The following is a 193,000-nucleotide window of genomic DNA, read 5'->3' on the forward strand; positions in this document are numbered from 1 at the left end:
CCGTGCCCGACGCGCCGGTTGACGGGTGGAACGGCCCCTTCCCCAGCTTCCTGAATGCCGTGATTGGCGGATACGAGTGATGCCGAGAGCTTAGCTTCAGGCTTGCCCACTATAGGAGCGATAGCGACACAAGCGCGCTTGCCGTTTTGATCGTTGATCCACGGAGCGATCGCCTTGGGAGTGCGGAGGTACGTGGCCGAGTCGACGAATGCCCGCGCTATGGGGTCACAGGCGCTGCCGGGGGTTGCGTCTGGGCCACCTGATCGGGCATTCGACCTCATAGCGCAACCTCATGACGCCATCTTGGCCATAGCGTCATCATCCAGCGCTGCTGCCCGCCGATAGGCCGCGCGTCCGGTCAGGCGGGCGGCATAGGCCTCGAATGCTGCAAGCTTCGGCATCGTGCCGAACTGTAATCCCCATATGACCTGGGCACCCACATAGACATCGGCTGCCGTGAAGCGTTCGCCCGCGATACAGGGATGCGCCGCAACGGCATGCTCAAGTCCCGCGATCGCGGCCTCGAAACTTCCATAACCGACCATCCGCTGCTGCGTCTCGGTCGGGACCACGCCGAGCGATCGGTTGGTAATCGCGGCCTCCAGAGGCCCGGCCGCGTAAAATAGCCATCGATAATAGTCGGCCCGCTCGTCGGCCGTCGGCGCCAATTGCGCCTCGGGCACGGCGTCGGCCAGATAGGCGCAGATCGCGCCGCATTCGGTAACGACGTGGCCGTCATGGACGATAGCCGGCACCTTGCCCATCGGATTGACCGAAAGATACGGCGCCGCCTTCATCGTCGTCGCATAATCGAGCATTACCGTATCGTAAGCGACCCCGGTCTCCTCGAGCATCCAGCGAGCAATACGCCCCCGCGACATCGGATTCGAATACAGCGTCAACGTCATGGCCCGCCCCTCAAGAACATAGAGTGAACGATGGTCTCATGGCGATGCCGTCCCGTCAAGATGCGATCGCGGATCGCACCCAGCGGGTTGTGCCGTCGAACGAAGCGGCGATGTGTCCTACGCCAGCGCCGTGGCGAACAGCGCGAGCATACGGCCCCACGCACGGTCCGCCTGCACCGGATTATAGACCTTGCTGTCGGGCGGGCACCATCCGTGCATCGTTTCCGGATAGACCTCGATTTCCGCCGGACGCATTGCTGCCGCGAAGGCTGCCCGCAGCACATCCTTCTCGGTCGGCGCGCGCGCATCGTCGTTCGCCGCTATTGCGATCAGATAGCCGCCTTTTAATGCGGGGATCAGGCGGTGCGGGCTATCGGGTGTGTCGGTCACGAACCCACCGCCGTGAAACGTCGCCCCCGCACGAATGCGCCCCGAGACCGCAGCCGCAGTGCGGATCACCATCGGCCCACCCATGCAATAGCCGGTGGTCGCCAGACCACGCTTGTGATCCACCTGCGGTTGCGCATCCAGGAAGGCGGTGAAGGACTTGGCGTCACGGACCGTAGCCTCGGGCGTAAGCGCGTCACGAAAGGGTGCAATTCGCGCGCGGACGGCCGGCTGGTCGTAGGATTCACCGGGGCTAAGGAACGGTGCCTTGGTCGACCGATAGAATTGATTGACGACCAGGACGGCATAACCCGACTGCGCGAGCCGATCGGCCATCTGACGGAACGCCGGACGCAGGCCCATGATGTCTGGCCAGACAAGCACGCCCGGATAAGCCCCGGTGGCCGGCGCGACGAAATAGGCGTCAGCCTGACCATCGGGCGTCTTGATCGACACGTCGCGTCCGCTGATCGGCTTCGCATCGGCCGGCACGGGCAACAGCATCGCAAGACCTGCGGCCCCGGTCATCACGCCGAACTGGCGCCGCGACATGGCGGCGAGATAGTGTTCGTTATCGTCTGCGGTATGCTCGTCGCACATGGGGCCTCTCCTGCCGGCTTTGATCCGATGCTAGCTCACGTTGCGCGCCACCACCACACGCCATCGACACTGTCCCGAACGGCGCGACCCTCGACCTCGAGCCGACGCAGATGCGCGAGCGCTTCACCCGTCGCCATGCCGAGCAGATCGGGGCCGATTGCGCGCCGGAACAGCCGTCCGAAACACTCAACCGCACGACGCGGCTCGGCGAGAAAGGCAGCGAGTTCGTCGAGCCGTTCGCGGTGCTCACGATCCATCGCGCCAAGCCTGGTATGAAGACCAGTAAACGGATCGCCATGCCCCGGCAGGACCAGCAAATCTGCGGGCAATGTCTTGAGCCGGGCGATCGCGGCAAACCATTCGCCCAGCGGATCCGCATGCGGCTCGGTGATGCCCAAAGAGATATTCGGGCTGATACGGGGCAGAACCTGATCCCCGGCAATCAGGATGCCCGATGCTTCGTTGAGAAGGCATGCATGCTCTGGGCTGTGGCCCGACCCGATCACGACCTGCCAGTCATCGCGGCCTACCGTCAACACGTCACCGTCGGTGATCCGCGTGTAACCCAAGGGAAGCGGCGTGATGATCTTGCGGAATCCCGCCCACCCCTTCGCACTGGCATGCGCGATCTGCGTATTGTCCCAGCCCGCACCGCGCCAGAATGCCAGCATTTCGGCAGGAACGGCATCCCGGGCATCAGCGGACAGCATTCGTGCGGTCAACCATTCGCCCCGGGTCATGACGAGGGCCGCGTCGTGCGCCTCGCACAGCCAACCAGCAAGGCCGATATGATCAGGATGAAAATGCGTGCCGATCACGCGGGTGATGCGGACGCCCGACTTCGGCCCTGCCAGGATTGCGGTCCACGCGTCGCGAGCTTCCGGCGTATTCATGCCCGTATCAACGAGCGCGTCGCCGTCGCCGTCGGCGAGCATCCAGCAGTTCACGTGGCGCAGCGGACCGGGAATTTTGAGGCGTACCCAGTCAACGCCGGGAGCGATGCGAAATACGTTACCGGGTTCGGGCTCGCGGTGGCCTAAGGGGTAGACCAGCCCCTTGTGTGTTAGCGGTTCATCCTGTGGAGCCGGCGGCGACGTCATGTGCCGCAGGTAGCAACCACCAGGCGCCAGAGATAGTCCCCGGGCCGACACGCGCATCAGCCATGCCGCATGCCCTCAACGCCCTGTGCCGCCGGCCATCCCCGCGCCGTCAGGACCGCAAACCTATCCGATAGCCCGTACCGCCCCCGCACCGCGCCACGCGGGGACCGGGAACGTTCAGCGCTTGAAGGGGTCGTCGAACAGCGGCTTGACCGGCAGGACACCGCCCTCTGCGACGAACTGCGCGTCCGCCGCTGCCTGCGTACGCTCGTTACGAAGCTGCTCGAGCAGCGCCTCACGATCACCTTCGAGACGCGTGTCGGTCGGTGCTTCCATACCTGCCGCCTTGGCGGCCTTGGCAACCGCGGCGTCGAGTTCGCGCTGCGACGTCAGGCCGAGCGTGACCGGATCCTTTGGCGTGATGTTGGCGATGTTCCAGTGGCTACGGTCACGGATCGCAGCGATCGTCGTGCGCGTCGTGCCGATCAGCAGCGAGATCGCGCCATCGGTGATCTCGGGATGATTACGGATAATCCAGGCAATGCCATCGGGCTTGTCCTGGCGCTTGGACACCGGCGTGTAACGCGGGCCCTTGGTCCGGCGGACCTGCTCGGGACCCTTGATCATCTTGAGCTGATAATCGGGATCGGCCGCGCCCTTGTCGATCTCGTCCTGCGTGACCTCATGCGCGCGGACGGGATCGCGCCCCGTCAGCTTGGTCGACGTGGTGTCGTCGGCGATCGCCTGGATCTCGAGAATGTGCAGACCGCAAAAGTCTGCGATCTGTTCGAAACTGAGCGCAGTATTGTCGACCATCCAGGCGGCGGTCGCATGGGGCATGAGCGGCTGGGCCACGGCGGAAACTCCGTAAAAATAGAAAGGGCCGCCCCTTTCGGAGCGGCCTGACATGACACACGACTTAGTGCGCCCATGACTAACAGGCAAGCGCGCGATCGTCGCGTCGCATCATGCCGCCATGCGCGGTCGATCGAGTGGACGGGCAAGCGGAACAAGGGCACGCAGAAACTGGCGCGCACTTGCGGGCCAGCTGTACCGGGCAGCATAGGCGGCGCAGGCGACAGGATCGCGGGTCAGTGCCGCCGCGATCGCTTCGTCGAGATCCTCATGCATCACGCCAACGCGCGGGTCGAGTACGTCGATCGGGCCTGCGACGGGATAGGCTGCAACGGGAGTCCCGCACGCGAGCGCCTCGATCATGACCAGCCCGAAGGTGTCGGTCCGGCTGGGAAAGACGAGGACGTCCGCGGTACGATAGGCCGCCGCCAGCCCTTGTCCGTCACGCTGGCCAAGAAACACGGCATCGGGGAAGCGACGTGCAAGCGTGGCGCGCCCGGGTCCGTCGCCGACGACGACCTTCGTTCCCCGATGCGCGGACGACAGGAAGGCCTCGACATTCTTCTCGACGGCGACGCGCCCGACATAGAGCAGGATCGGGCCGGGCAGCGCCGCCATCTCCGGATCGCGGGCGCCGTCCAGCCCGAATTGTGCAAAATCGACGCCTCGCCCCCATTCGCGAACCTGATGCAGCCCCTGTGCGGTAAGTGTTGCCGCGACGGACGGCGTGGAGACCAGGATCGACTCGGCGGGACGATGGAACCAGCGAATATAGCGCCATATCCAGGCGGGGTTCGCGCCCGTCCGTGCCGCGATGTAATCGGGAAACTGGGTATGATAGGCGGTCGTGAACGGCAGATCTCGGGCCAGGCACCAGGCTCGTGCAGCGAGGCAGACCGGACCTTCCGTCGCGAGGTGTATCGCATCGGCGCCAAAGCTTTCGAGCAATCGTCCGACCGCGCCCGACCGTGCAAAGGCCAGCCGAATCTCGGGATAGGTCGGACACGGCATCGAGGCGAACTGCGCGGGGGATATGATCAGCACTTGATGACCCACCGCTTCGAGTTCCCGTCGGACGGACTGCAGGGTGCGAACCACGCCGTTGACTTGCGGGCTCCAGGCATCGGTGACGATCGCGATACGCATCGGGGTCTCCTTGGGTAATCGCGGCATGAGCCGAATTGACGTGGGTCAGGCGGCCAGCGTGACGACGTTGTCGATTTCGCGTGCGGCGATCTCGTCTGCCCAGTGAAGCAGTTCCATTCGCCCGTCGAAATGCTCGACAAGTGCCGTGCAGCCTTCGACCCAGTCGCCGTCGTTATAATAGGCAACGCCGGCAATATCGCGCATTTCCGCGGTATGGATGTGTCCACACACGACGCCGTCGACCCCCCGCACGCCGGCCGCGTGCGCGACGACTTCTTCGAAATGCGATATGAAGGCGACCGCGTTCTTGACCTTGGCCTTGGCGTGTTTCGAGAGCGACCAATAGGGCATGCCGAGGCGTCGGCGCGCGCCATTCACCCACCGGTTGAGCCCCATGAGCAATGTGTACGCCGCATCCCCAATATGCGCGACCCAGCGATGCGCCAGCGTGATAGCGTCGAACTCGTCACCGTGCAGAACCAGCAGGCGGCGGCCGTCGGCGGTCTCGTGGATCGCCTTGCGCCGGATCGAGATCCCACCGAAGTCGAGCCCCGAATATTGCCGGAACACCTCGTCATGGTTGCCCGGAATATAGACGACCCGCGTACCGCGCTTCGCGCGCTTGAGCAGCCGCCACAGCACGTCGTTATGCGCCGCCGGCCAGTAGAATTTCTTCTTCAATCGCCAGCCATCGATCATGTCGCCGACCAGGAACATCGTCTCGCTGTCGACATGGTCGAGAAAGTCGTTGAGCATCGCCGCGTTGCAGCCACGCGTGCCGAGATGGACGTCGGAAATCCAGATCGTGCGATATTGCCGCCGGTCGACCACGCGTTCGGGCACAACGGGTCGCGAATGGATGAAGTCCGCGATGTCCGCCACATCGGCTATCGGCAACGCGTCGGTTGGAAACGTGACGATGTCCATCGGCCTGCCCCGCAAATCTGTTCGTTGCGGTCCTGTCTAGCGGCGCAATATGACATGGCAGTCGCAGTCCGGTGACTATTCTAAGTCATCGGACGACGCACAGCCTCCGTCACGAATACAGAGGCGGCTCGGGGACAGCCTGGTCAGGCATGTCCGCGTCACGTCATGGACAGCACGATCTTCCCGACGTGATCGCCCGCCTCCATCCGCGCATGCGCCGCCGGGGCGTCGGCAAAGGCAAAGACGCGATCGATCACTGGCTTGAGCTTGCCGGCCTCGACATGCGGCCAGACCGTCCGTGCCAGTTCATCGGCCACGAGCGACTTGAACGCGGTATCACGCGGGCGCAGCGTCGATCCCGTCAAGGTCAGACGACGGCGCATGATCTCGAACAGCGGCACTGTCGCATTCGCCCCACCCTGAACCGCGATCGATACGTGCCGCCCGTCTTCGGCCAGACATTGCAGATTACGCGCGACATAGTCGCCACCCACCATATCGAGTACGGCCGCAACACCCTTGCCGCCGGTGATCTGCTTGACCCGTTCGACGAAGTCCTCGGTCTTGTAGTCGATCGCGTGCGTCGCGCCGAGGCTGAGCGCGGCTTGGCATTTCGCCTTCGAGCCCGCGGTGACGATGATGTCGATCCCGAAGATGGCACACAAGCCGATCGCCATCGTGCCGATCCCGCTCGTGCCGCCATGGACGAGTACCGTATCGCCTTCGGTCGCATAGGCACGCTCGAACAGGTTGGTCCACACCGTGAACAACGTCTCGGGCATCGCCGCGGCTTCGACCATCGTCAGCGCTTCGGGCACGGAGAGGCACTGGCCGAACGGCGCAACCGCATATTCGGCATAGGCACCGCCCGTGATCAACGCACAGACCCGCTGCCCGATCTGTTCCTCGCCGACCCCGTCGCCGACCGCGACGATCGTCCCGGCAATCTCCATGCCCAAGATCGACGGGGCACCGGGCGGCGGCGGATATTTACCCTGCCGTTGCATCACCTCGGGACGATTGACGCCCGCCGCCGCAACCTTGACGAGGACCTCGCCGGCTCCGGGATGCGGCACGGCGCGCTCCACAAGGACGAGCACTTCAGGGCCTCCCGGGGCTTCGGGATCGATTGCCTTCATGACGTCAGGGACGATGTAACGCGGAGTCACGGTTTTTGCAGTCATGTGATCGAGACGCCCCATTGGATTCCCGTGCCTTATTGACATCACTCCGGTGCGGGTCAACGTTACAGGCGCAATGGATCCGGATGACGCCCCCTCTCGTCCCGACGATTTCCTCGATGCGCTCGTGCGTCAGGACATCGACTCGCTCTCGGTCGCCGAGCTCGATGCGCGGATCACCGTGCTGCAAGGCGAGATTGCGCGCTGCCAGTTGAAAAAAGATCGAGCGATCAGCCACCGCGCCAGCGCCGACGACCTATTTAGACGGTGATGTCCTCGACCTCGTCTCGGCGGTCCGCATTTGGACGGTGCAGGAACGCAGGCCGGCGGGGTCAAGTGCTTGATGCGATCGATTACCGTTCCGACATAGTGCCAAAGGGCCTGCGTCTGCGTGGCCCGACAGGAGTAATGTAAATGCCGTCATTTGCACCCGCCCTCGAGACCACCCTGCACAAGGCACTCGAGGCTGCATCGTCCCGACGCCACGAATATGCGACGCTCGAGCATCTCTTGCTGGCGTTGATCGACGACGAGCACGGATCGAAGGTCATGGGCGCCTGCAACGTCGATCTGGGCGAACTGAAAACCACGGTCGCGCATTATCTCGACACCGAGCTCGATGCGCTCAAGGTCGATGCCGCGACCGATCCTTCGCCGACGAGCGGCTTCCAGCGCGTCGTCCAGCGCGCCATCCTTCATGTCCAGTCTTCGGGCCGCGACGAAGTGACGGGTGCCAATGTGCTCGTTGCCTTGTTTAGCGAGCGGGAAAGCTATGCCGTCTATTTCCTGCAACAGCAGGACATGAGCCGCCTCGATGCGGTCAGCTTCATCAGCCACGGCGTCGGCAAGGGCGGACAGCAGCCGACCGAAGCTTCGACGCCCAAGGGTGCCGACGACGAGAAGCCGACCAAGGGACAGGAGAAGGGCAAGACGGAAAGCGCGCTCAAACAATTCACGGTCGACCTGAATGAGAAAGCCAAGAACGGGAAGGTCGATCCCCTGATTGGGCGCGGGCCGGAGGTGGATCGCACGATCCAGATCCTGTGCCGCCGGTCGAAGAACAACCCGCTTTATGTCGGCGATCCCGGCGTCGGAAAAACCGCGATTGCGGAAGGCCTCGCGCGCAAGATCGTCGAGGGCGAGGTCCCCGACGTGCTCAAGCCGGCGGTAATCTATTCGCTCGACATGGGCGCATTGCTGGCAGGCACCCGGTATCGTGGTGATTTCGAGGAACGCCTGAAGGCAGTCGTCAACGAGTTGGAGAAGATGCCGGACGCGGTGTTGTTCATCGACGAGATCCACACAGTCATCGGTGCAGGCGCGACGAGCGGCGGTGCGATGGATGCGTCAAATCTGCTCAAGCCGGCGCTCTCGGGCGGCACGATCCGCTGCATCGGCTCAACGACGTACAAGGAATTCCGCAATCATTTCGAGAAGGATCGCGCCCTACTGCGGCGCTTCCAGAAGATTGATGTGAACGAGCCGACGATCGAGGACACGATCAAGATTCTGGCGGGCCTGCGCTCGGCGTTCGAGGATCACCACAACGTCAAATACACCCCCGACGCGATCAAGTCGGCGGTGGAGCTCAGCGCGCGCTACATCAACGACCGCAAACTGCCCGACAAGGCGATCGACGTGATCGACGAGGTGGGTGCGATGCAGATGCTGGTGCCGCCGAACAAGCGCAAGAAGACGATCACCCCCAAGGAGATCGAACAGGTCATCGCGACCATGGCGCGCATCCCGCCGAAATCGGTTTCGACCGACGACAAGCTCGCGCTCGCCACGCTCGAAACAGATCTAAAGCGCGTGGTGTTCGGGCAGAATGCGGCGATCGAGAAGCTCAGTTCGGCGATCAAGCTGGCGCGAGCGGGTCTACGCGAGCCAGAGAAGCCGATCGGCAACTATCTGTTCACCGGCCCCACCGGCGTCGGCAAGACGGAGGTGGCCAAGCAGCTGTCTTCGATCCTGGGCATCCCGCTCCAGCGGTTCGACATGTCCGAATATATGGAGCGGCACTCGGTCAGCCGTCTGATCGGTGCGCCCCCGGGCTATGTCGGGTTCGATCAGGGTGGTCTGCTGACCGATGCGGTCGACCAAAATCCGCATTGCGTGCTGCTGCTCGACGAGATCGAGAAGGCGCATCCAGACCTGTTCAACATCCTGTTGCAGGTAATGGACAACGGGCGCCTTACCGACCAGCACGGCAAGTCGGTCGATTTCCGCAACGTCATCCTGATCATGACGACCAATGCGGGGGCCAGCGACATGGCGCGCGAGACGGTGGGCTTCGGTAACCTTACGCGTGAAGGCGAGGACGAACAGGCGGTGCAGAAGATGTTCACGCCGGAGTTCCGCAATCGCCTCGATGCGATCGTGCCGTTCGGCTATCTGCCGACGACTGTGGTCGCCCGGGTCGTGGACAAGTTCATTCTTCAGCTCGAGCTTCAGCTGGCGGACCGCGGCGTCCATATCCAGCTCGATGACGAGTCGAAGGCGTGGCTCACCGAGAAGGGCTATGACAAGCTCTACGGAGCGCGTCCGATGGGCCGTTTGATCCAGGAAAAGATCAAGCAGCCACTTGCCGAGGAGCTGCTGTTCGGGAAACTGGTCCATGGCGGCGAGGTGACGGTGAAGATGAAGGATGGTGCGCTATCGTTCGCGATTGAAAGTGCAGCGCCGAAAAAGCCCAAGAAGAAGGGGAAGGCTGAACCCGTCTCTGCGAAGTAGCAGCGAGACGGCGTCAAGCCGTGTTTATAAGACCCGGCGGCAGCGCTTGCCGCCGGGTTTTTTTGTGCCATAGCCAGCCACGTTTACCGTTCTTTGCCGAACGCGCTTTACGAGGCATGTCATGGGGATACGGGCATATATGCGGTGGGTCATGGTCTTGCTGCTGTGGACGCTCAGCCTGGTGACTGCACCGCCCGCCGCCGCGACCGCCTTCCCTCTGGCGACCTGTCTCGTCCGCGCAGCACCCGGCATGACGGCGCCGTCCCTGTTCAAGACGCCGGAACGATTCGACTGCACCACCCCACAGCGCCGATTCGGCCCGGGTGATTTCTGGGTCCTGTCACAGCCGCTTCCCGCCGCTCAGCTACGCGGCACCAGCGTGCGTATCGGCAGTATCTGGATGACGCGCATCACGCTCTATGTCCGCTATGCCGATGGTGCGATTCGCCATGTCGGCGTCACGCCAAAAACCGCCCATGAGATCCTGAACCTCGGCGCCGTCCTCTCGCAACCGCTGCCGCGCCATGACGCGCCACCGGTACGTCTCCTGTGGCATGTCGAAGGCGCCACGAACCTTCGCGGCGTCATCCTGCAGCCGGCACTGGCGGATCATGGCGAGGCGGCGACGACCGAGATCGTGCGCGGCGCACTTTACGGCGCGTTTGCCGGCATGGCGATCGCGCTGATCGTCTACAATCTGGCGCTCTGGGGAGCGCTTCGCCAGTCCTTCCAGCCAATTTACTGCCTGCTCGTCCTGTGCCTTCTGGCCTATGTATCGACGTCATCAGGTGCTGCGGGCCAAGTCTTTACGGGCCTCGACAATAACGACCGCCAGCGGCTCAACATACTGTTCCTGGCCGCATCCGCCAGCACAGCACTCCTTTTCGCCCGCAGCTTTTTCGAACGCGCCGTGTTTTCGGGTTGGGTACGGCCGCTCAGCAGTGCGGTGATGGTCGGGCTGGTCGGCATGGCGGGGCTCTGGGTTATGCTCGCCCCCCGCGCGATCCATGTCCTCGATACCGGCATGTCGATCGCATATCTGGGGTTCATCGGGGTTGTGGCGATCATCCTGTGGCGCGCGTGGCGCGTCCGCAGCAATTATCTGTGGTTGTTTGCGCTTGCGTGGGGTGCACCGATCGTCATGTCCGGGCTTCGCATCGCCAGCAGCTTCGGGATGGTCGAGCCGAGCCTGCTGGTCGACAATTCGACGGTCATCGCGATGGCGATCGAGGCGCTTCTGTCGAGCACGGCGATTGCCTATCGCATCCTGTTGCTGAGCCGCGAACGCGACGCTGCGCGGGAACAGGAGATCGCGGCGCGCCTGCTCGCCGATACTGACCCGCTGACCGGCCTGCTTAATCGTCGCGCCTTCCTGGCACGCGCGATTGGCCGCCCCGGCGAGCAGACGCTGCTGATCGCCGACATCGACCATTTCAAGCGGGTCAACGAGACGATCGGTCATGATGGCGGCGACGAGGTGTTGCGGGCCTTCGCCCGTGCGCTCCGCAGCGCACTGCCAACCGATACGCTCATCGCGCGAATTGGTGGCGAGGAGTTTGCTATCCTCGTCGATGCCTCGACATCGGTTTCGCCCTGCGCAATCCGCGACCGTGTCCGCGGCCAGTCGATGCCGTACGATATCACCGTCACCGCCAGCATCGGTACATGCACCGGCCCCCTGTTGCACGACGCCGACTGGAAGACGCTCTACCGCGACGCCGACCGCGCCTTGTTCGAGGCCAAAGCGGCGGGGCGCGATCGATCGCGAAGCGCGGTCAGCCTCGTCTCGGCCGCCTGAATGCGGTGCCTGGTGCCGCGGCTTGTCAAAGCGGATTGACGACGTCAGGATGCAGCTTCCGCCGGGGGAATGACGATGCGTAATCGTAAGGCTGGCCTCGCTGTCGCAGCGCTGGTGCTGACGCTCGCAGTAATGCCGCGACCGACGGCGGATATCCGCCTCATCACGCATGACCCGTCCGACCCCGCGCCGCACAGGATGCAGGCTGCCGTCGACCTGGGGCTGATCGGCATATCGGTGCTTTACACCTGGACCGTCGACCGGTTGCGCTAGAATTCGCGGCAAACTCGGCGCGTGCCGGTCACGGCATAGCCTCCGCCGTCGACGCGTCCTTGACCCCCGTCGCGCGCCTGCTCCATAGCAGCACGCATGGAAACGCCGACCGAAGACCTCTCATTCGAAGAGGCATTGAAAGAGCTGGAGACGATCGTGGGGCAGCTCGAGCGTGGCGATACGCCGCTGCAGCAGGCGATCGAGCTTTACGAACGCGGCAACAAGCTGCGCCAGCGTTGTGCCGATCGGCTCGACGCTGCGCAGGCGCGGATCGAAGCGATCCGGCTCGATGCCGAGGGTAAGCCGGCTGGGGTTCGCCCCTTTGCGGCAGGTTGAGCCGCGCATGACGACCTTGCCGCAATCGCTGGCAGAAGCGCTCGCGGAGGTTTCCGCAGAGATCGACGCGCAGTTCGACGTCCTTCTGGCGATCCCCAAAGATCCGCGTGCGGACCTGTATCGCGCGATGCGTCATGCCGCGATCGGCGGCGGCAAGCGGCTACGCCCGTTGCTCGTTTTCGCGACCGCCAGTCTGTTTGGGGTCGACCGTGCTTGTGCGGCGCGGGTGGCCACGGCCATCGAGGCGATCCATGTCTATTCGCTGATCCATGACGATCTCCCGGCCATGGACGACGACGACATGCGTCGTGGCAAGCCGACCGTCCACAAGATGTTCAGCGAAGCATGCGCGATCCTCGCAGGTGACTGCCTTCACGCGCTGGCGTTCGAGATCCTCGCCGACCCGTCAACGCACCCCGATCCGTTCGTGCGCGCCGATCTGGTGCTCGACCTTGCCAAGGCGTCCGGCCCGACTGGCATGGCCGGCGGCCAGATGATGGATCTCGAGGCGGAGAATGCCCGGTTTGATCTCAACACTGTCACCCGGCTTCAGCAGATGAAGACCGGTGCGCTGATTTTGGCGTCCGTCGAAGCAGGCGCCATTCTTGGCAGGATTGCGCCCGAGGGCCGGGTTGGCCTGCGCGGCTATGCGCACGACCTGGGACTTGCCTTTCAAATTGCTGACGATCTGCTCGATGCCGAAGGCGATGAGACGGCGGCGGGCAAACGTCTCCGCAAGGATGCCGGTGCGGGCAAGGAGACATTCCTGTCGCTGCTCGGCGCGGAGCGCGCGCGTGAACAGGCCCGCATGCTTGTCGAGCAGGCGATCGCGCATCTGCACAGCTATGGCCGCGAGGCCGATCTGCTCCGCGAGATCGCACGCTTCGTGCTTGATCGCGACCGCTGACCTCTTCCGGAGACACCGACCATGACGGCAAGCCAAGAGACCGTAAGGGTCGGTGTTTACCCGGGTACGTTCGACCCGATCACGCTAGGCCATATGGACATCATCCGGCGTGGCGCGAAGCTCGTCGACCGGCTGGTCGTCGGCGTCACGACGAACGCCTCCAAATCGCCGATGTTCACGATCGAGGAACGCATGGCGATGGTGAGGCGTGAGGTAGACGGCGTGGCCGGCGAGATCCACGTGGTCGCGTTCGACTCATTGTTGATGGATTTTGCCGAGCGCGAAGGGGCAAAGGTCATCGTCCGCGGTCTGCGTGCCGTCGCCGACTTCGAATATGAATATCAGATGGCGGGGATGAACCAGCAGATCAATCCGCGGGTCGAGACGGTGTTCCTGATGGCGGATGTCGCGCTGCAGCCGATTGCGAGCAAGCTGGTCAAGGAAATCGCGCTCTTCGGCGGGGACATAGCCAAATTCGTGCCGCCTGCCGTCAGTGAAGAGGTCATTGCCCGCGTCAATCAGATCGGCCGCAAGGGAAGTTGACGCGCGCGGGACGCCAGTCGGCAGACGATGTTCAGTTTGGCGCAAGCACGGATTTGTTCTAAGCGGCGGGCTTCAAGGTCGGCCCCGGCCTCATGGCCAATGCGAGTAGGGATTTGATGCGCTTTTTCGCCGGTATGTTTGCGATCCTCGGGTGCCTCGTCGCGGCGCCTGCGTCCGCCCAGATCATCGATCCCGCCGTTGCCGGACGCGCTACCCCGCCGTTGACGACGGACACGCAGAACCTGCTGCTGCTTGACCTGTCGACGGGGGGCCGGGTCACGATCTGGCTTCGTCCCGACGTCGCCCCTTTGATGGTCGAGCGCATCAAAACCCTGACCCGGCAGCATTTCTACGACGGCCTGGCGTTTCACCGGGTGATCGACGGGTTCATGGCACAGGGCGGCGATCCAAAGGGTGACGGTACCGGTGGCTCACCCCTGCCCGACGTGAAGGCCGAGTTCAATTATCTGCCGCACGTTCGCGGCGCGGTGTCCGCGGCGCGTTCGGAAAAGGAAGACAGCGCGAACAGCCAGTTCTTCATCGTCTTTCAGCCGCGCCTCAGCCTCGACAAGAAATATACCGTGTTCGGCCGGGTGATCGACGGCATGCAATATGTCGACGCCATTGAGCGCGGCGAGCCGCCGGCAAACCCCTCGCGTATCCTGCACGCCTATATCGCTGCGGACAGCCCACCGGCCTATGTCGCCGCGCCCGTTACCCCGCCACCGGCACTGGGCGTGCCTGTAACCCTGCCGGGGACCGGCAGCAGCAAGTCGAGGCCAGCACCGGCGGTCGTTGCAAAGCCCAAGCTTGCCAAGAAGGCCCCCGCGAAGAAGTGAGAATCCGTTGAACGTCGACCTTTTCGACTTCGACCTGCCGACCGACCGTATCGCACTCCGGCCCGAAACGCCGCGCGATGCCGCACGGCTGTTGGTCTTAGACGGGGATGCAACACGCGACCTGCGCGTCACGGATCTGGCTGGACAGCTGCGTCGCGGCGACCTGCTGGTGTTCAACGACACGCGGGTCATTCCGGCGCAGCTCGAAGGGCGTCGTGCTGGGATCGAGCAGGACGGGCAGCTCTCGTCCGGGGCGAAGATCGGGGCGACGCTGCACAAGCGCGAGGGGCCGCGGCGCTGGCGCGCCTTCATTCGAAATGCGCGCCGTCTGCGCGATGGGGATCCGATCGATTTTGGCAACGGCGTCGTCGCCCGGGCGGTCGACCGGGCAGAAGACGGCAGCTACGCGCTCGAATTCGCAGGCGACGAACCGATCGAACTGCTGCTCGATCGCGCGGGGCGAATGCCCTTGCCTCCCTATATCGCGGCGAAGCGCCCGACGGACGCGCGCGACGCCGAGGATTACCAGACAATGTTCGCCGCCGAGCCCGGCGCGGTCGCGGCGCCGACCGCGGCGCTGCACTTCACCCCATCGGTGATGGCGGCGCTCGAGGCTGCGGGCATCGGGAAGGCAACGCTGACGCTGCACGTCGGTGCGGGCACGTTCCTGCCGATGAAGGTGGACGATACCGACGATCACCAGATGCATGCCGAATGGGGCCGGATCGATGCCACCACGGCGGACCAGCTGAATGCGGTGCGCGCCGCCGGCGGCCGGGTGATCGCGGTCGGCACGACATCGCTGCGACTGATCGAGAGCGCGACCGGTGACGACGGCATCATCCGCCCGTTTGAGGGCGACACGGCGATCTTCATCACGCCGGGCTACCGCTTCAAGGGGATCGATGGCCTGATGACCAATTTCCACCTTCCGCGATCGACGTTGTTCATGCTGGTATCGGCGCTGATGGGACGCGAGCGGATGCAGGCCGGCTATGCGCATGCAATTGCGGCCAAGTATCGCTTCTACAGCTATGGCGATGCCAGCCTGCTGCTGCCATGACCGGCCCATGTTGATCCCGTTGATCCTGGCTTTGCAGGTCGTGCCTTCCGCTGGGGTCGCGCAACCGCCCGCAACGATCTTTGCCGAACCGGCCGCAATGCTGGTCGCCGCCTGCGATGGGGATCGCGACGCGCGCGTGACCAGGCCCGAACTCGACACTTGCCTCGCGCGGAGCTTTGCGGGCGCCGAGGGCAGCACGACGGGCAAGATCGGCTATATCGCCTATGCCGACTGGTCGCTGAAATGGCTTGGCGATCGCAACGCCCTGCCCAGTCCCTTCGAAGTCGATCGCGACGGCGATAACGCGATCACCCTTGCCGAGCTTCAGGCCCGATTTGCGCAGTTCTTTCTCCGCTTCGACCGCAACCGGGACGGTGTGCTCGTGCGCGAGGAGCTGCTCACGATCAGAAGCTTCGCCCCCAACGCCCCACCGCGCGGCAAGCGCCGTTAATGGATCATCCCGTGTCCCTTCGTTTCGACTTCACCATTTCTGCCACCGATGGCGCAGCACGCACGGGCCAGATCGCGATGCAGCGCGGCGTGATCCGTACCCCCGCCTTCATGCCGGTCGGCACCGCCGCGACGGTCAAGGCGATGAAGCCCGACGACGTGGCGGCCGCGGGGGCCGACATCATCCTCGGCAACACCTATCATCTCATGCTGCGTCCCGGAGCGGAACGTGTCGCGCGACTGGGCGGGCTTCACGGCTTCATGGGCTGGTCGAAGCCGATCCTGACCGACTCGGGTGGGTATCAGGTGATGAGCCTCGCGGATCTTACCAAGCGGTCCGAGGAAGGGGTGTCGTTCAAATCGCATCTCGATGGCACCCGCCACCTGCTCAGCCCCGAACGGTCGATCGAGATCCAACGATTATTGGGGTCGAACATCGTCATGGCGTTCGACGAGCTTGTCCCGACGACCTCGACGCGTGAAGTTCAGGCCGCGGCCATGGAACGATCGATGCGCTGGGCGAAGCGATCGCGCGACGCCTTCGATGCAGGCGGTGCCCATGCGGAGAACAACGCGATCTTCGGAATCCAGCAAGGCGCGCTGAATGAGTCGTTCCGCAAATCGTCGGCGGACGCGCTGATCGATATCGGCTTCGATGGCTATGCGGTCGGCGGATTGGCGGTCGGCGAAGGACAGGAGGCGATGTTCGGATGCCTGGATTTCGCCCCCGGACAATTGCCCGCCGACAAACCCCGCTATCTGATGGGCGTCGGCAAGCCTGACGATATCGTGGGCGCTGTCGAGCGCGGAATCGACATGTTCGATTGCGTCATGCCGACCCGGTCAGGGCGAACCGGCCAGGCGTTCACGCGCAAGGGGCCGATCAACATCCGCAACGCCCGGTTTGCCGAGGACCAGTCGCCGCTGGCGGCCGACTGTGCCTGCCCGGTCTGCGCCACCTGGAGCCGGGCCTATCTGCATCATCTCGTCCGCGCGGGCGAGATGCTGGGCGCGATGTTGATGACCGAACACAATATCTGGTTCTACGAAACGCTGATGGCAGATCTGCGCGCTGCGATCGCCGCCGGTACATTGACGAAGTTCGCAAATGATTTCCGAGCGGAGTATGGTCGGAAATCGAGTTAGGAGAGTGACGTGACCGACCCCATCACAACGGCTGCCGACGACGATACCCCCAACGAAATCCTCGCCGCAGCCAAGGAAGCAAAGCTTCACGCCGAAGCCGCAGCAAAGGCGACCGTCGAGAAGGCGAAGACCTGGCCGCTTGCAAAGATCGGGCTTGGCGTCGGCATAGGATCTGCCGCCATCGCCGGCGCGGTGCTTTTTAACCGCTCGCGTACCCAGAAGTAAGGACACAGATGCGCCTCCTCCGCTACGCCTTGCTGCTTGGTGCAGCCTGTTGTCCTGCAGCGGTGGTGGCGCAGTCCGCCCCCCCCAAATCTACATCGAACGTGTCGGTAAAACCGCTCGCCTTCACCGAACGCGTGCTGGCCAACGGTTTGCGTGTCTACGCCATCCGGGACACGGCGACACCCAACGTTTCGGTCCAGGTCTGGTATGACGTCGGGTCCAAGGACGATCCCAAGGGCCGGTCCGGCTTTGCCCATATGTTTGAACATCTGATGTTCAAATCGACCCGCAATCTGGTGTCTGAACAGATGGACCGGCTGACCGAAGATGTTGGCGGGTATAACAATGCCTCGACCAACGACGACTATACGAATTATTACGAGGTGGTTCCGGCCAATCACCTGCAGCGTCTGCTGTTTGCAGAGGCCGACCGGATGGCGAGCCTTGTGGTCGAACCTAAAAGCTTCGCGTCTGAACGCGACGTCGTGAAGGAGGAGCTTCGCCAGAGCACCCTTGCCCGGCCCTATGGCAAGCTGTTCTCGCTCTATTATCCCGCGCTTGCCTATGCACGACATCCCTATGCACGTGGTACGATCGGCAGCCTGGAAAATCTCGAAGCCGCCGGCATCGACGACGTCCGCGCCTTTCATGCAACCTATTACCGACCCGACAATGCGGTTCTGGTCGTCTCGGGCAACTTCGAGCCGGCACAGCTCGATCGCTGGATCGACACCTACTTCGCCCCCATCAAGAAGCCGAGCGGGGAAATTCCTCGGGTAACGGTCGCCGAGCCGGCCCGTACCCAAGCCGTGACGCGTACCGTCTACGAGCCCAACACGCCGCTCCCCGCGGTGCTGATCAGCTATCATATCCCGGCGGACCGCGCTGCCGACATCCCTGCGCTCAGTCTCCTGAAAGCGATATTGTCGGAGGGCGAAAGCTCGCGGCTCTACGAAAGCGTCGTCTACCGCGACCAACTTGCGCAGTCCGCCGACGCCATGATCGACAGCAAGCAGTCGACCGGCAATCTGGTCGTCTACGCCATCATGGCCGGGGGCAAGAGCGTCGACGCGGGTGAAGCCGCGCTCAAGCGAGAAATCGCACGGCTGCGCGATGCCCCCGTCACGCCTGCCGAACTGGCCGAGGCGAAGAACGAAATTCTGACAGCGTCGATCATCGCCCGGGAAACCGCCGAAGGAAAGGCGAGCACCCTTGCGTCATCGGTGATCGTGGATGGTGATCCGCGCGCCGCAGACCGCCAGCTCGCGGCCATTGCGCAGGTCACGGCCGCAGATATCCAGCGCGTCGCACGGACCTATCTGGCTGACGCGCAATCCGCGACGATCCGGTATCTTCCGCTCGATGCCAAGCCGGCCGCGACGCGGGTCGCGACGATCGATGTGGCTCCCAGCGTCCACGTCGCCGATCTTAAGGCGCCCGCCAACGTCGAGATCGTTACCCCCGCCGCCGAAGGACAGCGCGTCCTTGCCCCCGCCCCCGGTACACCGATTTCGCCGACCCTGCCCCAGCCGATCTCGACGCAGCTCGCCAATGGCATGCGGCTTATCACCGTAGAGCGGCACGATCTGCCGATCGTCACCGCCTATCTCGTTACCGGTGGCGGCGCGGCAACCGATCCTGCCAATCAAGCAGGCGTCAGCAGCTTGGCGGCCGAGTTGCTGACCAAAGGCACGCGCACGCGAACGGCCACGCAGATAGCACGGGAGATCGAAGGCCTTGGCGGATCGATCGGCAGCGATGCAGGCAGCGACGGTGCCTCCGTCGACGTCACGGTGAAGGCTGATCAGCTTGCCCCCGCGCTGTCGATCCTCGCCGACGTGGCGATGCACCCTGCATTCGCGCCCGACGAAATCGAACGGGCACGGACGCAGCAGGTCGACGCAGTATCACTCGCGCTCAAGAATCCGGCGCAGCTGGCCGCACTGGTCGCCGATCGGGCGGTTCTAGGCACGTCTGCCTATGGCGCGCCGGTCGGCGGAACGCCGATCTCGTTGAAGGCGATCACCCGGGCCGACATCACCGCGGCCTATGCGCGCAGCTTCAGCCCCGATCAGGCTACGCTCATCATGGTCGGCGACGTCACCGCGGCGCAGGCGAAGACGCTGGCCGACGCCCAATTCGGCCCTTGGAAGAAGACCGGCGCGGCGACGACACCCGGCATGCCGATCGATTACCCGGCGCCTCGCGTGATCGTCGTCGACATGCCCGATGCGGGCCAGGCTGGCGTCGTCGTCGCCCGGCCGGCGATCGCGCGCACCGACCCCCGCTATTATTCGCTGGCGGTAGCGAACACCGTACTTGGCGGAGGCTTTTCTTCACGGCTGAACCAGGAAATCCGGATCAAGCGCGGTCTGGCCTATGGCGCCGGCAGCACGCTGGACGCGGGGAAGACACAGGGAACGATTGCCGCGCGGACACAGACCAAGAACCCTACCGCAACGGAAGTGGTCTCGCTGATCGCAACTGAACTGGCGGGCATGGGCAAGGCGCCCGTATCCCCGGGTGAACTGGAAACGCGCAAGGCGGTACTTGTTGGGAATTTCGGGCGCGGGATCGAGACGACGTCCGGCGTTGCGGGAATTTTGGGATCTTATGTCCAGAACGGCGTCAGCGTCGATGAACTGCAGCAGTTTACGGCAAAGGTTGGCGCAGTTGATTCCGCGTCGGTCCAAACCGCAGCCGCGGCGCTGCTCGATCCCAAAAAGGCCAGTATTGTGGTTGTCGGCGATGCCAGGCAGTTCGCCCCCTCGCTCCGTCAAGCCTACCCGCAGACCGAGCTGATCCCCGAGGCTGCGTTAAAGCTCGATACCGCCGCACTTAAATGACTCTCGTCGGGACACACGCGGGCATTCGGTAGCGGAACGATAGGGTTTCCTGCAATATGGCTGGCCGTCTTTGATGACGGTGGCGCAAGGATAGCGGGATTTTGAACACGACGCGCTGGGCCTCCCGGTCATCGAGACGGCGATGGTTGCCGGTGGCCATATCCGGCGTGATCGCGTCGACCGCGCTGTTTGCGCACGCAGCGTTCCGTGACGCGCCAAGGGATGCCGGGACACCTTTGCGTGGCGGCAATGGCGAGGGGCGCCATAGCAATGCTCTTGAGAGCATTCCCAGGGACTTTGGGGCTCCCGTCCCCGGAGTGACGGGAACGACCGCCCTCCCCAAGGTGCCCAGATCCGTTAATGTTCCTACGAGGGATACCGGCGTCATGTCAGGACGTCCCTTTTCGATGACGGGGACGAGTGCCGCGGACAGGGCGCGGGCGTTGTTCTGCCTGACGATGGCAATCTATTACGAGGCCGCGTCCGAGCCTGATGCCGGGCAACGCGCGGTCGCGCAGGTCATTCTCAATCGTGTCCGCCATCCCGCCTTCCCGGCAAGCGTCTGCGGCGTGGTCTATCAGGGGCCGCATTCGGGCGGGGCACCGACTGCATGTCAGTTTAGCTTTGCCTGTGACGGTGCCACCGCGCACGCGCCGGCCAGGTTTGCCTGGGTCCGGGCTGAGCGGAATGCGGCGATGGCTTTGGCGGGCTATGTCTACACTCCGGTCGGACTGGCAACGCATTATCATACCTATGCCGTCACGCCGCCCTGGAGCCGTAGTCTGGTGATGACGGCGGTCGTCGGTGCACATTTCTTCCACCGGTGGCGAGACTATTGGGGCACCGTTGCTGCCTTTAACCAGCACTATCTCGGTCACGAGCCCGTGCCAGGCGGGGCCACCGGGGCGGCATTTGCAGTACTCTCGACCACAGCGCTGCCTGATAGCGCGGGTGGCACCAGAGGCGATTCAGGTCCGGCTGACACCATGTCGGCGACGGTTCCAACAAGTGCGGTCGCTCGTGCGTCGACGCCAATCGAAGCGGATCGATTACCGCCCGCGCCGGAAATCCTCGACAAATGGAAGGATACAGGTGGAGTGCGCTGACGGTGCGGCGTGTAGCCACGCTCAAACGCTAAATATGGAAACGGCCGCCGATGGCGGCGGCCGTTCTAAGCCGATCTTATTCGGCGGGGATCATCGGGGTATTTGCCATGCGCTCGCCACCGGGAGGGGCAGCTTCGCGGGCGGCGCGCAACGTCTGCGTGCGCTCGGCACGGTTGGCCATGTCATCCCAGGCCTTTTCGGCACGGCGGCAGCGGTCGCGGACATTGTCGAGCGAGGCGGCATCGCCGTTGCGACGCTCTTCTTCAGCGCGGGCCCGGTAGAATTCTGGATTATCGGCCATGCTGCTGCGCTCCTGAGGAACTAGAGGAAGTAGGCGCGGCGGCCATAAGAGCCGCCGCGCCGCGACCGAAATCAGTCATCGGCGGACAAGTCCGCCGACAGCCTCAGTCGGCCGGCTGGAGGTTCACAGCCGACTGCTTGCCGCGCTTGTCGGGCTCGAGCTCGTAGGTGACGCGCTGGTTCTGGTTCAGCGTCGGCATGCCGGCGCGCTCAACCGCGGTGATGTGCACAAATGCGTCGTTGCCACCGCCATCGGGAGCGATGAAGCCATAGCCCTTGTCGGCGTTGAAGAACTTTACGGTGCCAGTGATAGCCATGCGATGGCTCCTTCTTTGTTATGGGGCAATCCGAGGTTCGGACCGCCCGATGCCGCGGAGCAGGGAAAGAAGGAGAAAGGTGCCGCAAAGCGCCAAGAACCGTCGATATGCGACTGTAGCAAATCTCCATATGGGCCAGACGACCCGAAATTGCAAATCTGGCGGTGTTTTTAGACGACCATTACCATCAGAAAGTCCTCCCGCAGCACCAAGACCGGCGGCGTAACATATCGCCGCCGGCCCCGGTCATTAGCGGCAGCGTGCCGGGGTGTTGCCGCGATCGACCGCGCGTCCGGCGAGCGCGCCGCCGGCGGCGCCGAGCACGGTGCCGAGAAGTCCCGAACCGCCGGGCGCGATCACGTTGCCGAGCACGCCGCCGGCCACGCCGCCGACGATCAGACCGGTCGTCCCGTCGTTGCGGCGGCAATAATAGCGGCCGTCATTGCCGCGATAGATGCGGTCGTTGTTCGACAGGCGGCGTTCGCGGTAGCGGCGGTCGTCGCGGTAGTAGCGGCCGGCGTCGTAGCTGCCATAGGCGGGGTCGGGCCGGTTATAGTCATAGGACCGATAGCGCGGGTCGACGCCGTAGCGGTCGCCGCCACCGCCGACGCAGCCGGCGATCAGGGTGGAGGCGGCCATAAGGCCCAGCGTCATAGCGCGCATTTCGTGTCCTTTCAGGGGTTTGTCGGTATCACCTCAATGCTCGGCGCCGGCCTTGGTTGCCGGCGCCGGCGCACTCAGTCCTGCAGACCCGCGGGAACGGTGCCGCCATTCTTGGCCAGTTCGCGCATCACGGCCTTGTGCAGCCAGATGTTCATTTCCGCGCTGCCGTCCTTGGCACCGGTATAGCCGAGCTCGGTGGCCAGTTCCTTGCGGTTGTCGAGGCTGGAGTCGAGGTCGAGCAGCTTCATCAGGTCGACGATCGAGCTGCGCCAGTTGAGGTCCGAATTCTTGCGCGACGCCATGCCCGAGAGCACCGCCTCGACATCGACCGGCTGGGTGGCGGCGGGGGCGGTCTGCGGAGTGGGCGCTGCCGGCGCCGCGGGGGCGGGCTTCGGGGCGATGGCGGCGGGGGCCGGCGCGGGTGCCGGGGCGGCGGGCTTGGGGGTGCCGAAATGGCCGCTGCCGAGCGGGCCCTTTTCGCCGAAGATGGCGGATTTGATCTTGCTGAAAATGCTCATGAAACTCTCCGTGGAAAAACTGAAATCAGGTGACCGGCAGCGTCGCGGGACGCAGCGAGTCATATTCCGCCTTGGTCGGGACCGCGGTGGGATCGGGGCGGAAGGCCTCCGGCGCGCGGTCGGCGGGGCCGGGATGCGGGCGGGCGGGGGCGAGATCGGGGGCGGCATGCTCGGCCGGATTGGCGGGCGCGCGGCGTAGCCAGGCCGCGAGCAGCGCGCCGCCCAGGCCGAGCGCGGCGACCCCCGCGGCGATCGCAGTGCGACCGAAGGTCTTGGGCTTGCGGTGCGGGTGACGCACGGGGGTTGGCATGACGAATGTCCTGGTTGTTGCGCAGCCTCAACGGCTTGCGTGCAACCCTGTTCCCGGATCGAGGCCGGGTTCGGCACCGGAACCGTCGCCGGGATCCGCCGACGCGGCGAGCTGAACCGTCAGGGCGGCGATCCGCGTCGTGACGCGCGCGAACCAGCGGTCGCGATCCTGCCGCTCCGACGCCGCGAGCGACGCGCGCGACAGATCCTGCGCCGCGTCCATCAGTTCCGCCTCGGCGGGCGTGAGCGCACGGGCATAGTCGTCGTCGCCATAGTCGCCGACCACCGCACCCGCGAACCCCGCAGGCGGCGGGAAGCGGGTGCGCCATGCGCCGGTCGCCGCGCAGCGCCAGACGGGCGGGTCGAAACCGGGCAGCGCGCCCCCGACGTCCCCCGCCTCCGCATAGTCATCGTCCTCGTCATAATCGTCGTCGTCCTCTTCCTCCGCGGCCGAATGTTGCGAATGTTGAGACGATGAAGCGGTTTCGTCGTCCCCGGCGGGAGGGGGCGCGGGGGGCGGCGGGGCGAGCGCGACCATCCCGGCGGCCTCGGCGCGCGCCCATTGCTCGCCGCTCCAGCCGGCGCGCGCGGCGGGATCGAGATCGGCGATATCGACCTCGGCCGCGGTCGCGACGCCGGTGCGGACGAGCCGGTCGGCGGCGGCGAGCGCGTAGATCGGCCCGAGATCATGCGCATCGCCGCCCGCGGCATCATCGGCGCCCCCTGCCCCGGCCCATGCCCCGGCCCCGGCCCCGCCCGTCCGCCGCGCGAGGAACAGCCCCGCGCGCGCCGCGCCCTGATCGCGCCCGACGAGATCGAGATAGGCGTCGAATTCCTGCGCGACGAGCCGCGCGGCCTTGGCATCGGCATCGGGCGCGCTCTCCGCCTGGCGATCGAGCCGGGCGAGCAGCGCGAGGCCGAGCCGGTTGTCATATTTGTGCCGGGTGATGACCGTCTCGCCGCGGACGATCGTGTCGACCGTTCCCTCGAGCGCGCGGACGAGCAGCGTCTCGGCGATCGAATCGCGCGCGACGAGCGCGGCGGCGCGCCAGCCGAGCGCGAACACCGCGCCCTTGGCGGTGCGGCGGAACGCATAGGCCGAGGTGGCGGACAGGCCGACGCGGCGCGCGGCGACATCGACCCCGTGCCCCTCGGCGAGCGCCTCGAGAAAGCGGCGCTGATTGGCGGCGGACCAGCCGTCCTGGCGGCGCGAGCCGCAGGCGGCGCCCGGTGGCATGAGGTCGAGAGCGTCGCGCGCGGGCTGGTGCGGGTCGGGGGCGTCGCCGGGCGTGTCCGGGTCGCCGGGTGCGCGGAGCGGCGCCGCGGCGGCGGGCGTGTCGAGGGGGGCGTCGTCGTCGTCCTCCGCGCCGCCGGTGACGAAGGTGGTGGGCGGCGAGGCCGTCACGGCCGTGTAGCGATCGTCCGTGCGGGGATAGCTCGCGGGGGCGCCGTCTCCGGACACGATCGCGCGGGGGACCGCCAGACCGGCGCCCGGGACGGCGGGGCCGGGCTGCACGCGCAGCCGCGCAGGCGTGCCGCCCCATCTGGGGGTGTCGGCGGTCGAGGTGATCCGCGGCTTTATGGGCTCGGGCGCGTAGAGCGCGGCATAGTCGGTGCCGGGGACCGTCGCGAAGACCGGTGCGCGGGGCGGCGTGTCGGAACGTTTGTTCACGTTTTGATCCTATCCCGAGGGGAGAGGACCGATCAGATATGCTGAAACGGGGGTAGTAGGACAGCCCCCCGGGGCGGTCATTCCGTACCTTTAGGAAGGAGTTTCGTGCAATTCGGCGGTCGGGCGGCGGTGACCACGCTGCTGATATGAGAATGCTACGCGGTTGATCCCGTGCGCTGGTCTGCTAGCATCTTTACATGACACTCAGGACGCTAATTGAACTTTCCCCGGCAGAGTTTGAGAACTTAGCCTATGACCTAATGCAGGTATCTGGATTTTCGTCGATGGTGTGGCGAACTCCTGGTGCAGATGGAGGTCGAGATATAGAGGCTTCCTACACACTCACAGATGCCAGTGGTGCCGAGACTAATCAACGGTGGTACGCTGAGTGCAAGCGCTACTCGTCGTCGATTGACTGGCCAACCGTCTTTCAAAAGCTTGCTTATGCAAACAACCATAAAGCTGATTATCTTCTGATGATCAGCACATCTAACCCATCCCCCGTGTGTGAGACAGAAATTTCTAGATGGAATTCTGATAATCACTTGCAGATCCGATTTTGGAGAGGATACCAGCTAGCATCGCGTTTGAGAACTCACGTCAACGTGGCTACACGATATGGACTTAGCGAGTCCCCCAGTGCGGCAGTTAGTCTTCAGTCGATAAGTCTTCATGGGTTAAAGTTTTCACAAGCAGCGGAGGCGAGTTATATAGCGCAACATCCAGCGGAAACTGCGCTTCATGCCGCATCGGCGATCGCCAATCTAGTCTTCCAACGAACGCAAGATATTGAACGCTATCAGAGGGCGGCATTCATTTTAACTCCCTGGCATTCAATACCGGATTGGGTAGTTCCTCGAAGCAAGATACTGATGCCGTTTGATGCAGCAGGCATTGAGGCATACATAGGAACTTTGCGACATGTAACTGCCGCCGCCGCGCTTTCGCTATCGGAATATGATGGTTGGGTACATGTAGACGCTCAGAACTCCAGATTACCAATTTCTGGTAGCGCTGCTTCGACCTTGACCGAAATTGCCCTTTGGTCGGAAATCGAACAGGTTATAACGTCTCCATCATCAGTGATGATTAGGTCAAGGGATCCACAATGAGTAGAGAAACCTCACAAGATCTCGAAGAGTCATCGTTGGATCTTGTTCTTCTTTCAAACTTTGTTCATCAGATTGTTAACCCGCTTAATGGCGTAGCAGGAACATTAGACAACATTGTTGAGAACAAGATTAAAGACGAAAAAAGAAAGGATCAGCGCCTACGGGCAGCTCGAGCACAGCTTGAACAATGCATTTCCCTAATCAGAAATTTGGCATATTTTGCTCAAGGTTTTCAAAGACTAACATCCTATGAACAAAGAGATATTCTTGTTCCTGAACAGATAATCCGATCTGCTATGTTTTTTCAAGAAGATGCCGAGCTAAAGGGTATAAGAATATCCTTGGAAGAGAGATTTATTGCAAACAGGGTTCGAGGCCATCTTGAGCTATTAAATCAGGTTTATATCAACATATTTGATAATTGCGTAAAGTATAGTCAAGTTAATACCACTGTAAACGTTAATCAATGGATACAAAGAGATTCGGGAAATCTACTTGTATCCATTAAAAGTACTATGAAAAGGCCCTTAAATCGAGCCGAACTACCAAGAATATTTGAGTTGGGATACAGGGGTATCAATGCGCGACAAGTGGTTGCCTCGGGCACGGGCATTGGGATGTACATTTGCAAAAAGATTGTTGAAGAGGTCCACGGCGGAAAGCTGGAGGTTCAACTCATAGGTGACGAACGTATTGAGTTCCTTATTAGACTTCCAAACGCATTTCCTGAATCACAAAGGATGAGGCCATGACCGACGAAGATACAAGTCTGACGGCACTTATTATCGACGACGAGCCACACAACATTCTTTGGCTTTCCGACTACCTTGAAGATGGTGGATTTACCGTCACGATGAAGACAGACGTAAATCAAGGTGTAGATGAGCTACAAAATAACTCTCATCGGATAAGCATTATCGATCTAAATATACCCGTTTTTCCACCGCTGTCAGCAGACGTCGCATCAAAGGGGGATTTATACAGTAAGTATCCGGGGCTCTACGCTGCCTGGAGGGCTCGTAATTCGGGATATAGAAATAGACAAGTCGTTGTCTATACAGTTCATCGGGACCCAGAAATTGCTGCCGAGGCCGAAAGGCTGCGGTGCACATATATTATGAAAGGTCGCCCGAAAATGCTTAAAGAGGAAATAGAGTCAATTTTATCTTATGATCCAACAAAGAAGTCCTAAACGGCAAAGCGAACGAAGAAGTACCTGCTGCCGGCCTAGTCATGACGCTGAATAGCCCCCGCCTCCACGTGGCGGTACTCTTCGCACTCGTGCGGTCTGCCACACTCTGGCTGTATTAGAAGCTTCGCTTTACCTAGCGGGTTCGATCACCTTCTTCTCCAGCAACGGCGCCAGATACTTGCCCGTGAAGCTGCCCTTGGCCTTGGCAACCTTTTCCGGCGTGCCTTCGGCGACGATCTCGCCGCCCTTGACGCCTCCCTCCGGCCCCAGGTCGAGGACCCAGTCGGCGGTCTTGATGACGTCGAGATTATGCTCGATCACGACGACGGTGTTGCCCTGCTCGACGAGCGCGTGGAGGACTTCGAGGAGTTTGCGGACGTCCTCGAAATGCAGGCCGGTGGTGGGCTCGTCGAGGATGTAGAGCGTGTTGCCGGTCGCGCGGCGCGAGAGTTCCTTGGCGAGCTTGACGCGCTGCGCCTCGCCGCCCGAGAGCGTCGTCGCCTGCTGGCCGACCTTGACGTAGCCGAGACCGACCTCGACCAGCATCGCCATCTTGTCGCGGATCGGGGGGACCGCCTTGAAGAACTCGGCGGCGTCCTCGACGGTCATGTCGAGCACGTCGGCGATGCTGTGGCCCTTGAACTTCACCTCGAGCGTCTCGCGATTGTAGCGCGCGCCGTGGCAGACATCGCACTGCACATAGACGTCGGGGAGGAAGTGCATCTCGATCTTGAGCACGCCGTCGCCCTGGCACGCCTCGCAGCGGCCGCCCTTGACGTTGAAGCTGAACCGGCCGGGCTTGTAGCCGCGCGCCTGGGCTTCGGGGAGGCCCGCGAACCAGTCGCGGATCTGCGTGAAGCTGCCGGTATAGGTGGCGGGGTTGCTGCGCGGGGTGCGGCCGATCGGCGACTGATCGATGTCGATGACCTTGTCGAGATATTGCAGGCCGGTGATCTTGTCGTGCTTGCCCTGGACGATGCGCGCGCCGTTGAGCTCGCGCGCGGCGGCGGCGTAGAGCGTGTCGATCGTGAAGCTCGACTTGCCCGACCCCGAGACGCCGGTGACGCAGGTGAAGGTGCCGAGCGGGATGCTCGCGGTGACGCCCGTCAGGTTGTTCGCGGTGGCGTTGTGGACGGTGAGCTTCTTGCCGTTGCCCTTGCGCCGCGTGGCGGGCACCGGCACTTCGCGTGTGCCGTTGAGATAGTCGGCGGTGATGCTGCCCTTCGACTTCAGGATCTGTTTCAGCGTGCCCTGCGCGACGACCTGGCCGCCGCGGACGCCCGCGCCGGGGCCCATGTCGATGATGTAATCGGCGGTGCGGATCGCGTCCTCGTCATGCTCGACGACGAGCACGGTGTTGCCGAGATCGCGCAGACGGCGCAGCGTCTTGAGGAGCATGTCGTTGTCGCGCTGGTGCAGGCCGATGCTGGGCTCGTCGAGGACGTAGAGCACGCCCGACAGCCCGCTGCCGATCTGCGACGCGAGGCGGATGCGCTGGCTCTCGCCGCCGCTCAGGGTTCCCGAGGTGCGGTCGAGGTTGAGATAGTCGAGGCCGACATTGTTGAGGAAGCCGAGGCGCTCGACGATTTCTTTCAGGATGCGCTCGGCGATCGCGTTCTGCTGGTCGCCCAAGTGCTGCGGCATGTCGGTGAAGAACTGGAGCGCATCGACGACCGAGAGGTGCGTCGCGTAGCTGATGTCCTCCATCGCGATCTTGACCGCGAGCGCCTCGGGTTTCAGGCGCGCGCCGGCGCAGACCTCGCACGGGGCGGCAGACTGGTATTTGTTCAGCTCCTCGCGCATCCACGCGCTCTCGGTCTGGAGCAGGCGGCGGTTGAGGTTGCCGATGACACCCTCGAACGGCTTGGAGACGTCGTATTTCTTCTTGCCGTCGATGAAGGTGAGCGTGACGGGCTTGCCCTTCGAGCCGTGCAGGATGACGCGCTGGACCTCCTCGGGGAGCTCGCCCCAGGGGGTCTCGATGTCGAACTTGTATTCGCGCGCGAGGCTGCCGAGGACCTGCATGTAATAGGGCGAGGGCGGGTTGGATTTCGCCCAGGGGACGACCGCGCCCTTCTTGATGCTGAGCATGTGGTTGGGGACGACGAGGTCCTCGTCGAACAGCAGCTTCTCGCCGAGGCCGTCACAGGCCGGGCACGCGCCTTGCGGGGCATTGAACGAGAAGAGGCGCGGCTCGATCTCGGAGATGGTGAAGCCGCTGACCGGGCAGGCGAACTTCTCGCTGAAGACGATGCGGCCGTCGGGGGCGTTGCTGCCGAGGATTTCGGACTTGGGCGTGTGCGGCTCGACCGGGTCGGCGGGGTCGACATAGGCGAGGCCCTCGGCGAGCTTCAGCGCGGTTTCGAACGATTCCGCGAGGCGCGTGGCGATCTCGCCGCCGACGACGAGGCGGTCGACGACGACCTCGATGTCGTGCTTGTACTTCTTGTCGAGCGCGGGCGCCTCGTCGATGTCGTGGATCGTGCCGTCGATGCGGACGCGGGTGAAGCCCGCCTTCTGCCACTCGGCGAGTTCCTTGCGATACTCGCCCTTGCGGCCGCGGACGACGGGGGCGAGCAGGTACAGCCGCGTGCCCTCGGGGAGCGCCATGACGCGGTCGACCATCTGGCTGACGGTCTGCGCGGCGATCGGCTCACCGGTCGCGGGCGAGTACGGGATGCCGACGCGCGCCCAGAGGAGGCGCATATAGTCGTAGATCTCGGTGACGGTCGCGACGGTCGAGCGCGGGTTGCGGCTCGTCGTCTTCTGCTCGATCGAGATCGCGGGGCTGAGCCCTTCAATATGGTCGACATCGGGCTTCTGCATCAGTTCGAGGAACTGGCGGGCATAGGCGGACAGGCTCTCGACGTAGCGGCGCTGACCCTCGGCATAGATGGTGTCGAACGCGAGGCTCGACTTGCCCGAGCCGGACAGCCCGGTGATCACCGTCAGCGTGTCGCGGGGGATGTCGATGTCGACGTCCTTGAGATTGTGTTCACGCGCGCCGCGTACGGAAATCTTGGTCAGCATAGGAAAGTCTGTTCCACATTTGTTCGGACGCGACAAGCCCGGGAGGGCGCCGGGCGGGTGCTCGCAAAGATGGGTAACGCCGAACCATTGTCCAAGGTGCCGACGATAGTTACATAGTGTATTGTTAGTACAATACAGTGCTGGAGACCGAGATGGGCAAGAAGAAGGAGCGTCGCGAACGCGAGGCGCGCGAGCGCGAGGCCGAGACGGGCGCGACGAAAGGCGAGGGTTTCGAGGCGCGCTGTTCCGCCAAGGCGGGCAAGCATGGCGGCGCGGCACCGTTCGCGGGGATCGCGGCGGCGCTGACGCGGCAGATGGGCACGCCCGCGGGACGCCAGGTGATCGCGGCCGGGCTGATGATGGCGGCGATCGCGATCACGGCGAAGGATATGCGCGGTGCGACGCCGCCACCTGCATCGCCCGAGCCGCCTAAGCCGCCCAAGCCGCCCGAATCCTCGGCCGAGGCTTCGCCGGAGGCTCCGGGCGCGTCGACGGCGGGCAGCGGGCCGTTCGCGGGCGAGACGCCGGAACCGCCCAAGAGCGACGCTGCTGCGCTGCCGCCCGAATTCGCGAAGGTGATCGACTCGTTCGCATCAGGCCTGGAACGCTTCGCGGCGAACTTCGCCAAGCCGCCAAAGGGCTGACTTCCCACGATCCTCCCCCGCAAGGGGGAGGATTCTGTGCTCAGCGCGGCGTCGCGGGCGTCGCAGGCGGCACCGGGACCAGTTCGTAGAGATCGAGGATCGCGCCCTGCCCCGCGCGCGTCATCACGAGGCGCCAGCGCAGCGGGCCGACGCGTTCGACGACGCCCGCGACGTCGCGTGCCGGGTTGGTGCCATAGGGCGGCGCGACCTGCGCGGGCGTGGTGCGGACGGTGCCGAGGAACACCTGCCGCCGGTCGGTGTCGGGGTGCAGCCAGCCACCGGGCAGCGTCGTGCCGGTCTGCTTGGTGAAGGAGAGCCCCGCGCCGTCGCCGTCGACATAGCAGAAATCGGGCGCGAAGCTCGCATAGCCCGCCCGCCCGCCGAGCCGGACCAGCCGGCAGCGATAGGAGCCGGGCGACAGCGCGGGAAGGTCGAGTGCGCCTGCGGGATCGAGCAGCGCACCCTCGGCCGCGATCCGCCCCGCCAGCCGTCTGGGCACCGCGGCGCGCGCGCGCGTCCAGTTGTCGCCGAGCGCCGCGAGCCGGGCGCGGTCGTCGGGCGTCGCGATCGTCGTCCAGTTTGGGGCGGCCGGTGCGGGGTCCGCCGCAACGGCCGGGGCCTTGCCCGCGCTACCGCCCCGGGGCTGCGTCGCGCAGCCGGCGAGACAGGCCGTTCCTACCGCCAGGATCATCAACGCACGCACGGGCAGGCTCCTTGCACGGCCGGTCGCGACGATGGCGTCGCCGCGGCGTGGAGACGAGTGGCTATGCCGGGCTGGTAAACGGATTGCTAACAACTGCACTAATCTGGCTCAGTTTCGACCCGAGGTGAGGGCTGGATGCGGTGAGGTGCGGGTGAGCGGTTGGTGGAGGTTGGCAGGGTACGAGGCAACCCCCTGCCTGTCGTCATTTCGGCCCGAACCGGGACTCAGCGCCGCGGGTGCCTGCGCTTGGGGCTCTGGGTCCCGGCTTTCGCCGGGATGACGGGAGGGGTGTGGGTCGTCGCGGGGGCGGGAGCGATTTTGTGGCGCCTCCCCTTCCCGTCATCCCGGCGGACGCCGGGACCCATGGCCGCGGACAGGGTTATGGCAGCACGGGATCGCCGGGTCCGCCGTAACCATGGGTCCCGGCGTTCGCCGGGATGACGGATGGGGTGCGGGTCGTTGCGGGTTTGCCTGCCGCTACGGCCCGGCGATCGATGGCGAGAGACATGTTGCGCCCACCCGGTGCCGTCATCCCGGGCTCGACCCAGGATCCAGAGCCGCAGGGGGTTACGCTTGCAGCTCTGGATCCTGGCTTTCGCCAGGATGACGGGGGGGGGCGGGTTGTGGCGGGTGCGGGAGCGATTTTGTGGCGCCTCCCCTTCCCGTCATCCCGGCGGACGCCGGGACCCATGGTCGCGGGCCGGGTTATGACGACGCCGTATCGCCGGGTTCGCCGTGACCGTGGGTGCCGGCTTTCGCCGGGATGACGGAGGGGGGTGCGGTCGCTCATGGGGTTTGGGCTTGAGAGCGGGTATGTTTCGCGCGCGATCGGGAGACGTGGAGAGGGCGCCGGTGGGGTTTCCACCGACGCCCTTCCGAAACGCAGCTTGGAGCGGGCTTGGCCGGACAGGGGCTAAGCCCCTGTCGTCGGACGGCGCTGGAGCGCCGCCGGCCGGTCCGACCGCCGGGTGCTCGGCCGTAGCTTGCGCTACGGCCCTCGCGCGGTCGGACTCAGATGTGGATCGGCTTGCCCTGTACGGCCATCGCCGCTTCCTTCAGCGCCTCGGCATGCGTCGGATGCGCGTGGCAGGTGTAGGCGATGTCTTCGCTGGTCGCGCCGAATTCCATCGCGATGGCGGCTTCGGCGATCAGCGTGCCGGCGAGGCTCGAGACGATCCAGACGCCCAGCACGCGGTCGGTCTTCGCGTCGGCGATGACCTTGACGAAGCCGTCGGTGTCGCGGTTGGTCTTGGCGCGGCTGTTGGCGGCGAAGGGGAACTTGCCGACCTTGATGCCACCCGATTCGGCGGTCATGTCCTTCGCGGCTTCCTCGGTGAGGCCGACGCCGGCGATTTCGGGCATCGTGTAGACGACGGACGGGATGACGTCCTCGTTGACGATGCCGGTCTGGCCGGCGATGTTCTCGGCCACCGCGACGCCCTCGTCCTCGGCCTTGTGCGCGAGCATCAGGCCGGGGACGCAGTCGCCGATCGCCCACACGCCGTCGACCTTGGTCTTGAAGCTGTGGTCGGTCTCGATCTGACCGCGCTTGTTGAGCTCGAGGCCGATGGCTTCGAGATTGAGGCCGTCGACGTTCGCCTTGCGGCCGATCGAGACGAGCACTGCGTCGGCGGTCATCGTCTCGGACGCGCCGCCGGCAGCGGGCTCGACGGTGACGGTCGCGACACCGTTGTCGACGGTCACACCGGTGACCTTGGTCGAGAGCTTCAGCTCCATGCCCTGCTTCTTGAAGAGCTTGGCGCTCTCGCGGCGGACTTCGCCGTCGAAGCCGGGGAGGATCTGGTCGACGAATTCGACGACCGTGACCTTCGCGCCGAGGCGACGCCAGACGCTGCCCAGTTCGAGACCGATCACGCCGCCGCCGATGACGACCATGTGCTCGGGCACCTTGGGGAGCGCGAGCGCGCCGGTCGAGTCGACGACCGTGGTCTGGTCGACCTCGACGCCGGGGAGCGGCATCACGCTCGAGCCGGTGGCGATGACGATGTTCTTGGCGGTGACCGTCTGGCCCGCGACGTCGACGGTGTGCGCGTCCTGGAACGCGGCCTTGCCCTTCAGCCAGGTCACCTTGTTCTTCTTGAACAGGAATTCGACGCCGCCGGTCAGTTCCTTGACGGCCTTGGCCTTTTCGGCGTGCATCTGGTCGAGGTTGAGCGTGACGCCGGTGAACTCGACGCCGAACTTGGTCATGTGACCGGCCTTGGCCTCCTCGTACAGCTCGGAGGCATGCAGCAGCGCCTTGGACGGGATGCAGCCGACGTTGAGGCAGGTGCCGCCGAGCGTATCGCGGCTCTCGGCGCAGGCGGTGCGCAGCCCGAGCTGTGCGGCGCGGATCGCGGCGACGTAGCCGCCGGGGCCTGCGCCGATTACGAGGACGTCATAGTCATAGTCAGCCATTGTCGCTTCTCTCTTACTTCCCCGGCGCAGGCCGGGGCCCAGTTGGGAGATATATGGGGAGGGCGAGGCGCTTCGTCACCGCGGCCTTCCCCACTGGGCCCCGGCCTGCGCCGGGGTGGTTAGATATTTACAGGTCGATCAGGATGCGCGTCGGGTCTTCGATCGCGTTCTTGAGCGCGACGAGGAACGTCACGGCTTCGCGGCCGTCGATCAGGCGGTGATCGTAGCTGAGCGCGAGATACATCATCGGGCGGATGACGATCTGGCCGTTCACGACGACCGGGCGCTCCTCGATGCGGTGGAGGCCGAGGACCGCGGACTGGGGCGGGTTGATGATCGGGGTCGACATCAGCGAACCGAACACGCCGCCGTTCGAGATGGTGAAGGTGCCGCCCTTCATCTCGTCCATCTTGAGCGCGCCGTCCTTGGCGCGCTTGCCGAAGTCGCCGATCGTCTTCTCGATCGTCGCGACCGACATCTGGTCGGCATCGCGGATCACGGGGACGACGAGGCCGCCCGGCGACGAGACCGCGACCGAGATGTCGGCGTAATCGTGATAGACGATGTCGTCGCCGTCGATCGATGCGTTGACCGACGGGATGTCGCGCAGCGCCATGGTCGCGGCCTTCACGAAGAAGCCCATGAAGCCGAGGCGGACGCCGTGCTTCTTCTCGAACAGATCCTTGTACTTGGCGCGCGCCTCGATCACCGCGGTCATGTCGACGTCGTTGAACGTCGTCAGCATCGCGGCGGTGTTCTGCGCTTCCTTGAGGCGCTTGGCGATCGTCTGGCGCAGGCGCGTCATGCGGACGCGCTCTTCACCGCGGCCCGAGGCTGCGGGCGCTGCGGCCGGTGCGGGCGCAGGTGCTGCGGCCGGAGCGGGCTTGCTCGAGGCGGCGGCGGTCACGTCTTCCTTGGTGATGCGACCGTCACGGCCGGTGCCCTTGACGGTGCCGGGGTCGACGCCGTGCTCGAGCACCGCGCGGCGGACCGACGGCGAGAGGGCTGCGGGCGAGTCGCTGGTGCCGGCGCCGGGCTGGTCGCCATAGCCTGCGCCGGACTCGTCCTTGGCGGGTGCCGCGGGCGTTGCGGTCGCGGCGGGCTCGGGGGCCTTGGCAGGCGCAGCGGCGGCGCCGTCGCCCGAGTCGATCGTGGCGAGCATCGCGCCGACCTGGACCGTGTCGCCGACTGCGACCGCGTGCTGGCCCATGACGCCGGCGACCGGCGAGGGCACCTCGACCGAGACCTTGTCGGTCTCGAGGCTGGCGATGGGCTCGTCGACGGCGACGGGATCGCCGGGCTGCTTCAGCCACTCGCCGAGGGTGGCTTCGGTGATCGATTCACCCAGGACGGGGACGGTGACTTCGGTTGCCATTTTCTCGGTTCCTCCACCCCGGCGTAGGCCGGGGTCCAGTTACGAAACGCTGATTGGCCGGCGTTTCGCTCAATTATATCTACCATCCCAACTGGGCCCCGGCCTTCGCCGGGGTGGTAGAAGACAGTTTAGTTCGCGCGGGTGCGGCGGATTTCGTCGCGGACGCTGTGGCCGAGCGCGTCGGCGACGAGCGCGCCCTGCTCGGCCTGGTGACGCTTCATCAGGCCGGTCGCGGGCGAGGCCGAGGCGCTGCGCCCGGCGTAGCGCGCACGCTTGACCGGCGAATTCACGCTGGCCAGCGCCTCCTCGATCAGCGGCTCGACAAAGAACCAATAGCCGTTGTTCTTCGGCTCTTCCTGCGCCCAGACGATCTCTTCCAGGTTCGGCATCTTCGCGACGCGCTCGGCGATCGGGTTGCCGGGGAAGGGATAGAGCTGTTCGACGCGGACGATCTGCGTGTCGGTGTCGCCCGCCGCATCGCGCGCCTCGATCAGGTCATAGGCGACCTTGCCGGTGCACAGGACGAGACGCTTGGTATCGACGTCGGCCGCACCGTTGGTGTCGGACAGGAGGCGACGGAAGTGGCTGTCACCCTGGAAGTCCTCGGCGTTCGACACCGCGAGCTTGTGACGGAGCAACGACTTGGGGGTCATCACGATCAGCGGCTTGCGGAAGTTGCGGTGCATCTGCCGGCGGAGCAGGTGGAAATAATTCGCCGGGCTGGTGCAGTTCGCGACCTGGATATTGTCGTCCGCGCAGGACTGGAGGAAGCGTTCGGGACGGGCCGAGCTGTGTTCTGGCCCCTGCCCTTCATAGCCGTGCGGGAGCAGCATCACGAGGCCGTTGGCGCGAAGCCACTTCGACTCGCCGGACGTGATGAACTGATCGATCATGATCTGCGCGCCGTTGACGAAATCGCCGAACTGCGCTTCCCAGAGGACGAGTGTCTTCGGGTCGGCGAGCGCATAGCCATATTCGAAGCCGAGCACGCCGTACTCGGACAGCGGGCTGTCGAGCACCTCGAAATTGCCGTGCTCGATCTCCTGCAGCGGCACGTACTTGTGCTCGTCGGTCTGGTCGACCCACACCGCGTGACGCTGCGAGAAGGTGCCGCGGCCCGAATCCTGGCCGGACAGACGGACGCCGTATCCTTCGGAGAGCAGGCCGCCGAACGCGAGCGCCTCGCCGGTCGCCCAGTCAAAGCCCTTGCCCGACTTGAACATCTCGCGCTTGGCGTCGAGCACGCGCGCGAGCGTCTTGTGGATCTTCACGCTCTCGGGAACGGTCGTCAGCGTGCGGCCGAGCGAGTCGAACAGCTTCTGGCTGAGGCCGGTCTCGACGTTGCGGCGCGCGGACGCACCGTCGGTCGGCGCGCTGAGGCCGGTCCAGCGACCGCCGAACCAGTCGGCCTTGTTCGGCTTGTACGACGCACCCGCCTCGAACTCGCCCTCGAGCCGCAATGTGAGCTGCTTCACATTCTCGTCGATCCAGGGCTGGTCGATCACGCCTTCCTTGATCAGGCGGTTGCCATAGACCGAGCTGACGCCGGGATGCTTGCGGATGATGTCGTACATCAGCGGCTGGGTGAAGGAGGGCTCGTCGCCCTCGTTATGACCGAAGCGGCGATAGCACCACATGTCGATGACGATGTCGCGGTGGAACTTCTGACGGAATTCCATCGCCATCTTGGTGGCGAAGGTCACCGCTTCGGGATCGTCGCCATTGACGTGGAAGACCGGCGCCTGGACGCCCTTGGCGACGTCCGACGGGTAGGGCGACGAGCGCGCGAACTGCGGGCTGGTCGTGAAGCCAACCTGATTGTTGATGATGAAGTGGACGCAGCCGCCGGTGTTGTAGCCGCGGATCCCTGAGAAGCCGAGGCACTCCCAGACGATCCCCTGCCCCGCGAACGCCGCGTCGCCGTGGATCAGCACGGGGAGCGAGGCGACATGGTCCTTCAGATCGTTGTTGAGCGTCTGGATCGCGCGCGTCTTGCCGAGCACGACCGGATCGGCAGCCTCGAGATGCGACGGGTTGGCGACGAGGCTCATATGAACCTTGTGGCCGTCGAACTCGCGGTCGGTGCTGGTGCCGAGGTGATACTTCACGTCGCCCGAGCCGCCGATGTCATCGGGGTTGGCCGATCCGCCGGCGAATTCGTGGAAGATGACGCGGAGCGGCTTTGCCATCACGTTGGCGAGCACGTTCAGACGACCGCGATGCGCCATGCCGATGACGATCTCGCGCACGCCCATCTGGCCGCCATACTTGATGACCGATTCGAGCGCGGGGATCATCGATTCGCCGCCGTCGAGCCCGAAGCGCTTCGTGCCGACATACTTCTTGCCGAGGAACTTCTCCCACTGCTCGGCTTCGATGACCTTGTTGAGGATCGCCTTCTTGCCGTCGACGGAGAACTCGATCGCCTTATCCTGGCCTTCCATGCGCTCCTGGAGGAAGCGACGCTCCTCGACATCGGCGATGTGCATGTATTCGAGGCCGACATTGCCGCAATAATTCTTGCGCAGCGTGTCGACGAGCTCGCGGATGGTCGCCCATTCGAAGCCCATCGTGCCGCCGAGATAGACCTTGCGGTCGATGTCGGCGTCGGAGAAGCCGTGATATTCGGTCTTCAGATCCTCGGGCATCTCGCGCTTCGACAGGCCGAGCGGATCGAGATTGGCGGCGAGGTGACCGCGGACGCGGTAGGTGCGGATCAGCAGCTGCGCGCGGATCGCGTCGGCCGCGGCCTTGGCGATCTCGTCCTTCGAGACGGGCGCGGGCGCGGCGGCGGCGGGAGCAGGCTTGCCGCCACCCTTTGCGGGCTTGGGCGCGGGCTCCATCTGGGTCGGGTCGAGCGCCGCGGTCAGATCGTCCGTGGTGGTCAGCGGCCAGCGCGCGCTTTCCCAGCTCGGGCCCTGCGCGGAGCCTTCGAGCCCCTCGAAGAACGTCCGCCAGCCGGATTCGACCGAGGCCGGATCGGCGGTGAACTTGGCGTAGAGCGTCTCTACGAACGCCGGGCTGACGCCGGCTGCGATATCGCTGAAATCCTGGCCTTCGTAGCCCATGTCACTCGCCTTCCGTGTTCTCCCGCGAAGGCGGGAGCCCAGACTGGGCCCCCGCCTTCGCGGGGGAACAGCCTTCTTTGACTTAACCCTTCAGCACGCTCAGCAGCGTCTCGCCGAGCAGGCTGGGGCTTTCCGAGACCTTGATCCCGGCAGCTTCCATCGCCGCGATCTTGCTCTCGGCATCGCCCTTGCCGCCCGAGACGATCGCACCGGCATGGCCCATGCGACGACCCGGAGGTGCGGTGCGGCCCGCAATGAAGCCGGCCATCGGCTTCTTGCGGCCACGCTTGGCCTCGTCGATCAGGAACTGTGCGGCCTGCTCCTCGGCGTCGCCGCCGATTTCGCCGATCATGATGATCGACTTGGTCTCGTCGTCCGCGAGGAACAGCTCGAGCACGTCGATGAAGTTCGTGCCGTTGACCGGATCGCCACCGATGCCGACCGCGGTCGTCTGACCAAGGCCTGCGTTCGAGGTCTGGAAGACCGCCTCATAGGTGAGCGTGCCTGAACGGCTGACAACGCCGACCGAGCCCTTCTTGAAGATCGAACCGGGCATGATGCCGATCTTGCACTCGCCGGGGGTCAGCACGCCGGGGCAGTTCGGGCCGATGAGGCGCGACTTGGAGCCCGCGAGCGCGCGCTTGACCTTGACCATGTCGAGCACGGGAATGCCCTCGGTGATCGCGACGATCAGCTCGATCTGTGCGTCGATCGCCTCGAGGATCGAGTCGGCGGCGAAGGGAGGCGGCACGTAGATGACCGACGCGGTCGCGCCGGTGACCGACTTCGCCTCGGCGACGGTGTTGTAGACGGGGAGGTCGAGGTGAGTCGTACCGCCCTTGCCGGGGGTGACGCCACCGACCATCTGCGTGCCGTATTCCAGCGCCATCTTGGTGTGGAAGCTGCCGGTTTCGCCGGTCATGCCCTGCGTGATGACCTTGGTGTTCTTGTCGACGAGGATGCTCATCTAGTTTTCTCTCTCTCGTTCCCCGGCGGAGGCCGGGGCCCAGTTGGGAAGGCAGGTCAGTCTGGCGTCAGCGTATCAAACAGATCATCCCAGTTCGGGTTCATCCCTTCGATCGCTTTCACCTTCCAGGCCCGTTTCCATTCCTTCATCTGCAGCTCACGCTGCCGGGCGGCGTCCAGATCATCATAGACTTCGTACCAGACGAGTAGATGACAACCGTATTTCTTCGTAAATCCTGCGACGACCCCGTTGCGATGCTCCCAAGCACGCTTGGGAAGATTGCTGGTGACGCCGAGATAGATCGTGCCGTTACGCCTGCTGGCCATGATGTAGACGCAGAAGGCGGTATCCATCACGGGACTTCTCCCAACTGGACCCCGGCCTTCGCCGGGGAACAGCAGATCGGCTCATGTCCTCAAATCAGTTCAGGCTACCGTCGATACCCTTGCACGCCACGATCAGTTCCTTGACCGCGTCGACCGAGACCTGGAGGTTGCCCTTGGCTTCGTCGTCGAGCTTGATCTCGACGATCTTTTCGACGCCGCCGGCGCCGATCACCACGGGCACGCCGACATACAGGTCGTCGAGGCCGTATTCACCCGAGACGTAGGCCGCAGCCGGCAGGACGCGCTTCTGGTCGTAGAGATAGGCCTCCGCCATCGCGATGCCGCTGGTGGCGGGCGCGTAATAGGCCGAGCCGGTCTTGAGCAGCGCGACGATCTCGCCGCCGCCGCCGCGCGTGCGCTTGACGATCGCGTCGATCTTTTCCTGGCTCGACATGCCCATCGCGATGAGATCGGGGACGGGGATGCCCGAGACGGTCGAGTAGCTGATGACCGGGACCATCGTGTCGCCGTGGCCGCCGAGCACGAAGCTGGTGACGTCCTTGACCGAGACCTTGAACTCGTCGGCGAGGAAGTGGCTGAAGCGCGACGAGTCGAGCACGCCGGCCATGCCGACGACCATGTGGTGCGGCAGACCCGAGAATTCGCGCAGCGCCCAGACCATCGCGTCGAGCGGGTTGGTGATGCAGATGACGAACGCGTTCGGTGCGTTGGCCTTGATGCCCTCGCCCACGGCCTTCATGACCTTCAGGTTGATGCCGAGCAGGTCGTCGCGGCTCATGCCGGGCTTGCGTGCGACACCGGCGGTGACGATGATGACGTCCGCACCGGCGATGTCGGCATAGTCGTTCGAGCCGGTGATCGTCGAGTCGAAGCCTTCGACCGGGCCGCACTGCGACAGGTCGAGCGCCTTGCCCTGGGGGATGCCCTCGGCCACGTCGAACAGGACGATGTCGCCCAGACCCTTGAGTGCTGCGAGGTGCGCGAGCGTGCCGCCGATGTTACCGGCGCCGATCAGCGCGATCTTCTTGCGAGCCATTCCAATCCGTCTCCGTCTGATGTGCGGGGTGATTGGTGACGCCGGTTACGCGCATTATGGCGCTACGGCAACCGTTAAAGCGGAAAAGTGGTCGCGTTATTGCAAGTCGTTCGCAGGAGCAATAAGCTTGCCGACGTGCGCTGAACCACCCCGGCGAAGGCCGGGGCCCAGTTGGGGGACGGTGCAAACTATGCGCAGGTCTTCGTTACGACGGCCTTTCCAACTGGGCCCCGGCCTTCGCCGGGGTGATGTTTGGGGTGCGTCAGATATGCCCTTCCGCCAGATACTCCTCGGAGCGCATCTCTTCCAGACGGCTGATCGTGCGGTCGAATTCGAACCGGCCGTCGCCGCTCGTGTAGAGATCGCCCGGCTGCGCGTCGGCGGCGGCGAGCAGCTTGACCTTGTGCTCGTAGAGCGCGTCGATCAGCCCGACGAAGCGCGCGGCCTCGTTGCGGTTTTCGGGCCCGAGCTTGGGGATGCCGACGAGGATGATCGCGTGAAATTTGCGGGCGATGGCGAGATAGTCGGCCACCCCCCGCGCCTCGCCGCACAGCTTCCTGAAGCTGAACACCGCGACGCCTTTCAGCGACTTGGGCACGCGCAGGGCCCGGCCCTGGACGATCAGCTCCTCGGACGGGACATGCTCGCTGTCGTCGGGCGAGAAGTCGGTGAGGCGAAAGAACGCGGCGGAGAGCTGCGCGGTGGCCTCGGGGCCGTTGGGGACGAGCCAGGTGTCCTGGCTGCCGAGCCGGTCGCGGCGGTAATCGACGGGGCCGTTGAGCGGGAGGACGTCGAGCCGCTGTTCGATCGTCGCGATGAAGGGGAGGAAATGCTCGCGGTTGAGGCCGTTCTTGTAGAGATCGGCGGGCGGGCGGTTCGAGGTGGTGACGATCGTCACGCCGGAATCAAGCAGCGAGGTGACGAGCCGCGACAGGATCATCGCGTCGGGGCTGTTGGTGACCATCATCTCGTCGAACGCGAGCAGCCGGGTCTCCTCGGCGATCGCGGTGGCGACGGGGACGATCGGGTCGCCGACCTCCTTGCGACGCTCGGCGGCGATGCGCGCATGGACCTCGAGCATGAACTCGCCGAAATGGACGCGCCGCTTCTTCTCGACCGCGACCTCGGCGAAGAACAGGTCCATCAGCATCGACTTGCCGCGGCCGACCCCGCCCCAGAGATAGACGCCGCGCGGCGCCGGTTTTTTCGCAAAGCGCGCGAAGAAGCCGGTCGCGACGGGTGCGGCGAGTTCGGTGGCGAGCGTGTTCAGGCGCGCGGCGGCGGCGGCCTGTTCGGGGTCGGGGCGGAGTTCACCCGAGGCGACAAGCGCTTCGTAGGCGGCGAGGACGGTCATTGGTCTTTACCACCCCGGCGGAGGCCGGGGCCCAGGGGGAAAGGTTGCCGTGATGGATCGCTACGCTTGAACAATGATCGTGTCCCAACTGGGCCCCGGCCTTCGCCGGGGTGGTGATAGCGGTCGGGGTCAGCCCTTCGGCGGCTTAGGCGACGGCTTGCGGATCGTCGCGGAGAAGGCCGCGATCTTTGCCTCGTCGTCGCCTTGCACCACGAGGCCCCGCAGGAACAAGAGGCGGCCGGTTTCCTTGAGCACCTCGACCTGCGCCTCGATCGGGGCGCCGATCCGGCCGCCACCGATGAACTGGGTGTTGAGGTCGAGCGTCACGGCCGTGCCGGCGGTGATCAGCCCGAAGCCACGCGCGGCGGCGAACAGCGCGACGTCGATGAAGCCAAGCAGCGCGCCGCCGTGCACATTATCCTGCAGGTTCGAATGGCGACGCTCGGGCGTGATGCGGACGCGGACGCGGTGGCCGTCGACGCGGTAGAGCATGGGGCCGAGCAGCGTGTTGAACCGGGTCGGGTCGGACAGGGTCCAGCTGCGCCAGCCGGGGTTTGCGGGGTCTTCGGCGTCGAGGAAATGGGGGGTATCGGTCATGAGTTCCGTTCGTCCTGAGCGAAGTCGAAGGACTTTGGGAGCGCCACCCCCTGCCCCGGGGCCTGTGCTTCGACTTCGCTCAGCACGAACGGGGTTGGGGGAGCGCCACCACCTGCCCCGGGCTTGTGCTTCGACTTCGCTCAGCACGAACGGGGGTGGGGGAGCGCCGCGCCCTGCCCCGGGCCTGTGCTTCGACTTCGCTCAGCACGAACGGAGGGTGGAGCGAGGCGGGGCGAGAGCGAGGGGACCGCCCTCCACCCCCTCAGATCAGACGATCCGTTCGGCTTCCATCTTCTTGATCTCGGCGATCGCCTTGGCGGGGTTGAGGCCCTTGGGGCAGGCGTTGGCGCAGTTCATGATCGTGTGGCAGCGATAGAGGCGGAACGGATCCTCGAGCTCGTCGAGCCGCTCACCGGTCATCTCGTCGCGGCTGTCGGCGAGCCAGCGATAGGCCTGGAGCAGGATCGCCGGGCCGAGGAACTTGTCGGCGTTCCACCAATAGCTCGGGCACGAGGTCGAGCAGCAGGCGCACAGGATGCACTCGTACAGGCCGTCGAGCTTCGAGCGATCCTCGGGCGACTGGAGACGCTCCTTGCCCGAGGGCGGCGGGGTGACGGTCTGGAGCCAGGGCTTGATCGACGAATATTGCGCGTAGAAATGCGTGAAGTCGGGGACGAGATCCTTGATCACGTCCATGTGCGGCAGCGGGGTAATCTGGACCTCGCCCTTGCAATCCTCGATCGCGGTGGTGCAGGCGAGACCGTTCTTGCCGTCGATGTTCATCGAGCAGGAACCGCAGATCCCCTCGCGGCACGAACGGCGGAAGGTCAGCGAGCTGTCCTGCTCGCCCTTCATCTTGATCAGCGCGTCGAGCACCATCGGGCCGGTCTCGTCGAGGTCGAGCTCGAACGTATCGTAACGGGGATTTTCGCCGCTATCGGGATCGTAGCGATACACCTTGAACGATTTCAGCCGCTTGCCCCCGCTGGTCGAGGCGTGCTTGACGCCCTTCTTAACGACGCTGTTTTTCGGGAGCGAGAATTCGGCCATTGCGAGCGGTCCGTCCGTGGTGTGATGACAAGGTTGTCAGAGCCGATACATGACAGGGGCCCTGCCCGCAAATCCTTAGCTTCGCGGGTGCAACATGAGTCATATGTGGGGCGGGGCACGGACCGCCGCAACCGTCAGATGATGTCGAGGATCAGCCCGAGATCGCGCGCTTCCTCCGCCTCGATATACCAGTTGGACGGCGCCTTGGCCTTCAGCTCCTCGATATCGACCTTGGTACCGCGGACGAGATCCCGAAAGCCCTCTTCCTGGATGTTGATCGAATCCTCGATCTCGTGGAGCTTGGCCTTCAGCGTATAGGACAGCGCGTTGAGCGGGCCGTTGAGCTGGATCGTGCTCGTCATCTGGCGCTCATGGATCATCAGGCGGCTGTTGCGCGTGAGGAAGCGGCTGTCGGCGGGAAAGGCCGACATGAAGGTGGCGCCCGCCGAATAGACCGCGACCTTGCCGAGGAACAGCGTCTCGCGATCGGTATATTCGCGCAGCAGGCGGATATGGTCGCCCATCGCGCGCGCCATTTCGGGGTCGCCGCCGAGCGTGGTGATCGAGACGACGAGCGGCCCCTCGGTCGGCGCGGCCGCGACCTGCGCCTTGAAGCTGTCGTACATCGCGTCGTCGACGGGGCCGTGCAGCTGGACATGGGGGACGGCGAGCAACGGATAGTTGCGCGCGTTCGAAGCGGGGGAGGTGTCGGTCATGCGCGGGCAAACTTACCGCGGTATCGCGCGGTTCCGATGTCGTCCGCAAAAGACCGGGAGTATAGATTCTATACCGAAATTGCGGTAGAGTTGGCCATGTTCGAATTCGACCCGGACAAGAGCGCGGCCAACGCGGTCAAGCACGGGATTGATTTCGTCGAAGCTCAGGCGCTGTGGGGCGATGACGAGCGGATCGTCGTCGGATCGGCCCAGCGCCATGTGGGCGAAGACCGGCAACTGGTGATCGGCCGGATCGGCGATCGCCTGTGGACGGCGATCGTCACCGATCGCGGTACGGCGACCCGGATCATCTCGGTTCGCCGCGCGAGAGATTATGAGGAACTGGCTTATGAACGCGCCCGCACCGGCTAAATCCGTGCTGCACAAGGCTATCTCAGCCGACGAACTCGACCGGCGGTTTGACGAGGGCGAGGATGTCAGCGCGTATTTCGACTGGTCCAGCCCACGCAAGCCTGCGCTGGAGGCCAAGCGCGTGAACGTCGATTTCCCCACGTGGATGGTAGAGAGTCTCGACGTGCAAGCCCGCAAGCGTGGCGTCACGCGTCAGGCGCTCATCAAGATGTGGCTGGCAGATCGTCTGGAAGCGGCAGCGAATGCGCCCGCCGCCCCCTGAGGTCAGACGTCCCGGTCGAGTGCCGGATCGGCCTGTCGCTTGTGCTGGAGGATCCAGCCGACCAGGCCGCCGGGGACGCCGCCGGCGAGCGAGAAGAGCGCGAAGAAGGTGATGGCGATCTTCTGCGGGTCTTCGCCGGGGGCGCGCGTTTCGATGCCGTAGATATAGATCGCGGTGCCGATCGCGACGATCGCCGGCCAGAGAAAGCCGGCGATCATCGGCGGGAACCGCGTCAGCAGCCCCACCGCGACGGGCACAAGGAACCCGATCGCGATGATGGCCCAGATCATCAATAGACCCGCTTCTTGGGCTTGATGTAGTCGACGTCGTCGGTGAGCGTGTAGTCGTGCACCGGGCGGAAATCGATCTTGGTCTGACCGCCCTTGCCGCCCCAGCCGTCGAAGGTGGTGATGGTGTGCTTCATCCAGTTGGCATCGTCACGCTCGGGGAAATCCTCGTGCATGTGCGCGCCGCGCGACTCGGTGCGGTTGGCGGCCGAGTTCATCGTGACGACGGCCTGGCCGATCAGATTGTCGAGCTCCATCGTCTCGACCAGATCGGTGTTCCAGATCATGCTGCGATCCTTCACGGCGACGTCGGTCATCCGGTTGTAGATGCCCGCCATCTTCTCGACGCCCTGGTTGAGCAGTTCGGTGTCGCGGAACACGGCGCAATGCTTCTGCATCGTCTGCTGCATGTCGAGACGGATCTGCGCGGTCGGCGACCCGCCGCTCGCGTTGCGGAACGTGTCGAGACGCGTGAGCGCGAGATCTTCCGACTCCTTGGGCAGCGGCGCGTGCGCGGTGCCGGGCTTGAGCGTGTCGCGGATCCGCAGGCCGGTCGCACGGCCGAACACCACGAGATCGATCAGGCTGTTCGAGCCGAGACGGTTGGCGCCGTGAACCGAGACGCAGGCGGCCTCACCGACCGCGAACAGGCCGGGGACGACCGCGTCGGGGTTGCCGCCGACGAGGTTGACGACCTCGCCGTGGAAGTTGGTCGGGATGCCGCCCATGTTGTAATGCACGGTTGGCGTGACGGGCAAAGGCTGGCGCGTGAGATCGACGCCCGCGAAGACCTTGCCGGTCTCGGTGATGCCGGGCAGGCGCTCTGCCAGAACCTTCGGATCGATGTGATCGAGGTGCAGGAAGATGTGGTCGCCGTTCTTGCCGACGCCGCGGCCTTCGCGCATTTCGAGCGCCATCGAGCGGCTGACGACGTCGCGCGAGGCGAGGTCCTTCGCCGACGGGGCATAGCGCTCCATGAAGCGCTCGCCCTCGGAGTTGGTCAGGTAGCCGCCCTCACCGCGCGCGCCCTCGGTGATGAGAACGCCCGCGCCGTAGATGCCGGTCGGGTGGAACTGGACGAACTCCATGTCCTGGAGCGGCAGCCCGGCGCGGAGCACCATCGCATTGCCGTCACCGGTGCAGGTGTGCGCCGAGGTCGCCGAGAAATAGACGCGGCCGTAACCGCCGGTGGCGAGCACGGTCTGGTGGCTCCGGAAGCGGTGGATCGAACCGTCTTCCATGCACAAAGCGATCACGCCGCGGCAGACGCCGTTCTCCATGATCAGGTCGAGCGCGAAATACTCGACGAAGAAGTCCGTATTGTACTTCAGGCTCTGCTGGTAGAGCGCATGGAGCATCGCGTGGCCGGTGCGATCGGCGGCAGCGGCGGTGCGCTGGACCGGGGGGCCCTCGCCCATGTTCTGCATGTGGCCGCCGAACGGACGCTGATAGATCGTCCCGTTCTCGTTACGGCTGAACGGCATGCCGGCATGTTCGAGCTCGTACACCGCCTGCGGCGCCTCGCGGCACAGATATTCGATCGCGTCCTGGTCGCCGAGCCAGTCGGAACCCTTGACGGTATCGAACATGTGCCAGGTCCAGTGATCCGGCGAGTTGTTGCCGAGCGACGCGGCGATGCCGCCCTGGGCGGCGACGGTGTGCGACCGGGTCGGGAAGACCTTGGTGATGCACGCGGTCTTCAGCCCGCTCTCGGCGATGCCCATCGTGGCGCGCAGGCCCGAGCCGCCGGCCCCGACGACGACCGCATCATAGGTATGATCGATGATCTTGTAGGCAGCTGACATTACGCAGGAGCTCCGGAGAAGGCGACCTTCAGGATCGCGAACAGGGCGATGCCGCCCAGCGTGAAGGTGAACAGGTTGAGCAGGATCATCGTCACGACGCGGCTTTCGCCGTGCATGTAATCCTCGATCACGACCTGAAGACCGAGACGGAAGTGGTAGAAGACCGACAGGATCAGCAACGCCATCGGGATCGCCGCCCAGGACGACTGGAGCCACAGATGCACCGAGGCATAGTCATAGGCGGGCATCCGCGCGACCGCGACCATCAGCCAGGCCATCAGGAAGATGTTGGCGCCGGCGGTCAGCCGCTGCTGCCACCAATGCTGCGTGCCGTGCTTGGCGCTGCCCAGACCGCGGACGCGGCCGACTGGCGTACCCGAACCCATTACTTCATCCCCATGTAGAGCCAGAAGGCGACCGTCAGCAGCGTGCTGGCCAGGATCGTCGCGCGCGCACCCATACGGTTGCGCTTGAGTTCGAAACCGGCGCCGGTGTCCATCACCAGATGGCGGATGCCCGTCATCATGTGCTGGAGCAGCGACCAGGTCAGGCCGATGCCGATGACATAGCCCAGAATGTTGAGCCCGCCCGTATCGGTCGTGAACACGTCGACAAAGGTCGCATAGGCCTGATCCCCCGACGCGATCGCGGCGAGCCACCAGACGAGCAGCAGGCTGCCGACGGTCGCCATGCCGCTGCCGGTCGCGCGGTGCAGGATCGAGACCAGCATGTGCGGGCCCCATTTATAGACCTGCAGATGGGGAGAAAGCGGGCGTGCCGGGTTGCGCGATGCCAAGGGCTGTGTCCTCGAGTACGAAGGGCGAGTAACGAACGGTTTGCCGGTCTATTAGACGCCATGTGCTGCGATGCAACCCATCGCCGCCCGGCTTGATAACCCAGGGCAATGCACAGGGGCCGCCGGACGGTTGGTCGGGCGGGGCGGCGGGCGCCCCCTGCCCCGCGGCATCGATCCCTAACCTGGCCTTAAGGAATCACCGTTAGCGCTTGCCGGGCAACGCGATCCGGAGTTTACCCTTTGACCTCACTCGACATGCCGGCCCCCGGGTCGATCGCCATCCAGATCGACCTGGCCGCACGGCTGCGCGCGTTCGACTTTGACGGCTCGCTCGCGGCGGCCAGCCGCGAGCTCTGGGCGCTGATCGAACCGCATGTCGTCACGATCTCCCAGGCCTATTGGGAACAGTGGCAGCGCTGTTTCAGCAACGAGCGGATCTGGTCGCCGCACGAGGCCGACGCGATGATCGAGGTCGGCTGCAATTTCCTGCGCGACCGCTTCCTCAACACCAATGCGCGCGGCTGGGTCGAATCGGTCGAGCGGTCGGTCGCCGCGGCCTATGCCGCCGACGTGTCGCCGATGGCGCTGCTGTCGATGATCAGCGCGAGCGACCGTGCCGCGCTCGGCGTGCTGATGCAGAGCGTGGCGCGCGACAATGACCGACTTTCCTTGTATATCGACACGCTGATGAGGCTGTCGGCGCTGGAAGGTGAGATCACCGTGGCGATCTATACCAAATATCGCAACTTCTCGGCGCAGGGCGCGCGCGACACGCTGGCGGTCGAATTCCGCGACGGAATCGCGACGATGGTCGAGACCGCGACCGACGAGGGGCATGTCCTGCGCGAACAGGCGGTGCGCAGCTCGGCCTCGACCCGCGCGGTGCTGGGCAAGGCGAGCGAGGTGGCCGCCGCCGCCGAACAGTCCGCGGTGGCGATGCGCGAGGCCGCGCAGACCGCCGCAGGGCTGATCCGCGCGATCGAGGATGCACGCAGCGAGGTCGAGGCCGCGGCCGAGATCGCCAATCGCGCATCCGCACAGGCGACCGACGCGGTCGGCATGTCCGAGGCGCTGAGCGATCACGCCAAGTCGATCGAGTCGATCCTGGGGCTGATCCGAGACATTGCCGGCCAGACCAACCTGCTCGCGCTCAACGCGACGATCGAGGCGGCGCGCGCGGGCGATGCCGGGCGCGGCTTCGCGGTGGTGGCGCAGGAGGTGAAGAGCCTCGCCAGCCAGACCGCGCGCGCGACCGACGACATCGCCGCCAAGATCGCCGCGATCCAGTCGGCGACGCGCGGCACGGTCGCGACCAATGCGAGCATCAAGGCGACCGTCGCGGAGGTGCAGGACAGCGCCGACCGGATCCGTCACGCGATGGAGGCGCAGGCGCAGACCGTCACCGCGATCACCGCCGCGGTCGACGAGACCGCGCTCGCCGCCGATTCGATGTCGACGACGATCGCGGCGATCAGGGCGGATACCGAAATGGTGGCGACCGAGATCGACGGCGTCGGCCGGGGCTTCGACATGCTCGACAGCCGGCTGAGCAATCTGAAGACCAGCGCGGGCGTATTCATCGCGAAGGTGGCTGCATAACGGAGGGCACAAGGGGGGAGCATGACCGCGCCGATCGACCGCATGAGCAATGGCGTGCCACACGGCACGCTGGACTGGGGCAATGATGGCCGGCCGCTGTACGAACGCGTGCGCGACTATGACTGGGACGGCGCGATCGGGCCGAGCTGCGCGACGCTGACTGCGATGCTGGATGCCGCCGACCACCGGCTGATCGCGGAGACGTTCTGGCGGCATTACCTCTCGCTCGAGAGCGCGCTTCATGTCCGGCCTGCCTTCACCCCCGAGCGACTCGAGCGCAGCATCGTCGCGAGCGCGGACTATGTCCGGCTGAAATATCTCTCCCCCTATGACCTGGCGTGGCGGGACATCGCGATCGACCATGCGGTCCAGTCGCGCAAGGCGAACATCCCGCTGCCCGCCTTGCTCGCCGCGCTGGCGTTCGCGCACAGCGTCACGCTCGGGCTGATCGCCGAGCGGGTCGGGACCGACACCGCGTCGATGCGGATGCTGGGCGACGTGATCCAGCGGCTCGCGCTGATCGAGGCGGACATCATGGCGTCGCATCTGAGCGCGTCCGATGCCGAGGCGGCGCGGATCGCCCGCAGCGCGCGGGCGGCGGCGTTCCGTGAGAGCATCGCGACGTCGATCGAGGACACCGCCGAGCTGGGCGCGCGGATCCGCGTCCAGGCGATGGGCGCGTCGACCTCGACCCGCAGCGTGCTGGGCAAGACGAGCGAGGTCGCCGCCGCCGCCGAACAGTCCGCGCTGGCGATGCGTGAGGCCGCGCACACCGCCTCGGGACTGATCTGTGCGATCGAGGGCGCGCGGATCGAGGTCGAGGCGGCCGCCGAGATCGCCAACCGCGCGTCGGCACAGGCGACCGACGCGGTCGGGATGTCCGAGACGTTGAGCGCGCATGCCCAGTCGATCGAATCGATCCTGGGTCTGATCCGCACGATCGCGGGGCAGACCAACCTGCTCGCGCTCAACGCGACGATCGAGGCGGCGCGCGCGGGCGATGCCGGGCGCGGCTTTGCGGTGGTGGCGCAGGAGGTGAAGAGCCTCGCCAGCCAGACCGCACGCGCGACCGACGACATCGCGACCAAGATCGCCGCGATCCAGGCCGCGACGCACAGTTCGGTGACGACCAGCGTCGGCATCCGCACGACCGTCGGCGAGGTCCAGGACAGCGCGCTGCGGATCCGCCAGGCGATGGACGCGCAGGCGCGGACCGTCGCGTCGATCACCGCCGCGGTCGACGAGACCGCGCTGGCCGCCGACACGATGTCCGCGACGATCGACATGATCCGCGGCGATGCGGAGGCGGTCGCCAACGAGATCACGCTGCTCGGCCAGGATTTCGGGCTGATCGACGACAAGCTGAGCGTGCTGCGCGGTGCCGCCGACGGGTTTTCGTCCAGCGTCGCGTGAGCGACCTCACCGCTGTGCAATCGGGCAGGTGACGGACCCTTACCGGGCGCGCTAAGGCCCCGGGCATGACCATCCTACTCACAGGGTCGAGCCGGGGCATCGGCGCGGCCATTCACCAGGCGCTGACCGACGCAGGCGCCACCGTCATCGGGCACAAGAGCAGCAACGGGGGCAGCGCGAGCGGGCTCCCCGCCGACTTTGCCGATCCCGCCGGGCCGACCGCGCTGTGGACCGCCGCGCTGGAACAGGCGGGCGGCACGATCGACGTGCTGATCAACAATGCCGGGGTGTTCGAGGCGAGCCCGCTTGAGGATGCGGACTGGACCGCTCAGTGGGAGCGGACGATGCGGATCAACCTGACCGCGTCCGCCGAACTGTGCCGGCTCGCGGCGCTGCACTGGCAGGCGCGCGGGTTTGCGGGCCGGATCGTCAACATCGCCAGCCGCGCCGCCTATCGCGGCGATTCGCCCGCGCACTGGCATTATGCCGCGTCGAAGGCGGGAATGGTGGCGATGACCAAGACGATCGCGCGCGGCTATGCCCGCGAGGGGATCCTCGCCTTTGCGATCTGCCCCGGCTTCACGATGACCGGGATGGCGGAGGAGTATCTGTCGAGCCGCGGCGGTGATGCGCTGCTCGCCGACATTCCGCTCGGCAAGGTGGCGGACCCCGCCGAAGTCGCCTCGGTCGCACGCTATTGCGCGCTCGAGGCGCCGGCCTCGATGACCGGCGCGGTGATCGACGTGAACGGCGCCAGCCATGTCCGCTGAGAGCTGGAAACTCACCCTCCCCTGCACGCGCGCAGAGGCGGAGGCGATCGATGCGAGCGGCGATCTGGGCGACGCGATCCCGGGCGACGCGGTGCTGATGACCACCGAGGAGATCGAGGACGACGTCGAGTCCTGGCGGCTCGATGCGTATTTCGAGCATGAGCCGGGCGCCGACACGGTCGCGGCGGTGCGCGCGCTGGTGCCGAGCGCGACGGGGGCCAGAATCGCGGTCGAGCGGCTGGCCGCGGCGGACTGGGTGACGATGAGCCAGGCGGGGCTCGAGCCGCTGTCGGTCGGGCGGTTCTTCGTCCACACCCGCGCGCATGCCGACGCGGTGCCCGCGGGCAAGCGCGCCTTCCTGATCGAGGCGAGCCGCGCGTTCGGGACGGGGCATCACGAGACGACCAGCGGGTGCCTGGCGATGCTCGACGGGCTGACGGATGCGGCTTTCGCCAACGTCATCGATATCGGCACGGGGACCGGGCTGCTCGCCTTTGCCGCGGCGCATCTGTGGCCCGAGGCGGCGGTGATGGGGACGGATATCGATCCGGTCTCGATCGAGGTGACGCAGGAGAATGCGGACCTGAACGGCGTCGCGGGGATCGACCTGGTGGTGGCCGACGGGACGCTCGACGACGCGATCGTCGCGCGCGCACCCTATGACCTGGTGATCGCGAACATCCTGGCGGGGCCGCTCGTGTCGATGGCGCCCGAGATCGCGTCGATCGCCGATGCGGGGGCGACGATCGTGCTGGCGGGGCTGCTCGAGACGCAGCGCGCGGGCGTGGTTGCGGCGTATGAAGCGTGCGGGTGCTCGCTGGAGGCGGTCGACCGGCGCGGGGACTGGAGCGTGCTGCGGCTGCGCGCGGGGGCGACGCGGTTCGTGGCGGACGGGCCGTTCGATCCCAAGGGGCGCGACGGGTGGGCGCTGGATATCTGATCCTGCGGTCGCCCTGTTCCCCCGCGCGCCACCCCGGCGGAGGCCGGGGCCCAATAGGGTGAACCTTCGCGCACGAATCGCACCGCTATCCCGATTGGGCCCCGGCCTTCGCCGGGGTGGTTTGTGGGTGAGGCTGCGTTCGGTTCGACGAGGTGATACGGCCGGGCGTTGGATATCTTGGAGCGCCTCCCCAGGACGCCTGTTCCCCCGCGAAGGCGGGGGTCCAGACTGGGCCCCCGCCTTCGCGGGGGAACATCGGGGCGTGGCCTGCGCCTCGCCTCACACCCGGCACCACCCCGGCGGAGGCCGGGACCCAGTTGGGTGAACCTTCGCGCATGAATCGCACAGCCTTCCCAACTGGGCCCCGGCCTTCGCCGGGGTGGTGGCTTTATGCGGCGCGTGTGGATTTGGCGTTCGCATAGTCCTGCGTGCCTTGGGTCAGTACGGCGTCGCCGGGTTCGATCCGGGCGACGGGGATGTCGGGCTGGGCCTTCAGCTCCTCGTACAGCGGTGCGAAATCGGTCTCCACCGTCAGGCGGAGCAGTTCGTCGAAGCTCGGGATGACGAAATAGTTCTGCTGGAAATCGTCGATCCGGTATTCCGTCCGCATCACGCGCGCGAGGTCGAGCGCGATGCGGTTGGGGCTGGGGTCGTCGAGTGCGAAGCGGGTTTCGGCGAAGCTCGAGACGATGCCCGAGCCGTAGATGCGAAGCCCCTCGGGCTCGGCGATCAGGCCGAATTCGACCGTGTACCAGTAGAGCCGGCCGAGATATTTGAGCGCGTCGAGCCCGAGCGCGCGCTGGCCGCCGCGGCCATAAGCCGCCAGATAATCCGCGAAGACCGGGTCGGCGAGCATCGGCACGTGGCCGAACACGTCGTGGAAGACGTCGGGCTCCTGGAGATAATCGAGCTGGTCGGGACGGCGGATGAAGTTGCCCGCGACGAAGCGGCGATTGGCCATGTGATCGAAGAACACGTCGTCGGGGACGAGGCCGGGCACCGCGACGACCGACCAGCCGGTGAGCTTCATCAGCCGTTCGGACAGTTCCTCGAAATCGGGAATGCCGGGCTTCGAGAGTTTGAGCACATCGAGCCCGCGCAACCACGCGTTCGAGGCGCGGCCGGGGAGCAGTTTCGACTGGCGCGCGAACAGCGTGTCCCAGGTCGCGTGATCCTCGGCGGTATAGCTCGACCAGTTCTGCGGGATCGTCCAGTCGGGTGCCCCTTCGGGCGGCGTGCTGAGCACGTGCGTTTCTTCTAGCATGGCCATCGTCTAGCATGACCGAATGACAACGGAAACGCGCTGGATTCATTGGTCGTTAAGGATCCTTGCGGTCGTCCTCGCACTGGCTGCGAGCTATGCGGTGGCGGGACTGGTCGGCGGGGCGATCCCGACCAACCGCGACTGGCGCCCTCCCCCGCGCGGCATACGCATCTTCGTCGAGAGCAACGGGGTGCATAGCGGGATCATCGTGCCGAAGGTCGCGGCCGGGGTGGACTGGCGCGGGTTTGCCCGGCCCGGCGACCTGCGCGACCCGCGTTATGCCGCGTCCGATCACCTGGCGATCGGCTGGGGGGAGAAGGCGTTCTTCCTCGAGACGCCGACCTGGGCGGACGTGAAGCTGCGGACCGTGCTGGCGTCGGCGACCGGCAGCGACGCGGTGCTGCTGCATGTCGAGCATCTCGCCGCGCCGGTGCCGGGTGGCGATGTGCGCGCGGTGATGCTGAGCGAGCGCGAGTATCGGCGGCTGGCGGGGTATATCGCGGCGACGATCCGGCCGGGGGGGCGGTCCTATCCGGGCTATGCCGGTTATGACGCGTTCTACGACGCGCGGGGGCATTATAGCGGGGTGGCGACGTGCAACGCGTGGACGGGGGATGCGCTGCGGTTTGCAGGCGTGCGGGTCGGGTGGTGGACGCCGTTTCCGGCTACGGTGATGTGGTGGTTTTGAGCTGAGATTCCAGCGATTTCCTGCCTACCCACCCCGGCGGAGGCCGGGGCCCAGTTGGGGGACGTTGCTGACTGAGGGCAGCGCTAGGTTACCTCCGTTTCCCAACTGGGCCCCGGCCTTCGCCGGGGTGGTGTTTTTTTTGGGGCTATCACTCCCCCGCGCGATACCCCTGATATTGCCCGCATTCGCCGCGCCGGGGGTCCTTCCTGCAGCGTTTGGCGAGTTCCTTGCGCTGCTTGCCCTCCTCGGCCTCCTGCTTGCGCATCTTGCGGCCGTAGTTGCGGTCCGATTCCTCCTGGCTGGTGGTGGTCCAGTCGACCGCCTTGCCCGCGACCTGGAACGGCGCCTTCACGATCGACGTCGCGGTGCTGATGCAGCCTGCGGTCATCAGGGGCAGGATCGCCAGAACGGGAAGAACCTTACGCATCTACTTCACTCCCGCGCGCAGCCGATCGCGCGCCTGCGCCCCGTATAGCGGAAAATCGGTGAAGAATCCGTCGATACCTTGCGCGAGCCCGGCGTCGATCTCCGCGTCGATGTCGGCGTGCGCGGCGGGGTCGGTGCCGCGACGGAAGCGGTCGGGGACGAACATGTTCTCCGCGCGGTAGGTCCAGGGATGGACGCGCAGCCCCGCCGCATGCGCGTCGGCGACGAGCGGCGACGGCGTCGTGCCCGCCCACAGCATGCCCTTGTTCGGGCCGATGCCGTACGCATAGCCCGCCACCGCCTTCAGGCCCGCGGGCGTGATCATCGCGGCATAGCTAGGCTGCGCACCGTCCGCGGGACCGCCCTCACCGTCGATCAGCTGGATCAGGCGCACCCGCGTCACCGCGTGGAGGCGCTGGAGGTTCTTCACCTCGAACGACTGGATGAACACCGGTGCCGTCGCCGAATCCCACCCTGCCGCCTTGAGCTGCGCGACCAGCAGCAGGTCGGTCGGATGGCCGATGCCGGCGAAATAGGTCGGATGCTTGGTCTCGGGATAGATGCCGATCGTGCGGCCCGTCTCGGCGGAGCGCCGCTTGGCGAGCGCGATGATCTCGGCGAGCGTCGGGATCTCGAACCGGCCGTCATAGGCGGTGTTGGCGGGGCGGAGTTTCGGCAGCCGCTCCTTCGCGCGCAGCGTCTTCAGTTCGGCGAGCGTGAAATCCTCGACGAACCAGCCGGTGAGACTCTGCCCGTCGATCGTCTTGGTCGTGCGGCGGCTGGCGAATTCGGGATGGTCGGCGACGTCGGTCGTGTCGGCGATCGCGTTTTCGTGCCGCGCGACGAGCACGTCGTCCTTCGTCGGTACCAGATCGGGCTCGATGAAGTCCGCGCCCTGGTCGATCGCGAGGTCGTAGGCGGCGAGCGTATGTTCGGGCCGGAGCCCGCTCGCACCGCGGTGCGCGATCACGATCGGGGGTGTCGAGGGAGGATTTTTCGGTGTCATCGCAACAGATTGCCCGCCGGCGACGCCAAGTACCAGCGCGGCGATTCGTGAGAGCCAATCGCAATAGGAAACCATTCGACGCATCGGCGTTCAGTCCTCATATTTCCCGGATCCAGAAGGGGCGACCCCATGCATTTCACGATCAATGGTCAATCATATGACGCCGAGCCCGATATCCGCACCTCGGTGCTCGACCTGTGCCGCGAGCATCTCGGCCTCACCGGCTCGAAAAAGGGCTGCGACCACGGTCAGTGCGGGGCGTGCACCGTCCTGATCAACGGCCGCCGGGTCAATTCCTGCCTGACGCTCGCGGTCATGCACCAGGATGACGAGATCACGACGATCGAGGGTCTCGGCCAGCCGGGCAACCTTCACGCGCTGCAGGATGCGTTCGTGCGGCATGACGGTTACCAGTGCGGCTATTGCACGCCGGGGCAGATCTGCTCGGCGGTCGGCATGCTCGACGAGGTCAAGAAGGGCTGGGCCAGCCACGCATCGGGCGACCTGACCGATCCCAAGTTCGACGATGCCGAGATTTCGGAGCGGATGAGCGGCAATCTGTGCCGTTGCGCCGCCTATCCGAACATCGTCGATGCGATCCGCGAAGTCGGCGACACCGCGCCCAAGGGCCGGTCCGCGGACGAAAAGGACGCGGCGATGGACGCCGATGCGCGCGGGGAGATGGTGGCATGAAGACCTTCACTTACGAAAAACCCGCGACCCCCGAGGCCGCGGTCAGGGATGCCGGGACGACCGGCGCGCGGTTCATCGCGGGCGGGACCAACCTGCTCGACCTGATGAAGCTGCAGGTCGAGACGCCCGACACGCTCGTCGACATCAGCCGCCTCGATCTCGCGAAGATCGAGGAGCGCGAGGATGGCGGGCTGACGATCGGTGCGCTGGTGCCGAACAGCGACCTCGCCGCCGACCGCCGCGTCGTCGCCAAGTACGAGGTGCTGAGCCGCGCCCTGCTCGCGGGCGCATCGGGCCAGCTGCGCAACAAGGCGTCGACCGGGGGCAACATGCTCCAGCGGACGCGCTGCTATTATTTCTACGACACGGCGGCGGCGTGCAACAAGCGCGAACCCGGCAGCGGCTGTTCGGCGATCGGCGGCTTCAACCGCATCCTCGCGGTGCTCGGCACGAGCGAGCAGTGCATCGCGACGCATCCGAGCGACATGGCGGTGGCGATGCGCGCGCTCGACGCGACGATCGTGACGCTGAAGGCGGACGGCGATCGCCGGCGCATCTCGGTGCACGAGTTCTACCGCCTGCCGGGCGCCACGCCCGAGATCGAGACCGTGCTCGAGACGGGTGAGCTGATCACGCATATCGAACTGCCCGCACCCCCCAAGGGCAAGCAGGCCTATCGCAAGGTCCGTGATCGTGCGTCCTACGCCTTCGCGCTCGTCTCGGTCGCGGCCGTGGTCGACGTGCAGGACGGCGTGATCGCGTCCGCCTCGCTCGCGTTCGGCGGGCTCGGGCCGATGCCGTGGCGCAATCCGGCGGTCGAGGCCGCGCTGGTCGGCAAGGCGCCGTCGGACGAGGCCTTCGAGGCCGCGGCGACCGCGCTGCTCGCCGATGCCAAGGGCTATGGCTCGAACGACTTCAAGATCCCCCTCGCGCGTCGCACGCTTATCGCGACGCTGCGCACCGTAACGGGAGCATAATCATGTTCGGATTTGGAACCACCAACAGCCTGACGATGGACAAGCCGCATCCGGACAGTCTTCTGGACAGCGGCGTTCAGGGCGTCATCGGCAAGCCGCTCGACCGGATCGACGGTCCGCTGAAGGTCAGCGGCACCGCGACCTATGCGGCGGAATATCAGTTCGACGACATGGCGTACGGCGTGCTCGTCGGCACCAAGATCTCCGCGGGCAAGGTCGTGTCGATCGACGTCGACGCAGTGAAGAGCATCCCGGGCGTGCTCGACGTCGTCACCGATTTCGACCAGTTCATCCGCGTGTCCGCACAGGGCGGCGCCACCGATGCACCGACGCAGGGCGTCAAGGACATCGCGTTCTTCGGCCAGATCGTCGCGATCGTGCTCGCCGAGAGCTTCGAGGTCGCGCGCGACGCCGCGGCCCGCCTGCCGATCGTCTATGACGAGGCGGACGGCCAGTATGACTTCGCCGCGCACCGCGACGAGACGCGGACGCCCCCCGACGATGCCGCGCCGGCGCATTTCAAGCAGGGCGATGTCGACACGGCGATGGCCGATGCGGCGGTGACGGTCGATTCGACCTATGTCACGCCGAGCCAGAATTCGGCGGCGATGGAGCCGCACGCCTCGACCGCGGTGTGGGAAGAGGACGGCTCGCTGACGCTGTACGGCGCCTATCAGATGCCGACGTCGGACGCGCAGCAGCTCGCCAAGTCGCTCGGCCTGTCCGAGAAGAAGGTCCGGATCGTCGCGCGCTATATCGGCGGCGGGTTCGGGTCGAAGCTCGGCATCGCACCCGAGAGCGTCGCGGCGGCGATCGCCGCCAAGCAGCTCGGTCGTCCGGTCAAGGCGGTCATGTCGCGCCCGCAGGTCTTCGAGGCGACCGTGCGTCGCTCGAACACCGAGCAGCGCGTCCGGCTCGCGGCCAACGCCGAGGGCAAGCTGACCGCGATCGGGCACGAGACGCTGGCGTCGAACCAGTCGACCGAGGATTATTTCGAGCCCGCGGGCATCGGCACGCACCTGCTCTACGGCGGCGAGAACCGGCTGATCACGCATGAGCTGGTCGACGTGAACCTCGTCCTGTCGGGATCGATGCGCGCGCCGGGCGAAGCGGTCGGGATGCTCGCGCTCGAGGGTGCGATGGACGAGCTCGCCGAAAAGCTCGACATGGATCCGATCGAGCTGCGCAAGCGCAACGATCCGCGGATCGATCCGGAGAAGGACGTCCCCTATTCGTCGCGCAACCTGACGCGCGCGCTCGACGAGGGTGCGGTTCGCTTCGGTTGGGACAAGCGCCAGAAGGCCGGCACGCGCCGCGAGGGCGAGTGGCTGATCGGCATGGGCGTTGCCTCGGCGGTGCGCGGCAACATGATGATGGAATCGTCCGCCAAGGTCGAGATCCATCCCGACGGCACCGCGACCGTATCGTCGGCGATGACCGATATCGGCACGGGCAGCTACACGATCCTCGCGCAGATCGCGTCGGAGATCCTGGGCATCCCGGTCGAGAACATCACCATGTCGCTGGGCGACACCAATGATCCCCCCGCGGCGGGTTCGGGCGGGTCCTGGGGCGCGGCCTCGTCGGGGACTGCGGTCTATCTCGCCTGCGAGATGCTGCGCGGCAAGATCGCCAAGGCGATGGGCGTCGACGAGGACGGCCTGACGCTGAAGGACGGCAAGGCGATCGGCGACAACCGCTCGACCCCGATCGGCGAGCTGGTCGGCAAGGGCCTCGAGGCGACCGGGCATATCAAGCCGGGCAAGCAGGAGAAGGAGACGTCGCAGGCAGGCTTCGGTGCGCATTTCGCCGAGGTCGCGGTCAACGTCATCACCGGCGAGACGCGTGTGCGGCGGATGCTCGGGTCGTTCGCGGCAGGGCGCGTGCTCAACGCGAAGACCGCGCGGTCGCAGTGCCTGGGTGGCATGACCTTCGGCATCGGCACCGCGCTGACCGAGGACCTGATCCACGACACGCGCACCGGCAAGCTGGTGAACCACGATCTCGGCGAATATCACGTGCCGGCCAATGCGGACGTGCCGCAGATGGACGTCCACTTCGTCGACGAGCGCGACATCCATGCGAACCCGATCCACGCCAAGGGGATCGGCGAGCTGGGGATTTCGGGCGCGGGCGCGGCGGTTGCGAACGCTGTGTATAATGCGACGGGGATCCGGGTGCGGGAGTTCCCGATTACGTTGGACAAGCTGCTGGATCAGTTGCCGGCGGTCTGATCTTCTGTGCCCCCGCGGAGGCGGGGGTCAAGGAGCCACAACGCGCACCCTTAGTAAAGCTGGATCCCCGCCTTCGCGGGGAAACAGGTGGGGGTGGGCGCCACCCTCCTTACTACAACCCCGGCGAAGGCCGGGGCCCAGTTGGGGGACTTTCCTGACAGGGGATCGTCCTTCGTCACGACGGCCTTCCCAACTGGGCCCCGGCCTTCGCCGGGGTGGTGGTTGAGGGGGCGGCACCAGCCCTCGCTTGGGTCGCGGGCTGGCGCTGCGCCATCCTGCGTCGGGGTGGCGTTGAGGCCACGCCGCCACCCTCGTCAAACATCCCCGCCCCTCCTATCTCAGACCCTCCACACCCGAGGACGAGCCTATGACCGACCATGTAATGGACGCCGCGTTTCGACCGGCCGGGCTCGACCGGGCGACGCAGGGGGTTCTCGGGCGCGGGATCGATCGGGTCGAGGGGCCGGCGAAGGTCACCGGCGTCGCCGATTATGCCTATGAGGGCACGCCCGAGCGGGTCGCCTATGCCGCGATCGTCGGTACGCCGGTCGGCAGCGGCCGCATCCTGCGCATCGACGCGCGTGCGGCCGAGGCGATGCCCGGCGTGATCGCGGTGCTCCACGGCGATCCGCGCATGCCCGCGGGCGAATCCAATTCGAGCGCGCTGCCGCTGTTCGATACCGACACCATCCTCCATCTCGGCCAGCCCGTCGCGGTGGTCGTCGCCGAGGACCAGGCGATCGCGCGCGACGCCGCAGCCCTGGTCCGCGTCGAGACCGCAGCGGGCGAGAACCGGTTCGACGTCGAGGCACAGCCGGTCGATACCGATCCCGCGATCGGCTTCGTGCCGCCGGTCGACATGGGCGACCTCGACGCGGCGATGCGCGACGCACCCGTGACGCTCGATGCGACCTATACGACGCCGGTGCATTTCCCCGCCGCGCTCGAACCACACGCGACCACCGCCTGGTGGGACGGCGACCGGCTGACGGTGCGATCGAGCAACCAGGTGATCGGCGCCGCGCGCAAGACGATCGCCAAGGTGCTCAAGATCGACGGCGACAAGGTCCGCGTGCTCGCGCCCTATGTCGGTGGCGGCTTTGGCGGCAAGACCGGGGTCGGCCCCGAGGCGATCCTCGCCGCGATCGCCGCGGAGGCGGTCGGACGCCCGGTCAAGATCGCGCTGCCGCGGCGCCAGACCGCCTATGTCGTCCACCACCGCTCGCATACGACGCAGCGCATCCGCATCGCCGCGGACGAACGCGGCGTGATCCAGGGCATGGGGCATGAGAGCGTCGCCGCGCAGAATGACGACGCGCCGTTCCTCGAACCCGTGCCGTTCGGGACGATCCCGCTCTATCGCGGGGAGTCGCGGCGGTTCAGGACCGACCTCGTCCGCGTCGACCTGCCCGCGAGCGGCGCGGTCCGCGCGCCGGGCGAGGCGGTCGGCACGTTCGGCGTCGAATGCGCGATGGACGAGCTCGCGGTCCAGCTCGGAATCGACCCGATCGAGCTGCGCCGCCGCAACGAGCCCGACTGCGATCCGGGCAGCGGCAAGCCCTTCTCCACGCGGCGCATGCTCGACTGCTACACGCAAGGGGCCGAGCGGTTCGGCTGGCCCGCCGCCGTCCCCGCGCCCGCATCGGTGCGCGAGGGCGAATGGCTGATCGGGATCGGCATGGCGGCCAGCCTGCGCGGCAATTTCACCGTCCAGGCGCAGGCGCGCGTGCGGCTCGAGGCGGACGGCCGTGCGGCGGTCGAATGCGACATGACCGATATCGGCACCGGCACCTACACGATCCTGGCACAGGCCGCGGGCGAGATGCTCGGGCTGCCGGTCGCCGACTTCGATGTCCGGCTGGGCGACACCGACTTCCCGCCGACCGCGGGGTCGGGCGGGTCGTTCGGTGCAGGGAGCGCGGTGTCCGCGGTGGTGCTGGCGTGCGAGGACATCCTCGCCGAGCTCGCGCTGCGGATGAACGCGGCGCCGGAGGAGCTGAGCCTCAAGGACGGATGCGTCAGCGCGGGCGGGCGGCAGGTGAAGCTCGCCGACCTGCTGCGCGGTGCGCCGATCGTCGCGATGGGCAAGACCGGCCCCGGCAAGGAGAGCAAGCGCACCAGCCAGGCGAGCCACGGCGCGCATTTCGTCGAGGTCGCGGTCAACGCGGTCAGCGGCGAGGTGCGGGTGCGGCGGATGCTCGGCGTGTTCGACGTCGGCCGCGTGCTCAACCGCAAGACCGCGACCAGCCAGATCATCGGCGGCATGGCCTGGGGCATCGCCTATGCGCTGACCGAGGAGGGCGTCGTCGACACGCGCACCGGCGCGTTCGTGAACCCCGATTTCGGCGAATATCACGTCGCGGTGAACGCCGACATTCCGCAGCTCGAGGCCTATTTCATCGAGGAGATCGACGATTCGGCGAACCCTGCGGGCGCCAAGGGGGTCGGCGAGCTCGGCATTTCGGGTGCGGGCGCGGCGGTCGCCAACGCGATCTACAATGCGACGGGTGTGCGGGTGCGCGATTTCCCGGTGACGCTCGACAAGCTGCTCGAGGGCTTGCCCGCGCTGTAACGTCTGTTCCCACGCCGATGCGGAGGAACGAGAAGAGAGAGAAGACATGGCCGAAAACGATAGCGTGATTGCCGCGGCGAAGACCTGGAAGGGCCAGAGGATGGCGATCGCCACCGTCGTCTCGACCTGGGGCTCCGCGCCGCGCCCCAAGGGGAGCCACATGCTCGTCCATGAGGACGGCCGGTTCGAAGGCTCCGTGTCGGGCGGCTGCGTCGAGAGCGACATCCTCGCGACCGCCGCCGACGTGATCGCGGGCGCGCCGTTCCAGCTGCGGAACTACGGTGTCGCGGATGCCGCGGCGTGGGAAGTCGGCCTGCCCTGCGGCGGCGAGATCGCGGTGATGGTCCAGCCGGTCTCGGCCGAGGGGTTCGACCCCGAATTGTTCGACCGGATCGCCGAGGCGCGCGATCAGGGCGATGCGCTGACCGTCACCACCGACCTCGCCACCGGGCACAGCGACGCGCGGCCGGCGGAGACGGGCGAGGTGTTCGTCAACCGCTATGATCCGCCGCGCCGCCTGCTGATCGTCGGCGCGGTGCAGATCGCGCAGGCGCTGGCGGGCCTCGCGCGTGAGCTGGGGATCGCGACGGTCGTGATCGACCCGCGCGCACGCTTCCTGACCGACGAGCGCTTTCCCGGCGTCACGCTCGACGATCGCTGGCCCGACGAGGCGATCGCCGCGCTGCGCCCCGGTCCGTCGACCGCGGTCGTGACGCTGAGCCACGACATCAAGATCGACGACCCCGCGCTGATCGCCGCGCTGGCGAGCGACGCCGCCTATGTCGGGGCGCTCGGCAGCCGCAAGAGCCATGCGGCGCGGCGCGAACGGCTCGCCGCGGCGGGGGTGACCCCTGAGAATATCGACCGGATCGACGCGCCCGTCGGGATCGACATCGGCGCGATCGGGCCGTCGGAGATTGCGCTGTCGGTTGCCGCCGCGATGATCGGAGCCTTCCATGATCGCCGCTGAAGACGTCGTCCTCATCCTGCTCGCCGCGGGCCGCTCGCAGCGGTTCGGCATCCCGAACAAGCTCGAGGTGCCGTTCCTCAACAAGCCGGTCGGGCTCCACGTCGTCACCGCGTTCGAGGCGATCCCGTTCCGCGACCGGCTGGTCGTCACCGATGGCTGCACGCTCGATTTCGCGAGCCACGGCTATGCGGTGGTGCATAACGACGATCCCGCGGCGGGGATGGCGCAGTCGGTCAAGCTGGGCGTGCAGCGCGCCAAGGACGACGGCGCGCAGGCGGTGCTGATCGCGCTCGCCGACATGCCGCGCGTGACCGCGGCGCATGTCTACCGGATGCTCGATGCCGCCGACAGCGCGGATGCGGTGGTCGCGTCGAGCGACGGGGTGAAGCCGTCGCCCCCTGCCCTGTTCGGGCGCGACCGGTTCGACTTCCTGCTGTCGCTCGACGGCGATGCGGGCGCGCGCGACCTGGTGCGCGCGGGGCGGCACGTGGTGACCGCGCCGGCCGAGCTGATCGACATCGACACGCCCGAGGATCTGGAGCGACTGCAGGCGCTGGTCCACGACCCGCGCGCGGCGATCACTCGTGCCTTAACGCGTCGATAGGGTTCATCGCGGCGGCGCGGCGCGCGGGGAAATAGCCGAAGACGACGCCGATCACCGCGGAGATGCCGAACGCGAAAAGATTGATCTCGGGCACGAACAGCCACTGGACCTTGATCAGCGGCGCGATAATCGCGATCGCCAGTTGTGCGATCACCAGCCCGATCAGCCCGCCCAGGCACGACAGCACGATCGCCTCGACGAGGAACTGCAACAGCACCTCGCGCGCGACCGCGCCGATCGCGAGCCGGATGCCGATCTCGCGCGTGCGTTCGGTCACCGACACCAGCATGATGTTCATGATGCCGATCCCGCCGACGACCAGGCTGATCCCCGCGACCGCCGCGACGATGCCGGTCAGCAACGTCGTCGTGCCGGTCAGCGTGTCGGAAATCTGCTTGGTGTCGAAGATGTTGAAGTCATCCTCCTTGCCCGCGGTGATCGTCCGGCGTTCGCGCAGCAGATCGGTGATCGACGCCTGCACGGTCGCGGTCGAGAATTTCTGGTCGACGCCCACCAGCATCAGCCGGATGTCGCGATTGCCCGTGAAGCGACGCTGCACCGCCTTGATCGGCATGATGACCACGTCGTCCTGATCGCCGCCGAACCCCGCCTGCCCGCGCGTCGACAGCACGCCGATCACGTCGCAGCTGATCGCGCCGATCCGCATCCGGAGGCCCACCGCGTCGCCGCCGCGGAACAGGTTGGTGCGAACGGTATTGCCGATGATGCACACCGCCTTGCCCGACGCCTCCTCGACCGGCGTGAAGATCCGCCCGGTCGCCAGCGGCCAGGGCTGGACCTGAAAATAGGCGCTGGTGGTGCCGTTGATCGTCGTCGACCAGTTCGCGCCTTCATAGATCGCGGTGGCGGTCGCCTGCGCCTGGGGGGCGACCGCGGTGACGCCGGCGATCTGGTTGGCGACCGCGGTGACGTCCTCGGGCTTGAAATCGGGCGGCCGCGGTCCGCCGCCGCCACGACCGAAGCCCTGACCCGGCCGGATCTGGAGGATGTTGGTGCCGAGCGCGGAGATCGACTGCTGCACCGCCGCGGTCGTCGCCTTGCCGAGCGTGACCATCGTCACGACCGCCCCGACGCCGATGACGATGCCGAGAATGGTCAGGAACGACCGCAGGATATGGCGGCGGATCGAGCGCAGCGCGAGCGAGAGGGTGGTGCCGAACATTACCGGGTCATCCCGCCAGCGTGGTCCCGTCGAACCTGGCTCAAAGACTGACAGAAGAGACCCGTCATCCCCGCGCAGGCGGGGATCCAGATGCTCGAAGGCTGGCGGGCTTGTCGCGACGGTTGCCAGTCTGGATTCCCGCCTGCGCGGGAATGACGGTGTCGGGTGGGGGCGTGAGTGTATGGTGTCCGGGCCATCACGACTCGACCCTTTCGCCTTGCTCGTGGCGGCTTTCGATGCGTTCGACGAGGCCGTCCTTGAAGTGGACGACGGTGCGCGCGAAGGCGGCCATGTCGGGTTCGTGGGTGACCATCAGCACGGTGATGTTCTGTTCCGCGTTGAGCCGGGTCAGCAGCTGCATGATCTCGACCGAGCGTTCGCTGTCGAGGTTGCCGGTCGGTTCGTCCGCGAGCAGCACGTCGGGGTTCGTCACCAGCGCGCGCGCGATCGCGACGCGCTGTTGCTGGCCGCCGGACAGCTCGGCGGGGGTGTGGTCCCACCAGTCCGCCAGTCCGACCGTGTCGAGGCTCGCCATCGCCGCCGCACGCCGCGCACGCTTCTCGTCGCCGCGGTACAGGAGCGGCAGCTCGACATTCTCGAGCGCGGAGGTGCGCGAGAGGAGGTTGAACCCCTGGAACACGAAGCCGAGATATTTGCGGCGGAGCAGCGCGCGCTGGTCGCGGTCGAGCGTCTCGACATGATGGCCGCGGAACAGGAACGTCCCCGCGCTCGGCACGTCGAGACAGCCGAGGATGTTCATCGTCGTCGACTTGCCCGACCCCGACGGCCCCATCACCGCGACGAAATCGCCGCCGGCAATGTCGAGGTCGACACCTTTCAGCGCCTGGAACATCGTCGCGCCCGCGCCGTACGTCTTGGTGACGCCGCGCAGCGAGATCAGGGGCGGATTACTGGCCACCGCCCCCGCCCTTGCTCGCGCCACCGCCGCGCCGACCACCGCCGCCGCGCTTGGTCTCGTCCGAGCCGCTGGCGAGCTGGCCGGTAATGACCTGCGCGCCGGGCTGGAGATTGCCCGACAGAACCTCGGTCATCGTCCCGTTGGTGTCGCCGGTGGTGATCTGCACCGGCTGCGGCGTGCCGTCGGCGCCCTTCACATAGATGGTCTGCTGCGCGCCGCGGCCGAGCGTCGCGGTCCGTTCCGCCCCGCCGCCGCGCCGCGGCCGGAAGGTCAGCGAGCCGGCAATGCCGCCGCCCGCATCGCCCGACGCGGCGGTCGGCTTGAACCGCAATGCGGCGTTGGGGACGAGCAGCACGCGCTGCTTGTCCGACGTCACGATGTCCGCGGTCGCGGTCATCCCCGGGCGCAGCGTCAGCGACGGATTGGCCACGGTCAGGTCGGCGGCATAGGACACGACCTGGCCGGTGGTGGTCGTCGTGCTGGTGCTCGAACTCGACGAGGTCGCCGAGCTGACCGTCAGGTTCGAGCCGAGATCGACACGCGTGATCGTCGCGGGGAAGGTCTTGCCGGGAAAGGCGTCGACGGTGAAGTTGGCGCGCTGGCCGATCTTGACCTCGCCGACGTCCGCTTCGTCGATCGCGACCTCGAGCTTCATCTTGGTCAGGTCCTCGGCGATCACGAACAGCGTCGGCGTGTTGAACGACGACGCGACGGTCTGGCCGGGATCGATCTGGCGCGCGAGCACGACGCCGGTTACCGGCGAGCGAATGATCGCGCGCGCGCGCTGCGTCTGGCTCTGCGCGAGCGCGGCGCGGCTGGCGACGACATTGGCCTCGGCGACCTTCTGCGCGGCGAGCGCGCGCTGATAGTCGGCGCGGCCGGCCTGAAGCTCGGTCTTGGACGGCACGCGCCCGCCCGACAGCCGCGCGACTTCCTCGAGCCGGTTGAGCTGTGCGCGCGATTCGGCGACGGTCGCCTGCGCCTGGTTCACCTGCGCCTGGTTGGCGGCGAGCTGTGCATTGCCCTGGCGGATCTGGTCGTCGAGCTGTTCGGGATCGATCAGCGCGAGCGGCTGGCCCGCGACGACGCGGTCGTTGACGTCGGCGACCACCTTGGTGACCAGCCCCGACAGCTGCGACCCGACCGTCACCTGGTTGGTCGGCGCGAGCTTGCCCGTCGCGGACACCGTCACGGTCAGGTTGCCGCGCTCAGCCGCCTGGGTCGAATATTGCGTCTGCTCCTTCGCGCCGAAGCATTTGGCGAGCAGCAGGCAGAGCAGCACGACGCCGACCGCGATCGCGACCCATTTGATGTAGCGTTTCCAGGGGGCCTGCGGCCTCACGCCCAGAAAGTCGTCGATCGATGCGTCGGCCATCAGCGTGCCTCTGGATTGGAGATGGGCGCTTGCGGGATCACGGTCGCGTCCCAGCCGCCGCCAAGCGCGGCATAGAGCGCGACCAGCGCGGTCGCGGCGTCGGCGCGCGCCTGGGTCGCGCCGTTGCGCGCGGACAGCAGCGCGACCTCCTGCTGGTTGAGCGTGGTGAAGTCGGTCAGCCCGGTGCGATACTGGCTGCGGCTGAGGATCGCCGAATTGTTCGCGGCATCGAGCGCGATGGCGAACTGGCGCTCGCGTTCCTGCGCGGTCTGGAGCGCGACGACCGCATTCTCGACATCCTCGAGCGCGGTCAGCACGGTCGACTTGTAGAAGGCGAGCGCGCCGTCGGCGGCGGCCTCGCTGGTCCGCACCTGGCTGCGCAGCCGGCCGCCGTTGAAGATCGCCTGGGTCAGCCCCGCGAACAACCCGCCGGTGATCGCATCGCCGATATTGCCGATCGAGGTCGCGTTGGTGTTGATGTTGCCGGTGATCGCGAGCGCGGGATAGAGCTGGGCCTTGGCCACGCCGATCCGCGCGGTGGCGGCGGCCAGCGCGCGCTCCGCCGAGCGGATGTCGGGACGCTGGCGCAGTGTGTCGCCGGGAATGCCGACGCCGACCGCCTTCGGCCCGACCGGGATAGGCTTGACCGGCGCGAGCAGCGGCCGGAGCGCGCCCGGCGCCTGTCCGGTCAGCACGCCGATCCGCGCGACCGCTGCGGCATATTGCTGGTCGAGGCTCGGGATCGTCGCGGCGGTCTGGGCCCGCTGCGCGCGCGCCTGTTCCTGGTCGAGGCTGGAGACGAGCCCCGCCTGGACGCGGAACCCGGCGATCTCGAGATTGTCGTCCTGGATCGTCAGCGAGGCGCGCGCATTGGCGAGTTGCTGCTGATACAGCCGGGCGAGCACATAGTTGCGCGCGACCTCGCTCTCGATCGAGATGAGGACGGTCGCATAGTCGTAGCCCGACGCTGCGTACTCCGCGCGGCTCGCCTCGATCGTGCGGCGGATCTCGCCGAACACGCCGACCTGGTAGCTGGCGCTGGCCCCCAGCGTGAAGCTGTTGGTGCCGCCGCCGCCGGTGTCGACGACGGTGCCGTCGGGCAGCGTGAACGACCGCCCGCCGCCGCGCAGATTCTCGTTGCGCTGATAGCCGCCCGAGCCGCTGAGCGTGGGGAGCAGCGAGGCGCGGTTCTGGACCAGGCTCTCGCGCGCCTGGCGGAGGCGGGCGACGCTCTGCGCGATGTCGAGATTGGTCGCCGCCGCCTGCTCGACGAGTTGGCCGAGCACGGGGTCGTCGAACCGCTGCCACCAGCGCGTCAGATCCTCGGGACTGGTCGCGGGGGTGACGGAATAGGCGTCGGGCACCCCCAGCTCGGCCGCCGCCTTCGGACGATAATCCGGCCCGACCGAGCAGCCGGCGAGCAGGACGGGCATGAGGAGGAAAGCTCGGACGCGGGACATGGGCGGCAGGCATGACGCAATGCCCCTTCCCTCGTCCAGTGGTTTCGTGTCGCAACCTGTCGCAACCGGGGCGAGCTGTGGGTGGGTGCGTGCGGCCGTGCGGCCATCCCTCTCCGCCGTCATCCTGACGAAAGTCAGGATCCAGGGTAACACAGGGTGACGCTCGGGGCTCTGGATCCTGACTTTCGTCAGGATGACGGTGGGGGTTGGGGTTGGTGACGGCCCCGAAGCATCGCCCCGAACCCCAAGCCCTGCTATGACGGCAATCGAACCGCACCCGTTCCAATTTTGCACTGCAGCGGAACGGAGCGTCACAGCCGGGGGTTAGACGACCATGCTTGCCGAACGCCAGCCTGCTACTGAAGTCCTCGCACCCCCGCCGCACGTCCGCGACGACGCCAGCCTGTTCTTCGATTTCGACGGCACCCTGGTCGATCTGGCCCCGACCCCCGATGCGGTGGTCGTCGATGCCGGCCTGCTCGACCAGCTCGACCGGCTTGCCCTGCGCTTTCCGGCGCGCGTCGCGATCATCAGCGGGCGGTCGATCGCGCAGCTCGACGCCATGCTCGGCCAGCATGCGCGGCGGTTCGCGGTCGCGGGCAGCCATGGCGCCGAACGCCGCACGCCCGAGGACGGCCATGTCGCCGCCGAACGCCCCGCCTCGCTCGAAACCGCCGCGGAGGCGCTGCGCGCCTATGCCGAGGCGAACGCGCTGGTCTATGAGGCCAAGTCGCTCGGCGCCGGGCTGCATTACCGGATGGCGCCGGCGTTTGAGGCGGATGCGGTAAGCCTCGCCGAGGATCTCGCGCGCACGCACGGCCTGACGCTTCAGCGCGGCAAGATGATGGTCGAGCTGCGCACCCCCGGCGACAAGGGCGCGGCGCTGCGCGACCTGATCGCCGCGCCGGCGCTGGTCGGCAGCCGCCCGTTCTTCTTCGGCGACGACGTCACCGACGAGGATGGTTTCGCCGCCGCGCATGCGCTGGGCGGTGCGGGCATCCTGATCGGCCCCGAACGCCCTACCGCCGCCACCTACCGCCTCGACGATGTCGCGGCCCTTCGCGGCTGGATTGCCGCCATATTGGAATCATGATGACCGCTACCCAGTCCGCCAGCAGCCTGACCCCGTCCGGCCCGACCCCCGACATGAACCTGTGGCCGATCGGCAATTGCCAGGTGTCCGCGCTGATCGACCGCACCGGCACGTTCGTTTGGGGCTGCGTGCCCCGCGTCGACGGCGACCCTGCCTTCTGCGCGCTGCTCGGTGGTGACGCCCCCGAGACGGGCCTGTGGGCGATCGAGCTCGAGGGCAGCGCGAAGACCACGCAGGCCTATATCCGCAACACCCCGATCCTGGTCACCCGGCACGAGGACGAGGCGGGCAACGCGGTCGAGGTCACCGATTTCTGCCCGCGCTTCGTGCGCGAGGGGCGGACCTATCGCCCGACCAGCTTCGTGCGGATCGTCAAGCCGGTCGCGGGCAGCCCGCGGATCCGGATCCGCCTGCGCGTCGCGACCAACTGGGGCCAGCCGACCACGCATACGCAGGGGTCGAACCATATCCGGTTCCTGATGGACGACCAGACGCTGCGGCTCACCACCGATGCGCCGGTCGGGCATATCGTCGGCGAGCGCTGGTTCCGGCTCGAACGGCCGATGCACCTGTTCCTGGGGCCCGACGAGAGTTTTGCCGGCGTGCTGCACGAGGCGGCCGAGGCGATGCTGACGCGGACCAAGGACGAATGGCGCCACTGGGTGCGCGGGCTGGCGACCCCGGTCGAATGGCAGGACGTCGTCATCCGCGCGGCGATCACGCTGAAATTGTGCCAGCACGAGGAGACCGGCGCGATCGTCGCCGCGCTCACCACCTCGATCCCCGAACATGCGGGGTCCGAGCGCAACTGGGATTACCGCTATTGCTGGATCCGCGACGCCTATTACACGGTGCAGGCGCTCAACCGGCTCGGCGCGCTCGACGTGCTCGAGGGGTATCTCGAATATCTGCGCAACATCGTCGACGCGTCGAAGGGCGGGCATGTCCAGCCGCTCTACGGCGTCGGCGGCGAGGCGACCCTGGTCGAGCGCGTCGCGCCCGCGCTGCCGGGCTATCGCGGCATGGGTCCGGTCCGCGTCGGCAACCAGGCATACGAGCAGATCCAGCACGACGCGTACGGCCAGATCATCCTGTCCGACGTCCAGGCGTTCTTCGACCAGCGGCTGTTCCGCATGTCGAGCCATGAGGATTTCAAGAGCCTCGAACTCGTCGGCGACCGCGCCTGGGAGACCTATGACAAGCCCGATGCGGGGCTGTGGGAGCTGCGCACCAAGGCGCATGTCCACACCTATTCCGCGGCGATGTGCTGGGCGGCGTGCGACCGGCTCGCCAATGCGGCGGGCGTGCTCGAGCTCGAGGATCGCCGGACGTTCTGGAACGCGCGCGCGGACACGATCCGCAAGACGATCGAGACCTCGGCGTGGCGCGAGGAGACTCAGCGCATCTCCGCGACGTTCGGCGGCGACGATCTCGACGCGAGCCTGATCCAGCTGCTCGACCTGCGTTTCTTCGCGCCCGACGATCCGCGTTTCCAGTCGACGCTGAAGGCGGTCGAAGAGGGTCTCCGCCGCGGCAGCCACATGCTGCGCTATGCGACCGAGGATGATTTCGGCCTGCCGCATACCGCGTTCAACGTCTGCACCTTCTGGCTGATCGAGGCGCTGCACGCGACCGGCCGCGCCGCCGATGCGTGCGCGCTGTTCGCCGAAATGGTCGCGCGGCGCACGCCCGCGGGGCTGCTGTCCGAGGATATCGACCCCAATACCGGCGAGCTGTGGGGCAATTATCCGCAAACCTATTCGCTGGTGGGGCTGATCAACTGCGCCGTCCTCCTCAGCAAACCCTGGAGCGCCGTACGATGAGTCGCCTGGTCGTCATTTCGAATCGCGTGCAATCGGTCGACGCGCCGTCGGGCAACCAGGGCGGCCTCGCGGTCGCGCTGCTCGCGGCGTTGCGCGAAAAGGGCGGGGTCTGGTTCGGCTGGTCGGGCGCGACCACCGAGACCTTTACCGGCCATATCAATTTCCAGCAGGGCAAGGGCGTCACCACCGCGACGATCGACCTGGAGGAACAGGATTTCGACGAATATTATAACGGCTATGCGAACCGCACGCTGTGGCCGCTGTTCCATTACCGGATCGACCTGACCGAGTTCGAACGCGATTTCAGCAGCGGCTATGCGCGGGTGAACAAGCGCTTTGCCGAGACGGTGCTGCCGCTGATCGAGCCCGACGATCTCGTCTGGGTGCATGATTATCATCACGTCCCGCTGGGCCGCGAGCTGCGCAAGCTGGGGGTCGAGAACAAGATCGGCTTCTTCCTCCATATCCCCTGGCCGCCGATGGCCATGCTGCTGTCGCTGCCGAGCCACCGCGCGCTGGTCGAATCGATGTTCGCGTACGACGTGGTCGGGTTCCAGACGCAGGACTGGCTCGACAGCTTCCTGCATTACGTCACCAGCCAGCTCGACGGCGTGGTCGGCGAGGATGGCTGGGTGACGGTCGGCGATCGCACGATCAAGGCGATCACCACGCCGATCGGGATCGAGACCGCGGATTTCGAGAGGTCCGCGAGCAGCGACACCGCGCGCCATGCCAAGGAACGGATGTACATGTCGGCGACCGGGCGCAGCCTGATCGTCGGGGTCGACCGGCTCGATTATTCGAAGGGCCTGGCCGAGCGCTTCTCGGGCTATGAGCGGTTCCTGGCGTCGCACCCCGATCACCGCGGGCTGGTCTACATGCTCCAGATCGCGCCGCCTTCCCGCGAGAAGGTCGACACCTATCAGGAGATCCGCGCGAACCTCGATTCGATGTCGGGGCGGATCAACGGCGAATTCTCGGACATCGACTGGACGCCGATCCGCTACGTCAACCAGGGCTTCCCGCGCGACGTGCTCGCGGGGATCTATCGCGCGGCGCGGGTCGGGCTGGTGACGCCGCTTCGCGACGGGATGAACCTGGTCGCGAAGGAATATGTCGCGGCGCAGGATCCCGAGGATCCGGGCGTGCTGATCCTGTCGCAGTTCGCGGGCGCGGCAGCGCAGCTGTCGGATGCGGTGCTGGTCAACCCGTACAGCCCGGAGGAAATGTCCGACGCGATCGCCCGCGCGCTCAAGATGCCGCTGGCGGAGCGCAAGGCGCGCTGGGAGAAGCTGATCGACAACGTCCGCAAGGAGGACGTGATGTGGTGGTGCGAACTGTTCATCACCGCGCTTGAAGATGCGCCGGAGCATGTCGAGGCGTAACCAACGTCGTCATCCCCGCGCAGGCGGGGATCCAGACTGGCTACCCCTGCGAGTCTCCTCCACGGCCAGCCAATATGGATCCCCGCCTACGCGGGGATGACGGCTTGAGCGGGGATGACGGCTTGAGCTGGGATGATGCCGAGCGGTGACGGGTTCTTCTCAAAACCCGTCATCCTGACGAAACGGGTGTCCGCGCCGCGCCAGCGTTACGACGCGACACCCCGCACCGGGTCCGGCGCCATCAGCAGGCGGCCGCGGGGCATCGCCTCGGGCATTTCCGCCGTGATATACGCCAGCATCGCCTCGCGGACGTCGCAGCGCAGGTCGAACGCGACCGAGGCGTTCTTGGCGGTCATCAGCGCGCGGAGTTCGACCGCGTCCGCCTTCATGTCGGTGACCTGGAGGTTGAAGAACCGGCCGTCCCAGCGCGGATTGGCCTTCACGACCTCGCCCAGCTTCTCGCGCAGTCGGGGCACGTCGGTCGACGGATCGACATACCAGAAGACCGAGCCCATCAGCTGGCTGGTCTCGCGCGTCCAGTTCTGGAAGCTCTGTTCGAGGAACTTCGACACCGGCACCACGAGGCGGCGTTCGTCCCAGATCTTGATGACGACGAAGGTCAGGTTGATCTGCTCGACCCGTCCCCATTCGCCGTCGACGATCAGCACGTCGTCGAGCCGGATCGGTTCGGTGAACGCCATCTGCACGCCGGCGATCAGGTTCTTGAGCGCAGGCTGGGCGGCCGCACCGACGACGAGGCCGGCGATGCCCGCCGACGCCATCAGCGTGACGCCGATCGAGCGGATGCCGGGGACGCTGAGCAGCATCAGGCAGACGCTGATGAAGATGATGAAGAAGGTGCCGATCCGGCCGAGGATCGCCGCACGGGTGCGCTTGCGCCGCGCGCGCAGATTGTCCTCGACGGTGATGTCCGAGCGGATCTCGATCACGTCCTGGAACGCGCGCAGGGCGGCGACTGCGAGCCAGCCGAGCAAGGCGGGGACGAGGAAGCCGAGCAGCTGCTTCCACAATTCCTCGATATCGTCGTCCATCGGCAGGATCCGCGCGACAAACGCGACGCTGACCGCGACGAACACTGCGCGCAGCGGCCGGCGGACGCGCGCGAGGACAAGCCCGTCGGTCTTGGCGGTCGAGCGCCGCTGCGCATGGCCGGCGATCCGCATCGTCAGCCAGTGCGCGACCAGCGCGAAGAGCACCGCCGCCGAGACCACGGCGACGCTTTCCAGCCAGACCCATTCGGGTGGTATGTGGAGCGATCTGAATATGCGCATGACAGCGCAACGGTGCGGGTGCGGGGATGTTCCGCTGCGGTGCAGCATGGGGGCGCGCGCGTTGGATATGCGCACCTCCCCGGCGGAGGCCGGGGCCCAGTTGGAAAGGTCGCAGTAATGGAGGGCGGCCCGCAGTTGCCGCCGTCCCCCAACTGGGCCCCGGCCTTCGCCGGGGTGGTGTGCTTTTCTGACGCGGGTCGCTCGCAAACACCTGCGTTCCCGGATGACGCGCCTCCATGATCATGCCACAAGACAGCGACCATGATCGCCCGGAGAATCAGACGCTTCCTGAGCGAGGAAGACTGGACGTTCGCGCCGCACGAACTGCCCGTCCTCCCCGGCTCGCCGGGCTCGCCCGCGCATCCGCGGCACCGCCAGATCGCCTATGCGCTGATCGGCATCCTGCTCGGACTGACGGTCGGCTTTGGCAATGCGCTTATCAGTGCGAACACCTACACGTTGCAGGGTGCGCTCGGGCTCGATCCGGCAGAGATCGCGTGGCTGCCGACGGTCTATGTGATGACCAACGTCAGCATCAACCTGCTGATGATCAAGTTTCGCGCGCAGTTCGGGCTCAGGCCGTTCGCGCTGATCTTCCTCACGCTCTACGTGCTGGTGACGCTCGCGCATCTGTTCGTGCACGGGTTCGCCACCGCGATCGCGGTGCGGGCGATCAGCGGGATGGCGGGCGCCGCGCTGAGCAGCCTGTGCCTCTATTACGTGATGCAGTCGCTGCCCGCGAAATGGCGGCTGAAGGCGGTGGTGCTCGGCATCGGCATCCCGCAATGCGCGACGCCGCTCGCACGGCTGTTCTCGCCCGACCTGCTCGCCATGTCGCAGTGGCGCACGCTGTATTTGTTCGAGCTCGGCCTCGCTTTGCTGTCGCTCGCCGCGGTCGCGGCGCTGCGGCTGCCGCCGACGACGCGGAGCAAGGCGTTCGAGCCGCTCGACTTCCTCACCTTCGTGCTGTTCGCGGGGTCGACCGCGCTGTTCGCCGCGGTGCTCGGGCTCGGGCGGATCCTGTGGTGGACCAATGCGCCGTGGATCGGCTGGGCGCTGATCGTCGCGATCCCGATGTTCGCCGCCGCGATCGTCGTCGAGCATCACCGCGTCAACCCGCTGCTCAACACCCGCTGGCTCGGCAGCGCGGACATATTGCGCTTCACGGTCGTCATCGTGATGGCGCGGATCGTGCTGTCCGAACAGACCTATGCCGCGGTCGGCCTGCTGACCGTGCTGGGGCAGAACAACGACCAGCTCATCCCGTTCTTCCTGATCATCTTCGTCGCCTCGGTCGCGGGCGTGATCGCGAGCGCGATGACCCTCGACGTCGAGCGGCTCGGCCACCCGATCATGCTTGCGATCGGGCTGGTCGCGGTGGCGGCGTGGTTCGACTCCTATGCGACCAGCCTGACGCGCGCGCCGCAGATGTACGTGACCCAGGCGATCATCGGTTTCTCCGCGACCTTCTTCCTGGGCCCGGCGCTGCTGTTCGGGATGACGCGCGCGCTGAAGGAGGGTGCGGGGCACATCATCAGCTTCATCGCGCTGTTCGGGATCATCAACTCACTCGGCGGGCTCGGCGGCACCGCGCTGCTCGGCAGCTATCAGGTGGTCCGCGAGAAGGCGAACAGCGCCGCGCTGGTCCAGCAGATCTCGCCGACCGACCCGATCGTCGCGCAGCGCATCGCCGCGGGCGGCGCCGCGGTCGGCCGGGTGATCGTCGACCCGACGCTGCGCAGCGCGGAAGGTGCGGCGATTTTGTCGCAGACCACGACGCGCGAAGCAAACGTGCTTGCCTATGCCGACGTCTTCCGCTTGGTCGCGATTCTCGCCGGAGGGACGTTCGGGTATCTCGTCTTCCTGATGGTGCGACGCCAACGACGCGAACGCCGTGCGCGACTTGAGAGGACGACATGACCGACGCCCGCAGCCCGGTGGCAGAAGGCCCCGCGACGGAGGAGAAACAGGCGGAGACGGCCGCCGCGCCGACCGCCGCGCCTGCGCCCGCCGCGACGCCCGCCACCCCGGTCGGCTCGGGCTGGCGACCGCAGCCGCCGAGCCCGCGGGTCATCGGCGTCATCGTCCTGCTCGTGATCGCGGGCGTCTGCGCGGTGCTCGCGGCGTGGCGGCTGCCGCCGTTCGCGACCAGCTACCAGTCGACCGACAATGCCTATGTCCGCGGCCGCACCACGGTGATCAGCCCGCAGGTCAGCGGCTATGTGACGCAGGTGCTCGTGCGCGACTTCGCGGATGTGAAGGCGGGCGATCCGCTGGTGAAGATCGACGACCGCATCTATCGCCAGCGGATCGACCAGGCGCAGGCGCAGGTCGACGCGCAGGCGGCGACGCTGTCGAACAGCCTCCAGACCGCGCGCAGCCGCCAGGCGAGCCTCGCCGCGCAGGACGCCGCGGTCGCCAATGCCGCCGCGCAGCTGATGCGCGCGCAGGCGGACATGGCGCGCGTCAACGACCTCGTCACCGACGGCTCGGTCAGTCTGCGCGAACGCGACCAGACGCTCGCCGCGCTCCGCCAGGCGGAAGCACAGGTCCAGCAGGCCAAGGCCGCGCGCGAGATCGCCCGCCAGGATATCCGCACCGTCGAGGTCGGACGCGGCGGCCAGGAGGCGGGCGTCTCGGGCGCGGAGGCCGCGCGCCAGCTCGCGCGGATCGACCTTGCCAACACGGTGATCCGCGCACCCGAGACGGGGCGGCTGAGCGAGGTCGGTGTCCGGCTCGGCCAATATGTGACCGCGGGGTCGCAGCTGATGTTCCTGGTGCCGCCCGAAACCTGGGTGATCGCGAACTTCAAGGAAGCGCAGACCGCGCGGATGGCGGTCGGCCAGCCCGCGTCGTTCACCGTCGACGGGCTCGCGAACGAGCGGCTGACCGGGCGCGTCGAACGAATCTCGCCCGCGGCGGGGTCCGAATTCGCGGTGCTGAAGGCGGACAATGCGACCGGCAACTTCACCAAGGTGCCGCAGCGGATCGCGGTCCGCATCCGCGTCGATCCGGGCCAGCCGCTGAGCGCGCGGTTGCGGCCGGGGATGTCGGTGCAGGCGCGGGTCGATACCGCCGGCGGGCCGGGGCCGCGGTGATGTCGCGAACCCCCCTCGGTCCCTGTTCTCCAGCCCAGCCTGGATCGCCGCCTTCGCGGGGAGACATTTTGAGGGAGGTGGCTGAGCCGACCCACGCCGCCGCCGCAATCAAAACCGCTACCCCGGCGAGAATCCCCTCCCCGGCGGAGGCCGGGGCCCAGTTGGGGGACGGCGATGACGAAGCGCTGTCCGCCGTTACTGTGGCCTTCCCAACTGGGCCCCGGCCTTCGCCGGGGTGGTTGCAGGGGATGCGGGCGATACCCGACGTTTCGTGCGCGGCCTGTTCTCCCGCGGAGGCGGGAGCCCAGCCTGGGTCCCCGCCTTCGCGGGGAGACATTTTGGGGGAGGGCGCTGCGTCGACCCACGCCGCCGCCGCAATCAAAACCGCTACCCTGGCGAGAACGTCCACCCCGGCGAAGGCCGGGGCCCAGTTGGGGGACGGCGATGACGGAGCGCTGTCCGCCGTTACTGCGACCTTCCCAACTGGGCCCCGGCCTTCGCCGGGGTGGTGGCAGGGGGTGCGAGCGTGGGGCGGCGTGCGGACGTGGCGGCGCAAACACGCATGGCGGACCGCCGCCGCCCTCCCCCTCGCGCTGCTCGCCACCGCGTGTATCGGCCCCCGCCCCGAGGCGCCCGCTGCGACCGCGGTCGCGCCGCCGCCGGCGTGGCGGACCGCGCTGGGGCCGGGTACGCCGATCCGGGCGGACTGGTGGAGTGCGTTTGGTGATCCCGCGCTGACGAGCCTCGTCGCGCAGGCGCTTGCCAACAGCCCCGATCTGGGGGCGGCGGCGGCGCGGATCGACGAGGCGCGGGCCGCCGCGCGGCTCGCGCGCGCGCAACAGACGCCGCTCGTCAACGGGTCGGCGCCCGGCACCACCGGCCAGACCGTCAGCGCGCTCGGCACGCCGATCGATGCGATCGGCGCGCAGCCTGCGGTCAGCATCAGCTATGATCTCGACCTGTTCGGCCGCCTGCGCCAGGCGAGCCGCGCGGCGCAGGCGCAACTGCTCGCGAGCGAAGCGTCGCGCGACACCGTCCGCCTCGCGATCGCGAGCAGCGTCGCGACCGGCTACATCACGCTGCGCGCGCTCGACCAGCGGCTCGCGGTCGCGCGCCAGACGCTCGACGCGCGCGCCGAGGGGCTGCGCATCGCCCGCCGCCGTGCCGAGACCGGCTACACCTCGAACCTCGAACTGCGTCAGGCCGAGGCGGAATATCACGCGACCGAACAGCTCGTCCCCGCCGCCGAACTGTCGATCAGCCGCCAGGAAAACGCGCTCAGCCTGTTGCTCGGCGATGTCCCCGGGCCGATCCCGCGGGGGCTGCCGCTCGACCGGCTCGCCGCGCCCGCGATCCCCGACGGGCTGCCCGCCGACCTGCTCCGCCGCCGGCCCGACCTGTATCAGGCGGAGCAGACGCTGGTCGCGACCGACCGCTCGCTCGACAGCGCGCGTGCGGCGATGCTGCCCAATCTCGCGCTCACCGGCTCGGCGGGTGTCGTGCTGTCCAGCGCGCTTGCTGACCCGATCGCGGTGTTCTCGATCGGCGCGAGCGTGCTCAGCCCGATCTTCGACGGCGGGCGGCTGGGCGCGCAGGCCGATGCCGCGACCGCACGCCGCGACCAGGCGGCGTTCGCCTATCGCCGCACCGCGCTCCAGGCGTTCCGCGAGGTCGACGACAGCCTTGCGGGCGTCCGCCGCTCGGGCGAACAGGCCAATGCGTTCGCCGCACAGCGCGATGCGCTCGCGGGCGCGCTGCGCAACGCGTCGAACCGCTACCGCGCGGGCTATTCGGCCTATATCGACCAGCTCGATGCGCAGCGCGGGCTGCTGACCGCGGAGCTGTCGCTGGTCCAGGCACGCGCGGACCGGCTGACGGCCTATGTGACGCTCTATCAGGCGATGGGCGGCGGCTGGTCGCGCGACGATGCGGCGATCGTGCGGCGCTGAGGGGCGTGCCCCCAGGGTTACGCAGGACATCGCCCGTAACCCTGGGCTCCCGCCTTCGCGGGAGAACAGTTTTTGCCACACCGGATCCGCCACCGTTCCCCCGCGCAGGCGGGGGTCCAGAATCAAAGCAGGACGGCAGGCGCGACTTTGCCCCCCGCATCCACGGACGAAGCGCTGCATTTTCCTGCCACAGTTGATGCATAAGCGGGTGCCATGAAGGCCATCATCCTTGCCGCGGGCCACGGATCGCGGCTCCTGCCGCTGACGCTCAGCACGCCGAAATGCCTCGTGCAGGTCGGCGGGCGGGCAATCCTCGATTCGCAGCTCGACGCGGTCGCCGCGGCGGGGTTCGATGGTGCGGTGATCGTCGGCGGGTATCGCATCGACCAGATCGCCGCGCATCTGGCCGGGCGGCGCGGCGATCCGCCGACGACGCTGCTCTTCAACCCCTTCTGGTCGGTCGCCAACAGCATCGGCAGCGTCTGGGCGGCGCGCGCGCATCTGGGCGCCGCGTTCGCGCTGATGAACGGCGACACGCTGTTCGACGCCGCGATCCTGCAGGCGGCGCGTGCCGAGCCCGCGCCCGGCGTGACCCTGGTGGTCGAGCCGCTCCACGAACCCGGCCTCGACGACATGCTGGTCGAGGCGGAGGGCGAGCGGGTGATCGCGGTCGGCAAGCATCTGGTCGGGCATCAGGCGACCGACCGCTCGCTCGGGCTGATCCTGTCGGGCGGCGGCACCGCCTATGCCGACGCGCTGCGCGCGGTGATAGGCGAGGACGAGGGGATCCACGCCTATCACCACGCGGTCGTGCGCCGCGTCGCCGAGGGCGCCGGCGTCCGCGCGCTGCGGATCCCCGCCGGTGCGCGCTGGCAGGAGATCGACCGGCCCGAGGACATTGCGCATTGGCAGGCGTCATGACCCGCAAGGTCGCGTTCCTGTTCCTCGGCGAGACGTTGCTGATCCCGCATCTCTATCCGATCGTCGAGGCGCTCGCCGCTGCCGAGCCGACGCTGCCGATCGAATTGTGGGTCAGCACCTCGGTCCACGAGACGCTGCTTGCACGCTGGAGCACGGGGCTTGGGCAGGTCACTATCCGGCGCGCGCCGGGGTTTCGCGCGCTGCCCGGCCATGTCGAGGGCGACAATCCGCCGCTGCCGCCCAAGCTGCCGACGCTGTTCCGCCTCCTGCCGCATCTGCGGGGCACGCCGGTGGTGGTGTGCGCCGAACAGACCAGCCTGTGGCTGCCCGCGACGCTGCCGCTGCGGACGCGGTTCATCGATACGTTCCACGGTGCGGGGTCGATGATGGCGCGCGGCCACTGGCGGCGGCGCGCGGGCTGGCGCACCTTGGTCGCGGCCGAGCGCGACCGGCAGGCGCTGATCGACGGCGGCGACGCGCCCGAGCGGATCGTCACCACCGGCTATGTGAAGGCCGCGTTCCGCCAGCGCACCCCCGCCGCGCGGCTGTTTGCCGATCCGCGGCCGGTGATCCTCTACACCCCGCACTGGCAGGCGCACCGCTCGTCCTGGTGGCGCTGGGGGCCCGAGGTGGTCGAACGGATCCTCGCCGACGGCCGCTACAATCTGATCTTCGCGCCGCACCAGCGGCTGGTCGAGCGCGCGCCCGAGCTGCGCGGCTTCGTCGCCGGGCTCGCCGGCCGCGCGGGCGTGCATGCCGATCTCGACAGCTTCGCGATGGTCGATGGCAGCTACACCGCCGCCGCCGACCTGTATCTCGGCGATACGTCGAGCCAGGTGGTCGAATATATGATGCGCCCGCGGCCCTGCGTGTTCCTGAACGCGCTGGGCGCCGACTGGGTGGACGATCCCTCTTATGCGATGTGGGGCGCAGGCGCGGTGGTCGACGGCCTCGACGCACTCATGCCCGCGATCGACGCCGCACCGACGCTGCATTCCGGATATCGGGATTTCCAGACGCGGTTCGTCGAGACCGCGCTCGGCGACGTGTCGGGCGGCGCACCCGCGCGCGCGGCGCAGGCGGTGCTCGCCGCGCTGCGCTGATCCAGCCCGGGCTCGCAATCCGCGCGCAATCGGCTATCGGGCAGCGGATGCAAGACATGCCAGCACTCGTGCCCCTGGGCGACAATCCGACCCCGCTCTGGGGGATGCGCAATGACGAGCGGCTGCGTCGGATCGGCGTGGCGCAGGGCTTTGCCGGAAGCGACGCGGCGGACGGCCCCGCGATCCTCGCCAACATGGCGTTCGCGTTCGACCCGGTCTGGACCGCGCATCTGAAAACGCGCCCCGGCACCGTGATGACGCGCGCGGGCGTTCCCGTGCTGGCGCATGTCCGGACCGCGGAGGAGCGCGCGCGGGTCGCCGCGGCGATGCAGGCGGACGCAACCCTCGACGCCGCCAGCGGGCTGACGCTCATCGCCGCCGAATCGGACGAGGGGATCCTCAACGAGGCGCTGCGCAAACGCGAGAAGCCGTTTGCCGAGCGGCTCGTCCCCGCCGCGGTCCCCGCGATCGAGCGGGCGAGCTATGTCGGCGCGTACAAGGGCGTCACCGACCTGCTGACCAAATATCTCTGGCCCGAATGGGCGCTGGCGGTCACCCGGGTCTGCGCGCGCGCGGGGATCACGCCGAACCAGGTCACCGCGATGGGATCGGTGCTGTGCATCGTCGCGACGATCGCCTTCTGGTATGGCTGGTTCTGGACGGGGCTTGCCACCGGCCTCGTCTTCATGGTGCTCGACACCGTCGACGGAAAGCTCGCGCGCTGCACGATCACCGCGTCGAAGCTCGGCAATGCGTGGGATCACGGCGTCGACTTGGTCCATCCGCCCTTCTGGTGGTGGGCCTGGGCGGCGGGCTGCGCGCCCTATGGCCGGCCGCTCGACGATGCGACCTTCTGGGCGGTGATCGGCACGATGCTGTTCGGCTATGTCGCGCAGCGGCTGATCGAGGGCGCGTTCATCGTCCGGTTCGGGATGCACATCCATGTCTGGGAACGCTTCGACAGCTGGTTCCGGCTGATCACCGCGCGGCGCAACCCGAACATGGTGATCCTGTTCGCGGGGCTGGTCGTGACGCGGCCCGACTGGGGGATCATCGGCGTAGCGGCGTGGACCGCGATCTCGCTGGTCGTCCATCTCGTCCGACTGTTCCAGGCGATGGCACGGCGCGCGAAGGGCGGCGCGATCACGAGCTGGCTCGCCTGATCGCGTCGGATCGGGCGGTTCGGCGGGCGGTCTTGCGGCCGCGACTTGCCGCACCGCACCGCGCGCTTTAGGGGCCGCAGGGCGCATGACCCAGGCCCCCGCCCCTTCCCCCACGACCAAGGATTTCGGTGGCGTGCTGCGTTCGGCGGCGCGCAACCTGGGCTGGCTGCTCGCGAGCCGCAGCGTGCTGGCGATCCTGTCGCTCTTCTATCTCGGCTTTGCGACGCGCACATTGGGGGTCGTCGATTTCGGCCGGTTCGCGCTGATCACCGGCGCGGTCCAGGCGCTGACGACGTTCGTCGGCTTCCAGACGTGGCAGATCATCGTCCAGTACGGCGTCCAGCCGCTCCACGACGGTGACAGCCCGCGGCTCGCGCGGCTCTTCCGGCTGGCGGCGCGGCTCGACCTGTCGAGCGCGATCCTTGGCGCGCTGCTGACGATCGGCATCCTCCAGATCTGGGCGAACGCGTTCGGCATTCCGCGCGACCTGATGCACTACACGCTGGTCTTCGCGGTGATCCAGCTGCTGACGATCCGATCGACCCCGCTCGGCATCCTGCGGCTGCGCGACAAATTCTCGCTCTCCGCACTCGCCGACAGCATGACGCCGGTGATCCGCTTCGTCGGCGCGGGCGCGGCGATGCTGTTCGACCCGACGATCCGCGGCTTCATGATCGCCTGGGCCGCGGCCGAGCTGGTCACCGCGGCGACCTACTGGATCATGGTGTGGCGCAGCGGCGACTTCGCGCTGCTGCTGGGCGGGCGCAGCGGCTGGCGCGCGCTGGTCGCGGAAAATCCGGGCGTGGTGAAGTTCGCGCTGAGCACCAATGCCAGCGCGACGCTCGGCCTGTCGAGCAAGCAGATCCCGCTGCTGCTCGTCGGCGCGTCGATCGGCCCGGCCGCGGCGGGTGCGTTCCGGCTCGCGGCACAGGTCGCGCAGGCGCTCGCCAAATTGTCGCAGCTCCTCTCGCGCGCCGCCTTCCCCGAAATCGTCCGCGCGGTGCGGACCGCGGCGCCCGAGCGGCTCCGCTACATCCTGGTGCGGACGATGCTGGCGAGCAGCGCAGCGGCGCTCGCGATCCTCGCGGTCGTTGCGCTGATCGGCGAACCGATGCTCAAACTGGTCGGCGGCAAGTCGTTCGGCAGCGCCTATCCGGTGCTTTTGTGGCTCGCGGCGGCGGGGTGCTTCGACCTGGCGACGGTCAGCCTCGACACCGTGCTGACCGCGGTCAACCGCGCGGGCACGGTGTTCGCGATCCGCGTCGTCGGCGTCATCCTGCTGTTCATCGGCGCGTTCGCCTTGATGCCGCTCTATGGTTCGTCCGGGGTGGCGATGGGCGTCGCGATCGGCTCGGTCGCGGTCGCGATCCTGCTCGGCTTTGCTGCGGCGAATCTGACGCGCAGCCGTCCCTGAGAGCGGCACGCCCCGCCGCGGTCGATAAAGCGCGGGTTCACAGAGCCGACGTCATTGGCCTCCAAATTGCCGTTATGCGATTGCAAGGGTCCCCCATGACGAATCTGCCTCTCCTGCTCGCGCTCGCCGCGGGTGCAACGCTCGCCTCGACGTCCGCGGCTGCCGCGGAGACGTGCGTCGGCACGCCGGGGAACGGCGCGGCCAAGCTCGTGCTCGAGGCGACCACGCTGCACAATGCGGTCGGCGAGGTCGCGTTCACCGTCTATCCCGACGACAAGGGCCGGTTCCTGTCCAAGGGCGGCAAGCTGGCGCGCGCGCGCGTGCCCGCCGCGCAGCCGCACGCCTGTTTCTGGCTGAAGCCCGGTTATTACGCGATCGCGCAATATCATGACGAGAACAGCGACCATGATTTCAACCGCACGCTGTTCCTGCCCAAGGAGGGGTTTGGATTTTCGAACGACGCCCCCACATCGGTCGGCCTGCCATCCTTCGCGTCGGCGCGGGTGGCGCTGCCGGCCGGGGGGACGGTCGTGCGGATGAAGATGCGGTATCGGCGCTAGCGTCGATCAAGGGCAGACGTGCCATAAAAATGTAGCGATACTAGCCTGCGACAGGTAGCCAAGAGTGTGAGCGACGCCGTTTCCAATTTCCAGGCCTTTGATGGCGTGCCGTTTCCAGCGGCCAGACGCGGCGCGGCACCGGACGTGACCGCGCGCAGTGCTGCGTCGCAGATCCGCACCGGGATCATCTGCAACCCCAAGAGCCACCGTAACCGCAGCAGCGTCGAGGCGACGCGGCCGTTCGTGTCGGGCACGGTGCTCGCGGTCACGCCGCGGACCCAGGCCGAACTGGCCGAGGTGCTGACCGATTTCGCGCAGCACGGGATCGAGCTGCTGGTGATCGACGGCGGCGACGGCACGATCCGCGACGTGCTGACCGCGGCGGCGACGGTGTGGACGGGCGCGATGCCGCGGGTCGCGATCGTGCCGTCGGGCAAGACCAACGCGCTCGCGCTCGATCTCGGCATCCCCGATCACTGGACGCTCGACCAGGCGCTCGCCGCGGCGCGCGACGGCGCGAGCATCGTCCGTCGCCCGGTCGAGGTCGAACGCGCCGGCACCGGCCAGAAACTCCGCGGATTCCTGTTCGGCGCGGGCGCGTTCGTCGAGGCGACCGGGCTGGCGCAGCGCGCGCACCGCGCGGGCGCGTTCAAGGGCTTCGCGGTCGGCGTCGCGCTGAGCTGGGCGATCGTCCAGACGCTGTTCGGGCGCGCATCGGGGATGTGGCGCGCGGGCAACCGGATGCACGTCCGCTACGATGCCGCCGCCGATGCCGGCCGGGTCGCGGACACCGACACGCATCGCTACATCCTGCTCGCCTCGACGCTGACGCGGATGCCGCTGGGCGTCCAGCCGTTCGGCGCCGCGCGCGACGGGCTGAAGACGCTGCTGGTCGATGCGCCGCCGCGCTGGCTCGCCGCCGCCGCACCGCTGATCGTCGCGGGCTCGCCGGCCAAATGGCTCGACCGGGCGGGCTATCACCGGATCGACACGCCCGCGCTCGACGTGACGATGGAGGCGGGCTTCATCCTCGACGGCGAAGTCTATCCGGGCGGCGCGCTGACGATCCGCCAAGCGGCGCCGATCAGCTTCGTCGTCCCGTGAGCGCGACGCTCGGCGCGCTCGTCCGCGACCAGCTCGCCGCCCCGGTGATCCCTGCGGTGCGGCGTGTCGCCGAGGCGCTCGCGGCGACGCCCGGCGCGATCGGCATCCTGTTCTACGGCTCGAACCTGCGGACCGGGGCGACCGAGGGCGTGCTCGACTTCTACGTGCTCACTGCGGGTCCGCCCGAACGCGGCATCTGGCCGACCGTCAGCTACCGCGAGTTCGACGAGGCGGGCGAGACGCTGCGCGCGAAGATCGCGACGATGCGGCTGTCGACCTTCGCCAAGGCGGCGGACGCGGGGACGCTCGACACCACGATCTGGACGCGGTTCGTGCAGCCCTGTGCGCTGGTGTGGTCGCGCGACGAGGCGACGACCGCGCGGATCGCTGAGGCGATCGCCGCCGCCGCACGTTCCGCCGCCCGGTTCGCCGCCGCGCTCGGCCCCGAGACGGGCACCCCGCGCGACTATTGGCGGGCGCTGTTCCGCCAGACCTATGCCGCCGAATTCCGCGTCGAAAAGGGCGGGCGCGAGGATCAGATCATCGGCTTCGACCCCGACCGCTATGACCGGCTGCTCCCGCTCGCCTGGGCGGCGGACGGGATCGCCGTGACGGCCGAGGGCGAGGCGCTGCGCCCTGCCCTGCCGCCCGCACGCCGCGCCGCGGTGCTGCGCGCGTGGCGGCTGCGACGGCGCGCGGGCAAGCCGATCAACATCGCCCGGCTGATGCGCGCCGCCTTCACCTTCGACGGCGCCGCCCGTTACGGCGCGTGGAAGATCGAGCGGCATACCGGGATCGCCGTGCCGCTGTCGCCCTGGGCCGAGCGGCATCCGATCCTTGCCGCGCCCGGCGTGCTGTGGCGCGTCTGGCGCGCGCGGCAGGCGGCATGACGGACGCCGTGCCTACCCCGTTCAACGCGCTGATCCTCGCCGGGTCGCGCGGTGGCGTCGATCCGCTCGCGGCCTATGCGGGCGTCGCGCACAAGGCGCTGATCCTGCTCGAGGGACGGACCTTGCTCGCGCGGGTCGCGGACGCACTGCGACAGGCGGGCGCGGGCGTGATCGCGGTATCGGTATCGGACGCCGCGGTGCGCGATCATGCGGTCGCGCTGGGGCTGCGGGTGCTCGACGCCGCGAGCGGCCCGAGTCTGAGCGTCGGCGACGGGATCGCCGCGCTTGGCACCCCGCTGCTCGTGACCACCGCGGATCATGCGCTGCTCCGGCCCGAATGGATCACGCGGTTCCAGTCCGACATCCCCGCCGACGCCGATGTCGCGGTGCTGCTCGCGCGACGCGATGTGGTCGAGGCGGCGGCGCCGGGGACGCGACGCACCTATCTCCGCTTCGCCGATGGCGGCTGGTCGGGGTGCAACCTGTTCCGCTTCGCTACCCCCAGGTCGATCGCCGCGATCGATCTGTGGCGGCAGGTCGAGGCGGATCGCAAGCGGCCGTGGCGGATCGTCCGCCGGCTCGGCCCGGGGCTGTTGCTGCGCTATGCGCTGGGCCGGCTGACGCTCGGCGATGCGATCGCGCATCTCGGGCGCAAGGCGGGGCTGGTCGCGGCAGCGGTCGCGACGCCGTACGGGCTGGCCGCGGTCGATGTCGACAAGCCCGCCGATCTCGACCTCGTCCGGTCGCTCCCGCCCGTCCCGCCCGTCCCGCGATAACGCTATCGCGCGGATTTGGGGTCTATTCGCGACCCCCCGCTTCGTGCGAAAGCGCGCGCATGATTGCACCGACCTCGCCTCCGTCCGCCCCCCGGGCCCGCATGACCGCGATCGGCATTTATGGCAGCGCCGGCCGGATGGGCCGCGCGATCACCGACGCGATCGAGACCGCGGGCGCGACGCTCGCGGGCGGCGTCGATGCGGGCGACGACCCCAGCCCGCTCGCGGCCGCCGCCGACGTGCTGGTCGACTTCTCGACCCCCTCGGCGATCGAGGCGCATCTCGCCGCCGCGCGCGCGGCGGGCACCGCGCTCGTCATCGGCACGACCGGCCTGACCCCGCAGCACCAGTCGCTGATCGACGCGGCGGCTGCCGACATCGCGATCCTCCAGACCGGCAACACCTCGCTCGGCGTCACGCTGCTCGGCATCCTGGTACGCGAGGCCGCGGCGCGGCTCGGCCCCGACTGGGACGTCGAGATCGTCGAGATGCATCACCGGCACAAGGTCGACGCGCCGTCGGGCACCGCGCTGCTGCTCGGCGAGGCCGCCGCGCGCGGGCGCGATTCGACGCTTGCAGAACTGCGCGTCGACAGCCGCGCCGGGCTGGTCGGCGCACGCAGCGAGGGGACGATCGGTTTCGCGTCGCTGCGCGGCGGGTCGGTGATCGGCGACCACAGCGTGATCTTCGCGGGCGAAGGCGAGCGGATCGAGCTCAACCACCGCGGCGACGATCGCAGCATCTTCGCACGCGGTGCGGTGCGCGCGGCGCTCTGGCTCGCCGACCAGCCCGCCGGCCGCTACCGGATGGGCGACGTGCTGGGGCTGTGAGCCAGTGAAGAAGGCCGACGTCGTCGACTTCTATGCGCGGCTCGCCGAGGCCGATCCGCATCCCGAGACCGAGCTCGAATTCGTCAATCCCTACACGCTCGTCGTCGCGGTCGCCTTGTCCGCACAGGCGACCGACATCGGCGTCAACAAGGCGACGCGCGCGCTGTTCCGCATCGCCGACACGCCGCAGGCGATGCTCGCGCTCGGGCTCGACGCGCTGAAGGAGCACATCAAGACGATCGGCCTGTACAACACCAAGGCCAAGAACGTCATCGCGCTGTCGCAGATGCTCGTCGACGAGCATGACGGCGTCGTCCCGAACGACCGCGCCGCGCTCGAACGCCTGCCCGGCGTCGGCCGCAAGACCGCCAATGTCGTGCTCAACGTCGCGTTCGGCGCGGAGACCTTCGCGGTCGACACGCACATCTTCCGCGTCGGCAACCGCACCGGCCTCGCGCGCGGCAAGACCCCGCTCGCGGTCGAGCTGAAGCTCGACGCGGCCACCCCCCAGCCCTTCCGCCTCCACGCGCATCACTGGCTGATCCTGCACGGCCGCTATGTCTGCAAAGCGCGCACCCCCGAATGCTGGCGCTGCCTCGTCGCGGACCTGTGCGCGTTCAAGCCCAAGACCCCGCCGCCCAAGGTCGCCGCCAAGATCGGCGCGGCCAAGAAAATGGCTGGCGCACCCGACTAGGCTTTGCTACGCGCACGCCTCAGGCACCCGTAGCTCAGCTGGATAGAGCGCTGCCCTCCGAAGGCAGAGGCCACTGGTTCGAATCCAGTCGGGTGCACCAAACTTCATTTATTTTCCCCTGATTTCAATGCCTTAGCGGCATCTTTGGCTAACCTTTCCGCAAGGTTAGCCAAAAGCTTGTCCGCGGCGGTGTCTGAAAGCGTGCGCTGATCGGCCGCGGCGGTGTACCGCGCGACCTCGCTGTCGGTCGTGTGACCGGTCCACGCCTTGATCTCCTGATTCGAACATCCGGCCTCGGCGAAGCGCCGCGCGGCGGCCTTGCGCAGCCCGTGTGCCGAGCAATTCGGCAGGCCAGCCTCGTCGCACCATTGGCGGAACTTGTTGCCGAAGCCCTTCACCGAGAACTGCTTGCCGAACTCGGTAACGACGAAGAAAGCACCGACCGTCGGCGTCGCGAGGATCGATTCCGCCAGGCCGGGCATGATCGGCAGCGACACGAAGACCTTCGTCTTTTCCTGCGTCAGTTCAAGCCGGGTGTCGCGAACGCTAGCGGGGCCCATCTTACGGGCATCACCGCCGCGCTGGCCTGTCCAGATCATCAGATCGAACGCCAGCCGGGCGACCGTGCCGATCGCGTGGCGCCGTTCGTACGCGGCGATCTCTTCCTCGCTCCAGCTGTGGAACCCGCCCCCGCTGACCTTGAAGGGCCGCGTGACGATGACCGGGTTCGAGCCGGCCATGCCGATACGCATGGCGAACTTGATCAGGGCAGAGAGCCGCTTGCGGAGCATGTTCGCCGACGTCCGGTGCGGCAGCAGCTCGGCGAGCATTGCTTCGACGTGCCGCGGCTGCAGCTCGCGCACCATGATCTCGCCATACCGCCGCCCCTTGCGGGTCCGCGAGCGCCAGCGCTCGAGCGTTCCACGGTAGACGACGCGCGTTCGCTCGCCCGGATCAAGAAAGTCAGGCGAGCGGTAGTAGCGGGACAGCAGATCGTCGAACGTACCGACCGCGGCGCGATTGGCGCCGGCTTCGATCGCTGGCGCGCTGACGCCTTCGTTGCACGCGCGCAGCTCGGCCAGAAACGCGTCGGTCCCCGGCTCGTTCTTAAAATAATAGGTGACGAAGCCCGTCCGGCGATACCGGTAATGGGCCTTGCCATGCCGGTCGCGGAACGTGCTGACGTGCTTCGGAAGCCAGCGCCGCTTCACGCGAACATCTCGTCCAAGCTGTTCGCGCCGGCGGGTACGACCCCTGCCCCGGTCGTGACGATGATCCGGCCGGGTTCGATCTCGACGCGCACGGGGATGCCGACTTTCGCGGCCGCACGGAATACACGCGCGAGGTCAGCTTGGCGAACAAGGGCACGCGCACTCATGACTGGATCAATTCGCGTTGGGTATCGGCGAGGACCGCGCGCAGCTTTGCAGCATGCTGCATCATCTTCGCAGCGCGCGTCTCAAGCGTCCTGGCGGTGACGAACAGGTCGAGGTTCGACACACCGCGATCGGCGTTGAGTTTGTGGTTCAGGCTTCGGACGCCGACCCCGAGCGCATCAGCCAGCGCCTTTTTGCCGCCGAGGATCTCGTATGCGGTTTGGAGCCCCATCATCCGCGATATCTCGATCGGGAGGCCGCGCTGTTCCCGCTTTGGGGAACGCCTCTCAAGGGCTGCGGACGTTTCGATTTCGCGTGCTTCGGGGGGAGCGGTGCTGATCACCATGGAATTCCTGCAGATGCTTGGGAGGCCAGAGGACGCGCCAGTGGGCGTTCTTGTAGAAAGCGTTTCGCCAAGACCGGCGAACGGGTCCGAGCAGAAGCGATGGGCCGAGCCAGCAGGGACGCCGCGTGGCATGTCGGCCGTGGCAGGCGGCGACTGCTGCTTCGTCACAAAGCCCACCATGCGGCGATCGGCATCCAGCAGAGCAGCGACGCCGTGCCGACCGCGAGGACCCGATAGCCTATGGGCAAGCGCTGCTGTTCGACGCCGTTCATTGGATGGCCTCCTCTACAGCCGGGTTGATGGTCGGCTCGACGTTACCGAGAGCGAGGCGGCAGATGCGCTGCCATTGCGGTGCGATCGACCCGACGATGACGCCGAGCGCCGCAGCGCCACCGCCCATAAGCAAGCCGATGCCGAAGCCGTGGAGGATGTGCTGGGCCATCAACCGCGCCGATCCGCCATACCGGCGGCAAGCATGATGATCGCGACCGGCACCCAGATCACTGCGAGCACGATCGCGACGACGACCTTCGCCACGCGGCGGTGACGCATGCGGCGCTCGATGCGCGAGCGGCTGGTTGCAGCGGCAGCGATCACTGGAGCACCGGGGCGGCAGGAGCGGTAACGCAACGCGAGCACGTCGCCGGCCCGCGCCAGCCGCACGTGTGCGAGCCGTCGCCCGCGACGCACGGATCGCTCTCGCTGCACCCGCAGCCGCGGCAGATCCGGGGATGATCTTCGGCCGGCGTGTCGCGCAGCTGAAAGTACACGTCGATATCGATCGGGAAGGCATCCGCAAACGCCTCGACGGTCTCGCGATAGCGCGCCGTCGATCCCTCGGTTTCGAGCAGCATGACGAGCGCCCGCGCTTCGGCCTGGTTGTTCGCGCTGATGCTGCGTGCGACCGCGTCGACCGACAGGCCAGCGGCAATACGGCGCAGACGCAGATAGTGCGCAGGCGTCAGCGGCAGGAGAACCGAGGGCGCCGGGCGGCGTCGTTCGGTGGGCATCGCGACATGGATCATGGGGCAATCCTTCCAGACAAAGGGGTGACGGCGCCGGAAGTGGGATCTTCCGGAGTGACGGGGGGATGGTTCAGGAGCCTGGCGGCGGATCGGCCGCGGAGGTCAGATCAGGGGATCAGCCAGGGGCTGGCGAAACCTCCGCCGCGTCGGGCTGGTCGTCGTCATTGGCGGGCACGCGGTTGTCGTCGTTCGCGGGCTTCGAGCGCCACTGGCCGTGCGGCAGGCGGATCGCCGGGTTCGGTATCATGCTCGGCCGTACCGTGCGGAAAATGCCGAGCTGCGCCACGAACGTGTGGCCGCAATCAGGATTCTGGCAGACATAGCGGATCTCGCGCGTCAGCCGGTCGATCTCGACCGAGTCATAGGCGATCGAGCGCGTCAGGCAGTGCGGGCACACCGTCGCGGGAACGCGGGGCGTGTAGTTTCTCTTCTTCGTCACTGATGGGTCCCCCCGGCATTCCCCGGCCCCGTCGACATGGCGGGACGAAGGAAATTTGGCAGGCGCCGACGAATGCGACGCAGAACGCCGTCAACCTGCTGTGCCTCGACCAGCGCGCGATGATGATCGAGCGGGGAGGCGCCGGGTTGGGAGACGCTGAAAAGGGCGGAGGTCAGTTCACCTGCCTCGCGGACGAAGTCGATCGAGTCCGAGACCAGCTGGCGGCGGCACGCATCCTCCTGCTCGACCTTGATTCCAAGTTGGTGGCTAAACGCGTCGCGGAACGGCGCACCCTCGCCGCCGGCAAGCCGGTGCGCGGTGTCGAGCGCAAGGGCTTCGAGAAGCGAAGGCAGCGTGTCGCTGTTCGGGTTGGACCACGCGTAAACGGTGCTTACTGCTTTGCCGACTGCGGCAGCGGCGCCTTCCCCTTTGATCTGCGCGAGAACCTTGATCATCGCGTCGGGAAAGGTGTCGGGGATGCGGGGCTTGGTCACAGCGAAGCCCTCCGCTGGAATACTGCGGATTGATTACAATCGACGGCGGCTGCCTCCGCGATTACTTCGTCAGTCTCAGGGTAGATGTCGGGACGAAGAAGATGCTTGGAAACGCCGGTCGCCCGCTCAACCTTGAGCACATGCTCAGCGGGCAGCCGCTTCGCGGATTGCAGCCATTTCCAGACGGCGGTCTGCGAAACGCCACACAGCCGTGCGAATGCAGATTGCGAACCTGATTTGAGAACCGCGGTTTTCAGCGATGCAGAAGGGGATGCGATATCCATACCCTTTGACTACACATATGGTTGTAGTCTAGTCAACACATATTCGTCCATATGCAACTACACCATTGATTGTAGCGTGCTGATATGATTGACGGTGAACGATTAGCTGAGCGGCTAAAAGCCAATGGACTGTCGCAGTCCGAATTGGCGCGACGCGTGGGCATCAGCCAGCAGACCATCCATAAGCTGGTCGTCGGGCAGTCTCGTGGCTCGACGCATATTGCGGCTATCGCGCGAGAACTGGCGACGTCGCCCGCCTATCTCACAGGTGACGTCGATGATCCCCTTAAAGGCGCCGCTCCCCCGCGCCCTAGGCCGACCGTGCAGGTCGCCACCATGCAGGTATTGCTGCCTGATCAGCGGGCCTTGGCCCGAATGTTTCTTGGCATCTTGAAGGCGTCTGAGGGGATGTCTCAGGTTGCTCTTTCTGATGAGCTTGCACGGATGCTGCCCAAAGGGCTCGGGCTTCTGCAAGGGCCGTTAGTGTTCGAAGACTCGGACGATGGCGGTGCTCCGCCAGGCGAAACTCAAGGTGGTCATGACGATCGTCCCGCACGACGGCGAGCATAGCGCAGGTGGTTTCGCACCGAGCGCATCCGCGCTCACATCGAGGCTGAGACTGGAACACTGACACCATATCGCCGACTCATATCGTTCTCATTATGTTCCAGCCCGTACGGCACGAAATCCAACAAAAATAGGGGGGCCTGCTAAAACTGCCATTTACTCAACATTGAACTACTTAAGGCGGCGGGTGTCGATTGCCGCAAGGACCGGCCTGACCGATCTGAGCCGCGGCCGGCGCTCAAATAGGCGGTCATCAGGCAGCTCGGAATTAGTCGCGCCATCGCGGCCGGCTAAAGTCAGTTCAGTCCGACAGTCATAATGGCAGCAGTGACAGTAAGGCAAAACTCCATTTTGGCACGTTTTTGTTTCGACGTCTGGACGTTTAGCTGAGGAGCACGTACGTTTTTTCGCATCGCTTTCATGCTACTGATTTGGGGTCTAACCAATATCTATGACTGACAGTAGCAAACGGGGTGGCCCCGAACCGATTGTGCCTCTTAAGGACAGCGATGCCTTCTGGCTCACTGATTTGTATCCCGACGCAAAAGCCTTGTTCGAGCACGATCAAGTCAGCTTAGAGGCTGCGAGTAACGATTCCGTTGTCGTCCTTGACGCTAACGTTTTGCTACTTCCCTTCGAGTTTACATCGGCCTCCGTTGGTGAGGTAGAACGAGTATATACGGAGCTTTGTGCCGCTGGACGAATGGTTGTTCCAGGTCAGGCTGCGCGCGAATTTTATAAGAATCGAAGTAACAAGATCACGGCGATAGCCGATGCTATCGATGCAGCTATCACAAAAGCTAAGAAGCAAATATTTGATAAAAGTATTCCTCTTTTGGAAGATGACGCCGATTATCTTGCTGCTCGCGAACTTGGAAAGGATATGATTAATAAGGGAAAAGAAGTCGCTGAAAAACTGGAGAAGGTAAACGAGCGTTTAAAAGACGAGATTGGGGCCGATCGCGTCTCCTTACTCTACCGCAACATACTTGGAGGATGCGTCTCTGACTTCGTAGTTAAACCTGCGGATCGTGAGGCTGTGAGCAAAGAGGTTGCGCGTCGAGCCCGTCTTAAGATCGCGCCCGGTTACAAGGATCAGCAGAAGGAGGATGGCGGGATCGGTGACTATCTCGTCTGGCAGACGATCTTGCAGGAAGGTGAGAGGCGCAAGGTTCATTGCATCTTTGTCACAGAGGAGGAGAAACCCGACTGGTGGGTGAAGCGACATGGCACTTTCCAGCCCCGCCCCGAGTTGATCGAGGAGTACCGCCGCGCTTCAGATGGTAAATCCCTTCACTTGCTGCCATTGTCGGGAATGCTCAGCGTGTTTAAGGCCAATGAGGATGTCGTTCATCAGGTTCAAAAATTAGAAGAGCAAAAACGCATGGCGTTCGAAGTCGTGCGCACACGAGTCTTATCCGAGCCAAACGAAATGTCCGTCAAGGAACGGAAAGAGTTTCAGTATTTACAGCGCCATGCGAAAGATTACATAGATAAACTTAAATCTATTCGTTCGGATATAAGAGAAGCAAAGAGTTTGCTAAGAGATAACGAATTTGGCGAGTATGATTTGGACGCCAAGCTAATGAGTTTGGAAATGTCAGAGCGAATGGCAATGAAGGCATTGCAAAATGTCGAAAATGAGATTCGCCAATTTGCCGGACGCTCACCAGTCAGTAATGAAGTCAAACAATTCCTTATCGAAAATTACTTAATAGATGGATCTCCATCACATTTGCATAATGGTAGTATTTAACAAGTATTAAAAATACTGTTATAATAACAGTTTCATGTTTTGTACCAAATATAGTTTATATCTCCTGTTTACACTGTAGTTTTTTATTAACTACCAGACCTGCGCTGTGCTCAGCGAGAGCTACACCGCACGAATTATTAAATTACTCGTTTGAAGATGACCGCAGTCATATGGCTCGCTATTATTGAACGAGCGCACGCGACGCTTCAATAGTATTAGTTAGTCGTCAGATCATTGGCTGCTAAGCGAAAGCGTTCCTAGTAGTTCGCGCGATCATCGGCATCATATGGCTTCAAGATTTAGCCCGGTCGAATAACCCCGATCGCTGAATGTGTGCGTCACTTCGATAACCAGCCAAGCGACACCGTCTATAGGTAGCTTGTATCCGCTAACGCTCGACTTCATTCCAACGTGGACTTCCGGTCGACCAAGCGACAGCGTAAGGCTAAGCGAAGCCGGCTCCCGCCCCGCGCGACCATTCGCCGAATTGGCAGCGACCTGTGCGTCCGCCTCGTTGGCGTAGACGCGGGACAGCGTCTTTGCCCCCTCCACCTTCCCGGCCACGCACTGCTCGCGTTTGCCGGACCTTCGGTCGTGCCACGTCGCCTTCACCCCCGGCACGTCGTCGCGCTTTTGGCGGCTGAACTGGTGGGCGTCGCCGTCGCGTCGCGCGATGGTGACGGTCGCGATGGGTCTGCCGGACGGTGTCGTGCCGGCGGCGAGCGGCGAGAAGATCAGCACGCCGCGTGCGATCTTTGCCACCGCGCCGCGCTCCCGGCCGAGGCGGCGGAGGAAGGCGAGGTCGCTTTCGCGGTTCTGTGCCTTTGCCGTAACCGCGATGTCGGCGAGGCTGGCCGCGCAGCGCGGCGTCAGCTGGTGCCACTCGGCGATCTCGGTCACGATCGCGCCGAGCGTCGTGCCGTGCCAGCTCCTCTCCCGCCTGGTCTTCAGGTCGCTGGTGAAGTCGGCCGAGCGCGCGCGGATCGTGATCAGGTCGGGCGGGCCGCCATGCGCGACCTCGTCGACGATGAACCATCCCTTGTCGACCAGGCCGGGCGTGACGTCGCTGCCCTGCTTCCAGCCGAGCCAGACGTGGATCTTTGCGCCCGTCGGCGGAAGCGCGACGGCGCCATCGGTGTCGTCGATGACGAGATCGAGCTGATCGGCCTCCTCGCCGCGTTTTTCGGTGATGCCGAGCGAGACGAGGCGGCGGCGCGGCGGGCGACCATCGGCTTGCGCGACGCGGCCTTCGAGCAGCGGCGTGATATCGGTGCCGTCGACGACGACGCGGACGGCGGCGATGTTGGCGATCATGCGACGTCGCTGTCGACGCGAAGGAGATCGATCGCGAAGTCGATCTGGCGCGGCGTACCGTCAGGGAAGAACGCCTTTGCGCGATCGTCGATGCCGGTGATGACGAACGCGCCATAGACATAGCCGAGCCCGTCGACGAGCGACCAGGCATCGCCGCTGTCCGCCATGCGGCGCAGCTCGTCGATCGACACGCGGCCGTCGGCAATCTCGGCATAGACGGTGCCGGGCAGCGTGATCGTCTCTTCGCCGGGGCCGGTATATTGGGTCGCGTCGCGCGCACCGATCCGCGCCGCGGTGGCGTGGCGCCAGCTCGCACGGCGCGCCAGCTCGTCAAAGGCGAGCGTCTGGATCGAGAAGGGAAACAGGCCAAGCGCGAGCAGCATCAGACGGTCTCGTAATCGGGGGTGTCGGCGAAGGACGACCGGCGCCGCGCAGCCGTCTCGCGGTCGCGGCGGTCCAGCTCGTCGGCGACGGCGCGAGCGAGGGCTTGCGCGTCCTGACCCGGCTGCTGGTTGATGTAGATGGTGTAGCTGCGGGGTGCGGTGCTCGCCGCGCCAGCCGGTGCGGAGGCGGCGCCGGCGGCACCGCCCTTTGCCAGCGCCGGGATCGCGCTGCCGGTGACGATCGCGGACGTCAGGCGGCTGGAGAGGCGATCCATGCGCTCGACCGGCTCGCCCTCCTGTGCGGCGATGCCGTTGGTCAGCCCGTCGACGATATTGCCACCGAAGCCGGCAAAGACGCGGCTGGGCGAATGGATGCCGAGCTTTGCCTTGAACCAGCCCGCCGCGGACGAGGCGACGCCGACGATCGTGTTTTTCAGCGAACCGAACATGCCAACGATGCCGCGGATCAGGCCGGAGATCATGTCGCGACCGATCTGTACGAAACGGGTCGGCAGCGACGCGAACCAGTCGACCGCGCCCGCGAACGTCCCCTTGATCCCCTGCCATAGCCAGGCAAACCATCCGCCGATCGCGCCCCAATTGGCATAGATGAGATAGGCCGCGGCGCCGATCGCGACGATCCCGGCGACGACCGCGAGCGCGATGCCGATTACCGGCAGCATACCGATCCCAAGCGCGCCGGCCGCGAACGCCAGCGCCGAGAAAGGCGCGACCAGGCCGGCGATGACGATCGCGCCGCCCCCCAGCACGAAGAACAGCCCAGCGAACGCCGCGGCACCGATCGCGACGGCCTTGGTCGCATTGGGATAGCGGTTGGCGACGTCGCCGATCCACGTCGCGAACGCGTTGGCGCGCGTGACGATCGCATTGATGGTCGGCAGCAGCTGCGAGCCGAGCGTGATGGCCAGCGTCGTCGCGTTGACTTTCAGCTGTTTCGACTGCTCGGCCGAGTCCTTCATGCGGTCGGCGAAGTCGCTGTCCGTCGTGCCCCCGGCCTTGCCCGCCTCGGCGCGGATCTTGCGGAATTCCTCCATGTTCTGAATCAGCGGGCGCAGTCCCTGCTGCACCTGGGCATCCTCGAACAGATAGCCGAGCTTCGACAGGTCGCCCTTCAGCGTCTTGTTGGTCAGCTCGGCAATGGCTTCGAGCGGCGTTTTTCCTTCCGCATAGGCCTTCTTCAGCGCGGCGGGCAGATCGACGCCCATCTTCTCGAACGCCTTGTTGGTAGCAGGCGATGTGATCTTCTGGAGGATGTTGGCGAGGTTGCTGCCGGCGCTGGCGGCATCCCCTGCCCCCTTGCGCGCGATCTGCAAACCGGCGGCGAGATCCGCGACGGCGCCGACGCCCGTTTGGCCAAGCCCTTGATACGCGGCGGTGAGCGCCGGGAAATACTGCGCCATGTCCTTGATCTCGAACGCGCCCGCTTTGCCGGCACTGGCCATGACGTCGATGATCTTGCCGGTCTGCGCGACCGGCACCTTGAGATTGTCGGTGGCGGCGAACGCGGCAGCGGACAGGTCCGCGATCTCGGCCTTGTATGCTGTCGCGGCGCGGCCGATCGGCTTCATCATCGCGACTGCGTCGGGCACCTTCGCGCCGAGCCCGGCTAGCGCATCGACACCGGCTTGCAGATCGGCCGGCATCTGGTTGGCAGCGCGCGCGGACGCGAGCAGGTTGCGGCCGAGCTGGTCCGACGCCGCGCGCGACAGGTCGGCCTTTTGCCCGATGTCGGTCATCACCGACTGAAAGTCCTGCGCGGCCTTGATGCTGCCGATCAGCGGGGCGGCCATGGCCACGCCGGTGCCGATCGCCGCGGCACCGCCGGCCGCCAGCCCGGTGGCCATGCCCTGCGTCCGCGCGAAGCGCGCGCGGCCGGCCGCCATACGGCGCTCGCGGTCCGCGAGCCGCCCGACCTCGGCCGTCTGCTCGACGATCGTGCGGTTGGTCTGGACTGCCTCGGTGCGTAGCCGGCGCTGGTGACGCGCCAGGTCGTTCGTATCGATGCCGGCGGTGTGGAGGCGCAGCGACATTTCCTGCAGCGACTGCGACTGCTTGCGCTCGGTCGCCCCGAGCGTCGTCACTTCGCGTTCCGCCTTGGCGAGCGCGCGCGTCAGTGCCGCGGTCGGCTTGTCGGTCGCGGCGATCTCCTGTCGCAAACCGGCCATGCGCGTGCGCGCCGTCCCGAGCGCTGTGCCGGTATCGAAAAGGCCGGTCTTCAGTTTGCGGAAGCCCGCGATATCGCCCTGCGCGCGCTCGATCGCGCGCAAGCCGTCGCGCGTCAGCTTGAGCGCCTGCGCGGCCTTGGTCGATCCGCCGGCGATGGCGCGCAGCGGACCGGTGACGCGGTCGCCGGCTTCCAGCAGCATGCGGATGCGCAGGTTACGATCCACGGGTCTGTCCTTCGGGATTGTGGCGGCGCGCGGCGCGCCCGCGCCACTGCATCAGGTCGTGGATCGAGAGTGCGTCCAGGGCATCGGGCGACCAGTGGAAGACGAAGGCGATGTCCGCCATCGGATCTTCTACATGCTCTGGGAGAGTGCCGCCTTCGTCGCAGTCGGCAGCAAAAAATCGACGAGCACCCCTGCGATCTGCGTCACGTCCGCAGGATCCATCGCGTCGATGAGGTGCGGATGGAGGACGGGCTGCGTCACGCGGGGCGCGACGAGCGCGACCTGATTGTAATCCATCCGCACCAGCCCGCCGAGATTCGCACCGCGCAGCGCGCCGCCCATCGGCTTTCGGACATGAATCAGCGTACCCGCCGGCATCACGACCTTGTCGGCGACGACGATGTCGTATTCGAGCGTGACGTCGCCTTGTGCGGTGGGTGCGGAGTTTTGCGTGACGTTCTGGTCGTTCATCTTATCGATCCTCGGATTTGTTTCTCGGCGGGGCGGAGGAGGTGGCGCGGGGGCTAAAGCCCCAGCGCCCCGCGGTGCGCGGCCATCTGGTCGACGCCGCCAACGACCTCGATCATGCCGAGCACATCGATCTCGACCTCGACGACGTCGTTCCACGTCAGCTTGAAATAGCTGAGCTGGCTTTTGACCTTGAACTCGGTGTCTTCGCCGGGCTTCCATTCGCCCATGTCGATCTCTTCGTGCCGGCCGCGCGTGACGATCTCGACGGCGTCGACGGCGCCGGTGTCATCGTTCTGGAACGAGCCGACGAAGCGCTGCTGCACGCCCGAGATATTGAGCATGCCGTGCTGGCGCAGGATCTGGCGCATGGGGCCGCCATAGGTCGCCTCCATCTCCAGCGCCTCGCCGCCCATGTCGACCTTGACCGCGCGGCTCATGCCGCCCGCGCGATAATCCTCGAACTTGCGGACGAGTTTGGGCGGCGTGATCGAGACGGTTTCGCCGATAAAGGCCTCGCCATCGTTAAACATCATCGTCTGTTTGAGCTTGCTGGGGAACGCCATCGCGTCGGCCTTTCGTGCGGGAGGTGGGGTTAGTTGCCGGCGACCAAGCTGGTGAAGTCGGCGAAGAACTCGTCCGAGATCTCCTGCTCGAGTCCGAGCGCTTCCAGCGGGGGCACGAAGGTGTAGCGGTAGCCGATCAGCAGCTTGCCGGCCTTCAGCTGCTCGACCGGGTTTCTCGCCCCGTCGAAAACGGCCACGGCGCCGAGGATGCGGCCGGCGCGCGTCTCGGTCCGGAATTTCTCGTTGATCTGCTCGACGATGTCTTTGGCGAGGCTGGGCAGCAGCGGCTTGTCCATCGCCCAGACGAGGCCGAGCGCGACGGTGTCGGCGAGGATTTGCGCGGTGCGGCAGGCGCTTTCGAACACGAAGTCGCTGTCGGGCGCGGCGCAGGTGCGGTTGCCCCAGAAGCGCAGTTCGCCCGCGATGCGGACCACCGTCACCAGCTGCGACGCGTTGAGCACGTTGGCGTCGCAGTCCGCGTCCTGAATGTCGAAGGTGACATCTGCCGCCAGGCCATCGATCTCGGGCAGTGCGACGTTGGACAGCGTCTTGTGCCAGCCCTGTTCCTGGTCGATCGCGGCGCGCGCGCCCATTGCGACGGCCGCGACCGGCACGCCGATGCTGGCACCGCCGACGCCATATGGCGCGGTCACGCTGGGCCAGAGCAACGTCAGCTCGCGCGCATCAGGGAACAGCGCGCGGTGGGCGATGACCTCGCCGCGGTCGTTGCCGATCGCGTACGCATAGACACGGGCGCGCAGGCGCTTGGCGACGGCGACCATCGCCTTCGTCACCAGCTCGCCCTCGAGGCCGGGCGCGCCGATGATCCGAGGATGGAGGTTCAACTGGGCCGAGGCGGTCAGCAGTGCCTGCATGCCGGTCTTCACGCCGGCCACATCGGTGCCGATGACCGCGGTCGCGGTGTCAGCCGGCGTAGCACCAGGCGCGACGCGTACAACAACGACGGGCGCGGCGACCTGTCCTGCGATGGCGACCAGCGCGGCGCGCAGCGTGCCGCCCGCGCCGGCCTTCTTGATCGCGTCGTCGAGGTTCGTCACCTTGACCGCGGTGTCGAGCGGGAACGCGCCGGCAACCGCATCGGGTGCGGTCGCGACCAGCCCAATGACGGCGGTGGCGACGGTTGCGATGCCGCGGGTCGATGTCTTGACCTCGGTGACGTTGATCCCGTGGAGGAAACTCATGGGCGGACCTTTCAGGCGAGCGCCGACATGGCGCGGATGGTGGACGAGATGGAAAAGGCGGGGGCGGCCGTCGTGTCGGTGCGCCGGCCGGTGACCGTGATGACGGCCTCATGCGGGAGTTGTCCGGGCGAAAGCACGACGCGCGAGATCCGCGCGCGGCCTTCTTGTCGAAGAAGGGCGAGCGCTGCGGCGGCGAATATCCGCATGCGGCCGAGTTCGTTGTTCGGCTGATCGAGCAACTGAGGAACGAGCGAGCCATATTCACGCCGCCCAATCCGGGTGCCGAGTGGCGTGCCGAGGATGTCGCCGATCGACTGCGCGAGGTGATCTGCACCAGCTAGGGGCGCACCGGTGTTGCGATCCATGCCGATCATTGCGGCGGCCCCGAGATCGCGGCCCCCGCCTGCACCTTCGTGTGGACGTGGCCCTTGAGGCTCTTGCCACCACCGACGACATTCGCGTCGCCGGTCACGGTGCCGGTCGCGTGAATGTCGCCATCGACCGCGAGGTCGCCCTTGAACGACAGGCCACCGTCCGCATCGATCCGAACGGTCGCGCCGGCCGGCAGGATGGCCGTCAGGGTGTGGGTCATGGGATCGTAACCGATCCGCGCACGGTCCTGATATTCGGTCAGGGAGGAGTCGTCGTTCGCGGGGTGCGGATGCGCGTCGCTCGACAGGCTGCCGATGATGATGCCGCGTGCAGTGTCCGCCTCGGGTGCCAGGACAACGACCTGTTCACCGATCGCGGGCGGCGACCAGGTGCGCGTGGATCCGGCGCGGCTCGCAAGCCACGGAATATCGCCCGTCGTCAGATCGTCGGCGAACTGGACGCGGGCAGTGCCGGCGGCGAGATCTACCGACGCAACGGTGCCTTCGCGCGCGAGATCGCCAATGAGGCGCTGAATGTCGGCGGGATCGGCCATAACGGCGACCATGCGCGGCGCGTGCGCGGAGGCGAGGCCGCGCTCTTGTAGAAACGCATTCTACAAGAGCGCCGCCCGCGACTACATGGCGACGATGGCTGTCGAGATCCGCGTTTCGTGACCAACCGGTATCGTGACGGACGCCTCGCTCGGATTATGGAGGCTTGGCTGGATCGTTACCCACCGATCCTCAATGGTCGAATTTTCCGCCAGTACCTTGTCGTCGATCGCCAGACTGCCGCCACCCGGTTCGGTGGCATAGTTCGTCCAGAAGGCGGTCCCCAGGCGCAGGATAACGGTGCCGGACGTCATCTCGACGGAGCGCGTGACCAATCGCTTGCCCGCCGGCAGCAATACCCTGATCGGATCGATCGCGACGCCCCCACCCTTGCCGAGTTCCTTGGCAGCGCTGAGCCGGATAATGTGGCCACCATAGCCTTGGAGGCCGAGAGCGCGGGTGAACCCCATGTGAGGATCGGCAGCCACATTGCCGGTGAGTGTCCGCGCGCTTTTCGCGTCGGCCCATACCGCGATCCAGCACGCCGTGTTGCCGGTGATCGTGCCGTTGATCCGAACGGCGACGCTGTTCCACACGTTGATCGCACCGCTGGCATTGGTCGCATTGCCCGTCGTCCAGAACGGCGTATCGATCGTGGCGTCGATCCGGATACCGACGCAGTCTTCGATGAGGATCGGTGCGCCGGTCGTCTTTTCGAGCAGCCCCTCGAATGACACGCCGTTGCAGCGTGTGAGACGCAGGCCAATCCGCTGTGCCCACGGCATCGTCGCGGCATAGGAACCGCTGCGCGCTATGGTCATGCCGCTCATGACGACCATCTCGCAATCCTCGAGCACGACGCCGTCGAGCGTGGATTCGAAGACGGTGACGCCGATGATCGAGACGAGATTGCACTTTCGTATATAGATCGAGTTGGACTTGGCCTGGTACAGGCGGTTCATCTCGTAGCGCAGGCCATCGCACCAGTGCGCGTCGAGGATGTATTTGCAGTGGAGCGCGATGACGATGCCGTCGATCCGCGCGTCGCGGACAGTATAGCTGGACGACGCTGCGGTGCCGAACGCCAGGACGCGCTCACAGTCCGACGCCATGATGCGCGACAAATGCGGCATCTGAGCAACGGCCTGCCCCGGCGCCGGATTTGCCGAAATCCCCTTGGCAAGTCCGAGTAGACCGATGTCGATCAGTTCGATCTGCGACGAGGCGGTGATGTCGAACCCGATCGTATCGTCGACGGAGCCCTGGTCCATGCCATAGCCCGATTGCTTGCCGAGCTTTGCCCTGACGGTGACGCCGACGATCGTGACGGAATTGAGTCCGCTCAGATCCCAGGCTGTCGTTCCCTTGTCGATGACGATGACCGTCCGCTCGATCGTCGGGAAAGGCGACCCGACACCTCCAGGTGCGCCGAGATACGGCTCCCACGCCGATTTGCCGCTGCCGAGGATCGTCTGACCACTGCGAGGACGAAGCCGACCACTGCCGATATAAAATCGGCCTGTCGGGAGATTCCCGCCGGCGTCGATGCACGCCTGAAGCGCCGCGAGGTCGTTTGACAGGCCATCGCCCACCGCGCCCTTATCGTAGGGGCTGATATTCTCGTTAAGCTTGTCCTCGATCGAGCGACGGCCGAACGAGATCGAGCGCGAGGTCTGGCGGACCAGCGCACCGGATGCCAACGGCACGGTATCGAGCGCGACGACCCGATCGTCATCCGCCTGACCGGTGAAATCGTCCTCGACGAAGCCATAGGTGACGGGCGGCGCGCTGCCGTTGATCAGGATCGTCGACGGGAACAGCGCCGGGTCGATCGCCTTCAACGCCGCCAGCGACGTGAACGTGTTCGCGGCCTCGCCTGTGGCGCCACGGTCCCCCTTGTACCAGTATTGCAGGTAGGGCGTGATGAGATTGCGGAACGAGGCCATCGCTACGCGCTTCGTTCGGGCGCCCTGGACGACGGTGAGGAGTTCCTCGCCGTCGAGTTCATCGGCGATCGGGAGTGCGGTGATCTTTGCCATTATCGTCCTCGCGCAAACCAGCGGAAGCCGCCTGCGGCATCGACGGTCGGCGTTTTGTGGTTCTGAGCGTAAAGCGTGGCGTGGTCGATCGAGAGCGCGACCTCCTGCACCGTTGACTGACCATCATTGGTCTGCGCGGTGTTGATGACGGTTGCCCAGAGGCCTTCGCACTCGTTGAGGAACGGCCACGGAAAGTTCAGCGTGAAGGTGGACTCGGTTCCCGGTAGTCCGGAAACGCCGCTCATCTCGATCAGGCCATCCGAATAGCGGCGGTAGCGGTTCACGCCATCCGTCTGCTGCTCGACCAGGAAGATGAAACCGGCCTGTTTCAAGCCGGCCGCGGTGGCAACGTAATCCGGTGCGGCACCGAAGCGCAGCTGTTCGGCGTTGGCGGCATCGACGGTGAGCGTCCGACTGGCAGTGAGATCACCGCCGCCTTTCACGAGCCCCGCTCCGTCGATCCTCCGCGACATGATTGACGCCAGGACGTCGGATACCGCGTTCTGAAGACTCTTGAGCATGGCCGCGACGACCCACCCCGTCGTCACGCGCGTCGCGTCCCCGGTCTCCGCCTCCTCGATCGTTGCAAGTTCGACGACCCCGCGTGTCACTTCGGTCGCTGGCGGGATCAGGAAGTTGGTGTCGCCAAACGTCAACGCGTCGATATCCGGTGTGGTGAACGCGATATCGAGCGCCAGGTGAAGCGTCGTCAGCGTCGATTTTTCGAAGATCGGATCGGGCTGGCCGTAGACCGCGAACAACGTGCCATCGGCAAGGAAGAGGCCGATGCCGCGCACGCTGTATCCGACGGCATCGGTATCGCGGATTACCATGTGGACGATATTGTTGCCGACCGCCTCGCCGGAGATCGTCTGGATGCGCCGGAACTCACCCGGCAGGGCATCGAGCGTCGGCGCAATGACGAACTTCGCATCGGTCAGACCGACGCTGGAGATCTGCAACTCGATACCCTCGCCGACCTGCGCCGCGGTGAACCGCTCGCGCCCGGCGTTGGTCATCGTGATGGTGAGTGCCGCGGTCATGGGGTGGTATCCAGAAAGGCGCCGGTCGCGGGATCTTGCAGCGGCTCGCCGTCTTCGGTCTGAAGATAGCCGTCCCATTCCGGCGAGGTGTCGATGACCAGTGTTGGTTCGATCCGCAGGAGTGCTGCGACGCGCGCGGTGACCAGCGTTCCGATCGCAGCCTCCAGCGGCAGCCGCTGCACCAACGTGAAATGTTCACGCAGTGGCTTGGCGCGCCCGACCTCGCGAACGATCCGCTCGGCAAAGACCGCGGTCACGCGCGTACCCGACGCCGCACCATCCGTGCCGATGATCGGCAAATGCACTTCGAAAGTGTTGGCCGGCGCGCGCGGGGACGCCTCATGCCATTCGACGATGCTGGCCAGTTCGTCGAACCGGGCAAGCACGGCCTCGACCGACATCCGCGTGCCCTTGATCCGGTGCAGCGCGATCGAGCGCGCGACCGCATCGCGCTTGGTCGCCTCGGACCATTCGGGATCCCACGAATCCACCGACAGCGCCCAAGCTAGGAACGGCAAATCGCCAAGCGGCATGGTGGCCGGATCCCATAGCGCGGCGATCGGCGCGTCGATGTCTGCCAAGCGCGCGGTTCCAGCCTCGAGCGCGCGTTCGAGCGGCATCGCGTTCGGGGGCAGCAGGCTAGGAGGCATAGCCGCCATGCGTGATCGCGATGCCGGTGCAATTTGCGGCTTCGGTCAGATCGCAGTCGATGTCCGCGATCGGAGCCGGCAGGTTGACCTTGTGGACGCCCTCGACTGTCAGGGCGGCGGTAATCCCCGACGTGGTGATCGTGCGGCCGAGCTTGCGGTTGAACGCGAGATAGGCGTCCAGTCTCGTACGTGCGGCTGCGAGGACCAAGTTGATGTCGGGGCCGTCGAACGTGATCAGGCTGGCGGTAATCGCAAAGCCGATGATCGTGGCGGATGCGACGGTGACAAGATCGCCGAGCGGGCGAATGGCGGGATCGGTTACTATCTCGGCGACCGATGCAAGCAGCGCAGCCGGCGCGGTGCCGTTACCGGTCGCCGACAGGACCGATACGAGGACCTCGCCAGGCGCCGGCGACGTGGCACTGGCGTCGAGGACATCGGCGCTCGCGTCCTTTGCGTGCTTTACATAGGCGAGTTCGGGGCCGGCGACCGAGAAGCCTTCCGGCGCAAGCACGATGCGCTGCCGATAGGTATCGTCGTCCTCGTAGATCGCCTCGGCACCCGTCGCGGCATCGCCCGGCGTGACGACCAGGCGGGCGACACCGACGAGCGCGCCGAGGTGATCCAGCCGGGCGTCCGTAGCGAACGCGACCATGAGCTGTTTTCCGCCGTCCTGAAACGCCTGCCGGATCAACAGCTCGCGGTAAGCGGCGGTTTGCAGCACCTTGACCGCCGGGTCGCTGTCGACGGTCGCGTCGAAGTTCGGCAGCAACGCCTGCACCTGGGCAACCATTTCTGCAACGATCGTCTCGAACGTCTTTTGTTCGACGATGACGGGTGCGGGCAAGCGCGACAGGTCGACGGTCGTGGAGTTAGAAGTGGCGGCCATGGTCGGGCCATGTCGTCGTGCGCGCGACGCCATGGCTACGGCCCGCTCTTGTAGAAAAGCATTCTACAAGATCAGCGTGGCGCCGCCTGCGCGAGAATCAGGTCGAGGATCCGCTGTCGTTCTGGTTCCGTGAGGCCTAGCAGCACGCGCCGGGCGTAGCGCACCTTCGGCTGACCAGGCGCCGGGGCGTCCGATAGGCCGGCTTGGTGGATGCTGGCGATCTGCGACGCGCGCCCGCCGAAGCCGACCCATATCTCATCGCCGTTGCCGCCAGCCTTCAGGCTTTTGGCCATACGCAGTTTGCGGAACATCTTCTGCTGGCGCAGCTTCCCCTTCTTCCTCCCCCGATCGGGCTTGGGACGTCGCGGGGCGAACGCCGCCCCTTCCGGATCGCGCTGGGCGGCGATGCGATCGGACTGGCTCTTGCGGATCTCGCGGCCGATTGCGCGCATAAGCCGCGCGCGCTCGGGTGCGGCGGTGCGCAGTAGCAGATCGCGGCAGAACTGTTCGATCGGTTCGAAGTCGGTCATCGCGTGACAATCTCGATACTGCCGGCTGCGTCATCGATCAGCCCGGCCCACAGGGCGGTACCGGTCGGAACGCCGGCAAACTGATCGAGCAGAACGGGCTCGGGCAGATGCGAGACCTTCAGGCCCCTCGCATGCTGTTCGACGCGCACCAGCTCGGTCAGCTCGAGCGTGATCGTAATGTCGCACGTCTCGGCATCGAGCAGCTCACTTTCGAAGGTAAACGGCTTACGCTCGCCTTTCTCGAACAGGTCGGGCTGGTTGGCAGCGATCCATGCCAGGATCGGCACCAACAAAGTGTCGACACTCCCGGCATGGTCTTGCACCCAGATCGAAGCCGTGTAGGAATATTCGAACGACAGCGAGCCGGCGCGCACCGCGACGTCCCCCTTATCGACAAAAATCTCCATCTTCTCCGGGCTGTTCCTGATTGTGGGAACAGATGCGATCAGGTGCGCGCGTAAGGTCACGAGCTTTTTCATTGGATCGGCTTTCCCGGGACTGGGCAGCTGTCTGCCGCCAGCCAGTTGACCAGCCGGTCTTTGCCATCGGCGTTCGTGCGGAAGGCGCGGGCCATGCGGATGATGCCGGCGCGGATGGCCGTCGGGATCTGCGCGATCAGCGACGCATCTTCGGGCAGGCCGGCGGGGCGCTCTGCACACATCATCAGGTCGGCAGGTGGCAGCGGCCGTTCGATCGCAACGGCGACCGGTACCGCAACCGGCGGATCAGCGGGTCGGTGGGCGCAGGCCGGCAACGCCGTTGACAGCAGCAAGCCACTCACGATCGACAAGGTTGCGGCGTTCGGCTTCGGCATCTGCGGTCTCCATGCGGATGGCCGCGGCGCTGGCGGCTTCGGCCGCAAGGCGCGCGGCCTGGTTGTCTTTGACGGTGCGGGCGCTGGCGTCGGCCATCGCCTTGGCGAACAGCCGCGCGGTCTGCTGGTCGGCGTCGGCGCGGAACGCGACGAGGCCGGCAATATGGCGCGCGCAGAGCACGCCGCGCGCTGCGGTGTCGGTTGCGCCCCATTCGACACCCGAGCGCGCGCAGACGATCTCGGCGCGGTGCACGGCATCGTCGCGATCGGCGCGGACCTGCTGGAAAAGGACATAGAGCCAAGCCCCCGCCCCCGCGACCGCGAGCAGGACGAGAAACGCAGCCTCGCCGCGCAGCTTCGACAGGATCGCGCGGATCATCGCGGCAGACCTTTGAGGCAAAGGTCGCGCTCCGCCTGGCGTCGACGGACGAGACCGTTCACGACCTTGCCGCCCGCCTTGTTCCACAAAAGGAAGGCGTCGCACGCCGCGCGCCACTGGCCCGCGTCGAAGCGGCGGTCGACCGTCGAGCCGCAATAGGCACCGGTGCCGATATTGTAGGCAAGGCTGATGGCTGCGGCTAGCTGGTTGGGATGGCCGCGAAGCGATGGCGTGCAGGCGAGGACCGGTTCGGCGTGCCGGATCAGCGCGGCCTCGTCGCGGGCTTCGCACCCCGCAACCGTCTCGCGCATGCCGGGCGTCACGCCGAGCGTCTCACCCCCGCAGATCGTCCAGACGCCGACGATGTCGCGGTAGGCTTCGAGCCGCGGCCTGCCGCCCGACTCCCATGCGGACACGAACGGGGTGACAATAACGGCGGTGGCGAGACCGACGACGCCGATCAGCGTCTTGGCGCGCGCACGCGCAGGCGTGGTGGTGCCGGGGTTCGGCATCACTTTTTCTCCTTCTTGGCGGGGAGGAAGGCGACCAAGCGGTCGCGGATGATGCCGGGCAGCTCACCGGCCGCGGTCGCGCAGCCGGTGATGAAACCGGGCGCGGTCTTGAAGGCGACCATCCCGAGCATGAACCCGAGCGCCTGGAGGACGAAGGGATGGAACGGGTAGACCGCGCCGGCCGCCCGCTGCACGAAATAGCTGACGACAACGCCGACCCAGAGCTGTGTCGCGCGCTGCCCCCAGGTGAGGTCCGGATCGTACAGCATGCTGACGATCGACCCGAGCGCGGGCGGAACGAGCGAGCCGAGAAAGGCGAGCAGCCCTTCGGCCAGGTCATGGAGGAGCTTGTGCATCGTCAGTCCCACAGGTTGACGACATCGGTGCGCACGGCGACGGCCGGCGCGGCGATGGCGGGAAGGTTTACGGGCAGCCCCTTGGGCAGGATCGGGCCGCGCGCGGCGATGCCGGGATTGGCGGCGAGCACCGCCGGCAGATCGGCGGGACCGAGCCCGCGCTCGCGCCAGATCAGCGCATCGAGCGTATCGCCGTCGCGGGCGCGGACCGTGTCGGGCGTCGTCATCAGATCAGCTCGACACAGGTGCGCGTGACCGCGAGCACGTCGCGGATCGCGTGCAGCGAATCGCGACGCAGCTCGGCGACGCTGGGGTCGAGATCTTCCGCCTTGCGTTGCCCGGCGCCGGTCAGATCGACGTCGCGGTAGCGCTCGACGACTTCGGCCTTGGCGGCGGTGAAGACGGCGCGGCGGTAGAGCAGCACCAGCGTGCTGATGCCGTCGATCGTCGAGGCGGGCACGCTCTCCAGGCGGAGGATCCCCGCCGCGCGATGCCCTGCGGCCCAGGCGGCGAGATCGCGCCCGACCGTCAGGATGCCCGCGATCAGCGCCTCGCGCGCCCGCGCGGGCGTGACCGCGTCGCGGATGCGGTGCTGCTCGCGGAACATGGCGGGGTCGATGTCGGGCAGGAAGCCATCATTCGCGATCAGCGCCGGGGCTGGCGTATCTTCGTCGGGCAGGACGGTCGCGATGATGGTCATGGGGACGGTCCTTGATTTCACGGGGGTGGGGATCAGGTCGAGCGACGGCCCTGTGGCCCGAAGGCCTCCCGTCTCGCGTGATCCGTCCCCGAGCGCCGGGGGCGAGCTTGGTTCAGCCGGCGGTGTCGCCGGCCTCGGATTTCGTGGCGGCGATCTTCGCCTTTTCGAGACCGCGCAGCATGGCCTTCACGCCGACCCGGTCGTGCAGATCCTGCGCGCGCGTCAGCATGGCCGTGGCGCGGTCGATCGTCGGGATGATGGCGTCGCCGGTGGACATGCCCGCCGCGCGGATCAGCTCGGCGCCGATCGCCTTGAAGAGCTTGGCGCGCGGCTGGTCGTGCATGTCGAGGCCGTCGGTCAGCAGTTCGACGGCCTCGAGCACGTCGAGCGGGAAGGCATCGCCGCGAACCTGCGTCTTCAGCGCGGCGTCGGCGATCTCCTCCAGCACCAGCGTGGCGGCGTCGCGCTCGTATCGCTTGGGCATGGGGATCGAGAAGCGCAGCACGAAGCGGGCGAGCGCCAAGGCGCGCGACCAGTCACCGACGTCCATGCACCAGACCATGATGGTCGGCAGCACGTCGTCGGCGCCGGTCGGCTCCAGCGTGCTGGTGTCGGCACCGCGCCCGGCATCGAGCAGCCCATCGCACCATGCGCGGTAGTCGGGCAGCATCTCGCGCTTGGCGGCGACCTTGCGGTCGATCGACTTGATCTGTTTCAGCCTCTGCATGTCATGGCGCAGCCGCATGGATATCGTGGCCGCGGCGCGCGCGGCCGGCGTGTTGCCAGCGGGCATGAGCGGTTGGTCCGCCGCGGTCGGTTTGGCGACCGCGGCGGTACGGATGTGCCCGCCCCCGGAGGCAGGAGCAGACGCCGCTTTCATGGCTAGGATTTGTTCCTGGCGTCGAGCGAAGCTCATGGCGTGTCCTGTGGGGGCGGGAACGGGGGGAAAGGGTTAGTCGCCGGCCGGCGCGCGCGCGGCGGGCGACTTGCCCATGATGATGTTCTCGATCAGCGCGGCCTTGCCCATGTCCTCGACGACATAGGCGTGGTTCACGCTCTCGTAGTTCTCGATCTGGTCGCGCTTGGCGTTGTCCTCGATCTTGCGCCGCTCGGTGCCGATCTGTTCGTAGACCGACAGGTTGGCGAGCGTGGTGATGAGGATGGCGTTCTTCGGGAATTTCGGCACGCGCACTGCGCTGAGCCCACCGATCTTCTTGTCGGAAAGCAGCACGTCGCGCGCGAGCTGTTCGGTCGCGCGGTCGCCCGATGCGTTGACGATCGAGAAATACTTGTCGTTGACCAGCTCGCGCCCGACGATCGCGACGAGATCGGTATCCTCGCGGTAATTCTCGTGCAGTAGCTCGATGCCGGCGAACACCAGCGCGTCGATGTTGACGTAATCGACCTCGGTGCCGACCTCGCCTGCGCCGACATAGATCGCGCCGGCTGCGGTCACGACACCGTCCGCGTCGCGCGTCTCCGCCTTCAGCTCGCCGCCCGCGGCATGGCGCTCGGGCGCGTCCTCGCGGATGTGCTGGAGCCAGCCCTTGTTGACGTCCTGAAGCAGCGGATAGGCGACCGGGTCGGTGTCCTTCGCGACGAAAAGGCCATTGAAGCCGATGGTGATGATGTCGACCGCCTTGGCGCTGACGATCGCGTCGCGCAGCAGCGTCTGGAAATTGGGCTGATGCGCCCAGGCGTCGAGCGTCTCGTACCGGATCAGCGTGTCGAAGTCGGTCTTCTCGCAGCGGTAGCGCGTCTCGTCGAGATCGCCGGGATAGCGCGGGCTGCGGTCCTTGGTGCGCGTGTCGGTGCGGCTGGCGATCGTGCCCTTCACGCCGACACCGACCTTGTCGCCCTCCTGCGCCACCACCGGGATGATGTTGATCTTCGACAGGAAGTCGCTCGATCCCTTGAGCTTGGCGCGCAGCGTCTGCGCGATCGCCGGCAGCACCTCGAAGGCGCGGCTGGGGTCGGCGACATTGTTGAGCTTGCCGATCTGCTGGGTATAGGCGTCGTACTTGGTGCGGGTGGCGTTGAGCATCGGGGCGGTTCCTGTGGAGGCGGTCTGACGGGGCGGTCGGTGTCGGGCGCGGCGGATCAGCAGTCGGTGACGGCGTCGTCCCCTGCCCCCGATGCCGGTGCGCGCGAGAAGCCGGACTGCTCGGTGGCGGCCAGCTGCGTCTTCAGCGTCGCGAGCTCCCGTTGCAGCGAGGCATGCGCATCCGTGACCGGCTTCAGCGCCGCGGTCAGCGAGCCGCTGAATGCGGTCCGCATGTCGGTGGCGAAGGTCGCCGGATCGAAATTGTCGTTGGCGGGCGGCGGCGTGACGGGCTCGGCGGGTTTGAATTTGGCGGCGACGGCCGAGAACAGGCGATCGACGATGCTGTCGACCTTCTCCTGTTCGGCCTGCTTCGCTTCGAATTCGATCGCGACGGCGTCGGATCCCGAGGCGAACACCGTGCCGGGCGCACGGTGCGAGAATTGCAGGCGCTCGGTGCCGATCGATGCGGGCGTATCGGTGAAGGCCAAACCGATGATGCCGAACTTGCCGCTACCGGCATAATTGGGGGTGAGCTCGACCGAGGGGAACGGCTTCTGGTCGGCCTTGGCGAGCGCAACCAGCTGGTCGTTGCCCTCGACGATCGCGTAGAGCGCGCGGCGCTTCTCGCTCTTGCCGGCGATGACGATGTCGTCGGTCTTGGCTTCGAGCGAGACGACGTCGCCATAGCCGTTGAAGGGCGGCTCCGGGCTGTAGCCGGAGACGTGTTCGAGGTTGATCCGCGGGGAATAGGTCGCGGGCGCGAAGGTCGCGACGCATTCGTCGATCATCTCGGGCGTGACCTTGCGGCCATCGCTGATGGTCTCGCCTTCGACGAAGGCGCGGAACGGCTTGCTCTTGGTGCCCATGGCGGCTGGTCCTCGGTTCGATTGCGGCGCGCCGGGCGCCGTTTGTTGGATCGAACAGGGACGAAGACGGGCGAAGTCTCAAGCGGCGGGTCTTGTAGAATGCTATTCTACAAGACGCGGAATGCAGCCGTTTTCAGTTATGCACCACGATTGTCTGAAATAGGAGGAAAACGGACCCGCCGTTGTGGAAAAGTGGATATTGTTTCCGCCGAAAGACGCTGTAGCATAAGTTACGAAAGACGCACTACGTCTCTTCCGCTTTCCCCACACCAGATGACTAGGATAAACGTTTAACCTCAGTGATATTGATTATGGTGACGTATAAGTTCTGTATAGGTATAAAAAGTTATATTCAGAATGGCACTTCGTCGTCAGGTTCATCGTCATCGTCGAGTGGATCAATACCTGCCCAGCCACGCCAGTCATGGATTGTGGAGCTGGATCCATAATCCTCGCCCAAAGTTTCGTAGCGCCTAGATCGTAGCGGTACGCTGGAAATGATCTCGATTGCACCGGGAAGAATTGCTGAACGACGCCCGTTAAGGTTTGCCTGCAATTTAGGACCAATGGCGGGCAGGTTCAGCGGTAAGTTGGTTGTGCTATTGTCAAAAAAGGAAATGCCTATGTCCCGCATTGCCCGAAAATGCGGGTCAGCCTGAACGGCCTCGCGTGCTCCCGGTACCAGCCAAGTCTTACGTATACCTGCCTCATAGACTAGCATCCAATATTCGCTGCGGAGGCTTTCGTCGTTCGCTGCGCCCATCCAGTCAGAAACGGCACCACGCCCGGTCAATAGGCGACGCGAACGCAACATCAAGGTAAGGCACGCACAGATACTGTTTTCGACCCTTCCAACGAGAGCTGTCGCGCGCTCACTTAGTTTGATTTCCAGACTGCGGCAGAGCCAAAGCACCCAAGCCACTTCATAATGATGGTTGTAAGGCGCATGATCCTCGATCATGCGCTCTACAAACTGATTTACAGTTGCGCCAATAGGATAGCCGGCGGCCGCATACGTGCAGATTATCTTTACAACAGCATCTAAGCAACTTGAGTTCTCGCGCACGACACGCAGTAAGAATGACTCATATAGATCCCAGTTTTCGCGCTGGATCAATATGCGCGATGTTGTTCGCACTGAATAGGATGCGATACTTTCATCGGGATACGACTTTGATAAATCAATCGCCTCTGTAAAGAAGCGCATTATATCGCGCCGCTGATCGCGCGGCGATGATGCAAGCGAGAGGCTGGCGATCGTTCCAGGCCAACTGGCTTCATTAAACTCTAGCGCCGCTGCAATCGCTGTCTTCGACGCGTTCAGTTGTAGATCGTAATTTAGAATAGCGCCGCGCAATGCAGAAAGATAGCGTTCAGCATCAACGTTTGAGTTGAAGGCAAGAAAGAAGTCATCAACGTACCTATAGCCATCGAGAAGAAGAGCTGAGATAGCCGGATCGATATCGCGCTCAACCGCACAGAGTATCAATTCGGAAATAATTCGAGAGCTATCAGGTCCAACCGGGATGCCAATTGTCTGCCCATCTTGGCATCCGCGCATTAAGAAATCGAGACGGTTCCCGAGAAGTCCCGTATCGCGACGATTCCGCTTGGCGTCTCGCTTACCATGCAGTGCCCAGGGAATCGAATGAGTGTAGATCGCATGGTAGAAGCTGAGCACATCGGTCTGGAGCGTTGCCCGGCTAGTCGCGTAAGCTTTAATTCGCCGTTCGGCCAGCAAGGCGAGCTTAGGCATCGGTACTGCACGGCTATCGTCCGGTGTAACCAGCGCTGGCGTCATGCTGATTGCAGACGTGGTCATTTGGGCTCTGACGGTGTCCCAATTATTAGCAAGGGTCTGAACTAGATGATATTGATTTACGGGGTTCGGAATCGCCAGCATCCGCCTGGAATGCCCTTTGCGCGCCATGTCGAAGCGACCAAAGTGCGACGGAAATGGATAGTTCCGTTTTTCTTTAGCGGGTAATCCGTCAGCATAGCCCCGCCAGGCAGCGGAAAGGGGGCCGATATTACGGGCAAGGCTTGCGCTGGTGAATGGCGGCGGCAGTTCCTTAGGCAAATAGCCGTGGCCAAGCAGCGCATCGATCAAGGCATCCTCGTCCATAAACTATGACCTAGCATTTGGTTCGATCTCGTCACGACAATTCGTGATGGATCGTCGAGTATCTGGCGAGCGTGCTTAGGCAGCTGAAACTTGCAAGCAGCACGGAGCGCTCGCGTCGGCGCCAACAAATCTGAAGATATTAGGCGGATAACAGCCGGGTTTTGGCCGCGGCGCGGCTTCTGAATCTACGACCGCTTCAAGTTATATAAGCTGTGCCGCATCCGAGACAAAAATGGAATGACCGTTTGGGCGCTTTCGAAGATGCTTAGGCGATGTCCTCAATTCAGTGATCTTGTAGAATGGCATTCTACAAGAACTATAGGGGGCGGCCGATACGGGGGCATGGCTAGGCTCGCCGACCATGTTGATCCTTGCCGACCCGCTTACCCTTCCCGTCGAAGAACGGGTGCGCCCGGCGCGCAGCCTGTACTGGCGCGGCTGGAGCCTCGCGCAGATCGCCGACGAGCTGGCGGTCAAATACGATACGGTAAAAAGCTGGGCGCGACGTCACGGCTGGGATGAGGCGCCGTCGATCCGCAAGCTGGAGGACTGCCTTGAGACGCGGCTGATGGTGCTGATCTGCAAGGAGAGGAAGACCGGCGCCGATTATACCGAGCTGGATGCGCTGCGCCGTCAGGTGGAGAGCCTGGCGAAGGTGCGCCGCTACGAGGCGCCCGGCGGGCATTCGGGCGATCTGAACGACAAGGTCGCCAACCGAAACGCCGGCGAGAAGAAGAAGGCGAAGAAGAACCACTTCACCGCCGATCAGGCGGCCGAGCTGAAGGCGATCTTCCTCGACCAGCTCTATGGCTATCAAGAGGCATGGTTCGCGGCGCTGACGTTCCGCACGCGGATGATTCTCAAATCACGGCAGATCGGCGCGACCTATTATTTCGCGTTCGAAGCGCTGATCGACGCGATCGAGACCGGCCGCAACCAGATCTTCCTGTCGGCGTCCAAGGCGCAGGCACACCAGTTCCGTAGCTACATCGTCAGCTTCGCCAAGCTGGTCGGCGTCAGCCTGGCCGGCGATCCGATGCTGATCACCAGCGAGCTGCGCCCGGCCGAAGAGGCCGCGGCCGAGCTGCATTTCCTCGGGACCAATTTCCGCACCGCGCAGGGACGCCACGGCAATTTCTATTTCGATGAGTTCTTCTGGGTCCACAGCTTCGAGGAGCTGAACAAGGTCGCCTCGGGCATGGCGACGCACAGGAAATGGCGGAAGACCTATTTCTCGACGCCGTCGACCATCGCGCATCCGGCCTATCCCTATTGGACCGGCGAGCGCCGCAACAAGCGGCGTCGCAAGGAAAACCGAGTCGAGATCGACGTCAGCCACGCCGCGCTGAAGGACGGTGCCCAAGGGCTCGACCGCGTGTGGCGGCATATCGTCAACATCCGCGACGCTGAGGCGGCCGGCTGTGACCTGTTCGATATCGAGGAGCTGGAGGACGAATATGCGCCCGACGAGTTCGCCAACCTGTTCCTGTGCAATTTCGTCGACGACAGCCTGTCGGCGTTCCGGTTCAACGACCTAGTCAAATGCGGCGTCGATACCGTCGAGGAATGGACCGATTATAACCCGGACGCCGAGCGCCCGTTCGGCACCGGCATCGTCTGGGCGAGCTATGATCCGCAGAACAGCGTCGACGGCGACAATGCCGCGCTGGTGATCGCCGCGCCGCCAGCCGAACAGGGCGCGCCGTTCCGGTTGCTCGAGAAGCACCAACTGCGCGGGCTCGATTTCGAGGAACAGGCGACCTTCATCAAGAGCGTGCTGTCGCGCTATAATTGCACCTTCCTCGCGATCGACGCGACCGGCGTCGGCGCCGGCGTCTATCAGCTGCTCGCCAAACCCGAGGCCGGGTTGCGCGGCGTCACCAAGGTCGAATATTCGCTCGAGGTGAAGGCGCAGATGATCATGAAGGCGCAGCACGTCATCGCGCGCGGCCGCATGCTGTTCGATGCCGGCTGGCTCGACGTCGTGTCGTCCTTCGTCTCGATCAAGAAGACGCTGACCACCTCGGGCCGCAACGTTACCTTCAAGGCGGGGCGCGGCGGTGACGAGGGTCATGCCGATCTCGCTTGGGCGACGATGCAGCTGCTCAACAACGAACCGCTCGACGGCAAGGAAAAGCCGAAGGCCACCATGGAGATCCTGTAATGGGCAAGGGACGCGCGCGCCGCATGGGCCGAACTGGTGCGATTGACATGGCGCATGCGCCGTCGACCGCGGTCGAGGCCTTCACCTTCGGCGATCCCGAACCGGTCAACAGCCGGCGCGAGGTGCTCGACCTGCTCCAGTGCTGGCATAACGGCCGCTGGTACGAACCGCCGATCAGCGTCGAGGGGCTGGCGCGGTCGTTCCGCGCGAGCCCGCATCACAGTTCGGCGATCTTGCTCAAACGCAACCTGCTGGTGCGGTCGTTCATGCCGACCGCCTGGTTGTCGCGCGCGACGTTCGAAAAGCTGGTGCAGGATTATCTGATCTTCGGCTTCGGCTTCGTCGAACAGCGGCGCAGTGTGCTGGGCGATCTGCTCCGGCTCGATCATGCGCTCGCCAAGTTCACGCGCCGCGGCGTCGAGGAAGGCCGCTATTTCTTCGCACCAGGCGGCGCGATCGAGACCGAGTTCCGGCCGAACAGCGTCATCCAGATCATGCAGCCCGACATCAACCAGGAGCTGTACGGGGTGCCGGAATATCTCTCGGCGCTGCAATCCGCGCTGCTGAACGAGGCGGCAACGCTGTTCCGCCGCAAATATTACCTCAACGGCAGCCATGCGGGCTTCATCCTGCACGCGACCGGAGAATTCTCCGATGGCGACGTGCAGGCGATCCGCACCGCGTTGAAGCAGTCGAAGGGGCCGGGCAATTTCAAGAACCTGTTCGTCCACCAGCCGGGCGGCAAGGATGGCGGGATCAAGATCCTGCCGATCGCGCAGGTCGGCGCCAATGACGAGTTTACCGGGATCAAGAACGCGACGCGCGACGACGTGCTCGCCGCGCACCGCGTGCCGCCTGCCCTGCTCGGCATCGTGCCCGCGCAAGGCTCCAGCCTTGGCAAGCCGAGCGAGGCGGTCGACATGTTCTTCGAGCTGGAGATCGAGCCGATCCAGGCACGGCTGCTCGACATGAACGCGCAGATCGGCGTCGAGGCGGTCGCCTTCGCGCCGCGTCAGGCGCACGCGGCCGCGCCATAATCCTACGTCCGGCATAGCCGGGCGGGGGATGCCGGGGTCCAGCCCGGCACACCGACGAGGAACTTCTCGCCACGACCAACGGCCATCGGCCGTCCCGCACCCGCGCGATCGGCGCGGGCGGGATCTCTACAAGGTGAGGAAATCCAACATGTACACCCTTAATTCCGTTCAGCCCGTCGCACCTGCCGCAGGCTATATCGGCGGCAAGCGCAATCTGGCGTCGCGCCTGGTCGCGATGATCGAGCGCGTCGACCATGACGGCTATGCTGAGCCGTTCGTCGGCATGGGCGGCATTTTCCTGCGGCGCCGATCGCGGCCGAAGGTCGAGGTCATCAACGACGTGTCGGGCGACGTCGCAACCTTCTTCCGCGTGCTGCAGCGGCACTATCCCTACATGATCGACATGCTGCGCTTCCGCGTCGCGTCGCGCGCCGAGTTCGAACGACTGAAAGCGACGCCGCCCGAAACGCTGACCGACCTCGAACGCGCCTGCCGCTTCCTCTACCTCCAGCGCCTGGCGTTCGGCGGCAAGGTCAACGGCCGGCACTTCGGCGTCGACAAGACGCAGGGCGCGCGGTTCAACGTGACCAAGCTGGAGCCGCTGCTGGCGGACATCCACGAGCGCCTCGCCGGCGTCGTGATCGAGCAGCTCGGCTATGCCGACTTCATCCGCCGCTATGACCGCGCCGGCATGCTGTTCTACCTCGATCCGCCCTATTGGGGGTGCGAGACCGATTATGGCCAGGACGTGTTCGGCCGTGCCGACTTCGACCAGCTCGCTGACCAGCTGGCTGGGATCAAGGGGCGCTTCATCCTGTCGATCAACGACACGCCCGGGGCGCGGGCGACGTTCGCGCGGTTTCATGTCGCGACGGCCGAGACGACGTATACGGTCGGGGCCGGCGCCGCGCAGCGCGCGGGCGAGCTAATCGTGTCGAGCAATGCCTTAGTCTGAACGTTGCGGGGCGGTGTTTGCACTGCCCCGCCGCTTCCGACCATAAATTGCCATTCCGACGCGGTGAACGGCACCGAGAAGGTGCCGGTTACCGCGTCGTTTTCAAGCGGCGATAGAGGCTGCCGGCGAGATAAAAGGCGCAACAACTCTCATGGCCTGTTCAACGTAAAGCGTCTTTTCGCCTACCGGTGCGACGTAGTGCATCGCTTCCTCGGCATCGCGCAGCGAAGCGCCACGGGCGATTATCCACGCCGCCAGGTATTGTGAGGCCATACAGCCTCCGGCCGTCGCGACGTTGCCGTGTGCGACAAAGGGAGCATCGATCACCTCGACGCCCGCCTCGATCACCCAGCGCTTGGTTGTCAGGTCGGTGCAGGCAGGAAGATCGCCAATCAAGCCCAGCTTTGCGAGCAAGAGGGTGCCCGAACACTGCGCGCCGATCAGCTGGCGGGACGGATCAAGGTTGATCCGGGACAGCAGGTCATTATCAGTCGCGATTTCGCGGCTCCTGATCCCGCTTCCAATTATCACGGCATCCGCTTCGGCAGCGAACTCCAACGGTTTCTGACGCTTGACCGTGACGCCGTTCATGGACGTAACGGAATCAGTCGGCGACGTGATGTGCGCGGTCCAGCCATGTGCCCTCATCCGATTCAGTATTCCTGCTGCGATAAAGGAGTCGAGCTCGTTGAACCCTTCGAATGTCAAAACCGCAATTTGCATGAACGCGTCCCCGGCGAATGTTCAAAGTCCGATGTAGCTGGAACCGTAGAAAAGGACACAGCAGGTATAAGCCACTTCTCGCTAAAGGCGGCCGGTCCGCTCCCTTACTCATCCCGAACGTTCGAGCCTATCGCGCCGAATGACCGCTAACGCCCAAACCCGGACCTTCAGGCTGGCGATCCGGGCGCCCAGTAACGGCCATTCGTTAAGCGCGATCTTTCCCGTTTCTCCGTCTCCGATTGGCCATTTCGGGAAAGAGCAATCGGGAACAGATTTTGGGCAAGCGAAACCCCTAGGCGTTCGTCAGCGCGATCGAGGCGGGAGGTTTCCGCCCGACGTTCGTCTTCGAGACAGCGTCGTCTCTTACACAAGTCTCCAAACGCGTTTAGTGCCGCAAAAGCCGAGACATACGATACGTCCGAAACTCAGCATATTCGCGACACGCCAATGTCGACTTCGCGCGGTCACGAGCATTTTAAAGGCTGGCGTGACTGCGGGTCACATGCCGGGTAGGTGAGATCGCTAATGGCGATCGGAAGTCGGTCAGCCTGCAGGAGAGTATGCATGCTTTTTCACACCATGGTCGGATCGAACGACATTGAACGGTCCAAGCGCTTCTACGACACGGTGCTCGGCACCTTGGGTGCAGGGGAAGGGACGCGGAACACCGCCGATAGCGGCCATACACGTCTGATCTATAATAATGGCAACGGGACCAACTTCATCGTAAGCCAGCCGATCAACGACGAACCGGCAAGCATTGCCAACGGCAGCACCGTCGCCTTTTCCTGCAACTCGCCCGAACAAGTGAAGCAGCTTCACGACACCGCCGTTGCCGCTGGCGGAACCTCGATCGAAGCGCCGCCCGGACCGCGCGAAACTGCCTCCATGGGCACCATCGAGCTGGCCTATTTTCGTGATCCCGACGGTAACAAACTGTGCGGAATTCATTTTCCAGCCTGATCCGTTCGGCGCGAGCCCCCTTCTGACCTTAGCGGAACTCGATCATGCGATCCCGCGAATGTCCGTTTTCCACCGAAGCGGACATTCCCATTACGGCATCCTTTTTGGGAAAGGCAACAGTGTCAGCCGACGTCCGCTAACGCCATCTGCCTTCCCAATAGCGGTCCGTCCGCTTTCCACCAGTTCTGGACGTTCCGGAGCCGATCGCATCGAATAACCGCTTTCGCCCAATTGTCGACATTCCTGGTTATGCTTAGGTGTCCGCAAAAGGCAAATGACCTGCATCCTGTTCGCAGCACTGGGCGTTTTTCCACCTCAACAGCAAACTGACCCGCCCCTGATTAATAAATTAGATGACAATTAGGAATGAATGCCATTGGAGGCTGTCTACTCAGAAGGCGCTTAAAGAGTCGGAGCTCTTTCGAATTTGTGCTGCCATGGAACTGGCAACCAGTTCGTCGATTAGTGCTTCACCGAATAAGAACAACGTCTTTACTGTGTCTGCCAGAAAATGGTACTGGTACGACACTTCTTCGGGCGTTGATGAGGAAAAGTCATAATCAGAGAGGTGATTTATTGCGTCCAGACAATTTCGCGCCCTCTGATAAAACATTACAATTTTAATAACTTTTTGAGGCTCCAAACGGCCAATATCAACAGCATTTTCTTCATATACTGTAAAATAAGATTGATCTGTTGACGTGGATGGGCGGGGAAATTTGCTGTTTTCAACACTTAATGAGACATCGCCTAGATGCTTTAGATGTTCTTCAAGCCCATTAATCCGGGACATCGCCATGATGCTTCTAATTTCTGCTGCCACAGCAATGCTTACCGATTTCTTGCGCTCTCGGATAGTTCCCCAAAAAGTCAAAATTGCAATCAAGACTGCGCCAAGCAGAGCCAACGGATCCTGCATCTCAATCCTTATTATTTATTAATGATTTTAGGACGAATTTGCAGCTTTGATAGCATTCCCGTCAAAACTTACGTTCACGCCCCAAGCCTTCACCATTAGCGATATAGCCGCCTCATTAACCTAAAAAGTTTTGATCCGATTTGGCAAGAGGCTTTCAGAATCTATTGGCGAATGGCCGCTTCCCTCTCGAACCGGCCATTCCACTAACGCCCAACAGCAGACATTGCGAAGGCCCACCGCTTAGGCTTAGCTGACGCCGTGATGATGCACGATCAGTCCCGCCTTACATTCTCTGATCACGGCGCGGAGCTATTTGCGGGCGCTTTAGCCGGCAGCTTGACCGATTTACGAGCGGCGCTTGCACACCTGCCGTCGGAGCAAGCCGGTATTCGCATCCGCGGCATTGAAGCCCTCCGTCCGTTTCTCGCCTGCGGTGGAGCAATCGGCTCGATCGCAGCGAATGTGCTGGGGCAAAGATGCCGCCCGGTGAGAGCAATCTTCTTCGACAAAACTGCCGAGACGAACTGGTCACTGGCTTGGCATCAAGACCGTACCATTTGCGTGCAGCGGCGGATTGATATGGATGGCTTTGGTCCTTGGACCATCAAGGGCGGCATGCAGCACGTCGCGCCGCCCTTTGATTTACTCACGCGCATGGTCACTTTGCGAGCCCACCTTGACGATGTTCCCGCGACCAATGCCCCGCTTCTAATTGCGCCCGGTTCGCATGCCGAAGGGCGTGTTCCTGTCGATGTCATCGAGCAAGTGGTAAGCAAATGCGGCACACGGGTCTGTACTGCTGATGCTGGCGACTTATGGCTCTATGCAACGCCAATCCTCCACGCTTCCGAAGCCGCGAGCCGTCCGGCGCATCGGCGCGTCCTCCAAATCGATTTTTCTGCTGACGAACTTCCTGGTGGCCTTGAATGGCTTGGCGTTTGACGCCCGCTCACGCCCCTAAGCGAACCCTAAGGTTGGTAGGGCCACCTCCAGATTGGGACATCCCTCGCGCCATGCAGCCTTTGCCACGAAAGCTCCGCCGCCGGATGGGTAAGAAAGAGAACGCCTAGGGCGATAACGATCGCCGGAACGAGTGCTTGCGCAACCAGCGCCTTACCACTTCGCATCTGCCAGGATCGAACCACACCTTCGAACACAATGCCGACCGCCGCTAACAGCAGCACGCAGCCAACCATTACTGATATCAAGAGGCCAAGCATCTCGAGAAAGTTCGCCGCCACAGGTGCCAGAAGCGCATTGGTAATCCACGCAAGGATCCAGCCACCGGTGAGGCGCAGGATCAGAGGTAATCTCATGAAGCTAGTGACCATATCGCAGATCTACAGGAAACGTCCGCATTCCACCAAAGCACGAAGCCGCTGCGCGGCAGTGGTGGTGGCGGTTGAGGTAGCGCAGCGGCGCTGAGGTTTGGTTCTGCGGCAGCGGCGGGAGACGATGGAGTTCCTTCAACGAGAGGAACTCCCCATGGCGACTCTACCCACCGAACAGTCCGTTACGCCGCTGCGCCAGCGGATGCTCGACGACATGGCGATGCGCTCAATGCGGTCGCGTACCCAGCACGACTATGTCCGCCACGTTCGCGCCTTCGCGGCGTTCCTGCGACGCTCGCCGGAGACCGCGACTGCCGAGGACGTACGGCGCTTCCAGCTTCACCAGCGCGAGCACGGTGTCGGAGAGGCCGTCATCGGCGCCACGGTATCGGCGCTGCGGTTCCTGTTTGGCGTGACGCTCGACCGGCCCGACCTGTCGCGCAGGCTGGTCCTCGCGCCTCGTCCCCGCAAGCTGCCCGACGTGCTGAGCGTCGAGGAGGTAGGGCGGCTGCTCGAGGCGGCACCGGGCATCAAGTACCGCGCCGCGCTGGGCGTCGCGTACGGCGCCGGATTGCGGGTGTCGGAGGTCGCACACCTCAGAGCCGACGACATCGACAGCAAGCGCATGCTGATCCGCATCGAGGAGGGCAAGGGCCGCAAGGACCGTAATGCGATGCTGTCGCCGCAACTTCTCGAACTGCTCCGGCTCTGGTGGCGCGAGGGCAAGCGGCGCAGCGTCCTGTTGCCGCACGGCTGGCTGTTTCCGGGGCGCAGCTACACCGATCCGATCTCGACCCGGCAACTCCACCGCGCCGTTCATGAGGCTGCTGACGCAGCCGGGATCCGCAAGCGTGTCAGCCCGCACACCCTGCGGCACAGTTTTGCCACCCACCTGCTCGAGCAGGACGTCGACATCCGCGTCATCCAGGTGCTGCTCGGGCACAGTAAGCTCGAAACGACCGCGCTCTATACCAAGGTCGCCACCCGCACGATCCATGCGGTGACGGGGCCACTCGACCGGTTGATGGCGCTGATGGAGGGCAAGCCACCCGCCGGGTGAGCGCGCGATGCGCACCTCGCTCGAGGTCGCCGACATCTTTCGTGCTGCCGGTCCTGCGTACCGGACTGCCCACGCCGGGCATCTGAGCGTCGACCAGCTCAAGGTCATGTCGGCCATCGAACATCGCCGCACCGCTGCGCTCGGCGGCCACACCGAGGCATGCACCGACTGCGGACACTGGCGGGTCGCCTACAACTCCTGTCGCAACCGGCATTGTCCCCGGTGCCAGGGGGCGGCCGCGCGCGCATGGCTTGCCGAGCGCGAGGCCGACCTGCTGCCGGTCGGTTATTTCCACGTCGTGTTCACGCTGCCGGCCCAGGTCGCCGACATCGCGTACCAGAACAAAGCTGCGCTCTACGGCCTGCTGTTCCAGGCGGCGTCCGACACGATGACGACCATCGCCGCTGACCCTAAGCATCTCGGCGCCCGCATCGGCATCACCGCGGTCCTTCATACCTGGGGGTCGGCGATGACCCACCACCCGCACATCCACATGATCGTACCCGGCGGCGGGCTGTCCCCGGACGGCAACCGCTGGGTGTCGTCACGCCCCGCGTTCCTGCTGCCGGTGCGTGTGCTCGGCAAGCTGTTCCGCCGCCTGTTCCTGACCCGGCTGATGGCGCTGTACGAGGCGGGACGGCTCGGCTTCTTCGGCAGTCTTGCGCACTCGCCGACCGCCGCGCCTTCCTGCGACACCTGTCCCCGGTCCGCAAAAAGACCTGTGTCGTCTATGCCAAACCGCCGTTCGCGGGACCGCAGGCGGTGCTCGCCTATCTGTCGCGCTACACCCACCGGGTCGCCATCTCGAAAAGCCGCCTCGTCCGCTTCGACGAGACCGGGGTGACATTACGCTACAAGAATTACCGCAACGATGTCGCCGACCGGCAGCAGCTGATGACGCTGGCCGCTGACGAGTTCATCCGGCGCCTCCTGATCCACGTTCTCCCGAAGGGCTTCCACCGCATCCGCCATTACGGCCTGCTCGCTGGCGCCACCCGCAAGGCTCACCTCGAACACGCCCGCCAACTGCTCGGTGTCGCCCCGCCCGTAACCGCTGCCGCGCCCGCCGAACCCGAGGATGCCCGCCCTCCATGCCCATGCTGCGGGGGACGCATGGTCGTCATCGAAACCTTCGAACGATGGCGCCAGCCCCGCGCACCGCCGTATGACACCAACCCAACCGGGACCACAGCGTCATGACCCGGCATGGCTCACCTGCATTCCGCCGCGCGGCCTGTGCGCTTCCGGCGATGGTGACGCTCACGCCGAAGATGCCGCTCCGCGTGCTGACCAACATCTCACGCCCCTGTCCCAACCCAAATTCAAGCGGGAACCCGCGCCTGACGACGTCGTTTCGGCCCAACAGTACACACCCATTCGGCCGTTGGATGCGCCTCAAACCGACGCGAAAACCGAAAAACCCATAGGTCAGCACCCGAGGCCCGCGGCTTCCTGCTTTGGAGGATATCGTACACCTGCCGGTGCCCGATTTCCTTCACAGTTGTCGCCGCTTGACGGGTCGTGCAGCATACCCAAGACCGGTCATTCGTTCATAGGCGCTATGATAGTGCTGACGGATAGAGGAATTTCAGTGTGCCACTGCTCTGGCTTATAGGCCTCCAGGCTGCGGCAACCTGGAGGCCTCCCGCTCAGGCAGCATGGGCAGGAGAAAAGCCCCCTATCGAGGTCCGCTTGCATGCGGCTACCTTGTCCATGCGCGGCGATGCGCCCATCGAAGTCGACCTTATCGCAAAGGACAATAACTTTGCCGTATCGCCGTTTCTGCAACCCACACGGGGCATTGCGTTTGAAGTCATCTCGGAAGACGGGCAACCAGTCGCGCCTGCCGAACCAATGGCAGGCTCACCGCCCCCGCCTCCTCTTAAGATAGAGGAGCTGATCGCCATATCAGTAACATCGCCTTACCGCATCTTTACTCACGAAAGCGCAAGAACGACTTTCCCTGGAGCAGGCCGATACAAAGTGAGAGCCCGGGTATTCCTCTTCAACTTCCCGTCCAAGCCAGTCCGCTATGCCCAATTAGTATCGGATACAGTCACGGTGAACGTCACGAAGTAGAACACAACCGTGCCGCTCGCGACGGCGGCATTTGCTAGAGGGCGTCTGAAAAGCCGCCCGTCCGCTGTCCACCAATCCCGGTTATTCCGCTTACGCCTAATTGCGGACGTGGCCGGCGTATGACATGTTCTTGCAAGAACGGGAGCTGTTGATGTCGAGTTGGACCACGCGGCTGAAAAATCGGATGCATCCACGACTCCGAATGTTCTTCGCGAGGCTGTTTCTGCTAGGTGTCACTTGGCTTGCCGTGACCGGTGCGATCGAGATGATCCGAGGCAGCGCTGCCTTCAGCCCGTTAGTCCTGACTGGCTTGGTTTTAGGATGCGCGTCAGCTGCTATCTTCAAACCTATTCCGCTCGAATACCGTCAGCCTGCGGAATAGGCCGCTCGTAAGGTAACGTCGGCAATCCACCATGCCGGATATCCGTGATAAAATCGCAGGTTTCGCATCAAGCCCTTCGGGGTATAGCATTTGAGCGGGCTCCATGCGGTTACCGGGGCAACTCCGATCGCCCAAGGACAAACCATGCGAATCTGGCACATTGCTCTTATTATAGGGCTGGCGGGGCAATCCGCTATTGGTGGGGCACAGGCGAGGCAGGCTGCGCCAGCTCCAAGCACGAGGCAATTAACGGGACTCAGCCCTCAAGATGCAGTTAGTCTTATTGCCAAGTTGGAGGAGGCTCAACGTAACTTAGAAGCCGGTAAGTTTGAGTCTTTTGAATTACTCGCGGGATCGATTGCCTCCTATGATGAGGCCAAGGTTTCACCGCTCGACGTCTTTTTGAAGGTGCCGTTCAAGAGCGTGTGGAGTGTCGAAAGGGTGCGCAGCGACAACGAGCTATGGCAGCCATATCGGCTCGCCTACGCACCTGACGGGCTTGGAAAACGCTACTGGGAAATAGAGGTAGTGCTAGGGATTGATGGTGATATTCAACGCGTATCAATGACGAATAAGCCGCCTGCTCCGTTCTAATCTTCGCGCCCGCGGTCATATCGCTCAGTGTAGAACACTCGGGGTTTTGCCGACTACTGCGGAGCGGGAGGCCGCAACCGAGTTTCCATGGCTTCGGGCCAGCGACGTCATGGACGGCAGCTGAGCACCAAGTTCGGACGTTCCGGGGCCGGTCGCATCGAATGACCGCTGACGCCCACGAAACGCCGCCAGAAAGCGTGAGCGTTTACACGATCGCGGCGAGAGGGCGCTTAGCGTCGCAAAAGGTGGGACATACGCAACGTCCGAAACTTAGAAGTTTTGCATCATACGCAAAATGGCCGAATTACAAGCGCTTCCACATGCATAAATTAATGCACAATCAGTGCATGATTTACGACTACGCACCTGTGTCATCCAACGGCAGGATCTGGCCCAGCAGCTTGCCCAGCTCGATGCAGCCAGTTGCACCAAGATCTATCGCGAGAAGGTAGCGGCACGGCTGTCGAGTGGCCCCAGCTCAAGCGCGCTCGGCGCGCTCGACGCCGGCAACGTGCTGATGGTGACGTCGACTGATCGCTTGGCCCGCAACACCCGCGATCTTCTAAACATTCTGTATGCGGTGAAAAAGTCGGTGCGGGCTTTCGATCGGTCACCGAGCCGATGGTCGACACCACTTCGCAGGTTGCCGAAGTTATCAATGCCGTGCCGGGGATCGCGGCTGGCTGGCAGCGCCATCGTATCGCTGAGCGCGGCAGGGCTCCAAGCTAAGGCTGGGGCCGTCAAGTTCGGTCATCGCGCGGCCCTTACCCATCATCAGCAGGCCGAGGCGCTACAGCGGCTCGCAGATGGCGATACGCAGCACACCGTCGCCGCCCTGGTTGGGGTCAGTCAGGCGACTCCTGCAAAGAGCCTATGCGCATTCCTTGCTGCCCCAGCCGGTGGCGAGGCCCTGCTATGCAGTTGAAGCTCGATCCCGGTAGGCAGAAAGTAAATGGCTACATGTCGACACATCGACATGTAGCCATCCTCTATTTCAGAACCGCAGCCGCACGCCCGTTGCGATGCTCTCGCGGTGGTCGTCCTGGCCAGTCTGCGCTTCAACCGTCGAGAACAGCTCGACGCCGCTCGGCAGGCGGTATGCGACGCCGGCCGATGCCGTACCGGTCACCCGTGCGCGCGGGGCGCCCAGCGCGGTCAGCGTCAGCGGTGCACCGGCATAGCCTGCGACCGCATCGGCCCGCTTCCCTTCGATCCGGGTGCGGGCGCCGAACCCGACATAGGGACGGAACGCGGCGTCGGACGCTTCGCTGCGCGCGAACGTCACGCCGGCATCGGCAAAGCCCGTGACATGGCGGTCGCGCGCCACGGTCAAGGCGAACGGCCCGCCGGCCTCGCTCACCCGGTCTCGGGTAGTGCGCAGATAGGTCACGCCGACCTTGGGGGTCAGCGTCCAGTCATTCGCCATGGCCAGCGCATAGCCGACCGACAGGTCGGTCGCCCAGCTGTGTAGACCATAGCGCCCGGTTGCGCTGCTCGCCCCCGGCAGTGCGCGCGTGGTACGGGCATCGCCGCCATCATACAGGATCGACGCGCCGATCCGGATATTGCCTGCCGTGTAGCGGCCGTGGACGCCTGCGACGACACCATCGGTGCTGGTCGCGGCGCCAAGGTCAGTGATCCGCTGGCGGCTGTCGAGATAGCCCGCAAATGCGCCGACCGACCAGTCACGGTTGCCGATGCCGATCCCGCCGAGGAAGCCGTAACCGCTGCTGCGGGCCTTCGCGGTACCCGCGTCGCGATCGGCGCCGAGCGTGTGCCACTGCGCAATCCCTTGCGCGAAGGTGAAGAGGCCGACGTCCTCGCGGTCGGTGGTCGCAAAGCCCGGTCCGCGTGCGACGTCGGTCAGGCTTAGCGTCTGGTCGACGCCCATCTGCGTCGCCGAGGCATAGGCTTCGGGCGTCAATTGCGCGAACGCCTGGCTGTTCGATGCGCCGCTCGCCGTCAGCAGTGCGGGCAAGGCGGCAAACAGCGTACTGGTCGCCGGCTGCACCTGGATCGCGGCATTGGCATAGTCGATGCTGCGCGCGACCTGCGGGTTGAACGCGGGATCGCCGAGGAACTGGCCGAGCAGCTGGATCCGGTCGGCACGCTGCACGACGAAGCCGAACAACGACGCCGACTTGTCGATCGTCGTATAGCTACCGTTGATCCCGCCGCTTGCGACGATCAGGTCGTAGGACGTGCCCGGCCGGATCGCACCTTCCGCGACGATGCGGAGCGTCGACCCCGACGCGATCGAAAGCCCACCGTTGATCACGAGCGTGTCGGCCACGGTCGGCGTGATCTCGAACAGCGACACCGATCCGCTCGCAAGCAAGACGTTGCCCGTCACCGTCATCGTACCCGGCGAAGCCCCAGGGCTGAGCGTGCCGGCGACCGCGATATTGCCGATCACCGACCCGGCCGACCCGAAGGTCGCGCCCGAGCGTACCGCGATCTGCGCCGCGCGGATCGTCGATCCGGCCAGGCCGACAAGTCGACCACCCGCCATGTCGACACTATTCAGCGAGGCATCGCCGGCGATCGTCGCATAGCCTGCGGTCATCCCGAACGCCTCGACATTCGCGATCGAGCCGAATGCGACCGGTGCCGCGGCGCTGCCGCCCGATACCAGGATCGCGTCCGTACCAGCCCCGCCATCGACCGAGCCTGCGAACCTGCCCGCGACCGTGAAGCGGTTATCGGCTGCCCCGAACACGACCGGAGCCGTGAGCGACGCCCCCGAGCCGATCGTCAGGTTGGTCGCAGCATTGACGCGCTCATAGGTCTGAGCGCCCGTCAGCGTCAGCGTGCCACTGCCTTCGCCGTTCAGGATCTCGAAGTCGCGCAGCATGTCGGCGCCGAGCGTGCGGTCGCCCGCCAGTTCGAGCGTCGCCGTGTCGGTCCCGGCTCCACCCGAGACGGTGCCGAGCAGCGTACCGCCTGCCGTCAGGCGGAAGCCGTCATTGCCCGCACCGAGATCGATCGTTCCGGCCAGCGTGCCCCCCGGTGCGACGGTGACGCTCTGCGCATCGTCGCCGAACGTCAGCGCAGTGCCGGCGGTCCCGAGCGTTCCCGTCACGGTCAGCGCGCCACCTGCAAGCGCGATGCGCTCGAAGCCGGTTGCCGTGCCCGCCAGGGTGACCGGTGCGTTCGCGGTGAAGCGCAACAGGTCGGAGCCTGCCCCGCCCATGTAAAGCCCGCCTGCACGCATCGCGCCGAGCGCCAGTTCGTCGTTGCCGGCGCCAAGCGAGACCATGGCGACATCGCCGTCGACCGCCAGCGCCTCGGCCGCGTCTGAGCCCGTCACGGTGCCGACGACGAAGCCACCCAGCGCGAGGTTGAGGCCGGTGCCGGCGAGTGCGATCGACTGGAAGCCCTGATCGAGTGTCAGGCCCAACGTACCATTGCCCTCGACGCTCAGGCGCTCGAAGTTGTTGCGCTGGCCGATGCCGCTGCGGTTGCCGGCAAGCGTGACACCATACAGGTCGTCGCCCGCGCCGCCATCAACGCCGCCCGCGACGCTGCTGCCGGTGCCTTCGACGAAGCGGTCATTGCCGGCGCCCAGCAGGACGGCGCCCTGGATCGTGCCGGTGTTGACGACGCGGTCGTCGCCCGCGCCCAGGTCGACGCTGCCGGCGATCGTGCCCGCATTGGTCACGCCTTCGGCCGCCTCTCCGCCGGTGATCGTCACCGTGCCTGCGCTGGTGAGGACCTGTCCGGCCGCGACCGTCACATCGCCGCCCGACACGCCGATCGTGTCGAAGCGGAAAGTCCCCGAATAGGCGACATTGCCGCTGCCCACCTGTGTGAAGCGCTCGAAATTGACGAACTGGTCGCCATTGACCGCGCCACCCACGGTCGCATCGACGATCAGGCCGTCATTCCCCTCGCCCGCATCGACGGCGCCGACCAGCACCGCATCCGCGCGCTGGAGGAAGCTGTCGTCGCCCGCGCCGAGCGCGACGTTGCCCTCAATCCGGCCGCGGTTCTCGATGCTGTCGTTGCCGTCGCCGAGATCGACCGACCCGAAGATCGCACCGGTGTTGACGATCCGGTCGTCGGCGCCGGCCCAGCTCTGGATCGCACCGGCCAGGCTGGTGCCGTCAAGCGGGTAGCCGTTCGCCAGCACGCTGCCGGTGCCGCCCCGGATCGTGCCGCTGTTGGTCAGGTCGAGCGCGGTGCCCGATACTAGCAGCGCGACTGCGGACGTGCCGGTCGCCTGGATCGTCCCGCTGTTGGTGATCGTCCCGGTCACATTGGTCCCGGTATCCAACAGCAGGCCGGCCGCCGGAATGGTATAGGTGTAGCGCGTGCCGTCCCAATCCTGATAGGTCTGGGTCAGGCCGTTGCCGGTCGCCTCGATCGTTCCGGTATTGGCGATCGCGTAGGTCGAGCTCACCGTCGAGCCGAACCTGCCCTGCATGTACAGCCGCGCGGCAACGCCGCCTTCTCCGCTGGCGGTGACGGTACCGTCATTGGTCAGCGTGACCGCGCTCGGGCCGCCGAAATAGTAATCGCTGCCGGTCGAGATCACTAGCGCGGTGCCAGTGGCGGACGTGATCGTGCCGCTATTGGCGACCGCGATTGTGACGGGGGCGGTCTGGTCGAGAACCGTGGTGGCCGATATCGCGAGTCCGCCCGTGATCGTGCCGCTGTTGGTTGCGGTGAGGCCGTCGAGGCCATAGCCTTCCAGGCTTGCGGTGTAATAGTCGCCCGACGAGGCGATCGCGCCGCTGTTGTCGAAGGACAATGTTCCCGACGAAACGCCCTGGTAGACTGCGTTCGACACAAGCGATTCTGCGCCGACCGTGCCGCTATTGGTGAAGGCGTAGACCGCGCCGCTCACGCCACCCGAGATCGTGCCCCGGTTGACGAACGCGGCCAGCCCGTTGGTCTGGGCCAGCCCGGCCGTGCTGATCGGAAGATAGGTCCACGCGGCGCCATCGATGGTCGCCTCGTTGACGATCGTGCCGTCGCCCCGGAGGTACAGGTCATTTGTGACAGGGTTCGCCGCGGTCAACGTCACGCGGGTGTCGGTGCCGAGCGCCTCGACGTAATCGGCTTCGAAATTGATCCCCGTCCGCTGGTCGAGCGCGATGCTGTCGCTGGCGTTGCGCGACCAGCCGAAGATGTCGAAGCCGGCGCCGCCATCGATCGTCCCGCTCACCCCGGTCGTAGCGCCGGTCTGAAGAAACATGTCGGTGCTCGACCCGAAGGTCACGTTGCCGGTGACCATGCCGCCATCCGCGACGTAGACGGCGCTCGAATAGGCGTAGGGCGACGTCGCCGCGACATCGCCGATGATCGTGCCGCGGTTGACGATCGTCCCGCCGCTCGAGAGGTCGATCGCGGTCAGCCCGCTGATCGTCCCGGTCGTCTCGTTGGTCAGTACGCTGCCATAGCCCAGCGTGACGGCGGTCGCCTTGCGGCTCTCGATCGTGCCGCTGTTGGTGATCTGCACGGGGCTATAATAATAGCTGCCCTGCACGGCGGTACCGTCGACCCGGATCGTGCCGCTGTTGGCCAGTGTGGTGAAGGCCGTCACGCCGATTGCGCCCGCACCGGTGCCGGAAATATCCGTGCCGGAAATATCCGTGATCGTGCCCGAATTGACGATGTCGCGCGCACCGCTGATCGCCGTGCCGCCTCCGCTCAGGGTGATCGTGCCGCTGTTGGTAACACTGTTCCCGCCGCGGATCGCGACTGCCGGATAATAGCGGCCGGCCGCATTGGCGACGGTGATCGTGCCGCTGTTGGTGACGTCGGCGGTGCCTGCGGCGATCGCCGCCAGCGTCGAATAGAAGTTGGTCTGCGTGGTCGTGGTCAGCGCCAGCGTGCCGGCGTTGGTGATCGTCAGCGCCTGTGCCGGTCCGGCGGTGCCCATGGTCAGCTGGTCGACCGTCAGGATCCCGGTATCGATCAGCGTGCGATCGGTCGCCGAGATCGTCCCGTTCAGCGTCACCGATCCGTTGCCGGTCAGCCCGATCGTGGTGGCAAACGGCGTCGCGGCGGTCAGCGTCAGCGCCGCGGCGTCGGTCAGCTCATAGGCGAGCCCCTCGAACCCGCCGGTCAGTGCCAGCGCCGCGCTGGCATCGGCATTGACCCGGTAGCGCAGCGTATCGTAGCCGGCGCCCGCATCGACCCCGCCGATCGCCCCTGCCAGCGGTCGCGTGCCTGTGCTCGCCAGGTCGGCGACGAGCATATCGTCACCGCCACCCAGCCGGATCGCGCCGGTCACGGTGCCGCCCGCATCGACGAACACATCGTTGCTCGAATCGAAGCTGTAGGGCGAAACGAGGTTCACCGTACCGGCGATCTGGCCGGCGTTGACGATTGCGACGGACGATCCGGTGCCGCTCACCGCCGCGGTCCCGCCCGTGATCGTGCCTGACGCGGCGTTGATCAGCGTCGTGCCATATCCCAGCAAAACGCCCGTGGTGCCGCCTGTTATCGTGCCCGTGTTGACCAGTCGTCCGCTCGACAGCGACACGCCGGTGGTCGCGCCGATGATCGTCCCGTCGTTGGTCGATCCGCTGAAACCCCCGCCGGAAATCGTCGCGCCGATGCCCGCGGCCGAACGAATCGTCCCGCTATTGGCCAGCGTGCCATAGACGACCGCAGCGCCGGTCCCCGCTGCCGTTATCACGCCGCTGTTGGTCAGCGTCGTATAGGCCTGCACGCCCGAGCCGCCATTGGCGGTGATCGTGCCCGAGTTGGTCACCGTCGCCGGCGTGCCCACGGCAAACAGGCCAGTGCCGCCTAGCGATGCAGTGATCGACCCCTGGTTGGTGAAGTCGAGACCATAGGACGAGAATGCCGCGATCACGGCCTGCCCGTTGGTCACCAGCGCGGCCTGGTTGACGAGCGCGCCCGTGCCGCTGACCGATATACCGGTGCCGGACGTGAAGCCCGCGGCCAGCGTCGCCACCGCATTGTTGCTCAGGTCGAAGCCCAGCAGCTCGAAATTGGTCGGCAGCACCGCACGGGTGAACACCGCATCGGCATCGACGCCGAACGCCAGCGTATCGCTCCCCGCTCCGCCGTCGACCGTTCCGGTAATCGAGGCGATCCGGCCGGTCGCGGCGTCATAGCGCGCGCGCAGCGTGTCGTTGCCTGCGCCAAGGGTCAGATTACCATTGATGATGCCCAGGCGCGTGTCGATCGTGCTGCCAAATCCGGATCCTGCCGTCGAGATGACCGATCCGTTGATCGTGCCGACGTTGACCAGTGACAGCGCACCGCTAGTGTTGATCGCGGTTGTACTGCCTCCGATCACCGCATCCGCGGCGTTGTTGACGTATAGAAAACCGATGCTGCTCAGGGTCGTGGCTTGGCCGTTCGAGACGATCCGGCCAGTGTTGATAACATTCGTCCCCTGTACGCTCGATGCGAGGGCGGCAATATTGCCCCCATCGATCGTCCCGGCGTTGGTGATGTAAGAGACGGCGCCGCTGATCCCGCCGATCAGTCCGGTTGCACGGTTGGTGATCGACATTGACCCGATGCCCGCCGACGGGTCCATGAGTATGGCAGGACCTGCCGTGCCGGTAATTGTACCTGCATTGTCGATCGATGCGGAGACATATCCGCTGGTGTTGCTGGGATCACGTCGCAGTAGGATACCCTGCGCACCGGTAATCCTGCCGCCTTGTGCGATCGAGACATTCGCGCTGGAAGATGGATAGGTCGTGTAGGTGGAACCAGGCGTGCAATAGTTGACCGAAGCGCCCGCATACGGGTCGACACATACAGTGGTGAACGGCGCTGCAGTGGTAACGAACAACCCCGCTTTCCCGGCCCCGCCATCGATCAGCCCGTCGACCTGAAAGACGGCGCTGCTCGAGTTGCTCGTGATTGCGGCCGTTGCACTGCCCGGCTGTAAGATCGCCCCGCTTGGCACGATGACTCGCGTATTGAAGGTCGTTACCGAAAGTCCGTCTGTGTCGGTGCCCGCGCAGGTCGTGGTGCTGTTGGCTGCCGTAGGATCGGGCGCACATTGTGCGAATGCTGGGCCTGCCACCAAAAACGTCGCTACGATCGCGCTTGTCTGTAACGCACACATACGCACGCGCCGCTTCCGCGACGTCGTTTCTTCGACCTTCATGCATTCCCCCATTTATATAGGCAATGGTAAACACCGTTTAATTACGTGTCTATATCTGCACGGCATTATTCGGTAATTTCATGAATATTTTTGAAAATTCACCTTTTCCGTTGATAAGATAACTCATTGCAGGGTATTTCTTCACTATACGAACGTGTATCAAGTAGCTGGATAGTATTGAAATAACTGAAGTTGAAGCATATCGGTAAGATGTGCCAATTCCAAACGATCCAAATGATAAATCTATTAGTGAAATAATCAATATATGAACAATATAAATTGAATAAGATGCATCACTGATATTTTTTGAATATACTATCGTGTCTTTCATATGATTTACACTAAATATAATCAAGAAAACGCAGCATGGTGCCATAAACAATTTAACTGCATTATTGTATAAAACGTAAAAGTTAGAAAAATTATCAATTCTGTATGGGTAAATTATATCGCCAAATTGCATATACGACAGAATCAAAATAAATATACCAGAAGAAACTATAAATGCAGAAAATTTATTATGACTAGATATAGCTTTGTACATTGCGGGATATCGCAACGCTGACCACCCAAGCATGTAAAATATTAGATAGTAAGGGGTTCTTCCAGCAGTTGCGGAAAATAGATATGCCAAGACTTTTACTGATCTATTTGCGTCGGAAAGTAAAAAACAAATATGAGCAAGGAGCATATCAATAAGTAAAGCTAGAAATCCAAACATCCAAACCGCAAAAAGTAGTGAGAAGTATCTTTTAAGTGAGCTGGCCTCAGCAAAAAGAGTAGAAGTACTATTTTCTATAAGCAATAATGTGTTTGGAAACTTTAATAAAAAAGCCAACACTGCACTACAAAATACTATAACCGGCATAAACCAAAGGTGTAAGATAGGAAAACTAATATGATCTGGAAAAGAGATATCTTGCCCAATGCGGGCTTGTGAAGAAAACGTGTTTATTATCCCTGTGGGAATATTTAAAAATATTCCAGCAAATATTGTTGGTATAAGTAAAGAAAAAAGACGTTTAGTTAGCCAAGTTTCAACATCCCTATTCCTTATTGTATAAGCTGCCGTAATACCAGAAATAGCAAAAAATGCTTCCATTCTAAACTTGTGACTAGCGACTCCTACAAGTTGCCACCAACCATCGGAGTTAATAGCAGCGTGATGACATACTCCAACTATAACTAGAATAGCTCTCCAGTTATCAAGGCCTATGTTTCTTCTATTAACTTTCCGCATTATTAAGTCCGTAATGCTTAAACCATAGAAACTATATAAACTTGAGATATTAATAGAATGTCTAGAGTCAGGACTCATCGATATGAAACGTTCGATCTGAATCAGGCTCAGCAAGGAGACCTAGGGTGAGCGATCTGTTCTTACCGAGCGATGAGCAGACGGCGCGCTTGGAGTCGTACTTTCCAAAAAGCCACGGCAAGCCCCGGGTTGATGGTTGGCGGGCGTTGAGCGGCATCGTTTTCGTCAATCGCAATGGGCTGCGATGGCGGGACGCGCCCCGCCCTTATGAACCCCACAAGACGCTGTACAATCGGTAGAAGGGAGGGGCCTGTGTCCGGGCATGATGGAGGGCCTGGCTGTTGTGGACGCCCAACCCAAGGCCATCATGATCGATGCGACCTACTTGAACGCATACTGCACGGCATCCAGTTTGCGAGTTTGAAATCGGGATCTCGGGCACCTGATTGGCGCACAAAAGGCGGCATGAATACCTAGCCGCACGCGGTCACCCATGCGAACGAGCGACCGCATATCTTCTTCATGACCGCCGGACAGATCACCGAATATACCGGTGCAGCCGCGCTGCTGAACGACCTGCCAGAGGCGCAATGGCTGCTTGGCGATCGTGGTTATGACGCCGATTGGATTAGAGGCGCTCTACAACATAAGCGTATCGAAACTATGTATCCCAAGCTGGAAATCGCGGCTCGAACTCGTTAGATACGAAAAGCGCCGCTACAGATGTCGCAGCCGCAACGAGATCATGTTCGGGCGCCTGAAGGACTAGCGCGGCGTCGCCACCGGCTAAAACATCTGCCCAACAGTCTTGTCCTTCGCCGTTTACCTCGCTGTCACCGTCGTATTCTAGCAATGAACAAATAATTCTGGCTAATACCTCAAAAAGTACAGCTATTAGCAAGTAATTCTTTTAAAGAAAAAACCTAAAACAATGCGGATGCATATGGTTCAGCAGGTAAACGCGCGTCCGAGTTGTCACGAAGGCAATTCTCATCACTAACATCGTTGGTTATTGCGTACGATAACCGTACCCTTCTGTTGCCACGTGCCTCATGGCCAACTCTGACGGTCGTCGGTCCCCTTCGCTCTGCTGATAATATAGAAATTTCGTCAATTTCGTTCTCTAAAGAAATCCGAAAACCGTTAATATTACGGGCGGGAAATATGTCGGTACCCCCTACGTGGCTTATCTCAATATCAGTATAATTCTGGCTTACCGAGGTAGTGCGAATTATTCTTGGGCCACGCTGTTCGGGCGTGGTCTGATATAGTGATATAACTTGGTTGGCAAACCGCATGCCGCTCAATATTTGGGATTCTTCCGTTTGATGGACTTGATCAAAAGTCTTTAAGTCATAAGTCGAATAAGCGTATCTTGTGTTAAATACCTTGCTTACAATATTAACTTCCGCAAGGCGCTGCCAGCCAAGCTGTACCCTTTGCATAGGGCTGCTATTAAGTATATCTTGGCTACCACCAATAAAAACAAAAGCCTCAGGACTGCCAGACTCTGTACGGATAAGAGATATCAGCCTAGTAAGCTTATTTTCTTGAGATTCTTGGTTTGTAATTAACAGGGTGGCAGCGTCATTTCGGCCAATTTGAATCAAAATAATACTGACCCCACCCGCCGCGCGAATTTTCTGAACAAGTGCAGCGCGTTGTAAAGACGTGTCAGATGCCCACTGGTCTAAAGTTGTGCCGCCAATACCCCCGCGTACAAAACGAACGTGCCTTCCAGTTTCTTTAGCAATTTTATCACCGGATGACTTTCCAAAAGCACCCATATTTAAAGATGTGAAGTTAATTCCATCGGATGATACCGTTACGGACGGATTACTTAAAGATCCAGAATAGAGAGATAGATACTGTTCTGTGCTACTAGATCCTGCAAAAGCAATGGTTATAACTTCACCGCTGGGGGGCGTCGGAGTTGAAGGTGGCGTTGGCGTTGGCGTTGGCGTTGGCGTTGGCGTTGGTACTACAACAATAGGCGGACCATTTCCCGTCGTCTCACCGGAACCGCAGCCCTGCAATATGGCCGACAAGCCTGCGTAGCAGACAGTGGTCTCCAAAAAACGCCGCCGACTTAAAGAATCTCGCATACTCATCCACTTCATTCCATCGACTACCAAACTCAAAATAAGAGCAAGCAGAGTCAGGATAGGTTAATGTAATGAAGATAAAAATTATTTTATGTTATAGATAACTAGAGGTATAAAGCATAAAGCGCGTTCATTATCGCATAATGAATATAATTATATTAAAGAATTACAACTCAAGAATGGTTAATAGCATTCAATATTGCCTTACCATAGCTAGTCTTTTTAAATAGCTCACCGCGATACCTTGCTTGATCAACCGTTATAAAGCCCTTCTCAAACGCAATCTCTTCTAGGCAAGCAATCTGGATGCCCTGGCGGTGCTGAATCGTGCGAACGAACTCGCTCGCCTCGAGGAGCGAGTCATGCGTGCCGGTGTCGAGCCAGGCGTAACCGCGGCCCATCTGTTCAACAAACAGGTCGCCCGCTTCCATGTAGATGCGGTTGAGATCGGTGATCTCGAGCTCACCGCGGGCGGAGGGCTTCAGGTCGCGCGCGAACTGGACGACGCGGTTGTCGTAGAAATACAGGCCGGTAACCGCATGGTGCGACTTGGGCTTTGCGGGCTTTTCCTCGAGGCTGACCGCCTTGCCGCCTTCGCCGAACTCGACGACGCCGTAGCGCTCGGGATCCTCGACGCGGTAGGAGAAGACCGTCGCGCCGCCCTTGCGCGCGACCGCGCTCGCCAGCAGATCGGTCAGATGCGCGCCGAAGAAGATGTTGTCGCCGAGCACGAGTGCGACATCGTCGTCGCCGATGAAGTCCGCGCCGATCGTGAACGCCTGGGCGAGGCCCTCGGGCCGGGGCTGTTCGGCATAGGAGATGGCGAGACCGAACGCGGACCCGTCCTCGAACAGGCGACGGTAATTGTCGATATATTCGGGGCTCGAGATGATCAGGATGTCGCGGATGCCCGCGAGCATCAGCACCGACAGCGGATAATAGATCATCGGCTTGTCATAGACCGGCAGCAGCTGCTTGTTCACGGCGAGCGTCGCCGGATGAAGCCGCGTGCCCGAACCGCCGGCGAGAATGATGCCCTTCATTGGGAAATGTCCTTCTTGGGGGCCCCGAGCAGTTCGTCGAGGATATTGCCGAGCGCGGTCTGCCACGCCGGCGGATGGATGCCATAGTCGCGCGTGATCGCGTCATGGCTGAGCAGCGAGTTTGCCGGGCGCGTCGCAGGCGTCGGGTATTCGCTGGTCGGAATGCCATCGACCTCGGCGCTCGCCCCGCCGCGCGCGGCGCTCTGTGCGAAGATTTCGCGCGCGAAGCCGGCCCAGGTGACCGCGCCGGCGTTGCTGAAGTGATAGACGCCGGTGGGGGCGGCGGGATCCTCGACGAGCCGCGTCGCGATCGTTGCGAGCGCCGCGGCGAGATCGGTCGCTGACGTCGGGCTGCCATGCTGGTCGTCGACCACGCGCAGGCGCGGGTTGGTCGCGCCGACGCGCAGCATCGTCTTGACAAAGTTATTGCCGTGCGCGCTGACCACCCAGGCGGTCCGGACGATCGCGTGGCGCGCGCCCGAGGTGCGGACCGCGAGCTCGCCGCCAAGCTTGGACGCGCCATAGACGCCGAGCGGGGCGACCGGATCGGTCACCTCCCAGGCGCCGTCGCGCGCGCCGTCGAAGACGTAATCGGTCGAGACCTGGACAATCGGGATCGCCGCCTTTGCGCATGCCTCGGCAAACGCCGCGGGCGCCATCGCGTTGACCGCCCAGGCGGTGACGATGTCGCTCTCGGCCTTGTCGACCGCGGTATAGGCCCCCGCCGAGATCACCGCGGCCCAGGGCGCACCGTCATGGCCGCCCGCGACCATCGCGGCGATCGCCGTGGTATCGCGCAGGTCGAGCTCGTCGATGTCGATCGCGGTGACCGCCCAGCCCTGGGGCCAGGGATAGCGCTTGAGCTCGGTGCCGAGCTGGCCGTTGCCGCCGGTGACGAGGACGTGCTTCATACGGAAAGCCCGCGGCGCTGGTCGGCCTTGTGCTCGGCGACGATCGCCTGCCACCAGTCCTGGTTGTCGAGATACCAGGCGACGGTCTTCTCGATGCCCGTCTCGAACGTCTCGGCGGGCTCCCAGCCGAGCTCGTCCTTGATCCGGGTCGCGTCGATCGCATAGCGCTTGTCGTGGCCGGGGCGGTCGGCGACATAGGTGATCTGCGTCGCATAAGGTTGGCCATCGGCGCGCGGGCGGAGGCGATCGAGGATCGTGCAGACAGTCTTCACGACCTCGAGATTCTGCTTCTCGTTGTTTCCGCCGACATTGTAGGTCCGGCCGGGCTCGCCCTTTTCGAACACCGCGTGGAGCGCGCGGACATGATCCTCGACATAGAGCCAGTCGCGGACCTGATCGCCCTTGCCGTAGACGGGCAGGTCGGCGCCCGCGAGCGCCTTGACGATCATCAGCGGGATCAGCTTTTCGGGGAAGTGATACGGCCCGTAATTGTTCGAGCAGTTGGTGATCAGCACCGGCAGGCCGAAGGTGTGGCCCCAGGCGCTGACGAGGTGATCCGACCCCGCCTTCGACGCCGAATAGGGCGAACGCGGGTCGTAGGGGGTCTCTTCGGTGAACAGCCCGGTCTCGCCGAGCGAGCCGTACACCTCGTCGGTCGAGATATGGTGGAAGCGGAACGCCGCCTTCGCTGTGTCGCCGAGCGACAGCCAATAGGCGCGCGCCTCGCTCAGCATCGTGAAGGTGCCGACGACGTTGGTCTGGACGAACGCGCCGGGGCCGTCGATCGAGCGGTCGACATGGCTCTCGGCCGCGAGATGCGTGATCACGTCGGGCTTGAACCCGGCGATCGCCGCGCGGACTGCGTCCGCATCGCAGATGTCGCCCTGGACGAAGCGGTAACGGTTCGAATCCGCGACGCGCTCGACCGTCGTCAGCGTGCCCGCATAGGTCAGCTTGTCGAAGTTGAGTACTTCATGGTCGGTGTTTTCGATCAGATGACGGACAAGCGCCGAACCGATGAAACCGGCCCCGCCGGTGACGAAAATGCGCATGGGTGTGTCCTTCAGGCGAGCGGCGCGAGCGGGCGGCCGTCATAGGGAAAGGGGCTGTCGAAATCGGCCAGCAGCGGCTGCGCCGCATCCTTCGCCGACAGCTCGGGGATGGTACCAGCGGGCATCGGCCACTCGATTCCGATCGCGGAATCATCCCAGCGGATGCCACCATCGCTCTCAGGTGCGTAGGTGTCCGAGCATTTATACGTGACTTCGCAATTGTCCTCGAGCGTCACAAAGCCGTGCGCGAAGCCAATCGGAATAAACAGCTGATGGCCGTTTTCTGCCGACAATTCGGCGCCAATCCATTTGCCATAGGTAGGCGAGCCTTTCCGAATATCCACCGCGACATCGAAGATTGCACCACGGACGCACCGCACTAGTTTGTCCTGACCACGAGGCGGGGTCTGGAAATGCAGCCCTCGCAGCGTGAACGCTGGTACCGACAGGGAGTGATTGTCCTGAAGAAAGGTACAGTCGATCCCCAAAGCGGTAAAGGCAGGAACCGAGTAAACTTCAGTAAACCAGCCTCTAGTGTCGCCAAACCTGTTGGGTCGAATCAATTTCACGGGAGAAGAGCCGGTCATGTTAAGACTTCGCCTAATAGAGTCATAATTTATTGCAATATAGACAGTTAAATTGATCCATCTATATAAACCATGGATTAATATTGATGTATAATAATCATCTGATAGGCTTGATAAAGGTAAGTGTAAGCCATTCACGACGTCGTGGACGAATCGGACCTATAAGCTCTGCCCAAGCAGCTTTGGCATATCCGCTCTTCGCCGAATGCCCGCTTGCGGTTGCTGAAAAGGGATAGACTTCAAACGGCACGAACGGCCGACGATGTTGCTCATCGAAATTGAGGCCGTGTTCCTTGGCTACCATGCGGAGTGCCTTAAAGCTGGGTATGCAGAGATGGCGTGGCGGGTCGAGATCGCGCCATCGTGCGCCATAATAGGCCAGCCCCTGTGCGTTCGGATTGGGGCATTCGATCCACAATTTACCGCCAGGTTTGAGCAGTCGGCTGGCCGTGCCAATGACGTGCCGGGGGTCATGCACGTGTTCGATAACATGGCTTAACGTGATATAGTCGAAATACCCGTCGCCCCAAATCGATGTGGCGGCGTCGATATCACCCTGATGAACATCGAGCTGTTCGGCGCGCGCCTGCTCAACGGCCTTCGGGTCAATCTCTAGCCCAGACGCTTCGTATCCAATTTCCTTCACGAATTTCAAAAAGCGTCCGTCTCCATGCCCCACGTCAAGCACGCGGAGCGGTTTTCCAGACGGCGTCTTTGTAGGAAGGTGACGGCACTCGGCGTCGATCCAGCCCCGCAGCGGCGGGATCGCCAACGCGGCGGCCACGCCTAAACCATTAAGTGAAGGGCGCTTGCTGCCATATTTGTGGTTGCGCCAGCTATTGGCGAGCTTTTTCGCTATGCCTGATTGAACTGAGATGCCGGAGATCGATGGCGTACCGGTCTCGTTCTCATGGGTGTAATAGCGCTCATAATAGCGTCCAATCTCATCAACGCCTGGACGATTGACTAGGAATAGACTTTCGCAGGTCTCGCATTGATTGACCGACCAATGCTCGTCTGTGGCGTGAAATACGAAATCGGGAACCGCATCAAAGCGACTATGTTGCGCTTCGCTGCTACACATAGGGCAGCGCAAAATGGTTTCGAGCATGATTTATTCCTCAAAGGCCAGAGCGACATAACGTTCGGCGATCGCCTGCCATTGATAGCGTGGATCGGTCTGGAGCGCAGGTGGGGGAGTATAACGTTCGAGAGACCCAGCTTCGATCAACGCGCTCAAATCGGCTGTCGAGGCGAAGAATGCGCCGCTGTTATCGAGTGTATATCGATTAAAGGAGCAATCGAAACACAGCGTCGGACGGCCATAGGGGAGGATCTCTACCAACGACGGATTGGTGCCTCCGACGCTATGGCCATGAAGATATGCCTGACAACCCGAGCGCAACGCCGCAAGTGCCATCGGATCATAAGTAGCAGGAATAAGGCGTATCAAAGGATCGTCACGGTAGCGTTTAATAAGTTCAAGGCCGTAAGGGGACGATGTGAAGTTGCCGAGTATTACATATGGGACCCCGTGATCGCGAGGGATCGAACGGATCATCATTTCAATATTATTTTCGGGCTCGATCCGCGCGACAGTTAAAAAGTAGCCATCCGGTGTCAGGTCAAATTGAGACTTAAGAACTCGGCGGCATTCGCTATCGGCGATCTGCAACACATGATCATTGCCATAGGCAATGATAGTAGAGGTGTGACCATGGGTCTGGGCGATAATATCCGCAATACCACGATTGTCGGCAACAATATGTCGCGCACCGCGAATTGCGAGCGTTTCGGCTGTTGCCAAATAACGTTTGCCTAGTCGAGACCATTTTGCACGGCGAGATTCGAGACCATCAACGTTGACAATCAAATTGCCGCCGCGTGTCAGCCGCCGCATGATCGGGACAAAGGGGCCGGCAGACACACCTAGTAGCAGCACCGCGTCGGCCCAATGGCAAACGGTGGCGAAACTCACTATATCATAGGGGATGGAGGCTATGCCGTTGGCGCTCAGTGGGAGATTCCGTACTGTGACGCCCTCGGGCAACGTTTCGCCAGCGGGCCGTCCACGCGACGAGCCGACCACGAGGACCTCGTGGCCTAATCCTGCAATCCGGGGCGAAACTTCCATAGCGAACGTTTCGAACCCGCCATACCGGGCGGGCAGACCGTCCGTGCCGATTATTGCTAACTTCACGAACGCCCCTGTCCCGTTTTTCCGTTTGCCGGTCCAATGACTGCCCGGGCCAGCAATAGAAGGCCAATCGCCTTCCTCTGCCAAGTCGGCCCACGCATCACGGCCCCCATTGATAATGCCAATGCAGCGGGTCGATATCCGCATCGGCACCATGCTTCCAGCCCAGAAGACGCAATCGCTCGCTTTGTTGAAAGATCGTGCGCCGCCCGTGCGAAGCCGACCGCCTGTACGACCATTCGATCAGTGAAGCGCAGCAGTCGCGACACCGATGCAATCCCGCCCCGGGTGCGATAGGCACCAAGAACATTATTTTCATGCTGGCGATAAAGACTGAGCGCCATAGGAATTTGCTCGATCCGCCCGACGCGGCTGGCAATTAGCATCGCAAGCCAGTCGTGCATCATGTAGCAGTCTGTGTCGGGCCATGCCGTCATCAAGTTGATCAGGGCAGGCGACATAAGCATAGTATGCCCGATCGCGGGATTGGCCATTAGCAATCGGGTGCGATCTAGGTCGCGCGGTACGTAGAAAGGATTGCCCGTATAATAGGTCGGCCTTATCATTTGTAGCGTATCGTCGACGACATGAACGTCGTGGAAGAGAATGAACGGCTCGGCAGGGGACAAGCGCCGGCGTTCAAGTTCGGTGTTAATAGTAGATAGCTTTTCCGGAAGCCATATGTCGTCCTGGTCCGCCAGGAACACAAGCGACTGCTCTGTAAGCAATGGGGCCGTATGCTGTAAGGCGCGGACGAAAGATGCAGCAGCCCCGGGGGCGTCAGGGTGATAATGAAGCTGGATCCGGCTTCCGACCTGTGCCTTCAGTCGGTCGAGCAGCTCGCGCGAATTATCGCCCGATGCAAAATCGTGAATGTGCAAGACAGCAATCCTATCGCCTTGGCGAAGAATAGATGCAATCTGGTCTTCAATAAACGCCGCGCCGTTGTGGCTGCATAGAACCACGTGGAAACGTATGTCACTAGCGTGCATTATCATACCTGAACAATAGCTGGCAGGTCAAAAACCATGATGGAACAAACAGCCAAGGATTGTTAAATCCAATTAGTAAATAAACGGCAAACCTGGCAAATCCCATAATCCTGTTATGTGTAGAGGACAGGAACATCATCAGCATGAGTGTTACTATTGATAATAGCGCAATAGGACCCAATTGTAGTAGCAGCATCGGCAGCTGCATCTCAACTTGGTAAGGTTGATCCGGATCGCTAGCGAGCTGAGGATAAAAGGTGCCCCACCCCCATCCCGACCAAAGGTCGCCAAGGGACCCGGTAATGATATCAAGCTGAAATTGCTTTACCTTCAAGCTTAAATATACATCTGGTCGAATAATGGGCAAATAAATATAAAGCACTGTAAAGGCGATAATTGCCACGACTGTAACAAAAACCTTGATGCCAAGCGAGCTTCTAAGAAGGTACGGTAATACCAAGTTCAGTCCGAGCAGCATTACAATAACTACGCTTTTCGCAATAAGTAATGTGAAGGCAAATACTGAAACTATCGTGAAAATCTGCAGCCATCGCCGCTTGAAAGTTGTTAGAAGGATAACGGCGGCTAGGCTCGACGACTCAAAATAAATACGGGCCGTAATGCCGTCGGTGCCGACAACGCGATTCAAGCCACGCAGGCCGTATAGGTCAATGTTCGAGAATAAGAGAAAGAAGCCCATCGCTGTATTGAACAAAGTTAAATAGGTCAGAAAGCGGCGTAGCTTTTCGGCGTCAAGGCGGATGGCGTAGTTTATTGTTGGCATTGAAACGACAAAGAGGAGAAAGCCGATTAAATGCGCTTGGTCATAGGAATTGCCATACTGTAAAGCGTAGACGATTAGGCCGACGCACGACATTGCAGCTGCGATCAGCAAGTCACGGCGATACCCCGTGTCGCCTGCTCCGGTCAGGACGAGCGCGGGAATTACGAACGCCTTCTGTGACACAAACAGAAGGATGGGCCAGAGGTTCGTCAGCAGCGGGAAGGCTAGAATGCGCCAGGGCACGGTCGTTCCGACCCGTATTGGATCCCCGGCGTCGTTCTCCTCGAGCACCGTATTCGCGTGGGTGAGGGGTGCGCTCACGCTCGCGTCACGCCAGCAATCCGATCGCCAAAATGACGGCTACGCCCACGATAATGGCGCTTCCTTCCTGCAGCATCGATAACCGTTCCTTTTGTACATAACCGCTCCATAGCGTCAGCAATGCCGCATCAAGGAGGATCCGACCAGACCATAACCCTGCCGCACCTACTGCCCCTAGATGCCCGATAGCGAGCGGTACGCAGGCCAAATAGATAACTAATTCGCCCATATGCATCAGTGCCGCATCTCGCGCGCGCCCCGCCGCAACCAAGCGTGCCATAGGGAACTGCGCCACCGCGCTAGCGGCGATACCCAAGAACAAGATGCGCAACGCTGCGCTAGCTTCGCCGACCGGAAGTAGTGGATAGAGAAGATGGACAATATAGGGGCTGATCAACGCCCCGCCGATGCATCCCAGCATCACTCCCGGTACAATGGCGAGAAACAGGCGGCGGGCAAGGGGGCGGGCTGCCGCGGTACCGTTACTTGCAGCGAGTCGAACGGCAAGAGCGGGAAGCAATGCCGCCGGAACCGCGATGGCTCGCAGTGCTAGATCTTGAGTTGCGAGGAACGTCGTCAACGTCTGGCCTGCCAAGCCGCCCCAACCGATCATGATGTAGCGGTCGAACCCAGACATGGCGACGGCCAGAATGGAAAGAAGTGCAAACCATCCGCTTTCGCGCATAAAGCCACTGATGACGTCTTCGCGCTCGGCGTCCTCGCCGACGACGCGGCCTGCTACGGTCGAACGGATCGCACGCTGCTGTTCCCAAATGAATGGGATCCGCACGACTAGGGCGGCGAGGCTCAGTGCGGTTGCATCGCGAACGAAGAAGGACGTGGCAACGGGGGCGCCGACTAACATGATGCCGACCGCAGCGCGATTGAGTGCTGAACGCGAAAAGGCGCCCAATCCTTCCAAGATTCCGCGCTGGCAATTGGCATAGATTGCCAGCGACACGCCGAGTCCAGTTACGAGTGGTAGGCCAATCCTGGAAACGCCGTCATGCTGGGGTGGAAACAGGATAGCGGCACCGATCGTGGCGAAAACGGCTATCGCCATTGCGACGATCGTGGCGCGGCGAAGCGAATGAGCGACGAGCGCGCCCAAGGTTTCGACGTGGAAGGGGGCGGCATAGGCCACACGTCTCTGCATTGTCCGAGCGACGCCTAGGTCAAGGCTTGGAGCGAAATTGATCGCACCATAGGACAGGAGGAACAACGTAAATACCTGCTGACCGACATTGCGAAAAATCAGCGGCAAAGCCAGTAATCCGATTGCGATCGGCACCAGCATTGCAAATGCACTCCACGCAACATCCTTGTCGAACTTATTTCGCGTGTCTTTCGTAATGCCGTGATTCACGCGGGAGACCTGTCACAAATTCAAGAAAGCAAGTAGATATTAATAGATTCAGCGCGCGCCAAAGCCACCAATCATCGTTGGAATTGTTCGAAATGCAATCACCATGTCGAGCCATGCGGAGAAGTATTTTACATAGTAGAAGTCATAGGCAAGTTTTTCACTGACCGCGCTCAAATCTGTCACATGACCTTGTTGCACTTGCGCCCAACCGCTTATTCCCGGACGGATAATATGCCTGTAGCTGTAGAACGGAATTTCGTTTTCGTACCATTGAGATAGCGGAACTGCTTCCGGGCGAGGACCGATCCAGCTCATCTCACCTCGCACAATGTTAAGTATTTGTGGCAATTCGTCGAGCCGGGTCTGGCGCAGGAATCTCCCGATTCGAGTTATCCGGTCATCGTCACTCTGTGTCATCGCATCTTGACGCGCAGCCTGCTGGTCGAGCACGGCCTCGCGTGGGCGCATTGAGCGAAATTTGAACATCTCAAAAACCTCGCTGCGGTATCCGACGCGCCGCTGGCGGAAGATGACAGGCCCCGGCGAGTCCAGCTTGATCAATAGCGCGATTGCGATCATCGGTACCAGCAGCAAGGGGGCAAGCGCCAAGCAGACAAGGAGATCCGCCATCCGCTTGAATTTATGATATGCCAGATTGGGTAGAAGTGATCCAAAGCTGTTTTCGGAAAGATGCTCGATCGTTACCTTTCCCGTCAAAGACTCGCGCAAAAGCTTGGAATGGTAGACGAGCTGACCGCCAACCGCAGCGCGAGCCAGTAATCGCTCCCAGTCGTCATCGTGATCGTAGCGAAAGTCTGCAACTAGCATAGCGCGCGGGTTGGTTGGAGCTGTCGGCTCCTTCAGCCGAACCCACTCAGCGGCTTCGATAGCCTCTAGCGAGTCCACGTCGCCGCCCGGAACTACGAAGAATAGCAGCTTGATGATCCGTTCCGTCATGTAGACCAAGACGAAAACAGTTATGACGGCAAGAACGAAGCTACCGGTCAGCACCGATCGGCTATATGCCAGGCGTAATCCGAAGATCAGGACTAGGGTTGCTCCATAGGCGGCGGCAAGAGACGGCAAGATGAAGGCGTAGGACCGGATACCCGGGAAATCGTTGATCCGGCGCAGCATCACTAGCGCGACAAACGACGCGAGGGCGGCTGCAACGGCGCTATTCAGGATGGCGCGATTTGACTCCGCCGTGATGAAGCCCGCATACACGTACAGACCCGGAAGGACGACGGCCAGCAGCCATAATGCCGTGAGTTGGAAGCGGTAGCGGCCGACAATCGCGACACTACGGGACGGGCTAGCGACAGCCTGTCTTGTCATCAGCATGGTGAACGTTCCAGATCACATAAGAGTTTGAGCGATCGCCTTGTTCCAAAGGATCTAGGCGCCTCTAGGGCGTTTCGGATGCTCGGTCGAGTGGAGTGCCCTTTGGATCCGACGAAAGCCGATAACATTTATGCTATTCGAATGCCAGCGACAGCCGAACTTCCAGTCCGGCGGGCAGGGTAACGGGTTGCCCAGAGGGGTTATGGATGCTGATCGGTATCGATGCATAGTGCGCCACCGTATTGGCATTGCGATAGAGTACCTTGCGTTCGATCGAGATCGCGCCACCGCCCGGCTCGGCTTTCTCCATCGCCTGCCAGTAGGATCCCGTCACCTCCGGCACGATGGCCGATACCGTCCATTCGACGCATCGCGATACCAGCGATTTTCCGGGCGGAACCAGAACACGGAGTTCTTCGAGCAACACCGAGGTGGTAGGCGCGACACGCGATGCGGAGGATTTTCGAACGACCTGCCCCCAGGGCGCGGACTGAAGGTGCACGCAGCGGACCACGCCTGCTGATCCTTCGGTGACGATCCGGCCGCTAACGTTTGGTGCGCTGGCGGCATCGGCCCAAACCGCGATCCAATAGCTTGATCCGCTAAACGAGGCAGTGAGCGAGATTGAGTTTGATCGCTCGATACGGATGGCCCCGTCCGCGCTAGCAAGATTGCCTGTCGACCAATAAGGTGTGCCAATCGTCGCGTTAACTGATATATTAGTGCAGTCCAAGATAGTAATAGCCCGCCCAACTGGCTGTTCGATGACGCCTTCGAAAGACATATCGATACAGTTATCCCAAAGCATCGCTGCATGCTGCACTAGGGGGCCGCCGCGGTAAAAGCCGGCGCGAGCGAGCATGATGCCACTCATGGTCACGTATCGGCACGCCCGTAATATGACAGTCTCCTCACCAGTCTCGAACAGCGTCACGCCGATGATGGCAACAAACGGGGTGTCCTCGATCAGGATAGAATTGAGCGTGCATTGAAAGAAGCGTGCATTCTCAATGCGTAAACCGTCGCAGTTGCGAGCCTCGACAATGCGATTGCAATGAAGTGCCGCTAGACACCCCTCGATCCGCGCATCCCGAACGGCATTGAACTTCTTGTTGGTCGATACAAACCGGAACACGGTGGCGCAATCATGCGCCACCCAGTTGCCGATGTGGGGCATTTGCGTCGTGGTACCATGATCGGCGACGCTGGATACCGCGACGTCGAGGCCGTGAAACGACATATCGCGCGCATCGAACTGAAGCGATCCCGCAATATCGATACCGATCGAGCCCACTTGAACGCCCGGAGGCGCTCCCCAGCGAGACTGCGTGGTCTTCCGGGCTCGGATGGCGAGACCACTGACCGCGGCATTGTTCGTATCACGAGCGTCGAATCCCACGCGCGCATCAATGACAATCTCAGTGCGTGATGCTGAGCGTGGCGGCCCGGTCCCGGTATAGGGGTCCCATCCTGAGCGACCGGCACCGCGGACGAGATGCCCATCGGAAAGCTTGAGCGCTGCCTCTATACAGTACGTACCAAGTGGAACGTCAACAATTTGCGCCGCTGCCAACGCTGTTTTGAAGGCAGCGGTGTCGTCGGTTATGCCGTCCCCTTTGGCGCCGAAATCACGAACGTTCACCGTCCGCTTGGCTGGCGTGACGGCCCCGGCAGTAGGCACAGTTGCGGCGACCCCGATTACCGGGACAGTCTTGAACAGATGGCGTCGCGTAATTTCTACGTCGCCGGCATCCTGAGTGTTTGAACCGTTCATTGTGCGCTCGGTCCGTTTGTCCGGCCACAGTATGCGCGTTCAGCGCATGCGAAATGCTGGCGGGGTCGATGCATCACGTAGCGCCTAGTCCATTCAGCATGCGAACGCGAGGATGATTTGCCGCGCCCGTTGTCCACAAGTTCCTCGAATCCCGATATGGCAGTGCGAATGGGTTTCGTTTCCGGGCGGATGGGATTAAGCGCATGCGACCATGTCGACGTCTCAGCGATCCCCTCTACCGGCCAAGCCCAGCCTGCCGTTCATCCTGCTTACGCTTTTGCTATGCACGGCGTGGCTCGTAGGCGGAGCATCGCGTGCCGATGCGCTAGGGCAGGTTGTTATTCGCGTGGCGGCTTGGATTGCACTCATCGTCGCGTTACTGATGGCGCCTCGACCCGTGCATCTCGACGCTAGGCCGGTTGCGATCCTCCTGCTCGCCGCTACCTTGCTGGTACTGGCCCAACTGGTTCCGCTGCCCCCAGCCGTCTGGCAGGGGCTTTCAGGTCGTGCCATGTTTGCCGAAGCTGCCGCGGTCAGCGGTCAAGCCCAGCCATGGCGGCCATTGGCGATTGTACCTGGTGCCGCGCTCAATGCAGCTGCATCGTTAATTGTGCCAATCACCATTCTCGTCCTCGTCATGGGGCTGGCCAAGCGGGAGCGATCATGGCTTCCGGGTCTTCTACTGGTGTTGATCGCGATATCAATGCTCGTCGGTTTGTTGCAATTTGCAGGCGCGGGCTTCAACAATCCGTTCGTTAACGACACGCCGGGCCAAGTGAGCGGCACCTTTGCGAACCGCAATCACTTCGCGTTGTTCTTGGCAATGGGGTGCTTAATCGCCCCGGTATGGCCTTTTTTGGGCGGGCGCCGGTCAGGCTGGCGCGGTCCGATAGCGCTCGGACTTGTTCTTCTCTTAGCGTTGACGATTCTCGCCAGCGGATCACGCGCGGGAATGATTGTAGGCATGTTAGGGATGGCGTTTGGTTTGTTTCTTGCCCGCCACGGCGTAAAGCGCGAACTGCGATCTGCGCCGCGATGGGTATTTTCCGCTCTGATTGCCGCGATCGTGGGAGTAATCGTAATTTTCGTGCTCATCAGCGTAGTCGCCGGTCGAGCGGAATCAATCAACCGTATTATTGCAGTCGAGGCAGTCGATGATATGCGCAGCCGCGGCATGCCAACCGTGCTAGAAATGGTGCGGTTCTACTTACCGTGGGGATCCGGCTTCGGAGGTTTTGATCCGATGTTCCGAATTCACGAGCCGTTCGAAATCTTGAAGTTTACATACTTTAATCATGCACATAATGATTTTCTAGAGATCGTCTTAGACGGAGGTTTTCCGGCCTTGATCTTGCTTTTGGCTGGCCTGGCGTGGTGGCTTTTGGCAAGTGTTAAGGCTTGGCGATCAGGATCGGGCTTTGACAATATATTGCCCAAAGTCGGCTCCGTGATGCTACTTCTTATCCTTCTTGCTAGCACAGTGGATTATCCGGCGCGGACTCCGACGATCATGGCCATGATGGTAATTTCAGGCTTGTGGCTTGGCGATACCCGTCCAAAGCCGCATGGCTCGTCTTTACCACGCGGTGGGCAGTACCTATAGCCCTCTGGCTCCTCAATCAGTCGGAAGCTTCCTGAGCGTATGCGTAAGATGATCATCGCCCTGCTGTTTGCGACTGCCCTATCGGCCTGTGGAGGCAGGGAGCCGCTCGTGTCGACGCCGCGCCTCACCGTTGTCCCAGACAGTGCTGGCTTACCCGCGCCGAACCGTGGAGATCTGACGGCAGCGGATCGCCCCGCTCTGATCGGCCCGCTCGATACGATACAGATTGACGTCTTTAACGTGCCGGATCTCAGTCGCGAGATTCAGGTCGATGCGAGTGGTCGAATCTCTATGCCGCTGGTCGGTACGGTTGATGCCCGCGGCAAGACCGCCGCCGAGCTCGAGGGGGCTATTGAGGGAGCCTTGCGCGGTCGGTACGTCCGCAATCCGGAAGTGACGATTAACATCAAGAGCTCGGTCAGCCAGGTCGTGACGATCGATGGTCAGGTCGTGGAACCAGGTCTGTATCCGGTCACCAATCAAATGACCCTGATGCGCGCAATTGCATCGGCGAAGGGTCTGTCCGAATTTGCGCGTCAGGAAGAAGTAGTGATCCTGCGCACCGTTAACGGACGCAAGATGGCGGGCCTCTACAACGTGGAGGCAATTCGGCGTGGAGAATACGACGATCCGGCCATCTATGCGAACGACATGATCGTCGTTGGGGACTCCCCGCAGCGACGCCTGTTCCGTGATTTCGTTTCCTTATCTCCGCTTCTCGCGGGGCCGCTCATCGCTGTCCTGCAGTAAGGCCGTACCGTCATGAACGTTGTATCTACAAATTTGTATACCGGTACACCCAAGGGGGCGATGCCGACCGACGCGCGTGGCGTGGAAGCGGACCGGATGCCGCTCATTCGGCAATACATGCGGATTGCCGTCCGGTGGCGGTATGTCATCCTTGGCATCATCGCTACCTGCATCATCCTTGGGTTGGTAACAACTTTGTTGATGACGCCAAAGTATACCGCGCTGACGACTGTCGAGATTTCACGTGAATCGGACAAGGTTACCGGCATCCAAGGCGTCGAACAGGAGGTCAGCGTCGCTGATCAAGAGTTCTACCAGACGCAATACGGACTTCTCAAATCACGTTCGCTTTCGGAACGGGTCGCATTACAGCTAAGGCTTGTTGACGATCCAAAATTTTTTGAACTGTTTGGCAAAAATGGCGGCGAAACCGCGCTTGAGATGGTTAACGGCCAATATTCGGCAGCTGGCCGTGTCGATCGCCAGCGGATCGCGGGCGAAATTCTTTTGAAGAACGTCAACGTTTCTCCGACGCGCTTGTCGCGTTTGGTCGACATCCGCTTTACTAGTCCCGATGCAGCCTTTTCGACGAAGGTCGCGAATGCGTGGGCTGAGAACTTCATTCAAACAAACCTAGAGCGTAAAATTCAGGCAACGTCCTATGGGCGCAATATGCTACAGCGACAGCTTGGCCAGCTGAAAGAGCGGCTCGACCAGTCGCAGCACCAGCTGGTCGCCTATGCCTCTGCGCAGCGGATCATCAACCTGCCATCGCTTTCTGGCGGTGACGGGAAGACAACGTCCGAGCGGTCAATCGTTGCTGACGACCTTGCTGCGTTAAACACAGTTTTATCGCAGGCAACGGCCGACCGTATTCAAGTTCAGGCCCGATATGAGCAGGCGGGGCGGGCGGGGGCGTCTACAGAGGCGCTGCGTAATGTCGCCATTAATAACCTGCGACAGAAGCGAGCCGAACTTGCTGCGGATTATCAGCGCCTGATGACGCAGTTCGAGCCTGGCTACCCTGCCGCCAAGGCCATTCAGTCTCAGATTGATCAGCTGGACCGCTCAATTGGCCGCGAGGAGTCCCGCGTATCTAATTCGCTCCGTGCGGATTTTCGCGAAGCGGAAGAGCGCGAGAATGCACTTCAGGCACGGGTTAACCAGCTTAAGACGAACTACCTCGATCTGCGACGCCGAAGCATCCAGTATAATATTTATCAGCAGGAGGTGGACACGAACAAGGCGCTCTACGATGGCCTTCTTCAGCGCTTTAAGGAAATCGGCGTAGCTGGCGGCGTAGGGATTAATAACGTTTCGATCGTTGATGCTGCAGATATGCCGCAGAAGCCGTCGAGCCCACGCATTCTGCTGAACCTCGTTATTGCCCTATTTGCAGGCGTCGCGTTGGCGGCGGTCACGGCCTATGCGCTCGAGCAGATTGACGAAGCGATCGCTGATCCCGCAGAGGTTGAACGTCGGCTTGGCCTACCATTACTGGGGTCAGTACCGAAGGTTGACAATGCAACGCCAAAGGAAGCGTTGCTCGATCGCAAGTCAGACTTGGTCGACGCCTATCTTGCGGTTCAGACAAATCTTGCGTTTACAACTGAGCATGGCGTGCCGCGTTCGTTTGCCGTCACCTCGACGCGCCCGGCAGAAGGTAAGTCGACGACGGCGTTGGCGCTGGCCTCGACACTAGCACGTGGCCAACGCAAGGTGATTCTGATCGATGGTGACATGCGCTCGCCTTCCGTTCATCATTTGGGCGGTGTCGATCACAACCTCGGCCTCAGCAACTTCCTAACCGGCCGCGACGACATCGAGATGCTTACTTTCCCGATGACTGATCTCGGCTTCACGGCCATGTCAGCCGGGCCAATACCACCTAATGCTGCTGAACTATTGATGAGCAATCGTTTCGGAGTGCTGATCGACCGACTGCTTGAAACCTACGACCATGTCATTGTCGATTCTCCCCCGGTCATGGGGCTAGCGGATGCTCCGCTGATTGCCAGCCATGTTGAAGGGGTGATCTTTGCTATTGAATCGCACGGCATCCGCTCCAGCATGGTGAAGACAGCGCTCATGCGGCTTGTGAGCACTAATGCACGTATTTTGGGTGGCGTGTTGACGAAATTCGAAGCACGTAAGGCGCATTATGGCTATGGCTACGAATATGGTTATGGTTATGGACGGTCCGAGCAAGGGAAGGCATCAGGCGGCTGATGCCACGGCGATTATCTAAGACGCGTCGGTCTAGAGCGGAGTGGTCGGTGCGCGGGATGCTCGCACTGACCGCTGCCGCTCTAGGCTATGTAAGCGTTGCATACACCTTGGGCTATAGTCTTCGCACGAGTGCCACCGAACGGGGCCATAGGCTGGCGCCGGCCGATGGACGTATCACGGCTTTGATGGCACAGCGGCTTGCCAAAATTGATGCGCGCGCTGCCGATCGACATCTGGCGAACAGACTGGCGCGTGCTGCTCTATTGCAGGACCCTACGGCGGTGGTGGCCGCCTCTACGCTTGGTCTCAATGCCCAACTTGCGGGTGATACGAAAAGCGCTCGACGACTGTTCTCATATGCCGAAAAGCTGTCACGGCGCGAATTTCAAACAGAAATATGGGCCATCGAAGATGCTGTAGGTCGCGGTGACGTGCCAGGCGTGCTGCATCATTACGATGTTGCTTTGCGCACCTCACGGAGTGCGCCTGATGTGCTGTTCCCAATTCTAGCATCGGCAATCTCGGACTCCGACATTCGCAGTGCATTGTTGAAAACCCTAATGAACGGGCCCGTTTGGGGACCTAGTTTCGTCAACTATGCTTCTGCTAACGCGGAATCGGACGCGGCAATCCGATTGTTCCAAAGTATGACTCGCGCTGGGCTTGCCGTCACCGATGAACCGCGTGCGCGGGTTGTCTCTGCGATGATCGGACAGGGCCGTGCAAGGTCTGCGTGGGCATACTATACGACGTTCCGCACTAATGCTGACCCCCGGATATCGCGGGACGCTAGATTCAATGCGGACGTCAAATTGCCGACTCCATTCGACTGGGTGGCTATTAATGATGACGGAATGTCGGCCTCGATTCAGCGCAATGGAAATGCGGGCATATTTGACTTTGCCGCTCCGCCAAGTGTTGGTGGAGCGCTGCTTCGACAGATGCAGGTCCTGCCGACAGGCGAATATCGTCTGGCAGGACATAGTATAGGTATTGATCAAGACGTGGCTGTTCGTCCCTATTGGCTATTAAACTGTAGTGATGGGCGCGAACTCGGCCGTGTTAATATACCTAATTCGATCCAGGCTAAAGGTATGTTCGAAGGCCGCTTTACCGTACCAGCCGACTGCCCTGTGCAGTCGCTGATGTTGGTTGCTCGACCAACCGACAATGTCGTTGGCTTGGCAGGACAAATTGACTGGGTTCGCTTAGAACCGCTACGCTGACCGGATCGGATAAAGTCAATTCGCATGCGCATCTTCTTCGCTCCGCTCATCATAGTGGCGTCCGCAATGCCTGCAATGGCGCAACAGGGAACGGGCCGAGTTGCAGATTCAGCGGTTGGCGAAGTTGGGCAACGTCAGTCGCGCAGTCAGTCCGCAACTAACGCAAAACCTATGGATAGGATTAGTAATCGCATCCGCAACCGCGTTGAGCTTCGCATTCGAAACCGCATCGATCGATTTTATAATCCGCAGGGCGATGCTGCATCATCATTCGATACGGCGAACGACCGCTCACGCATCAACCCGGACGGTCGCAGCCGATGAGCGGCAGCGTTTCCTAAATCGTTCGGACGATCGGGACGGCAAACTACGCATTGCCGCCGGATGTCCGATAAGTTTAATTCTCGGACATAAGGGTGGCGTGGCGCAATCGAGCGTGGCACACGCTCTTGTATGGTCGCTTCCCGCACTCTTGGACCGATGCCGTCCGATCCGGACCTCACATCGTCGCGAACACCGTTCGTTACCGTAGACTCGGATGAACCGATGCTGCCCGCGATCCTGCATGAAAAGATCGAGCGCGCGGCCGCGTATGCGAAAGCGGCCCGCGCCGGTGCGACGCGACGCGCTTATGATTCCGATTGGACGATCTTCACCGCCTGGTGCACGCAGCATGGTCTGCCATCGCTGCCGGCCACACCGGACATCGTTGCGGTCTTTGCCAGTGACCAGGCGACCGCTGGGCTCAACCCGTCGACGATCAACCGGCGGGTGGCAGCCATCGGACATCATCATCGCGCTGGCGGGTATCCGGCACCGACCGCGATGCCGACCGCGGGTCGCCTGGCTGAAGTACTCGCCGGCATTCGCGCGGAACACGGCAGTGCCAAACGACAGAAGCGTCCCGCAGACGCGGCTGCGCTGCGCAATATGCTGGCCGCGATCGACGGTGAAGGTCTGCGGGCCCTGCGCGATCGCGCGATCCTGGCGATCGGGATGGCCGCAGCGTTGCGGCGGTCCGAAATTGTTGCACTTCAGGTCGAAAATGTCGGGGTCGTACCCGAGGGGCTCAGACTAACTATTGCCCATTCGAAGACCGATCAGACCCGGCAAGGCATCGTTATCGCCATTCCTGAAGGCTCGCGTATTCGACCAAAAGCGCTCCTCCTTGCTTGGATGGCTGCGGCCGGCCATATTGAGGGACCGCTTTTTCGACGCTTGTCGAGGCTCGATGCGCTTACCCCTGCCGCCATGTCGGATCGTGCGATTGCCCGCCTGGTCCAGCATCATGCTGCCGCTGCGGGCTATGATCCGAAACAATTTGCGGGGCATTCCCTACGCGCGGGATTTCTTACCGAGGGTGCATCGCAAGGCGCGACGATCTTCAAACTTCAGGAAGTCAGCCGACATAAATCGGTGCAGATTCTTGCTGATTATGTACGGAATGCAGATCTTTTCAAGGATCATGCAGGTCAGCGATTCCTCTAAAAATCTGATAACAATAGATATCGAAGCAGGTGGATTTGTAGGGCTCGATATGCCGGTACATTGGCCGAGGGATCAATTATCGCGAATTGAACCGTGGCAGACATCTTAAACACGCTTGTCGCCTGCTCGCAAAACGGTGGCGTGATAGGGCGGGTTTCGGGTTTTCCGTGTGATAGCACGAAGCCGTATCTTCACACCGTATGGTGTTTGCCGTTGCTCGGCGTTTTCCTCGTAAAATAACGAACGGCGAAACCAATCGCGGTACCATATTCCTGAAATCGGAGCGTGTTCCCGGAGGCGGGCTGTCCATATGTCTAGTGCCACGATCCAACCCAGCCAATGTTCGTGCTATCACACGGAAAACCCCCTTTCCGTTGGACAAGCGTGAGGCACCGACACAGGTTGATCGCTGATAAAGGCGAGTTTGGGATCATGAGCGACGTTGCGGTTTTTCAGGGCGATCTGTTTTCGGTGCATAGCCCGCTGTACGGGGATGTGCAGGGCGAGCGGACCGTGGCTGAATTTCCGTTCTTCGCCCTGTCGAAAAAGGCCCATATGACGCCGATGGTCTTTGAATCGGGCGAAGCCCGGATCGAGATCAATCCGAGCAAGACCGGCGTCGCAACGATCTATGACAAGGAAATCCTGCTCTATATCGCCAGTCTGATGGCGGAGCGGGCCGAAAAAGGCGAAAAAGCCGACCGGATCATGACGTTTACCGCCAATGATCTCTTCCGCGTCACCGGTACGAACGCGTCGGCACGGTCCTATACGTCGCTCAAGGCCTCACTGAATAGGCTGCAAGGGACGCAGATTATCACCAATATCGAAACCGGCGGCGAAGGATCGGACAGCTCCTTTTCCTGGCTGCTCAAGGCTGACATCAAGTACATCAAGACATTGACGGGCGAGCGCCGGGTAAAATGGGTCGAAGTTATGGTGTGCGATTGGCTGTATCGTGCGATCCTGACGGATCAGCGAATCGCTGCGTACCATCATGACTTCTTCAAGCTTGGTCCCATCGAGCGGCGTCTATACGAACTCGCCAAGTTCAACTGCAAGGACGACGGATTCACACTTAATATTGGCGAGCTCGCGGCGCGCGTAGGCTGCGCTTCGGACCGACGTGGCCTCGAATATTTCAAGAAGCAGCTTCGCGACGTGTCCGAACGGGATAGTCTACCCGAGTATACTCTCGATGTGGCCGAAACGAAAATTCCGTCTGGACGTGGTGGTCGGCCACGGTTGCACACGACCATCGGCTTTCGACCCAAAAGAGAGCTCGAAATCCTAGACGACGACACGGACGCGTAATCCGTTTGCAGGCTAGGACGAGGTTTTCCGTGTAATAGCACGAACGCAAACTCGATACCTGTCGGCCTGCCCGGCTAAGCTACCCGACGCCGGCGAGAGTTTTCCGTGTAATAGCACGAACATTTTCCGAGTTTTCCGTGTGAAAGCACGAACCTTGGCGCTTTGCCCTGCCCCCATAAACCGCAAGAATGGCCCAACGGCGGTCATGGTTTGTCCAATCCGGTTTTTTCCGGATCCGATGAGTGAGGACGTGGTCGTAACGATCATCGGCAAGGGAGGACAAGTGCCGACGTTTTTGAGTCGTATCGCGCGCAGTGTCTACGCTGGTGCAGGATGCACACATCGCTCAGATCGGCACCCTGCCCTATCTTGACCATGGCATTGATAACAAAGGAATGGCTGTGAGCGGATAAAAGGAAACCCGGCACGAAGGCCGGGCATCCCGAAAGCACATACTAGGTTCGTGCCGGCAAGCACAAACGATCGTCTACACAACGATCCCTAAATATGCGCTTTTCAGATTAAATTCAAGGATGCGCGTTTCGTGCCACGGCTGACTTTTGCCTGTTTCCGCCACCCTAAAAAGGGAACGGACGATGGGGACTATAACTATAGGTGATGCTGCGCTTAAGGCGTTCGGCCGGCTGACGCATGAGCGGTCGCCAGGGCAATCGGCGGGACGATCGGGTGCGCCGCACCGGACGGGCGCGCCTGTGCTGCGCGACAGCCTGGAGGCGGGCAGCTTCGAGGAGGCTTTCTGGACGGTGCCGGCCAAGGGGGAAACCGACCGTTTGTTGCATGTCGCGCGTAAGACCCTTGATGCTGCACGACGTTTGCGCCGTAATGCGCGATCGGGGGAGCGGACGTTGACGGCGGTCGAGCGGGGCATTGCCAAGCTGACCGGCAGCGCCGTCCGGGTCTTTGAGGAAATTCTCACGCTCGCGCGGTTGAACCGCGGCCGTGTATATCCTTCCTACGATTATCTTGCCGAGGCGACGGGGCTTGGTCGTGCAACCGTTGGCCGCGCGCTCGTGATCCTCGAAGCGATCGGCTTTCTGGTGCGTCAGCGGCGTTTCAATCGCGTGAAGACCGAGGGACCGGGGCCGCGATACGTTCAGACATCCAATGCCTATCGGCCTCTGCTGCCTGGTAGCGTCCGATCCTATCTCCCCCGCTGGATGCGTCCTGCGCCGTTGCCGGATGACGTTGTCCAGCATCACGCCGATCATGCGGTGCAAACCGCTGCAATGCTGAACACGCTGTCCTGTCGGGAGCTTGCGGAGATTACCGTCGATGGCCAGCTGGGTAAAATTCTTGCTAAGCTGGGTGAAGCGATCGATCGTACGGAGCGTGAAGCTCAAAATGGTTCAGAACCGCTAACGGATTCTATTAATATGGATAACTATAAAACGCGCTTTGCCTAAGGACCGCATCAAGCCACCATGAGCAACCAGCTGGTACTTACAAACGAATAACACGCGGAAAACCCTGGACGCGCCGACGTTGTCGGCGCGAATGCTCCCTACAGGATCATGCGGCTTCTGGAGCTCGATTATCGGGGCTGTCCCGCACGCGTAAGCTGACTGCGCTTGCAAGGAGCAGCAACGTGACTGCGCGGCCCATCCGTGTAGACCAAGTGACAAACGTCACGACGCCGGACAGGTTATAGCGGCGCCTCATGATTGCCGCATCTGCATCAGGGACGTAGAGAGACATGATATCCCCGAGGCCCGCGCCGACATCTTCACCGGAGCGCCCTGGACGGCTGACCGTTTCCAGCATTCTGCCGATGCTATAATGCGCGCAGCGTCAGCGACGCACCGTACGCCCGGCTGCTCCCTGCTACCGATCTCTTCTACGCTCCCCCTCCGATTACCCGCGCAATCGCATTCGATGCGTTCGGGGCGCTGGTGCATACCGGCTGCAAGCGGCATCCGTTCGAGCGGCTGATCCGACAAGCACGGAACTAGGCATAGCCCCTGCCCTCACCGATGATCCAGCCGATCGACTTCGCAGACTATGACGCCGGTTGGGCTGCCGTACCTAAACGCCGAGCCGACGATGCTCAACGAGAATTAGAGACGATCGCGCCCTATTCTGACACCCTAGGTACGCTGCGCCGGTTCGGCGAAGAGGGTGTGATGATCGCTGTCGCATCCAACCTTGCCCTGCCCTATACAACCCCGCTGAGGGCTTTGTTCGGCATTCTAATGGCCGTCTGATATTCTCGTTCGATGCAGGGGCGATCAAGCCTGAAAGAGCGTTCTATGCCGGCCTGAAGGCTCTTTTAGGATGCGACGCCAGTGTACTGCTGATGCTGTTAGATGTCTGGCGCGATGATATTTACGGCGCCGTGGAGGCTGGATCGCGCTCAGCGGGTCGATCGCTGGGGCCGTGCTTCTCATGCCCGCCAGTTTATCGCTGTTCGCGAACTCGGTGACGCTTGTCCCTATTGGCGGAGAGCTCCGCAAATGACGGGAACGGAACTCGCCTGCAACTCTATCGATGGGAATCTCGAATACCTTAAGGCCCAAGGGTGGCGCGCCATGCGACACGATTAGGGTAGACGCTCAAGAATGCACCGGATGCAGAAAGAGCGGCTACCAACCTAGGGCGGGACGATCATTACGATAGTTGCGAACAGCCCGAAACCGACCGTGCTGCCCTAATGTGAAACGCGGTTGCGACTATCGCCGCACGATGCATGCGTGACGGCCATAAATGGCTCACGGGGCGGGTATGTCCTCGCCGGTTGGGCATCACCTGCTGAATCGCGGGTGCCTTCCATCCGCTAGAAATTGCGTACGCTGCAATCGGACGATTCTTGCTGTCGACGACGAGTTCACACCATTCGCTATTGATCCAGAAGCAGGTCTGAGAGTGACCTACGTCGCATGGTGCATGCGCGGACACACGCACGACCCAATCCATTTCTCAAAAATATAGAAACTCCTTGGTTAGAGGGTTTATAACTGATGTTAAAGAGTTAGGCGGCTCTTTACCGGGCTTAAACGCCTTGTTCTCCGTGAGTTAGATCGGCACCGCCGTTCCGGATGTGTCGTCGATCCGTTCCTGGAGTGTCGACGACTAAGTTCCTGAAGGATCGACCTTGCGTTCCTGAAGGACCGAACGCTGTTCCTGGAGTGTCGAAGCCCCGGCCGATCGGATAGTTTTTTGAGAGCAATTGAATCAGTTCGCCGGGGTTTGTCTGAAGGGACGTTCAATTGGGATAGATACCCAAGCGTTGAGCGGGAAAGACATCTGTGAGCACGACACTTCGGGAACGGTGGCGCCAGTTTAGCGGTTTCGATTTACGTGTGGGTCCCCTGCCCTCCTGAGGCAAAGGCCGTTCGTAAGACGAAAAAGCTTCTAGCGCCCTAGTTCGTGGCGGTGCTTTTCATGATAGCGGCGGACAAAGCCGATGAACGCCGCCTGATAACTCACCGGCGTGCGAGCGTTGTCCGCCTCAACCCACGTGCGAAACTCATGGTGCAACGTCTGATAATCCCAGCCTGGGCACTCTGCGCGCAACGTTGCCATCGTCGCATCTGTGATTTCGCCGGCGGTCGCGCGTGTCGCCAGACTGGTGCGCGACCGTCGCAGCAACGCTGTCACGTCAATCGTTTCAGTCGCATCGTCAGCCGTGGCAGCGGGATTGGTTGACGCTGGCCTTGGTGCAGGTTTAGCGCCGTGCACCTTGTGCGCCGCCACGGTTTTCACCGGGCGCTCGGCATCACTGCGACGTTGCATCCGCAGCGATGGTTCGCGCTTGCCAGCCGGCGTCTCCAAGGCGAGCGCATAGCCAGGAAGCTCGTCGCGCTCCACGATCTTGGCGATCTCAAATTTGAAACGACGATACTGCCCTTCTGCGCCCGATTTCTCGAACAGTGTTGGCATGGCGATCGCGAAGCCGACCTCTCCTGCCCCGCCAGCGTGCTTGCGCGCTACGCGGTACAGCCAGCGCTCGCGCCCGCCGGTCAGGTCGAAATAGGCGCGGTCGATCGACAGCACCCCGCCCTGCATCATCACGCCTTCCCAGAACCAGTTCGATAACTCGATCGTCATGCCGCGCGATCGCTCGGTCCTTTCGTCGACCAGCTGGGTCCAGCCGTCGAGCCAGCTGAAGGTCGCCTCGCGGCGGTTCTCGGCGCGAATGTTCGTCTTGATCGTGGTCGACACCAACCGGTCGAGTGCCTGCCCAAGTAGCTCATAGGCGCGCCCCGTCGTCGGTCGCCCGATCGCGCGGAGCAGGTCGTAGGGCATCAGATGGAGCTTGCGCGGCACGTCGTTGACGCCGCGCCGGGCCATGTCGGCGAGCACGCTCGCGCAATAGATCAGGATATCGGCATCCCAGATTGTCGCCATGCCGTAATCGGGATTGCCCGAGACATGCACCCACAGCTTGCCGTCCGGGCTCTTGTAATCGATCGGCTTGACGCGCTTCGACTTGGCGAGGCTGAAGAACGGGCGTTCCATCATCTCGCGCTGGTCGCGCAGCGGCATGTCGGCGAGATAGGGGAGGAACAGGTCGAACTGCTCGGACACGTTCTGGCGATCGGCACGGGTCATGCGGTCAGACTCCGGGTGTTTCCCCGGGGAAACACCGTCGGGCCGGTGCGGGCAACCGTCGGCACCGGGGTGCAGCGCGGCCTGTTTCCCCGGGGAAACATGTTCACCGTTTCAGCCCGCGGCCTTCGGCCTCCAGATGCGCGAGCGCTTGGCGCAGCGCGTCGACCAGCTCGTCGGTCTCCGCACCCGACCCGGCGTGGAGCCGGATCGTGACGCCTTGGCGGTTGCTCGACTGGACGCTGAGCCCGGGGCGGCCGTGCGGCGTGGTCCAAGTAAACGGGGGAGCGCTGTCGACGGGATCGTTCGGCGCGTCGAGCAACCGCCGAAATACGTCCGCGGCAGGGTAGGGGGCCGCACCCCGATCGCGCCGCGCGGCCTGTTCGCGCGCGAGCTCGCGCGCCGCGCCCTGGATCGCCTTGGTTGCAGCCTTGTCGTCGAGCGCCTGCGCCAGTGCATAAGCGGGCTTGAGCTGGACATCGGCCGGGGAAGCGAAGGCTGCGATCACCGCATCGGGGATCTGTGCAACCTTGACCATCTTCGACAGCCAGCCCTTCGACACCTTGAGCCGTTCCGCCATCCGCGTCAGATGGTTGCCGTAATGCGTCTTGAGCGCGTCGGCATAATTGCGCGCGCGTTCGAGATCGGACACGTCCTTGCGTGCCCGGTTCTCGAGGTCCGCGAGCCGGAACGCTGCTTCGTCGTCGAGGCTGGCAACTTGCGCCACAAACTGCATTTCGGGATAGGAATGCGCACGCAGCCAGCTGATCGACCAGTGGCGTCGCGTGCCCGCGATCACTTCGAAGTCATGAGCCGGATCGCCGTCAACACGGCGTACCACCGCTGGGACTTTCTGTCCGCCTTCGGCGATGATGGAATCGATCAGCTCGCGGCAGCCATCTTCAGTCAAATGCTTGTAGCTGCGTGCATTGCCGGGCCAGATCCGCACGCGCGTGGGATCCAGCAGCAGCTGCGTCACTTGCCGCACTTCGCCGCTCGTCACGCGCGCGAGCGCGGTCTCTCGGTTGAGCAGCGTGGTGCCGCGCGACCGTTCGGGTATGGGCGGGGCAGGGGGGGCGCCCGCGTCGGTTTCGGCTGGCTCATCCGCTAGCAAGGCCGCGAGATAATCGGATTGCTTACGCGCCATGCGGCACCTCCCGCATTAGACATATTTGGAACGCTGATGTGTCGGACAGCGACAATTCTGGTTCACGCGACATGGAGTAGATCTTCTTCACGTGCGGGCTCCACTCGGCCCCAGCCTTGGCGGACGAGCTGCTCAATCTGTCCCATCGCCTCATCGAGGTTGGCGCGGCAACGCTTGTGCGTCTTGGGCGTGCCGATCGGGCGTTCGAGTTCATAGATCGTCATCATACGCATCGCGGCGTGGCTGATCTCGGCGGATTCTAGGATGGGTACTGGAAGCAGGGCAGGGCCGAAGCTCTGTTCCATGATCGTGCGGACCATTGCGTGGCTCGGGTCGTTGGAGTCGAACTTTGAACATATCAACCGTAGGAAGCCGTATTCCACCTCGATACCGGCATGCGCGAGCTGCTGCAGCACCTGGTCCATCATCGACAGGAACTGCACTGTCGAACAGAAATCCGGCGTTGTTGCGGCCAGCGGGACGAGCAGCGCATTCGCCGCCTGCATCACGGCAAGGCTGATCGTCCCGAGCGCGGGGGGAGGATCCAGCAGTACCACATCATAATTGCGCGCGAGGTCGGCCAGCCCCTGCTTAAGTTTGCGGAAGCGTGCGGCGAGTACCGACTGCCCATCCGATCCCGCCGCGGCGAGCTCATACTCAACGTCGAATAACTCGAGGTTCGACGGGATCAGGTCAACGTTGGGCCACGGCGTTGATTTGACTGCATAAAGCAAATCGGCCTGGGTCGGATCGATCGACAGATACGGGTATAGCGTCTCTTCTCGTGTAATATTGAAATGGGGATTGAACCCGAACAGCGTCGTCGTTGTCGCTTGGCTGTCGCAATCGACTACCAGCACACGATAGCCCTGCACCGCAAAATAATGTGCGAGGTGGCAGGTTACGGTCGACTTGCCGACTCCGCCCTTAAAATTCTGCACCGCGATGATTGCGGGAATATCAAGCGGCGCGCGGGCAGGAGAGGCGCCAAGTACCTCGCGCATCTGCAGCAAGTTCTCCACCGAATAGCCGAGTCTGCGCCCGTTTTCACCCGCCGGGGCGGGGGGGAGGCGACCGTCGTCCTCGGCCATACGGATCCGGTTGGTCGAACAGTGGAGCAATTGCGCTGCCTCTGCGATTCCAAAGCGGACGTTAAGTCCCTTCCGGCTTTCGGGCAGGAACGCCTTACGCCGTAGGCGTTCGATCATTCGTTCGCCTGCGTCCGCAAGTTCGCCGATATGATTGACGATGGCATTCATGAACCGGTCCAATCGCTAATTTGAATCTTTTGATAAGGTCTTTATAGGTAAAAAGCTTCAAACGAAAGAGCGCGTTCACTAAAAGACTTATTTCGAGTTTGCCCCCCGCAACCAGCGTGCGTCACGGAGCAGCATGTGTTGTGATCAGATTTCTTGGCATCACGTTCATCACAGAACGATTTCAAATGGCATCGTCAAAGAGGCAGAAGATGCCAGCTTAATAGGAGGCGGATTTCGGGGAGGCAGTTACTCGCCCCAACTGCAAGCGTTTCAGGGGAAGGCGCCTGCGCTTCCAGCCCTGGTCCGCGAACGCAAATCAGGCTTCGGCTGCTCGCCAAAAACGCAACAGATGATCAGCAGGCACATGGTCGTCGAGCCGAAACCCATAAACAACGCCCCCTGCACCGCCTGTCGACCCCTCATGCTCATGACTGCGTAAGCGTTCGAACCGTCGCGATCGGAAGGAAGAGTCGCAAGCCATTGGACGCCAGTGGCTCAAAACCATACCCGGTATAGAGCGCCACGCGCTTCGCCACCGTGTCGGGGTCGCCACAGTCCAGCACGTCGAGCATGACGACGGCGATACCCAGCACATCAGCCGCCACGACCAGTCGCTTGAGGCAATCGACCAACAGATCGCCGCCATAACCCTGTCCCTGGAACCGGCTGTCGACGCCGATCATCGAGATATAGGCTGCCGGAATGCTGCCATGGGCAGGGCGGGTGCGGGCGAACCGCTTGGGCAATTTGGTATAGTCGATGGCGTGGGCATTGGTGGCGTAGAAGCCAATCAGCTCGTTCTCGGGGCCCGTCATTACAAAGGTGCGGATGTTGCCCGCCTTGGTGAGTTTGTTGGCGGTACGACGGAAGAAGTTGTCGACCTGGTCGATACCACACGAGAAAGCCGCTCGATCATGCCTGGCAGGATCGAGCGGCTCGATAACAATGCGTTTTGCAGTCTCGGTTGCGGTCACCGACTGATGATCATCTCGCGATGGCGCGCAAAGGCGGTTAGCAGTCGCTCGGTGGGGGCCGGCGGTATGTCGAGCGCGGCGAAGAAGCCGGCATGGTCGATCGGCTGCAAGCTGGTGCGTTCATGCGCCGCGATCGTCTCCATTGCCGAACGATAGGCCGCGTTCATGGTGAAGACGGAGTCGTCCACGCCCGAGAGCGCGGCAGCCTGCTGAATGGCCTGCTTGATGCGCGGCTTGGTGCGGAAGTTCATCCGTTCGCTGCTGCGCTCGTCAACGGCGCCGACCTGATCCTGGAAGCCTAGCATGGCACACCTCCTCTAGCTCTTGGTCCTATGTACGCCTTAGTGGCGTACATTTCAATAATTCGCTGCTGCTTTGAGGTGGCCGTGTCCGGCAGTTGCGATCGCCGCTTTCTACCGCCACGACGTATGAGGAGGGGATTACCATCGAGCATGCTTATCGGCATGGGCGTGATCCAGTCAGCGCCTAAGGTCGGGTAACTCTCCGTGTAGCCACTACCCGCAATCCAGCTGTTCGTGAATGCGTCGACGCCGTTCGTGCCCCGTTGATAGGCTCAGGCAACCCCCGCAGCCTGACGATCGGGAATGGATCGGACCTAGAGACAGGTTGGAGTTGGCGAAGCAGGAATCGTCCGACCGTAGCGCGAAGCCCCACTGGTAGCTGATCAGACCCACCCGAGCCCCCTCAGGTGAGGGGATGGTCCGAAACTCACCCGTCAGCATCAGGATTTCAGGAACTGCCATTCTCACAGGTGATCGGCCGTGTTAATCGGGCTTTGCCGTCTGGTCAGTCCCGGGGGGTGAGGCGTAGGAACCTCAGGTCATTGCAGCCGGTCGACAACAGATGTCGGCCGGGTGGCCGTCACGCATGTCCAAGGCTCGCCTAAAGGTGGCGGCGCCTTGTGCAATGCAGGGTTCCTAACACCCGGCTCCACGGGCCGGGAACCGCCTCCAGACGACAGGAGGAGGTGGATATGATGTTAATTTCTGTAGCCACGGTCACTATGATCGTCACAGCTTTGCTGGTTGCGTCGCCTGGCGATGTGACGTCGGCGCCTGCAATCGCCAACTTCCTGACCAGCATAGGCGGGGACACCGCAATGAAGACCAGCGGGTCGATGTCATCCAATCCGCTCCCGCAGATCTATCCGTTGGTGCGCGATGAGAGCGAGATTATTGGCTATCGTTTCTTTGCCGAGAAGCTTACGGCCAACGGCTCCGCCACTGCAGAACGGGTCCGGGGAGTTTTCGCGCTAGAATGCGCCGCCAAGGGCGGCCGCATCGAGCCGGAAGACGGCGAGGTCGCCCGCAGCTTCCGTGACCGCGTGCTGGGCCGCAGACTGCCGCCACGGGGAAGTTTCAAGCATTTCTGGTCCGGAGTGTCGGCAGTGTGTGTCCGCAGCCCCTCCGAGGTCATGGGCGGCTTTGTTGCCATCACCTTCGACAATACCGAGCTGGGGACCAAGGGCTATATCGGTGCACGGTTGTTCAGCCGGATCTCGCTCATGCCCACCCGCACCGCCGTCTATGCCTATCGACCAGACCGCATTCGGTCGGCCGCGTCGTTCCAAGCGCAGCAGGCCGCCCGGCGTGCCGATAATGTTGCTGAGCAGCGGACCCAAGAAGCGTTCCGCCACGACCTTGTCGTCGGCACGGAAACCAACTGTGGCATCGTGATCCAGATCCGCGGACCGATGGTCGAGATCGCCGTGCCGCCGGTCCGGCTGCCACCCAATGGCCAGTCAACCTTCTGGTCAAAGCGCGATATTCTGGCGCTACCCGGGATAGCCCCCTGTACCTACGGTCTTTAATTTTATCTCCCGATATCGTGTCATCCCCGTCATCCAAAGGAGACGCTTGTGTCGTTGCCTCTAGACCCCAGTAAGCCGATTACAACTGCCCCGTCCGATCAGCCATCTTACCCATCAGCCGACCCCACGACTGATTATCGCCTATGGATGATCGGCAGCGAGTGGAATGGATCGAAGCCAGGTTATCCGACGCGCACGACCTCGGGAGAATGGATGATTCCGGTCATCGTCGATCTACCTTATGCGATGCTCGCCAGCCTTGAGGCGGAAGCGCAATCCCCGAAAATTGGCAACATCATCCGGGCGGCACTCGTGACGGCCGGACACGGTACAGCGGATGACATTATCGGCATCAAATCCGACCGATATATGACCGACGAGGAGCAAAGAGAGCTCATCGCAGCGGCGCGATCGCGTTAGCACAGCACCGGTGAGAGTAGCACCCGACGCTCTGAAAATGCATCCGCTTCGTCACCGGGCAAGCGGACCAAAGTTGAAAAGTCGCCGGGACAACTTGCGATGGATCTCTGGCCAACAGGGGTGATTAGGTTCAATCGCCCAAGGGCTCGGATGCCCCCCTGGACGTCCCGAAATGAACCGACGAATCTGGACAGACCAGTGTAGCAAAACCTGGGATTTCAGGGGTTCAGGAGGCACACATCACGCTGTGTACAGCAGGTATAAAGCATTGATATTCATAGGATATGATAGCGTCATACGGCTGTAAGCTCTGTTTGCATGACGTCACACGAGATATGATGGCCGTGTGACGCAAAAACGACCTTGCACTCCGTGCCGCCTTGGGTCTTGTTACAGCTCTGCATTGCGTCCGCGCAGTCCAATGGGGGACGGGCGTCGCCACCGGGAGCAGCCATATGAAAGCCAGGCGTCCAACAATTTCGGTATCGATGACCGAAGACGAGAATGACCTTTTTCGTGCGGAAGCCGCGCGTACCGACGAGCCTCTCAACGTAATGATGATCCGTCTGGCGAAGCTCGGCCTCGAACATCAGACGCAGGCCGAAGCTGCTGCCGAGAGCGGCAAGGTAACGCTTATCAAGGCAGTCTCACGTGATGAGCCCGTGGGGCTGCTGACGGCTGACCCCGCTGCAACTGCGACCGTGCCCACCTCCACGGGCATCGTGCCCGTTCAAGCTGCGGCCACGAGCGTCATCGCGTCTGCTCCTGCGCCGGTCCCCGCGCCACGGACCGTGATCAAGCCTACTCCCACGGACGCTCCCATTTCCTTTTTTGAACGGCGGCAGAAGTCCCGGTGGACGCCGACACCTGTTGGTGAGGCACCTGTCGGATCAGACAAGGCCCGCTGGTCGGCGGTCGGCGTGCTATCAGCAGCGCTGGCGCTGATGGTCGTCCCCGGCAACGGCATGGTTGCCGCGGCGGTCAGCCAGACAGTACTCGGCGAGCCGGGCGATGGTATCGCCGCGTCCAACCGGCTGTTCGAACACTACAGCCACCGGGCAGGGCCGCTGCGCCACTGGGAGGCAACCACGCGGCTCGCCGATAACCAGGCGCGGGTGAAGGCGTGCGCGGACCGCGCCGACCGGTTCAGCGACTATCGCCGGCTTGCGCCATGCGAGATCCATGTCTCCAGCCGCAGGCGCGCGATCGAGGTCGGACAGGGCATCGTCGACTGATGCCAATGGCCCAAGTGCCATGCTGACTCCGGCGGTCGTGCGGTCTGCGTCCGGTGCCGCCAGCTACTATGCTGCTGACAACTACTACACCGATGGGCAGGCGACCGAGGCAAGCCTGTGGGTGGGGCAGGGGGCCAAGGCGCTTGGGCTTAACGGTCCGGTCAGCCACGACGCCTTCGAGGCGGTGCTGGCGGGCTCGCTGCCGAATGGCGACACCATCCCGACCGGTCCGGGTGGCAAGCACCGCGCCGGGCTCGACTTCACCTTCTCCGCGCCAAAGTCGCTGTCGCTGCTCGCCTATGTTGGCGGCGATGCTCGCCTGCTGACGGCGCACATGGCGGCGGTCAAAACGACGATTGGGTGGATCGAGGCCAACCTCGCCGAGGCGCGGGTCACTCGTCACGGCAGGCAGGAGCCGGTGAAGAGTGGCAACCTCGTCGTGGCCCTGTTCCAGCACGACACCAGCCGCGCGCTCGACCCGCAGGCGCATATTCACGCGATCATCGCCAACGCAACCAAGGCGCCTGACGGCAGTTGGCGTGCGCTCCACAACGACAAGCTATGGGAGGGCTACACCGCGGCTGCCTCCGTATACAACGCGACGCTTAGGGCTGCGGTTGAGCAGCTCGGTTACACGACCGAGCGTGTTGCCAAGCACGGCCAGTTCGAGATCGCCGGCGTGCCCCGTGACGTGATTGAATTGTTCTCGACGCGCTCGGCCGAGATCGATGCCGGCATGGCGGCGATGAAGCATCGTACCCCCGAAGCGCGCTCGGCGGTAACGCTGAGCACGCGCGCCGCCAAGCCGGCCGAGATCGACCGCGACGTGCTGCGCGCGGAATGGGGTGAGAAGGCGCGAGGGGCGGGGGTCGATCTACCCACGATGGTGGCAATCGCGCAGGAGAAAGCGGTCAGTCAGCCAACGGCATGGCGGCGGCTGGTGAAGGGGATCAGCGGCATCGCCGCGCAAGGCGCGGCGCTCGCGGATAAGCTCGGGCTCCAAATCGGTCCCAGGCCGGATCCGCTGGTGCCGGAACGCACTGGGCGGCTGCGTCCCGACGCCTTCGTCGCCGCGCACGCAGTTGCTTCCGCCGTCCGCCACCTCGCCGAACGCGAAGCAGCGTTTCCGGCGCGCGACGTGCTCAAGACCGCGCTCGACATGGGCGCTCCCGTGAATGTGGCGGCGGTCGAGCAGCGCATCGCCATGCTCGCCGAGCGCGGACTGCTGATCGCCGGCGCCGATGGCGTGATGATGACCACCACCCAGGCGCTCGAGATCGAGCAGCGCATCGTCGCGAGCGTTTTAGCTGGTCGCGACGCCGTGCCCGCCATCGTCGCCCCCGGTGATGCCGAGACGCGTGTCCAGCAGATGGCGGTGGAGGCGATGGGCCGCAAACTTAACAAGGGCCAGCTGGCAGCCGCCACCACGATCCTCACCACGCGCGACCGCGTCGTTGTCGTCCAGGGCGTGGCGGGTGCCGGCAAGTCGTCGATGCTCAAGCCCGTTGTTCGCATCGCGCAAGGCGAAGGGCGGCAGGTCATCGGCCTCGCTATCCAGAACAGCGTTGTGCGCCGGCTCGGTGCCGACACCGGCGTCGAGGCGCGCACGATCGCGTCTTTCCTTAACGAGCATGAGTACCGCCCGGGCACGTCGCTACGCGGTGCGATGCTCGTCGTTGACGAGGCTTCGATGATCGACAACCGCACGATGGAGCGGCTGGTCGATGTCGCCAGCGCGCACGGCGTCGACCGGCTGGTGCTGGTCGGCGATCGCCGTCAGCTGGGCGCGGTCGAGGCGGGCAAGCCGTTCGACGTCATCCTGCGCGCCGGTAGCCGCACCGCGGTCATGGACGAGAATGTTCGCGCGACCACGCCGCAAATGCGCGACGTCCATGCTGCGGCGCAGAAGGGCGATGTGCCCGAGCTGATGCGGCTGCTCAAGGCCGACACCATCGAAGCCCCCGGTACTGCCGCAGCAGTGGTAGCCGATCGCTGGATGGCGCTTTCGTCGCAGGACCGTTCCCGCACCGGCATCTACGCGTCGGGCCGCCAGCTGCGCGGCGAAATCAACGAGGCGGTGCAGCAGCGGCGCATGGCGGCGGGTGAACTTGGCCGAGCGCCGGCGAACATGACCGTACTGTCGCCGGTCCACCTGACCCGCGAGGAGCAACGTCTCCCTGAGCATTACACCCGCAACCGCATCGTCGAGTTCAGCCGCGGTGTGCCGACGCAAGGGGTCCGTTCGGGCTTCGCGGAAGTGGTGGGCGTGCAGGACGGCGTTGTTACCTTACGCCGGCAGGGCGGCGTGCAGGAGCGGTTCCGCCCGGCCAGGCTAGCCGCCAACCGCGTCGACGATTTTGTGCGCGTTTACGAACGGCAGAACCTGACGCTCCATGTCGGCGACGCTCTGCGCTGGACCGGCACCGACCATGAGCGCAGTCTGATCAACGCCGACCGCGCGCAGCTCACGCACATCGCCGCCGATGCGCTTACCGTTACCACCGCCGATGGTCGCGCGCTGCGGCTCGAGCGCGGCGACCCGATGCTCAAGCGGCTCGATCTCGCCTACGCGACCAGCACGCATGCGGCGCAAGGTGCGACCAGCGATCACGGCATCGTCGCGGCCGACAGCCGCGAGGGCAAGCTCATCACCACCAGCCTGCTGCGGGTGCTGGCGACACGCGTGCGTGAAGGCGTCACGCTCGTCGTCGATGATGGTAGGCGGCTGGAGAAGGTGGCGGAACGGCAAAGCGGTGAGAAGACAGCGGCGAACGAGGTCGCAGGGCAGGGGGCTCTACCACCCCGGAGCCCGGATACCCCTCAGATCCGCTTGCCTGGTTCGCCGCCAGTCGAGGCTGATGCGATCGGTCGCTACGCTCGGGCATTCGCGGCGGTGGAGGATGCGAGCCGGCAGCGCGAGTGGCCGGAGCGCGACGATGTTCGCGCCATGCATGCCGGCGCCGACAGGCTCGACCAGCTACAGCCAAGCGGGGCCGAGGATCTCAGGACCGTGCTAGACCGCACGCCCGAGCTGGCGCGCGAGATCGCGGCCGGCAGGGTGGATCAGGCATGGCGGGCCTGGGCCGACGAGGGCCGTGCGCGCGCCAGCAGCGGACCTGACTATGCCGACCGGTTCGTCGCCGACTGGCGTGCTGCGTCGGGAGAGCGCGCCGCGGCGACCGGCGAGGACGCGACCTGGCGGGCCGAACGCAAGCTGGAGCGGCTGATCGAGCGCATGGACGAGCAGCCAGCACTCGAACGCGCACTGGACAGGCAGATTCCTGAGCGCCAGCTCGAGATCGATCTCTCAGGCATAACGCGGGCACGCGACATGGACATGGGCATATGATCGATCGCGGCGATCGAGGCGCTATGGGGGGCAGACGAAGGTACGGATGCCGGCGATCGGCTCGACGTGCTCGCCACGTTGGTCGAAACGTATGAAAGCCGTCGCTGGCCTATCGCGCCGCTAGATCCGGTGCGCGCAATCGAGGCAGCAATGGAGATGAACGGTTACACGCGCGCGGAACTGGCGGCGCTGATTGGCCAGTCACGGGCAACCGAAATACTGGCGCGTCACCGTGCCCTCACCCTTCCCATGATCCGCAAGATCCCCGGGGCCTGGCGCGTGCCGGAGAAGGTGTTGGTTCAGGAGTGTGCGCTGGCCAAGGCGTAATCCGGGTACGGGGGTAAGATCTGGCTCTATCGAATCTGAGCGTACAACGAACGGCTGTCGTCGAGCATGCTGATCGGGGTGGGCGTGATCCAGTCGGCACCATGCATTGGGTATGGTCCGTGGAACAAGTCACCGAGCGCGCGCCGGTAATGCGCGTTCATCCAGCGCCGACGACGATGTTCGGGGCCGTCGTAAATCATGTGGCAGCGCTGGCAGAGTGCGGCCAGCTGGTGAAGCGCGCTATCGCTAGGATCATGGTTGAGGTGAGCGCAGGCCAGCACCACCGGTGTCCACCTGCCTTGGATCAGGATGTTCTCCATCGGTCGTCGCACGCGCCGTCCCCTGCCATCGCGCCAGCATCGACGATTCCTGTCCCACCACCGTCCATCCCCCAAGTGAAAAACCCTTTGCCCATGGGGACGCGCGCAATGCTCGCATCGTCCCTTCGCTCTGACAAAGCGCACGAGCTGCGACAGCTGCGGCCAATCGATCGGATATAGGAACACATGTTCGGGACGGATCGGCATCAGACGTCCATTCCCGACGTCGCGGCTGCCAGCGCACGGTAGAGCGTCGCATGATGGCATTTAAGCAGCTTGGCAGCTTCACGCACGGACGTACCCTCGCTTACCAGCCGCTCGCCTAGCGCGATTTGATCGGGGGTGAGCTTGGGCGGGCGCCCGAAGCGTCCTCCCCTCGCTTTGGCCGCTACCCGCCCGGTGCTGGTGCGTTGGTGAATCAGCTCGCGCTCGAATTCGGCGATGCCGGCGAACACGGTCAGTACCATGCGCCCCGCTGGCGAGGTCGTATCCGCCCAAGGCTCAGCCAGTGAGCGCAGGCCGGCGCCGGCTTCTTTCAGCTTCTCGGCAATGTCGAGTAAATCGCGGGTGGAACGTGCCAGTCGGTCGAGCCTGGTCACCACCACCGTGTCATCATCACGCAGCTGCTCGATCATCTTGGTCAGCTGGGGCCGATCATGCTTTGCGCCCGAGATCTTTTCCTCAAACGTTCGCGTGCATCCGGCCTCCTTCAACGCGGCGCGTTGCAGCCGGAGATCTTGGTCATCGGTGGACACACGGGCATAGCCGATTAGCATGTCGCAAAATTGTATCAGAATAAAAGTATTTTGCAACAGACTTTTGCGACATTAGCACACAAGAGAACACGAGCGCTGAGGGCTCTGTTGCAAAACTTAGCAAATTCGCGACACTGAGCGGTGGTGGCCCTACTTGGACGACGAGTGCCGCTTTTAGCACGCACTAGTGGTCATTCATCCTGGCGCCTACCAACAGGATCGTACCATAAGGTCACGCTCCTGTTTTTAGGATGCAGGCGTTGCTGGAAGGATGTCCTTGCTCACGACTTTCGAGAAGCTTCTTGCCTCGCGCTTCCTGGTCCCTGGCGCAGGTGGGCGCTTAGCACTGCTAATTGCGGCGATCGGGTGCGCCGGCATCATGATCGGCGTCGCGTCGTTGGTTTTAGTCGTGAGCTTCATGAATGGCGCCGAGGTCCGACTTGCAGGGCAGATCGCGTCGGCGGACGGCCACCTGTTCGTCAGTGGTCCGAGGCTTCGAATTGCTCGCCCGGGCGAGGTGCAACGGACGCTTGAATCCATTCGCGGGGTGCAGGCGGCAACCGCATCGCTAGACGCTTCCGGTCTGATTACCGCTGGCGGAAGGTCGTTTGCGGCTAACCTGCAAGGTGTGCAGCCGTCGCAGATAAGCGTCAGCCCCCTGTTTAACGGCTCAGCACACAGCATTGCAGGCGCTGCTCCCACGAGCTCAGGAACCATGGCCTTGGGGAGCGATCTCGCGGACAGGCTTGGGATTGCTCCTGGCGATCACGCAGCGATAACAATGGTCCGCTTCGATCGTGATGGACTTGCTGTCGATAACCACGATCTCGCCGTCTCCGGCGTCGTAAGCACGCAAGTACAGTCGTTCGACAGTCGCCGCGTCATAATGCCGATCGCCGACCTTCGAGCGATCCTGAGAACGGACAGTGTCGCCAGCAAAATCAATGTACGACTCAGCGATCCTGAACACCAAGATGCGGTCGTAGCGGCTATCAAGGAACGACTGGGGCCGGGCTATACGGTTGCTACCTGGCAGAGCATGAACGCAACTCTGTTCACGGCGCTGGCGCAGGAACGGCTGGCCATGACGTTGATCATATCGTTGGTAACGCTCATCGCTTTGTCGAACGTGCTGTCATCGATGGTGATGCTGGTTCGCTATAAGGTGCGCGAAATTGCTATTCTTCGGACGATGGGCATGTCGCGATACTCCACGGCGAAGGTGTTCATTGTCGTTGGCGTGGCAATCGGTCTCGTCGGCGAGCTGGCTGGTTTGGTACTCGGGTTCGGTCTGAAAGCCGCCAAAGATCCGATCACCGCCGGAATCAGTGCGATGATGGATCACCCGCCTATCGAGCTCAACGTCCTGCTTTCCCTTCCCTTGGTAATCTCTCCCACCGAGATCGCCTGGATCGTAGCGCTGGTTGCGTTCGGCGTTGTGACCAGCACAATTTACCCAGCTTTACGGGCAGCTGCTGTTGATCCAGCTTCTGTCCTCAAACACACCTAGTTCCGTCGCAAAAGGCGGGACATACGAGACATCCGAAACTCAGCCCTTTCGCAACATACGTACTGCTTGGGAAGCATCGGATCTCTACATCAAGGAAGGGCACGGATTGGGCCACCCTCGGTCTGATGCCGAACTCGCGACTTTTGCATCTGGAACGCGGAAAATGGTCATTAAAGGAGGGTAGCGCCTGTCGCTATTTGCCCACCTTACACGCGAGATCGGTGGCCCTCCTCGGAGTTGATCAAGCGACGATATTACGGTTGTCGCAGCGGCAGGGTTGAAAGGAAAGGTGCTGAGGTTAAGCCATTCTTGTCGATAATTTTGCGAGACGATGCCCCAAGTAAACGGGGGTTGTATAAAATCATGAGGGGTTAGACTGTGGTAAATCGGGCAAATCGGCCGGCGACAATTTGGATGGTCATTCTAACCGGCGCCGCCTTGGTCCAGGGTTGCGGTGGCGGTAACTCAGGGAACGATGCCCCGGTGATCGTTCCCGGTCCGACGCCGACGCCGAGTTCGACGCCCACGCCGACCGCTACCCCGACACCGGTAGTAAGTTACGACCAAGTTTTTGATTTTACCCGTGATCGATCTTTCCGCGCGATTGGCGCGAGGCTGCAGACCACTACTCCTTCAGGCTCTAGCACCTTGCAAATTCAGAACTCGCTTCAACCGAACGACTCGACAATTTTAATATCATACGCTGCTGCAACTCAAATGATCGCGTTTCGCTACGAGGGCGAGCAATCCACGGTACCTAGGACGCCTGCCATCCGTAATGATGGTGAAATTGCATGGTTACAGGGGCGTACTGCAACCACGCGTGCAGAAACTGTGGTTTTGAGTCGTGTAGATTTGCAAAATAAGTACGTTATCTTTGGAGGCTTCAACTCGACGGATGATGGAAGCTCTACAAGTTCTGCGCCAAGTGCAGTTCTAGATGTGCGCCGTATCGCACTCGTTGGATCGCCGACCTTTGCAACCGATATACCTACCACTGGAGCAGTTACGTTCTCGCCTGTTATGAGAAGCTTCCTTCAGACCCCAACTCGATTGAGGCTGTTAGCGCAGGGGTCGGTTGCGACGATGAGGGTAGATTATGTCGCCCGGACCGTCTCGGCGACCTTACCGTTCGAGGAAACCGGCAACGATGCGTCCGTCCCCCCTGAGAGGGGAACGCTGACGTTTACAGGCACTCTGAACAGCATCACGAACGAGATATCGGGCACCATCACGAGTGTGGATGGAAGCCAAACCGGGACGTTCAGCGGAAAGCTTTTCGGTCCACAAGGTTTGGAAATTGGCTTCGTCTTTACGTTATCGCGTAGCAGTGATGGCGCACGTGGTATTGGGCAGGTGATCGGACGACGATGACACTTGCTGGTGGTTGTAAAAGAAACCCTTTCGCGACAATCAAGACGGCATAAAGCGCCCATTAGCGGACGGTCTATCCATTGCGGACCTCAGCTCACAATGCGAGATACAACGCCATGTTCGCACGTTTTCGCTTCCTGCTTCTTGCGGCCCTTGCAGCCAGTTTCACGACTGCAGGCTACGGGCAGCATCCGCTAATTCTCCAACGGCTGACGGCATGGAATGCGGCGGCGCCGCAACCCGCCCCGTCGACTATTCGGCAACAGGTTATGGAAGCCGCAATGGTGGCGCAGAAGCGCTCGGGCGGCTGCGCTCCGACCAGCACGGTCGTCGATAGCGTTGTGCCGGCGACTAGCGTTAAGTTCGTGTTCCAAGGCATCGTCGCTGGGCAGCTGAAGAATGGTTGGACCGTTACCGCCCACCACCCGAACTGCGACGCAACTCCCGTACGCTACACCATCTCCGAGGACAGCGCGGGCGCGCTTACTACAATCCGTACCAATCGGGGGCTATCGCTCGCTAATGAGTCGCTGATCGGTGACACTTGGCCGCTCGCCGTCCTCCAGGCGACCGCGACCGCCAAGCGGAACGCGTTTGCGTGTGACTTGAATGGCGCAAGCCTGGGCGTCACCCGCGTCGCCAAAGAAGAGCCTAGTCTCGGCGCCGACGTCTATGGGGTTCGTTACGCCGGTTCGTGGAGCGAGGTCTGGCCGATTGAGCTGTGCGGCCGCACTATCGAAGTCACGGTGCGCTTCACAGCCGACGGTGACGGCGGCGCCTATACGGACCTCAAGGGCACCGAAGCGAAGCTACTTCCGCCGGCGACGAAGGTATCCTGACTACGGTTGAACATCCGCTGTCCATCAAACCCGGACATTTACGGCCGACAAGCATCAGATTTCTGCATCAAGCGATGCCATGATTTTCGCAGCTTCGAGCCTGATGCAAATCTTGTGAGTTTCGCATCACGCCAATCCAAGCGCCATTTGTAGAAACAGCCATAACCGATACGGTATGAGGCGTAAAAACACGGAGGGTTTATGGGCTTTTCGATATCATGGGTGGCGCTTCGACTACCAAAGGATCGCGCGCTCGAGATAATGGGTTTTACGGACACTGGAGTGGCGGACGAGGCTAACGAGGCGCCATTTTCTGCCGCCTCCCTCCCAACCGGGTGGACAATTATTTGGTCTAATGAATTCGAATATGCGGTCAGTCCGAGTACTATTGTTGGCTCCTCCGATACCGAGATCATCGGATGCCAGGTCGAAGAGCATGTGATGTTCAGCTCGTGTTTTGCAGCACAAAACGGCATCGTCACATGGAATGTCAGCCATGATGCACAGGAGGGAACATACGATGTTTCCTCAACCGGTCCTGTCCCAAACCAATTGCGACAAATAGAAAATTCCAAGGTAGACGCGCAAAACGCAAGCGGTGGCGTACATAGCGACGTCGATCACTTAATTGACGTTCCGATTGATCTAGCAGCGTCTTTTACAGGATATCGCTATGACCAATTTAGCTATGATTGGGGAAGCCCAGAGTTCTCCATAATTGAACTAAAATTATAGATGATCGTGCGGTTTGGCAGACAGTCATAGTTACCGGCAAACGTGCTAGCCTGATGCAAAACTTTTGATTTTTGCATCAGGAATGACCGGTTTTGGAGAGGTAAACGGACATAAACCCACGGCGCTAACTGCGAATTACGCCATTGATTTCAACGTGCGGCCTGCTTCCCATTGAGGGCGAAGGAGCGGCGCTACAGATGCGCTTTCCGTCTATAACAACTGTCACCGCGCCCTGTGCTTTGAGTTTAACCGAAACGTTGTGAAGGGCATTAGCCGCAATCTGCCAGCCGTCACGATCGGCTCCCGGTTGAAAGCATAATATAAAGGCAGACAAATTCGGTCCGGCCCACGACGCGGTAGCATTAGCAATCACCCCCGGATCGTCGAGTTCGCCCTTCTCGCTCACTCTAGCCCAAAACGGACCGGATATAGGGTCGTATTCAGCCGGGGGCGCGGGTGGCACTGACCTTTGGTCAAAACTTGGAAGTCGGGCGTCCAAGGCCACGCTTGATAGAATCAACCAAGCCGTTGTAATTGCGGTGACGCATCTTTGAGTTCGTACCATACGAGAGATGATAGATTAGATCGGAATGTCGGAAAATGGCGTTCTCGACGTTTCAAAAAGGACCCCTTTTACGACGCGACGGACGCTGCCTTTGGCCACTTACTGTCGCAAAACCAGCGACTTTCGAGACGTCCGAAACTCAGAACTTATGCGACGAGCTTATGTCCGCTCCCGCCCGATTGTGTTGAAAAAGTGGGGGCGGCCCCGAGCACGCGCGTAGTTTAAAATACAGTCGGGCGTGCGCCGCGCTTCCGGCAGGTCCTATATGCTGATGGCAACGTATAAGACGACCGTGGCATTTGCGCTGCAATTCTTTAGACTTGGTAGTCCCGTCAAGCAGTCGTCTGACTTATTACTAACTACTGTCAACTTTACATCGCGGCTGATGTGCTGTAATGCTATAGGTCATATATATATGCAAAAGTGCATACTTATATAGATAGTCTAATGTATTTACGATAGGATAACACTACCGCGTTGAACTGGGTAGTTGGTCTGAAGTCGAGACTCTTAATCTGTATCCCTTTCCTCGAACCGTTTCTATTAAGTCATTGCGACCGCGAGTTAAAATCTTTTTGCGAAGGCGGCTTATAAAAACGTCAAGAGATCGTTCTTCGAAGACTTGGTTTATGTCAGCCATTAGCCCCATCAGGCTGGATCGATCTTTGATAACCCCAGGTTCGGAAAATAACGCATTTAGTATCAAATACTCTGAATGGGTTAGCGATGTAACCTCACCGGATGCAGAGTATAACTGACGTCTATTCCTATCCAAGGTCCAGCCCAAAAAAGTCGCTTCTGGTAAATGGTTGTCTGGGTTTTTCACGAAAACGTTAAGGTGATTCGCCTGGCCAAAACGGCGGCGAAAAACAGCGCGCACCCGCGCCTTAATTTCGCGAGGTCCACACGATAGTGCGATGCAGTCATCTGCACCAATTTCTAATAATATAACCCGATCAATTTCCTCGTCTGTGTCAGACCTAATAATAAGGTAAGGTGGTCTTTTAAGTGAAGAGACAGACTGGACGATAGATATAGCATCAATATCGGGAAGGTTTGAGTTGATAATCGCAAGATCAGTATTCGATGCAAGCAAAGAATCAATTAAAGACGCTCCAGTTTCTACCAAAGACAGATCGCATAGCGCGTCTGGCATCCATTTACGGACATCAGCAGCCAACCTAGGATCACCCGCAACAACAACCTTTGGTTTGTCATTGATATCAATTCGGTAAGATATCATCTCTGCCTTATGCATTGAAGACTATCATCTGTCATAGGTCGCATTCATCTCGCCGTTTATCAGCAAAAGTATTTATACGAAAATAAGGATATTATCATCTAAGATTATATTTACAGTATATCGGGCAAAAAGCCCGTTCTTGATCGTTCGAATGCGCGAGATGATAATGAAGCCGCTTCAGCAAGCGGCTTCATTATCATGACTGCGAGTTAGAACTTGAATTCAGCGCCGGCGTAAAAGAATCTTCCGACATTCGGATAGATAGACGATGTGGCACCACTAGTGAAGTTCTCATTTCCCGCGAGCTCGTACGGAGGAAGCTCATTGCTTATGTTATCTACACCGAAATAGAAGCGATACTTTTCAGTGACGTTTAAACCAACTCTCATATTGTGGTACACGATTGGATCATAGTTTACAAATGGTCGTGCGTCCGGGTTGAGGGCTGGTCTACCTTGCGATGGAAAGAAAGTTTCATATGACAAGCCGGACACGATCTGCTTGCCAACATAACGCGCATTATAGCTGAGATCCAAAATGCCGAATTGGCCGCCAAGCGTCACCTGACCCTGCCAACGCGGATCGCCGAGACGACCGTCGATACGGTCAAAACGATCGGGCTGGGTTATGTAACTATATTCTTGGCGATTCATAATGTGACTAATCAGGACACGAGCGTTCAAACGTAGATCGTCGCGAAGTCTCTTGGTGTAGGCGACATCGAAATCGATGCCACGCGTCCGAAGCTGCGCAAAGTTAAATGGCTGGTTTAAAAAACCTGTTCCGTTGCCCGATACGGCGAACGGGAACTGCGTCACACCCAGCGTTCGGTTGGTTTGGCCATTGAAGGTTAGGTTTTGGATTTGATCAGTGCTGGTGCGGCGAAAAACTGCCTCACAGAATGGGTTGTCCAGTCCGGTAGGATCGTCGTAGCAGCGGTCGATAATTGCCTGACCCGTTAGGCCGGAGATCACGTTTTTCACCCGAATATTGTAATAGTCAACCGAGATTGCCAGGCCTCGAACGGCAAGCGGAGCGAAAGTTCCTCCAACCGTAAAGCTGTTGCCGACTTCCGGGAGCAGATTTGGATTGCCTTGGTTTATGCCTGCAACGCCTCCTGCAGGCTGATTTGTCCAAGGTCGGGTCAGGCTAACCCCGGAAGCAGGGTCTGTGAACGTGATGGTTGTCGGGATGCCTGCTGCTGCACAGTTTTGCGCCCGATTGGGATTGCTGGTGATGTTATTTGACGAATTGGTTCCGCCCGGCTGGTCGCAGGGGTCGGTCAAACCATTCTGAAACGTCTGGGAAGCTGTCGCGAACAGATTGCTCAAATTGGGAGCACGAACCGATCGCGAGTAACTTGCGCGGAATCGCAAATCACGAATAGGTGCCCAAACACCACCTAGGTTCCACGCGTTTACAGATCCAGTATTGCCTCCATAATCCGAGATACGGCCTGCCGCCTCGAACGTCAGCTCGTTGATTAAAGGTAGCGTGAAGTCGCCACCGACAAGAGGTACCCGGAGTTCTCCGAAAACCTCCTTAATCTCGACGGCAGGTGGATCGAACGTTGCTGCCGGGTTTAGAAAGGTGCGGCCAGACTGAGTGATCGCATCCTGACGCGACTGCGCGTCTTCGCGTCGATACTCCCCACCAACGGAGAAGCCGATCGGCCCGGCCGGAAGACTAAATAACCCACGGAGATCACCAGCTACGAAGGCCGTTGCGTTTATCTGTTCCGCCCACTGATTACGCGTTGACTCGTGTAGCACGTAGTTGAGTGCGCGCTGATCAAATTGGCCCTGCCCAAATAGGTTAAGCGGGATACAGTTAGGGTCGGCATTGCCCGTGGCGACGTTAGCGTTCACGCCACATACAACTCGTTGCCCCTGCGAGTTCAGCACGAAGTTTGATCCAGCGAAGCCTGTAGGTGCCAAGGCGGCGTTAGCTGCGCGATTAAACTCTGCCACAAGCACATTGCCGCCTGTACGGTAGAAGTTCTCTGTGCGTCCGTAGTTCCCTGCAATCTCGTAGCGAATGTTTCCTTCAGAAAAGATTTCACCGCCGACGCCGATGACGCCCCGATACGTCTTCCGTGTATGAAACTCGGCCCGGGTACCAAGGTCGTTATTGAACCGGTTAAGCGTGAAATTAGTCTGGCTGGCTGGCAAGATCTGGTTCAGCGTAGCGGTCGCAGCTGGGCTAAGGAACGGATTTGTACGGCTGAACGAAGCAGACAATGTGCCGCCGGTGAAGGAGGGCTGGACGCTCTGCTGCTCCACCTTCACCTGTGCGAACTGAAACTCTGCGAATGGTTTGAAAGCTGACGAAAAGTTACCCGACAGTAGCATGTTAGCAATAAAGCGATTTTGCGAAGGCAGTAGCTGTGCGCCTTCAACACCCGTAGCATTCCCCCCAAACAATATACCGCCACCGATGGCACGGTTGTCCGTCAAACCGGTGGTTGACGGTGAATCCCGCAACAGCGATCCGTCTGGTTGAAAATTATAAAAATACGACAGTGGGTTACCTTGGGGATCGCTTTGCCCGGTGCAGACCAGCCCACGTTGTGCAGCATTGGCTGGTGTAGCGCCAATTGGGCAACTGGTGATGACGGTACCGCCAATCGAACGATTGGCAAACTTGCTGCCTCGAGGGACGAAGGTCGTATTCGGAATACCGTCAAAGTTGCGATTGGGCGCGGTTGTGATCTGAGTGGTTATAAATGCCGGTGTGCCATCATACGCCCCTAAGTAGCTACGGTCAGCGAAGAGAACCGATTCCGCATGGCTATACTCGGCCGACACCGTCAGATTGACTTTGTCATCAAGAAAGTTTGCGCCAGTGATGCCGCTGACTAGATAGGTTCCGCGATCGCCATAGCCCGTAGCGCCACCTTGAGCACGAAGTCGCGTACCCTCAAAATCCCGCTTGAGAACTAAGTTGACGACGCCTGCAATCGCATCGGAACCGTAGATCGCTGACTGACCTCCGGTGACTGTATCTACGCGTTCCACAAGATCGAACGGAATAGTGCTGACATCTGGCGTGTAGGCGCCAGGAACCGCGGACACGACTCGACGACCGTTTACAAGAACCAGCGTTCGCGCCGCACCCAAACCACGCAAATCTAGCAAACTGACGCCAGCAGTGCCAATGAAGCCTGTCGAATTGGCTTGGCTCGAAGTGGCGCGCAGTTGGGGCAGTTGGTTCAGTGCATCGCCAAGCGAGACATCGCCTCGTACACCAATGACCTCAGCCGCAGATAGACTGGTGATCGGGATCGCTGCATCAATGGTGTTGCGAACGGGGATACGCGATCCCGTAACAACGATGTCATTTGCTTGGTCGGCCGCTTCGGCCTGCTCCGATGCAGGAAGAGCATCGTCAGGAACCGGCGCTGTCGTGGAAACAGGCGACTGGGCACGCGGAGCATTGGCGGTCTGAACCAAGGTATCAGGCTGAGCCTCAATCGCCCAAGCCGGCGTCATGATAAACAACGACCCAACAATCGCGGTTCCGCTGAGTAGGTATGGCAATGTCATTGATTTCCCCTGTATTCTGAACCCGATTTTGAGAAATCAGTACATGTCGCCTCTTATCGCAAGCTCGTTCTCACCTTAAGTTACGGATTTGTCATAAACCGTTGTATTTATGTCACGTCCCACGTCAGCTGTAACATTGCATGGGGGCAGCGGTACTTAGTGCGTCTCAGAACTCGTTCAGGGAATGGAATTGCTCACCGCCGGCTTGACCGGCGAGATTGGACGCTTTCGAATGGCGCGAAAGGGAGTTCCAAGGAATATCGGCGTCGTAGTTAATTTATCAGCCGCATGAAAACGGGGAGCACGTCATCGCCATTAAAGTGCCGATCAGAGCTTGTTGGCGCTATTGTGGTACCGTTCGTCCGCACCGCAGTCTGGGCTGCCACCCGCTGATAGCGGAAACGACCCCTTTTCATATTAAGCCTCTTTACCCGCTTCGTTCTCTTCCACCTGATGAGGGAGCGACAACGATGATCCACGAGCGAACGGCGAGGTCCATCCGGCGTAGAAAGCTATTTTTGTAAAAAAATAATAATTATTGACATGAAAAAAATTTCATGTTTCCTTCACGTACCTGGATTCGCTAGGTATATCATTGATGAGGATGAAAATGCTGTATTCTACTGTCAGTAATCAAAATCCCACATTACTAATCCAAGACTTGGATATCAGTGAAATTGATGAAATATCTGGCGGCATCGCCCCGCTTATCATTGCTGGCGGTGTTGCGGCTGCGGGTATCCTTACTGGACTCGCAATCGCCTATTTTGCATCTTAATCGAAATGTTTGATGGCAAGTTATTCGCTAACTCCGTTAGCGAAGCCAAGCAATGGTCAGCTATATTATACGTGTCGTTGTACCTTGTCTCAGTCTGGATAGGCTGGAATGTGGGCAAAGACATCTTTTCATAAGGGCATCACAATGCAAAACCAGATTGGAATGACTGAGCTTTCAGTCAGTGAAATTGAAGAAATCTCCGGCGGCATTGTTCCGGCAATGGCGGTGGCTTACGTTGGACTGTATCTTGCCGGTGTAGCGCTAGGCTACGAAATCGGCGGAGATATCTTTTAATATATATTACTAATAAGTAAGGGCGTGAGTATATCTACTTGCGCCCTTATTTATTTTTTATAATCTTTACCACTAACTCTATAGACCCGATGGTTGCTATACAGTTATATTATATGGTAATAATCTAAAATGATAAGCTTTAGCCTATAATACACCTTGGCATTGACTAGTTCTAGCGGACAAACATCAATGGTAGGATGTTATATCTATGACTAACAAGCCAAATATATTTAGGCCGGAAGTTGCAGCGTACCGGCGTGATCGCCTACAAGGTAGTGTTAGCATCATAACGCCAATGGCATGGCAGGCCATCAGCCTTTTGCTCATCGTTGCGCTTATACTTGCTATCATCTTTCTCAGTAACGCGTCGTATTCTAGGGTCGAGACCGTTTCGGGTACAGTGACGCTCGACAAAGGAGTTGCGAACCTTGTGCCCTCCAGACCGGGGCGAGTTGCCGAACTGATGGTGCATGAAGGTCAGCACGTCCGCTCCGGAAGCGTGTTGATGCGCATCCGCGCTGAAGAGGACATGATCGGCGGCGATACAGCACCCGGTCGCATGCGGAACGCTTTACGTGAGCAAGACGTGCGCCTTGCCTCACAAGGCACCTTGTTGATGCGCGCTGCCAGCGCGGAGCAGGGCCGCTTTTCTGAGACAATCGCTGGGATCAAGGCCGAACTTAACAGCATAGGGGCGCAAATTAAAGACCAGCGCCGCCTTGTTGAGGTTGCGGTCGCCGACTTTGCAGCAGTCCGTCAAGTTGCGGCCAATGGCTTCATCAGTCGGCGAGATCTAGAGTCGCGCGAGGCAACGCTGCTTTCTCGCCGCCAGCAACTCGCGCAACTTGAGCAAATGCGTACAGCCAAGCGCACAGCAATGGCCGAGGCACATCGTTCGACGGCAGAGTCGGCGGCTGGAGTGGAAGCACAAATCGCTGGAATGCAGTCCAGCCGTGCGGCGCTTACCCAGAAGATCACCGAAGTGGAGCTCGCGCGTGGATACACGCTGACTGCTCCTCTTGATGGTGTTGTTACTGGTCTAACGGCTAGACTTGGACAGACCGTCGCCGCCGATCAGCCCTTGCTGATGATTGTACCAAGAAGGGCACGGCCACGCATAGAACTATACGTACCAACGGCCGCCGCAGGGTTCATGGCTCCTGGACAGGATGTCAGATTGGCGATCGATGCCTTTCCGTATCAGCGGTTCGGAACAGTGGTGGGTAGCGTCGCGCAGATTTCGGGGGCGGCCATGGTCCGACAGGGACCGAACGGTCCTGTCCCATTCTATCTTGCTGTCGTTGAGATTCCACAGCCTTGGGTTCGTGCCTTTGGTCGTAATCAGCGACTGGTACCGGGCATGACGCTTTCCGCAAGAATTGTAACTGAGGAACGTAGTTTACTTGAGTGGCTGTTCGAACCGATTTTCGCTGTGCGCAATCGATGAGCGGCGATCTACAACTTGGCTTGCTTCATCGGCAACGCGTTCGCCTGATCCGGCAAACCGAACTCGCAGAATGCGGCCTCGCTTCACTTGCTATGGTCGCGAACTTTCACGGCATGGATGTCGATCTTGGCACGCTCCGCCGTCGCTTTCAGCCCTCGCTTCGTGGTGCAGCACTCAAGTCGCTGATCGCAATGGCGGATCGCATGGCGTTGACCCCCCGCGCCGTTAAACTACCACTCGATCAGCTCCGCAACCTACATTTGCCTGCAATCCTCCATTGGGACATGAACCACTATGTGGTGCTCGAGGCGGTTCGAGGCGACAAGCTGCTGATCCACAACCCCGAAGGCAGTTCGCGGTGGATTGCCCTCGGGGAAGTATCAAACCACTTTACGGGCGTCGCGCTCGAGTTACGACCTGCAGACGATTTTGAACTCTCGAGCCAGCGTGAGCGTCTGCGCTTACCACAGCTTTGGCGGCGGATCACGGGGCTCAAGCGTGCGCTGTTCCAGACGCTGGTGCTTAGTATTGTGATGCAGGCCTTCGTGCTCGCCTCGCCGTATTACATGCAGGTGGCTATAGACTCCGCACTGCCTTCGCTCGACCGTGATTTATTGACTGTCTTGGCGTTAGGATTCGGGCTTTTTACGCTTATAAACGCCGCCGCGATGCTTCTGCGATCCTTTGTGCTTCTCTCGGCGGGGACATCAGTGGGTTATGGCGTAGCTACCAACATTGCGCGTCGGCTATTCCGGTTGCCCGTGGCATGGTTCGAGAAACGTCACGTCGGGGACGTGCTTTCGCGGTTTCAATCGATTGCGCCTATCCGCCAGTTCATGACCGAGGGGGCGGTTGCGACAGTGCTCGACGGTACACTCGCAATCTTCACATTCGCAGTTATGTTTTTCTACAGCGCCATCCTTGCAATAGTCGCGCTAGTTGCTTTCGCACTCTATGGAATCGTCCGTTTCGTTACCTTCTCCGCGCAGCGCGACGCGCAGGAGGACGCGATCATGAGCGGGGGGCGTGAGCAATCCACGATGATCGAATCTCTGCGCGGCATTGTTACGTTGCGCCTCTTCAATCGCGAGGCGCAGCGCCACGCTTTGTGGCAGACCCGCCTTGCGGAATCGATGAACGCCAGCGTTGGCATGGCACGTATAACTGCCTGGCAGACAGTCGCTAACACGCTCATCTTTGGATTGGAGACAGTTGTCACTACCTGGCTCGCAATTCGCATGGTAATTAATGGCGGGTTTAGTGTTGGTATGGTATTCGCGTACATTGCCTACAAAACGCAGTTTTTGCAAAAGGCGGCGTCGCTGATTGATCAGGCAGTAACGTTCCGGATGCTGAGCCTTCACCTCGAGCGCCTTTCGGACATAGCACTTGCCGATCAAGACGTTAGTTTTACCGCCGCGCGCGATGGCCCCGCCGCGGATTTTACCGGTCGCATAGAGCTGCGTGAGGTATCTTTCCGCTACAGCGCCACAGATCCCCTCGTACTAAACAAGATCAACCTTGTCATCGAATCCGGCGACCACATCGCAATTACGGGGACGTCAGGCGGTGGCAAGTCAACGCTTGTTAAGATTCTTCTTGGACTAGTCGAACCTGAATCAGGAGAGGTGCTGGTCGATGGCGTTGCCCTTACCCATTTTGGCCATAAAAACTTTCATGAGCAGGTTGGGGCTGTCCTGCAAGACGACAATATCTTTGCCGGCAGCCTCGCGGACAATATTGCGCTATTTGACGAAACTCCCGATGTGCCGCGCATCATAGAGAGCGCTGCCGCCGCTGCAATCCATGACGATATCGCGGTTATGCCGATGGGCTACGAGACACTAGTCGGCGACATGGGGTCAACACTATCGGGCGGGCAGAAGCAGCGCCTACTGCTTGCACGTGCGCTCTATCGACAGCCCAAGCTGCTAGTGATGGATGAGGGTACGTCCGCCCTTGACGCTGCTAAGGAGCAGATGGTCAACACGGCGGTCGCACGCATGGGTATTACACGGGTTATCATTGCACACCGACTTGAGACGATTTTGGCGGCTGATCGTATATATAGTACTAACTTGGGCAATCTAATTGATGTAACAGAACAGTTCTCCGCCATAAAAAGACAAATATCTTTGTCTTCAGGGCAAATATCTAATTAATAGGTAAAACAACTATAAAATAGTACTATTATAGAAAACATAATTGATAAAAATAATCAAACATTCAATTGCAAAGGTATAATATATTATAAATCAAAATAATTGCTGAGTATCTATCGCTGATAGACGTTGTTTTTATGACTCTACATTCGTAAAAAAGTACGCTCGCTCTTTATGATTGTGACTCGATCATCGAGAACGTCTTACGAGTTTGTTATCGACGAAAGAGTGGCAGGACACCTTGAGTTCCGCCGATATGGAATCCCGCGACGCTCGACATCATCACGGACTGGCTCCGCCGACACTTCTGACGGGTAGCATCGGGAAGCCATCCAGTTTCACGACCCCGAATACAGCGCAAGAACCCCCGCCTCGGCCGCAGGCTTTTTAGGTCTCTTTTGATGCAAGCGCAGATTTGGTGCGAGCCCTAGGTGTTTGATCCCACGGTTTGATGGTGCGATCCCTTCGTTGGAATGGAAAGAAGCGGTATGGGACAGGTACGTCACGGGAGCGCCACGACCACGCACGCCGTCAGAGCGGCAATACAGCGATCGCAAGCTTCGCTCACGGCGCTGAGCCGGGAGCTTGGGATCAACCCGAAGACGGTGGCGAAGTGGCGCAAGCCGGCGACGGTCGAGGATCTAAAGACCGGGCCGAAGGCCCCTCACTCCACGACCTTGAGCCAAGCCGAGGAGGCCGCGGTCGTCGCATTCCGGCGTCACACGTTGCTACCGCTGGACGACTGCCTCTACGTGTAGCGGCTCGCAATGATAATCGCCCGAAACTGCAATAAAGGGCAGTTTCCGGCTCACATTGCCTGAGACGGATCGATGCGGCAGACGCACGATCGCTGAGACGCAAGCCACGCTCGGTGCGACGGACGCACAATATTGATCCGTTCACGCACGATGCCTGAAACCTCGACAAAAGTTGGTCAGCGGGGACCAAGCGCGCACTGATTTCGGTATCGGGTTTTCTGGCAGCAAAACCCGGCGCGGTGAGAAGTTTGTCGTTCGCAAGAAAACCGCTCGTTTTCCTTGCGGTGCCGACCTCGGCATGATCGGCAGCTTCCGCCCAACAGCAGACATTGCGAAGGCCCACCGCTTAGGCTTAGCTGACGCCGTGATGATGCACGATCAGTCCCGCCTTACGTTCTTTGATCACGGCGCGGAGCTATTTGCGGGCGCTTTAGCCGGCAGCTTGGCCGATTTACGAGCGGCGCTTGCACACCTGCCGTCGGAGCAAGCCGGTATTCGCATCCGCGGCATTGAAGCCCTCCGTCCGTTTCTCGCCTGCGGTGGAGCAATCGACTCGATCGCAGCGAATGTGCTGGGCCAAAGATGCCGCCCGGTGAGAGCAATCTTCTTCGACAAAACTGCCGAGACGAACTGGTCACTGGCTTGGCATCAAGACCGTACCATTTGCGTGCAGCGGCGGATTGATATGGATGGCTTTGGCCCTTGGACCATCAAGGGCGGCATGCAGCACGTCGCGCCGCCCTTTGATTTACTCACGCGCATGGTCACTCTGCGAGCCCACCTTGACGATGTTCCCGCGACCAATGCCCCGCTTCTAATTGCGCCCGGTTCGCATGCCGAAGGGCGCGTTCCTGTCGATGTCATCGAGCAAGTGGTAAGCAAATGCGGCACACGGGTCTGTACTGCTGATGCTGGCGACTTATGGCTCTATGCAACGCCAA

At 63.0% G+C, this 193,000-nt stretch carries 176 protein-coding genes, 1 tRNA gene and 4 pseudogenes (1 of these 181 only partly in view); 85 read left to right on the top strand and 96 right to left on the bottom strand.

Translation table 11 applies throughout. The features are described 5' to 3' along the window. Nucleotides 1–80, top strand: the 3' portion of a protein-coding gene (locus SOM18_RS10700; RefSeq protein WP_031439983.1) for a DEAD/DEAH box helicase. Its footprint begins 1,510 nt before the window's first position; the window shows 80 of its 1,590 coding nt (coding positions 1,511–1,590); its start codon lies off the left edge, out of view; the stop codon is at nt 78–80. 210 nt (nt 81–290) lie between these two features. On the opposite strand, the gene SOM18_RS10705 is transcribed toward SOM18_RS10700, so the two are convergent. The 7 genes from SOM18_RS10705 to SOM18_RS10735 form a co-directional block, all read right to left on the bottom strand. Then, nucleotides 291–908 carry a glutathione S-transferase family protein gene (locus SOM18_RS10705; RefSeq protein WP_320481631.1) on the bottom strand — a complete coding sequence of 206 codons (618 nt, stop codon included), beginning with the start codon at nt 906–908 and terminating at the stop codon, nt 291–293. Nucleotides 909–1,025: 117 nt separating this feature from the next. Next, nucleotides 1,026–1,895 (bottom strand): dienelactone hydrolase family protein, encoded by an 870-nt coding sequence (locus SOM18_RS10710; RefSeq protein WP_031439981.1) that lies wholly within the window; start codon nt 1,893–1,895, stop codon nt 1,026–1,028. Between the two features lie 35 nt (nt 1,896–1,930). Next, on the bottom strand, nt 1,931–3,052 hold the full coding sequence (locus SOM18_RS10715; RefSeq protein WP_320481632.1) for an MBL fold metallo-hydrolase: 1,122 nt from the start codon (nt 3,050–3,052) through the stop codon (nt 1,931–1,933). Between the two features lie 120 nt (nt 3,053–3,172). Beyond that, nucleotides 3,173–3,850 (bottom strand): DUF1013 domain-containing protein, encoded by a 678-nt coding sequence (locus SOM18_RS10720; RefSeq protein ID WP_081874195.1) that lies wholly within the window; start codon nt 3,848–3,850, stop codon nt 3,173–3,175. Between the two features lie 111 nt (nt 3,851–3,961). Then, a complete protein-coding gene (locus SOM18_RS10725) occupies nt 3,962–4,996 on the bottom strand; it encodes a glycosyltransferase family 4 protein (protein WP_031439978.1) in 1,035 nt (344 codons plus the stop codon). Between the two features lie 45 nt (nt 4,997–5,041). Further along, nucleotides 5,042–5,923, bottom strand: coding sequence for a UDP-2,3-diacylglucosamine diphosphatase (locus SOM18_RS10730; RefSeq protein ID WP_031439977.1), 882 nt, complete (start codon nt 5,921–5,923; stop codon nt 5,042–5,044). 158 nt (nt 5,924–6,081) lie between these two features. Beyond that, nucleotides 6,082–7,062, bottom strand: a complete 981-nt coding sequence (locus SOM18_RS10735; RefSeq protein WP_031394981.1) for an NAD(P)H-quinone oxidoreductase — start codon at nt 7,060–7,062, stop codon at nt 6,082–6,084. A 118-nt stretch (nt 7,063–7,180) separates the two neighbouring features. Between SOM18_RS10735 and SOM18_RS10740 the strand changes: the two genes are divergently transcribed. The 14 genes from SOM18_RS10740 (at nt 7,181) to SOM18_RS10805 (ending at nt 21,369) form a co-directional block, all read left to right on the top strand. After that, on the top strand, nt 7,181–7,375 hold the full coding sequence (locus tag SOM18_RS10740; RefSeq protein ID WP_031394982.1) for a DUF1192 domain-containing protein: 195 nt from the start codon (nt 7,181–7,183) through the stop codon (nt 7,373–7,375). 143 nt (nt 7,376–7,518) lie between these two features. After that, complete coding sequence (clpA, locus tag SOM18_RS10745; RefSeq protein ID WP_031394983.1) at nt 7,519–9,837, top strand: ATP-dependent Clp protease ATP-binding subunit ClpA; 2,319 nt, start codon at nt 7,519–7,521, stop codon at nt 9,835–9,837. A gap of 139 nt (nt 9,838–9,976) precedes the next feature. Next, the gene (locus SOM18_RS10750; RefSeq protein WP_320481633.1) at nt 9,977–11,635 is read left to right on the top strand and encodes a diguanylate cyclase; all 1,659 of its coding nucleotides are present in this window, start codon (nt 9,977–9,979) and stop codon (nt 11,633–11,635) included. Nucleotides 11,636–11,710: 75 nt separating this feature from the next. After that, nucleotides 11,711–11,908: a hypothetical protein gene (locus tag SOM18_RS10755; RefSeq protein WP_031439975.1), complete on the top strand. Its 198-nt coding sequence runs from the start codon at nt 11,711–11,713 to the stop codon at nt 11,906–11,908. Between the two features lie 96 nt (nt 11,909–12,004). After that, the gene (locus SOM18_RS10760) at nt 12,005–12,244 is read left to right on the top strand and encodes an exodeoxyribonuclease VII small subunit (RefSeq protein WP_031394986.1); all 240 of its coding nucleotides are present in this window, start codon (nt 12,005–12,007) and stop codon (nt 12,242–12,244) included. 7 nt (nt 12,245–12,251) lie between these two features. Further along, a complete protein-coding gene (locus SOM18_RS10765) occupies nt 12,252–13,151 on the top strand; it encodes a polyprenyl synthetase family protein (RefSeq protein WP_031439974.1) in 900 nt (299 codons plus the stop codon). Nucleotides 13,152–13,172: 21 nt separating this feature from the next. After that, nucleotides 13,173–13,694, top strand: coding sequence for a pantetheine-phosphate adenylyltransferase (gene coaD / locus SOM18_RS10770; protein ID WP_031439973.1), 522 nt, complete (start codon nt 13,173–13,175; stop codon nt 13,692–13,694). A 116-nt stretch (nt 13,695–13,810) separates the two neighbouring features. Continuing rightward, a complete protein-coding gene (locus tag SOM18_RS10775; RefSeq protein WP_031439972.1) occupies nt 13,811–14,533 on the top strand; it encodes a peptidylprolyl isomerase in 723 nt (240 codons plus the stop codon). A 7-nt stretch (nt 14,534–14,540) separates the two neighbouring features. Beyond that, complete coding sequence (queA, locus tag SOM18_RS10780; protein WP_031439971.1) at nt 14,541–15,596, top strand: tRNA preQ1(34) S-adenosylmethionine ribosyltransferase-isomerase QueA; 1,056 nt, start codon at nt 14,541–14,543, stop codon at nt 15,594–15,596. 7 nt (nt 15,597–15,603) lie between these two features. Further along, nucleotides 15,604–16,047 carry a calcium-binding protein gene (locus tag SOM18_RS10785; RefSeq protein ID WP_031439970.1) on the top strand — a complete coding sequence of 148 codons (444 nt, stop codon included), beginning with the start codon at nt 15,604–15,606 and terminating at the stop codon, nt 16,045–16,047. Further along, complete coding sequence (gene tgt / locus SOM18_RS10790; protein WP_031439969.1) at nt 16,047–17,192, top strand: tRNA guanosine(34) transglycosylase Tgt; 1,146 nt, start codon at nt 16,047–16,049, stop codon at nt 17,190–17,192. The genes SOM18_RS10785 and tgt overlap by 1 nt, the downstream gene beginning before the upstream one ends. Nucleotides 17,193–17,201: 9 nt before the next feature. Next, entirely contained in the window at nt 17,202–17,417 is a 216-nt protein-coding gene (locus tag SOM18_RS10795) for a hypothetical protein (RefSeq protein ID WP_197975095.1), read from the top strand. Between the two features lie 8 nt (nt 17,418–17,425). Beyond that, nucleotides 17,426–20,263 (top strand): M16 family metallopeptidase, encoded by a 2,838-nt coding sequence (locus SOM18_RS10800; protein WP_031439968.1) that lies wholly within the window; start codon nt 17,426–17,428, stop codon nt 20,261–20,263. Between the two features lie 443 nt (nt 20,264–20,706). After that, the gene (locus SOM18_RS10805) at nt 20,707–21,369 is read left to right on the top strand and encodes a cell wall hydrolase (RefSeq protein WP_414712111.1); all 663 of its coding nucleotides are present in this window, start codon (nt 20,707–20,709) and stop codon (nt 21,367–21,369) included. Between the two features lie 76 nt (nt 21,370–21,445). Here the strand turns inward: SOM18_RS10805 and SOM18_RS10810 are convergent, their stop codons facing one another. From SOM18_RS10810 to SOM18_RS10835, 6 genes are all read right to left on the bottom strand, one after another. Continuing rightward, on the bottom strand, nt 21,446–21,670 hold the full coding sequence (locus SOM18_RS10810; protein WP_031439967.1) for a hypothetical protein: 225 nt from the start codon (nt 21,668–21,670) through the stop codon (nt 21,446–21,448). 103 nt (nt 21,671–21,773) lie between these two features. Next, nucleotides 21,774–21,986: a cold-shock protein gene (locus SOM18_RS10815; RefSeq protein WP_031394996.1), complete on the bottom strand. Its 213-nt coding sequence runs from the start codon at nt 21,984–21,986 to the stop codon at nt 21,774–21,776. 249 nt (nt 21,987–22,235) lie between these two features. After that, nucleotides 22,236–22,649, bottom strand: a complete 414-nt coding sequence (locus SOM18_RS10820) for a glycine zipper 2TM domain-containing protein (protein WP_031394997.1) — start codon at nt 22,647–22,649, stop codon at nt 22,236–22,238. 74 nt (nt 22,650–22,723) lie between these two features. Further along, nucleotides 22,724–23,167, bottom strand: coding sequence for a DUF3597 domain-containing protein (locus SOM18_RS10825; protein ID WP_192069798.1), 444 nt, complete (start codon nt 23,165–23,167; stop codon nt 22,724–22,726). Nucleotides 23,168–23,192: 25 nt separating this feature from the next. Then, nucleotides 23,193–23,477 carry a hypothetical protein gene (locus tag SOM18_RS10830; RefSeq protein WP_156360224.1) on the bottom strand — a complete coding sequence of 95 codons (285 nt, stop codon included), beginning with the start codon at nt 23,475–23,477 and terminating at the stop codon, nt 23,193–23,195. Between the two features lie 27 nt (nt 23,478–23,504). Further along, a complete protein-coding gene (locus tag SOM18_RS10835) occupies nt 23,505–25,148 on the bottom strand; it encodes a hypothetical protein (RefSeq protein WP_320481634.1) in 1,644 nt (547 codons plus the stop codon). A gap of 197 nt (nt 25,149–25,345) precedes the next feature. Between SOM18_RS10835 and SOM18_RS10840 the strand changes: the two genes are divergently transcribed. The 3 genes from SOM18_RS10840 to SOM18_RS10850 are packed head-to-tail and all read left to right on the top strand — an operon-like array spanning nt 25,346 to nt 27,452. Further along, nucleotides 25,346–26,260: a restriction endonuclease gene (locus SOM18_RS10840; protein WP_081874225.1), complete on the top strand. Its 915-nt coding sequence runs from the start codon at nt 25,346–25,348 to the stop codon at nt 26,258–26,260. After that, the gene (locus SOM18_RS10845; protein WP_320481635.1) at nt 26,257–27,012 is read left to right on the top strand and encodes a HAMP domain-containing sensor histidine kinase; all 756 of its coding nucleotides are present in this window, start codon (nt 26,257–26,259) and stop codon (nt 27,010–27,012) included. The genes SOM18_RS10840 and SOM18_RS10845 overlap by 4 nt, the downstream gene beginning before the upstream one ends. Further along, on the top strand, nt 27,009–27,452 hold the full coding sequence (locus SOM18_RS10850; RefSeq protein WP_152555435.1) for a response regulator: 444 nt from the start codon (nt 27,009–27,011) through the stop codon (nt 27,450–27,452). The genes SOM18_RS10845 and SOM18_RS10850 overlap by 4 nt, the downstream gene beginning before the upstream one ends. 129 nt (nt 27,453–27,581) lie before the next feature. On the opposite strand, the gene uvrA is transcribed toward SOM18_RS10850, so the two are convergent. After that, a complete protein-coding gene (uvrA, locus tag SOM18_RS10855; RefSeq protein ID WP_320481636.1) occupies nt 27,582–30,482 on the bottom strand; it encodes an excinuclease ABC subunit UvrA in 2,901 nt (966 codons plus the stop codon). 152 nt (nt 30,483–30,634) lie between these two features. Between uvrA and SOM18_RS10860 the strand changes: the two genes are divergently transcribed. Then, on the top strand, nt 30,635–31,126 hold the full coding sequence (locus SOM18_RS10860; RefSeq protein WP_320481637.1) for a hypothetical protein: 492 nt from the start codon (nt 30,635–30,637) through the stop codon (nt 31,124–31,126). A 40-nt stretch (nt 31,127–31,166) separates the two neighbouring features. Here the strand turns inward: SOM18_RS10860 and SOM18_RS10865 are convergent, their stop codons facing one another. From SOM18_RS10865 to SOM18_RS10915, 11 genes are all read right to left on the bottom strand, one after another. Then, nucleotides 31,167–31,829: a DUF4893 domain-containing protein gene (locus tag SOM18_RS10865; protein ID WP_320481638.1), complete on the bottom strand. Its 663-nt coding sequence runs from the start codon at nt 31,827–31,829 to the stop codon at nt 31,167–31,169. Between the two features lie 1,011 nt (nt 31,830–32,840). Further along, nucleotides 32,841–34,247: a dihydrolipoyl dehydrogenase gene (gene lpdA, locus SOM18_RS10870; RefSeq protein WP_320481639.1), complete on the bottom strand. Its 1,407-nt coding sequence runs from the start codon at nt 34,245–34,247 to the stop codon at nt 32,841–32,843. Nucleotides 34,248–34,374: 127 nt separating this feature from the next. Then, the gene (gene odhB / locus SOM18_RS10875) at nt 34,375–35,622 is read right to left on the bottom strand and encodes a 2-oxoglutarate dehydrogenase complex dihydrolipoyllysine-residue succinyltransferase (protein WP_320481640.1); all 1,248 of its coding nucleotides are present in this window, start codon (nt 35,620–35,622) and stop codon (nt 34,375–34,377) included. 128 nt (nt 35,623–35,750) lie between these two features. Beyond that, complete coding sequence (locus tag SOM18_RS10880; protein ID WP_031440110.1) at nt 35,751–38,690, bottom strand: 2-oxoglutarate dehydrogenase E1 component; 2,940 nt, start codon at nt 38,688–38,690, stop codon at nt 35,751–35,753. An 82-nt stretch (nt 38,691–38,772) separates the two neighbouring features. Further along, nucleotides 38,773–39,657 (bottom strand): succinate--CoA ligase subunit alpha, encoded by an 885-nt coding sequence (gene sucD, locus SOM18_RS10885; RefSeq protein WP_031395407.1) that lies wholly within the window; start codon nt 39,655–39,657, stop codon nt 38,773–38,775. A 56-nt stretch (nt 39,658–39,713) separates the two neighbouring features. Then, entirely contained in the window at nt 39,714–40,010 is a 297-nt protein-coding gene (locus SOM18_RS10890; RefSeq protein WP_031440111.1) for a GIY-YIG nuclease family protein, read from the bottom strand. Nucleotides 40,011–40,077: 67 nt separating this feature from the next. Further along, on the bottom strand, nt 40,078–41,040 hold the full coding sequence (gene mdh / locus SOM18_RS10895; protein WP_031440112.1) for a malate dehydrogenase: 963 nt from the start codon (nt 41,038–41,040) through the stop codon (nt 40,078–40,080). Between the two features lie 262 nt (nt 41,041–41,302). Continuing rightward, the gene (gene zapE, locus SOM18_RS10900) at nt 41,303–42,394 is read right to left on the bottom strand and encodes a cell division protein ZapE (protein WP_320481641.1); all 1,092 of its coding nucleotides are present in this window, start codon (nt 42,392–42,394) and stop codon (nt 41,303–41,305) included. 129 nt (nt 42,395–42,523) lie between these two features. Further along, entirely contained in the window at nt 42,524–42,991 is a 468-nt protein-coding gene (locus SOM18_RS10905; RefSeq protein ID WP_031440115.1) for a PaaI family thioesterase, read from the bottom strand. A gap of 267 nt (nt 42,992–43,258) precedes the next feature. Beyond that, nucleotides 43,259–44,041 carry a succinate dehydrogenase iron-sulfur subunit gene (locus tag SOM18_RS10910; RefSeq protein ID WP_031393667.1) on the bottom strand — a complete coding sequence of 261 codons (783 nt, stop codon included), beginning with the start codon at nt 44,039–44,041 and terminating at the stop codon, nt 43,259–43,261. Between the two features lie 134 nt (nt 44,042–44,175). Further along, on the bottom strand, nt 44,176–44,757 hold the full coding sequence (locus SOM18_RS10915) for a ClpP family protease (protein WP_031393666.1): 582 nt from the start codon (nt 44,755–44,757) through the stop codon (nt 44,176–44,178). Between the two features lie 36 nt (nt 44,758–44,793). On the opposite strand from SOM18_RS10915, the gene SOM18_RS10920 reads away from it, so the two are divergent. Both SOM18_RS10920 and brnA read left to right on the top strand, forming a co-directional pair. Then, nucleotides 44,794–45,129 (top strand): BrnT family toxin, encoded by a 336-nt coding sequence (locus tag SOM18_RS10920; protein ID WP_081874214.1) that lies wholly within the window; start codon nt 44,794–44,796, stop codon nt 45,127–45,129. Continuing rightward, complete coding sequence (gene brnA, locus SOM18_RS10925) at nt 45,107–45,391, top strand: type II toxin-antitoxin system BrnA family antitoxin (RefSeq protein ID WP_197976043.1); 285 nt, start codon at nt 45,107–45,109, stop codon at nt 45,389–45,391. The genes SOM18_RS10920 and brnA overlap by 23 nt, the downstream gene beginning before the upstream one ends. A 2-nt stretch (nt 45,392–45,393) precedes the next feature. On the opposite strand, the gene SOM18_RS10930 is transcribed toward brnA, so the two are convergent. The 4 genes from SOM18_RS10930 to sdhC are packed head-to-tail and all read right to left on the bottom strand — an operon-like array spanning nt 45,394 to nt 48,213. After that, nucleotides 45,394–45,681: a hypothetical protein gene (locus SOM18_RS10930; RefSeq protein WP_031393663.1), complete on the bottom strand. Its 288-nt coding sequence runs from the start codon at nt 45,679–45,681 to the stop codon at nt 45,394–45,396. Further along, the gene (sdhA, locus tag SOM18_RS10935; RefSeq protein ID WP_320481643.1) at nt 45,681–47,483 is read right to left on the bottom strand and encodes a succinate dehydrogenase flavoprotein subunit; all 1,803 of its coding nucleotides are present in this window, start codon (nt 47,481–47,483) and stop codon (nt 45,681–45,683) included. Before sdhA ends, SOM18_RS10930 begins: the two co-directional genes overlap by 1 nt. Continuing rightward, entirely contained in the window at nt 47,483–47,869 is a 387-nt protein-coding gene (sdhD, locus tag SOM18_RS10940) for a succinate dehydrogenase, hydrophobic membrane anchor protein (protein ID WP_031440117.1), read from the bottom strand. The genes sdhA and sdhD overlap by 1 nt, the downstream gene beginning before the upstream one ends. Continuing rightward, the gene (gene sdhC, locus SOM18_RS10945) at nt 47,869–48,213 is read right to left on the bottom strand and encodes a succinate dehydrogenase, cytochrome b556 subunit (RefSeq protein WP_031393660.1); all 345 of its coding nucleotides are present in this window, start codon (nt 48,211–48,213) and stop codon (nt 47,869–47,871) included. Before sdhC ends, sdhD begins: the two co-directional genes overlap by 1 nt. Before the next feature lie 321 nt (nt 48,214–48,534). On the opposite strand from sdhC, the gene SOM18_RS10950 reads away from it, so the two are divergent. The 4 genes from SOM18_RS10950 (at nt 48,535) to SOM18_RS10965 (ending at nt 53,001) form a co-directional block, all read left to right on the top strand. Next, nucleotides 48,535–49,878, top strand: coding sequence for a methyl-accepting chemotaxis protein (locus SOM18_RS10950; RefSeq protein WP_031440118.1), 1,344 nt, complete (start codon nt 48,535–48,537; stop codon nt 49,876–49,878). 21 nt (nt 49,879–49,899) lie between these two features. Further along, entirely contained in the window at nt 49,900–51,291 is a 1,392-nt protein-coding gene (locus SOM18_RS10955; protein ID WP_200874018.1) for a methyl-accepting chemotaxis protein, read from the top strand. Nucleotides 51,292–51,356: 65 nt separating this feature from the next. After that, entirely contained in the window at nt 51,357–52,061 is a 705-nt protein-coding gene (locus tag SOM18_RS10960; protein WP_320481645.1) for an SDR family oxidoreductase, read from the top strand. Further along, nucleotides 52,051–53,001, top strand: a complete 951-nt coding sequence (locus SOM18_RS10965; RefSeq protein ID WP_320481646.1) for a 50S ribosomal protein L11 methyltransferase — start codon at nt 52,051–52,053, stop codon at nt 52,999–53,001. Before SOM18_RS10960 ends, SOM18_RS10965 begins: the two co-directional genes overlap by 11 nt. Nucleotides 53,002–53,389: 388 nt before the next feature. Here the strand turns inward: SOM18_RS10965 and phhA are convergent, their stop codons facing one another. Further along, nucleotides 53,390–54,265 carry a phenylalanine 4-monooxygenase gene (phhA, locus tag SOM18_RS10970; RefSeq protein ID WP_031440123.1) on the bottom strand — a complete coding sequence of 292 codons (876 nt, stop codon included), beginning with the start codon at nt 54,263–54,265 and terminating at the stop codon, nt 53,390–53,392. Nucleotides 54,266–54,287: 22 nt separating this feature from the next. Between phhA and SOM18_RS10975 the strand changes: the two genes are divergently transcribed. Next, complete coding sequence (locus SOM18_RS10975) at nt 54,288–54,953, top strand: TIGR02117 family protein (protein WP_320481647.1); 666 nt, start codon at nt 54,288–54,290, stop codon at nt 54,951–54,953. Between the two features lie 148 nt (nt 54,954–55,101). Here SOM18_RS10975 and SOM18_RS10980 read toward each other — a convergent pair whose 3' ends face one another. Next, nucleotides 55,102–55,380: a hypothetical protein gene (locus SOM18_RS10980; RefSeq protein ID WP_031396071.1), complete on the bottom strand. Its 279-nt coding sequence runs from the start codon at nt 55,378–55,380 to the stop codon at nt 55,102–55,104. After that, nucleotides 55,381–56,385, bottom strand: a complete 1,005-nt coding sequence (locus SOM18_RS10985) for a glycerophosphodiester phosphodiesterase (RefSeq protein WP_320481743.1) — start codon at nt 56,383–56,385, stop codon at nt 55,381–55,383. A 129-nt stretch (nt 56,386–56,514) separates the two neighbouring features. Between SOM18_RS10985 and SOM18_RS10990 the strand changes: the two genes are divergently transcribed. The 6 genes from SOM18_RS10990 (at nt 56,515) to SOM18_RS11015 (ending at nt 64,435) form a co-directional block, all read left to right on the top strand. Then, entirely contained in the window at nt 56,515–57,078 is a 564-nt protein-coding gene (locus tag SOM18_RS10990) for a 2Fe-2S iron-sulfur cluster-binding protein (RefSeq protein ID WP_081874216.1), read from the top strand. Then, nucleotides 57,075–58,055: an FAD binding domain-containing protein gene (locus tag SOM18_RS10995; protein ID WP_031440126.1), complete on the top strand. Its 981-nt coding sequence runs from the start codon at nt 57,075–57,077 to the stop codon at nt 58,053–58,055. Before SOM18_RS10990 ends, SOM18_RS10995 begins: the two co-directional genes overlap by 4 nt. Nucleotides 58,056–58,057: 2 nt before the next feature. After that, nucleotides 58,058–60,289 (top strand): xanthine dehydrogenase family protein molybdopterin-binding subunit, encoded by a 2,232-nt coding sequence (locus SOM18_RS11000; RefSeq protein WP_031440127.1) that lies wholly within the window; start codon nt 58,058–58,060, stop codon nt 60,287–60,289. A 367-nt stretch (nt 60,290–60,656) separates the two neighbouring features. Further along, on the top strand, nt 60,657–62,861 hold the full coding sequence (locus SOM18_RS11005; protein WP_320481648.1) for a xanthine dehydrogenase family protein molybdopterin-binding subunit: 2,205 nt from the start codon (nt 60,657–60,659) through the stop codon (nt 62,859–62,861). Nucleotides 62,862–62,907: 46 nt separating this feature from the next. Then, on the top strand, nt 62,908–63,831 hold the full coding sequence (locus SOM18_RS11010) for an XdhC family protein (RefSeq protein ID WP_031440129.1): 924 nt from the start codon (nt 62,908–62,910) through the stop codon (nt 63,829–63,831). Next, a complete protein-coding gene (locus tag SOM18_RS11015) occupies nt 63,818–64,435 on the top strand; it encodes a nucleotidyltransferase family protein (RefSeq protein WP_031440130.1) in 618 nt (205 codons plus the stop codon). The genes SOM18_RS11010 and SOM18_RS11015 overlap by 14 nt, the downstream gene beginning before the upstream one ends. Here SOM18_RS11015 and SOM18_RS11020 read toward each other — a convergent pair. The 4 genes from SOM18_RS11020 to SOM18_RS11035 form a co-directional block, all read right to left on the bottom strand. Continuing rightward, nucleotides 64,410–65,618, bottom strand: coding sequence for an ABC transporter permease (locus SOM18_RS11020; protein WP_031440131.1), 1,209 nt, complete (start codon nt 65,616–65,618; stop codon nt 64,410–64,412). The genes SOM18_RS11015 and SOM18_RS11020 overlap by 26 nt on opposite strands. A gap of 196 nt (nt 65,619–65,814) precedes the next feature. Then, nucleotides 65,815–66,471: an ABC transporter ATP-binding protein gene (locus tag SOM18_RS11025; RefSeq protein WP_081874217.1), complete on the bottom strand. Its 657-nt coding sequence runs from the start codon at nt 66,469–66,471 to the stop codon at nt 65,815–65,817. A gap of 55 nt (nt 66,472–66,526) precedes the next feature. Beyond that, nucleotides 66,527–67,912: an efflux RND transporter periplasmic adaptor subunit gene (locus tag SOM18_RS11030; protein WP_031440132.1), complete on the bottom strand. Its 1,386-nt coding sequence runs from the start codon at nt 67,910–67,912 to the stop codon at nt 66,527–66,529. Then, nucleotides 67,912–69,345 carry an efflux transporter outer membrane subunit gene (locus SOM18_RS11035; protein WP_235188322.1) on the bottom strand — a complete coding sequence of 478 codons (1,434 nt, stop codon included), beginning with the start codon at nt 69,343–69,345 and terminating at the stop codon, nt 67,912–67,914. Before SOM18_RS11035 ends, SOM18_RS11030 begins: the two co-directional genes overlap by 1 nt. A 361-nt stretch (nt 69,346–69,706) precedes the next feature. On the opposite strand from SOM18_RS11035, the gene otsB reads away from it, so the two are divergent. From otsB to SOM18_RS11050, 3 genes are read left to right on the top strand one after another with little or no spacing between them, the layout of a single operon-like run. After that, entirely contained in the window at nt 69,707–70,465 is a 759-nt protein-coding gene (gene otsB, locus SOM18_RS11040) for a trehalose-phosphatase (RefSeq protein ID WP_031440134.1), read from the top strand. Further along, nucleotides 70,465–72,288, top strand: coding sequence for a glycoside hydrolase family 15 protein (locus tag SOM18_RS11045; RefSeq protein ID WP_320481649.1), 1,824 nt, complete (start codon nt 70,465–70,467; stop codon nt 72,286–72,288). Before otsB ends, SOM18_RS11045 begins: the two co-directional genes overlap by 1 nt. After that, complete coding sequence (locus SOM18_RS11050; RefSeq protein ID WP_031440136.1) at nt 72,285–73,673, top strand: alpha,alpha-trehalose-phosphate synthase (UDP-forming); 1,389 nt, start codon at nt 72,285–72,287, stop codon at nt 73,671–73,673. The genes SOM18_RS11045 and SOM18_RS11050 overlap by 4 nt, the downstream gene beginning before the upstream one ends. Before the next feature lie 206 nt (nt 73,674–73,879). Here SOM18_RS11050 and SOM18_RS11055 read toward each other — a convergent pair whose 3' ends face one another. Continuing rightward, complete coding sequence (locus SOM18_RS11055; RefSeq protein WP_031440137.1) at nt 73,880–74,965, bottom strand: mechanosensitive ion channel family protein; 1,086 nt, start codon at nt 74,963–74,965, stop codon at nt 73,880–73,882. A 261-nt stretch (nt 74,966–75,226) separates the two neighbouring features. Between SOM18_RS11055 and SOM18_RS11060 the strand changes: the two genes are divergently transcribed. The 14 genes from SOM18_RS11060 (at nt 75,227) to SOM18_RS11125 (ending at nt 89,567) form a co-directional block, all read left to right on the top strand. Continuing rightward, nucleotides 75,227–76,885, top strand: a complete 1,659-nt coding sequence (locus SOM18_RS11060) for an MFS transporter (RefSeq protein WP_320481650.1) — start codon at nt 75,227–75,229, stop codon at nt 76,883–76,885. Beyond that, entirely contained in the window at nt 76,882–78,063 is a 1,182-nt protein-coding gene (locus SOM18_RS11065; RefSeq protein ID WP_107045290.1) for an HlyD family secretion protein, read from the top strand. The genes SOM18_RS11060 and SOM18_RS11065 overlap by 4 nt, the downstream gene beginning before the upstream one ends. 536 nt (nt 78,064–78,599) lie before the next feature. Continuing rightward, entirely contained in the window at nt 78,600–80,012 is a 1,413-nt protein-coding gene (locus SOM18_RS11070) for an efflux transporter outer membrane subunit (RefSeq protein WP_414712112.1), read from the top strand. A 213-nt stretch (nt 80,013–80,225) separates the two neighbouring features. Further along, nucleotides 80,226–80,933, top strand: a complete 708-nt coding sequence (locus SOM18_RS11075) for an NTP transferase domain-containing protein (RefSeq protein WP_037532820.1) — start codon at nt 80,226–80,228, stop codon at nt 80,931–80,933. Then, entirely contained in the window at nt 80,930–82,036 is a 1,107-nt protein-coding gene (locus tag SOM18_RS11080) for a hypothetical protein (protein WP_320481651.1), read from the top strand. Before SOM18_RS11075 ends, SOM18_RS11080 begins: the two co-directional genes overlap by 4 nt. Before the next feature lie 56 nt (nt 82,037–82,092). Then, entirely contained in the window at nt 82,093–83,199 is a 1,107-nt protein-coding gene (locus SOM18_RS11085) for a CDP-alcohol phosphatidyltransferase family protein (RefSeq protein WP_414712113.1), read from the top strand. Nucleotides 83,200–83,284: 85 nt separating this feature from the next. After that, a complete protein-coding gene (locus tag SOM18_RS11090) occupies nt 83,285–84,613 on the top strand; it encodes a lipopolysaccharide biosynthesis protein (RefSeq protein WP_042467122.1) in 1,329 nt (442 codons plus the stop codon). A 95-nt stretch (nt 84,614–84,708) separates the two neighbouring features. Then, nucleotides 84,709–85,173: a DUF2141 domain-containing protein gene (locus SOM18_RS11095; protein ID WP_042467124.1), complete on the top strand. Its 465-nt coding sequence runs from the start codon at nt 84,709–84,711 to the stop codon at nt 85,171–85,173. Nucleotides 85,174–85,239: 66 nt separating this feature from the next. After that, nucleotides 85,240–86,277 carry a diacylglycerol/lipid kinase family protein gene (locus SOM18_RS11100; protein ID WP_056405148.1) on the top strand — a complete coding sequence of 346 codons (1,038 nt, stop codon included), beginning with the start codon at nt 85,240–85,242 and terminating at the stop codon, nt 86,275–86,277. Further along, a complete protein-coding gene (locus tag SOM18_RS11105; protein WP_192007421.1) occupies nt 86,274–87,167 on the top strand; it encodes a hypothetical protein in 894 nt (297 codons plus the stop codon). The genes SOM18_RS11100 and SOM18_RS11105 overlap by 4 nt, the downstream gene beginning before the upstream one ends. After that, a complete protein-coding gene (locus tag SOM18_RS11110) occupies nt 87,164–87,943 on the top strand; it encodes a nucleotidyltransferase family protein (protein ID WP_320481653.1) in 780 nt (259 codons plus the stop codon). The genes SOM18_RS11105 and SOM18_RS11110 overlap by 4 nt, the downstream gene beginning before the upstream one ends. A 101-nt stretch (nt 87,944–88,044) precedes the next feature. Next, nucleotides 88,045–88,773, top strand: coding sequence for a 4-hydroxy-tetrahydrodipicolinate reductase (gene dapB / locus SOM18_RS11115; protein ID WP_056405144.1), 729 nt, complete (start codon nt 88,045–88,047; stop codon nt 88,771–88,773). Between the two features lie 4 nt (nt 88,774–88,777). Beyond that, nucleotides 88,778–89,467, top strand: coding sequence for an endonuclease III (nth, locus tag SOM18_RS11120; RefSeq protein WP_031441705.1), 690 nt, complete (start codon nt 88,778–88,780; stop codon nt 89,465–89,467). Nucleotides 89,468–89,490: 23 nt separating this feature from the next. Next, nucleotides 89,491–89,567: transfer RNA gene (locus SOM18_RS11125), tRNA-Arg, on the top strand. A gap of 4 nt (nt 89,568–89,571) precedes the next feature. Here the strand turns inward: SOM18_RS11125 and SOM18_RS11130 are convergent. From SOM18_RS11130 to SOM18_RS11165, 8 genes are all read right to left on the bottom strand, one after another. Beyond that, nucleotides 89,572–90,678 carry a tyrosine-type recombinase/integrase gene (locus SOM18_RS11130; RefSeq protein WP_320481654.1) on the bottom strand — a complete coding sequence of 369 codons (1,107 nt, stop codon included), beginning with the start codon at nt 90,676–90,678 and terminating at the stop codon, nt 89,572–89,574. After that, nucleotides 90,675–90,845, bottom strand: a complete 171-nt coding sequence (locus SOM18_RS11135; protein ID WP_156363523.1) for a hypothetical protein — start codon at nt 90,843–90,845, stop codon at nt 90,675–90,677. Before SOM18_RS11135 ends, SOM18_RS11130 begins: the two co-directional genes overlap by 4 nt. Next, nucleotides 90,842–91,189, bottom strand: a complete 348-nt coding sequence (locus tag SOM18_RS11140; RefSeq protein WP_320481655.1) for a hypothetical protein — start codon at nt 91,187–91,189, stop codon at nt 90,842–90,844. Before SOM18_RS11140 ends, SOM18_RS11135 begins: the two co-directional genes overlap by 4 nt. 268 nt (nt 91,190–91,457) lie before the next feature. Further along, a complete protein-coding gene (locus SOM18_RS11145) occupies nt 91,458–91,631 on the bottom strand; it encodes a hypothetical protein (protein ID WP_320481656.1) in 174 nt (57 codons plus the stop codon). A 151-nt stretch (nt 91,632–91,782) separates the two neighbouring features. Further along, nucleotides 91,783–92,214: a hypothetical protein gene (locus tag SOM18_RS11150; protein WP_320481657.1), complete on the bottom strand. Its 432-nt coding sequence runs from the start codon at nt 92,212–92,214 to the stop codon at nt 91,783–91,785. 115 nt (nt 92,215–92,329) lie between these two features. Further along, nucleotides 92,330–92,653 (bottom strand): ogr/Delta-like zinc finger family protein, encoded by a 324-nt coding sequence (locus tag SOM18_RS11155; protein WP_051916603.1) that lies wholly within the window; start codon nt 92,651–92,653, stop codon nt 92,330–92,332. Beyond that, nucleotides 92,650–93,147 carry a hypothetical protein gene (locus tag SOM18_RS11160; RefSeq protein WP_320481658.1) on the bottom strand — a complete coding sequence of 166 codons (498 nt, stop codon included), beginning with the start codon at nt 93,145–93,147 and terminating at the stop codon, nt 92,650–92,652. The genes SOM18_RS11155 and SOM18_RS11160 overlap by 4 nt, the downstream gene beginning before the upstream one ends. Further along, on the bottom strand, nt 93,144–93,431 hold the full coding sequence (locus SOM18_RS11165) for a transcriptional regulator (protein WP_320481659.1): 288 nt from the start codon (nt 93,429–93,431) through the stop codon (nt 93,144–93,146). The genes SOM18_RS11160 and SOM18_RS11165 overlap by 4 nt, the downstream gene beginning before the upstream one ends. Nucleotides 93,432–93,515: 84 nt before the next feature. On the opposite strand from SOM18_RS11165, the gene SOM18_RS11170 reads away from it, so the two are divergent. Both SOM18_RS11170 and SOM18_RS11175 read left to right on the top strand, forming a co-directional pair. Then, a complete protein-coding gene (locus SOM18_RS11170; RefSeq protein WP_320481660.1) occupies nt 93,516–94,001 on the top strand; it encodes a helix-turn-helix transcriptional regulator in 486 nt (161 codons plus the stop codon). A 448-nt stretch (nt 94,002–94,449) separates the two neighbouring features. After that, nucleotides 94,450–95,754, top strand: coding sequence for a PIN-like domain-containing protein (locus tag SOM18_RS11175; RefSeq protein ID WP_320481661.1), 1,305 nt, complete (start codon nt 94,450–94,452; stop codon nt 95,752–95,754). Nucleotides 95,755–96,036: 282 nt separating this feature from the next. Here the strand turns inward: SOM18_RS11175 and SOM18_RS11180 are convergent, their stop codons facing one another. The 25 genes from SOM18_RS11180 to SOM18_RS11300 all read right to left on the bottom strand — a co-directional run bounded on the left by SOM18_RS11180 (nt 96,037) and on the right by SOM18_RS11300 (nt 115,968). Then, on the bottom strand, nt 96,037–97,068 hold the full coding sequence (locus tag SOM18_RS11180) for a contractile injection system protein, VgrG/Pvc8 family (RefSeq protein WP_320481662.1): 1,032 nt from the start codon (nt 97,066–97,068) through the stop codon (nt 96,037–96,039). Next, a complete protein-coding gene (locus SOM18_RS11185; RefSeq protein ID WP_320481663.1) occupies nt 97,065–97,451 on the bottom strand; it encodes a phage tail protein in 387 nt (128 codons plus the stop codon). The genes SOM18_RS11180 and SOM18_RS11185 overlap by 4 nt, the downstream gene beginning before the upstream one ends. Further along, entirely contained in the window at nt 97,451–99,862 is a 2,412-nt protein-coding gene (locus tag SOM18_RS11190) for a phage tail tape measure protein (protein ID WP_320481664.1), read from the bottom strand. Before SOM18_RS11190 ends, SOM18_RS11185 begins: the two co-directional genes overlap by 1 nt. Beyond that, nucleotides 99,852–99,983 (bottom strand): GpE family phage tail protein, encoded by a 132-nt coding sequence (locus SOM18_RS11195; protein ID WP_320481665.1) that lies wholly within the window; start codon nt 99,981–99,983, stop codon nt 99,852–99,854. Before SOM18_RS11195 ends, SOM18_RS11190 begins: the two co-directional genes overlap by 11 nt. A gap of 8 nt (nt 99,984–99,991) precedes the next feature. Then, nucleotides 99,992–100,333 (bottom strand): phage tail assembly protein, encoded by a 342-nt coding sequence (locus SOM18_RS11200; RefSeq protein WP_320481666.1) that lies wholly within the window; start codon nt 100,331–100,333, stop codon nt 99,992–99,994. A 53-nt stretch (nt 100,334–100,386) separates the two neighbouring features. Beyond that, complete coding sequence (locus tag SOM18_RS11205; protein WP_320481667.1) at nt 100,387–100,896, bottom strand: phage major tail tube protein; 510 nt, start codon at nt 100,894–100,896, stop codon at nt 100,387–100,389. A gap of 29 nt (nt 100,897–100,925) precedes the next feature. Further along, nucleotides 100,926–102,098 (bottom strand): phage tail sheath subtilisin-like domain-containing protein, encoded by a 1,173-nt coding sequence (locus SOM18_RS11210; protein ID WP_320481668.1) that lies wholly within the window; start codon nt 102,096–102,098, stop codon nt 100,926–100,928. Between the two features lie 11 nt (nt 102,099–102,109). Beyond that, a complete protein-coding gene (locus SOM18_RS11215; RefSeq protein ID WP_320481669.1) occupies nt 102,110–102,472 on the bottom strand; it encodes a GPW/gp25 family protein in 363 nt (120 codons plus the stop codon). Beyond that, on the bottom strand, nt 102,469–103,035 hold the full coding sequence (locus SOM18_RS11220) for a phage baseplate assembly protein V (RefSeq protein ID WP_320481670.1): 567 nt from the start codon (nt 103,033–103,035) through the stop codon (nt 102,469–102,471). Before SOM18_RS11220 ends, SOM18_RS11215 begins: the two co-directional genes overlap by 4 nt. 69 nt (nt 103,036–103,104) lie before the next feature. Then, the gene (locus SOM18_RS11225) at nt 103,105–105,060 is read right to left on the bottom strand and encodes a hypothetical protein (protein WP_320481671.1); all 1,956 of its coding nucleotides are present in this window, start codon (nt 105,058–105,060) and stop codon (nt 103,105–103,107) included. Beyond that, a complete protein-coding gene (locus tag SOM18_RS11230) occupies nt 105,060–106,103 on the bottom strand; it encodes a gp53-like domain-containing protein (protein ID WP_320481672.1) in 1,044 nt (347 codons plus the stop codon). The genes SOM18_RS11225 and SOM18_RS11230 overlap by 1 nt, the downstream gene beginning before the upstream one ends. Beyond that, nucleotides 106,100–106,762 carry a phage tail protein I gene (locus SOM18_RS11235; RefSeq protein ID WP_320481673.1) on the bottom strand — a complete coding sequence of 221 codons (663 nt, stop codon included), beginning with the start codon at nt 106,760–106,762 and terminating at the stop codon, nt 106,100–106,102. The genes SOM18_RS11230 and SOM18_RS11235 overlap by 4 nt, the downstream gene beginning before the upstream one ends. Further along, a complete protein-coding gene (locus SOM18_RS11240) occupies nt 106,743–107,642 on the bottom strand; it encodes a baseplate assembly protein (protein ID WP_320481674.1) in 900 nt (299 codons plus the stop codon). The genes SOM18_RS11235 and SOM18_RS11240 overlap by 20 nt, the downstream gene beginning before the upstream one ends. A 71-nt stretch (nt 107,643–107,713) precedes the next feature. Continuing rightward, nucleotides 107,714–108,172 carry a phage virion morphogenesis protein gene (locus SOM18_RS11245; protein ID WP_320481675.1) on the bottom strand — a complete coding sequence of 153 codons (459 nt, stop codon included), beginning with the start codon at nt 108,170–108,172 and terminating at the stop codon, nt 107,714–107,716. Then, entirely contained in the window at nt 108,169–108,651 is a 483-nt protein-coding gene (locus tag SOM18_RS11250) for a phage tail protein (RefSeq protein WP_320481676.1), read from the bottom strand. Before SOM18_RS11250 ends, SOM18_RS11245 begins: the two co-directional genes overlap by 4 nt. Further along, a complete protein-coding gene (locus tag SOM18_RS11255) occupies nt 108,648–108,944 on the bottom strand; it encodes a hypothetical protein (protein WP_320481677.1) in 297 nt (98 codons plus the stop codon). The genes SOM18_RS11250 and SOM18_RS11255 overlap by 4 nt, the downstream gene beginning before the upstream one ends. After that, nucleotides 108,898–109,365, bottom strand: coding sequence for a hypothetical protein (locus SOM18_RS11260; RefSeq protein ID WP_320481678.1), 468 nt, complete (start codon nt 109,363–109,365; stop codon nt 108,898–108,900). The genes SOM18_RS11255 and SOM18_RS11260 overlap by 47 nt, the downstream gene beginning before the upstream one ends. Further along, entirely contained in the window at nt 109,362–109,877 is a 516-nt protein-coding gene (locus tag SOM18_RS11265; protein ID WP_320481679.1) for a lysozyme, read from the bottom strand. Before SOM18_RS11265 ends, SOM18_RS11260 begins: the two co-directional genes overlap by 4 nt. Further along, on the bottom strand, nt 109,877–110,233 hold the full coding sequence (locus SOM18_RS11270; protein ID WP_056405911.1) for a hypothetical protein: 357 nt from the start codon (nt 110,231–110,233) through the stop codon (nt 109,877–109,879). Before SOM18_RS11270 ends, SOM18_RS11265 begins: the two co-directional genes overlap by 1 nt. 2 nt (nt 110,234–110,235) lie before the next feature. Further along, a complete protein-coding gene (locus SOM18_RS11275) occupies nt 110,236–110,460 on the bottom strand; it encodes a tail protein X (RefSeq protein WP_320481680.1) in 225 nt (74 codons plus the stop codon). Continuing rightward, nucleotides 110,460–110,933, bottom strand: coding sequence for a head completion/stabilization protein (locus SOM18_RS11280; RefSeq protein WP_320481681.1), 474 nt, complete (start codon nt 110,931–110,933; stop codon nt 110,460–110,462). Before SOM18_RS11280 ends, SOM18_RS11275 begins: the two co-directional genes overlap by 1 nt. 112 nt (nt 110,934–111,045) lie before the next feature. Beyond that, nucleotides 111,046–111,813, bottom strand: coding sequence for a phage terminase small subunit (gpM, locus tag SOM18_RS11285; protein WP_320481682.1), 768 nt, complete (start codon nt 111,811–111,813; stop codon nt 111,046–111,048). 72 nt (nt 111,814–111,885) lie between these two features. Beyond that, the gene (locus tag SOM18_RS11290; protein WP_320481683.1) at nt 111,886–112,977 is read right to left on the bottom strand and encodes a phage major capsid protein, P2 family; all 1,092 of its coding nucleotides are present in this window, start codon (nt 112,975–112,977) and stop codon (nt 111,886–111,888) included. Nucleotides 112,978–113,033: 56 nt separating this feature from the next. Then, nucleotides 113,034–113,843 carry a GPO family capsid scaffolding protein gene (locus tag SOM18_RS11295; RefSeq protein ID WP_320481684.1) on the bottom strand — a complete coding sequence of 270 codons (810 nt, stop codon included), beginning with the start codon at nt 113,841–113,843 and terminating at the stop codon, nt 113,034–113,036. Nucleotides 113,844–114,195: 352 nt separating this feature from the next. Then, nucleotides 114,196–115,968 (bottom strand): RNA-directed DNA polymerase, encoded by a 1,773-nt coding sequence (locus tag SOM18_RS11300; RefSeq protein ID WP_320481685.1) that lies wholly within the window; start codon nt 115,966–115,968, stop codon nt 114,196–114,198. A gap of 361 nt (nt 115,969–116,329) precedes the next feature. Between SOM18_RS11300 and SOM18_RS11305 the strand changes: the two genes are divergently transcribed. The 3 genes from SOM18_RS11305 (at nt 116,330) to SOM18_RS11315 (ending at nt 120,124) form a co-directional block, all read left to right on the top strand. Further along, complete coding sequence (locus SOM18_RS11305; protein ID WP_320481686.1) at nt 116,330–118,132, top strand: terminase large subunit domain-containing protein; 1,803 nt, start codon at nt 116,330–116,332, stop codon at nt 118,130–118,132. After that, complete coding sequence (locus SOM18_RS11310; RefSeq protein ID WP_320481687.1) at nt 118,132–119,169, top strand: phage portal protein; 1,038 nt, start codon at nt 118,132–118,134, stop codon at nt 119,167–119,169. The genes SOM18_RS11305 and SOM18_RS11310 overlap by 1 nt, the downstream gene beginning before the upstream one ends. 148 nt (nt 119,170–119,317) lie before the next feature. Further along, nucleotides 119,318–120,124: a DNA adenine methylase gene (locus tag SOM18_RS11315; RefSeq protein ID WP_320481688.1), complete on the top strand. Its 807-nt coding sequence runs from the start codon at nt 119,318–119,320 to the stop codon at nt 120,122–120,124. A gap of 102 nt (nt 120,125–120,226) precedes the next feature. Here SOM18_RS11315 and SOM18_RS11320 read toward each other — a convergent pair whose 3' ends face one another. Continuing rightward, nucleotides 120,227–120,847 (bottom strand): DJ-1/PfpI family protein, encoded by a 621-nt coding sequence (locus SOM18_RS11320; RefSeq protein ID WP_320481689.1) that lies wholly within the window; start codon nt 120,845–120,847, stop codon nt 120,227–120,229. 564 nt (nt 120,848–121,411) lie between these two features. Here SOM18_RS11320 and SOM18_RS11325 point away from each other — a divergent pair. Next, entirely contained in the window at nt 121,412–121,810 is a 399-nt protein-coding gene (locus tag SOM18_RS11325; protein WP_320481690.1) for a VOC family protein, read from the top strand. 391 nt (nt 121,811–122,201) lie between these two features. Here SOM18_RS11325 and SOM18_RS11330 read toward each other — a convergent pair whose 3' ends face one another. Further along, entirely contained in the window at nt 122,202–122,729 is a 528-nt protein-coding gene (locus tag SOM18_RS11330) for a hypothetical protein (protein ID WP_320481691.1), read from the bottom strand. A 261-nt stretch (nt 122,730–122,990) separates the two neighbouring features. On the opposite strand from SOM18_RS11330, the gene SOM18_RS11335 reads away from it, so the two are divergent. Further along, nucleotides 122,991–123,671: a phytanoyl-CoA dioxygenase family protein gene (locus SOM18_RS11335; RefSeq protein WP_320481692.1), complete on the top strand. Its 681-nt coding sequence runs from the start codon at nt 122,991–122,993 to the stop codon at nt 123,669–123,671. Nucleotides 123,672–123,697: 26 nt separating this feature from the next. Here SOM18_RS11335 and SOM18_RS11340 read toward each other — a convergent pair whose 3' ends face one another. Then, nucleotides 123,698–124,060: a hypothetical protein gene (locus SOM18_RS11340; protein ID WP_320481693.1), complete on the bottom strand. Its 363-nt coding sequence runs from the start codon at nt 124,058–124,060 to the stop codon at nt 123,698–123,700. 154 nt (nt 124,061–124,214) lie between these two features. Here SOM18_RS11340 and SOM18_RS11345 point away from each other — a divergent pair, with 154 nt between their 5' ends. The 4 genes and pseudogenes from SOM18_RS11345 to SOM18_RS11360 all read left to right on the top strand — a co-directional run bounded on the left by SOM18_RS11345 (nt 124,215) and on the right by SOM18_RS11360 (nt 129,100). After that, nucleotides 124,215–125,120 (top strand): tyrosine-type recombinase/integrase, encoded by a 906-nt coding sequence (locus tag SOM18_RS11345; protein WP_320481694.1) that lies wholly within the window; start codon nt 124,215–124,217, stop codon nt 125,118–125,120. Between the two features lie 7 nt (nt 125,121–125,127). Then, a pseudogene (locus tag SOM18_RS11350) lies at nt 125,128–126,320 on the top strand (IS91 family transposase). A 1,405-nt stretch (nt 126,321–127,725) separates the two neighbouring features. Continuing rightward, nucleotides 127,726–128,175 carry a hypothetical protein gene (locus SOM18_RS11355; RefSeq protein ID WP_320481695.1) on the top strand — a complete coding sequence of 150 codons (450 nt, stop codon included), beginning with the start codon at nt 127,726–127,728 and terminating at the stop codon, nt 128,173–128,175. A gap of 347 nt (nt 128,176–128,522) precedes the next feature. Continuing rightward, a pseudogene (locus tag SOM18_RS11360) lies at nt 128,523–129,100 on the top strand (recombinase family protein). Nucleotides 129,101–129,169: 69 nt separating this feature from the next. Here SOM18_RS11360 and SOM18_RS11365 read toward each other — a convergent pair. Beyond that, nucleotides 129,170–135,673, bottom strand: a complete 6,504-nt coding sequence (locus SOM18_RS11365) for an autotransporter outer membrane beta-barrel domain-containing protein (RefSeq protein ID WP_320481697.1) — start codon at nt 135,671–135,673, stop codon at nt 129,170–129,172. 658 nt (nt 135,674–136,331) lie between these two features. Further along, nucleotides 136,332–137,522: an acyltransferase family protein gene (locus SOM18_RS11370; protein WP_320481698.1), complete on the bottom strand. Its 1,191-nt coding sequence runs from the start codon at nt 137,520–137,522 to the stop codon at nt 136,332–136,334. Nucleotides 137,523–137,647: 125 nt separating this feature from the next. On the opposite strand from SOM18_RS11370, the pseudogene SOM18_RS11375 reads away from it, so the two are divergent. Further along, nucleotides 137,648–138,327 (top strand): annotated as a pseudogene (locus SOM18_RS11375) (IS5 family transposase); the annotation flags it as partial. 136 nt (nt 138,328–138,463) lie between these two features. Here SOM18_RS11375 and SOM18_RS11380 read toward each other — a convergent pair. From SOM18_RS11380 to SOM18_RS11435, 12 genes are all read right to left on the bottom strand, one after another. Then, nucleotides 138,464–139,660 carry a sialate O-acetylesterase gene (locus SOM18_RS11380; RefSeq protein WP_320481699.1) on the bottom strand — a complete coding sequence of 399 codons (1,197 nt, stop codon included), beginning with the start codon at nt 139,658–139,660 and terminating at the stop codon, nt 138,464–138,466. A 158-nt stretch (nt 139,661–139,818) separates the two neighbouring features. Then, the gene (gene rfbA, locus SOM18_RS11385; RefSeq protein ID WP_320481701.1) at nt 139,819–140,688 is read right to left on the bottom strand and encodes a glucose-1-phosphate thymidylyltransferase RfbA; all 870 of its coding nucleotides are present in this window, start codon (nt 140,686–140,688) and stop codon (nt 139,819–139,821) included. Beyond that, the gene (gene rfbD / locus SOM18_RS11390; RefSeq protein ID WP_320481702.1) at nt 140,685–141,599 is read right to left on the bottom strand and encodes a dTDP-4-dehydrorhamnose reductase; all 915 of its coding nucleotides are present in this window, start codon (nt 141,597–141,599) and stop codon (nt 140,685–140,687) included. Before rfbD ends, rfbA begins: the two co-directional genes overlap by 4 nt. Next, on the bottom strand, nt 141,596–142,651 hold the full coding sequence (gene rfbB / locus SOM18_RS11395) for a dTDP-glucose 4,6-dehydratase (RefSeq protein WP_320481703.1): 1,056 nt from the start codon (nt 142,649–142,651) through the stop codon (nt 141,596–141,598). Before rfbB ends, rfbD begins: the two co-directional genes overlap by 4 nt. Nucleotides 142,652–142,662: 11 nt before the next feature. Further along, nucleotides 142,663–143,238 carry a dTDP-4-dehydrorhamnose 3,5-epimerase gene (gene rfbC, locus SOM18_RS11400; protein WP_320481704.1) on the bottom strand — a complete coding sequence of 192 codons (576 nt, stop codon included), beginning with the start codon at nt 143,236–143,238 and terminating at the stop codon, nt 142,663–142,665. Nucleotides 143,239–143,335: 97 nt separating this feature from the next. Continuing rightward, nucleotides 143,336–144,349 carry a class I SAM-dependent methyltransferase gene (locus SOM18_RS11405; RefSeq protein ID WP_320481705.1) on the bottom strand — a complete coding sequence of 338 codons (1,014 nt, stop codon included), beginning with the start codon at nt 144,347–144,349 and terminating at the stop codon, nt 143,336–143,338. Nucleotides 144,350–144,352: 3 nt separating this feature from the next. After that, nucleotides 144,353–145,438 (bottom strand): DUF1972 domain-containing protein, encoded by a 1,086-nt coding sequence (locus SOM18_RS11410; protein WP_320481706.1) that lies wholly within the window; start codon nt 145,436–145,438, stop codon nt 144,353–144,355. Then, nucleotides 145,435–146,427 carry a glycosyltransferase gene (locus SOM18_RS11415; protein WP_320481707.1) on the bottom strand — a complete coding sequence of 331 codons (993 nt, stop codon included), beginning with the start codon at nt 146,425–146,427 and terminating at the stop codon, nt 145,435–145,437. Before SOM18_RS11415 ends, SOM18_RS11410 begins: the two co-directional genes overlap by 4 nt. Further along, nucleotides 146,417–147,532, bottom strand: a complete 1,116-nt coding sequence (locus SOM18_RS11420; RefSeq protein ID WP_320481708.1) for a hypothetical protein — start codon at nt 147,530–147,532, stop codon at nt 146,417–146,419. The genes SOM18_RS11415 and SOM18_RS11420 overlap by 11 nt, the downstream gene beginning before the upstream one ends. Nucleotides 147,533–147,539: 7 nt before the next feature. Further along, a complete protein-coding gene (locus SOM18_RS11425; protein ID WP_320481709.1) occupies nt 147,540–148,829 on the bottom strand; it encodes a hypothetical protein in 1,290 nt (429 codons plus the stop codon). A 117-nt stretch (nt 148,830–148,946) separates the two neighbouring features. After that, nucleotides 148,947–150,242: a sugar transferase gene (locus SOM18_RS11430; RefSeq protein ID WP_320481710.1), complete on the bottom strand. Its 1,296-nt coding sequence runs from the start codon at nt 150,240–150,242 to the stop codon at nt 148,947–148,949. A 133-nt stretch (nt 150,243–150,375) separates the two neighbouring features. Next, on the bottom strand, nt 150,376–152,016 hold the full coding sequence (locus SOM18_RS11435) for a glycosyl hydrolase family 28-related protein (protein WP_320481711.1): 1,641 nt from the start codon (nt 152,014–152,016) through the stop codon (nt 150,376–150,378). Between the two features lie 211 nt (nt 152,017–152,227). Here SOM18_RS11435 and SOM18_RS11440 point away from each other — a divergent pair, with 211 nt between their 5' ends. From SOM18_RS11440 to SOM18_RS11480, 9 genes are all read left to right on the top strand, one after another. Further along, a complete protein-coding gene (locus tag SOM18_RS11440) occupies nt 152,228–153,619 on the top strand; it encodes an O-antigen ligase family protein (protein WP_320481712.1) in 1,392 nt (463 codons plus the stop codon). A 48-nt stretch (nt 153,620–153,667) separates the two neighbouring features. Next, entirely contained in the window at nt 153,668–154,369 is a 702-nt protein-coding gene (locus SOM18_RS11445) for a polysaccharide biosynthesis/export family protein (protein WP_192191506.1), read from the top strand. Nucleotides 154,370–154,381: 12 nt separating this feature from the next. Then, the gene (locus tag SOM18_RS11450; RefSeq protein WP_320481713.1) at nt 154,382–156,598 is read left to right on the top strand and encodes a polysaccharide biosynthesis tyrosine autokinase; all 2,217 of its coding nucleotides are present in this window, start codon (nt 154,382–154,384) and stop codon (nt 156,596–156,598) included. Nucleotides 156,599–156,654: 56 nt separating this feature from the next. After that, entirely contained in the window at nt 156,655–157,824 is a 1,170-nt protein-coding gene (locus tag SOM18_RS11455; RefSeq protein WP_320481714.1) for a hypothetical protein, read from the top strand. A gap of 24 nt (nt 157,825–157,848) precedes the next feature. Then, complete coding sequence (locus SOM18_RS11460) at nt 157,849–158,148, top strand: hypothetical protein (protein ID WP_320481715.1); 300 nt, start codon at nt 157,849–157,851, stop codon at nt 158,146–158,148. 222 nt (nt 158,149–158,370) lie between these two features. Beyond that, nucleotides 158,371–159,312, top strand: coding sequence for a site-specific integrase (locus SOM18_RS11465; protein ID WP_320481716.1), 942 nt, complete (start codon nt 158,371–158,373; stop codon nt 159,310–159,312). Between the two features lie 432 nt (nt 159,313–159,744). Next, nucleotides 159,745–160,626 (top strand): replication initiator protein A, encoded by an 882-nt coding sequence (locus SOM18_RS11470; RefSeq protein WP_320481717.1) that lies wholly within the window; start codon nt 159,745–159,747, stop codon nt 160,624–160,626. A gap of 713 nt (nt 160,627–161,339) precedes the next feature. Continuing rightward, nucleotides 161,340–162,050, top strand: a complete 711-nt coding sequence (locus tag SOM18_RS11475) for a helix-turn-helix domain-containing protein (RefSeq protein WP_320481718.1) — start codon at nt 161,340–161,342, stop codon at nt 162,048–162,050. Between the two features lie 567 nt (nt 162,051–162,617). Further along, nucleotides 162,618–162,848 (top strand): hypothetical protein, encoded by a 231-nt coding sequence (locus SOM18_RS11480; RefSeq protein ID WP_320481719.1) that lies wholly within the window; start codon nt 162,618–162,620, stop codon nt 162,846–162,848. A gap of 1,147 nt (nt 162,849–163,995) precedes the next feature. Here the strand turns inward: SOM18_RS11480 and SOM18_RS11485 are convergent. From SOM18_RS11485 to SOM18_RS11505, 5 genes are all read right to left on the bottom strand, one after another. Continuing rightward, nucleotides 163,996–165,195 (bottom strand): replication initiator protein A, encoded by a 1,200-nt coding sequence (locus SOM18_RS11485; protein WP_320481720.1) that lies wholly within the window; start codon nt 165,193–165,195, stop codon nt 163,996–163,998. A gap of 103 nt (nt 165,196–165,298) precedes the next feature. After that, entirely contained in the window at nt 165,299–166,339 is a 1,041-nt protein-coding gene (locus SOM18_RS11490) for a ParB/RepB/Spo0J family partition protein (RefSeq protein WP_320481721.1), read from the bottom strand. Between the two features lie 62 nt (nt 166,340–166,401). Then, nucleotides 166,402–167,598 (bottom strand): AAA family ATPase, encoded by a 1,197-nt coding sequence (locus tag SOM18_RS11495; RefSeq protein WP_320481722.1) that lies wholly within the window; start codon nt 167,596–167,598, stop codon nt 166,402–166,404. A gap of 425 nt (nt 167,599–168,023) precedes the next feature. Continuing rightward, nucleotides 168,024–168,572, bottom strand: coding sequence for a GNAT family N-acetyltransferase (locus SOM18_RS11500; protein WP_320481723.1), 549 nt, complete (start codon nt 168,570–168,572; stop codon nt 168,024–168,026). Further along, entirely contained in the window at nt 168,569–168,877 is a 309-nt protein-coding gene (locus tag SOM18_RS11505; protein WP_192099674.1) for a DUF1778 domain-containing protein, read from the bottom strand. Before SOM18_RS11505 ends, SOM18_RS11500 begins: the two co-directional genes overlap by 4 nt. Before the next feature lie 689 nt (nt 168,878–169,566). Here SOM18_RS11505 and SOM18_RS11510 point away from each other — a divergent pair. The 5 genes from SOM18_RS11510 to SOM18_RS11530 all read left to right on the top strand — a co-directional run bounded on the left by SOM18_RS11510 (nt 169,567) and on the right by SOM18_RS11530 (nt 175,734). Continuing rightward, a complete protein-coding gene (locus SOM18_RS11510; RefSeq protein WP_320481724.1) occupies nt 169,567–170,403 on the top strand; it encodes a hypothetical protein in 837 nt (278 codons plus the stop codon). Nucleotides 170,404–170,616: 213 nt separating this feature from the next. Continuing rightward, entirely contained in the window at nt 170,617–170,823 is a 207-nt protein-coding gene (locus SOM18_RS11515; RefSeq protein WP_320481725.1) for a hypothetical protein, read from the top strand. 455 nt (nt 170,824–171,278) lie between these two features. Next, entirely contained in the window at nt 171,279–172,058 is a 780-nt protein-coding gene (locus SOM18_RS11520; RefSeq protein ID WP_320481726.1) for a hypothetical protein, read from the top strand. 19 nt (nt 172,059–172,077) lie between these two features. Further along, nucleotides 172,078–175,407 (top strand): MobF family relaxase, encoded by a 3,330-nt coding sequence (gene mobF, locus SOM18_RS11525; RefSeq protein WP_320481727.1) that lies wholly within the window; start codon nt 172,078–172,080, stop codon nt 175,405–175,407. Nucleotides 175,408–175,473: 66 nt separating this feature from the next. Then, nucleotides 175,474–175,734, top strand: a complete 261-nt coding sequence (locus SOM18_RS11530; protein WP_244650448.1) for a helix-turn-helix domain-containing protein — start codon at nt 175,474–175,476, stop codon at nt 175,732–175,734. Between the two features lie 26 nt (nt 175,735–175,760). On the opposite strand, the gene SOM18_RS11535 is transcribed toward SOM18_RS11530, so the two are convergent. Continuing rightward, complete coding sequence (locus SOM18_RS11535; protein ID WP_244650447.1) at nt 175,761–176,054, bottom strand: hypothetical protein; 294 nt, start codon at nt 176,052–176,054, stop codon at nt 175,761–175,763. A gap of 206 nt (nt 176,055–176,260) precedes the next feature. Beyond that, nucleotides 176,261–176,830: a recombinase family protein gene (locus SOM18_RS11540; RefSeq protein WP_320481728.1), complete on the bottom strand. Its 570-nt coding sequence runs from the start codon at nt 176,828–176,830 to the stop codon at nt 176,261–176,263. A gap of 256 nt (nt 176,831–177,086) precedes the next feature. Here SOM18_RS11540 and SOM18_RS11545 point away from each other — a divergent pair, with 256 nt between their 5' ends. From SOM18_RS11545 to SOM18_RS11560, 4 genes are all read left to right on the top strand, one after another. Then, nucleotides 177,087–178,319: an ABC transporter permease gene (locus SOM18_RS11545; RefSeq protein WP_320481729.1), complete on the top strand. Its 1,233-nt coding sequence runs from the start codon at nt 177,087–177,089 to the stop codon at nt 178,317–178,319. A 483-nt stretch (nt 178,320–178,802) separates the two neighbouring features. Continuing rightward, nucleotides 178,803–179,693, top strand: coding sequence for a hypothetical protein (locus SOM18_RS11550; protein ID WP_320481730.1), 891 nt, complete (start codon nt 178,803–178,805; stop codon nt 179,691–179,693). 116 nt (nt 179,694–179,809) lie between these two features. Next, nucleotides 179,810–180,532, top strand: a complete 723-nt coding sequence (locus SOM18_RS11555; protein ID WP_056025106.1) for a hypothetical protein — start codon at nt 179,810–179,812, stop codon at nt 180,530–180,532. Nucleotides 180,533–180,793: 261 nt separating this feature from the next. Continuing rightward, nucleotides 180,794–181,267: a hypothetical protein gene (locus tag SOM18_RS11560; RefSeq protein WP_320481731.1), complete on the top strand. Its 474-nt coding sequence runs from the start codon at nt 180,794–180,796 to the stop codon at nt 181,265–181,267. Between the two features lie 1,034 nt (nt 181,268–182,301). On the opposite strand, the gene SOM18_RS11565 is transcribed toward SOM18_RS11560, so the two are convergent. Together SOM18_RS11565 and SOM18_RS11570 are read right to left on the bottom strand one after the other, a co-directional pair. Beyond that, nucleotides 182,302–183,090 (bottom strand): response regulator transcription factor, encoded by a 789-nt coding sequence (locus SOM18_RS11565; protein WP_320481732.1) that lies wholly within the window; start codon nt 183,088–183,090, stop codon nt 182,302–182,304. 194 nt (nt 183,091–183,284) lie between these two features. After that, nucleotides 183,285–186,620, bottom strand: coding sequence for a TonB-dependent receptor domain-containing protein (locus SOM18_RS11570; protein ID WP_320481733.1), 3,336 nt, complete (start codon nt 186,618–186,620; stop codon nt 183,285–183,287). A 610-nt stretch (nt 186,621–187,230) separates the two neighbouring features. On the opposite strand from SOM18_RS11570, the gene SOM18_RS11575 reads away from it, so the two are divergent. The 6 genes and pseudogenes from SOM18_RS11575 to SOM18_RS11600 all read left to right on the top strand — a co-directional run. Continuing rightward, a complete protein-coding gene (locus SOM18_RS11575) occupies nt 187,231–187,398 on the top strand; it encodes a class IIb bacteriocin, lactobin A/cerein 7B family (RefSeq protein ID WP_320481734.1) in 168 nt (55 codons plus the stop codon). 108 nt (nt 187,399–187,506) lie between these two features. Beyond that, nucleotides 187,507–187,692 carry a class IIb bacteriocin, lactobin A/cerein 7B family gene (locus tag SOM18_RS11580; protein WP_320481735.1) on the top strand — a complete coding sequence of 62 codons (186 nt, stop codon included), beginning with the start codon at nt 187,507–187,509 and terminating at the stop codon, nt 187,690–187,692. Nucleotides 187,693–187,987: 295 nt separating this feature from the next. Continuing rightward, nucleotides 187,988–189,139 carry an HlyD family secretion protein gene (locus tag SOM18_RS11585; RefSeq protein ID WP_320481736.1) on the top strand — a complete coding sequence of 384 codons (1,152 nt, stop codon included), beginning with the start codon at nt 187,988–187,990 and terminating at the stop codon, nt 189,137–189,139. Continuing rightward, nucleotides 189,136–191,301, top strand: coding sequence for a peptidase domain-containing ABC transporter (locus tag SOM18_RS11590; protein WP_320481737.1), 2,166 nt, complete (start codon nt 189,136–189,138; stop codon nt 191,299–191,301). The genes SOM18_RS11585 and SOM18_RS11590 overlap by 4 nt, the downstream gene beginning before the upstream one ends. A 488-nt stretch (nt 191,302–191,789) precedes the next feature. Then, nucleotides 191,790–192,053, top strand: a pseudogene (locus tag SOM18_RS11595) (IS481 family transposase); the annotation flags it as partial. Nucleotides 192,054–192,231: 178 nt separating this feature from the next. Continuing rightward, the coding region (locus tag SOM18_RS11600) for a hypothetical protein (RefSeq protein WP_320481738.1) at nt 192,232–193,000 on the top strand (769 nt) is incomplete at its 3' end.

Source organism: Sphingomonas sp. CFBP9019, from assembly GCF_034045155.1.
Classification (GTDB): domain Bacteria; phylum Pseudomonadota; class Alphaproteobacteria; order Sphingomonadales; family Sphingomonadaceae; genus Sphingomonas; species Sphingomonas aerolata.

Coding starts and splice junctions, on each gene's coding strand:
- SOM18_RS11210 (WP_320481668.1), bottom strand. CDS start 102,098: ATGAGTTTCCTCCACGGGATCAACGTCACCGAGGTCAAGACATCGACC.
- SOM18_RS11260 (WP_320481678.1), bottom strand. CDS start 109,365: ATGATCCGCGCGATCCTGTCGAAGCTGCGCGGCGAGGCTGCGTTTCTC.
- SOM18_RS11565 (WP_320481732.1), bottom strand. CDS start 183,090: ATGCATAAGGCAGAGATGATATCTTACCGAATTGATATCAATGACAAA.
- SOM18_RS10735 (WP_031394981.1), bottom strand. CDS start 7,062: ATGAAGGCAATCGATCCCGAAGCCCCGGGAGGCCCTGAAGTGCTCGTC.
- SOM18_RS11000 (WP_031440127.1), top strand. CDS start 58,058: ATGTTCGGATTTGGAACCACCAACAGCCTGACGATGGACAAGCCGCAT.
- SOM18_RS11495 (WP_320481722.1), bottom strand. CDS start 167,598: ATGAATGCCATCGTCAATCATATCGGCGAACTTGCGGACGCAGGCGAA.
- SOM18_RS11440 (WP_320481712.1), top strand. CDS start 152,228: ATGTCGACGTCTCAGCGATCCCCTCTACCGGCCAAGCCCAGCCTGCCG.
- SOM18_RS11175 (WP_320481661.1), top strand. CDS start 94,450: ATGACTGACAGTAGCAAACGGGGTGGCCCCGAACCGATTGTGCCTCTT.
- SOM18_RS11490 (WP_320481721.1), bottom strand. CDS start 166,339: ATGGCGCGTAAGCAATCCGATTATCTCGCGGCCTTGCTAGCGGATGAG.
- SOM18_RS11045 (WP_320481649.1), top strand. CDS start 70,465: ATGACCGCTACCCAGTCCGCCAGCAGCCTGACCCCGTCCGGCCCGACC.
- SOM18_RS11205 (WP_320481667.1), bottom strand. CDS start 100,896: ATGGCGTTCCCCAGCAAGCTCAAACAGACGATGATGTTTAACGATGGC.
- SOM18_RS10930 (WP_031393663.1), bottom strand. CDS start 45,681: ATGATCTGGGCCATCATCGCGATCGGGTTCCTTGTGCCCGTCGCGGTG.
- SOM18_RS11280 (WP_320481681.1), bottom strand. CDS start 110,933: ATGACCATCATCGCGACCGTCCTGCCCGACGAAGATACGCCAGCCCCG.
- SOM18_RS11455 (WP_320481714.1), top strand. CDS start 156,655: ATGCTCGCACTGACCGCTGCCGCTCTAGGCTATGTAAGCGTTGCATAC.
- SOM18_RS11310 (WP_320481687.1), top strand. CDS start 118,132: ATGGGCAAGGGACGCGCGCGCCGCATGGGCCGAACTGGTGCGATTGAC.
- SOM18_RS11320 (WP_320481689.1), bottom strand. CDS start 120,847: ATGCAAATTGCGGTTTTGACATTCGAAGGGTTCAACGAGCTCGACTCC.
- SOM18_RS11085 (WP_414712113.1), top strand. CDS start 82,093: ATGCCAGCACTCGTGCCCCTGGGCGACAATCCGACCCCGCTCTGGGGG.
- SOM18_RS11450 (WP_320481713.1), top strand. CDS start 154,382: ATGAACGTTGTATCTACAAATTTGTATACCGGTACACCCAAGGGGGCG.
- SOM18_RS10915 (WP_031393666.1), bottom strand. CDS start 44,757: ATGACCGACACCTCCCCCGCTTCGAACGCGCGCAACTATCCGTTGCTC.
- SOM18_RS11270 (WP_056405911.1), bottom strand. CDS start 110,233: ATGCACAAGCTCCTCCATGACCTGGCCGAAGGGCTGCTCGCCTTTCTC.
- SOM18_RS11540 (WP_320481728.1), bottom strand. CDS start 176,830: ATGCTAATCGGCTATGCCCGTGTGTCCACCGATGACCAAGATCTCCGG.
- uvrA (WP_320481636.1), bottom strand. CDS start 30,482: ATGCTGACCAAGATTTCCGTACGCGGCGCGCGTGAACACAATCTCAAG.
- SOM18_RS10880 (WP_031440110.1), bottom strand. CDS start 38,690: ATGGGCTACGAAGGCCAGGATTTCAGCGATATCGCAGCCGGCGTCAGC.
- SOM18_RS11430 (WP_320481710.1), bottom strand. CDS start 150,242: ATGCTGATGACAAGACAGGCTGTCGCTAGCCCGTCCCGTAGTGTCGCG.
- SOM18_RS10755 (WP_031439975.1), top strand. CDS start 11,711: ATGCGTAATCGTAAGGCTGGCCTCGCTGTCGCAGCGCTGGTGCTGACG.
- SOM18_RS10985 (WP_320481743.1), bottom strand. CDS start 56,385: ATGACACCGAAAAATCCTCCCTCGACACCCCCGATCGTGATCGCGCAC.
- SOM18_RS11520 (WP_320481726.1), top strand. CDS start 171,279: ATGAAAGCCAGGCGTCCAACAATTTCGGTATCGATGACCGAAGACGAG.
- SOM18_RS10860 (WP_320481637.1), top strand. CDS start 30,635: ATGGGCAAGAAGAAGGAGCGTCGCGAACGCGAGGCGCGCGAGCGCGAG.
- SOM18_RS11095 (WP_042467124.1), top strand. CDS start 84,709: ATGACGAATCTGCCTCTCCTGCTCGCGCTCGCCGCGGGTGCAACGCTC.
- SOM18_RS11200 (WP_320481666.1), bottom strand. CDS start 100,333: ATGAACGACCAGAACGTCACGCAAAACTCCGCACCCACCGCACAAGGC.
- SOM18_RS11090 (WP_042467122.1), top strand. CDS start 83,285: ATGACCCAGGCCCCCGCCCCTTCCCCCACGACCAAGGATTTCGGTGGC.
- SOM18_RS10840 (WP_081874225.1), top strand. CDS start 25,346: ATGACACTCAGGACGCTAATTGAACTTTCCCCGGCAGAGTTTGAGAAC.
- SOM18_RS11305 (WP_320481686.1), top strand. CDS start 116,330: ATGTTGATCCTTGCCGACCCGCTTACCCTTCCCGTCGAAGAACGGGTG.
- SOM18_RS11355 (WP_320481695.1), top strand. CDS start 127,726: ATGCGAATCTGGCACATTGCTCTTATTATAGGGCTGGCGGGGCAATCC.
- SOM18_RS11030 (WP_031440132.1), bottom strand. CDS start 67,912: ATGGCCGACGCATCGATCGACGACTTTCTGGGCGTGAGGCCGCAGGCC.
- sdhD (WP_031440117.1), bottom strand. CDS start 47,869: ATGGGTTCGGGTACGCCAGTCGGCCGCGTCCGCGGTCTGGGCAGCGCC.
- SOM18_RS10800 (WP_031439968.1), top strand. CDS start 17,426: ATGCGCCTCCTCCGCTACGCCTTGCTGCTTGGTGCAGCCTGTTGTCCT.
- mobF (WP_320481727.1), top strand. CDS start 172,078: ATGCTGACTCCGGCGGTCGTGCGGTCTGCGTCCGGTGCCGCCAGCTAC.
- SOM18_RS11265 (WP_320481679.1), bottom strand. CDS start 109,877: ATGCCGAACCCCGGCACCACCACGCCTGCGCGTGCGCGCGCCAAGACG.
- SOM18_RS11315 (WP_320481688.1), top strand. CDS start 119,318: ATGTACACCCTTAATTCCGTTCAGCCCGTCGCACCTGCCGCAGGCTAT.
- SOM18_RS10810 (WP_031439967.1), bottom strand. CDS start 21,670: ATGGCCGATAATCCAGAATTCTACCGGGCCCGCGCTGAAGAAGAGCGT.
- SOM18_RS10760 (WP_031394986.1), top strand. CDS start 12,005: ATGGAAACGCCGACCGAAGACCTCTCATTCGAAGAGGCATTGAAAGAG.
- SOM18_RS11365 (WP_320481697.1), bottom strand. CDS start 135,673: ATGTCGATCACCAACCGTGCAACCGGACTGATCGGCGGGATCAGCGGC.
- sdhA (WP_320481643.1), bottom strand. CDS start 47,483: ATGTCAGCTGCCTACAAGATCATCGATCATACCTATGATGCGGTCGTC.
- lpdA (WP_320481639.1), bottom strand. CDS start 34,247: ATGGCTGACTATGACTATGACGTCCTCGTAATCGGCGCAGGCCCCGGC.
- mdh (WP_031440112.1), bottom strand. CDS start 41,040: ATGGCTCGCAAGAAGATCGCGCTGATCGGCGCCGGTAACATCGGCGGC.
- SOM18_RS11010 (WP_031440129.1), top strand. CDS start 62,908: ATGGCCGAAAACGATAGCGTGATTGCCGCGGCGAAGACCTGGAAGGGC.
- rfbB (WP_320481703.1), bottom strand. CDS start 142,651: ATGCGCATTTTCGTCACCGGCGGGGCCGGTTTCATCGGTTCGGCGCTT.
- odhB (WP_320481640.1), bottom strand. CDS start 35,622: ATGGCAACCGAAGTCACCGTCCCCGTCCTGGGTGAATCGATCACCGAA.
- dapB (WP_056405144.1), top strand. CDS start 88,045: ATGACCGCGATCGGCATTTATGGCAGCGCCGGCCGGATGGGCCGCGCG.
- SOM18_RS10725 (WP_031439978.1), bottom strand. CDS start 4,996: ATGCGTATCGCGATCGTCACCGATGCCTGGAGCCCGCAAGTCAACGGC.
- SOM18_RS11575 (WP_320481734.1), top strand. CDS start 187,231: ATGCTGTATTCTACTGTCAGTAATCAAAATCCCACATTACTAATCCAA.
- SOM18_RS11195 (WP_320481665.1), bottom strand. CDS start 99,983: ATGGCGGACATCGCCTTCGTCTTCCACTGGTCGCCCGATGCCCTGGAC.
- rfbA (WP_320481701.1), bottom strand. CDS start 140,688: ATGAAGGGCATCATTCTCGCCGGCGGTTCGGGCACGCGGCTTCATCCG.
- SOM18_RS10975 (WP_320481647.1), top strand. CDS start 54,288: ATGACAACGGAAACGCGCTGGATTCATTGGTCGTTAAGGATCCTTGCG.
- SOM18_RS11180 (WP_320481662.1), bottom strand. CDS start 97,068: ATGATCGCCAACATCGCCGCCGTCCGCGTCGTCGTCGACGGCACCGAT.
- SOM18_RS11330 (WP_320481691.1), bottom strand. CDS start 122,729: ATGCAGGATCCGTTGGCTCTGCTTGGCGCAGTCTTGATTGCAATTTTG.
- SOM18_RS10825 (WP_192069798.1), bottom strand. CDS start 23,167: ATGAGCATTTTCAGCAAGATCAAATCCGCCATCTTCGGCGAAAAGGGC.
- SOM18_RS11505 (WP_192099674.1), bottom strand. CDS start 168,877: ATGCTAGGCTTCCAGGATCAGGTCGGCGCCGTTGACGAGCGCAGCAGC.
- SOM18_RS10765 (WP_031439974.1), top strand. CDS start 12,252: ATGACGACCTTGCCGCAATCGCTGGCAGAAGCGCTCGCGGAGGTTTCC.
- SOM18_RS11055 (WP_031440137.1), bottom strand. CDS start 74,965: ATGCGCATATTCAGATCGCTCCACATACCACCCGAATGGGTCTGGCTG.
- SOM18_RS10845 (WP_320481635.1), top strand. CDS start 26,257: ATGAGTAGAGAAACCTCACAAGATCTCGAAGAGTCATCGTTGGATCTT.
- tgt (WP_031439969.1), top strand. CDS start 16,047: ATGGATCATCCCGTGTCCCTTCGTTTCGACTTCACCATTTCTGCCACC.
- SOM18_RS11325 (WP_320481690.1), top strand. CDS start 121,412: ATGCTTTTTCACACCATGGTCGGATCGAACGACATTGAACGGTCCAAG.
- SOM18_RS11470 (WP_320481717.1), top strand. CDS start 159,745: ATGAGCGACGTTGCGGTTTTTCAGGGCGATCTGTTTTCGGTGCATAGC.
- SOM18_RS11150 (WP_320481657.1), bottom strand. CDS start 92,214: ATGATCCATGTCGCGATGCCCACCGAACGACGCCGCCCGGCGCCCTCG.
- SOM18_RS11060 (WP_320481650.1), top strand. CDS start 75,227: ATGATCGCCCGGAGAATCAGACGCTTCCTGAGCGAGGAAGACTGGACG.
- SOM18_RS11560 (WP_320481731.1), top strand. CDS start 180,794: ATGGGTTTTACGGACACTGGAGTGGCGGACGAGGCTAACGAGGCGCCA.
- coaD (WP_031439973.1), top strand. CDS start 13,173: ATGACGGCAAGCCAAGAGACCGTAAGGGTCGGTGTTTACCCGGGTACG.
- SOM18_RS11480 (WP_320481719.1), top strand. CDS start 162,618: ATGATCCAGCCGATCGACTTCGCAGACTATGACGCCGGTTGGGCTGCC.
- SOM18_RS10960 (WP_320481645.1), top strand. CDS start 51,357: ATGACCATCCTACTCACAGGGTCGAGCCGGGGCATCGGCGCGGCCATT.
- SOM18_RS10785 (WP_031439970.1), top strand. CDS start 15,604: ATGTTGATCCCGTTGATCCTGGCTTTGCAGGTCGTGCCTTCCGCTGGG.
- SOM18_RS11300 (WP_320481685.1), bottom strand. CDS start 115,968: ATGGACGAGGATGCCTTGATCGATGCGCTGCTTGGCCACGGCTATTTG.
- SOM18_RS10705 (WP_320481631.1), bottom strand. CDS start 908: ATGACGTTGACGCTGTATTCGAATCCGATGTCGCGGGGGCGTATTGCT.
- SOM18_RS10920 (WP_081874214.1), top strand. CDS start 44,794: ATGTCGTCCGCAAAAGACCGGGAGTATAGATTCTATACCGAAATTGCG.
- phhA (WP_031440123.1), bottom strand. CDS start 54,265: ATGCTAGAAGAAACGCACGTGCTCAGCACGCCGCCCGAAGGGGCACCC.
- SOM18_RS10715 (WP_320481632.1), bottom strand. CDS start 3,052: ATGCGCGTGTCGGCCCGGGGACTATCTCTGGCGCCTGGTGGTTGCTAC.
- SOM18_RS10890 (WP_031440111.1), bottom strand. CDS start 40,010: ATGGATACCGCCTTCTGCGTCTACATCATGGCCAGCAGGCGTAACGGC.
- SOM18_RS11215 (WP_320481669.1), bottom strand. CDS start 102,472: ATGATCGGCATGGATCGCAACACCGGTGCGCCCCTAGCTGGTGCAGAT.
- SOM18_RS10710 (WP_031439981.1), bottom strand. CDS start 1,895: ATGTGCGACGAGCATACCGCAGACGATAACGAACACTATCTCGCCGCC.
- SOM18_RS11335 (WP_320481692.1), top strand. CDS start 122,991: ATGATGCACGATCAGTCCCGCCTTACATTCTCTGATCACGGCGCGGAG.
- SOM18_RS10980 (WP_031396071.1), bottom strand. CDS start 55,380: ATGCGTAAGGTTCTTCCCGTTCTGGCGATCCTGCCCCTGATGACCGCA.
- SOM18_RS10820 (WP_031394997.1), bottom strand. CDS start 22,649: ATGCGCGCTATGACGCTGGGCCTTATGGCCGCCTCCACCCTGATCGCC.
- SOM18_RS11435 (WP_320481711.1), bottom strand. CDS start 152,016: ATGAACGGTTCAAACACTCAGGATGCCGGCGACGTAGAAATTACGCGA.
- SOM18_RS11445 (WP_192191506.1), top strand. CDS start 153,668: ATGATCATCGCCCTGCTGTTTGCGACTGCCCTATCGGCCTGTGGAGGC.
- SOM18_RS11025 (WP_081874217.1), bottom strand. CDS start 66,471: ATGTTCCAGGCGCTGAAAGGTGTCGACCTCGACATTGCCGGCGGCGAT.
- SOM18_RS11380 (WP_320481699.1), bottom strand. CDS start 139,660: ATGAAGTGGATGAGTATGCGAGATTCTTTAAGTCGGCGGCGTTTTTTG.
- SOM18_RS11220 (WP_320481670.1), bottom strand. CDS start 103,035: ATGGTCGCCGTTATGGCCGATCCCGCCGACATTCAGCGCCTCATTGGC.
- SOM18_RS11035 (WP_235188322.1), bottom strand. CDS start 69,345: ATGCCCGTCCTGCTCGCCGGCTGCTCGGTCGGGCCGGATTATCGTCCG.
- SOM18_RS11020 (WP_031440131.1), bottom strand. CDS start 65,618: ATGTTCGGCACCACCCTCTCGCTCGCGCTGCGCTCGATCCGCCGCCAT.
- SOM18_RS11005 (WP_320481648.1), top strand. CDS start 60,657: ATGACCGACCATGTAATGGACGCCGCGTTTCGACCGGCCGGGCTCGAC.
- clpA (WP_031394983.1), top strand. CDS start 7,519: ATGCCGTCATTTGCACCCGCCCTCGAGACCACCCTGCACAAGGCACTC.
- SOM18_RS11110 (WP_320481653.1), top strand. CDS start 87,164: ATGACGGACGCCGTGCCTACCCCGTTCAACGCGCTGATCCTCGCCGGG.
- SOM18_RS11580 (WP_320481735.1), top strand. CDS start 187,507: ATGTGGGCAAAGACATCTTTTCATAAGGGCATCACAATGCAAAACCAG.
- SOM18_RS11185 (WP_320481663.1), bottom strand. CDS start 97,451: ATGCTGCTCGCGCTTGGCCTGTTTCCCTTCTCGATCCAGACGCTCGCC.
- SOM18_RS11340 (WP_320481693.1), bottom strand. CDS start 124,060: ATGGTCACTAGCTTCATGAGATTACCTCTGATCCTGCGCCTCACCGGT.
- SOM18_RS10995 (WP_031440126.1), top strand. CDS start 57,075: ATGAAGACCTTCACTTACGAAAAACCCGCGACCCCCGAGGCCGCGGTC.
- SOM18_RS10775 (WP_031439972.1), top strand. CDS start 13,811: ATGCGCTTTTTCGCCGGTATGTTTGCGATCCTCGGGTGCCTCGTCGCG.
- SOM18_RS11145 (WP_320481656.1), bottom strand. CDS start 91,631: ATGGCCCAGCACATCCTCCACGGCTTCGGCATCGGCTTGCTTATGGGC.
- SOM18_RS11080 (WP_320481651.1), top strand. CDS start 80,930: ATGACCCGCAAGGTCGCGTTCCTGTTCCTCGGCGAGACGTTGCTGATC.
- SOM18_RS10955 (WP_200874018.1), top strand. CDS start 49,900: ATGACCGCGCCGATCGACCGCATGAGCAATGGCGTGCCACACGGCACG.
- SOM18_RS11425 (WP_320481709.1), bottom strand. CDS start 148,829: ATGCTGGTGCCGATCGCAATCGGATTACTGGCTTTGCCGCTGATTTTT.
- SOM18_RS10950 (WP_031440118.1), top strand. CDS start 48,535: ATGCCGGCCCCCGGGTCGATCGCCATCCAGATCGACCTGGCCGCACGG.
- SOM18_RS10910 (WP_031393667.1), bottom strand. CDS start 44,041: ATGGCCGAATTCTCGCTCCCGAAAAACAGCGTCGTTAAGAAGGGCGTC.
- SOM18_RS10750 (WP_320481633.1), top strand. CDS start 9,977: ATGCGGTGGGTCATGGTCTTGCTGCTGTGGACGCTCAGCCTGGTGACT.
- SOM18_RS11170 (WP_320481660.1), top strand. CDS start 93,516: ATGATTGACGGTGAACGATTAGCTGAGCGGCTAAAAGCCAATGGACTG.
- SOM18_RS11230 (WP_320481672.1), bottom strand. CDS start 106,103: ATGACCGCGGCACTCACCATCACGATGACCAACGCCGGGCGCGAGCGG.
- SOM18_RS10830 (WP_156360224.1), bottom strand. CDS start 23,477: ATGCCAACCCCCGTGCGTCACCCGCACCGCAAGCCCAAGACCTTCGGT.
- SOM18_RS11275 (WP_320481680.1), bottom strand. CDS start 110,460: ATGACGACGCCCGACACGGTCCGCGCCCGCGACGGCGATACGCTCGAT.
- SOM18_RS11065 (WP_107045290.1), top strand. CDS start 76,882: ATGACCGACGCCCGCAGCCCGGTGGCAGAAGGCCCCGCGACGGAGGAG.
- SOM18_RS11510 (WP_320481724.1), top strand. CDS start 169,567: ATGATGTTAATTTCTGTAGCCACGGTCACTATGATCGTCACAGCTTTG.
- sdhC (WP_031393660.1), bottom strand. CDS start 48,213: ATGCTGGTCTCGATCCTGCACCGCGCGACCGGCAGCGGCATGGCGACC.
- SOM18_RS11460 (WP_320481715.1), top strand. CDS start 157,849: ATGCGCATCTTCTTCGCTCCGCTCATCATAGTGGCGTCCGCAATGCCT.
- SOM18_RS11585 (WP_320481736.1), top strand. CDS start 187,988: ATGGCATGGCAGGCCATCAGCCTTTTGCTCATCGTTGCGCTTATACTT.
- SOM18_RS11515 (WP_320481725.1), top strand. CDS start 170,617: ATGATTCCGGTCATCGTCGATCTACCTTATGCGATGCTCGCCAGCCTT.
- SOM18_RS11465 (WP_320481716.1), top strand. CDS start 158,371: ATGCTGCCCGCGATCCTGCATGAAAAGATCGAGCGCGCGGCCGCGTAT.
- SOM18_RS10850 (WP_152555435.1), top strand. CDS start 27,009: ATGACCGACGAAGATACAAGTCTGACGGCACTTATTATCGACGACGAG.
- SOM18_RS11535 (WP_244650447.1), bottom strand. CDS start 176,054: ATGGAGAACATCCTGATCCAAGGCAGGTGGACACCGGTGGTGCTGGCC.
- SOM18_RS11415 (WP_320481707.1), bottom strand. CDS start 146,427: ATGCACGCTAGTGACATACGTTTCCACGTGGTTCTATGCAGCCACAAC.
- SOM18_RS11135 (WP_156363523.1), bottom strand. CDS start 90,845: ATGAGTGCGCGTGCCCTTGTTCGCCAAGCTGACCTCGCGCGTGTATTC.
- SOM18_RS11570 (WP_320481733.1), bottom strand. CDS start 186,620: ATGACATTGCCATACCTACTCAGCGGAACCGCGATTGTTGGGTCGTTG.
- SOM18_RS11015 (WP_031440130.1), top strand. CDS start 63,818: ATGATCGCCGCTGAAGACGTCGTCCTCATCCTGCTCGCCGCGGGCCGC.
- SOM18_RS11075 (WP_037532820.1), top strand. CDS start 80,226: ATGAAGGCCATCATCCTTGCCGCGGGCCACGGATCGCGGCTCCTGCCG.
- SOM18_RS11485 (WP_320481720.1), bottom strand. CDS start 165,195: ATGACCCGTGCCGATCGCCAGAACGTGTCCGAGCAGTTCGACCTGTTC.
- SOM18_RS11405 (WP_320481705.1), bottom strand. CDS start 144,349: ATGCTCGAAACCATTTTGCGCTGCCCTATGTGTAGCAGCGAAGCGCAA.
- gpM (WP_320481682.1), bottom strand. CDS start 111,813: ATGAAAGCGGCGTCTGCTCCTGCCTCCGGGGGCGGGCACATCCGTACC.
- otsB (WP_031440134.1), top strand. CDS start 69,707: ATGCTTGCCGAACGCCAGCCTGCTACTGAAGTCCTCGCACCCCCGCCG.
- SOM18_RS11245 (WP_320481675.1), bottom strand. CDS start 108,172: ATGACCGACTTCGAACCGATCGAACAGTTCTGCCGCGATCTGCTACTG.
- SOM18_RS11555 (WP_056025106.1), top strand. CDS start 179,810: ATGTTCGCACGTTTTCGCTTCCTGCTTCTTGCGGCCCTTGCAGCCAGT.
- zapE (WP_320481641.1), bottom strand. CDS start 42,394: ATGACCGTCCTCGCCGCCTACGAAGCGCTTGTCGCCTCGGGTGAACTC.
- SOM18_RS10905 (WP_031440115.1), bottom strand. CDS start 42,991: ATGACCGATACCCCCCATTTCCTCGACGCCGAAGACCCCGCAAACCCC.
- SOM18_RS11225 (WP_320481671.1), bottom strand. CDS start 105,060: ATGGCAAAGATCACCGCACTCCCGATCGCCGATGAACTCGACGGCGAG.
- SOM18_RS11050 (WP_031440136.1), top strand. CDS start 72,285: ATGAGTCGCCTGGTCGTCATTTCGAATCGCGTGCAATCGGTCGACGCG.
- SOM18_RS10990 (WP_081874216.1), top strand. CDS start 56,515: ATGCATTTCACGATCAATGGTCAATCATATGACGCCGAGCCCGATATC.
- SOM18_RS11370 (WP_320481698.1), bottom strand. CDS start 137,522: ATGCGGAAAGTTAATAGAAGAAACATAGGCCTTGATAACTGGAGAGCT.
- SOM18_RS11165 (WP_320481659.1), bottom strand. CDS start 93,431: ATGGATATCGCATCCCCTTCTGCATCGCTGAAAACCGCGGTTCTCAAA.
- SOM18_RS11240 (WP_320481674.1), bottom strand. CDS start 107,642: ATGGCCGCCACTTCTAACTCCACGACCGTCGACCTGTCGCGCTTGCCC.
- SOM18_RS11345 (WP_320481694.1), top strand. CDS start 124,215: ATGGCGACTCTACCCACCGAACAGTCCGTTACGCCGCTGCGCCAGCGG.
- SOM18_RS10740 (WP_031394982.1), top strand. CDS start 7,181: ATGGATCCGGATGACGCCCCCTCTCGTCCCGACGATTTCCTCGATGCG.
- SOM18_RS11250 (WP_320481676.1), bottom strand. CDS start 108,651: ATGAAAAAGCTCGTGACCTTACGCGCGCACCTGATCGCATCTGTTCCC.
- SOM18_RS11235 (WP_320481673.1), bottom strand. CDS start 106,762: ATGGCGGCTATGCCTCCTAGCCTGCTGCCCCCGAACGCGATGCCGCTC.
- rfbC (WP_320481704.1), bottom strand. CDS start 143,238: ATGACCGGCTCTTCTCCCGTGAAATTGATTCGACCCAACAGGTTTGGC.
- SOM18_RS11290 (WP_320481683.1), bottom strand. CDS start 112,977: ATGCTCAACGCCACCCGCACCAAGTACGACGCCTATACCCAGCAGATC.
- rfbD (WP_320481702.1), bottom strand. CDS start 141,599: ATGAAGCACGTCCTCGTCACCGGCGGCAACGGCCAGCTCGGCACCGAG.
- SOM18_RS10815 (WP_031394996.1), bottom strand. CDS start 21,986: ATGGCTATCACTGGCACCGTAAAGTTCTTCAACGCCGACAAGGGCTAT.
- SOM18_RS11140 (WP_320481655.1), bottom strand. CDS start 91,189: ATGGTGATCAGCACCGCTCCCCCCGAAGCACGCGAAATCGAAACGTCC.
- brnA (WP_197976043.1), top strand. CDS start 45,107: ATGAACGCGCCCGCACCGGCTAAATCCGTGCTGCACAAGGCTATCTCA.
- SOM18_RS11295 (WP_320481684.1), bottom strand. CDS start 113,843: ATGGGCACCAAGAGCAAGCCGTTCCGCGCCTTCGTCGAAGGCGAGACC.
- SOM18_RS10730 (WP_031439977.1), bottom strand. CDS start 5,923: ATGGACATCGTCACGTTTCCAACCGACGCGTTGCCGATAGCCGATGTG.
- SOM18_RS11590 (WP_320481737.1), top strand. CDS start 189,136: ATGAGCGGCGATCTACAACTTGGCTTGCTTCATCGGCAACGCGTTCGC.
- SOM18_RS10965 (WP_320481646.1), top strand. CDS start 52,051: ATGTCCGCTGAGAGCTGGAAACTCACCCTCCCCTGCACGCGCGCAGAG.
- sucD (WP_031395407.1), bottom strand. CDS start 39,657: ATGAGCATCCTCGTCGACAAGAACACCAAGGTCATCACGCAGGGCATG.